The organism is Olivibacter sp. 47 (genome assembly GCF_030372825.1).
GTDB classification, from domain to species: Bacteria; Bacteroidota; Bacteroidia; order Sphingobacteriales; family Sphingobacteriaceae; genus Olivibacter; species Olivibacter oleidegradans.
The window spans coordinates 5,532,655-5,763,340 of sequence record NZ_JAUCNR010000001.1; the positions used below are offsets into that span (position 1 = coordinate 5,532,655).

Below are 230,686 nucleotides of genomic sequence, written 5' to 3' on the forward strand. Positions count from 1 at the left end.
ATTTGCACGAATCTTATTAAAAAGGAAGCGCTGCAACAGCTAGTCCTTATTGGACATGAAACTCATGAATCACAAAAAATAGCCTTTTACCAATGTGATAACCTTGATATCAGGCAAACAGAACATTGTTATCTGCTTGGCATCAGTACGAAGAGCAGTACTTCTAAAAGCCATATTATTGCCCATACGGATATCCGGGTTACCGTAATTTTATGTGCATCATCCAGGGTAAGTCAAGCGCTCGAAAAGAAAAATCGCTTTTTTATACAAACACTTACCCACGGGACGGTACTTTACCAAAATGCAGACCAACCCTTATTCTCTATTCCTGAACCTGATTGGATGCTGACTTTAGAGAAAGCACAAGCTGCTTGGAATTATAAAAAGTATAAAGCCGATACTTTTCTAACCTGCGCAGAACTTGCCATCCATCAACGTCAAGACACTCACATAGCCATGTTTCTTCTCTCTCAGAGCATGGAGCAACTTTGTATTGGTTTGATTTATGCCTGTCTTGGCTATCATGTAGATCAGAGCACGCTTCCATTTTTGCTTCAGGTCACCAAGCTTATATCGCCACAGCTCGCTGATTGTTTTGTTTTCGGAGGAGACGACACAAAGCAGGCATTTAAATCGCTTGCCAACAGTCTGCATGCCGTTCGTTATAAAAAGGAAGCAGCTCCCAACGACAAAGAATTGGCAATCGCTATGGCCTGTTACGAACGTTTCCAAGCCATTGCCATCGCTTCCTGCACCACTAATTTCGCTCAACTGGAGAAGCGAATACTGGCAGAATCTTCAAATAAAGAATTGGTTGAATCGGCAAAAGACGACCATGTCGTAAAACCTAGCAATGCGTTGTAGCCCTTCCTAAACCTAGCTACATGTTTTGCGTAAACACTTCTATTTTTGTGCAAAATAAATTTTGCGGGGACAGCACCGCAAAATTTATTTGGAGGTCGTGTTAGATGAAGTTTACACCTCCGGGTACTAATTATTGTTTACGCAGGTATTTAGTTAGAATCACAATCAACTGTCCCTCTACTCTTCCTTCTATCTGCTCGGGATTATCTTCTACCAAACGAATATTTTTCACCACAGTTCCTAATTTGGCGGAGATCGAACTTCCTTTTACATCCAATGTTTTTGTCAATACCACGGAATCGCCATTTTGGAGCACATTGCCATTTGCATCCTTATGCATCGGCTTAAGAGCTTCTCCTTCTTCAAAAAACCCAGCTTGTGCCCACGAAAGCGTCTCTTGCTCCAAATAAAGAATGTCAAGTGCATCCGCTGCCCAGCTTTCTCCTTTCAAGTGGTTCAGTACCCGCCAAGCTAATACCTGCACGGCCGGTAGCTCACTCCACATAACATCCGGCAAGAAACGCCAATCTTCGGGAGAAAAAGCTTCTTTACCTTCCAGCTGATCCGCTAATGTCTTGGCTATTACAAGCTCATTATTCGAATAGCTATCAGGAGTTATGCTATAAACCACCAATTCCCCTTCTTTGTTACTTAACTCACATCTCCCACCGCTTCTGACCATTAAGGTTTCATTTATTACCATTTATATACTTTTAGACTGCAAAGATACGCTTTTACGATGGCTAAATAGATTCTTCGCAGTCTAAAAGTCTCTCTGAATTACGGTCTGGATATATCAATCATGTTCCAAAATATCATCTAAAAAACATAATACTCTTGGATTTAACTCAAGAATTAGGACACCTTTTTACCGAATCAATCCCCGACACTTTTACGCTTCGGGATCTTTCTTTATGGGACCTTTATACCGCCCTCCTAAAGGTTACCTTACAAAATGGTATTCTCAGCTGTCCTTTGTACGGAAACGAACACTCTTTGTTCATTTCCGTACATTACTTTTATTCTAAACCTCGTTCAAGCTGCGAAAGCACTGCTTTTTTATTGTGGCCGCCTAATTGTGCACAAACAGTTGGTTAAGGTACGTTCGTCATTGAAAAATAGTACCCAGCAACAACGTAATCGACACAATACATATTGAAATCTTATACAGTAACCAAATGATTAATCATCACCTTAAAGCGACCTTTCGCTATTTATGGCGGAATCGACTATTTACAGGTTTAAATATTTTGGGATTGGCCATAGGCATTAGCGCGTCCTGGATCATCTTTCGAATGGTTAGCTTTGAATTTAGTTATGATAAATTTGAACCCGATCGTGAACGCATTTTTCAACTGACATCGAGCTTCAAAACACCAGATGGACGGGATCGTGAGATGGCTGTTGTTCCTAAAGGTGTATTGCCAGCAATGCTCCGGGAAATTTCCGGACTGGAGGAGGTTTCTCCTGTTTATTATCAGCATTACGAAACGGCCCAAACTGCCAAAAGTCCGTTGGTAGAAAACCTCTCTGAACGGATAGCCACATTACCAGGCTATTTTAAAATGATAGGCTATCAATGGCTAGCGGGAAATGCCCAGCAGGCTCTGAAAACACCAGAGCAAGTTATATTAACTGCTTCGCGAGCACAATACTATTTCCCCGGTAAACGCCTTTCAGAAATTATTGGACAAACCATCACCTATAATGATACCATACAAAAAACGGTGTCCGGTGTTCTCGCAGATTTAGGCTATCTCAATAGTTTTCCTGCACAAGAGTTTTTTCCTATAGACCAAGAAAGTCTTACCAGTACCGATTGGAGCAGCTTATCTTCCAATGAGCTATTGTTTGTTAAGCTTAAGAAAGGGGTTAGCACTAAGACTGTTCTTGATCAATTGAATGCACTAAACGAAAAGATCAACAGCGAGGTTTTTAAACAACGCAACTTTAAATCACATTTTAAGCTGCTTCAGCTGAAGGACAAACATTTTGCCACCCAATCTGACACCCGTACCGCCAATAAATCCGTATTATTCGGCTTGATAGGCATTGCGTTCTTTCTACTTGCCCTAGCCTGTATCAATTATATTAACCTGACTACCGCACAAATACCTCAACGGGCAAAAGAAATAAGTGTTCGGAAAACGTTAGGAAGTACGTCAGGAATCATTATCCGTTCTTACTTATTGGAAACTTTTGTTGTCTGTCTACTAGCAGTCGCCTTGTCACTATTTCTAACATTTTTATCCCTGCGCGTTTTTGCGGAATACATCCCCGAGGGTATGAACAATTTCACCAATTATCCCGGTATGATTGGCTTTTCCATTGCATTGATCAGTTTTATTACGGTTCTTGCAGGACTCTATCCTAGCTGGCTCGCTACCCGTGTACAAACCGTCCGCGTATTAAAAGGTGAAACAAAGCAATCGATTAGGGGCTATCAGTTGAATCTCCGTAAGGGACTGATTGTGTTCCAGTTTGTAATTGCGCAGGTATTTGTGATTTGCGCCATTATTATCGGACAACAACTGAAATATACTTTGGACAAAGATTTAGGTTTTGAACATGAAGCCATCTTAACGGTCGAAATCCCCTATAAGCTACAGCAAGACTCGCTTTTTCAAGGCTCTCAATTTGTTTTAAAGCAACGACTGGCTCAACATCCCGAGATCGCAGCGGTTTCTTTGGGCGACTTACCGATGATTGACCGAATGACGGCTTGGTTAATGGATTATCGCGGAAAAAACGGCACCATACAAAAGCAAGTGATGTTTAAAAATATAGACAATAATTACCTTGATCTTTATCAAATACCGTTACTTGCGGGAAGGAACGCCCAGTTAACGGATACCGTGCGCGAATTGCTTCTAAATGAAACCGCGCTCAAAGCCTTTGGCTTCTCTCGTGCCGAAGAGGCCATTGGGCAAACTTTATATCAAGGTAACATGCCGCGGACTATTGTTGGAGTTATTAAAGATTTTCATCAGTTTAACTTGAAGAGCACAATTGATTTACTCGGTTTTACAGCGCAAAAGCCTGGTTTAACAACTTTTAATATCAAACTATCTTCACCTAAGGTTTCCTCCTGGAAAAAAGCGATTGCCCTTATTGAGCAAGAATGGAAACAAGTTTACCCAACAGCGCCATTTTCTTATCAATTCTATGATGACACGATAAAATCGCTATACCGGCAGGAGCATAGTACATCCCGACTGGTGAATGTGGCTACCGCTATAACTTTGTTGATCAGCTGTCTAGGACTATATGGCTTAGCCGCCTTTACCGCCTTTCAACGCACCAAGGAAATTGGCATTCGCAAAGTGCTGGGAGCTACCGTTGGCGGAATAACCGGACTGCTCTCTAAAGACTTTATCAAACTGGTATTGATCGCGTTAATGATTGCCACACCAATTGCCTGGTGGACCATGAATAAATGGTTAGAGAACTTTGCGTTTAAAATAACCGTGCAATGGTGGATGTTTGCCTTCGCCGGACTAGGCGCAGTTACAATCGCTTTATTAACGGTAAGCTATCAAGCTATTAAAGCTGCAATTGCTAACCCTGTCGATTCATTGCGAAGTGAATAGAAGTTAGAAGTAGTAAGTTTTAGGTCATAAGTGTCTTGATAAACTAAACAAAGAAGTTAATAATAAGCCACATCAAAAACCTTTTTTTGAAGCAAGTTAATACGTAGAGCGTAGGACTTACAACTCACAACTCAAAAGATACTTGATACTTATAATGATAAAGAATTATTTCAAAATCGCCCTCAGGAATCTAATTCGGCACAAATCTTTTTCTTCGCTGAATATAGCAGGCCTTGCAGTTGGTATGGCATCGAGCATTCTGATCCTTCTTTGGATTCGGAATGAGAAAAGTTACGATCGCTTTCATGAGCACACAAATGAAATTTATCGTATTACAGCCGTAGCGTCAGACGACTTCAAAGCGGCTGTAAACCCTGCCGGTATGCCTGCTGAACTTAAAGCTAAAATACCGGCCATTAAAAATGCTGTTCGATTAAGCCATCCCTCTACTAATGCTTTTGAATATCAGGATAAAAAGTTTGAAGAAAAAAGGGGCTTCTTTGTCGATTCAACGTTTTTTGACGTCTTCTCCTTTCCGTTGATTTCCGGCAATCAAGCCACAGCGCTTAAGCGTCCGGACGCCTTACTAATCACGGAAAACTTTGCCAAAAAGTATTTTGGGAATACAGATCCAATTGGAAAAACGCTTAAAATAAATAACGAAAAACTTCTTACCATAACGGCCGTCTTAGCGAATGTCCCTACTAACTCGCACCTGCAATTTGATTATCTCATGCCTATGGCGGCAATCGCGAAAACGCATAACGATCTGATCCAGAATACCTGGAAGAACTTTAATTTCTATTCTTACATTCAGTTAAACAGGGATTTCGAGGCTAATGAAGCCAATCTATTGGCTTTGGAAAGCCAAATGAATGCGCTTTATAAATCACATGAAACTAATCAAAAAATAACTTTTCATCTCCAACCATTACGGGATATACATCTCCACTCTCACTTACAGGTAGAGTTATCTGACAATGGTAATATTCAATATGTAAATATCCTCTCGCTGGTGGCTGTTTTTATCCTATTAGTTGCCTGCATTAATTTTATGAATTTAGCTACGGCTCGCTCCGGCCGAAGGGCAAAAGAGGTGGGTTTGCGGAAGGTTGTTGGCGCGGCCCGATCTCAGTTGGCCGGACAGTTTCTGGGCGAATCGGTTTTAATTTCCTGCCTATCACTTTTTATTGCTATAACACTTGTTTGGCTTCTCTTGCCTGCTTTTAATTACCTGGCTGGCAAAGAACTGGCGATCCGTCTTTTTGATGGCAAGCTCGTTTTTATATTAATTGGCATTGCATTGATAACAGGATTTATAGCCGGGAGTTACCCTGCTTTGTTTTTATCCGGTTTTCAACCGATAAAAGTACTTAAAGGGCAGATGAAGCTTGGCGGAAAGGGCGATCTACTCTTTCGAAATACACTGGTTGTCTTACAATTTGTCGTGTCTATTGTATTATTAATAGGAACCGCCGTTGTATATCGGCAACTGAATTACATAAAAAATATGAATTTGGGTTATGAGAAGTCAAATTTGTTATATGTGCCCATGAAGGGTGATATCTGGAATAGGCAAACGGCTTATAAAAGTGAACTAGAACAAAATCCCTTAACGGCCAATTTTACTATTACAAATGATTTGCCAACTAACTTAACAAGCGGTACAATCAACGTACAATGGGAAGGCAAAGACCCAAATGCGCAAGTAGTTATTCCAAGCTTAAGCGTAAGCGAACGTTTTTTTGAAGTTTTTCAAATGAAGATCATTTCCGGTCGAGGATTTTCTAAAGATTTTAGGGGCGACTCAAGCAATTATGTTATCAATGAAAAGCTGGCCAAAATGATGGGGCTAACTGCTGCGACAGCGGTTGGTAAACCATTAGCAATGTGGGATAAACGGGGAACTGTTATCGGCGTGGTGAAAGATTTTAATTTTAAACCTATTCAACAGGCCATTGAACCGATTATTCTGGAACCGAATCGATGGGGAGGTGTAGTTGCAGTGCGTACGCAACCCGGTAAAACAGAAGCGACAATCAAGGCATTAGAAAAGATTAACACCCGTCTAAATCCCGGATTTCCTTTTTCTTACAGCTTTCTCGATCAAGACTTAGCAAACTTGTATCGAGGGGAACAGCAGCTGGGAAGTTTGTTTAATCTTTTTGCCATCCTTGCTACCTTTATTTCTTGCTTGGGTCTTTATGGTTTATCTGCCTATATGGCCGAACAGCGGTTTAAAGAGATTGGGGTACGAAAGGTTCTGGGCGCATCAGTTCTCAGTGTAGTTCGTTTATTATCTATCCGCTTTATGCGCCTTATCTTTATAGCAATTCTTATCGCTGTTCCGCTGTCTTGGTATGCGATCCATAGCTGGTTAAATGATTTTGCTTATCACATCAATTTAAGTTGGGTGGTATTTGTAATAGGCTCCATTGCTGCTTTAGTGATTGCATTATTAACCATAAGCTATGAATCGATTAAGGCTGCAATAGCGAATCCGGTTGATTCCTTGCGAAGCGAATAAGGTTTATTCATTAGAGGCTACTAGAAAAAAATAAGACGCCGTTCATCCTTTTCATGCTGAATAACCCTTTATGCGTCAAGTCGTATAAGGCGTGCTTTAGGCAAATCGGATAAATTGTTGTGCCTGCTGGTTTTTGCTTATCCACTTCCCGATAGATACAATAAGGCGCTCGCGGCATATTAAAGAAGCGCCGGCGCAAGAGTAAGCGTAACATGTATAACATATATTCTTTTATTTCCTGTTCTTCTAAAACAGTAATATTGCGATATAACTCATGAAGAACAAGCGGCTCATTTACCTTTCGCTTATTTTTTCGTTGAATCCAAGGGTGAAAAATCCGATATATCAGCTTATCCTTTTCGCATTCCTTTTGAACTCTCACAATTCTTTTTTCATTGTAGGCATAAAATTCATCCTTTCAAGGATAGCTCATCTAGATAAATTTCCGAAAAAATGTATTTCAAATTTTCCATATCAATCCCCGTTAACTTAGCCCCTTCCTCCATTCGTTCATAATCGCTAAAATAATAGGGCGCTCTTCCCAGTAAAAAAGAGAGCTCTTCCTCTGTATAATTACATCTAACTCTCGCGGAAATATAGACATATCGCTCGGCAAGTTCATCTTGTGTCAACATGCCTCCATAGGTTACAGGTAGTTTAGGTTGCATTATGGTAAAAGATTAATCAATACCCAATTGTTTCTTCCTCTCCTTCACATTAATAATGAAGTCCTTTTCTGACATATTCATAATCAGCTCTTTTCGCCATGATGAAAACAGCTTGGAAACAGCTGCATGCCGTTCATCAAGACTGTTTTCTTTATAATTTTTTTGAATTTCTTTCAGTTTTTGACAGTATTCAATATGGACTTGTTTTGCCGGAACCAGTCGATTCCCCTTTTTCTTTGTCTGATATAACATAAACTTAGTTGCCAGCCCTTCATTATCACTCACCTCTTGACTATTATATTTGGCTAAAGAAACCAGATTAATAAACTCCTGTAAAATTTCTTCAGGTTTCCAATAAAGGATATCACAAGCTGTTTCGAATTCGGAGGTAAAATATATCTTAATTTCCATAATTGATGATTTTAATTGGTCTCCCTTTTTCCTTTAATTTTTTCTCAACATAACATATTCATCACGCCATTTTTTCACCTCAACCCTTAACTGTTCTTCGCATTCCGGCTGTTCCAATTCTGTTCCCACAATAGTCATCATTGCGTGATGATATTTTCCCTTTGCCTTCTTTTCGATATATTCTTGTGTTTCTTTTGTGTCCTCAACCGGTGTATTCTTGAGAAAGAAATCCGTCAGCAAACCTTCGGGGTCTTCAGGATGAACACTCATCAATCGAGGCAAAGAAATCCGATCCAAATAATACTGAAAGAACTGCTCTTGCTCGATATCTAACATTTTAAACAACAGTTCAAAATCTTTTAATAGCTTAATCTTTATTACTTTCTTCATATTATGCGATATGGTTTAATTCATCATAACAGCAATTAACTATTGATTGATATTCCCGCGATTTTCTCCCAGCATCTATTTTTATCAATTTGCTTATATTCTCTAAGTAAGGATGAAACTTATGAGCGAAATCATCATTCATCTTTTCTCTACTAATACCTTGAAACCTTAAAAACCGTTGCAGAATTTTTATGGCCTCTGACTGTTTGACTTTATTGTCCTTATCCAAAAATTCGTAAAGTGTAATACGCTGTGAGAGTGTCTCGAGCGTTTTCTCTACGGAAATATTAAATAGCTCACTAACGACAACAAAGTCCTCCGGCAGGTTCAGTTCAATTGTTCTTTTCATGATAAGTTTAGGGTGTTTAATAATGACTCAAAGATATAAAAATATTATTTAAAAGCATATATATATTATTAAAAATATTTTTACCAATAAAAAAAGCAATCTTTTTAGAAGTTCAATAGGCTCCTGTACGGAAATGAACAAATAAGTGTTCATTTCCGTACATCACTTTTTTTAAAACCTGTCTTTGGAGGTTATTTAATAGCTTTCTTAATGTGGCAACTTAATTGTACGGATCGATAGCAGGGATACTGAAGAACCCATTAAGATGTTTCAAAACTATATCAAAATAGCATGGAGAAACCTTTTCCGAAATAAAGGTTTTTCAGTCATTAACATTATCGGTTTGGCAATCGGGTTAGCGGCTTTTTGGTTTATTGCATTATATGTTGCCGATGAGCTTAGCTACGATCGTTATCATACGAATGCCGATCGTCTTGTCCGCGTAGTTCAACGTACCAGATGGAATGGGAATGATCTACATCAAGCGCCTACTTCTCCTCCATTTGCTCCTGCTTTAAAAGCAGCTTTTCCGGAAATCGAAGCAGCAGCACGCATTGACCTTGAAGGCGGAGGTATTATAAGGGTAAACGATAAAAAGATTAAACAAGAAGACATCGTCTTTGCCGATGCTAGCTTACTCCGATTGTTCTCTTATCATTTTATTTATGGCGATCCGGCATCTGCCCTATTGAAGCCGCAATCTATTGTTATTACAGAAGAATTAGCAACTAAGTTATTTGGTTCAGCGGAACAGGCCTTTAATCGTACACTGTATTTTGATGACAATTTTCCAAACCAAATTACAGGTGTCATTATTGATATACCGCAAAATTCACATTTACGTTTTAGCGGTGTTCGTTCTTTCGATAATAACTTCACAGGAGGTTGGCAGAACTTCCATGTGTATACTTATCTGTTGCTCAAGGATGGCATCGATTATCGTACATTAGAAAAAAAACTAGCATCATTTGCTGCTCAAACCATCCAAAAGCGTATGCAGGTTGCCGATTATATAATCGAACTGCAACCCGTACCTTCTATTCATCTGCACTCAAATCTCGCTTACGAACTAAGTGCAAATAGCAGTATAAAAAAAGTAACTTTACTCAGTGTTGTAGCTATTTTGATTCTTCTCATTGCCCTTATAAACTATTTGAATCTATCCACTGCTCAATATATAACACGCGTTAAAGAAATAGGAGTCCGTAAAGTGATCGGTTCAGGTAAACGAAACATTGCCTTTCTGTTTTTAACGGAAGCTCTTTTGCTGACGTTCATTGCTTCAGGTATTGCAATTGTTTTAATTCAACTGGCATTCCCCTACTTTAATGAACTCACCGGAAAGCAATTGTTCGTTTGGCGCTTCGGTGTCTTCAACACGTTGATTACGTTGCTGGTGTTTTCTCTCTTTACAGGAATTGTTGCTGGCGTCTATCCCGCTCTATTTTTAGCTCGTTTTAAAACGATTCCCGCACTTAGAGGCCAAATCGGAAGCATGGCGATGAATGCTACAGTACGGAAATCATTGGTTAGTTTTCAATTCGTCATAACGATTATATTAATTTCTGCATCACTTGTTATTTTTAAACAACTTCGTTACGCTGAACAAGCGGATTTAGGCTTCAATAAAGACCAAGTAGTAACTTTCCATATCGATGCCCAGCAAGTACGAAATCAAATATCAGCTCTAAAAGCACAATTGTTGCAAAGTCCTTTTATAGAAGGCGTTTCAGCGGCGGGAAACCCTATTGGCAATAACAACCTAGGTGGTTTGGGATACAAATTTGAAACCGCTGATGGCGATTTTTCCGCTCCTTCTATTCCTGCACAGGAGTTAATGGTTGACGCAGACTTCCTACCAACAATGGATATCAAACTATCGTTGGGTAGAAACTTTTCGACCGCAATGCCTTCAGATCAATATAGTTCCGCTTTAATCAATGAAACCCTCATGAAAAAGCTCGGTTGGACGAATCCGATTGGGAAACGAATGAAGTTTAACATAGACGATCGAGGAAACACGGCAGAAAGAACAATCGTGGGCGTTGTAAAAGATTTTCATACTTATTCACTTCAACATGTAATTGAACCACTCGTGATGGTAATGCCTCCTGTAACGACTATGGAGGACAACTTATACGTTAAGCTGGCAAAAAACCATATCCCGGAAGGTCTCCAATACTTGGAAAAGGTCTATCAAACTTTCGACAGATCAAATGTTACTTCTTATTATTTCCTGGATAAGAACTTTGCCAAACAATACACCGCAGAAAGAAAACAGGCGGCAATGACACTGCTACTTACGGCTTTGGCAATTTTAATAGCCTGCCTCGGTTTATTTGGCCTTTCCATTTTCACTACGGCGCAGCGAACTAAAGAGGTGGGGATTCGGAAAGTTCTAGGAGCTAGCACAGCCGATATTATACAAATGCTATCTGGAGATTTTTTAAAGCTTGTTGCCTTGGCCTCATTGATAGCCTTACCTATCGCCTGGTTTTTCATGCATACTTGGCTGCAAAGCTTCGCCTATCACATTAAAATTAATGGGTGGCTGCTTGTTTTTCCATGTGTCGCCGTTTTAATAATAACCTTGTTGACGGTCAGTTTTCAAGCAATTAAAGCAGCGTTGGCGAACCCGGTTGATTCCTTGCGAAGTGAATAGTGTTCTGAGTAGCAAGTTTTAGGTCATAAGTAACTCGAAACTAAATAAAGGAGCTAAATAATAAGCCACATCGAAGACCATTAGAATTTTTGTAGCGACTTATACGTAAAACGTGAGACTTAAAACTTACAACTCAAAAGATACTTAATATGAAAAAAAATTACATGAAAATCGCTTGGCGAACCCTCTTAAAAAACAAGGGATACACGGCGCTTAATATAACGGGAATGGCTATCGGCCTTGCCAGCTGTCTTCTCATTGGGCTTTACATCCGGAATGAATTGTCATATGATGAATACCACGTAAAAAAGGATCGGATTTATCGCGTTGTTCACGGTTATAAAGAGATCGGAACCAGCGGAACAACGAAAGCGGGGCAAAAAGGGGATTATACTTATCAAATTTGGGGGAATGCACCGGTGGGAAAAGCACTAGAAGCTGATTTTCCGGGAGTAGAAGAGGTTGTCCAATTTTCCGGCAGATCCCCTGTATTGCTTCGCTATGGTGACAAAGCCTTTCAAGAAGACAATGTCTTTTTTGCTGATTCCAACACCTTTAGTGTCTTCAGTTGGAAATTGCTTGCCGGTAATCCAAAAACAGCACTGGTCGCCCCTTATTCCGCCGTGCTTACTAAGAGCACGGCCAAAAAATATTTTGGTGACGAAAATCCAATTGGCAAAACCATTGAAGGAGGTAATACCGGTGGGAGAGCCGCCCCGGGTGTCTATACAGTAACCGGTATTTTAGAAGACATACCCCCTAATTCACACTTCACTTTTGACGCGCTCATGTCTATGAGCTCCTTTAGGCAATCTTGGGCAGAGGTTTTTGATGAGTGGGGTTATGTGGATTTCTATACTTATTTCCTACTTTCGGAAAAAGCAAATCTTGAGCAGTTAACGGCAGACATTCCTGCCTTTCTAAATCGGCACCATGCTAATGATGATGGTCGGTACAGTATTGCCTTTGAACCGATGTTAAATGCTTATTTGCACTCAAGTGCCGATCGCCAGCCTGGCGCTACCGGTAGTTTGGCCAATTTATACATTTTTGGGGTAATAGGTATTTTTATTTTATGTATAGCGTGCATCAATTTTATGAATTTGGCAACGGCACGTTCGCTCGAGCGGGCTAAAGAGGTTGGCGTACGTAAAGTAGTAGGAAGCACAAGAAAAGAATTGATTTGGCAGTTTCTGACTGAATCGTTCCTTATGATTTTCATATCAGCTGTTTTAGCGCTTTTATTGGTTTTACTGCTTTTCCCGTTTGTCGCCGCTGTTACCGGGAAGCAGATCAACGCGGATTTTGTCTTTAGTTGGCAAACATTTTCACTTTTCCTCCTTACCCTGTTCATTACCGGCTTTTTAGCAGGAAGCTACCCTGCGTTAGTCTTATCCCGTTTCAAGCCCATTACCATCCTTCGAGGTGTTTTCCGTACTTCTCCAAAAGGAGTCCTTTTAAGGAAAGGTTTGGTTATTTTCCAATTTAGCTTGTCAATTGCCCTAATCGCCGGAACTGTTATCGTCGTATCACAGTTAGATCACTTGCAAAATAAAAATCTCGGGTTTAAAAAAAACCATATGTTGGTCATAGACTTCAATTATGATGAACAGGTACTCCGGCAATTGGAGTCCATTAAGCAGGCTTTTTTGCGCGAAAAAGAAGTCGTATCCGTATCTGCATCCCGTAGCGTCCCTGGCAGCTATTTCCCGAACGCCGGTACGAGTATCGAGACGGCAAATGGTAATTCCGTTATGGAAGTTCCGGCCATCTTTGAAGTGGATATTGATTTCATTCCCCATTTCGGCATTGAAATGGTCGCCGGCAGGCCTTACTCGCGTGATTTCCCGGCAGACACGTTACATTCTTTAGTCATTAATGAAGCTACGGCAAGGCTTTATGGTTATAGCAACCCGAAAGATATTATCGGGAAGCGCTTTTCGCAATGGGGACGGGACGGAACAGTAATCGGTGTAACAAAAGATTTTAATTATCTTTCTCTTCATAAACGTGTTGAACCCCTAACCTTACGCTTAGCTCCTATGGCAAGCCGATTTCTGAGTTTGCAAATACAGTCGGATAATTTACCGGCAACGATTAGTAAAATAGGCGAGATATGGACAAAATTGGCGCCACAACGCCCATATTTATATAGCTTCCTTGATGAGAGCTTTAATCGGCAATATGAAGCTGACACCCATTTTAGGAACGTATTTTCCATTTTCTCTAGCATGGCAATCTTTATCGCCTGTTTAGGATTATTGGGTCTTGCAACCTATACTGCTCAACAGCGTACGAAAGAAATTGGGGTACGTAAAGTACTTGGCGCATCCGTTAACAATATTATCAAACTACTATCCACCGATTTCATGAAATTAGTATTAATCGCGGGGCTTATATCATCGCCCCTCGCCTGGTTTGCTATGGATCAATGGTTAGCCAATTTTGCTTATCATATGGAAATTCACTGGTGGATATTTGTAGCAGCCACTTTCTTAGGACTGGTTATTGCTTTTTTTACCGTGAGTTACCAAGCTATTAAAGCCGCGATGGCAAATCCGGTGAAGTCTTTACGGTCTGAATAGGAACGCGACCCATCCTAACCAGATAGGGTACTTACCTTGTAAAATGATAACGCTTGAGAACGAAACAATACAAATATCAGGATATTTCAGCACCATAAAATCCTTAACGTTGAAATATCCTGATACATACTTGCCTGCGGAAGGCTGGTCTCTTGATACTTGTACTGCAATCTAAACCTTAACCGTTTTCCATCGGCCTCGCGAAAAAAGCCAAAGGGTAAAAATACCTACTGCTGTTTCCGATGCAAATATTCCCCAGAATACGCCTGTATGAGAAAGATTAAGCGAAATAGCCAGAAAATAGGCAAGCGGAATCTGAATAAGCCAAAAGAATACGAAGTTTATCATTGTTGGTGTTTTTGTGTCGCCGGCACCGTTAAAAGCCTGTACAGACACCATCCACCAACCATAAATAAAAAAAGAGTAAGAGATAATACGCAGCCATTCACTCCCTATAGAAATAACCCGGTCATCCATGCTAAAGACGCCTACCAATGCTCTATTAAAGAAGAAAAACACCAATGAAATGATAAGCATGAACACCATATTATAACGGCCAATCTTCCACACGGCAGACTCGGCCCGATCTGGTCTCTCGGCTCCTAAATTCTGACCCACTAAAGTGGCGGCAGCATTCGATAGGCCCCAAGCAGGCATCATACAGAACATCATGATACGCATAGCAATAGTTGAGCCCGCTACCGCCTCGCTTCCAACTTCTGCTAAAATGCGCATCAAGAAAATCCAGGAAGTCATGGCAATCAACATCTGACCGATACCTCCCAAAGATGTGCGCAATATGGTAAACATCGTTTTCATGTCCCAAATTAGTTGATCGATACGCACACGAATATGCTTTCCTCCTTTAAGCAGTACCCATAGCTGCATCGCCACACCTACCCCTCTACCCAAATTGGTTGCAATAGCCGCACCTTCAATACCAAAAGCAGGAATTGGCCCCCAGCCGAATATAAGTAGCGGATCTAAGAGAATATTAATGCCATTAGCCACCCACAGTACACGCATAGCGATTGCCGCATCCCCCGCACCTCGAAATATCGCATTCATTACAAAAAGCAACATCACTACTGCATTTCCACCTAGCATCCACTGGGTATAACCATAGCCATGCTGTATGGCCCAATCATCTGCTCCCATTAGGGCAAGCAGCTCTTTAGAAAAAAAGATACCGGCTAATGCAAAAGGCAGGGACGCTAAGATTGCAATGAATATTGCTTGAACAGCAGACAATCCCACTTCTTCTTTTTTCCGTTCACCAATTCTACGTGCTATAATTGCTGTTACTGCCGTGGAAAGTCCCATTGCAATGGAATATAATAGAAACAGATACGTTTCAGTAAGTCCCACAGTAGCCACTGCTGAGGGACCTAATTTGCCTACAAAATAAATATCTACAACAGCAAAAATCGACTCCATCATGAGCTCTAAAATCATGGGAACAGCTAGTAATAAAATGGCTCGTTTTAAACTTATCTGCGTATAATCAGCTTCGGTACCTCGAATGGCGTTGCCTAGCTCTTGCCAAATAGTGGGTGGATGTTGTGTCTTCTCCATAGAATCATTTATTTAGACCTTTCATTAACTGGCTCTTTATGTTAGAACATGTTCCTTACTAACATATTGGTAAAAATACGGAAGAAATTCGCATCAAATTATAGGTAATTCTGACAATTTGAGGGTAATTTAAGACAAAGTGATTTCAACTAATAGAAAAACAAGCCTCGCCTGGTTAATCCAAACCACTCTTAAGAGAATCGCTTTTATTGAATTATGATACTCAACATATTGCAAACAGTTTACCAAGTTTGGTAATCCATAAAAGTTATGCTTTTTGCGGAATCAAATCCATAAAAGTTATATATTTGTATAGTTAATGATACAAAGAGAATTAAAAGACCGACTACTACAGCGAATAGATCATAAGAAAGTTCTTATTCTATTCGGTCCGAGGCAGGTAGGGAAACGCCATTAATAAAACGGGTTGTATCTGAACTATCATAGAAAGCTATTATTAGATAATAAGTGAATGCCCACAAAAACTCAACAAGATCCTCTCAACTATTTATTATTCACCAATATCGACTCCTATTTTTCCGACGAAACCACCATTTTTCATCATTCTTTGTGCTTCGGTTAATTGATTTAGCAAAAAGGTTTTTTCAATATGCAATTTTAGTTTCCCCTGCTCAATCATTTCCTTTAATACGTTGAGATCGTCGGCATTGGGCTTGACAAAAACAAACTTCATATAAGGTTCAAATACAACATCAACCGCGGTTTTGACCAAACCCTTTATATTATTGGTTTCGCCTCTTGTGGTCACGAATAGGCCCTGTTCGTTTAAATGATGTTTTAAGTCGCTATACGTGTACATGCCGGCCGCATCAAATATAAGATCAAACCGGGCACCTGAAGGAATCTGCTGATTTTGATAGTCGATCACCACATCGCAACCCACGCTATGAGCATATGCCCGATGTTTCTCGCTACATAAACCGCTAATGTGACAGTCTAAAGTTCGTGCCAATTGAACGGCCACCGAGCCAACGCCTCCTGTGCAACCGGTAATCAAAATATTCTCCTTTTCTTGTATTCTACCTACCTTAAATAATCCTTGATATGCAGTCAGTCCCACCAAGGGTATCACGGCTGCTTCCACGTAATCAAGATTCTTCGGTTTTAATGCTATTTGATCCGCATTAACTGTCAGCTCTTCCGCATAGGCGCCACCTTTTATTGCGGAAATCATTCCAAACACCTCATCCCCTTCCTTAAACAGTCGACTTTTTGATTGTAATACTTTACCACAAAAATCACTGCCGATTACTTGGTTACTAAAACCGGCACTAGCGAGCAAAGCCCTCCCATTGCGCGCCATTACATCTATCGGATTAACGGATGAAGCATAATTCCGAACCAGCACTTGTCCGCTCTTAATAATCGGCCGAGGAAGTTCCTTTATCTTAAATCTCGGATCAGTACCCTTTTTTTCTATTACTGCAGCTTTCATTATTTTATCCCATCTTCACTAATAACATGCTGCAAATTAACGATTTGCTTGCCGGGCATTGTTGGTTGTATCTCATTTTGTATGCCTCTTTGTTACACTATTGTAAAGAATGACTTCTTATGCTCTATGCTACCCCTAGATGTCCGAAATCGAACATCAATCTGTCCGATTTCGGACACCGCACGCTAAAAAAGAACAACATAAAACATTTATATACAAACAATTATATTTTATGGAAGCATTTTGGATAGTCGGATTACAAGTTGATACCACGATGATAAACCATTGCAAATAGCTTAGGGAATGAATGATTTGGTTATTCGTTCCTCGTTATTGGTTATTGGGCCACGAACGATTAACTAACAACAAATAACTATTATGTTAAAACCATCCGCCTATGGTGGATAGCTGAAGCACCATAAAAGACAGACACGATGCTGAAACCATGAGCCCTCGGGCGAATAGCTGAAACACCTTAAAGAACTAACACATGTTGAAAAACTATTTCAAAACGGCTTGGCGCAACTTATGGAAAAACAAGTTTTATTCGCTGCTCAATATTTTGGGCCTGGCCATTGGTATGGCTGTCTGTATTGTGATTATTCTCTTCGTAAACTACGAACGGAATTTTGATGCGATCCATAAGAAGAACATTTATCGCCTAAATGAAGTACAAAAGCCCGAGGGCATGGTGGCTCCCCAAAAGGTAGCCCTCTCTATGTATCCAATGGGACCTAGTCTTCAGCAAGAATTTGCCGAAATAGTGAACTTTACGCGTGTCAATCAATGGGGTAAAGCTTCCTTTTTAGTAAACGGAGTACGACATATAATGCCTTCCACCTTCTTAGTCGACTCAACCTTTCTTCAACTATTTGATTTCGAACTGTTAAAAGGCAACAGAAGTACCGTTTTTGAAAAGCCGAACAGCTTGGTGTTAACACAAAAAACCGCAGCGAAGATCTTTGGTAAGGAAGAAGCGCTCGGAAAGACCATAACCACCTACGGTAGGGACACTACCAATTTCACTGTTACAGGCGTTTTAGTAGATATTCCTGAAAATTCACATATTCATTTTGATGCCCTATTCTCCATGAACACGTATGTTGGCCCTCAACAAATGCAGAACTGGGGAGGCAATTGGCTAACGACCTATCTGGAAATCGCACCTAATGCCGACATAGAAAGCCTTGAGAAAAGGTTTCCAGCTTTCCTTAAGAGACACATGGAGGAACAACAAGCAAAGGGCTATGAGTTATTCCTGCAGCCGCTTCGAGATGTGCATGCCGGCTCAACCGAGATCACGCATGATTATATCAATTATCAAAAATTCAATAGTAAATATACTCTTATCTTCTTCGCTATTGCACTAGTGGTTCTGGTGATCGCTTCTATCAATTTTGTAAACCTAACCACTGCCCGCTCAACAGCACGGGCGAAGGAAATCGGCGTAAGAAAGAGTACCGGCGCTAAAAGAGGGCAACTTTATCTTCAATTTATCGGTGAATCCGTTCTTCTCTGCTTCATCGCAGTGATTTTAGCCTGTGGGATGGTAAAATTAATGCTCCTATATGTAAACCATATAAGTCTCCGAGCCATTGCTTTCCCTTTGCTTCATGATCCGTCGCTAATCCTCTATTTATTATTAGGCACATTATGTTTAGGACTTTTAGCAGGTCTATATCCTGCTGCTTACCTCTCGGCATTTAAACCAACTGTTGTACTAAAAGGCACGGTTACCGGTGGTAAAAACAAGGCATTCTTTCGTAATATTCTAGTTGTCGCACAATTTACCTGTGCTATTGTATTAATTACAGCAACCTTACTGGCCATTAAGCAACTCCGTTTTATGCAAAAAAAAGATGTCGGTTTTACGCGAGACCAAATGGTTACTGTGACATTGGATAACAACGCCTACCGCGTGTATGAAAGCTTAAAACAGGAACTTTTAACGAGCAGTTTGATTAAAGGCGTTACGGCCAATCAACAAAAGTTAGGCAACAACTTGCATCAAACAAGCGTTAAATTTCACGGAGATCGAGGAGCAAAAGAGCTGGTAACGTCTCAAATTGTGGTAGACCCTGATTTTCTGACGGTCTATCAGATTCCACTTCTTGCTGGCCGTAATTTTTCACCGGATAGACCGGGTGACGATGCCCGAACCTATATTATCAATGAAACACTGGCCAAAGAACTTTTAAAAGAAGAATGTAATCAATCCTTTGCTTCTTTAATTGGCAAGCGTTTCGGATTTAATGGTTTAGACTCCGGGAGTACAATCATTGGAATTGCGAAGGATTTTAATTTCAATTCGCTACATCATAAAATCGAAACGCTATGCCTTTACAACCGAAAAGACTTTGGTTACAACGAGCTTTCTATTAAGATCAACGGTGAAAGGGCTTCGGAAGCACTGGCCTATATTCAATCCGTATGGAAACGCATAAGTCCCGATAGTGATTTTGAATACCAATTTTTAGATGATCATTTCACGGAGCTTTACAAAACGGATCAAACAACCAGCGAAATTGTAGGCATCCTTGCCGTACTGGCTATTTTAATTTCCTGCATGGGGCTTTTGGGATTGGCCACTTTTGTCGCGGAGCAGCGGATCAAGGAAATCGGTATCAGAAAGGTACTCGGAGCAAGCGTTCAGAGCTTAGTTCAACTACTGTCTAAAGATTTTCTGAAGCTTGTACTTATCGCCATCCTAATTGCTGTTCCCATTGCCTGGTTAGGCATGAATAAATGGCTGGAAGATTTTGCCTATCGGATCGATATTGAATGGTGGATTTTTGTTGTTGCGGGTATTCTAGCAATATCAATTGCCATGCTTACCATTAGCTTTCGTGCCATTAAATCGGCATTGGCCAATCCGGTTAAAAGTTTAAGAACAGAATAAATTTCGTTACTAGTTCTTGGTTATTCGCGATGCCTTATCAAGAACAAACAACTAACTACAAATAACTACAATGTTAAAAACAATTTTCCGTCAGCTGTGGCACAATAAATTGTTCACCAGCTTAAATATTTTAGGTTTAAGTATCGGTATCAGTGCTTGTTTTATTATTTATCAATTGGTCAGTTTTGAATTCGGCTTCGAACAGGCAATTCCAAATCACAAGCAAATTTTCAATGTGGTAAGCCATATGGAATTTGACGGACAGGAAGGACACAATGTTGGCGTGCCCAAACCTCTTGGCCGGGCGATAGAAACGGAGATTCCCGGCATTAAGTTCGTCGTACCTGTTGCAGAACAGTTTATGGAACAAGTAACCGTACCGCAGGCAGATGGTAAAGAGAATACGTTTAAATCGCCAGATCGTCAAGTAATGACAGTAGCTAAATACTTTAACATGCTTCCCTACGAGTGGCTAGCTGGAGCTAAAGATGAGGCACTCAATAATCCCAACACCGTTGTTTTAACAAAAAGCCGGGCTGAAAAGTATTTCCCTCGTATAGGTTTTAACGATATCATTGGCAAAACACTAATCTATAACGATACAATTCAAAAGCAGGTTAGCGGGATTGTTGATGATTTAACATTTGCTACTAGTTTTTACGGCAAGGAGTTTTTTCCCTTACCTAAGGATTATTTTTCACAGAGCGATTGGGGCTCCACCAATTCCAATGATAAATTATATATACAACTTGACGAAAAAAGTGTTGTTGCCAAAACGCAGCAGCAAATTAATGCGCTTTCTGTAAAGAACACAAAAGACTTATTTGAAAAATGGCGATTTAAACGGGATCAACGCCTGATTCCTGTCGCCACTATGCACTTTACCACCGAATACGGAGAAAATAATGTCCATAAAGCTAACAAACCTGTTCTATTAGGCCTCATTGGCGTAGCAATCTTTTTGTTAATTTTAGCTATTATCAATTTTATTAATCTGAGCACGGCACAATTACCTAAGCGGGGGAAAGAAATCGCTGTTCGCAAAACAATGGGTAGTTCAGGTAGACGGTTAATCTATCAATTTTTAGGCGAGACTTTTATTACTTGCCTGTTAGCAGCGATCCTTTCTTGTTTTCTCACTTACTTGTTTCTGCTATCCTTCAAAGAACTATTTCCTGAACAGATGCACGCTTACATTAACTACTTCCGGATTTTCGCTCTGTTCTGGTTATTCTTATTGCTCACCACCCTATGTGCGGGCCTGTATCCTGGCTGGCTGATTACACGTGTCAATCCCATTCAAATTCTTAGGAATCAAAGCCTTATTACTATTGGAAGTGTTCGACTATCACTCCGAAAAGCGCTTATCATTTTCCAGTTTGTAATTGCCATGTTATTTATTGTGTGCGCGGTTATAGTAGGTCAGCAGCTTCGATATACACTACATAAAGATTTAGGATTTAACAAAGATGCCATCTTATTGGTGAATGTTCCCTGGCGAAAAGTGAGTAACGACAAAGGCACCAAATATACCTTGTTAAATGAGTTGAAAAAGCTGAAAGGAGTAGAAGCCGTTTCCTTAGCAGCCCCCTCCTCTAAGCAATAATACAATAAGCAATAACTACGATTATATACCTGATAATGGTGGTGCAAAAAAGGAATTCCAACCTTATCTAAAGAATATCGATACCGCCTATCTTGCACTTTACAATATGCAGTTATTGGCCGGTCGCAATCTCTTGCCGCTTGATACCGTAAATGAGTATCTAATTAATGAAACTATGTTAAGGGTATTGGGCATTAAATCGCCAAAAGACGCGATCGGGAAATTCATCGGTCCCCAAGATGGCAAACAGGCTCCTATTGTAGGCGTCGTAAAGGATTTTCACAATAAGACATTTTACAGTTCTATTGATCCTATTATTTTGCTCATTGATAAGCAAATAAATGCAACATACAATATAAAATTAAGGGAACGTAATCCGGAAAGCTGGCAAGAAAGCATCGCTGAAATAGAAAAACGCTGGAAAAAGTTTTATCCGGAAGAGACTTTTGAATATACCTTCTACGATAAAAGCATTGAAGACTTATATACGCAAGAACGACAAATGTCGAAAATTATCAACCTAGCAACAGTCGTCGCTATTCTAATAAGTTGCTTAGGTCTGTTGGGTTTGATCACTTTAACGGCCTATCAGCGCACAAAGGAAATCGGTATCCGCAAAGTACTGGGTGCTTCTATTGCAGGGATTGTCGCTTTACTTTCGAAAGACTTCTTAAAACTAGTGGTATTATCGATCTTAATTGCTTCACCCATCGCTTGGTGGGCCATGAATAAATGGCTACAGAGCTTTGCCTATCGGATAGAAATTCAATGGTGGATATTTGCATTAGCTGGTTTGGTAGCCATTTGTGTGGCATTTTTTACGATGAGCGTACAGGCCATTAAAGCAGCAAGGGCTAATCCGGTTGATAGTTTGAGGAATGAATAAATTTAGTTATTAGTTACTCGTTATCTGTTATTGGGCCGAATAACGAATAACTAACAACAAATAACCATTACGACAAAAAAACACTGTCCGTTTCCGAACACCGGTTGTGCACTATCGAACAGCTATCAAAATCAGAATCAAACCAACAGACTAAAAATCAGAAACTTATAGTTTTTGGTTTTATTTATGCCTATTTTGGTACGATTGGTTATAAATGATGGCTCTGGGTAGGTAGTAACCTACTCTTAGCCTTTTTAGAAAAAAGACATAAGACATGGGTATCAAGACATAAGATTCATATTTATAAGCAGGCTCTTAAAATATCTTGATACCTGCCTACCGGCAGGCAGGCTTGATCCCATACTTGATAAATAAAATATGAACACCAATAACCTAAAAATAGCGTGGAGAACGGCTTGGAAATCCAAGCTGTTTACCTTGCTTAACATTTTAGGACTGGCAATTGGCTTCGCCGGCTTCATTTTAGCCTATGCCTACATCCATCGAGAAAACAGCTACGATAGGTGGAACCCCAACTACGATAACATCTATCTTATCGGTTTAATCAACAAAGATAACCTATCTGATCTTACACCTGCAGCACTTGCGCCTGCACTGAAAGCTGCAGTTCCTGAAATAGAAAGCGCCGGCCGCGTCGCTAGAGCTCCTTTTGAAATTCCCTTTATTTCGGAGAATGATATGTTTTATATCAAGAACTGGTTGGGCGCCGATCGAACAATAGCGGATATTTTCGCTATTCAGCTTGAAGGTTTATCTATCACTAATTCTCCGGAAAAATCAATCGGATTATTGTCGGCCGAGGTAGGTAAAAAGCTTTTCCCTAATGAAAAGCAAGCAGCTTTCAAGGCGCCCAAGATCGTATCCTTAATGAACGAGCAGAGCGGTTTTACAGAGAACATACATGGCATTAGCAAACCTCGCCTTTTGTCAAATTTTGAATACGATTACATTGCTTTTAAAGAGGACATCGCACAAGGGAAAGGAGATGGTGATAATAATGTTTATCAAACCTATATACTTGTAAGGCCAGGAACCAGGATAGAGGAGCTCACCGCTAAAATCAATACCATCTACCATAATACAATAGCTAAACAAAGAGAAATTAAAGGATCAATACGCGCTGAAGCCAACATTTACCTTGATCCCCTAAAAAATTTGCATCTGCGTCCAAGGATCGGTTCCGATACAGGATACAAGATCGTCTGGGCGCTGGGTGTTCTTTCTTCAGTGATCTTACTATTGGCCTGCATGAACTTTGCCAATTTAATGTTGGTACAAGCACAGAGAAGATTTAAAGAAATCGGTATGAAGAAAGTCTTTGGTGTAACCCGAAAACGTTTGGCTCTTCAGTTTCTGTTGGAAGTATTTGCACAATGTCTCATAGCTGCTGTTATTGCCTGCCTTTTGATCAGTATCAGCTGGAACACCATGATTACTTTTTTTAGGTACGATTTTTCTTCTTTCGATTTCAATATGAGCGTAATTGGTCAACTGGGCACGGCCGTTCTTCTAGCTACGCTACTATCAGGTATATATCCTGCCTACATCTTATCCGGTTATCATCCTATTAACATCATTAAGGGTCAATTCCATAATGGACAACGGGCTTTTAGCTTAAGAAGTGCCTTGCTCATGTTTCAATTTATTATCGCTTTTATTTTTATCAGTGCGATGCTCGTCATTAATAAGCAAATGAACTATATGGAAAAAAGTGATAAAGGGTTTAGTGTCGATCAAGTCGTACATATTAAAAATCTTACCCTTTTCAACAAACCTGCTCAATTCGCCTCTATTAGAAACCAAATGAAAGCCATTCCGGGTATCGAGGAAGTCACTGTGGTAACAAACTACCCCGGTGGGCCGGCACCAAGCAATGAAGCATTTACTTACAGCGATAAAACATATTCATTAGATCATGTAGGTGTTGATTTTGATTATTTCGAAACTTTGGGTATGAATCTGCTATCAGGCAGAACTTTCTCCTCATCCCTTCTGTCGGATACGACGCAATCCATCGTAGTAAATGAGTCGGCAGCACGACGCTTGGGAATAAAGCAACCGAACGGCGAAAAAATCAGTATCTGTGATCAGACTTACACGATCATAGGCATCGTAAAGGATAGCAAAATGCAAGGTTTCGAACAGCTTATCAAGCCAACAGCTTACACGCTACAAACGAAGTGCGGTTATCCGAATCATCCCTTTAAGTGTGATATTTTAGTGAAAGTAAACGGACATAGCATCCGCTCAACGATGGAAACGTTGAAAAAACAATGGCCATCCATCAATAAACTGGACGGAAAGTACCTTATTTACGACTTTCTGGATCAGCAGTATGCTGCACTCTACGCTAAACAAGAACAACTCCGCCAAGCTTTTACGGCGTTTTCAACTTTGGTCATGATTGTGGCGCTATTAGGCCTATTTAGCATGTCGGCCTTTACAATCAGTCTGCGCGAAAAAGAAGTAAGTATACGGAGAGTTTTAGGCGCCAATACGCGACAGCTCTTCCTTTTACTCAATAAACCGTTCCTTCAGTTAATAGGTATGGCAATTTTGGTAGCTACACCTCTTGCTTGGTGGTGCACAAGTCAATGGTTAGATGGTTTTGCCTATCGCATTCATTTATCTTGGCATATTTTCGCTGTAGGCGCCGTATTGACTCTGCTTTTAGCGTCCATTACGATTAGTTATCAGGCGATCAAGGTTTCTATTGTTAACCCAGCTGATACCTTAAAAGACGAATGAAATTGTCGAGCTTAAAGGAGAATCTTATAAAGATTAAGAATCAGCGGTGTTTTTTGATTTTTAATGTTTTGTTTATTTTAATGTACCAATGAACTTGGCTTTTTACTTTTAATTTTTATTTTTTAATCTAAAAAAACGATGATTCAACTGAGCAATATTTTCAAGTGGTATAATGTGGGCGGCAACCGTTCATTTGTGTTAAAAGATATCAATCTTACTATCAGTGAAGGTGAGTTTGTATCGATTATGGGGCCTTCCGGTTCAGGAAAGTCTACCTTATTACACGTTTTGGGGCTCCTGGATGAACCGGATGAAGGCAGCTATCAATTCCTTGGACAAGAAGTGCTACGATTAAAGGAGAAACAACGCTCCGCACTTTACAAAGAGCATATTGGCTTTGTATTTCAAGCCTACCATTTGATTGACGAGCTAACTGTTTATGAGAATATCGAAACACCGCTCATTTATAAAAACCTAAAGGGTAGCGAGCGCAAAGCAATCGTGGCAGACCTAATAGACCGATTTGGAATCGTCGGCAAGAAAGATCTCTTCCCTTCTCAATTATCAGGCGGACAACAGCAACTCGTTGGCATTGCCCGTGCACTCGCTACTACCCCTAAATTATTATTGGCCGATGAACCAACCGGCAACCTAAATTCCAAGCAAGGAGAAGAAATTATGGATTTATTTAAGCAGCTGAACGAAGAAGATGGTGTAACGATCATACAGGTTACACACTCAGAGAAAAACGCCGAGTACGGCAATCGAATTATCGAGCTTTTGGATGGCCAGATTGTGAAATAATGCTAATACCGCTCCAGTAAATCTGCATAGGCTTTCAACGCATGGTGCACAAAAACATTTTTCCCCGTGTCCGGATATACCTTATAATACGTTGAGTCGGGCTGGAGAACAATAGGGACTCCAGCTCGCATATAATTCATCGTTTCCGCATAAGCGGGCTCTTTCAATTGTGGTAATGTTTTCTGAGTTTGTTTAAAAAGTGTTTTGCCTAAGTACTTCTCAAAATTCCGTCTAGATTTCTTACTTGATTTATCGAGCTTGTTAAAGGCGTGCTTAAGATACCATCGAACGTAGAAAGGCTTCTGTTTTTTTAATCCCTGATCAATGTTTTGAAAGGGATTTAGCCGATTAAAATCTGCCAAGGTTTGTAGTGAGAAAGGCGTTTCAGGAACCCAATCCAATGCATTTACGATGGTGAATCCCCAACCACCCCTTGTAATGAAATCATAATCATATGCATAGTATAGATTCCCCGGTTTAGGAGCCGCACTGCAATAGGTTTTGATAAGTAAATCCGCAGGTAATTGCTTCTCTTCCCGTTGATATCGAAGGTAAGACGTGAGCAAAAAGGCCAACGCCCCACCTTGACTATGTCCCATAATCAATAGCTGTTTCGTTCCTTTTTGATATTGTTCCTTAATCTGATGTACGATATCAGGTGCCATGGAAGCGATTCCGATGGTCCAACCGGCATGAACTGCCGCCTTCGGATCCTTCGAAAAAACGTAATCAAATTGGGTGCTATCATTCAATTGCAATACGCCTTTCGCGGGTACCATTGCTGAATAAAAATTTTCTAACCAGCTTACGGGGTCATTAATCGTTCCTCGGATAGAAACTGCCATTATTTGTTTATCACGACTGAGCCAAAGGTCCCATCGATTCTTTAAGCCCGCCTCTTTTGATCGATAAATGCGCTCATAATTCATAGGAGGCTCCAAATAATTGGGCCCCGGTTTAAGTGTATCGCCTTGTGAAGAAGAAATCTTTAGTAAAGTAAGATACTCTTGTTTATCAAACCCAGGCTTTAAGCTTTGCGCACGGAGGAGTCCAATATGTACGTTCAGTAGAAGCCAAATGGCAATAAAATATCGCTTCATATCTTGTTTTCTCTTTATGGAAACGCTACTAAATCTATAAAGTTTTATTCGCTTTTGTTTATCTTGCGGAAAAAATTACGTATTCCTAAAACATCCGAGGTCCAACCATCACTATGAGGAAATTATTGAAAAGTCTGTATTTTCAGGTTATTATAGCGATCATTATTGGTGTATTAATTGGTCATTATTATCCAAAAGTAGGCGAATCACTTAAACCGCTCGGAGATGGCTTCATCAAGCTCGTAAAGATGATTATTGCGCCGCTCATTTTCTGTACGGTGGTATTGGGCATTGCCGGCATGCAGAACGTGAAGAAGGTAGGGAAAGTGGGACTAACGGCCATTATTTATTTCGAGGTAATGACCAGCATTGCGTTGCTTTTGGGGATGGCGATCGTAAACATTTTACAACCCGGTACTGGGATGAACATTGATCCCGCGTCCTTGGATACTTCCTCGGTAGAAAGCTATATCACGGAAAGCAAACACCAGGATAGTCTTAAGGATTTTTTGTTGCATATCATACCGGATAATGTCATTGGTGCTCTTGCCCAAGGAGATTTGCTGCAGGTGCTCTTTTTCGCAATCTTGCTTGGTTTTGGCTTATCGAAAATCGGAAAAGCAGCAGAACCGGTGATGACCGTTTTGCAATCCTTTCTGAACGGAATATTTGCCGTGATTAAGATCATTATGCGTGCGGCACCTATAGGCGCTTTGGGAGCAATGGGTTTTACTATTGGTAAATACGGCTTGAACTCCTTAACGCAGCTAGGCATGCTTATGCTCTGCTTTTATCTTACTTGTCTTATTTTTATCTTTCTGATTATCGGAGCAGTCCTTTACTTTAACGGCTTTAGCGTTTGGAAAGTCTTAAAATACATTAAAGAAGAGTTATTGATTGTTTTGGGGACCTCCTCTTCTGAGTCTGCGCTACCCGGCATTATGCAGAAATTAGAGCGGGCAGGCTGTTCAAAACCCGTTGTGGGCTTGGTTATTCCAACAGGCTATTCCTTTAATTTAGACGGTACCTCAATATACTTAACCATGGCAGCAATTTTCATTGCGCAGGCACTTAATATGCACATGAACTTCAATCAACAATTAACCCTTTTATTGGTTCTTTTACTCACTTCAAAAGGGGCCGCCGGTGTAACGGGCAGCGGATTTATCATCCTAGCCGCAACGCTTCCAATGGTTGGTCATGTTCCCGTCGAGTCCGTTGCGCTGGTTTTTGGGATCGATCGTTTTATGAGCGAAGCCAGAGCGCTAACCAATATTATAGGCAACACGGCGGCAACGCTCGTTATTGCAAAATGGGAAAAAGAAATTGATCTTGAGCAAGCAGTAGAGATACAACGATAGGGTGTCCAGCCATCAGCACTGTCCGAAAACGGACACCCAATGCCCGTTTCCGAACGTAAAGCATCATCCCGCTTTTAATAACAGCTTGTAAATAAAACAGATAAGTTTTTGGCTTATCCTGTGTATTCTTTTGGCATAAGAAATTTTGCATGAACACACTTAAAAGAGCGATATTATTTTTTCTATATATACTCCCGTTAATTACGCATGGTCAAGACTCGGTTAAAACACACTACAATCTAGAAGAATGTATCGCACTGGCGCTCAAAAACAATGCGGAGGCACAGAAAAGTGCTAACAGCAGCCAAGCTGCTTCATTAGATTTGAAACAAGCTAAAGCGGCCTTATTGCCTACGCTCAGTGGAAGCTTCGATCACAATATTAACACAGGTTTTTCAACAGACCCCATAACAAACGCGATTGTTTCTGAAAATATAACATCGGGAAATCAGCGGCTGAATACAAACATGGTTTTATTCAACGGCCTCAATTTGCTTAGAACCATTCGACAACAGGCCTTCGCTTATAAAGCTACCCAAATGGATGAGCAGCGGATAAAAGATAACCTAACGATGGACGTGATCCTCGCGTACTTGCAGGTCATTACAGCAAAAGATGCGCTGGAGCAGTATAAACAACAACGAGATGTCACCAAAAAACAACTGGAACGTTTAGCCATTCTAAATAGGGACGGAGCAGTTGCTCCGGGAGAATATTATGATGTAAAGGGACAGTTTTCCGGTGATCAAATTACAGTATTAACTGGTGAAAATACGCTTAGAACAAATGTAATCGTGCTGACACGCTTATTAAATATCCCTTATAGCCAAGCGCTTTCATTTGAACCGATTAATCAACTACCTGATGTTTCCAGTGCGTCATTAAGTCAAGAGGCCCTTTATGAAAGAGCCGCTGCTTCACTTGGAACTTTAAAGGCGGCCCAATTCTGGAAAGAGAGCGCTGAATATCAACTGAAAGCGACTCGTTCTTTATATTTTCCAACATTATCCCTCGGGGCCAACCTAACTAGTCGATACTCAAACGCTGACGAAAACAGAGGGACCTACATGGATCAAATTCAGGACAATTTAGGAAAGGGCGCGGGATTGACCTTGAGCATCCCTATTCTAGATGGCTTTAGAAGAAGAATTAATGTCTCCAGGGCCAAACTTGAATTAAGAAACGCGGAGATTGATCTTGAGAACACAGAGAATAATTTACAACAGCAAACAGCACAGGTGTTGATCAATTTACAGACAGCCAAAGAAAAATACCTGGAAATCCGTGAGCAAGTAGAAGCTTACAAAGAGTCCTTCCGCGTGGCGGAAGTTCGTTTCGAAGCGGGGGACATTAATTCAGTTGAATTCCTTCTTCAAAAAACAAAATATGATCAAGCGAATATCAGTTTAGTGGTAGCTCAATATGAATGGCAACTGAGACAGCGTATTGCGAACTACTATAACGGTCAGCGCTAAGCAAGGATCAAGCAAAATCAGCTCATGCTATCAGGCTAAGCAAAAAAATTTATAAATTGCGGATGTTATGGGCAATATTGATTTTAGCTTTTTCAACATCCGCCTACTGGATGTAATTGATATCTTTTTGGTAGCTATCATCATCTATTACATTTATAACCTCATCAGGGGAACCATTGCGGTAAATATCCTGATCGGACTGTTCATTATCTATTTAGCCTATTTAGTGGTAAAGCAATCGCAAATGCGCTTGCTTACCGAAATATTTGGTGGCTTTATCAGTGTCGGTTCCATTGCATTAATTGTTGTGTTCCAGCAGGAAATAAGGCGATTTTTAATTCATATCGGAAAGAACATCAGCTTTAGACGAAATAAAAAACTTTGGTCACTTTTCCTGGGAAAGAAAGAGATCGAAAAAGACAATACCGCTCGATTAAAACCTATTATTGATGCTTGTAGGAGTATGTCTAAATCACGGACCGGTGCGCTGATCGTTTTCTCTAAATTTTTTGATGAGGAATACTATCAGAATAGCGGCGAATTTATAGATGCCGAAATTTCAAAACGCTTATTAGAAAGCATTTTTCAAAAAAACAGTCCACTACACGACGGAGCCCTGGTAATCGTGGATTTTAGAATCAAAACAGCCAGTTGTATCCTACCTTTATCCGATAGCGAAGACCTTCCGCTCCAATTTGGCCTGCGGCACCGCGCCGGTATTGGCGTTACCGAAATGAGTGATGCGGTTGCGGTTATTGTGTCTGAAGAAACGGGCGAGATTTCATATGCCAAACAAGGAAATGTTAATATGAATATTACGCATGACGAACTTGAACGTCTTTTAAATGAGGATGTGTAGCTTCGTCGCAGACCCGCCCTGTTAACAAAAAAAGCCCTCAAATTCTTTTGAGAGCCTACAAATAAGATAATTATTGGTTCTTAGCAGTACTCGTTGAAAGCAGCTACCAAGTTGTCTGCGATCATCTGCGCAGGTCTGCCTTCAATGTGATGCCTTTCAATCATATGCACTAATTTACCATCTTTGAATAAAGCCATTGATGGCGAGGACGGTGGATAAGGTAACATATAGTTCCTTGCCTTATCTACTGCATCTTTCTCCATGCCCGCAAAAACGGTTACTATCTTCGCAGGTTTCTTCTCGTTTTGAATAGCAGCCTTAGCTGCCGGACGAGCATTTGCTGCCGCACAGCCACATACTGAATTTACGACAACAAAAACAGTTCCCTCACTATTAATCGCCGCATCAACTTCTTCAGGCGTTTTAAGTTCCTCAAAGCCTACAGCAGTCAACTCTTTGCGCATAGGCTCAACCAAATATTCTGGATACATCTTTTCCTTTTTTATGTTTATATAATAAAGCAAAGATACTAGATATGAACCGGATGGGCAATACAGCTATTTCAACATAATGTCAGATTATATACTCGGGGACAAGCAGGTAGTTACTTCTCCGAATCTATCTTTTTCTGATCTGACCTTGCTTTAAATTCTGCTTCTACTTTTGCCTGGAATGCTTCAGAACGCCGTGCTAATGCAGCTGCTTTTTTTGCAAGCGCTTCCTGCTTTGCTTTAAATTCAGGTGTTTCAAATTGCTTTTGAAAAACTTCAGCCCGCTTGCTTAAATCGTTCGACCTCTTTTCGAGGGCTTCTCTTTTTGCCTTTACTTCGGGGCCATTCATTTTCTCTTCAATTTGTTTAGAAAGGTCTTCCAGTTTCCTGCTCTTCTCTTCCATTTCCTTTTCTTTCTGCTTCCACTCATTTGATTTAAAATAGGTGGAATCGTGGCCCCCTATCGCACGAAGCCCCATCTCTTGTGCTTGTTCTTGTACATCTTTCATAGCTGCTTTCCACTCTGGAGAGTTAAAAAGCTCGGTCGTGCTCAGCTGCGCTAGTTCCGCTGCATTTTGGCTCAGCTCTTTTTGAAAAGTCATCCATTCGGGCGTCTCAAATTGCTTCGCTACTACTTCCCCTATTTCTTTGCCATTAGCTTCAATCTCTCGCTGCAAGGTTTTCCACTCAGGAGAAGAGAATAACTTTACCACACTTTCAGTTACTTTTAATTCGTCCAAGGTATCTGGTTTCGATGGGGGTGCCAAGGGTGCTGTCGGTGCAAGAGGCGCTAAGGGAGGAAGAGGCTCCAATGTTTCCGCAGAAGGACGACGAGGAATAATGGGCAAAGGCGGTGCAGGACGATCTGCTTCTGCCAATACAGGAGGTTTAGGCGGATGCGGTACAGTGTCATTAGCGGGACTGACCCAAGCCAAGCCTAAGGCTCCTGCAATTAAAAGTGCCATTGCGCTCAATTTATGGCGTGTATTTAATGTTGTAGTTTTCATAATGGTTATTCTTTTAATTCGTTGAAGAAGATGTTCTTTATTGTTAAAGGCCCCTAAAGCTAGAGACGGTGAATTTTTCGTGCGAGCACTTTCAAGAGATAGCAAGGCATAAGCATATACCATAGCATCTCCTCCGTAATTAAGCACTTCGTCATCGCAGGTATATTCTCTCTCCTTTTCGAGCATTCTACATAATATTCGTACAAAAGGATTAAAGAACAAAATTGCTTCAACCAAACATTTTAACATGTTAAGCACATAATCATTTCTACGGATATGACTAAGCTCATGAATGAGTATGGTTTCTACTTGTTTAAGGTCAAGAGCTGATAATGCCGCTATTGGAAATAAAATAAGGGGCTTGAAATATCCAATAACTGTTGGAATCTCTACCTTTGCGGAAAGGTAAAAACCAACCTTTTTCCGTATACCCATCGTTTCATTGAGGCGGGTAAATATCCTTTCCCAAGGTTCCGGGACACCCCCTTTCTCTGCCCTTCTTAATTGGATAATCCCCAAGTACCCAACCATTAAAACCGTGAATTGTATACACACCCCTAGTATATAGAAAAGGCTCATATACGGAAAGTAGCGTTCTAATATCAATAAACTATCGCTATTTCCATTGGCCACCGAAACAGCGATTCCTTCTAATGAAACCGGGAGCTGCGTCTTACCAATTGCTGTAGAGCCGGGCAGGTAACTGATGAAGGTTCCAATGAAAGCAAACAGCAATACACCTAAAAAGGTAAATAAGAGATTTACTTTTTCCTTTGCTGATAAATAAAAAACAGACACCAACACATAGGCCATCCCCGCTAATAAGGCGCCTTGCCACAACGAGTGCAGCAGACTCCAACCAAGTGCGTAAATTAAGGGTGCTAAGTTCATTTTCTTTATTTTTTATTTTCCAAATCGTTTAACAACTGCCGTATTTTCGCTAACTCGGAATTGCTCGCACGATGGTTTCCAAGCGCCTGCATAACCAAACGTGTTGCAGAGCCATCAAATAAATCCTTTATAAATTTATTGACCAACTGTTGTTCCGCAACATCCCTGCTTACCGCAGCCCGATAAACGTGAGTCTTATTACTTTCATCGCGTGCCACCAGTCCTTTCGTATGCATAATTTGCATAAATTTTAAAATAGTGGTATATCCGACATCTTTATCGGAAGCAAATTGTTCATGCACCTGCCTAACGGTACAATCGCCCCGCTCCCACAGAATCTTTAAGATTTCCAATTCACTTTCCGTTGGTTTTATCGTTTTCATTAGCCTCCTGGTTTTCGCTCGCAATCGTTGTCTATAATATATACCTTATCATTACGAAGTATTTCGTAGGTAAATATACGAAGAGTTTCGTATATCCAAAATTATTTAGGATATTTTAACAGATTGCGCTCACTTTTCCTGTCGTCTTGATGCGTACCTTTATTTTGATAGCCACAAAGCGTATATGTAATATTACCTATTGCCAACACAATTCCTCCTAAATAGTTAGTAACTTTGCAGAATATTAAACATAGAAATGCATGCTCCATAAAGGAGTTTTGTCAGATCATTAACAATTTATATCAATAAACTATGTCATCAGTAGAGACAACGTATGTGCCCTATAAGGTTAAAGATATTAGCTTAGCAGCATGGGGGCGTAAAGAAATCGAATTAGCAGAAGCCGAAATGCCCGGTTTAATGGCTCTGCGTGAAGAATACGGAGCATCAAAACCTTTAGCGGGCGCTCGTATCGCCGGTTGTTTACACATGACGATCCAGACCGCTGTTTTAATCGAAACGCTAGTTGCTTTAGGAGCGGAAGTCAGTTGGTCATCCTGCAATATCTTTTCCACACAAGATCATGCCGCCGCCGCTATTGCTGCCGCAGGTATTTCAGTATATGCATGGAAAGGCTTAACGGCCGAAGAGTTCGATTGGTGTATTGAGCAAACGTTGTTCTTTGGTGAAGAGCGAAAACCGCTCAATATGATATTGGACGATGGTGGGGATCTTACCAATATGGTATTCGATAAATACCCGGAATTAATCAAAGGTATCAGAGGTTTATCGGAAGAAACGACTACCGGGGTACATCGCTTATACGAGCGCATGAAAAAGGGAACGCTTCATTTACCGGCTATCAATGTGAATGATTCGGTGACCAAATCGAAATTCGACAATAAATATGGATGTCGTGAATCTTTAGTTGACGCAATCCGGAGAGCTACTGACTTGATGTTGGCAGGAAAAGTCGCTGTTGTTGCTGGCTATGGTGATGTGGGCAAGGGATCTGCAGAATCATTGAGCAGCGCAGGTGTACGGGTTATTGTAACTGAAATAGATCCAATCTGTGCTTTGCAGGCCGCAATGGAAGGTTATGAAGTAAAAAAATTCGCGAACGCCGTTAAAGAGGCGGATATTATTGTTACTACCACCGGTAATAAAGATATTGTTCGCGCAGAACACTTTCCGCTAATGAAGGATAAAGCAGTTGTATGTAATATCGGACATTTTGATAACGAAATTGATGTTGCTTGGTTAAATAAGAACTATGGTCACACCAAGATCGAAATAAAGCCACAGGTTGATAAATATACGATTGACGGAAAAGACATTATTCTCTTGGCAGAGGGCAGATTGGTTAACTTAGGTTGCGCAACGGGCCATCCTTCGTTTGTGATGAGTAACTCATTCACCAATCAAACGCTCGCACAAATTGAACTGTGGGCGAATACGGCTCAATATGAAAACAAGGTTTACACCTTGCCCAAACATTTGGATGAAAAAGTTGCCCGCCTACATTTAGCTAAAATCGGTGTAGAGTTGGATGAACTTAACGAAGAACAGGCCGCCTATATCGGTGTATCGGTGGAAGGTCCCTATAAGCCAGATCATTATAGATATTAAGTAAAAAAGGAGCTGAGCTCCTTTTTTACTTTTCTCCTTTTAGTATATCATAAACATTTGCCAAGTAGGCAGATTCCGTTAATACTTCTTTTATATCTTCCCACTCGTCTTCTGTAAATGCTAGGCTAATTTCGTCTGCGGCAGAGTGCATCAGTAACCGATGTTCTCCATCAGGGAAACAGATCGAACGTTGTTGAAATACGTACTTTTTGATGTGCGCCAAAAATAAATAAAACTCCTGCTGTTTAAAATTCAACAGAATGTTGTTATGCCAAATAAAAAACATACCACATTCGGTACACTGACTAACCGTTGTTCTGTTTGATTGACATAATATTCTCGTATTACACATATATTTGGCTTATTGTGCCTGCTTTAGCCATGCCTTAAGCATGGCTAAACAGGACTTTTCGAAATATTCAAACTGTTCTCGTTCTTTTGAATACACAAATATATGTTTATTTTTAATCATTCTAAATAACAATTAGCTTGTGACATTGAGATTACAAATCCGGGCTGTAGAAGTAGAAGAGCGTTTTAGCTCGTAGCCTTGTATTTGAAAGCAACATTCTCTATGTTTGTCTAATAGTCTATTATATCATGACAAAGCTTTCAGTTAATATAAATAAAGTAGCTACCTTGCGGAACAGCCGTGGGGGCAACAATCCCAATGTACTACAAGTAGCGCTGGATTGCGAAAAATTTGGTGCACAGGGAATCACCGTGCATCCTCGCCCCGACGAAAGGCATATACGCTATCAGGATGTTTATGATCTAAAGGCCGCTATTACAACAGAGTTTAATATTGAAGGAAATTGTAGGGAGAAAAAATTTGTTGACTTGGTACTTGCCAATAAGCCAACCCAGGTAACACTCGTTCCTGACGAACAGGGACAAATAACCTCTAATCACGGATGGGATACTATAGCCAATCAATCTTACCTGAAAGAGATGTCAGCACTCTTTAAAGACGCTGGGATACGGGTTTCGATCTTTGTAGATCCGGATCCCAAAATGGTAGAAGCAGCAGCGAGTACCGGTACAGACCGTATTGAATTATATACAGAAGCTTACGCTACCAATTATTACAAAAATCCCGCGGAGGCCGTTCAACCTTATGCGGAGGCAGCGAAGCTCGCACATGAATTGGGTTTAGGACTAAATGCCGGGCATGACCTCGATTTGCATAATCTGCAATACTTTCGCAGCCAAATTCCGCACCTCTTGGAAGTAAGCATCGGACATGCTCTTATAGCAGATGCGCTCTATCTAGGTTTGGAAGAAACCATTAAGCGCTATAGAGCCCAATTGAGCTAGAAAGGTATAAGGCAGAAGGTTTAAGGAAATACCCTACGCCGTAAAGCCTTATACCTTACCACCTTTCTTAGTATTGTTCCAAGGCAGAGAAAAAGAAACTTCCCTCAATAGCTGCATTTTCATCTGAATCAGATCCATGTACCGCATTTGCCTCGATGGATTTAGCATATTTATTTCGAATGGTTCCGGCCTCCGCTTTACTTGGATCAGTTGCACCAATCAATTTCCGAAAATCTTCCACGGCATTCTCTTTCTCCAAAATAGCTGCTACGATGGGCCCGGAACTCATAAAAGCCACCAAATCTTTGTAAAAAGGGCGTTCTTTATGTACGGCATAAAAAGCGCCTGCAGTTCCACCTGTTAAGTGCGTATACTTCATTGCAACAATCTTGAACCCTGCTTCGACAATGTCGTTTAAAATTGCCCCGATATAGCCATTGTTAACTGCATCGGGTTTGATCATGGTAAAAGTTCTATTAGTAGCCATCTATTTAAATTCTAATTTTTGCAAAAATAAGCTTTTATGTCCACTTTGTTTCCTTATTTCAAATATTGTCCATATATATGTAAGTACGAATTTTTCTTTTGAATATCTAAGAAAAAAATTAATAGCTTTGCAATCTTTAAAACACTGCATGTTAACGATTACCACGCTGAAACAAATATTAGCCGAACCCAAAAGTATAGTTATAACAACTCACTATAAGCCTGATGGAGACGCTTTAGGATCGTCTTTGGCTATGTTGTTGTGGCTAAAAGCCCATGGACATCAAGCGCGCCTAATTGTACCATCAGATTATCCATCCTTCTTAGCATGGATGCCCCACCAGGAAGAGGCAATCATTTATACAGAAAACAAAGCACTCGCAGATAAGCTGATCGCAGCGTCTGATTTAATTTTTTGCTTGGATTTTAACGGTCTTGCGCGTACACATGACATGCAGCCTATTTTAAGTACAAGCCAGGCCACAAAAGTGATGATTGATCATCATTTGGATCCGGAAGGCTTTGACCAATTCAGACATTGGAACCCCGAATCAGCCGCAACGGCTTACCTAGTATATGATTTTATTGTTAATCTGCTGGATGACCGATCGTCGATCACACCGGAAATTGCAACTTGCTTGTATACCGGTATTATGACTGATACAGGTTCCTTTCGTTTCCAATCTACTACCGTAGAAGTGCACTTGGCGATAGCCGACCTGATTTCTTTGGGCGCAAAGAACGCCGAAATACATGAGCGGGTATACAATAGCTCTTCAGAAAATAGATTGAAGTTTTTAGGCTTTTGTTTACTCAATCGCTTGGTGGTACTCCATGAATACAATACCGCCTATTTCGCCATAACAAAAGAGGATTTAACCCGTTTTAATATCGTCACAGGCGATACAGAGGGTTTGGTCAATTACGCCCTGTCCATTAGTGGCATAAAGCTCGCCGCCCTTATCATTGATCGTACCTATCAAATCAAATTATCCCTACGTTCTGTTGGGACCTTTCCTGCAAACGAAATTTGTGCTAAATATTTCAACGGTGGAGGGCATCGCAATGCGGCCGGCGGTCATGATGATCATCCTTTAGAGCGGGTGGTTGAAAAATTTAAAGCAGTTCTTCCCGCTTATAAGGAACAACTTATGGATAATTAACAATATGTACAGAACTATACAGAAAATTTAAAACAGTAAAAGAAAGCAAATAATGAAAAGAACATCCCTTATTTTAGGTTTGGCAGCTTTAACAGGATTGGGAGCTACGTCATGCCAAAGTTTCAAAGACGGTGCAGGTGGCATGCAATATAAAATTGTAAAAGAAGAGGGAAAAACTAAAATCAAAGAAGGTGATTTTATTTCCCTTGGTGCAGTAATCTCTACCGAAAACGACTCGGTTCTCAATAGCAGCTATGAAATGGAGCAACCTTTCTATTTGGCAGCACAGAAATCTATGTATCCCGGCGACATCTTCACGGCTTTATCCATGTTGGGAGAAGGAGACAGTGCCGTGTTCAGATTGAATATTGATACCATGGTAGCAAAAACGGGCCAACCTCGTCCTCCATTTAAAGGACAATACATTGTACATACGTTCAAGATCAACAAAGTCATCCCTAAAGGAACGCTTACAGACAGTGTCTTCAACCAGGAGGTAGAAAAATATATTGCCCAAGATCGCGAAAAAGCAAAGAACGCGGAAGCAGGAAAGATCGAAAACTATATTAAGAAAAACGATCTTGAAGTCAAGACGACAAGCTCAGGCCTCAAATACTCGATCGAAAAAGAAGGAACCGGTAACAAACCAAATGTAGGCGATACCGTTGTCGTACATTATACCGGTAAGTTTTTGGGCGGAAAGATCTTCGATTCAAGCGTTAAAGAGGACGCAAAAAAAGGAAACGTATACAATCAAATGCGCGAACCATACGATCCGATTCGTATTCCGATCGGTGTAGGAGCCGTTGTTCCGGGCTGGGATGAAGGATTAGCTTTATTATCTAAAGGTGCTAAAGCAACCTTGGTCTTGCCTTCAAAATTGGCTTATGGTGAGCATGGAAGCATGGGTATTCAACCTTACACGCCCCTGGCTTTCACCGTAGAAATTGTTGACATCGTTCCACAAAAAGCAAAACCGGCACCAACTGCCGCAGCACCGGACACACCCGCAACTGCTAAAAAATAATGATAAAGCCCGTCGCATTTCGATGGGCTTTTTTGTTTTTGTTCGGCTCATGACTGACCGTCTTTAAGTTTTTTTATATAAGTTTGCCCATATGCAACTTACCGACACCCATACGCATATTTACTATAATGAAGGAAGCGCATTAGAGGAACAGATCGTGCGTTGTAGGGAGAACAGCATTACCCGTTTATTTCTACCCAACGTGGATAATGAATCGATCGAAAAAGTTTTTCATGTAACAGATACGTACCCTGATATGTGTTATCCGATGTTGGGACTACATCCATGTAGTGTCAAGGATGACTTCAAGGAGGAGTTGGCTCTGATTGAAAAAGCACTATTAGCAAAATCAGTGGTAGCAATCGGTGAAATAGGCCTTGATCTTTATTGGGACAAATCAACACTTCCACAACAGCAAGAAGCTTTCCGAATACAGGTCGCTTGGGCAAAAGAACGTGGTCTCCCCATCGTTATTCATTGCCGTGAAGCCTTTGACGAGCAATTCGCTTTACTGGAGGAACTGAAGGACGACAAATTATTCGGGATCTTCCATTGCTTTACCGGCAGCTTGGAGCAGGCACAACATGCTATCTCCCTGGGCTTCTATTTAGGCATTGGGGGAGTTGTTACCTTTAAAAATGCGGGTCTCGATAAAGTAGTTGAACAGATAGACTTGAAGCATATCGTCCTCGAAACAGATGCGCCCTATTTGGCGCCCGTTCCCTTTCGCGGAAAACCAAATGAGAGTAGTTATCTTATCCACGTAGCACAGAAAGTTGCCGATTTACACGGCATAGCGATAGAGGAAGTAGCAAATATGACCACTCAAAACGCACTGCATGTTTTTGGAATGTAACTATTTCACTGCTACAAATAGGGTCTGATGGACGAGGAGAACCATACGCATTATATTGCATATACTTGTGTCCAAAGGAGCTCCAAAACGAATACTTGTGAAAAAAGACGATTTTATCTAAGTTTACAATGCCTTGAACCTGGGCAAAACGAGCTCTGTTAAGAGATGCAACGCTAATTTACATGAACAATATACTGATATTATACACTGGGGGAACAATAGGAATGGTTACTGATGAGACATCAGGAAGCTTTGTTCCTTTCAACTTCGAATTGATACATAAAAATGTACCTGAACTAAGTCGCCTAAACTATAACCTGTCTATTCACTCTTTTGATCCTATCATCGACTCGTCCAACATGCAACCGGCCATATGGGTGCAAATGGCGGAGCTTATTAAAGATAACTATGACTTATATGATGGCTTTGTAATCTTACATGGTTCGGATACGATGGCATTTTCTGCTTCCGCTTTAAGTTTTATGCTGGAAGGTTTGCAAAAACCGGTGATTTTTCGGGTTCTCAGTTACCTATCGGCGAAATTAGAACCGATGCCCGCGAAAATTTGATTACAGCGCTGGAAATCGCTTCAGCGAAAAAGCATGGACGCTCCCTAATACAAGAAGTTTGCATCTATTTTGATAGTAAATTGTTTCGCGGGAATCGCTCCTTTAAATATAATTCGGCGAAATTCGAAGCTTTCCGGTCGCCAAACTACCCGGTTTTAGTCGAGGCAGGCGTGCACTTGAAATACAATCGCCCTGCATTGATGAATAATACCGGTAAAGATTTTATATTACATACCAGGATAGACAATTCGATATCAGTCCTCAAGTTATATCCGGGTATCAGTAAAGAAGTTGTTAAGGCCGTGCTGGAATCCAATGCACGTTCCGTTATTATGGAAACCTTTGGCTCCGGCAATACCACAACGGCTACTTGGTTTCTGGATATGCTTAGAGCAGCTATTCGCGATGGGAAGAATATTGTTAATATTTCACAATGTAAGGTAGGTTCTGTTGAATTAGGCCGATATGAAACCAGTCAATGGCTAAAGGAAATGGGCGTACTCAGTGGTTTTGATATGACTTTCGAAGCGGCGGTAACCAAGCTAATGTACCTTCAGGGCGAGTTTGAAAGCCAAAGTGAAGTGGCTCGGTGGGTAGAAGTGAATATCAGAGGAGAATTGACAGACTAATTTATGCGTTGAGTAGAGAAATGGAGAAAATAGTTGAGTAGGGAAATTGTTAAAGGATTACTTAACGACTTAACTACTCAACTACTTAACGACGCAACTACTCAACATTCCCCTCCAGGGCTAATAAGAACGCGTAATTCAAGGCAATATCTTTCAGATAATCAAATCTACCGGAAGCGCCTCCATGTCCAAAGTCCATCTCTGTTTTTAGTAATAATACGTTTTTATCCGTTTTCGTAGCCCGTAACTTTGCTACCCATTTTGCCGGTTCAAAATACTGAACCTGGCTATCGTGCAAGCCCGTAGTTACTAACATATTTGGATAAGCCTTTGCTTCTATGTTTTCGTAAGGCGAATAACTTTTCATATAAAAATAGGCCTCTTTATTCTTTGGATTTCCCCACTCATCAAACTCATTCGTAGTGAGCGGTATTGTTTCATCTAACATGGTGTTTACCACATCTACGAAAGGCACTTGTGCAATAATACCATTCCACAAATCCGGCGCCATGTTCATTACAGCCCCCATTAACAACCCGCCGGCACTTCCTCCCTGCGCATATAGATGTCCTTTGCTTGTGTACTGTTTATTAATAAGATATTTCCCGCAGCTAATAAAATCAGTGAAGGTATTTTTCTTTTTCATCATCTTCCCGTCTTCATACCATTGTCTTCCCATTTCTTGTCCCCCTCTAATATGAGCGATCGCAAAGACGAACCCTCGATCCAACAGACTCAAACGGGGGCTGCTAAAAGTTGGATCCATCGATGCCCCATAAGAGCCATATCCGTAAAGCAATAAAGGGGCGCTACCATTCCGTTCAAATCCTTTCTTGTAAACCAATGATATGGGAATGCGAACGCCGTCTTCTGCCTCTGCATAAAGTCGCTCGGTTACGTAAGCTTTCGAATCATAGCCTCCCAGTACCTCTTGCTGTTTTAAAAGCGTTTTTTTCTTCTCTACCATATCATAGTCGAATGTGGAAGAGGGAGTCGTCAGTGAGGTATATCCATAACGAACGATCGACGTATTATATTCCACATTTGCCTGTGTGTAGGCGGTATAGGCTGCCTCGCCAAAATCCAGGTAATGTTCTTCCCCGTTCCGGAGGCTCCTAATATTCAACTGCGTTAATCCATTCTTTCGCTCGGAAACGACTATAAAGTCCTTAAACTCGTCTATGCCCTCCAAAAGCACGTCCTTGCGATGCGGAATAACTTCTTTCCAATGTTCAATATCCGTCTTATCCAAGGGACACTCCATCACCTTGAAATTCAACGCGTCTCTATTAGTCAAGATTAAAAACCGGTCCTCTAAGGCAGTCACTTCATACAACACATCCTTCATTCGAGGCTGGAACACTTTAAACAAATCGCTTGGTTTATCTGCAGAGATAAATCTGGTTTCCGAACTGGTTGTTGCCCCCGAATAGATATAAATAAATTTGCCCGATTTAGCTCTGGCTACGCCTATGTAATTACTATTATCTTTCTCTTCATAAACAACCAGGTCCATACGCACATCGGTACCAAGCTCGTGTTTTTTTATCTTTTCAGTTAACAATGTCACCGGATTCTTCGCCGTATAAAAGAAGGTTTTGTTATCATTTGCCCACGCAACGGCACCGGTGGTTCCTTTAATCTCCTCCGTATAAAGCGCCCCGGTTTCCAGATTTTTAATAAATATTGTGTATTCTCTACGAGATACGGTGTCTACACCGAAAGCCATTAATTTATTGTCAGGGCTGATACTGAAGCCGGTTGCACTGAAGTAAGGATGTCCTTCTGCCATTTTATCAACATCCAATAAAATCTCTTCTGTTGCATCGAGCGATCCCTTTTTTCTGCAATACTTAAAGTATTGTTTGCCGTCTTCCGTTCTAGTATAATAAAAATACCCGTTTTTAAAATAAGGTACAGACTCATCCTTCTCTTTTATACGAGCCCGCATTTCTTTGAATAAGGTTTCCTGAAATTCTTTAGTACCCGACATCATGGTGTCGAGATAGGCATTTTCAGTATTCAAATAATCGATTACTTTCGTGCTATCAGGTCCTTTTTTAAAGTAATCAATCATCCAATAATAATTATCTACTACCGTATCGCCATGGATTGTTCTTTCGTGGGGAATCTTCTCTGCAACCGGTGCTTTTGAATCGGGCCACCGATATCCTTGTGTTTCTTGATTTTTCTCTCCGCAGGAGGCTAAAAGTGTTAATAATATCATGGGTATATGTTTCATGTTGGACAACGGAACTTACCAGTACTAAGATAAACATTTTGAAGCGATCTGTACCTAGTAAATAAAATAGGACGCTACCCTTGTCTCGCTTCATTCAAAGACTTATATTCAGCGCTAAATTAACGTTCACAATGATAAATAAAACCTTTATCCTTTCACTTTTCTTGCTATATGGTCTCTATTCCTTATCGCATGCCCAAGAAAAACTCTATAGTGAAGCTCAAGGGAAGTATGTTCTCAATGTAGCCGGTGCCTCCCACCTAGCTAAGCTACCGCTGAAATGTATGCAGCAAGAATTTCCTTACAAAACGAGTGTCACCTTTTCGGACACCTCCTTAATAACAAGGCCCAGAAATTACCATCCGGCATTTTATGGTTGCTTCGATTGGCATAGCAGTGTACACGGTCATTGGATGTTGGTAAGATTGCTCAAACTTTTCCCTCATCTCCCGGAGGCAGCAGAGATTCGAACTAAACTTCGTACCAACCTAAGTGCAGACAATATATTAACGGAAGTCGAAATTTTTAAAGATGAGCAGCAGCGGGGCTTTGAAAGGACCTATGGATGGGCATGGCTCCTACAGCTGCAAAAAGAGCTGTTATCGTGGAACGATCCCTTAGGAAAAGAACTAAGTAAAAACCTTGAGCCCTTGGCACAGCAACTCGTTCGCTTGTATATAAATTACTTACCCAAGATGAATTATGCGGTACGCGTGGGTGAACATAGCAATCTGGCTTTTGGGCTGACTTTGGCCTATGACTATGGAATGGAAACAAAAAATGATTCTTTGCTTCATATTGTTCGGGAAACCGCGCTACGCTTCTACAAAAAAGACACGGGATGTCCAATCAATTACGAACCGGGTGGCTCAGATTTTCTGAGTCCTTGTTTAGAGGAGGCCGATTTAATGTGGCGTATACTCCCCGCAAAAGACTATGCTTCCTGGATCGAGCGGTTTTTACCTGATTTATTTAACGGTCCGGCAACCCTCACACCCGGAACCGTAACAGACAGAACCGATGGTAAGTTGGTGCATCTAGATGGTTTGAATTTAAGTCGTGCCTGGTGTCTATACGGTATTGCCCACCACAGTCGTAAAAACAAGGCGGCTTTAATTAATCTGGCAAAGAAACACCTTACAGCCGCTTTACCACATGTCGCTAGCGGAGATTACATGGGCGAGCATTGGCTGGCTTCTTTCGCCGTCTATGCTTTAACCATACAGTAAGAAGGTAAGGGTTTAGGGCAAGGCATTAAGGCACCGTATGCTTAAAGCCTTGCCCCTACACCGTATTCTTTACACCTTTTACCTCAAACCTTCCCGTCCTTAAAATTTTACATTAAGTCCCAATAGAAAGTTCGTTCCTGCTTGCGGGAAGTAGAAATTTGATGTATAAACCGCCGGATCTCCTTGATAAATAGAACTATAGGTATAACCATTCGACTCATATTTTTCATTGAAGATATTATTAACTAATAAGGATAACCCGATATTCTTTACGCTTTTAAATTTCAATTGATAGGACAATCGTAAATTATTGACAAAAAAGGCATCTAAACTTCGATCAACATTCGAGGTATTGTCGAGGTATTGTCTTGATACATATTTAGAGATAAACGCAATTTCTCCGTTTTTTACCGGTACGAAAGCCAATTCGCTTGATCCAACGAAAGAGGGTGAAAGCGCAATCGTTGTACGTTCGTAATGATTTACCTGTTGATCTGACACATTCCAATCAGCGTCATAAATATTAATGTATTCGTAAAAGTCCTTGATTTTGTTGCTACTTAAAGCACCGGTCAATGCCCAAGAGAAGGTACGGATAGGCTGCCATTTCACATCGGCTTCCAATCCCAGGCGATAGCTATCGGGGACATTCATGCGTGTTTGGGCGCCAACATCGTTAATCTGTCCTGTTAGAATAAGCTGATTCTTATATAGCATCGCATAGCCATTGATTCCCATATTAACGTGAGCGGTTGACAAGCGATAGCCCAACTCGATATCTTGCATACGCTCTGCTTTTGGCCTACTATCCGGTGTGGAGTTTTCATAGTCATCCCGCACAGGCTCTTTATTGCCAACGGCATAAGAAAGATACGCTTGGCTATTGTTGGCAAATCGATAAGTCATACCTACTTTTGGGTTAAAGAAATTGAGGTCCGCTTCTTGTTGCACGTTATTCAGATTTCTATCAAAACCTAGGAAAGAATAGGTGACACGCCTGTATTGCACATCTGCAAAAAGTGAAAAGTTTGCCATTTGATATTCCCCTTTTGCGAATATATTAAAGTCTGTTTTCTTGGCATCATTAAAGTAATACCGATAACGCGTATCAAATGCGCCCTTATCAATCTCATGAGCTGCACGTTCAAACAAGGGGTTTCTAGACCATGTGATGTCTCCATAATGATCTCCTTTATATTCATTATAAGCCCCGCCAAGGGTTAGATTAAGCTGGTCGCTGGCTTTATATTGCCCGGAATACGTTATCCCGTAAAAATGGTTGGACAACCATCTTTCCCGTACCAGGTCTGTTGAAGAAATAGTACTATCTCCAACCGCTACGGGGGCTAAACCATAGTCTTCGTATGCAGCGCCTGTTTTATATTCTTCGTAATAACCACGCCCTCTCGTGTAATGTAAAGCGCCATTTAAATTAAGTTTATCCGATACACTCGTAGAGTATAAAAGTTGGTAATGATCCTGCTGATAATTGTCGTTTTGATTTTTATATAAGAAAGAATTATAGCGACGGGGATCTGCGTTTCTTATATTCTCTGCATCTTCTCCAATTAACCCATTTGCTGATATATAGGCCTCTATATCAGCGGCCGTTCCAAAAAGCTTTTCTTCAGGCACACCGTTCCACGCTTGATAGGTTTTTTCCTTCCCGGAAAAGACATTGGCTCTTAACAAGCTTTTTTTTCCATACCAAGCACCGCTTAAAAAGAAAGACTTAAGATCAGACGCACCACGATCAACGAAACCGTCCGACTTAATGCGAGACAGACGACCATCAAAAGTGAACTTATTATTGATTAGCCCTGTACCAATTCGCACGGTATTTTTCCAGGTATTGAATGATCCGTAAGAGTTATCTAATTCGGCATAGGATGTATCAACCCGTGTATTCGTTTGTATATTGACACTGGCACCGAAGGCGCCCGCTCCATTCGTAGAAGAACCAACACCACGCTGAATCTGTATATTGTCCACAGAGGACGCAAAGTCGGGAAGATTCACAAAAAAAGACCCCATACTTTCTGCATCATTATAAGGAATTCCATTGACCGTCACATTTACCCGCGTAGGGTCGCTTCCTCGGATACGCATTCCTGTATAACCAACGCCTGCACCCGCGTCTGAGTAAGTGACAACACCGGGTGTTTGATCAAGCAAGTACGGCAAATCTTGCCCTAAATTATTCTTTGCGATATCCTGACGGTTAAGATTCTTATACGTTGTTGCCGCATTTGCATTAGCTCGAGTGGCATTAACAATAACTTCATCGGCTATAAACTCCTGTTGGCTCAATGACACAATAAATTCTTCAGTCGATGGTAAAACCAATTTCTTTTCAACGGGCTTATAACCAACATAACTTATACGGATCGTATAGCTTCCGTCTTTTAGATTCTTAAACAAGATATTACCTTGCCGGTTGGTTTGCCCGTTTGCTAAAGACCCTACTACAGAAACACTGGCACCACCAAGTGGTTTGTTTTCGTCTTTATCGACTACTTTCACGGATAGATTGGTCTGCGCCCATAAGAACATCGGACTAAATGCGGCCAAGATAAAAAGCAAGCCTCTCTTTTTCACAATATACATATATTTTTAATTCGCCTTACCGTTGATAGGGGTTACAACAGTTAATTACTACACTTAAATAAAATATAACCTCATTTGGTAATTCTTCCCTCCCTACGCCGGCATTATCCGGATCAGGTGTTCAGAAAAGTACAGCTTGTCGCTTCCTTTTTCTGATGGGTATAATCTCAGCCCTGATTTGTGTTTTAAAAAAACAAGGCACCCCTTTAGTGATGTACGGGCAAATTTACGAATTATTTTTTTGCTTTCACCAATCTGAATTTAGTCCCAGGAATTACCTTCAGTGAACTTAATATATGTTCTTTATGCTTGATCATAAAGAACCAAACAATCAAGGCTGCACATCCTTCGCTAAAGATTTAGGTTCATCGATCAAATCATGTGGAGCCGCCCCTCCCTTCAATCCACGCTTCGCTTTTCACATGATTTTTTTGCCTTGGCTATCCTAAATCTTCTTAACGCTCACGCTGTGAGGCCGTTCTTTCCGGCCCATCGAGGCCCCTTGCAAAACCGTTCCGAAGTGCTTACATGGCCTTGGAGGATATCGACGCAACGAGCAGCAAAGCATTTGTACATAGGTTCATATTGTAATACCCAAGCGGATTGAAGAAGTGAAACGGCTCCAATACGCGCCAGTGATGCTTTGCCATCAGGTGCAAGGTAGCATCCATAGCCTTGATCTTTGCGTCGGTTTGGATCAAGCCAAAGCGACAAAAAATGATTAAAATAAACGTTCTTTTAATACAACCACCACAACATACAGCAAAATATAAATCACTGATTATCTGGTTTTTATCCTTATTAAGGCCTTTGTGATTCTCCGACCTTTATGCATTTTAAACGATATACTTTTAGCTTTTAACTTCTTCTCCCTTATAAGGATAAAAGACAAAATTTGCACCTTCGGGTACAATAACGAAAAGACACATGAAATCTTCAGGCTTTTTATAGGTCTTTATAAAATGTTCCTTTCGCGATTTAAGAATGACTCCCTTCTCTACAAACTCTTCCAAGGTGGATGCTTGGATAGTCCATTGCGTGCCGAGTTCGTTTCTATCTAATATGAGTTCGCCCAGATTGACCTCATGTTGATGAGCGATAAAAATAGGATATTGAGAGAGCCCTTCCGCCATAATCTCGATAGCAACTTCCTTAATTGAATCTTTATAAAAGTTCAAATCAACGCGCAAGCTCTTTAAGGGACTATCTTTTTTCGGAGCCTGTCCATCGTCACCGGCTTGTGCGGATAATAATTCTTCTAAATTCATTTTCTTTACCGTTATAAGTTTTACGTAGTACGTTATAAGTCTTAAAACGTAGAACTTAAAGCATATTACTTCTTCTTCTCCAATAAAACTACATTTTCCACATGCTGCGTATGAGGAAACATGTCAACCGGTTTAATTCGTTTTACCAGGTATTTCTCATTTAACAAAGCTAAATCTCTTGCCTGCGTTGCCGCGTTACAGCTAACATATACAATTCTCGGAGCCTCCAGTTCTAGCAGCCTTGCTATCACATCCGGATGCATCCCTGCCCGCGGCGGATCGGTAATGATCAAGTCCGGTTTTCCATGGGTTGCCGTAAATTCGGGAGTCAGCACGTCTTTCATATCCCCCGCGAAAAACAAGGTATTCTCAATGCCGTTGATCGATGAATTCAATTTTGCATCTTCAATAGCCGATGGTACATATTCTATTCCGATTACCTGTTTAACATCCAATGCAACGAAATTGGCGATGGTTCCGGCACCTGTGTATAAATCGTATACCAATTCATGGCCCTTTAAGTTCGCAAACTCTTTGGTTATACGATAAAGCTCATATGCCTGTTCTGAATTTGTCTGATAAAAAGATTTAGCTCCGATTTTAAACCGTAATCGCACGGAACGGTTCGGTAAGGACATTTCTTCAAAAATATGGTCTTTTCCCGCGTAGGTAATAATCTCCTGGTCGAAAATCGTATCGTTTTTTTTCTGATTAATGATATACTGCAAGGAGCTAATCTCCGGAAACCGTTCCTTCAAAAATTCCATTACTTGCACAATTTGTTCTTGCGTCGGGTAAGCAAAAACCACCACAACCATTAAGTCGCCCGTAGTTGAAGTACGAATCATCAGATTCCGGAGCGCCCCCTCATGATTTCGAAGATCATAATAGCTAATCCCCTTTTCGATTGTTAACTGTTTAAGTTCATTTCTAATGGCGTTAGACGGATCTTTCTGCAAATAGCAATGTTCTATTCCCAGAATTTTGTCGAATCGTAGCGGAACATGAAAACCTAAAGCACTCATCTCGTGTTCCTTTCCGCTTGCGATATCTTCCGTCGTTAACCAGCGCTTATTTGAAAAAGTATACTCCAGTTTGTTTCTGTAGTATACCGTATGAGCCGAGGGCAAAATTTCTTCCATAGAGGAGGTGTCTATCTTGCCTATTCGGCTTAAAGCATTATCGACACTCTTTTGTTTATACACTAGTTGTGCCCTATAGTCCATATGTTGCCACTTGCAACCACCGCACACTCCGAAATGCGCACAGAAAGCGTCGAGTCTATGTTTTGAAGCCTGTTTGACCTTTGTGATCTTCGCCTCTGCAAAATTTTTCTTTTTACGGATAAGCTCAACATCAACTACATCTCCGGGAATCGCTTTTTCTATAAAAATTACTAAGTCATCGGTCTTCCCAACGCCCTTTCCTTCTTCCGCTATGTCGATAACTTCAATATTCTCGAGCAGCTTTTTGTCCTGTGGAATCTTTTTTTTCATGAGGATGCAAAATTAGGTAAAATGCTCGTTATTCGCGAACGGAAATATGAAGCGGGTCTCTTAAAGATACTTCATCGTTTTTATTAACGACAGAAGAAAAAACGCTTGAAGAGGAAGAAGAATCCCTTCTTTTTTACCGCGCTTTTATCGAAGCGACTTTCTATCATCATCGAAAAATGAAGGAGCTCACGGCGCATAGAAATGAATTTTGATATAAATGTATGTTTTTTATACCAAAAACCAAAACGGTTCTGCGCTTAGCACACGGGTAAAACCGCGGGTGATGTTTAATCGAGCGACGGAAAAGAAATCCCTTTTATTTTTCGAAATAGTTCTACTGCGTATAAATCTGTCATACTGGAAACAAAATCTAATACCGATCGTATTTTTCCGTAGGTAGATCTTTCTTCCCGTTTATATTGGTTAGGAATCAGCGCGGCCACTTTCTTGTCGTAAGATGAGGCGTGGTTGAGATAAGCGGGTACAAACTCTTCCAGTAAACCGCTCATTACCTTATAACCTGCAACCTCAATTTGCACAACCGCCGGTGCGTTATAAATTTTATCAATTGAAATTCGTTCAATGGTTTTCATAACCTCTTTCAAGTGACTCGAAATATTGTCGATCAAAGAGGATTCAAAATTACCGGACAAAACTTCGTGCTCTTTTGCAAAAAAGACATGAGAACATTCCTGGATCAAGGTGCTAATAGCTTTTGCTCTTAACAAGCTCACGCGACTATCAACATCATTTATATCTGCCAGCCGCTTTTTTATATTTCCGTCATTTGTTAACGGAATCAACAATTCTTCCACTTCGACAGCAGAGAGTATGCCTAACCGATGAGCGTCCTCAACATCAATGATATTATAGCAAATATCGTCAGCAGCCTCTACCAGATAAACCAAAGGATGACGTTTATACACTTCTTGGCAGGATTCATCTTGTTCCATACCAAGTTCTTTGGCTATTTTAATAAACGATTCTTTTTCAGGTTGAAAATATCCATATTTTTTTCGATGGAGGCCTCTTCCTTTAACGTTTCCATCAATCGCTGCACATGGATACTTTACAATTGCCGCTAAAGTACTATAGGTTAATGCAAAGCCGCCGGCTTCTTTCCCGTTAAATTGATGCGTTAAAATGCGCAATGCATTTGCGTTTCCCTCAAAGTGAGTGAGGTCTTGCCATTCAGCAGCTGTTACTTGCTCTTTATACTTCAAGCCATCTCCACTTAAAAAATAATGAGAAATAGCCGCTTCTCCCGAATGCCCAAAGGCAGGATTTCCCATATCATGTGCTAAGCAGGCGCTGGAAACGATATTTCCTATTTCTTGTAAATAAGGGTACTGTTCATCCAGCGCTGAAAACACTTCTTTCTTTTTGGTATAGAAAATTCTGCCCAGTGATCGTCCAACACTGGCGACTTCTAAACTATGTGTCAGCCGGTTATGGACAAAAACACTTCCTGGTAAAGGAAACACTTGTGTTTTGTTCTGAAGACGCCTAAAGGGCGAAGAAAAGATCAATCGATCATAATCTCGTTGGAATTCCGATCTCGCGATATCTTGATTTTTTATTTCCCGATGTTCGTATCCCCAGCGTTTTGCAGAAAGTAGTTGTTTCCAGTCCATTCTTCAAGTTTGCCACAAAGATAAGGCTTAATTGTTTAATCAAAACTCTCCGTACATCTTTATAAATTTAAGCAGCACCCCATTACTCCAACCAAAACCATCCTGAGCAGGATATTCTCCACCTCCAGCCTCTACATGGGCATCAATCACGTTATATTTCTCCATCATCTTTCCTGTTTGTTGGTAAACTTTGGTATTTAATGCGATCCATCGTTTGGCGACATTTGAAGCCAAATCAAATTGACGATAATTTTGCAAACCTTTTACTACCATCCATTGCAAGGGCGCCCAACCGTTGGGTGCATCCCACTGTTGGCCTGAGATTTTGAGCGACGTGATAATTCCGCCACTCTTTAGAAAATTTTTACGAATCATCTCGACCGCTTTCTTTATTCCTTTTTGCGGTGCAATACCAATAAAGAAGGGCGTAAAACCTGCAATTGTAGTTTCTTTTGACAAGGAATCAGTCCGAATATTATAATCATAATACCAACCGTCGCGTTTATTATAGCAATACTGATGAATAGCTTGCTTTCTATATTTAGCAATCCGTTTATATTTGATTGCCTTACCTTTATCGCCCAAAAGTTTATAACTCTTTTCAATCGTCCTTTCCAGATGATACAAAAGACAGTTCAAGTCGATGGGTATAATTCTCGTTGTCTCAATGGTGTGCAGGTCTTTGCCATCTACCATCCATCTCGAACTGAAATCCCAACCGCTTTCGGCACCCGAGCGGATGTCGCGAAATAAACGGGAATCTTTCTTTTCCGCAACAACAGTTAAATGAGCGTCTTCATAGTACGACTCTTGACGGGCAATATTTAACTGGTCATAATACCGATTTAAGAATTGCCCATCCGACATTTCCACTACATGTTTGGCCTTTTGGGTTTTGTCCATCCAATAAGCATATTCTTTTAACAAAGTTCCGAGGTAATCCCGGTACACTGCTCCGCCTTTTATTTCTGCCAATAAATCCAGCATAAGTGAAAAATAGGGTGGCTGGGATCGGCTTAAAAAGTAACTTCTATTGCCATTTGGAATGTGTCCATAGCGGTCGATCATAAAAGCGAAATTCTTTACCATATTTTCAATCATCTCATACTCGCCACTTTCTTGTAAGCCTAGCATGGTAAAATAGGAGTCCCAGTAGTAGATCTCATTGAAACGGCCACCGGGAACGATATAGGGAAAGGGAAGTGGCAACAATGAATTTCCGGGAATCACTTTATCGGGTTCTCTTCTCAGAACCGACCATAATTTTTCTATATGCTCAACAATTGGGGTATTCGCATCACTGTAATACTGAACGTCGTGAGGCTGTGGGAGTTCAAAATTTGCTTTTACAAAATCGATTAATGAAAAGTCTTTTATCTGCCTCTGAATTCGAAAGCGTTGTAAAATCACTTCCGGTGTTTCTTTCGGAATAGCGTCTACGAATGTTTTATTATCGGCGAATATCCGTTGCAACTGGACTTCCTTAAACAAATCGCCATAAATTTGATCTGGAGTTAAACAATGTTCTGTGATGGACATGCCCGTTATTTTTTGCTCCTTCCGATGTGACTTGCTATTACTTTATCTTAACGCATGCGCAAACGCAATACCTGATTACTAGCTGTAATGTACAGGGTTTTATCATTGTCCGCTAAGCAGCAATTGGAAACACGTTGCTTTATATGTATTTTTCCTATCAATTCATACGAACTGTTGAAGATCCAAATTCCTCCAGGGCCGCTAGCGAAAATATTTCCATTTTTATCTACTTTAAAGCCATCGGGCCCGCCACCAAATTTGCTAAAATCGAAAACAATCCCGGCCGACTTCAGGGAATCATCGGGAGTAATGTCAAAAGCATAGAGCATCGGCTTTTGATTGTCCGAATTACCGACATATAACCTATTTTCATTGGGGCTAAAAGCGATTCCGTTAGGCCTGTGGATGCTGTCGATCAACAAGCTTAAGCGACCCATCGTATCTAGTTTATAGACCCCGCAGAAATCCAACTCCTGTTGTTCAATATGTTGATCATTCAATCCATAAGGCGGGTCAGTAAAGAATAAATCTCCGTTACTTCGCTCTACAATATCATTCGGGCTGTTCAATTTTTTCCCCTTCCATTTGGCGGCGAGCGTGGTATATTTAGCTTCGGGATGACTTAATAAAGCGTCCATACGGGCTATCCGCCGATCACCATGCTGGCAAAGAACTAAATTTCCCCGCCGGTCCAATAGCAAGCCATTTGATCCGACTTCTCCTCCTCTTGCCCTGTTACTTGTATATCCGGAAGGTTCCAAATATAATGCTAAGCCCCCTTGTTCCGTCCATTTAAAAACCTTATTGGGTGGAATATCGGAAAACAAAAGCATTGCCGCTTCTTCTACCCACAAAGGCCCTTCCACCCATGTGAACCCTTCAGCAATGATCTCCAAATCAGCCCCGACATTAATTAATTTGTCCAGATCCGTATGGATTCTTTCGATATTGGCTTCTATATTCTTAGTAGGTCGATTTTTAACATCGTTGCCGCAAGAGAACAATCCTGTAAGCGCTATTATGGTGAAAAATTTTAGCATGTGGTTTCTTCTATAACTCCCCTGTCCTAAATAAGTTTTCTTCTCTTCCGTTTTTTTGTAACAGCCGGAAATGCGATGCTATCGCCTTCCAGAACGGGTAACAGTGATAAGGCAAACCATATTCAGCTGCATATCTACGAATTACCCGCGTGATATAAGGATAATAGGTGTGCGCAACCCCTGGAAACAGGTGATGGGCTACGTGGTGCGTAAAGCCGCCAAAGAGGAAATTGGCCAACATACTATCGGCACTAAAATCCTTTGTTACACGCATCTGATGCTCCGCCCACGTTGTTTGCATTTTCCCGTCTTCGGGAGGCATCGGAAAGTGTGCGTGTTCATCAACATGGGTTGATAGCAACGCTATAACACCTAATGCGCTTCCCGATAAGTGCATCACAAACCAGGCCAACAAAATCATATACCATGGTTGCTGTAAAACCAGCATCGGCACAAACAGCAAATAAAACAGGTTAAAAATCTTACAGGCAAATAATTTGATATATTCAATTTTCGGGATGGTAACTACCCGTTTTAAGTAATTGTCCTTCGTTCCGAAAAAATCTTTAAAATCTCTTATAAAAAGCCAATTAAGGGTGTAAAAGGGATATAATAAAAACATATAAATATGTTGATATTTATGATAGTTAAAAAACGGGCTGGATGGGAATATACGTGCTAAGTCACTCTGTTTAATATCGATATCCCAGTGTTGTATATTCGCATAAGGATGGTGTAAAACCAGATGCCTCTTTTTCCAGATAAAGCTATTGCTGCCGAAAAGTTCGAGCACGTTGGTAAACCATTTGTTGTATTTAGGGTTTCTGAAGACAGCATTATGAGCGGCATCGTGAAAGGCATTTACAAATAATACAATCATAAACATACCCGCTAATATATAGAAGAAAAAAAGACCTCCTTTGGTATGGCCAAAAACCAATATCCCTACATAACTTCCTAAAAAACCAAATAATAGAAAAAAGGACTTTATAATATTTCCTGTTTGTATACGCGGATTTTTAAGAATGTTTTCATGTACTTCTTTCTGCATTTTTTTAAAAAAATCGTCAGCTGAAGCTTTTTTAAATGTAGGTTTTATAAGTTTTTCCATATTTCTCAAAGTAATCGCTTGGTTCGACAAAAATGTTCATTGATTCTATCTCACTACAAAAATGAGACGATTTAGTTCTAGCTAATTTCTAGCGATTTTTATTTTTACATAAGCAAGACTCAGCTTTCTTTTCTATTCCTCTTCCAATAAGACGACGGACTCTCACCAAAAAAATTCTTAAAATCTTTCAACAAATGATTCTCATCATAAAAGCCACTTTTAAGTGCGATTGATAAGAGCTTATCCTCTCCTTCCTCAAAATAGTTGCATGTTCGTAAAATACGCTGTGTCCGCGCATATTCCTTTGGACTTATCCCAATACATTGAAGAAAGTTCCGCTCTAACCATTTATAATTTGTTCCCACCCGCTTCGATACTTCCTGTATTGAAATATTACCATGATGCATGCCGATATATTTCATGGCTTCTCTCAAAATACCATTTTGTCCATGCTTCATAGTTAAATGCCTTCTAATAAACTGTTCAAAAAATCCAATTTTAGCCCGGATATCGCTCGTTGTATACATGAGATCCAATAGGTTTTTGGCCGGTTTACCGAATAAAGAATCTAAAGGGAAGGCTTTTGCTCCTCGAAGATTGTTATTGGTTTTTGCATCGAGTTGCTGTAAGGCATCGGCCTGAAAGCGGATGATTAATAGTTGATCGATCTGCCTATCACAAGTGATTTTTACCTGTTTTAAGTTTTGACCGCAGCACCATGCTCCAACTATATTTATCGAACTTTCTTTGTTGGTGAACGTTACGTTTATATCCGGATTGGAAAGAAATACCAGCGTGGGCACGCCATCACTTAGCGCTACACAATTCTCCAAATTTATCGACTCGAAGATAACATAGGAATCGATAAATTTAGTTAAATCGGCAGATGGGAGTAGTTTTTTAAATGCCTCCCTTTGATTGCTGTAAGTTATATGTCTAAGTAACTCCACGGGCATATCGCTACAAAGATACTGGTTTTCCTTTAAAACTATCCATAGTGTACGATCTGAGAACTGTCTATTTTTTACTATCACTATGCGGCCAACCCAAGTAATTTTGTAAAGAAAAAGATGATATTACCAATTTTAGCATATGGGGCTACAAACTTAAGAAAAGCCTGTCTAACTGTTTCCCCATCATATCCGGATTTAAACTCTTTCATAAAAAATCTCTGGCAAACCCTGGATAATGCCGCGGGTGTAGGCTTGGCAGCTCCACAAGTCAATGAAAACATACAACTTTTTGTAGTCGATAGTCGAATTAGCTTTTCCAGCGTTAATACCGAGGATATGGCGCAAAAAGACTACCCAGGCATACGGCAAGCTTTTATCAATCCGAAAATCATGGCCCATTCCGACGAAATGGAACTGGATGAGGAGGGTTGTCTGAGTATACCTGGCATTAGCTTCCCCGTAAAAAGATTCTCTTGGATTAAAATGACCTATTTGGATGAAAACTTTCAACTACATACCGATTATTTTTATGGCAGAACGGCACGAATCATACAACATGAATATGACCATATACTTGGAAAATTACCGATTGACTATCTAAGCGAATTGCAGAAACTAATGATAAATAAAAAATTGAACAAAATCCGAAATGGTCGCATAAATCCCGGCTATCCCATGCGTTATTAACATCGGTGTTTTATGACGATTCCCTTACCGAAGGTATTGGTATTTACCCTAATTTCAACAAAAATTATGGGTGTAAGGAGCTTCCTTCTAAATTCTGAGCGCATATGTTTCTTTTGAATATCCTTAAAAAACTACCGCTTTCGGTACTATATCTTTTATCTGATTGCTTAGCCTTTATCGCGTTCAGTATAGTCAAATATCGTCGCAAGGTAGTATTCGACAACCTTTCCAAAGCATTCCCGGATAAAGAACGGAAAGAACTAAGCAAGATTGCGAGGAAATTTTATAAACACATGGCTGACTGGCTAGTAGAAACGCTAAAAGCGTCTAATCTTTCCGAGGCCCAACTTAGAAAGCGTGTCGATTTTAGAAACACCGCAAGCATTCGTGAATATCTTGATCAAGATAAATCGGTTATCGTCTTAACAGCTCATCAATTCAATTGGGAGTGGGTACTTTTATCCGGTTGCCTTGCCTTTGAAACGCCCATCGATGCCATATACATGCCTGTTAACAATAAGCGGGTAGAATCGCTGTTGCTTGCCATACGAAGCCGCTTTGGCGGTTTACCTATCCCGAAAGACGAGGCCTTACCGACACTTATCAAGCGAATCAAAAAGAAGCGGATTATTGCCATGGTGGCAGATCAACGCCCCCCTCAACATGTAACAGACAAGTATTGGGCGCATTTTTTGCAGCAAGAAACCGCTTTTTACCCGGGAGCGGAATCGCTGCCCAAGTTTACCAAGCTTCCGGTCTTCTTCCTGAGAACACGCAAAATTGGAAGAGGCCGGTACACTGTTTCCATAGAGAAAATAGCCGAACCTCCTTATGACTATCTCAAAAAGGAAATCATGCCAACCTATATCGAGAAGGTTGAGGAGCTCCTTAAAGAGCATCCCGATAATTGGCTATGGACGCATAAAAGATGGAAGTATGCGCGCGGCGCTTACGAATAGTGTCATTTTTTCCCATTTATATAGCTTGCTAGTTGCCGAATAGTTGGATAATCAAAAAAGTCGGTCACTTCCACTTTCCCCGGGTAAATCTCTTCGATCTGCTGGTGAATCTGTGCAAGCACCAATGAAGTGGTACCAATTTCGAAAATATTTTCATCTAAGTCGATTCGTTTATTGGCTAATAGTCCGTCACAAATTCCTTTTAAGGTTTTCTCTATTGTGCTCACTCCCTGTTGGCCTTCGTCATCCATAGCGCTCAATTCTAAAAGCTCTTGAATCACCTGATTAAAATCCCCCTGTTGATATCTACTACTTAATTGGTATCGTTGAATTTTTCCGCTCGTCGTTTTCGGTAATTGGTTTATCGGAAGCACCTCCTGCACTTCAATTCCAAGTTGCTCACTTACCACTCCCTTTACAGCATTGATGATCGGAACAAAATCCGGCAGCCTCCCCTTATATAGTATAAAAACCAATATTTTATCCCGTTCCTCACCCTCTCCCCTCACACTAGTTACAGCGACTCTCCCTGTTCCCGTTACGCCTTTGCTTTGTAATATTTGCTCAAGGTCATGAGGATAATAGTTCTGTCCATTTACGAAGATAATGTCCTTCCATCTTCCCGTAACGACCAACTCCCCATCGGTCGTAAGAAAGCCCAAATCTCCCGTATCTAGCCAATCTTCGTGGAAAACTTCGCGATTGAGCTCTTCCTGCTTCAAATAACCTTTCGTTACGTTCTCGCCTTTTATCTCGATTTTACCAATATGATTAGCCGACAGAATTGACTGATCGGGCCCTACAATTCGAACAAAACAACCGGCAATAGGCTTTCCCTCGACAGCAAATGAAACGCCATTCTCTGTATATTGCACTTGTGTATTCATTTGCAGCCGCTCTCGATCAAGCGTTACATAACGAAAACGTTTACCCGGTTCGGGAAAAGCGACAGCCAAGCTCGCTTCAGCCAATCCGTAAACGGTGAACATCGCCGTATCGTTAAGTCCATAAATCTGCATTTTTTTTAAAAATTGCTGCACTAAAGGGACCGCAATGGGCTCTGCACCATTAAATATTAGACGAACGTGATTGAGGGCTAAGGCATCTTGTGATTGGTTTCTCTCCAAAGCACTCAAATAATGTTGATAACCAAAGTTCGGAGAGCAAGTAACGGTACTACGCACTTGACTGATTTTCTGAAACCACAGCCACGGTCTTCTGATAAATAAATCCGTGGGCATTAAATACTGATCTACACCCTGCACGAAAGGGGTTAGATGAAAACCGATAAGTCCCATATCGTGTGTGAGCGGCATCCAACTAAATGTACTATCCGCCTCCGTCATCGCCATGCCCTTGATAATCCCACGAATATTGGTTAATATATTTTTGTGGCTTAGAACAATCCCCTTAGGCGAGCTGGTTGTGCCAGATGAAAACTGAATAATTGCCGTATCAGTTTCTTCTACAGCAATAAAGTCGTCAGCGACAATTAAGGGCGGTATTTCTTCAATCACAATACTTTTCTTCTGAACACTTTGCCAAAGGCCGTTCAAACCATTTAGAGCAACAAATTTTTCCAATCGTTCCTTTTGTGTTGCATCTAAGAGTAACCACGGGGACTGCAATTGTTGCCATATCCGAAAGAGTTTCCATTTATGTTCATCGGAAATTCCGAAAGCAAGCGGAATGGCCGGATTACCGCCCAATATGGCGGCCCAAAAACCCTCTATGAATGCCTCATTCCGTTGGCTCAATAAGATGATCTCATCGCCTTGGGTCACACCCTGGCCGTGCAAAAAGGCGCGTAAGCCCAATGCCCGCTGCTTTAATGTTTCATATGACAGGGCAAACTCTTCCTCTGCACCTCGGATAAAGTGTATACGTGCATTTGGTTCTTTATTACTTATAATCGTATCTACAAGTGTCTTCATTTAAAAAAATTCTATTTCAACAGGGAATGATAATAGCTCCGGCATTAGTTCCTTGGGTTTATCAATCGGGCAAAGAGGGGCTTATCAGGTCTTAAATTTATTTGAGCTTCCATGCTTATTGGCTCATCCACCAAAATCTCCATATCTGTAGTGCGAAGAATCAAGGCGAGATGCAACTGCATCTCTACCAGAGCAAAAAAATCGCCAATACATTGACGTGGCCCCCCCGAAAAAGGAAAATACTCAAAGCGATGTCTTTCCCTTCGGTAAGAAGCATCAAAGCGTTCGGGATTAAATAGGTCCGGTTGTTCCCAATACCTAGGATGTCGGTGGATAACATATGGAGATATGAATATATCGGTTTTCGGAGGCACATGATATCCACCAATGACATCGTCCTGCATAGCGCGTCTGGTAAGAAGCCACCCGGGTGGATAAAGTCGCATGGTTTCCTCAATAACCTGCCTAATATAGGGTAGCTGCTCTAAATGATGAAATCGCAAATGGACGTTTCGCACTTGCAAGGCTTCCTGTTTCGCTCTCGCATAAACCTCCGGATGCTTATGTAATAAGTACCAAGCCCAGGTCAACGCACTGGCTGTCGTCTCGTGACCGGCAACAATTAAGGTCATCATTTCATCTATAATTTCCCTATCAGACATTCCTTGCCCTTCGTCATTTTTAGCTTCCATAATCATCGAAAGAAAATCCTCTTCAACCCGACGTTCCTTGCGTCGAAGATTGATAATCTCTTGAATGGTTTTCGCCAAAGCCCTAAATTTCATGGCAAATACGAGATTACGTTCGTGAACTTCGGTAAGCAGCGCAAAGGGATTTACTCCTTCGCGTTTTTCCAATTGTTGAAAATCAACTGAAAACAATGCCTGTAGTACGATGCGCAAAGTTACCGAACTCAATTCTGCCGTTAGGTTTATCTCTTTGTTGCCGGTCAACCAGTTCGATAACATCGTTTCGTTGGCTTGCGCAATATCATCAGTCAGTTTGGCTATCACTCGTTTGTGAAATGCGGGTTGTATCATCCGTCGCTGTCTTTTCCAATAATCGCCTTCACTTACCATGATCCCATTGCCCAATAAGATCTTTACTCGGTCTATGCCGACGCCTTTTTCGTAATTTCTGTTATTGGTGATCAAAACATGCTTCACCATTTCAGGATCAGAAATTACATAGGTATAATTATTCCGTCTTTCAGAGTAAATCTTATATATATCGCCGTATTGATGAAATAAATTCAAGATGTTCGATAAGGCCTGAGGCCCTTCCTCGACTTCCGATGCCTCTTTGGGACCAAAAGGAATATTTTTATCTGTTAGCAGGTCCATGATCTACCGTTTAATTTAAAAGCTTATTTTTACGAAGCCTTATGGAAAAATATGCACATATTCATGAATACGACAGGGAAATATTACTCCCCTATAGCCGATTTTTCCCGTCAAATCATTTGATATTTAAAACTAAAAATACGGACAGAAAACTGGAGTCGCTACTAGGACTCAAATTGTTGTCAGATTTATTACGTAAAATTGACAGTCAGTGCCAAATTCAGGATATTATGTATACCGCTGAGGGGAAACCCTATTTTAGGGATAGAAATTTACATATTTCTATAGCACATGCCTGCGGAATGGTGTTAGTAGGTTTAGGTGATCATTCCTTGGGGCTTGATATTGAGCATCGCCAAGCCCGTTCGCCTATCATCCCCGAAATACACCTTAATAAAAAACTACTTTTCTTCACCGGTGTCGAAAATTGGATAAAGGCTTGGGTGCACCAGGAAGCAGTCCTCAAAATGTTTGGCTGGGGTGATATGAATTATTGTCAAGACATAATATGGGACTCAGCGAACAAAGGAACTTTTGCAGATTATGCCTTCCTCTTGCAGGAAATAGAGGTGCTTCCTGAATACTACGCCGCCAAATGCTCCTTAATACGGTAAATGCTTCCGTAATTATATCCTCTTTTTTGCGGCCGCAATCTTTCCATGTTAAAAAAGAAAAGCAACAGCCTTAACTTAATATACACCTAACATCAATATAACACCTAAACATCAACTTTGCCTGCGTAAGTGTAAAAACTACACCTAACTTAATGTACAACGCAATTTGATATGTATTTACAAAAACGATTTAGCAGTCTACTAAAGAAGCGAGGACCTTTGCCTACTAAAGCAGGGCTTATGCTACTTTGCAGTCTCGCTGCGAGTCCTTCCATGGCAATGACAGGGAGGTCGTTAAAAGAAAAGCAACCGGTTGAAGCAATGCAGCAAACCGTAAAAGGAACCGTTACTGATGATCGGCAAGTGCCTATTCCCGGGGTAAGCATAAGAGAGAAAAACAAATCTTCAAACGGTACAACAACGGATGGTAGCGGTAATTTTTCTTTGAATGCACCGGTAGGGGCAACTTTGGTTTTTACCTATATTGGCTACGAAACCAAAGAAGTTCTTGTAGAAGAAGGAAATACTCCGTTAATAGTAAGTTTGAATGCCAGTGCCAATGAATTGGAAGAAGTGACTGTTTCCATTGGTTATCAACGGGTCAGGAAATCGGATGTAACGGGTGCGATTTCGAGCGTGAAGAGTGACGAATTAAACCTAACAGCGCCAAAGCTTGGCCAAGCGTTAGTAGGTAAATTGGCCGGTGTGCAGGTTTCCCAAACCAGTGGAGCACCCTATAACAGTACTCGGATCAGAGTAAGAGGTATTGGGTCTATCAATGCCAGCTCGGATCCTTTATATGTCATTGATGGATATCCTGCCGGCAACAATATCAACATTAATCCCAACGACATTGAATCCATAGACGTACTTAAAGATGCTGCCTCTGCCGCTATTTATGGATCCCGCGGAGCCGGTGGTGTTATTTTGATTACGACTAAGAGAGGAAAAGAAGGCACCAGTCATGTTGATTACGATGTGCAAGCCGGCTTTGGTCAACTTTCAAAGAAAGTAGACCTCCTAAATGCCTCTCAGTTCATTGACTTATTGATCGATGGACGTAACAACGCCTATAAAGACTTGGTAATCAACTCGGGTAAAACCTGGTCAGACAATATGCTATTGGATGATAATGCTACGCGGGTGAAACTAGTTGGAAATGCAGGATCCGTACAGATTCCTGCCGATATATATGATTTTTCAACAGGAAAGGCCAAAGCGCCTCAATACGATACCGATTGGCAGGACGAACTCTATCGCAATGCGCCTTTTCAACGACATAATTTATCGTTTTACGGAGGTAGCGAAAAAGTTCATTATTATGTCAGCGGATCTTATCAAAAGCAAGATGGCATTATGCTTGGTACCGACCAAACGCTCTTCAACTTTCGCAGTAATATTGATGCACAGATCAGCAAAAGATTACAAGTAGGAGCGAATATTGCCTTTACTTATAATGATAACAATGAAGTTGGTACCGGTCGTTACAACCAAAGTCCGTCCATGGCAGCCCTGCTTTACCTGCCTTACCTTCCGGCGCGGGATGAAAAGGGTAATCCCATTCAATACCAGATGGCAGAACTTTCTGCGCAAAATTATGGTATTCAGAATCCTGAAAATCCACTTGCTTATGTTTCCATGGTGAAAGATAATCGCAAGGAGCGCCGGTCTTTGTATAATGCCTTTGCTAATTTTGACATTATCGAGGGTCTTCGGCTAAGAGTAAATGGTGGCGTAACAACGTATAACGAAAAATACGATTATTATAAACCGACCAGCCTAAGCGATGGTAACTATGCTCCATATTCGCCACAGGCCATTAATGCGGCCTATGCACAGGCAGATAACCAAGGCGATCTGGATATACTGGGAGAAGCGACCTTAAATTATAAAAGATCTTTCGGCGATCATAACCTCGACGCGTTGATCGGTTATTCCGCACAGCAAACAGATGTAGATTTCACTTCGGTAAGGGCTAATGGTTTTCAAAGCGATGCCATTGGTGAAATCACGGATAAAGGAGCCGCACCAACAAACTTTTGGTTAGAAAAGGCTTATAAACAACGTACTACACTACAATCCTATTTCAGCCGGGTAAGTTACAACTATAAGTCGAAATACTTTTTACAGGGAACTTTCCGTGCAGATGGTTCTTCTCGTTTTGGTCCTAATAATAAATGGGGCTATTTTCCATCTGTATCGGGAGGTTGGACACTCTCGAACGAAGACTTTTATAATGACTGGTTAGGTATGGGGTCGTCGGTAAAAGTTAGAGCAAGCTGGGGCTTGAGTGGAAATAATAACATTGGCGACTACGAAGCCTTAACGGCTTATAATGCGCCGGGAGGGGCGATTATAGGCGGTCAAGTGGCAACAGCTTATTGGCCCGACGATTTAAAGGACCCGAACTTGAGTTGGGAGTCTACTTCGCAATATAATGCCGGCTTGGATGTGGGCATTCTGAATGGCCGAGTGAACTTCTTAGCAAACGTTTACCTAAGTCGCTCGTATAACCTGCTATTTAATCAACCCATTTCGGCAGTATCAGGAACCTCTTCTATCTTAACCAATTTGAAAGACAGTAAGGTGCAGAACAAGGGTTTTGATTTTCAGGTTGATGCCGCACTCATTCAAAAACAGGATTTTAATCTTTCGTTCAGCGGAAACATTAACGTAAACCGGAATAAGGTGTTGGATTTAGGAGGAGCTTCTACCATCTATGTGAACGGTGCCGAACGTTCTTATATCACCCACGTTACCCAGGAGGGTCAGCCCGTTGGTATGTTCTGGGGGTTCAAAGTACTCGGTGTAGCGAACGAGGAAAATTACCAACAGGTGGCTCCTTCTGCGGCTCAATCGAATCCGATGCATCCGGGCGATCTTTACTTTGAAGACATCAACGGTGATGGTATCGTCAACGATAGTGATAAACAGATTATCGGTAGTCCTTATCCCGACTTCACTTATGGTTTTGCTATTAGTGCACGTTATAAAAAATTCGACTTAAGGGCGTCTTTTAATGGCTCTCAGGGAAATAAAATTCTTGATGGCTATGATTATTACCTCTATAATATGGAGGGATCCGGTAATCAATATGCCGATGTTGATCAACGCTGGCGTTCAGCAGCAAGTCCCGGCAACGGAAAGGTATACCGAGCATCCAGAGCAGGCACCCAGAGTAATAGCACGCGTTTATCTGATTTCTATCTGCAAGACGGATCGTACTTGAGAATGACCAATATCATGGTTGGCTTTACCTTCCCGGAGAGATGGATTTCTTCTTTAAAAATATCCGGTGCTCGATTCTTTGCCAGTGTAGATAATCCATTTACGATTACGGATTACAAAGGTTATAATCCGGAGCCTGATTATAATAACGGTAAAAATGCCACCAACCTAACACCTGGAGTAGATTATGGCCTATATCCGTTGGTTCGCTCTTATAACTTGGGATTAAAAGTAACTTTTTAAATAGCACACCATGAAGTGGAAATATATCTTGCCTATTGCGATCATGACATTAGGCTCTTGCAGTAAAGACTTTCTGGATCAAAAAGATCCGAATGCAACATTAATAGATGACTATTTTAAAACAGAGAACGATGTATTATTGGCTGTTAATGGTTTATACCAGGCGCTCCGCAGTGGAAATACCATTGGGGAAACCAGCAGCCTCTATAGTGAACAACGTTCAGATAATACCGGAACTAACGATAATCAGTCCAACTCGGGCGAACCTTTTCAGTTCAATGATTTTTCCTTGCTCCCGAGCAATTCTTATCTAAAAACGCATTGGGTAAACATGTATGATGGAATTGCCCGATGCAATACCTTACTGGCTCATATTGATGGAGTGTCTTTTTCAAATGAAGACACCAAAAAACGCTATATGGCCGAAGCTAAATTTATCCGCGCACTTCTATATTTCCATATGGTGCGGAAATGGGGTGCTATTCCTTTAACAACAGTTCCTCCTACAACAACGGATGAAGTATCGGCAATTGCCTATCGACAAGAGGAACGTATAGTATATGGACAGATTATAAAAGACCTAACCGAGGCTTTGGACAGCAACTTGCCCAATGAGCAATGGGATTACGCCGTTGGAAGGGTTTCCAAAGCGGCTATCAATGCGCTGCTTGGCCAAGTCTACTTAACTATGGGATCTACCTTGAGCGAAAATCCGCAAGCAAATCTTCAACAGGCAGAGGCTTATCTTTCGGCGGCCTACAACATGCGCAGTTTTGGCGAATTACAAGAGATTCCCTATACCGATGTATTTGATGTAAATAAGAAAAACACCTGTAAGGAGTTGGTCTTCCAGATTCAATACCTACAAGGTGATCAAAATTATTCCTCTGCTATTGCACGCAATAATCAAGCAAAAGGAGAGACCATCAACTCCTTAAAACCATCTACAGGATCGGGAGGTATGGCTAAACGTGATTTAGTGAATGACTACGAACAAGGCGACCTCAGAAAAGACTTCTCTGTGAAATTCGCTGCGGATCCGCAAGTAAGCGATTGGTTTATTACTAAATTTAGAGATACCAGTCCGGCAGCTGGTGCACAAGGCTGGGGTGGAAATGATTGGATCGTGATCCGCTATGCCGACATCATGTTATTACTGGCGGAGGCTAAAATGAAATTAGGTAAAGATAGCGAAGCGATCGTTTTATTGAATCAGGTTAGAGCACGCGCTGGCATGCCTTCCTATCAGGAGGCCATGCGAAATACGGCTTATGCCACAAAGTATCCAACCTTAAAAGAAGCCATTCTGCACGAACGTCGTGTAGAACTGGCTTTTGAAAACCATCGCTGGTTCGATTTGATCCGAAATTATACTGCCGAAGAACTAGTTGCTTATTTTAAATCCAAAAACCAAAGTGATTACGGTTTGGCTAATTTGAATAACATCGGTACCAAAGACCGGTATTTTCCAATTCCTTATGATGAATATCAACTGGATCCGGAAAAAATGTATCAAAACCCTGGTTACTAAACGCATTGACCCATCTTAAAAGAAGTCTCCTTGTTTTCCCTAAGAAGCATAGGAGACTTCTCCATTTATCAGCCGTTTTACTTGTCGCAACAATTTAGCAACGCTATGTTAACAATAGGTTCATCTCTCTTCTTTACTCTTGCCTAGTTTTAATAAAGCCTTGATACAATTATGAAATTTAAACATTTACTGCCTTTTGTTCTCATCGTAATACTAAATGCCTGTTCGAAAGATGACGATGCAAATGGAAACGAGCCCGGTCAGCAAGAAGACCCTGCTTCATTTACCGAAATCGGGACTTTGGATATCGGCGATACGGGCGCAGCAGAAATCAGTGCCTATGACCCTTCAATGCAACGATTATTTGTTGTAAACAATAGCGAAACAAATAAGATTGATGTCATTGATATAGCTGACCCTTCCAAGATGACTATCATTCATTCTATTCCAACTAACAGCGGCGCGGTAAATAGTGTTTCCGTAAAGAACGGTTTGTTGGCTGCGGCCATTGAATCGCCCGACAAACAACAACCCGGAAGGGTAACGGTATATAATACCAACGATTATTCAGAAATAAAAACCGTAAGCACCGGCCCTTTGCCTGATATGGTGACATTCAGCCCTGATGGCAATTATATTCTTACAGCTAACGAAGGTGAACCCAATTCCGATTATAGCCTTGATCCCGTCGGTTCGGTGTCTATTGTTAGTGTGAAGGATAATTATCAGGTTGTCAATGTAGATTTTAGCCGTTTTGAATCGGAGCAAGCGGCTTTGCAACAAAAAGGATTTCGCATTTTCGGTCCCGGGGCTTCTTTTGCGCAAGACATAGAACCAGAATACATCACCATTTCACCGGACTCAAAAACGGCTTGGGTGACCTTACAAGAAAACAATGCCATTGCCAAAATTGATTTGGCGACTAAAACGGCCACGAATATATTCCCCTTAGGTTTTAAAGATTACAATGTTGAAGCAAACGCAATAGACCCGTCCAATGAAGATGGTACTGTCGCGTTTAAGCCCTGGCCGGTGAAAGGAATCTACATGCCCGACGCCATTGCTGTGTTGCAGACGGGAAGCATTCCATTTTTATTTACGGTTAATGAAGGCGACGCGCGGGAATACGATGCAATAGAAGAACTCAAACGAATAAAAAATATGAGTCTCGATCCTGCTGTATTTCCAAACGAGCAGGAGCTTAAACAGGATGCGCAACTTGGTCGTTTGAATGTTACTACTACCTTGGGAGATAGCAACAAGGATGGCTTATACGAAGCCCTTTATTCTTTGGGTGCACGTTCTTTTAGTGTATGGAATGGCACGACCGGCGAAATGGTCTACGATAGTAAAAACGAATTGGAGGTAAAAGCTAATGCTGCTGGCTATTACGATGACGACCGCAGCGATGATAAAGGCGTAGAACCTGAAGGTATCACCCTTGGAAGGGTGGGAAATAAGGATATTGCTTTCATCGGTATGGAAAGGGCTGACGCCATTGCTGTTTATGATGTAACGAATCCGAGCGCGCCAACTTTTTTACAAATCTTTAAAACCGGTGACGCACCGGAAGGTGTTTTATTCATTTCCGCGGCCGACAGCCCAACGAAGAAAAGTTTGTTAATAGTGAGTAGTGAAGAAGATGGCGTGCTAAAAGTATATACGCCTAATACTATATAGAATAATTTTCAACTCGGAGGCCTTCCGATCAAAACGAAGGCCTTATTCTTTTTCTCGCATGCAGCATTGATAAGATTATCTCACTTAACTCAGTGATTCTTAAGAGGGAGAATATCCAAAAAGCTTTCGTCCCCTCTACTTAGTCCAAGATCCATTTACCGTGTTTTCAAATAAGCTTGAATCTAGTAAATGAACCTCGAACTTTGCTCTGCAAGCACCTTTTGGCCGTCGGGATGACAGGATTCGAACCTGCGACCTCTTCGTCCCGAACGAAGCGCGCTACCGGCCTGCGCTACATCCCGAATACTCACAGAACAAACTTAGAGAAATGATCTAAATCTGTCAATAGTCTAAAAAAAACAGTGTCTAGCAAAGTCTGTTCTCTTATGGCCTAGCCAGTTCAACAAGTTTACATATGCTAAGAATTTGCAAGCATATTTAAACCTTGACAACCCGAAAACCTCTAATAAAAAAAGCTATCTATGAGAAAACCCATCTATATTATACTGATTTGTTTCGTTGCTTTTGTTCGATCGACGATCGCCCAAACAAAACCTCAACTCGCTGTTCGTCTGAATCCAAGCAATGGCATTGCCTACATTCGCGTATTCTATCCCGAATTGCAGGTTGATCTAAACGGAAATGGCCAGCTTATCAATACTTGGAATCATGTGGAGGAGGAGACCGTATCTTTCGATTATTATGATCAATTTGATAACAAAGAAAAGATAGGAAAAATGAAATCAATCGGAAATGTTCATATAGATTATTACGACAATTTCGATGACGAAGCCAAAAGGGGAAAAGTAAAACAAATAGGTGATATACAAATCGACTATTATGGCCGCTTTGACGGCATATTTCAGGGCAAAATAAAATCGATCGGCCATCAACCTGTCACCTATTACGATCAATTCAGTGGAAATGAAAAAAAAGGAAAATTAAAATCGATCGGCTTGGTTGAAATTGATTATTACGATCGATTTGATGGTGAACATCGTGCAGGTAAAATAAAGTCAATTAATGGTAATGAACAGGAGAACGTACATGTTCTCTTCAATTAGCGAATTTTTATGAAGCAGCGCTTTACATCAATAAAAATATGGTTACTACTAAGCGGACTGACCCTTCTTACCCTCAGTTCCTTTGCTCAAGGTGTTATCGTTAATCAAGACGGAACCATTTCCATACAAAATGGATCCACAATTATCAGCTCCAACGGTTCGGTATCAACTGTTCATGGTTCTATCATCGTTAACGCAGACGGTTCACATTCCGTAATTGCAGGTTCATCCGTCATTAACGCCAACGGCACGGTTAGTACCATTGCCTTGCCCCTTGCTTCAGAAAAAGAGGATAATCATCCTTTTTCCGATAGTAAAGATTCCGATGAGCAATATTTTCCGCCTAGACACGACAAAAAAATCAATATCAGCAAATCTCAGAAGCTAAAACAGAATCCTTCTTTAACTATACCTGTAGAATCGTTTAGCCATCCTGTGAGCACAGATCCTTTCCAACTCAACAACGATAAAAATCTTCGACAAAAAAACAAATCCGTTGTGAGTATATCTAATTAGATATACTCACGGCTTTCCTGATATACTCATTGCTTGTCACCTGTTTTAGCATAAAACCGGCTACGTCCGCCCGAGAAATTTTCAAGGACAGTCCTTTTGCTTTGCTATCAAAGCCGATCTTATAACGATCTGTTCGCTCGCCCGCGGTAAAAGCCGAAGGCCGTACAATTGTATAATCTAAATCGCTGCCTACTAAATGCTGCTCTTGTAATTGATGATCTTTGAAAGCCTTTTTAAGAAGCATACCAAACATAACGTATTTCCAAAAAAAATTGAGGTTTCCGGCACTATCCCCAAGGCCAAGAGTCGTTTCACAGATTAATCGCTTTATCCCTTCCTGCTTCATGGCGTCAATTATATTTTTGGTACCGATTGCTCGGATACTCCCTTTATTTCCATCGCCTATTGCGCATAACACGGCTTCCTGGTTTTTAACCGCTTCTTGTATCGCTGTTTTATCTGTTAGGTCTCCCTTGAAAATGTGCAATAGTGGAGATGCCGGCGCTTGTAACTTTTCAGGGTTTCTGGTAAAGGCTGTTACGCGATGGCCTTCTTGAAGGGCCTGCTTTACGATAAGTGTACCTATACTTCCGGTAGATCCGAATACAATTAAATTCATGATAATTCCTTTTTAAATTTAACACAAAATGATATCACGAATTTCTGCGTATCTCAGTCTGAGAAATAGAAAAAAAACGACAAAAGCTAGTCCGTCCGTTGAGAGAAAACTCGTGGGGTTTCGCCGGTAAATGCCTTAAATACGCGAATGAAGTGCGACTGATCGGCAAAGCCATTTTCATAAACAATTTCATTCATCTTTTTAAAATCTTTGAGCGCAAGTTGAGAAAAAGACGCCTGAAATTGAATAATCTTGGCAAATTGCTTTGGTGATAGTCCTGTTTCTTTTATGAAGCGCCTTTCAAGGGTCCTACCATGGATATATAGTGCAGAGGCAATTGCATGAATACTTTCCTGTCCGTTCGTTTGAATAATCCGCTCAATTGCTTGTTTAATCTTTAAGTCAAGCTTTTGCTTTTTTTTGTGCTAACAATGAAGATAGAAGCTGCGTAATGGCTTCTATCTTTTCGTCCACTGTGCGATAAGCCAACAATCTATCGTTAAACGAGGCCATATCTATTTCACGAAAAGACGTTAAATCATAGCAGCCATCATTAATGGATTGCGGGTCGACATTAAAGAAACTTTTGAAAACAAAGGGATAAAGCCGAAATATAATAAGCAAGTATGGCCCGGTTAGCTGCATTTCAATCGGTTGGATTGTCTGTCCATACAAAAAAGATAGGGGCATCAATTTCCCATGTGGCTTAATAAGTAAGCCCTCTTTTGTCTGTTGAAAAAGGAGCCCCGGATAACCATCGGCAAAGAAGGGTAAGTTGACTTGCCCATTGACGGTATCTTCTTTATATATCCAGATATCTTTTACAAATAAGGATATACATTCAGGTGCTCGCAGTTTTTGATGATCCATAACCTAAGCGAATATAGAAAAGAAATGCTAAATCATAGGCTGCGCGTGGAAGAGGCTAATTGCTCTGTCAGTTGTTGCAGGTGTCGCAGGGTATGATACGTATTAAAACCCAACCATTCCAACCGTGTAAATGGGCCGTATTGAGGGATAGCAAAATCTGTGCATAAGCGTGATACATCTTCTTGCTGCCATACTTCGCGATGTTGTTCGACGCGCTGTTGAAGACCGTGCATCAGTTTTTTCTTTACGATCCGATCAGCGGACGGCACCACTTCCTGCGGTGCTTGATACTGCTTCTCGAAATTCAGAAGAACACTCTTTATCAGTGGTAGGTTTAAATCAATTGGTCTGTTCGCCTCTATGGTCGTCCCTTTCATCGTATAGATCGAAGCATAAGATTTGTACAAATGCAGACCCAATTGACCAGGTGTCCATTTTCCGATAACCAAGCATCGATTCATCTGTTGCTCCGTCATTGAGTCGAATAACTCTAGCATTTCTGCCATAACTTGTTCAAAAAGATTCTCAAGTTCCTGATGTTTGCTTTTCATGATAATTTTCAATACTGACCAATACAAACTTACGAAAGTTTATACCTCAAACGGGGAAGGATTACGACAAAAGCGACGTAAAATGCGACGAATGAAAAGTACGCATTAATGCGTACTTTTCGTTTTATATTATTTAGCCGGCTTCTCCAATACCTGCTTTTCTTGCTTTAGTTTCTTTTCCAGATCGGCATAGGCGACTTCCTGTACATCGATCCCTTTATCAATAGCTAAAGATGCAGCCAAGGATGCGCTTTGACCAAGAATCATAAATACGGGTTCCATGCGTATACTCCCGAAGGCGATGTGTGAACTTGATACACAAACCGGCACCAGTAAATTGCTACATTCTTCTTTTTTGGGCGTAAGGGCCCCATACGCAATCTGATAAGGTCCTTTTTTTGGAGATACACCAATATCCCCTTCATTTTGAACAAAACCATCCGGTTTCACATACCGTTGTACATTATGCGAATCTAAGGCATAGGAGCCCATACCTACCGGATCTTTTATTTCGCGCTCACTAAAGGTATCATGCTCTGTCATCACATAGGTACCGATCATCCTTCGTGCTTCCCGTACATAAATCTGATGTGGCCAGCCTCCATTGTCTTTAAATTCATCTTTGGCTAGCCCCCACTGTGCCATTTCTTGACGTACATCTTCCGGTACGCGCGAGTCGTTTGCCAAGAAATACATAAGACCCTGTTGATAATCGGTATGCTCCTTGATAATCTCTTTACGCCGTTCATAACTAGCATCCGGATAATCGTAATTCATACCAATAAAGTCGGTACTGAAAGGACCATGATTATTGGTATCGGTTTTCCGGTTCGGTATGGGATCATATTTTTGGAATGTTTCTCGCCAGCCGGCAGCATAAACCCGTGCTAATAACTCGTAATTATCCGCATTATAATTGGCTGGTTTAGGGAAAGGAACACGGTTATCCGGATGATTACTCAAACACATACGGAAGCAATAGGCTTGTACTTTGTTATCACCTTCACCATATTTACCGGGATCGGCGTTCGATACACCAAAGAGCAAGCCGCTTGTTGAATCGCCTGGAACTTTATAGGGACTGATGTTCGACTTGAAGTAATGTCCATGATGTAGCACGCCTGTTTGTACGCCATTCCATTTTTCGCCATATTGGCTGTTGGCTTCGCGCCCCACGTGGTAGCTTACCCCTGCAGCAGCCATTAAATCTCCTTCATAGGTTGCATCAATAAACATTTTACCACGAAAGGTCTTGCCGGCAAGTGTTGTAATGGACACTATTTTGCCGTCTTCCATCGCTACCCCTTTCTCACGATCAAGCCATTCGTCCCTACGCACGTCCAAATCGAATTCCTTTACGTAGTTTTCGAAAATTTGTTCGGCTACATGTGGTTCAAAAATCCACATGGTGCGGGCATTACCGTCAATTGCCGGAGTTCCCTGACCTTTATTACCGTATTCCGCTTGCTTTTGCCAACGCCATGTAGCACTGTCCTGATAAGCCATATAAACACGATGATAAAAATCTCGGGCTAAGCCTCCAATAACCGACTTATCTCCTGTGTCGGTAAAACCTAGGCCGCCAGAAGACAGGCCACCTAAGTGCGTATCGGGAGAAACAACGATAACCGACTTACCCGATTTCTTTGCTTGCACCGCAGCAGTAATGGCGGCAGAAGTGCCGCCGTAAATAATAATATCTGCTTCCTCATAATATTGCTTTTTAGAACTGCAACCAACTATTGCTAATAGCAGATAAATCTTGAATAGTGTCTTTTTCATAATAGGGTGTCTACATATTTTAAAATTAAGTTTTCCTCTTAATAACCGGGATTCTGTTCGCTTTCCATTGCTTTGTTGTATAATATCTCCGAATTTGGAAGTGGCCATAGCATCACTTTATCCGCAACGGTAATCCCTTTAACTTCCAAGATACGCTGTTTCGCTATACCAAGCCTCACCAAGTCCAGCCAACGTTTCCCTTCATACATGGTTTCGTATCCCCTTTCTTCAATCACTTTATCCAAAAAAGAATCGAGATTAAAATCCTGAATCTTAAAGTCTATCGCCGATGCAACCGTTGATGGATAACCATAAGCACGTCTATGTATTTTGTTTAGACTTTCTATGGCGGCATCGGTAGGAGCACCTTTCGCTCGAGCCTCCGCTTCCGCATGAAATAATAATAAATCTGCGTAACGGTACCAAGGGTAGTCATTCGCGGCACCTGCCGTTGCATCGGGGTCCCTAAATTTTCTAAACAAGCATGTTGTTGGTCCTAGACCGACATCCACATTGTATAAGATGTGTTCTTTTCTCAGATCAGCATGATCCCAATTTTTTATGAAAGGGTTTTTCAACGAATCTGTATATTGGGCATAAACTCCTCCGGGCCCGTAGTAATTGTATTCTGAAGTTTTGCGGTGGGCATAGCTGACCAGCCCGAAACCTTGCTGTCTATTAAATTTCAAATAAAAGATCTCTTCCGGTGTATTCACCACATCAGGACCGAATATCTTTTGAAAATCATCGGGAGTGGAAACTTCAACCAAAGCAAATCTTTCCGAAGAAATCACCTCTTCCGATTTAGCCGCGGCCTGCTCCCATTTTTGCTGATATAGATAAATTTCTGTCAACAAGGTCTTCGCTGCCCAGAGAGTTGGCCTTCCAAGGTCTTGAACTGTTGGTGGTAACCCGGCCTCTGCATCCGTTGCATCTTGCAGTATTAAATTGAACACTTCTTCCACCGATGATCGGGGAACATCCGAGATATCAATATTAGCTTCCGTTCGAATGGGTAATCCTCCGAAGCAGCGAACTAATGAAAAATACATCATTGCGCGAAGGTATTTCGCTTCAGCAATATAAAGCGTTTTTTCTTCATCGCTTACTTCAGTAGCTAATGGCACCTTCGAAATAACAATATTAGCATTTCGAATGGAACGATATAGTTTGTCCCACACAACGGATACTCGATTGATATTCGTGTTATCTAATCCTTGATAGGTACTGACCACTGCTTGCGAACCTCTTGAGTATCCATAATCAGGTAATCCCTCCAGCTGAGCGGGATAATTCAATCCAAAAGCATCCCCTTCCCGCATAGGCCCGTAAATTGCATTGACAGCCGCTTTTACTTCGGCCGTTGTATTATAAAAATTGTCTTCTGCTTGTGATTTGGGTTTCTCCGTCAAGGCATCCGAGCAAGCCGAAAAAACAAACAACCCTACAAGTCCTATTATTAAATTCTTCATGTTGATCTCTTTAATTAAATGACATCTATTAAAAACTTGCCCTGATACCAAACGTCACTGTCTTGGCAGTTGGATAAACATAGTGGTCTATACCCTGCTCGATCGAATTAGTTCCACCATAGGAATTCACCTCCGGATCATACCAAGAGTAATTGGTTATTGTGAATAAATTCTGCGCGCTTATATATACCTGTCCGCTCGACAACCAATTTAATTGCCATTTATCCGTTGGTAGATTGTATGCAAGTTGAATATTCTTCACACGAAAAAAGGAGCCATCTTCCACAAAACGATCGGATACCTGTGCCTGTGAATTGGTTTTGATAATGGGGTATTTTGCATTGGTATTTGTTGGGGTCCAATGGTCGGTATATACTTCTCGCAACATATTGAGGGCTTGCCCATAATCATATCCCTGTCCTTGCGCACTCAGATTATAAATATCATTGCCTTGGCTTCCTTGCAAAAAAATGGAGAGATCAAAACCCTTATAAGACATAGAAGAGGTAAAACCGTAAGTAAAGTCTGGATTGGGATTACCGATAATTTGTTTATCTCCCTGATCTCTGCTTCCATTTCCATTGAAGTCTTTATAGACTATATAACCGTTCGCATCATAGCCTTCCTCTACATAGCCATAAAAGGACCCTAGTGGATAGCCCTCCCGCAAAATATTGATATTGTCGATCGATGCAGCTCCAATTGCTGCGCCCAAAATATCGTTCCCTCCATATAGTTCCATTACTTTATTTCGATTAAAGGATATGTTTCCACCTAACTGCCAATTAAAATCTCCTTTAAAAACATCACCTGTTACATTAAGATCAATCCCCCTGTTTCGAATTTTGCCTACATTCTGAACAGTGTACTTGTACCCTTGTGACGCCGGTAAGGTGACGTTATTCAACAAATCGCGTGTGTTCTTCACATAAAAATCAGCGGTTAAGCTCAAGCGATTGTCAAATAAGCCTAAGTCGATCCCCACATCGGTTTGGGATGTTGTCTCCCATTTCAAAGGTCCGGCCAAGCGGTCGCTTGGTGAATACGCCGGAACCAAAGCATCACCAAATACTACTTGGCTAGAAACCAACTGGTTTAACGTAAAATAGGGATCGATAGCTGTATTCCCGGTTTCGCCGTAGCCTACTCGGACTTTTAAATCCGAAATGGCTGGAATACGCTTAATAAACCCTTCCTCAGAAAGACGCCACGCAAGCGCCGCCGAAGGAAAGTAACCCCATTTTTGCCCTTCACTATAACGGGAAGAACCATCTGTTCGAAAACTAATAGTCGCTAAAAAGCGATTGTCAAATGAGTAATTTACACGAGCCAGATAAGAAATTAAACTCCATTTCGTATAAGAGGAGCTAGGTACACTCTGCGTGGCCGCCGCTCCGATGTCATACGTTTCCTGATTATCACTGATAAACCCGGTACCTGAAGCAGTAAAAGTAGTCGCAACATAGTTTTGATACGTGAACCCCGCCAAAGCATTGAGATTGTGTTTACCAAAATCCTTTCGATAATTCACTGTATTTTCGCTTAGTATACTGGTATTTTGAGGGGTCTCAATCCATGCTTGGCCGGTAGAATTAACAAATCGCGTGGTTCGGTATCTATCTTTACGATCACTACTATTTTCAATCCCACCTAATGTTTTAAACACTAAACCCTTTATAGGCTCATAGCTTAGCGATAGATTGGCAAGTACATTATCCGACTTTATTTTATCCGACTCCTCATGTAAAAAATTTAATGGATTCACCATAACGTTCGATCCCCAGGTATAGGCTTCTGTTAGATTTGAATAACTTCCATCTGCATTATACAAAGGCATCGTCGGATAGCCCGATAGCGCTGCTGAAATTAGTGTAGAACCACGGTTTCCTTTCTCCGATTCCTTTCTGTTTTCATCAAAGCGACTCAAAATACCGCTAAAATCGAATTTAAGTTTATCACTGATATCGGAGTTTAAGTTGACACGCAAGGAGTTCCGCATATAATCGCTCCCCTCAATAATTCCGTTCTGCTTGAAGTTTCCTCCAGAAATAGAATATCTTGTTTTATCATTTCCGCCACTGATGGTAACCGTATTGCTAATAATTGGTGCACTGCGGAATACCACATCTTGCCAATCTGTCCCTTCGCCAAATGAAGCAATTTCTTCCGCTGTGAAATGAGGTGCCAAGCCATCATTAGCAGCCTGTTCATTATAAAAATTCGCATATTCGGTTGCATTCATTAGGTCAAGCTTTTTACGTAAAGATTGAATACCGATATACCCGTCGTAATCCACTTTAATCTTGCCGGACTTCCCTGTTTTAGTAGTAATCAAAACAACGCCATTTGCACCTCGAGAGCCGTATATAGCCGTTGCTGATGCGTCTTTTAAAATCTCAACCGATTCAATATCCGCATTGTTCAATAGTAAAGGGGAACCGGAGTACGGAAACCCATCCACCACATAGAGCGGTTCATTACTGCCTTTTATAGAGTTTGTACCTCGAATACGAACACTAACAGGACTTCCAGGCGAGCCTGTGTTTTGTGAAACATAAACGCCCGATGCTCTACCCGCGAGTGATTGAATCATATTGGGAGCCGGTACTTGACTTATTTCTTCGGCCTTTATGGAAGCGACTGCTCCTGTAAGATCGCGCTTTCGCTGTGTACCATACCCCACTACCACAACCTCATCCAAATCACTTATCGATTCTTTCATCATGATATTAATTGTTGTTAAACCATCAATTGGCTTCTCAACGGTTTCATAACCTAAGGCGGTAAAAACAAGGATACTCCCCTCTTTACTTAAATTAATCTGATAGTTCCCCTGCACGTCTGTAGAACTGGCTAGAGAAGTTCCTTTCAATAAAACTGTAACCCGTTCAATGGGCTTTCCTTGCTCATCCGTCACGCGTCCTCTCACGCTTTTCGGTTGTATATCTGCAAAATTAATGTCTCCATTTCCGGTCTGATGCTGACTCTGTTTAATCACAATCGTGCCATCTTTCAATGTCCATTCCAATGCCAACGGCTTTAATAAATCGGCCATCGCTTTATTGAGCGGTACATTTTTAAAATCTGCTTTTACTTTTTTTTCTGCCAAATCTTTTCCATTAAGAAAAAAGGGGTGGCCACTTTGCTTCTGAATAACACGCATTACGTGCGACAAGGGAATGTTCTTTGCCTTTAAGGTAATTGTTTGAGCAAAACCGCTTGCAACTACTTGCATCACAGATAGAAGTGTAATGAAAACTGTTAGTTTCATAATCAGTAGCCATCGATAAGCTAAAGGCCAAAACGAGCCTTTAACACATGCGTAAAAAATCATATGTTTGTACTGTTTGAATGATGTAATATAATCGGTTAGATCCTTTTGCTTCCTTAAAGGAAGCGATATTGCGCATCCAAATCTACCGGGTGGTGTCACTAGCACTATCCGGTTTATTCAAAATGCGACGGGCTCATTGGTCTTAAGTTTGGTACGCTATCATCACATTTTTTGTTTAATGGTTAATAATTTGGTTTACTTGTTTGTGCCATAATCTAGCACCACTTACGCTTTTCTCAATACACAATAAGTTTATTTGTCCCGGTTGTTTTATCAATTTTAAACTTCACACCACCCTCCTCTAAAATTGCCAATACTGCGGATAGGCTCTTTTTTCTACTGATTTCACCATAGAAATAAGTATCAGGGACGTCTCCTTTATATACGATTTCGACGTCATACCATCGACTTAGTTGATTCATTGCATCGGTAATTTTCGTCTCATCAAAATAAAAAACTCCTTTTTTCCAAGCGATATAGGGCGCGACATCAACTTTAAGTACAGAAGTCTTTCCGTTATGTACGGTACTCTGCTCCCCTGGCTTTAAAGGGTAGTCAAAGCACTCGCTGCATTTTCTTTTGAAGAAATAGCTACCACACTAACTGCTCCTTCCACCAAGGTGGTTTTCACCGCTTCTTCCTTGTTATAGGCTGAAATATTAAATTGTGTGCCCAGAACTTTTGTTATCTGGTGTTCATTTTTCACTATAAAAGGTCGGTATTTATCGGGTTGGATTTCAAAATAGGCTTCCCCCTTTAACTCTACCGTTCTATTTTCTTGGGTAAAATCTGTCGGATATTTTAAGGTACTGGCCGCATTGAGCCAAACATACGATCGGTCGGGTAACACAATCTTATATTGTCCCCCCTTAGGTGTTTCTATCGTATTATAAACTATTTCTGCCTTTTTATCCCCTCGTCTTCCTTGCTTAACAGGATCCGCTACCACTTCATAAATGAGTTGGCCATCAGCTGTTTTTGTGATCTTCATACCGTTCTCTTCTGCTATCGCACCATCTGTGCCCGCATCCAAGTTAATTTTACGCCCGTCTGCGAGCGTTAATATGGCTTTATTCCTCCCTGGATTAATATCATTTTTGTTGGTCAACAAACTTTGTTTAAAGCCTACCGATTCACTTACATACACAAAAGTGCCAATGCTAAACATTAAAAGAAGGATAGCAGCAACCGCAATCCAAGAAATAAAACGGCGTTTTGGATACCGCTTTTCTGTATGCCCGGCACCCATATGAGATACTAATTGGTTCAAGAGCCTATTCTTGATCACCTCTTCCGCATCATAGTTCGCCGATATTTCTGCTAATTTATCATTATGGCTGTTATACCACGCTTCAAAGTCTGCCTTTTCTGAATCTGTCAATAGTCCTCTTTCCCATTTATAGGCCAATTCTTTAATATATGCGTTGGTAAATTTTGCCGCCATTATATACCGTCTTTATTTTATAGTATCAATTCTGGTCTACCAACCTTAGTCTAAAGAGAACTTTTTTTATTCTTGCCCGAAAGCAGCAAGATAGCTTTATAAAAGTTGGTGTAGAGACGTAATAACAACGCTTATTAAAAAGGTTGGATATTGTTTTCTCAGATCGCTCCGAAGGGTTTTGGTAGCTTTTGTTAGATGTGCCTGTACTGTTTTCTCTGAAAGGTTTAGTTTTTCTGCTATTTCTTTGTAGCTCATGCCTTGCTCGCTGCTCATTCGATATATCAACCGGCATTTTTCAGGTAGTTGTTTAACCGCTGTTTCCAAGGTCTCCATTAGTTCCTTTTCAAGGATATACTCATCTACGGAAGACACATCGTAGCCGTATAATTCATATGCTTTCAACTCCACCGTATTTTGTAAGCCTTTTTGGTACTCTTTCGCCAGTATGCGTATAGCTCTATATTTTACTGCTACGGCCAAATAGGTGGCAAGTGTATGTTTTAAGCTGAGATTGTTCCGGCGCTCCCAAACAGATATTAAAACATCCAATACGCACTCTTCTGCTTGCTCCGGAACGGCTAAGCGATTCAATGCAACGCTAAATAGCTTTTTCCAGTAACGCTCAAAGATTTCGCGCATAGCGGCCTGATCGTCTTGCCTTAACAACTCGATCAATTCAGCGTCAGACATTTGCGTATGCATGATCATTATGTTTTAGATTGATACCACAAAAGTTTATGATATTTAAACGGGTCACTCACGGTATAATTGGTTTTATGCTTCGTTAAAATACTTATGCCGAAAATAGAAATTTTTTCCGTCTCTATCTAATTCTTGAACCTCTCCTTTATACTTGCCTGCTAGTTATTCACAACTTAATAGCATATTGCGGCAGAGGAGATCTAGATAGGGGAAGGGGAAGTCAATGGAATTTAATCTAGGAGACTCTCTTTTATGAGAAGGCAAGGTCTGTAGAGCCATCCATGGCCCTTTAACGGTTCCGTATTAATGAAAATAATTTTCTGTGAGTACGCTTATCGTTATTTTATGCAGTAACTAGCTCTTTTATACGTTATCTTTGATAATGTTAAAAGAGCTAGATTGTCGAAAACACCGTTTGACATCCAACCGTTAGTTTTGTAACCTGCTTTTTATTAATCATTGGTCCAAAACGACTTAAAATATTCGGTTTAATAAATGAGATCGAAACACGCTGCCCACTTAGTTTATTTACCAAACTATCTAAACTCACATCTTTAATGTTCGCTTTGCTAATAAAGAACATGCCTGTCTTGTCTTCTAATTCGATAATATAGTCACCCATTCGTCCTTTATTTATTTTGGTGACTACCGATTCTATCTGCACTGTTTGTGTCCGCTGATCATCAACCGGTTTCAACAAAACATAGAGGATCGCGATAAAGCTCGATGCAATAAGTGTAGTAATTAAACGCTTCATAATTTGCTATTTAATAGTGATACTATTGGTTCATAGCAAGATACGTTTTTTATATGAATATTTGATCTTTTTCTATTCCTCTTTTTCCTTACGACGATCCGACGTCGATTGATCTTCTGCAGCTCCGGCTTTCCAATAGGAATATGCATATAACTCTTCTCGCTTCCATTGTTTATCGGAACGAAGATAATTTCTGATAGCTTTCACCGTTGTATATTCTGCCGCTACATAGGCAAAGCGTCGCTGTTCCGGCAAATTTATATGCTGAATCAATTCGGCCAACAAGCTTCCTTTTTGGGGATGATCGTTATGTAGCCAAATCAATTCTAGGTCTGCTTTACTTGTCAAACTTTGTTCGTCATCCTTATCATGTACTTCTAATATACACGTAGCTTTTGTATTTGGAGGTAGTTGTTCTAAAATTGCCGCTAAAACCGGTATTCCTGTGGCATCCCCAACGAGCACGTAATTATCAGTTAATGGAAAAAGTTCTGTCTTTCCATCCCGCATCAAAACACCAAGCACATCTCCTTCTTTAGCGCTGATGGCCCAGGCAGATGCAGGTCCTTCTTCCCCATGTGCCACAAAGTCTATCCATATTTCCTTTGCTTGTAAGTTTATACCCCGGTGCGTATACGTGCGTACAACTGGTCGCACATCTTCTTGAGGATGTATCCATTCGCCCTTTTCATAATCAAAGGTTGGAAAGTAGATCTTTTTAACACCTTTAGGAGGTATCAAAATTTTATTATTGACACCTATTGTTGTATTGGCAAATTGCTCAATGTCTTCGCCTGTTAAAAAAACCCGAATATAGTGTGGTGTAATCCATTGCTTTCTCTTTACACGCAGTTCAGTCTGAATTGTCTTTGCTTTCATTTCTTCTCTCTCTTCATGTACTTAGTCTATCCGTGCATTCGTCAGATAACTTGCACAAGACAACCTATTAAGAATAAATCTATGTTTTCCACAAAAGTATTTTTTCTAAGAACTAAATAGTAACGTTATACGGAGAAAAAACAACCCACTCGGGAATATATATACTTATTGACATAAACGAGACTTTTCTCCACTACGAGATACGATAACGAATACAAGCCTATAAGGAAAAAATTCACTAAGTTTAACGAAATTTAGATTAGTTATCCCTGTATACGCTAACAAACAACTGTAATAATGCAGATAAAAGCATACAAAGTACAAAATAAAGAAATTGCTGAGATCGTCTCGGATGAAATTATTTTGAAAACCAAAGATGACGCACTCGATTTAATGGGGAGTCTATACTATCAGGGATTTGAAAAAATTATACTTCATGAGAAAGATATAAGTCCTTCCTTCTTCGATCTAAAGAGTGGTTTTGCCGGAGAGGTTCTACAAAAGTTTTCCAATTATCGTATGCAACTTGCCATTGTGGGAGATTTTGAAAAATATACCAGTAAAGCGCTAAGAGACTTTATATATGAGTGTAATAAGGGAAAATTAGTCAATTTTGTTAGTTCTGTCTCTTTCGCCATCGATTAACATCCCCATCAATATCAGCTTTCTTCATTGGTTTCGAATCAAGGCCCTCGTTTGCTTGATCTCTATTCCATTGTATCCCTACGGAAGTAAGGTTGAACGGAAATGAATGATTTTGAATCGATTTTGATTCTTTAAATGGTTTATCGTATTCGTTATTTGCGTAAAACCATTATATCTAATCCAAAAGTCATGAAGAAAACATCGCGCTTTATCTTATCAATTATTTATGTTTTTCTTGCTACTTCTTTGCCGGCACAACAAAAATCTAATGGGTTGAAAGTAAAGGATGGCATTATTACCGTTCCACTGGAAAAGTCTTATTGGCAAAACGATTCAAGCCGGGTATCCTACAAAAAAACACAAGATGTGCAAACAATGCATATCCATCCGAAAGCAGGGTTGACTCGACTAAAGGACTTTGAATTTGCTACCGGAACAATTGAATTTGACTGGCAGCCAATAGATACCATGTTCTCGTCTTTTTACTTCAGATTTCAGAGCAACGAAGCATCTGAATGTGTGTACCTTCGCACACCAAGAGCAGGTAATTCGTTGGCAATGGATGCCCTGCAATACGCTCCTTTTCTAAAAGGTGTTAATCTTTGGGATATGTTGGCACATTACCAAGCACCTGCTAATTTTTCGAAAAGAAAGTGGAATCACATTAAATTGGTTATTTCGGAAAAGCAGATGCAAATATACCTGAATGATCAAACCAAACCGGTTCTTTGGGTCCCTCAACTGGAAGGAGATGTTTCGCGTGGAACGCTGGCGTTTGACGGAGAATCGATTATTGCTAACTTAAAGGTTAAACCCGGTTCGATTGAAGGACTTACAAATACACCAGGGATCGATCCAACTGCTAATGATCCGCGTTATATTCGCCATTGGCAACTTATTGAACCGATCGATTTTCCATATGGCCGGGAACCAAAGAGTGATGATTTTCCAAAATCGGACAACAAGTGGATATCAATTAACACTGAACGTCGAGGACTCGTAAACTTAACAAGGCTTTATGGCGTAAATCCCAACAGGCGCCTCATTTGGTTAAAAACGAAAATTACGTCGGACAACGATCAACAGAAATGGATGGATTTCGGATTCAGTGATGAAGTATGGGTACTGATCAATGGTCGTTATATTTATGTAGACAAGAATTATTACGCTCACCCCATTATGAAAGCTCCTTTTGGCAGATGTTCGATAGAAAACAGTGCTATTAATTTACCTTTACAAAAAGGAGATAACGAAATACTTATTGGGGTAGCCAATAGTTTTTATGGCTGGGGTATCATCGCTCGCCTTCGCGATTTAAATGGAATCACTTCTTTAGGAGAAAATACGTTATAAATAACCTAAGTCAATTTGCGATCGGTTTGCTTTCGTATCGATCGCAAATTGTGAAAATGATATGTAATGTTATCCGGTAAAATCTTTTACATTAGCATACAACATATCGATTTCTTACATGGTTATAGCTCCGATGGATTCTGTTGATTTAGCACCGGTAACATCTTTACAACAAGATGGTTGGTCTGATATACGAGTCGCCTTTTCTCGTTATATAGAGGAACCTTTTTCATATCCGATAAAGGTTGACATGGACAACCAATTGGCGGGTGTTGGCGCTACTATTATTCATGGTGACGTCGCCTGGCTGGGTCATATTATTGTGAGCCCTGAATACCGAGGTAAAGGTTTGGGTAAACTGATTACCGAAACACTAGTCAATATTGCCAAAGAATATAATTGCCAAACCATTTATTTGTTGGCCACAGCGCTTGGTGCACCGATATATGAAAAAGTTGGTTTTGTAACGGAAACGGAATACATGATTTTTACCGATATTAATTTTCCACAGGAAACGCTTGAAACGAGCCATATTCAACCTTATAAAGAAGATTTCAGGCAGGGAATTTCGAAACTTGATCAAGAAACATCTGCCGAAAACCGCTTATTTTATTTAGAAAAATTTCTCAAAGATGCGCTTGTTTACTTAGAGGAAAATGAAATTGAAGGATACTATATACCAACTTTAGAAAACGGACCTATTATAGCCAAAACCGAAAGGGCTGGATTAGCACTTACCAAATTACATTTAAGAAACCATCATCAATTAATCTTTCCAAAAGAAAATAGGTGTTTACTCCATTTTTTATCCACCTACGGATATGTGGCAAATTCTTCCTGTAAAAGAATGCGTTTTGGAGAACTAAAACCAACGAAAATGGCGTTTATCTATAATCGCATTGCGGGGTACCTGGGTTAAACCATTTTCCTTTCCCTCTCCCTCTCTTGTCCAAAGCGCCTTGTTAAAAACTGTTAATTAATTGTAAATCAGCTGATAAATTCTTTATATCGCAATAAAGAACGACTATGCGTTTTACATTTACGATCATTTTTGTTTTTTGCTTCACTGTTCTATATGCCTGGAACAATCCTACGATAATATTAGACAGTGTCGAAAAATCGGTAACTATAGATAGCACCAAGTCCAATAGAATAATTCTATTGGATGAAATCAATATTACGGCTAAGAAAGACCATTCAATGGATTCTATATATTTTCGAAAACAATATGCATCCGTTTTCAATTCCAACAAGCCTTCTTGGAAAGATCTATTCTCATCCAAAAACTACTTCGATAATACGCCATTACCCTACAACAGAGCAGCCAGCAGTACAGCGTCTATTGTCAGTATAAATTTGCTTTCATTAGTGAATCTTGTCGGAAAGAACAAAAGCCCTATAACCAAGCTTCAAAAGATTCTCTTACAAGAAGAGCGAGAAAAATACTTAGATCACGTTTTTTCGTCGGAAAAAGTGCAAAAAATAACAGGACTTCAGGGCGATTCACTTTTTCTTTTCATTCAACGTTATCGACCTAATAAAGAAGAATTAACTAAAATGTCTGAATATGATATACTTACCCACATTAAAGAATCTTTTAAAGATTACCGGGCGCCTCGCAAATAATAAAAAGTTTCATAAGTCTATTCTCTCGTATGTACTAGCCTGCATAGGTTGTCTAACTGCCTGTCAACCAAATAGCGAAAGGAAACCGGAAAGCAAATCCGGTTTTAATTTATATTCAAATGAAGTAAAAGACACGTTTTCCATCTATATTCAAAAGCCTTTGGAATATGAAGAAAAGGCTAAATCAACATATCCATTGGTTGTCGTGACCGATGCCAATTTTTATTTTCCTATGCTGGCTCCTATTGTCCACCAATTTGAACAGACAGGCCTAATGAAACCCATCATTCTAGTTGGAGTTGGTTATGATTCGTTGGAGAAAATGGATTCCCTGCGGGTACGCGATTTTCTATATCCGCATTCCATTGCTTCTGACGAAATGCAAGCTGAAGGAGGAGCCAGGAGATTCCAAGCCTTTCTTGCGAACGAATTATTGCCGGGATTAGCAGATTCTCTAAGACTAAATACTGATAAAGTGCTATTAGGCCATTCCTTTGGTGGTTACTTCTCCTTATTAACTTACTTTGAACAGGTGCGAAGTGGAGCAAGCAATTTTAATAAGTTTGTTTCGGCGAGTCCAACTATTTGGTACAATGATTTCTATTTAAACCGCCTGACGGACAGTTTGAAAAATAACGGAAAGCAGGACAGCACAGCTATCTATTTAAGCGTAGGTGGGTTAGAGGATTCTGTTTGGTATGTAAAACCAGCCGAAGTGATGGCAGAAAAACTAAGTTCAGATGCTGTAAAAAACCTCGATTGCACCTCAACAACCTATCGAGAAATGGATCATATGGATGTCGGTCTTTTCTCATTTATACATGCACTTAAAAACTGGTATAAACAGGATTAATAAATGTTATTGATAATGTAATCTACAATGAAAAGACATCAATCTTCCTCATCTTCTAAATGGTTATCTTCTTCCCATTGCTTGGTAATTTCTTCAGTTGATACTTGATTGATATTCTTTAGGGTTTCATATTTTTCCTCAATCAGCTGAATAATTGGTAATACATGTTGAATGTTTTGATCATTTAAGTGGTCAAAGTCGCTATGCTTAAACTCAAACTTTTCTCCTTCTGTAAATATTTCCTCTACTTCGTGAAGCTCACCGCTTACAGCAAGTTGCCGGAGACTTTGATTTAACCCTTTGTAGGCTTCTTCCAAATGATAAATTGCCCGTAATAAATTCTTTCTATATTCCTGGATATAACGCTTACTCATAGGTTATTGATAACGTGTTTTTATTCAAAATAACCGTTATCTAATTTTATGCCAAATCAGTACACAGAAGTTCTATCTCCAAAAACGTGAAAAAAGGATGGCAAATAGGCTGAGTTCCTAGAATGGTATCCGATCATCCAGAGAATATTTCAATTTTTAAAGAATAATACTTATCTTTCCTACTACGGCATTTTAATAGGTAAAAGTATATTTCCTAAGTTTGACTGCAAATGCAACTCTTGCCCTCAGCATCCTTAAAAAGCTTGGTAAAGCATTATCTTTTTCTTGAAGCAAAAGGTAACTATTTACATCATCTTCGTTTGTTTCCCGATGGGAATCCGGGTATTGTTTTGTGCGAAGAAGGAAAGCTATTTATCAACAATCATCCAACTTATCAACATGATCTTCCGGCAAGCTTCCTTTACGGAAAAGTTGAGAAATTTGAAGATCTTATCTGTCACGGTTCCTTAAAACTCACCATAATTGTATTACAACCTTATGTAACCTATCGATTTTTAGACAACTCGCTGGATAAAACTATCCTCGATTTGACTGATATTTTAGGAAACACAGCTTCGGGCTTATTATCAACAATGAAGGCCACTGCCGGTATCTATGAAAAAATTGAAGTGCTTGAGCCTTTTCTCATGAAGTCGTTTTTTGACATACTGTATGCCATCCCGCCGGTTGTACCTGCAACTATTTCACATGTGATTAAAAAAAGAGGCTTATTGAGTGTTGATGAAATGGTAAAATTTTCAGGATATGAAAAACGCCAATTAGAACGGATTTTTAATCACACAACAGGGATGACACCCAAACGTTTTGCCAATTTAATCAAACTACATTTCTTTTTAAGCGATATCAGAAAAACATCAACAAAAACCAAGCTAAGTCAAGTAGCCTATGGGGCCGGTTATTATGATCAGTCTCACCTGATTCGCGAATTTAAGAAGATCACGGGATTGACACCTTCGTCTTATTTTAAAACACGTAATAAACTTGCTGTTAATTTCTTACAACTGTAATGAGATGTCGATTCTGTACAATTTTATTCCGTATAGCAGTACTACCTTTGTAAAAAAGAAACATGAACAATATAACCATTGCTACTGCACAATTTGAGCACAGAAGTGCTGATAAAGAATATAATTTGTCTGTGATAGATCGTTTATCCAAAGAAGCCTCTATGAAAGGTGCAAAGGCCATTACTTTTCACGAGTGTTCAATTACAGGGTATACCTTTGCAAGAAATTTATCTTTAGCGGAAATGCTTGAATTAGCAGAACCGATCCCAGATGGCTATTCCATACAAAAATTAACCGAAATAGCTTCTCGAAATAATATAAGCATATTAGCAGGCTTATTTGAAAAAGACAGTGAAGATAACTTGTTTAAAGCTTATGTATGCGTTGATAAAAATGGCCTCGTTGCTAAGTACAGGAAACTACACCCATTTATCAACCCACATTTAAAACCAGGAAATGAATATTGTATATTCGAGTTGGACGGTTGGAAATGTGGTATATTAATCTGTTATGATAATAATATCATAGAAAACGTGCGGGCAACTCGTTTATTGGGCGCCCAAATTATTTTCATGCCGCACGTAACCATGTGTACGCCCTCACCACGTCCGGGAGCGGGTTTTGTTGATCCCAAGCTATGGAAAAATAGAAAAGAAGATCCAACCAGTTTAAGAATAGAATTCAATGGTATGAAAGGACGTGAATGGCTGATGAAATGGCTTCCTGCCAGAGCCTATGACAACGGTGTATACTGCGTTTTCTCAAACGCCATTGGCATGGATGATGACCAACTTAAAAATGGTTGCTCCATGATCCTAGATCCATTCGGCGATATACTTAATGAATGTCGTACAATGGATGATGAAATGGTTACAGCCGTTTTAACGCCTCAGAAATTACAAGATGCCGGTGGCAACCGTTATATCGCAGCTCGCAAACCTACTTTGTACGGTTCCATTTTAAGTTTGGATAATAAAAGTACGCAACAGGTTTCCTGGCTGGAAAGGAAAGATTAATCGACTCGATTCTTTGTCGGAATCGTCGGATTGGTTACGCACTACTGCCCTATACACTACGCTGTAACCATCCTTGAAGAGGAGTCATGGACGAATATTGTTTCCCAAGTATATATCAAAGAAAGAGGAACCAAATTCAAACAAGCTTGATCTGATTCCTCTTTCTTTTGATAAGGGCCCTGGGCCTAACACTTATCTGTCGGGATGGCCGGATTTGAACCGACGACCTCCAGCACCCCATGCTGGCGCGATACCGGGCTACGCTACATCCCGAATTTTAGGATGACAAACTTATAGAAAAAATCTGTAAATCACAATTTTTTACCAAGCACATATTATTCGCTGAATATTGCTTTATCAAATACCGTTATTTATTCTGATTACTCCTGCGAACGTTAGCCCATTAATCATAAGAAATAAATGACAAAAATTGTATAAAAAAGAAATTGAAATATGTCAGATATTACGTTTTGCCGTAAATCTATCGTATTTTTATCGTAAATTCATCGTAAAATATACGATGGATTTACGACACTTTATTGATCAATTTACGATGTATTTGAATATTATTTTATAATCTATATAATTTCTGTCTTTTTTTTACTTCATATTAGTTAGGTCGCTAGACATAAGGCTTTAGGCAGTAAGCAATAAGCTCTTGGCAGATTGTTTAACGACTCAGCTTTTTACGCTTTAACTTACTTATAAGTATTAAACATTGTACATTTGAAAGAAAAAAATAGAGATGCCAAGTGCTACCGTAAACTTCTTTACTGAAGAAATTAAATACACTATAAAAAACAAACTGCTATTAAAACAATGGATAAAGGATGCTATTGCTAATGAAGGTTTAAAACCCGGTGAAATAAGCTTCATCTTTTGCTCGGACGAATATTTGCATAAGATAAATGTGGAGTATCTTAATCACGATACCTATACCGATATTATAACCTTTGATAATAGCGAAGACGAAAACGTCATCGCAGGTGATATATTCATCAGTATTGATAGAATCAAGGAAAACGCAAAAAGCTTTTTAGTAAAAGAAGTCGATGAGCTGCATCGCGTTATTATTCATGGTATTTTACACCTATGTGGCTATTTAGATAAGAAACCTGTTGATAAAAAGCGAATGACAGAAAAAGAAAATGAATATCTATCTAAACGGTCATTTGTATAAAAACAAAAGGGATTCATAAATAAATGAATCCCTTTGTTCTGCATTGTATGTCTATTTTTTTAATCTCTGGAGCGAAATAAGATGCTTGCATAATATACCAGCGTTGCCAGTGAAGATAGAGCAGCTACCACATAAGTCATGGCAGCCCACCAAAGGGCATTTTTCGCACCATCATGTTCCTCTCTGCTTGCCATTATTCCTTTGTTTGCTTCCAGCCAAGCTAAAGCCCTATTGGAAGCATCAAACTCCACAGGCAGGGTTACGAAACTGAATAAGGTAACCAATGCTAAAGCAGCAACACCTACCGCTAGTACAATAATATTACCTGCAAAAAAAACTAACATAACACCAATCATCAAAGTCCAGGATGTTAGCGTAGAAGCTACATTGACTACCGGCACCATTGCTGAACGAAATTGTAACCATGCATATGCCTTTGCATGCTGCACGGCATGACCACATTCGTGCGCAGCCACAGCGGCCGCGGCAACACTTCGTCCACTATATACTTCCGGACTCAAATTCACTGTTTTATCCGCCGGATTATAATGATCGGTTAATCGTCCTTCTACCGAAACTACCTTAACATCATAAATATTATTGTCATGTAACATCTTCTCCGCAATATCCTTACCTGACATGCCACTGCTTAATGGTGTTTCGGAATGTTCTTTAAACTTACTCTTGAATCGCCATTGAACAATAAAACTAACGATTGCAATACCTATTAATAATAAATACTCTGTTCCCATTTTTTTATCAACTATATATTACTTCCCTCAAACTGCATACCGACATTTACTTTTTCCGGACTTCTACCTAAGATATGCATTTTTCTCCTAAATTTACGACAAAAAGATTAAAATAGCATTAAAAAAGCTGACCTTACCTGACATTATATCAAGAAGATAAGTAAAAAACTGACAATTTATCCGAGGTCGGTTGATAAATAAACCCGCACTAAAAGGACACATTGGAAAGAGCGCTAAATACCGAGGCTACCTGAATCAATTTTTCTGTCTAAATTTGTACAAAACAATTAACAATGGAAAATCTGCTGATCGTTATTCTACTCATAGTCTTACTTTTCTTTTTATATAAACTGACGCAACGAACCAATCAATCGGGTAATGATAATATACCCGGCTTCCAGGGAGAACGCGACGATCTCCTTGTAAAAATTGCGAAAGCAGAACAGAAAGCGGAGAACTACCGCTTGGAAAATGAACGCTTGTTGAATGAGGTTAAAACCGAGCGTGAAAAAGCTGCAGCAGCCGAGCGAACCATTGAAAGCTTAAATGCCTATTTTGAATCGCAACAAGAAAAATTGAATGAACAGAAATTAGAAATAGCAACCATGAAAAGCCAGTTCAATAAGGAGTTCGAATTGATTGCTAATAAAATTCTGGAAGAAAAAACACTTCGATTTACGGAAACAAATCGCAAGACCATCAACCAACTTTTAGATCCTTTAAAACAGAATATCAAAAGCTTCGAAGAGAAAGTCGATAAGACTTATAACCATGAGGCTGCGGAGCGAAACTCCCTTAAAGGGGTCGTTATGCAATTAATGGAGCAAAGCCAGCTAATTAAGGATGAGGCTATTAATTTAACAAGAGCCCTAAAAGGCGATCAGAAGAAACAGGGGAATTGGGGAGAAGTGGTTCTAGAACGAGTATTAGAACGATCGGGTCTTACCAGAGATAGCGAATATCGTTTACAGGCTAGTTTTCAAACTGAAGACGGTAAACGTCTGCAACCCGATGTGATCATTGATCTACCGGAAGAAAAACACCTCGTAATTGATGCAAAAGTTTCACTGGTTGCCTACGAGAGATGGGTAAATGCAGCGGATAATGATGATGAGCGCGAATTGTTTGCTAAACAACATATACAATCTATCAAAAATCATGTTACGGAGCTTTCGCGCAAAAATTATCAGGATTTATACAAAATCACGTCACCCGATTTTGTTTTGTTATTTATGCCCATTGAATCTGCTTTCAGTATGTCAATCACGATTGATAGCGAACTATTTAGCGATGCATGGGATAAACGTGTCGTAATTGTAAGCCCGTCAACGCTACTAGCCACCCTTCGAACCATAGCCAGTATTTGGAAACAAGAGCGACAAACACGTAATGTCATGGAAATAGCAAGAGAAGCCGGCGCACTCTATGATAAATTCGTTGGTTTTACCGAAGACATGGATAAGATTGACAAACAGATAACCATATTAGCAAGGACACATGAAGATGCCCGCAAGAAACTAGAAACCGGTAAAGGTAACGTCATATCTAAAGTAGAAAAGCTAAAAAAACTGGGCGCAAAAGCAAGCAAACAAATAGATATAAGTTTATTTGATGAGGAGGAACTCACTGAAGACTAGCCGGTTTCACGTGAAACCGGCTAGTCTTCAGTGAGTAAGGAAGCAAGTTAACCGGTGAAGAATTTGCAGTTTACCGATTATAATTTATTTACCGGTTAACCGCTACCTGTTAACTAATTAAATGCGTTCCATCCCTGCGCAGTAATTGGGTATAGATTTCCGCTTTTTGATATTAAATTACATCCAGCGTTCTCTTCCATTATATACCCAATCACGCTGATATCCAGATCACCTTTTATCTTTTCATAATCGCTCTGCTTAATGGTAAATAGCAGCTCGTAATCCTCCCCTCCACTAAGTGCGCAGACCGTAGGATCCAATCCGAACTCGCGCGCTGTGTCATAGGTCATTTGATCAATAGGGATTTTTTCTTCGTATAATCTGCAGCCTTTTGATGATTGTTTACATAGGTGCAAAACTTCGGAGGCTAATCCGTCAGATACGTCAATCATCGACGTTGGCTTAATTTGAAGTTCCTTAAGCAATTGAACGACATCACGTCGCGCTTCAGGCTTTAATTGCCTTTCTACAATATAATCTTTTCCTTCCAGATCGGGCTGAATGTTTGGATTCTCTAAAAATATTTGCTTCTCCCGTTCTAATAACTGAAGACCGACATAAGCCCCTCCCAAATCGCCGGACACACAAATCAAATCACCTTCCTCTGCCCCATTTCTATAGGTTACAGCGGAAGAATCAGCATAACCTATACTCGTCACACTAATAACTAATCCCTGCTTGGAAGCGGATGTATCTCCTCCCACCAAGTCCACATTGTACTTCTTACATGCTAGAATAGCTCCTGCGTATAACTCCTCAACTGCTTCTAAAGGAAACTTGCTCGATAAGCCGATAGAAAAGGTTATTTGAGTGGCAATGCCATTCATCGCGTAAATATCACTTAAGTTTACTTGTACCGCTTTATATCCCAAATGCTTAAGCGGAACATATCTTAAGTCAAAATGTACACCTTCCAATAATAAATCGGTTGAAATAAGTGTCTGTTTTCCTCCATGCTGAATAACCGCAGCGTCGTCTCCTATGCCTTTTACGGTTGATTCTTCCTTTATTTCAATTGATTTATTAATCAGGTCAATGAGGCCAAACTCGCCCAGTTTATCTAAACCGGTATTCTCTTTGTTATCAAACATGTAGAATTAATATAGTATGTATTTCTAATTTAGAGTCCGAATTGTGCAGATATATCCAACATACGCTCAATTGGCTTCCTTGCTCTGTTTATCACGTCCAGTGGCAAATCTATTTCCGGTAATTCAAACCTCATAGCGTTATAAAGCTTTTCTAAGGTGTTCAGCTTCATATGCGGGCAATCGTTGCATGCACATGCATTATTAGGAGGAGCGGGTATAAAGGTCTTCTGTGGATTAGCTTTCTGCATTTGATGAATAATACCCGATTCGGTCGCAACAATGTAGGTACTAGCTGGGTCTTTTATGGTATAGTTTAATAAACCGGTGGTCGATCCTATATAATCAGCCTGCCTTAAAATATGTTCCTCACACTCGGGGTGTGCAATAAATTTCGCATCAGGAAACTGCAATCGTAAACGATCAATTTTCTCTTGCGAAAATATTTCGTGTACCATACATGCACCGTTCCAAAGAACAAGGTCTCGGCCGGTTTTCTTTTTTACATAGTCGCCTAAGTTTTTGTCAGGTCCGAAAATAATCTTTTGATCTTTCGGCAGGCTTTCAACGATTTGTACGGCATTGGATGATGTACACACAATATCGCTAAGTGCTTTCAACTCGGCTGTGCAGTTGACATAGGTAATGACAAGGTGATCGGGGTATTGCTCTTTAAACTTCGCAAACAAATGGGGTGGACAACTATCTGATAAGCTGCAGCCTGCCTTAAGATCCGGTAGCAACACTTTCTTTGTGGGTGATAGAATTTTAGCTGTTTCAGCCATAAAATGAACACCGGCGAAAACGATTATAGCAGCATCTGTTTTTGCAGCCTCTTGAGAAAGCCCCAAGCTATCCCCAATATAATCAGCGATATCTTGAATTTCAGCATCCTGATAATAATGTGCTAAAATAACTGCGTTCTTTTCCTTTTTAAGCCTGTTGATCTCTTGAACTAAATCCAGTCGAGGGTCAATTGCTTCATCGATATAGCCTTTAGCAGTCAGTTGTTCAGTATAGTTTTCCATTTTCTTAGCCTAAGCATAGTTCACTTATACAAATGTACATAAAGAAAATGAAATCGGATTTTGTGGCTTTTCCACTGTTCAATAAAAACAATAATTCTTTTTATATAAAATCTTCTTATCGTTTATTAGTGTGTTAGTAATGTTAGAAAATGGGATTATCTTTTTTCTTGTTTTATTTGATGTTCTATTTTTATCAACAAGTTTTTAACATTATTGATAAGTTAATGAATTGATTTACAATCGCTATTTATTTTGCTGTTTTTTCTTTCCATATTTTTTTGTCAGTTTTTTATGACGGAATTTTGGTTAGGAACTAGCGGTTCATCGGATGGATAAATAATCTAAAAGTTCTGGTAAATGTGAATATGATGGCTTCTTAACAAGTTATTCTTTTTATTCCACTGACTTTTTACAAAAAAATCCACATATTTAACATGTTTTTCCACCGTTTTGACGGAAGATATCAATAAATAATTTTTTCAATATGACGAATGTTGATTTCTTAGTTGTGGGTTCGGGTATTGCGGGTCTGAGTTTTGCCTTGAAGGCCGCAAAATATGGTAAGGTTCTGATAGTTACGAAATCGAACGAGGACGAATCGAATACAAAGTATGCACAAGGTGGTGTAGCCGTCGTTGTGGATAAGTCAGACAGCTTTGAAAAGCATATCGCTGATACTCTGGTTGCTGGTGATGGTTTGTGTGATAAAAAGGTTGTGGAAAACGTTGTTAAGGAAGGTCCGGAGCGGATCAAGGAAATCATTCAATATGGAACTCATTTTGACGAAATAACAACAGGTAGTTATGATTTAGCGCGAGAGGGCGGACATTCGGAACATCGTATTTTACATTATAAAGATATTACGGGTTTTGAGATTGAGCGGGCTCTATTGGAGCAAGTTCATCAGTCTGCCAATATTACCATATTAACCCATTATTTTGCTGTTGATCTCATTACTCAACATCACCTCGGCTTATTTGTTAATAAGACCAGTGACGATATTACCTGTTATGGGATTTATGCATTAAATACGTTGACAAATGAAGTTGAAAAAATCTTAAGTAAGATTACTGTAATGGCTTCCGGCGGAGCCGGGCATATTTATGCATCTACTACGAATCCGGTGATTGCTACAGGGGACGGCATAGCAATGGTTTATCGGGCTAAGGGAAAAGTAAGAAATATGGAGTTTATTCAGTTCCACCCTACCTCGTTGTATAACCCCGGTGAGTATCCATCATTTTTGATTTCAGAAGCGTTGCGCGGATTTGGTGCCGTTTTAAGAAGGAAGAATGGAGAAGAGTTTATGTATGAGTATGACGATCGTGGATCGTTGGCGCCGAGGGATATCGTTGCGCGAGCAATAGATAATGAAATGAAGAAATCGGGAGACGATTACGTTTATTTGGATATTACGCATCGCGATAAGGTGGAGCTTTTGAAGCATTTTCCGAATATATATGCAAAATGCCTTAGTATTGGTATTGACCTTACGAGGGATTATATACCCGTGACTCCCGCTGCTCATTATCTTTGCGGGGGTATCTTGGTAAATGAATTCGGTCTTTCCTCTATTAATAATCTCTACGCCTGTGGCGAATGCTCTTCTACCGGTTTACACGGCGCTAACAGATTAGCTTCCAATTCATTATTGGAAGCTTTGATTTATGCCCATCGGATATTTGAACATGCAATAAGCGTTTTTGACAAGATCACTTTACCTCTTAATATACCCGATTGGGATGACACGGATACACAGCTATCAAACGAAGATATTTTGGTTACGCATAATTTAAGAGAAACACAGAAGATTATGAGTGATTATGTTGGTATTGTACGTTCGGATTTTCGCTTAGAACGTGCCATGCGGCGACTCAAATTACTTTATGAGGAAACGGAAGAATTCTATAAGAACACGAAATTGTCTGTGAAACTGTGCGAGCTTAGAAATGTCATCCAAGTTTCGTATATTGTCATTAAATCGGCAATGGCTCGGAAAGAGAGTAGAGGTTTACATTATACTACAGACTATCCGAATCATTCAAAGGAGCTGATAGACACTGTTTTTTAGGTATATGGCATTAATAAAGGCTGTTTTAAGTAAGACTCCAAGCATTGGCGTTGATACATTTATTGCAGAGAACGCCACCATAGTTGGTAATGTAACGATAGGGAATCATTGTTCTGTATGGTTCAATGCGGTTATAAGAGGGGATGTAAATTATATTAGAATAGGCGATTATTCAAATATACAGGATGGTGTGGTGATTCACGGTACTTATTTAAAGAATGGAACGGATATAGGAAGTTATGTGAATGTAGGACATAATGCTATAGTTCATGGCTGTACGTTAAGGGATCATTGTTTGGTGGGAATGGGGGCAATTGTGATGGACAAGGCGGTTATTGAGGAATATGTAATTGTAGCGGCGGGAGCGGTTGTTTTGGAAAACATGGTGTGTGAAAGTGGTTTTTTATACGCTGGTGTACCTGCAAAAAAGATTAAGCCCTTAACAGCCGAACAAAGGACCTTGTTAGATAAATTGCCACACAATTATGTGCTATATGCTAGTTGGTTTGGGGTGGATTAGCTTCCATCGACTTATCTTCACTCGGTATATCGATGACTTCCTCTTGTTCCCAATTAGGTCTAACCGTGATTGGTTTACTATGATACCAAACCTTTTCAGGCTGTGTACGCTTTTCTACATCAGCTGGGTCCCATTTATTATTTCGATTTATATCATAAACGATTCTAATTAAGTACTTCCCACCCGGAAATTGCTTGAAGACGAGGCGATCGGATTTCCGAATGGCAGTTGAGAGAAAGATATTTTCCTTCTTTTCGTTTGTTATCTGAACGAGGTATTGATTTCCAATGGTATCAGGTACATTTAATTTTAGAATAACGTCTCCAAAATTTTCCGTTTCGTCCAGTGTAAACTTTCGCTTTACAGCCTTTGATTTTTCACCAAAATGGCCTTGAAACGCATTCTCTTTTAGATCCAATTCATAGTTTCGTTTAGGGCGCCAATTGTACCGTATAATGTACGATCTATTACTGCTGGTATCTTTTACTAGTTGGAAGTTAGTACGTGAAACGGAATCTTCCGTAAGTATTATGTTTTGTTTGTCAAACGACTTTATGGGAGCGGTGCTGTTTAATATGATGTGTTTTATTTTGTTAACCTTCTGGCTATTGATATTATCGGTAATAATGAGATCCCGATCGTACTTTTCATTTTTGCTTCGGCGAATGGTCGTTGAATCTAAGACCTGATTGTTTTCGGTAATACGTACTTTTAAAGAATCGAAGGTTAATTCACTTAGCCACATCGAAGCGCTATCCCGTGTAGAACTATAATTTACAATTTTATCCTGATCTAAGGAGTTTGGGCTAAGGACCTCAATATCGGGGTTTGTTATAGGTCTATTAAAAATGAAATTTATCGTACCATTTTTTCAATTTTACGGTCGAGCAGTCTGAAAGTTGTTGGAACAGGTTTAGATATCGCTAAACGAATATTACTAGTGTCCTTGTTCAATAAGAAGGAGTCAGTTAAAAAGCCAATTTCCTCGTCTGTTCCGTTAAATATACGATCATTATTTTTTTCTTTTAGAGCATAAATGCGATATGTATCTTCTTTTAGATTGTGAATCTTGAAATTGCCTGCTGAATCGGTAAGCGTAAAAATATTCGCTTTTCTCTTACCGAATATTGAATCTTGCCGGGTAGGTATAAGCATAACCGTCACCTCCTTTTCCTTTTCTAAAGTAAGTGCGTTGCTGACATTACCTGATATATTAAGTGAATCTATTTGATCGCCAGTAGCAAAGACATAGCTGTAATTTAGTAAAGGATTTCCCTCGTTATAATCCCCGAGGGCTTTTCCAAAGTTTATGGTGTATGTTGTTTTTTCTTCCAGGGTATCAGGTAAGGTAATGACTAAGGATTTCTTCTTTATTTTATAAATTGGAATTTTATCCATATCAGGCGTTACACTGATTTCTTTCAGTTCGTTCTGAAGTTTAACAAATTCGTCAAACTCGATAACGATTTCTTTGGATTTAAAATTTCTGCTGAGGTTGATAGGCGTTTCTTTTAAAACTTTTGGAGGAATGCTATCCTTTGGCCCTCCCATCGGTTGCTGTATGCTTGCACAATGCGTATTGAATAATAAAGTGACGAAAAGAATGAGTAAAATAAGGTAATTTGTATTTAAGCTTATTTTTAAGCCTTTTAACACGTTTTTCTTCTTTTTGGAGATTAGCATCGTTTTTTAAAAGATAATGTCTCTTATCGCTTTATTTAATTTTTATATAACGTATTGATATTCAATATTTTATATTAATTTGACATATGAACCATAAGAACACTAACGTCAGCTGGTGATACGCCGGAAATTCGAGAGGCTTGACCGAGCGTTCTCGGTTTTATCTTTATAAGTTTTTCCCGAGCTTCTTTTGAAAGGGATATCAGTTGATTATAATCAAAATGCGGATTAATTTCTTTATCCTCCATTTTCTTCATTTTATTTACAATCTCAATTTCTTTATCGAAGTAGCTATCGTATTTTACCTTTATTTCGGCCTGTTCTATTATTTCCTCGGAAAAATCAGCGAGCAAGTCCTTTAAGCTACTATTTGCTTCAGCTAAATTCCAGATATTTACCTGAGGTCGAGCAAGGACATTGAACATTTTTATATTTTGGGTGAGTGGACTGGAAGATAATTTTTCCAATATTGGATTCATTTTAGAAGCTTCAACAGACGTTTTGCGAAGGTACTCTACTATCTCATCAGACTTGCTAATTTTAGTTTTCACTTTATCTAAGGCCTCTTCCGAAGCTAAACCAAGTTGATGGGCCAATGGTGTTAGTCGAATATCAGCATTGTCCTGTCTTAAAAGTAATCGATGCTCTGCTCGAGAAGTAAACATACGATAAGGTTCTTCTGTACCTTTTGTCACTAAGTCATCAATCAAAACACCTATATAAGACTCTGATCTTTTAAGTATAAGTTCATGTAGATCGTTAATTCGTTGATGCGCATTTATACCGGCAATGAGGCCTTGACTTGCTGCCTCTTCATAGCCGGTGGTGCCATTAATTTGCCCTGCAAAAAATAGGTTTTTTACCTTTTTTGTTTCAAGTGTTAAATCCAATTGCATTGGCGGAAAATAGTCGTATTCAATCGCATACCCAGGTCTAAACATTTTGGCATTTTCAAAACCTGGAATTTGCCTCAAAGCTTTGAATTGTACATCTTCAGGCAGTGATGTGGAAAAGCCGTTAACATAGATCTCGTGGGTTCTCCATCCCTCGGGTTCAACAAAAATTTGATGTCTATCACGTTCTGCAAAGCGATTTATTTTGTCTTCTATAGAAGGACAATACCGAGGGCCCAATCCTTTAATTCTGCCAGTGAACATCGGTGATTTTTCAAAGCCTTCTTTTAAGGTATCATGAACATTGGTATTCGTATAGGTGATCCAACAGCAGCGTTGCTCTTGAGGTAAATCAATGGATTGATAAGAGAAGCGACCTCTTTTCTCGTCTCCCCACTGCTCTTCCATTTTGGTATAGTCGAGCGTTCTTCCATCTACACGAGGAGGTGTTCCCGTTTTCATGCGACCAGACTCAAAGCCAATTGAGATGAGTTGCTCGGTTAGTCCAGTGGCGGCCTTCTCGCCCGTTCTACCTCCACCAAATTTTTTTTCACCGATATGAATAATACCATTTAGAAAAGTGCCATTCGTTAATACAACTGCATCCGCTTCGATTCGTATTCCCAGTGACGTAATAACACCTTTTGCTCGTCCTTGATCTACAATAATTTCTTTAACGGTATCTTGCCAAAAGTCTATGTTTGATAATGATTCCAATTGGAGTCGCCATTCTTCAGCAAAACGCATTCGGTCGTTTTGCGACCGCGGGCTCCACATGGCCGGACCTTTAGATAAATTCAACATTCTAAATTGAATGGTGGTTTTATCAGCGATTATCCCGGAATAACCACCTAGCGCATCTATTTCGCGAACTATTTGACCTTTAGCAACACCTCCCATGGCAGGATTACAACTCATTTGAGCAATTGTACCCATATTCATAGTAATGAGTAGCACTTTTGATCCTAAGTTAGCAGCCGCTGCCGCCGCCTCGCATCCGGCATGGCCGGCACCTACAACAATAACATTATATTTTGAAAACATAACTCGTCGTGTTTCACGTGAAACATTTTATTATGTTTCACGTGAAACGTTTATATTAATTCTCCTAATTCTATCCAGCGAACACTCTTTTCTTCTAGATCGTTATTTAGTACTTCTAGTTCTTTCGAAAGTATCGTAATAAGTTGATGATCTGTAGTAGATAGCAATTGTTCGGTTTTTTCTTTAATTGTAAATTCTATATGTGCAATTTCCTGCTCTAAAATCTCAAATTCTCGTTTCTCTTTAAAAGATAACTTGACCTTATCTTTTTTAGGTTCAGTAGTGTTTGATGTTTTTGTTTCTTTCTTTACTGGGTTTTCCTCTAGTTTGAAATCCGAATAATTTCCATTATAGATTCTTATTGGCTGTTCTTGCTGAAAAATGAATAATTGATCGGTAAGTTTATCAATAAGGAAGCGATCATGTGAAACAAGAAGTAAGACTCCCGTATAATTTTCTAAAAAATTTTCTAAAACATTTAGGGTATCGATATCTAAATCGTTGGTTGGTTCGTCCAGTATAAGAAAGTTGGGATTCTTGATAAGAACACGCATTAATTGAAGCCGCTTCTTTTCGCCGCCACTTAGTTTTTCAACTAAATTGTATTGCTTTTCGGGAGTAAAAAGAAAATGAGTTAAGAGCTGAGATGCAGTAATGGTCTCCCCTTTTCCGGTTGTGATGTATTCAGCTACTTCTTTGACAACATCAATTACTCGTTGCTTTTCGGTGAAATTTAATCCGCCCTGCTTATAATAACCGAAAACAGTTGTTTCCCCTGTGATGATTTCACCACTGTCAGGTAACTCTTGACCGGTAATTAAATTGAGAAAGGTAGATTTACCGCTACCGTTTTTTCCTGCTAAACCGATCCGATCTCCTTTCTTGAAAATGTAAGAAAAATTATCAACTATGGTATGCTTTCCGAATGACTTATTAATATGATTCAGCTCTAATATTTTATTACCTTGTCTACTTAATTTAATGTCTAAACGAAGGCTGTCCTTTCTCTTATCACTTTTTGTTTTTTCCTCCAAATCGTAGAATGCATCAATTCTTGCTTTTGACTTGGTACCGCGTGCCTTGGGTTGGCGACGCATCCATTCAAGTTCCTTTCTTAATAAGTTTTTATTTTTCTCTAGAGATGCCGTGTCGGATATTTCGCGTTCTGCCTTTTTTTCTAAGAAATACCCGTAGTTGCCTTTATAAGAATAAAGGTTTCCTTCATTAAGCTCCTTTATTTCGGTGCAGATATTGTCTAGAAAATAGCGGTCGTGCGTTACGAATATAATAGTTTTCTGTCCGATCGTTAGCAAATTTTCCAACCACTCAATTGTTTCAATGTCTAAATGGTTGGTTGGTTCATCTAATATATATACGTCCGGTTCGTCTATTAATAACTTGGCTAAAGACAGTCTTTTTCTTTGTCCACCTGAAAGTTTGTTGATTGGTTGTTCTAAATCAACAATACCCATTCTATTCAAAATGGTCTTAATATTATTTTCAAAATTCCAGGCATCTTTAATGGTAAGTATATCTGCCAATTCCTGTAGACGGGGATTACTCGTTTGCTCTGTTCGTATAAGAAAATCATACTCCTTTATGAATTGCTGGATATCGTTGTCTATGCTATAAATAAAATCTGACACTAGTGTCAGATTTTCAAAGGAAGGTTCTTGTTCGAGATAGCCTATTTTCAGATCTTTGGTTTTTACTACTTTTCCTTCGATAGGGATCGTCTTTCCGCTAAGGATTTTTAACAAGGTAGATTTGCCCGTTCCGTTAATGCCGACAAGCGCCACCCTATCCCCCTTCTGCAAACCAAAAGTGAGGTCCTTAAATAGCCATCGATCACCAAAGGTATGGCTTATACGCTCTACTGATAATATACTCAAATTATAATATTGTTATTTGTTATATGTAAATATTTATTTTACAAGTAGTTATGTATTAAAATGCTAATCTTATGTTGGCCACCATCTTTTACCATAACTACCAAGCTTGACAGTTCTTGAAGTTATTTATCATACTAAATTGCGCCTAGCCACACGCATTGGGACTAACTATCAAAGAATACCTAAATTTTTGTAAAATTAAGTAATATCTGTCAATAGAAGGGGGTATTGAATATATTAATTGAGCTTATGGTCGGGAATTAAATGGAATTTAGGAATGACTACATCAAATACCGCTCCGTCTATTTCCCTCAACATTTGATAGCTGCCCTGCATACTGCCCATGTCGCTCTTCAAGTTGCATCCTGATACATATTCATACCGTTCTCCAGGCGCAATGAGCGGTTGCTGGCCAATTACTCCTTCACCTTCTACTTCTCTATGTGTTCCATTTGAGTCAAATATAAACCAGTGTCTTCTTAATAATTGAACATTGTAGTCGCTCATATTTTCTATGGTGATTTTATAAGCAAACATGAAATGTTCGTTTTCCGGATTGGAATACTCCGGTTGGTATATTGCCTCTACCGAAACTTTAACACCTTCAGTAATTTCAGTAACCATTCTTTTCTTATTTTGAGGCAATATAGGAAATGGAGAATTAAAATAGAAATACTCCGTTATCAATTTTTGTTCATTTATACATCAGTCGTGACGTCCGCGAACTGAAATGCTATCTCATCTAAAACTTCATTAATCTCCGGTACTTTATCTAGGCTTACTAGTTTCATTCTATATTCTTTGAAATTGGGAATACCTTTGAAATAGTTTGCGTAATGTCTTCTCATTTCGAATATACCTGTTTTCTCACCCTTCCATTCTATTGACTTTACGAAATGAGTCTTACACACATCCACTCGTTCTTTGATGGTAGGACCGTCAAGGTAGGTACCTGTTTCAAAAAAGTGCTTGATTTCGCGAAATATCCACGGATAACCGATAGAAGCTCTGCCAATCATGATACCGTCAATTTCATATTCTAAACGCCAAGCAGCGGCCTTTTCAACGCTATCTACGTCCCCGTTACCGAAAATAGGGATATGTATACGCGGATTTTTTTTTACCTTTTTGATCAAACTCCAGTCAGCATTTCCTTTGTACATTTGTGATCGTGTCCTCCCGTGTATACTAAGCGCTTGAATTCCAATATCTTGTAGTCTTTCCGCTACCTCATAGATATTCTTGGTATGATCGTCCCATCCAAGTCTTGTTTTCACGGTTACCGGTAAATGCGTTGCATTAACTACGGCTTTGGTCATTGCTACCATCTTATCAATGTCTTGCAATAAACTTGCCCCCGCCCCTCTACAAGCTACATTTTTAACCGGGCAGCCATAATTAATGTCAATGAGATCCGGTTTGGCTAAAGTGGCTATTTCAGTAGCTTCTTCCATACTTTTGATATCACTGCCAAAAATTTGAATACCGATGGGGCGTTCATATTCGAAAATATCTAACTTCTGCTTACTTTTAGCCGCATGTCTAATCAGTCCTTCGGAAGAGATAAATTCGGTATACATCATATCTACCCCATTCTGTTTACATACATACCTAAAGGGCGGATCACTCACATCTTCCATTGGAGCAAGCAGCAACGGAAAGGCTCCTAAATCAATATTATTTCCTATCTTGACAGACATTATCTATATTCAACTCAATCATTAAAATAATTTCCTCTACAAAATAAGCTCTTAAAGGCAGAGGAGAGACCGATAATTCCTTTTATATGCAACGCGATTATATTGCATATAAAAGGCAATTTATCTAAGTTTGCAAAAATATAAAAAATTGAGTGCTTATCCTTATAATCGTTCTGATAATCATCCAAGTATGTCTTTTCTTTACTTACTCATTACGGTATTGCTTTCTGCCACCGTTTTCAGTTTAGTGGGGGTGTTTATTGGTTTTTTACTTTTTGGGCGTGATGTTTTGCAAATAGGAGCCAAGGGTTTTACCGGATTAACAGCGGATGAGTTAAACTTTATCAGTATATCACAGATTTTTTCAGCGATAGGAACATTTGTGGTTCCATCCCTGTTGCTTAATCGAATAGAAAAGAACAACCGACCGTATTTTGATTTATCCTTTAAGCCTAATGTTAAGCTCTATGCATTGGTTTTATTATTAATGGTGGTGTTTTCACCCTTTTTTGAAATAACAATCTTATTGAACGAGCAAATGCATCTTCCGGATTTTATGAAGAATATCGAACAATGGATGCGCGCGAAAGAAGATGAAACCGGGGCTTTGACGAATGCCTTTTTATCCCGCAAATCTTTCACCGGGTTGATTATTAACATCTTCATGATCGGAATTTTAGCAGCCGTTGGTGAGGAGTTTTTATTCCGAGGATGCTTACAGAACATTTTTATTAAGTGGATCGGGAAGCCGCATATGGCGATATGGCTAACGGCAGCCATATTTAGCGCAATCCACGTTCAATTTTATGGATTTCTGCCCCGAATGTTAATCGGTGCTTTATGTGGATATTTATACTTTTGGGGACGAAGTATCTGGCTTCCGGTAACAGCGCACTTTATTAATAATGTATCAGCTATTCTTATTGCCTATTATCTTGTTAAATCAAACAAGCCTTTGGATTCACTATCATTTGAACTTAATCAGTGGCCTTTGGCGATCGCCAGCTTATTTGCGGGTATCTTCGTTCTGTATTTCTATAGACGAAAAGCGAAGCAAATAAATTAAAAATCATTATTACTCACATGAAAACGCGCGCAATAACAGGTTTTTTCTTCGTTTTAGTTATGCTGGCATCTGTACTTTCAGGGGCTTATGCATTTAGTATATTCTTTATTGTTTTAGCCATTCTTAGCTTAATCGAATTTTATAGATTAATAGATAAAGAGGGTGTAAAACCTGATCGTTTGGGCGGTACCTTATTGGGAATAGTTCTTTTTATAATCGTGGCACTACTGGATTTAAATTTTGTAACGCCTTCTGCATTATTGTATTCTGTTCCTCTTTTAGCCTTTATTTACATGCGGGAGTTATATCGAAAAAACGAACGGCCTTTTTACAATATCGCACTTACTTTTTTAGGTGTTATCTATGCAGTAATTCCTTTCCTGTTTTTTTTCAGACTCGGATTCCTGGGAGGTCATTATGAATACTATCTTCCTATGTCGTTCTTGTTTATGCTTTGGGCAAATGATACCGGTGCATACCTTGTGGGTATGAAATTTGGTAAAACGAAGTTATTTGAACGACATTCGCCTAAGAAGACATGGGAGGGCTTTATTGGAGGTGTAGCTTTAAGTGTTGGTGTAAGTCTTATTTTACACCATTATTATGCCAATCTGGCTCGCTGGGAGTGGTGTGTGATAGCGGTTATAATTTCTGTATTCGGAACCTGGGGAGATTTAACGGAATCTATGTTGAAGAGAAGTTTTCAGGTAAAAGATTCCGGATCATTGTTGCCAGGACATGGTGGATTATTGGATCGATTTGACGGCTTGCTGTTGGCGGCGCCTTTAGTCTATTGTTTTTTGAAACTGGTTGCCTAAGCACGAGGTGTTCGCAGTCTCCATCGGGCCGATCATATTTCTGCCTGACTTCAAGACAGGCAGAAACAAGATGTGATACTTTTTAGTTTGGGTCAGCGGTGTTTATAAGATAGCTGAAGAGATCATCAGCTGCCATTTTTTCTTGCTCGCCCGTAATCATCTTTTTTATAGTTAACATACCGGAGGAGAGCTCTTCTGCCCCTATGAATATAACATAAGGAATCTTTTTCTGGTCGGCATAAGTTAGCTGCTTCTTAAGTTTTGCAGCTACTGGATAAAGCTCACTTGCTATTCCGTTTTTTCTTAAGGTTTGGAGTAGACTCAACGCATAATCTTCGGTAGACTGATCAAAGTTTGTTACCAACACCTGCGTTGTTTTTGTTGTACTCTCCGGAAATAGATCGAGTTCCAAGAGTACATCATAAATACGATCGGCTCCAAAAGATATTCCTACACCGGTGAGACCCGGTAAACCAAACATTCCGGTTAAGTCATCATACCTTCCGCCTCCGCCTATACTTCCCATAGAAACTTCGTTGGTTTTGACTTCAAAGATGCTTCCGGTATAATAGTTTAATCCCCTGGCAAGGGTAATATCAACTTCTATATAGGGCAATGCATTGGCATCTAATTTTTGCGCATAAGCCAGGACCATTTCAATTTCTTCGATTCCTTTTTGCCCCATTTCTGAACTTTTCAATACTTCCTTTAATGTGGCTAATTTATCGACATTGCTGCCTGATAAAGTAATAATAGGATCTAACATTGCAAGCTCTTCCGTTGAAAAGCCTTTAGCCGCTAGTTCTTGTTTTACACCTACCAATCCAATTTTATCCAACTTATCGATAGCTACGGTCATATCGATAAGTAGTTCGGGCTTTCCTATAATATCCGCAATGCCGGCCAGTAGTTTTCGGTTATTTAGTTTAATGACGAAGTCTTTTAGACCGAGGGATGACAGCGCTTCCTGGTATACAAGGATAAATTCCGCTTCATTTAACAAGCTTTCTGAGCCAACCACATCTGCATCACATTGATAGAATTCTCTATATCGACCTCTTTGTGGGCGATCTGCCCGCCAAACGGGCTGGATCTGGAAACGCTTAAAAGGCAATGTGATCTCATTTTGATGCATTACTACATATCTAGCGAAAGGGACCGTAAGATCGTAGCGTAAGGCTTTTTCAGCGATAAGGGGCGTAATCGAATTTGAATGAAGTGTTGCAAATTTTTCGGCGGATATTTTTGAAATGAAATCACCGGAATTGAGTATTTTAAATATGAGCTTATCCCCTTCCTCTCCATATTTACCGGTTAAGGTTTGCAAATTTTCAAACGAAGGGGTTTGTATTTCCTGATACCCATATTTCCTAAATACGTCTTTTATTGTATTGAAAATATAATTCCTTCTCTCCATTTCAAGTGGAGAAAAGTCACGTGTACCTTTTGCTAAAGATGGTTTAATTTGTGCCATGGCACAAACTTAGATAAAATTTTACTCTTTCAGATTGCTTAAAGCTATTAAGCGGAGGGGTTAACCAATAAAAAAGGAATTTTTTCTAATCAACCTACAAATCAAACGGAGCATACAAACAAAGCTTCAAAATAAATGTTTTATAGAGACATTATTATTTATCCATTAAATCATGAAAAGAAATTTAATTTTGGGTGCCATCCTATTATTTATGGGCCTAGGCGTTTATGCGCAACAAGATAAAAGTAAGCGCGCTAGTCCTCCTGACAGCCTTCGTATAACAACATCATCGGGAGTGACTATATCGATCAATTATAGCAGACCCTCTGTTAAAGGGAGAAAGGTGGGTGAGGATATTGCCCCGGTAGGAAAAATATGGCGGACAGGTGCTAATGAAGCAACAACTTTTGAAGTAAATAAAGACGTTACAATTGAAGGAAAAGCATTGAAGGCGGGCAAATATAGCTTACACAGCATACCGGGCGAACAAACTTCAACTATTATTTTTAACAAAGTATGGAAAAATGGGGACTCGATTACGATGAAAAGGAAGATGCATTACGTGTAGAGGTTCCGACGGAACAGAATAGCCAATCAGTAGAACAGTTTACCATATCGGGTTCTAAGGAGGGAAGGATAGAATTGATGTGGGGGACATATAAAATAGCTTTTACGGTAAAATAAGAGATTAAAGGATTAAATGACTTCCATGAAGTGGATGATTAATCGTTCATTTCATGGAAGTCATTTTTTATGGTGTGTATACGGACATCATGTAAGATAAGTACGACCTAATTTCCTTAAAACTTTTGTATAAATTTTATTAATAAAACGTATTATCAAATAAAAGGTTTAAAAAGTTTCTCGAATGAGAAAAAAACTCGTTATTTTTGACAAAATTTTTAAAATATAGGCATTCAATTAAAAAATATATATTTGGTATGGTGATATTTCGGGATAGGATGTTATTTTTTAAAAAGATGAAGCTCCTTTGGGAGAGGAGCTTCAACGCTAACCAATTATAAACCTATATTAAACTGAGGGGCAAAACCAGACAAAAGTTGAATTGTTTTTGATATCTTATCAATAACTTATTCCCTTCTGTTGATACAAACATAATAAAACTTCATAATATTTACCATATTTTTAATAAAATTTTTCATTTTTATAAATATTTTAAAAAATACCGTCAATAATTTATAAACATCAAAAAATCATGGAAAAAAGTCTCAATTTTTAGAACTTGATAACTTAGATACGCAGATTTTATCAATTTTGATGAACGATGCATCAGTTCCATACACTGAAATTGCAAAAAAGCTAGTAGTTTCAGGTGGAACGATTCACGTTCGCATGAAAAAAATGGAAGAACTTGGCATTATCAGAGGTTCTAATCTAATTATTAACCCTCAATCTATAGGATTTGATATATGTGCATTCTTGGGTATATATTTAGAGAAAGGATCTCAATATAAAACGGCTGTTGAACAGCTAAAAGAGGTTAAAGAAGTGGTAGAATTGCATTATTGTACAGGTCAATATAGCATGTTTGCAAAAATTATATGTAGAGATACCAATCATTTACGTCATGTTTTGAATGAAGACATACAAGCTATTAAAGGAATAGCAAGAACTGAGACAATTATATCGCTAGAAGAGAGCATAAAGAGACAAATTTCACTGATATAGTACAAAAAAGGTAGTAAAAATGAGTAAAATGCTATTATTTTATTATTTTTTATATTTTACCTGTTCTTTAATAGAAGCTTTATTACCGCTTTGTTGTTCTGTAGGAGGATATGATGTTTATTCAATTTTCTCTAAAATAAGCGCATATTTTTGGAAAGGGTGTAGTCGTTAAGCTAATTACCGGATTCAAACGAGGAGGAGAACGTTTAATTATCTCATTCGTATTTGTCATAGGTTTTAGGAAGATGGCACAAAAAAGCCTATCATTTAATGATAGGCTTTTTATTTAAGAGACGAATGTTTCTTATTTTACGTAAGAAACTTCTTTTACTGCGTTTATAATCTTTTTAATGCTAGGTAAAGCGGCTTCAATAAGCGTTGGTGCATATGGAAGAGGAACATCTGCAGAGGTAACACGAATAACCGGGGCATCTAAATAATCAAAAGCATTCTTTTGAACATTGAAAGCGATCTCTGATGAGATAGAGGCTAAAGGCCAAGCTTCTTCTACAATGACCAGGCGATTTGTCTTTTTTACCGATTCTATAATCGCTGCATAATCAATCGGACGCACGGTTCTTAAATCTAATAAATCGACGGAGATGCCATCTTTAGCCAACTCTTGGACAGCAGGTATTACGACCCGTGGAATCATCTTACCAAAAGATACAATGGTTACATCCGTTCCTTCTTGTATTTTATGTGCTTTTCCTAACTCTAAATAATATTCTTCTTCCGGAACCTCTCCTTTGTCTCCGTACATCACTTCTGACTCCATGAAAATTACAGGATCCGGATCAAGGATGGATTGCTTTAATAAACCTTTTGCGTCGTAGGGATTAGAAGGAACAACAACTTTTAATCCGGGACAGTTTGCATACCAATTCTCAAAATTCTGTGAGTGTTGCGCAGCTAATTGGCCTGCATTACCTGTTGGGCCCCTAAATACAATTGGACAGGAATATTGGCCGCCACTCATCGAGTGGATCTTTGCTGCACCATTGATCACTTGATCAATGGCTACCAATGAAAAGTTGAAGGTCATAAATTCTATGATCGGTTTTAGACCTTTCATAGCTGCTCCAATACCGATACCAGCAAAGCCTAATTCGGCAATAGGTGTATCGATAATACGCTTAGCTCCGAATTCGTCAAGCATGCCCTGACTTACTTTGTAGGCACCATTGTATTCAGCAACTTCTTCGCCCATCAAGAAAATTTTCTCGTCTTTGCGCATTTCTTCGACCATTGCCTCGCGAAGTGCTTCTCTGAACTGTATTTCTCTCATTAGATATAAGTAATGTATTTAAATCAATTTTTTGTACGCAAAAGTACTTTAAAAAACTGAAAATATGAAGTAAATGATCGCTAATTCATTAATATTCACTTTCGATTTCAATATCTTGATCTACACCTGACCGAAAGAATTCCTGATAGTGATCATTATAGGGTAAATTAATACGCGGATCATGTTTGAAAGGTATTTGTTGGTTAAAAAGGTCTTCTAAAACCTGTCTTAAGCGAAGCTCAAATGCTTCTTTAAAGCTGGACAAACTTGCTTCTGAAAGCAGAAATTTACTGCCTCTTGATTTGGTATAAAACAAACTACCTTCTTGCCTTAATCTTCTTGCCACATACAGGTTCGGCTCCACCCCTATCTTGCCGGTTTTTTTCTCATAGATATACGTATAAAAGAGTGTTTGCAAGAGGGCTTTATTGAATTTTCCTGAAGATGGATCAAAAAGGGAATCGATATCGGTGTAGTCGAGCGCATCGCTTCCTGTTTTATAATCTACAATACGGATTTTCCCATCTTTTTCATCTACGCGGTCAATGATTCCATAGAGTTTAACAGATGATTCTTTCCCGTCGACTGTAATTGGAAAGTCAATGACATAATCTTGTTTATTCTCCAACTCGATAATCGTAAAGGGTGTATTCTTTAAATCATGGTGGATGAAAATCTGTGCATATTCTTTAACGATTTCAAGCACGATTTTTTCTGTGCTGGATGGGCTATTTATGTCAAAATAAGCAGGATTGCCATAAAAATCTTTTGCCGTTGCCTTCAGACACAAATGATCTAACCGGCTCAATTGATCTTTTATCCGTTGTGCGGTGATATGCGGGCTTACACGTTTAAGTTCTTCGTAAAACCATTGCATGATTTCATGTATAATGGAACCGATCCTATTTGCTTCAAAATCTTCGGTTAACAATTGGGGTTCCTTTATCTTAGCTACGTATTTGAGGAAGAAAAGAAGAGGAGATTGAAGAAAGGTTGTGAATGCCGTTGCCGAAATACCGGGACGTAGGCTATTGTCACGGTTCAAATAGGACTGCAAAATCTTCCCAATCTCATTCACCTTTTTTATTTCCATTGCGGGGGGCGCTTCGTTTGTTTTAATTATTTGTTGCTGCTTTAATTCGATGAAATTAAAGTGACTTTCGAATTGTAGTTGTTTGACAAATCGACTAATCTCTCCCGAGCTGTTTTCATCCACATGGCCATTATAAACAAGTGTAATTTGTTCGGCTCGCTGCATGAGTCGGTAAAACAAATAAGCGGAAAGTGCCTCTTGATTTTCCAGTACGGGGAGACCGTGAGCTCGGCGAATAGAATCAGGGATAAAAGTCGCTGAAGAGCTTGTTTTTGGTAAAATGCCTTCATTAACACCTAGTATATAAATTTCTTTAAAATCAAGATTTCTTGTTTCAAGAAGACCCATAACTTGTACACCGGATAAGGGATCACCCTCGATAGCAGCCGTTATTCCTTGCAGCGATTTCCTGATCAACGAAATTGTAAATTCGACGCTGAGTGAGGGGAGTGTGCTCAATGCATCATAGAGTTGGTTAAGTATCTTGAATACTTCTGTAAAAATAGCCGCGTCGGGATAAGTTAATAGCTCTTTTTCTTTTCTGATCTGGAAAATTTCGCGAATAATTTCCTGCAGGTTTTTGATTAGATATCTTCCGTCGGTTCTTTTGTCAAAGAAAGAGGTCCGGCTTACCGCTTGTAATTCGACAAGGGGTACATTTATATAATGATTGGTGTATATGAGTTGCTGAACTTGCTCTTTGATGGGATCAGGTGTATGAATAAGGGGATGGGAAAGAAAAATTTCGACATCTTTATAATATATAAGATCGCTCTTTTGCTGCAGATATCGTTCTTGTATCCTTAACCATAAGTCGACAATTCCATAGATTGGAGATTGTGAAATTGGAAATCCCATGGTTATATTAGTCTCTATTGATACCGGAATGCTTTGTAATGTTGGAATTAACAAACGTTCGTCTGCTAACAATACTGCTGTCAGGCCCTGACTGATAGCATCCGTGGATTTTTTATCAACAAGGAAGCTATCCAACAGCTTTGCCTGTGCCGTATAGCTTGTCGTTTGGACGATCTTAATATTTTGGTTACGATCTGCTAGCTGATTAAACGGGGCACCGAGTGCATGAAGCAATCCATGGCTGTTTAAATTACGACGGAGAAAAGCGCCGGCCTCTTGCTGAACGTCATCCAAATAGTATCGATCTACATCGAAATAAAAAAGTGCACGTTTCGCTTTTTGCCATTTTTTAAATAAGAGCGCTTCCGCTTTGTTCAAGGCATTAAAGCCGACGAAAACTAATTGCTTAAATTGGTATATATAGGACGGACTGGTTTCATCCCCTTTAGCAAAAGAGCGATAAAATTGGGAGTTCGTAGCTAGTCCACGTTCTTTTAATGCCTGATGAAAATCCGTATAAAGCAGTGGAAGTGTTTTCCAAAGTTCAATAAAACGATCCTGTATATAACTGTGTTTTTCGCTGTTGAAGGTCGACCAGAATTGAGCCATAAACGATAATTGTTCTTCCGAGAAATGAGGGAACTGTTTTTCTATTAAGGCAATATCGTATAATTCGGTATAGACCTCATTCGGTTCAACGAGGTCGTAGTCTAATTGAGCAAAATCATTTAAGATAATTTCGGCCATAGGATAGAATCGCTCTATACTCATTGTTTTTCCATCTATGCGTTGCTGGATGGCGTTGTAGCATTGATAGAGCGTAAGAATTTGAGTCAGTTTATCGGCCTCCCGCTCAACAAAAGCGTTATTGAAAAATTGTTGAACAGTAAAGAAAGAAGGACTCCAGATTGGTTTACCGATAAGCTCAGCTAAGTACTTCTTCATATACATTTCAGGACGCTTATTATTGAATATAATAGCAATATCCTTTAACTCTGAACCAAAGCGAGCGATTAAATCATTTGCAACTTCTTTTAAAAATGGGATCATTGTAAGCGAGATAAAGAGAAAGATTAAACTTCTACCAACCGGTTATTGAATGCATAAAATAAAAAGGTGCGTATATTTGGGTAACCCATTTCCTGTAAGTTCTGCTGGTATTCTTTCACCTGGGCAATATGTTGAGGTCTTTCCATTCCGGTAAACTTAAAATCCAATATGATCGTTTCATGCTCTCCAATTAATACTTTATCCGGGCGTAACACACTTCCGTCTTTCGTTATAATACGTTGTTCATTCAGACTTTGATAAGGCTTGTCCAAAAGCGCCGCTAATTGTTCATTATTACGAAGTCGTATGGCCTCGTCAAGTAAAGTCATAAGCTCATCTTTTGTAATCAAGCCCTCACTTTGCATTGCATGGAGATAATTTGGAAATTCCGCTATTTCAGTTGTCAGGGATAACAGCTCATGCAGCAATAAGCCTTGACGTGTTGCTGCGTTCTGTTCGCCCAGCGACAGCAGTTCCTTTTTTATTTTTCGGTTGTCTAAGGCTTCCTTTAACAATTCTGAAATAGGATATTTATTAAAGCTCCAATTGTAATTGGGTGGGCTTTCCCAGAAATCGATACACCCTTCTTGGTATTTAACCGGAAGTATAGGGGATTTTTTTATATCTTTAAAAGGCGTTGTTGATGGATAAACAATGCCATGGCTATATTCTATACCGAGTTCGTCGCTATGTAGTGCTAGTACCGAGCGGAGCACATCCGCAATTAAGGAGTCACTTTCTTTTCCTTCTTTAATATCAGGCGCACTTATATAAAGTTCCTTTCTGGCACGCGTAGTAGCTACATAAAGTAGGTTTAACGCATCCATATAGTTGAAAAGCATTTCTTCCAGGTATGCCTTGAATAGCGATGATTTGACCAGCATACTGTTGTATTTTACGGGAACACTTCGAAGAATTTCATAAGAGGTGCCACTTGTATCCACCCAAAAGTTGCTGTTAACCATTCCGTCAAGTTCCCAAGAGCAAAACGGAATCATTACAACATCAAATGCCAGGCCTTTTGACTTATGAATAGTCATAATTTCTACCGCATTACTGCCTTCGTTTGCCGGCAATGCCTTCGTTTTTCCTTCTTCATCCCAATAACTAAGGAAGGAAGCGATGCCGCGTTCGCCCTGCGAACTAAATTCAGCTATAATGTCCCTAAAGGCTATTAAATAAGGAATGGTGGCTTCATCATGGGTTATTCCATAGCCATTGATCAACGATTCAACTAATTCTGTTAAAGGGTGTTGTTGCCATACGTACCAATTATTAATGACAATAGGGGGCAAGATCTTTCCCCAGACTTTAATATCGTATTGCGTGGCATTTAACCAAATCGAGGCTTCGTCCTCTTGATTTAATCCGTAAACTTGTTGATAAAGAAGGAGGCAATTTGCTCGATAAAGCGAGGCCTCCTCTACGGGTGTAATCATAGCTTTCAGCGTGTTAATAAGCAAGCGTATGCCGGGATTGTTGACCAATAAAAGCGCATCTCCCGAGATTACCTCGAACTTATGAGATTCGTCCAGTTCCTTCTGAATGTGAAGTAAATACTCGATAATTTCGCGGGCCTCCGTGTTGTTTCGTACCAGAATACCTATTTGGCGAGCTTGGTATCTGCCCTCAGTCAGCCAATTGATAATCGTGTCGGATAGCGCTTTTAAAGCTGCTGGTTTAATCTCTTTACCGCGTGTTTTTGCGAAGGAGCTCGTAACGGGAAAAAAAGAAACGGTAACCCTCCCTCCTTCTTCGCCTTTGTCGGAGGGGATTTTTTGGACGGTTTCTGCATAGGCGTCGGTTAATATCTGTGTATATCCCGAAGCCTGCCACCATGAATTATATAAGCTATCACCTATTTCGGTGTAAATCTTATCATTTATTATTTGTTGTAAAAGTTTAGGTGCTTGAGTAAATAAAAAATTGTTGAATTTAATGATATTGGGAAGGCTTCGATAGTTCTCTTGAAGCGTCTGAAAACGGATGTGATGATCGCCTAAATCTCTTGTGGACTGATATTGTAGAATCCGCCAGTCGCCATTTCGCCAACGATAGATGCTTTGTTTAACATCACCTACAATGAGGTGATGGGGAATCGATCGGTTCCCTTCTGTACTAGCCAGCGCATTCACCAACAGAGGTTGAAAGTTATACCATTGGTTCGACGAAGTATCTTGAAATTCATCGAACAGAAAATATTTATAACGATTCCCGACTTTCTCATAAATAAAAGAAATGTTTTGGTCCTGATGGCGATTGATTTCTTTCAGGAGATTTTGTGCATCACTAATAAGAGAGACGTCATGCTCTGCTCTGTAATCAGCGAGTAACACGCTCATTTCTTTTAGTAGACGTAGGTAGTAAAAATTAGCCTGAACCGCTTTTGCTAAAAAGTAAGTGCGACTATGTTCTTCTTTATAGTTTAGAATCTGCCGCAAAAGCGGATTCAGTTTATTATACAGGTCGGATACAGCCCCACTGACGCCATTCTTTTGCCACTTTTCCGGATTATCAATATAATCGGCAAACTTGTCGATGGCTTCTAAATTATCGGGAGCCAAGGACGGGATTTTAGGAATCAGGTTTTGCGATTTACGTAGAAAAAGGTCGCTTGATACCCCCGAGCTATTCACTATTTCGGTCGCAATTTTTAACAAGCGTTCGATTTCTTTTTCAAAACGAGTAATGAGTTCGTCCGAAAGATCGCTAATCGTTGTGAAAACCACTTGTCGATCAGCTTCGCTCAGCTGAGAAATGGCTTCGTCAAAAGGATGAAATCGTTCTTTGAAAAGTTCATCGGCAAGTTTTTTCAGTACCGTTGTATAATTCCAATTCCTGTCGTTCTCTATCTGCTTTCTGGCGTAATTGATAATCCACTGTAGCAAGTCATCACGATCGTTCAATAGTTTATTGAGCCGTACTACCAAATCTTGCTTCACTTTATCGCTATTCATTTCCAAGCGATAGGCTGCATTTAAGCCCAGTTCGAAGCTAAAACTTCTAATAATCTTTTGGTAAAAACCGTCGATTGTACTGATGGCAAATCGACTATAGTTATGTAAAATTTGCCTGTAAACCTCCATCGCTTTTTGCTGTATATCTTGCCTGGAGAGTTGTGGATGGGCCTCTAATATAATATTGCGATAAGATTCGACCGCTTCGCTGCCTAGCGCGAGGCCTTCAATGACCGTTAAAATGCGGTGTTTCATTTCGGCAGTAGCCTTATTGGTAAAGGTGACGGCTAGAATTTCCGAAAAATGAACTTTACTAGTGAAGAGCAGACTGATGTAATGAGCGGTTAAGCTAAAAGTTTTCCCGGATCCGGCCGAAGCCTTTAATATTTTTACTGGAGGAAGATTGGCCATATTAAACAAAACGCTTTACTTTGTAAAGTACGTAAATTTATTCAGCGTGATGAAGAAAATCCTGGGTATATTCTTTATTTATATTGTTTTTGTTTTACAAGTAGCTGCACAGCAAGAAAGACAGAAATTGTACCACCCTGAAGCAGATGCACAATCTGAAATACAAGCAGCTGTCGAAAAGGCAAAAAAAGAAAGAAAGCATGTTTTTATCCAAATCGGAGGAAACTGGTGTGTCTGGTGCTTGCGATTTAATGAACTGGTTACCGGAAATGATACATTGAAGAATTATATACAACGTAATTATGAGGTTGTGCATGTGAATTATAGTCAAGAGAACAAGAACGAAGCCGTACTAGCTTCCTTAGAGTATCCACAGCGGTTCGGGTTTCCGGTATTTGTTATTTTGAACGAAAAGGGGAATCGGATTCATACCCAGAATAGTGCCTATTTGGAAGAAGGAAAAGGACATAGCGCCAAGAAGGTACTTGAATTTTTGGAGAACTGGTCACCCACAGCATTAGACCCGAAATCGTACAAGCAGTAATTTTTCAGGAGGATGTCTCGTGATGGAAATAAATGACGTATCATACTTTACTCATGAAGTTATGTAACAAAAGTGCTATATTAAGCTCCAATATTAAAAGTAAAGGTAATGAAAGAGCAAAAAATCTTGATGATGATTCCGGATATTGCACCGGAGGAAATGATATTTTTAAGGAGCGCTTTACAAGCTATTAAGGAAGAGAATGCAGAAGAATTTCTTTTTCTTTACAAAGGGAAAAGAAAAGGGACGCAAGAAGTGATGCTGATGACCTTAATAGGCTTTCTTGGCATTGCAGGCATCCAACGCTTTATGCTAAAACAAATCGGCATGGGCATATTATATCTTTTGACCTTTGGCTTTTGTTATGTCGGAACAATTGTAGATCTCATCAATCACAAAAGGCTTACGAGCGATTATAACGAACAAATGGCTCTTGAAACAATGCAGCTTATGCAAATCTATCGCGCTTAACTCCAAAGGGTTGCATTTGTCAGTTAGGTATCGTAGTCTGCATATTCGATGGCCCGCTTTCGTTTTTTAAGCGATCAATAGCTGTTATGACATAAGTGTATCGCGACCCTCCTCTGACAGCCTGATCGGTATAAAAGGTTCGATTGGCATCAAAGATTATTTCCAGGATATTTTGAGCATTATTTAAATTAATTTCCTCCCCTTCGTCAAATCGATACACAACATAGCCATAGGCCGTTTCCCCATCGGTTGCCATTGGGGGTTTATCCCATCGTAAGGATACACCGCCGGTAGTTAAATTATGATAGAGGAGATTTTGTGGAGCCAATGGAGGAATACTATCGAGCCAGGGCATGGTAGGCTGGAGGGATTTGTATCGATAGAAATTGTATTGTAAGGAATCCCTAAAGCCACCAAGATTATTCACAAGTGATTTGGAGCTAAAATAAACACTTCCTTGTATAGCCGAAAACTTCCTCAAGTGGCGAATTTGATTTGGAAGTTGACGTCTGTCCCTCCAGCCCGTGCTATTGTCCGCGGCTCGATAGGCGGCTTGTCCAATATATATATGCTTGCCGTAGCCATTTGTACTCCACCAATCGATGAGTATTTCATAGGCCGCAGCGCGATTATTAAAAGGGAAATATATCTGCGGATTAATATAATCAACCCAGCCATTTTGGAGCCATGTTCTTGCATCAGCGTACAATTGAGAATAACCACTTAAACCGGAAGTTTCAGAGCCTTCAGGATGTTGTTTTTTATTTTGCCAGATACCAAAAGGACTGATACCGAATTTTACATATTTCTTTTCGTGGTGGATACTATCTGCCAATGTTTTTATCAATTGATTGACATTATTTCTTCGCCAATCATCTATCCTTGAAAAGCCTTGTCCATAGCGTTGGAAAGTATTTGCATCGGGAATAGATTGTCCCCCCGCTGGATAAGGATAAAAATAGTCATCAAAATGAACGCCGTCAATATCGTAGTTTTTAACAACGGACATAATTACTTCCACAATGTACTTTTTTACTTCGGGGATCCCTGGATTGAAGAGCTTTTTTCCTGCATAAGTGAAAAACCAGTCGGGATGTTGTTTGCTAATATGACTGCTACTAACATTTGCTTCGTTTAAGTCGAAAGTAGCACGATAAGGATTAAACCAAGCGTGTAGCTCCATTCCCCTATTGTGGGCTTCTTGTATGGCAAAATCCAAGGGGTCATATAAAGGATTGGGAGCCTGTCCCTGGCTGCCGGTTAAGAAGCGTGACCACAACTCCTTTCCCCGTGCATATATTGCATCGGCGGAGGGCCTAACCTGTAGAAATATAGCGTTAATGCCCGCCCGTTGATGGGCATCTAAGAGCCGTAAAAGCTCTTGTTTTTGGATGTCTGATGACAGGCCGGCTTTACTTGGCCAATCTATATTGACAACAGTGGATACCCAAACACCTCTTAGTTCTCTCTTAGGAATAGGATCTGTACTTTGTGCTTGCGTACTCAAGCAAAGAAATGGTAAAAGGTAAAATAAGAAGCCTAATGATTTATTAAAGAGGTGAATGTTCATCAAATATACAGTATTTGTTTCAGTAGCTTTTCTTTATAAAAAGCTGTAAAGATAAGTATAGTATTGAGTATGAGAAAAAAATTGAGCAAAAGTGTAACTGCTGATCGCGGTATGTATTGATAATAGTACAGGCGAAGGTTTATCACCATGAAAGCATACTGATATACTGCTTTTTTAGGATAATTGTTGTTGGAACAATTTTTGCTAATCGTTTTGAGCCTAATGTTTAAACGTACAAAAATGGAAGAGAATGATATAGTCTATAAACCGTCTGTTAAACTAGATAACAATCGGGGTGTTGAGCAGCAAGTAGACGTACAGGAACGAGGAAAAGACAATCCAAAGATTTATTTTTTCATTTTCGCTATTTTAGCGTTACTAGCTACGAACATTTATTTTTATATTAAATATAAGAGTTCCAGCGAACAACAAACAACGATATTGAGTGAGAAAATTCAGATGGAGACCGAGCTGGATAGGATCGAAGTGGAGTTGGACCGCGTTACCAAAGAAAACCTGAATTTAACGGAATCCTTAAAAGCAACACAAGATAATGCGCGGACCAAAATAGAGGAATTGCGTGCAAAACTGACTCAAAACGAATTGAATCGTACCGAGCTTCAAAGGGCGAGGGAGGAAATTGCCGAACTGAGAGGAGCAGTATCTAGGTATACAAAGGATATCAAGCAGTTGAAAAACGAAAATGCGTTATTGGTATCGGAGAGGGATCGTCTGAAAGAGAGTGTTACTACAGCGACAAAGAAAGCAAGCGAGCTGGAGAATATTAATAGTGAACTTGAACATAAAGTAGAAATTGCTACGGCATTGAAGCTTTCTTCGATCAATATAAATGCAGTTAGAGAACGAAAAAGCAACAATGAAAGTGTAGAGACCAAAGCAAAACGTACGGATAAGTTAAAGATAGAGTTTAGTATTGCCGATAATCCACTTGCAAAAAAAGCGATTTACGATGTTTACATCAGAGTGATAGAACCCAATGGAAATCTGTTGATTACAGAGAACCACATTTTCGAAGTAGACGGCGTAGAGATGCAATATACAGACAAGACGGGAATAGAGTTTTCAAACGACGGAAAACTTTATACGATTGAGTGGAAAGGCGCTGAAAATTTTAAACCTGGAACATACACCATTGTATTATATACGAATAAGGGAACCATGGGAAAGGGGACCATTCGACTGACGTAAAAACGGAAAGGTCAGAGTGGTATTTCTATAAAAAAGGTCGTTCCTTTACCGATTTCTGTTGAATAGCTGATCGAGCCTTTCATACTTTCAACGGTTTGTTTTACGAAAGCTAAACCCAGTCCGGTACCGGAGCTTTTGGTCGTGAAATTTGGCTGGAATATGCGGTCTCGAACCTGTTCATCTATTCCATTTCCATTATCTTTAATGGCGATAATCAACAAGCTTTTATTTCTTTTCACAGAGATATGGATTAAGCATTTTCCGCGGCCAGCCTTTGCTTCTATCGCGTTTTTAATGAGGTTGCTAAAGGATCTTCGGAGTTGGTCTTTGTCTCCTCTTACCATCACAGATCCCTCTCCCTGGTTGCTGAAAGAAATCTCAACGGCGGCGGTGTTGTTGTAGATCGGTATTATTTTTTCTATTGTATCGATAATATCCACGTCTTCAAGCTGTGTGTCGGGCATTTTCGCAAAATTTGAAAATTCGGAGGCAATAGTGGATAAACTATCGATCTGCTCAATGAACGATTTACTAAAGCGCTTGAATTTTTGGTCAAAATTAGGATCATTTTCCTTCCACGAGCGTTCTAGTAATTGCACACCGAGTTTTAAAGGCGTTAGCGGGTTTTTTATCTCGTGAGCCACCTGCTTAGCCATCTCCCTCCAAGCAGACTCCCTTTCAGATTGCGCTATTCTGTTAGCGCTTATTTCCAAAGCCGCAATCATGTTGTTATATTCTTTGATTAAGGAGCCGATTTCATCGTTTCTTTTCCAGAAAATGGGCTCATTTGTTTTTCCGATAGAAGTTTTTGCTAAACTTCTCTGAACCAGGCTTAAAGGCGAGGTAATCCGGTTAGCAATAAACACGGCAAATAATCCTAAAGCGACTATTACTAGTGCGTATATATTTATCAGCGTACTTAGCAACATCCCTATCCGATCCGCAAATTCCTTTTCGTCAGAAAAATAAGGAAGGCTTAAATAAGCAATCGTTTCGTCCTGATCATTTTTTATAGGGGCATAAGCAACCGGGTATTCTAAATTGCCGATCGCTTCCTTATGGAAATATTCAGATCGCCGGAATTTGGACATATGCAACCAAGCTTTGGCGTTCATGTGTTTTGACGTTAAGCCCAGGTCGTAAATCTTACTTTGGGTAGTATAAAATAAAACACCTTCTGTATTGTAAAGACTGATATCGGTTGCGTTTGAAGTTGCGGTATTGTAAAGTTCTTTTTCAATTTCGGGATTTTTGGCTTCGGTATTTTTAAAGGCGGAAGATTCCAGCCCGGATGTAATGGTTTCTAAACCGGAAACCATTTGATTAATGCGTTTAACTGTATTTATTTCCTGTTGGTGTGCATATTGATTACTTACACTGAAGAAGGTAATAACGCCGGCGATAATCAAGGTAATTACAACAGCCGAAACAACAAAAGCTTGTATACGTGTCCGATAGAGGATCTTATTTTGTGTTATCCAAAAAGAGCGCCTTACTGTTCGAAAACTGAAATCATAATTTTTAAAAGTTATAATCAACCATTGTGAGGCATAGACCGTAACCGCAAAAACCAGGAGTACAAGGAATAGAAAGGACAAGGAGGCTAATTGCATCCAAAGGCCTTGCCGATCTTTGCTTAATACCATTAATATATGTTCATTTGGTCGATACATGAGTTCCCCTCCCCCATTGACCGTGTTTACCCGGATAAATTGAAAACGTTCTTTTGGATAATCACGATCGTTTGCAGGAAAAAGGTGATCCCCGAATTGATTGAGCAACTTTCCGTTCCGGTAAAGGGCAAAGGAATATTGCTCTAGATTTTCTTGCTTATTAAGTCGACCATTACTCAGGATTTCAGGAAAGGATGCATAACGCTCGAAGGCCTTACTTGTCAATTCAATTAATGTAGTGCCCACCTCTTTTCCATCGGCAATAACCGGGATTAGACCAAAATATAAAAGGCTCCCGAAATTGTTGTTAATGCGATAAAAATATTCCGAAACCTTGATGGAACCAGATTCCACCTTTTCTTTGTAATAAGCTAATTTTTGAACATTCTTAACCTCATTGGTGAAACCTTTTTTCAGTTCATATATGTTAAATTCGTAGCGAGAAAGGTAACCGCTGAAATAGGTTTGTTTGATGTAATCGTTCAGCACATGAACATTATACTTTTGAGGTTGTGAGAAATAGTTTATTAGATAATGATCTTTCGCAACCGTATTTTCTATGCTGTAAAAAATAAATACAGCATCCGGGTCGTCTGCCGACTCCAAGCGCTGCAAGATTAATTTCTGGGTTTCCAGTTCTTTATCATTAATAAACTTAGTCTGATTTAAGGATGCAATCCACGCAAAAAGCAGCAGGGTGGTAATGAATACAACCAAGTTAAAATCTTTCTTGCTGAAGAAAGTTAAGGCTCGCAGTAAAATGATGCTGCTAAAAAGAAAGAAGGATAAGGTCAGTTCATTTATGAAAAGAAGAGTAACGCTGTAAACAACAAGTGTTATAAAAGACAACGTGAACCATTGGCGTTTGTGAATATCAAAGCTTAAACTAACTGCCATCAACACTTCCAACAGTAAATAAAGGTTGAGTATAACCAGGCATAAAGCAGAGATTCCCAGCCAGCTAAAAATGTTGAGTTTCAAAACATTCGTGACATCGAATTGAATATTTGAATTTCCGATTAACCCACTAAAAACCTGAACAATTTGAGAACTGATCAGATAAATAAGAAGTGATGATATTACAAAAAATACTACTTTTAAAAAAGTATTGATGGAAGGCCTCTTTACAAAAAGCTGAAATCGATAATTGTAGATATAGCACATAAACCAGGCACCGGCAATTACATTCAATAAAAAGGCACCTAAAGAGGGGAAAACAAAGCTTGAGGCATAATATTTCGGATCAAAAATCTCGTTAAAAAAGTGAGTGGCGAGTAAACCATTAGATAAATCGAGGTATCTTGTCAGGATAAAAAATGAGAGAAAGGCCAAGGCTGACAACTTTACTTTTCCTTTACCTGCCATCCACGCGCAAACGCTGTTCATTAGAACGGTTGCAAAAAACATAGCGGCAAGCCACATCGCCAGCTCTAACTTGGAGAAGAGCGTATTGTATGTCTGTTGTTTCAGCTTCACCGAAAACAGGTATTTCCCATCGCTACTTCGTATATTATATACAGGATTATCGTCGTAATTGGCAATCGTCAGATTCTGGCTACGGATTAAATCCGGTGAAAAGTCCTCGTTGAGATAATCGTTTTTTAGTGCATATTTCGATTTAATAGGAATTAGGCAAACTACAGAAAATCCACCTTTTGATCTTTTAATCGCTTCATACCAACCATTATCTGCTACAATTAATGAGCTTCCTTCGGGTAATCCGGCATCTGATTGCGGCACGATCTTATCGGAGCCCCAAAAGGTCAGCTCGCTATTGGAATAGGTATATACCAGAACTTTTTTCTTTTCCCCAAAATATTGAACAACGTGCGCCGTTAATTTCTCATTGTTTTGAATGTCTTTAAGCGCATTAAAACTGGCACTATCTTTAAGAAAAGCTTTTATGAAGAGTTCCTTTTTATGTAGGTTCTGCTCGATCCGTTTTGCCTCTATCCGTAAAATTTCTTCCTTTCTGAAAGTTAAATGAATAGTTAGTGCCGTGCCAATAAAGCAGAGTGTTAGTACCAGAAGTAATACCCGTATTTTTAAAGAGTTATTCAAAGTAAAAAGTATTGCTTTTGGTAAAAATATGAAAAAACCTCATACGTATAAAGAAAACGTATGAGGTGTAGAAAGAATACGGTATCCGTAAATTTAGGGGAGCTGAGCAGCGGCGGTCTCTGCTTGCCTATTTACCTTCTTTACCAGTCCCTGTAACACATTTCCCGGACCTACTTCTGTAAAAGACGTTGCCCCATCGGCTAACATGTGTTCAATAGTTTGTGTCCACTTAACGGCACCGGTTAACTGCGCAATGAGATTTTCTTTAATTTTAGCAGGATCGGAATAGGCTTTGGCATCAATATTTTGATATATCGGACAGATCGGTTCTTTGATGGACACTTTTTCAATGGCTTCTTGCAATTCTGCGCGTGCCGTTTCCATTAATGGGGAATGAAAAGCGCCTCCGACATTTAATTTCAACGCTCTTTTTGCGCCCGCCTGCAATAAGAGTTCACAAGCTTTATCGACTCCCGCAATCGTTCCGGAAATTACCAATTGTCCGGGACAATTATAATTGGCAGGAACAACGACGTCACTAACGCGCTGGCAAATATCTTCGACCGTAAAATCGTCCAAGCCTAAAATAGCAGCCATGGTCGAAGGCTGAATCTCGCAAGCTTTCTGCATGGCGTTGGCCCTTTTGGATACTAAGATAAGACCATCTTCAAAGCTTAGCGCTTGGGCTGCCACAAGTGCTGAAAACTCACCCAATGAATGTCCTGCTACCATTTGTGGATCAAATTGATCGCCGAGTGCTTGAGCTAGAATAACGGAATGTAAAAAAATTGCGGGTTGTGTAACGTTCGTTTTTTTAAGATCCTCTTCTGTTCCTTCGAACATTATATCCGTAATACGAAATCCCAAGAGTTCATTTGCCTGTTCAAATAGATTACGGGTATTTTCTTTGTATTCGTAAAGATCCCGTCCCATTCCTACAAATTGGGCTCCTTGTCCAGGGAATAAATAGGCCTTCTTCATGCGTTTATGATTGTTTTAATGGATAATTAAGGAAAGAAAGATAAAGCAAATTAGTCTAGACTAGCGGTTATCAGCCGCAAGAACTCAGCTCTCGTGCGTTCGTGGGCGAATTCTCCGGTAAATGCAGAAGTAGTGGTAACCGAGTTCTGTTTTTGTATACCTCGCATAGCCATGCACAGGTGCTTGCATTCGATTACTACCGCAACTCCAGCCGGATTCAATGTTTCTTGAATACAATCCCTTATTTCATTGGTAAGCCTTTCTTGTACCTGCAGCCGGCGGGCAAAAGCATCTACTACCCGCGGGATTTTACTGAGACCAACAATGTGTCCCTTTGGAATGTAGGCAATATGTGCCTTTCCGAAGAAGGGTAAAAGGTGATGTTCACACATTGAATAGACTTCTATATCTTTTACGACCACCATTTGGCTATAATCTTCTTCGAACATAGCGCTTTTTAAGATGGCAGCAGGATCGATATCATAGCCATGGGTTAGGTATTGCAAGGCTTTAGCAATACGCTCGGGTGTCTTTAATAGGCCCTGACGTTTTGGGTTTTCGCCAAGTTGAGATAGAATGTCTTCGTAGTGGTTGGCTATACTCTCAATTTTATCGGTGTTATAACGATCAATTTTTACATAACCATCAAGCTCCTCATCATCCAAAGGGGCTTCGTTATTGTTAATATTCATCGGATTGTTCCTCATTATTATTAGTTTCCAAAATATTCCACCGAATTGTTTTCGGTTTCCTGAAGTTTTATACTATGCAGTTGTGCGCCTGCCGTCTCAATAGGGCTTTTGAGCTGGTTGAAGATCTCTACGGCAAGAACTTCGGTAGAAGCCATTTTACCACGCATAAAATCCACGTCCAAGTTTACGTTTCGGTGGTCCAGCTTTTCGACAACGTGTTGCAAAATAATAGTCTTAAGGATTCGTAAATCCATTACAAACCCGGTGGTGGGGTCTATCTCGCCCTTGATGGTAACAAATAGTTCATAGTTATGACCATGCCAGTTAGGATTGCTACATTTACCGAAGGTCGCTTCGTTTTCTTCCAAGCTCCAATCGTCGCGGTATAATTTATGGGCTGCACTAAAACGCTCTCTACGAGTAATATAAATCATAATCAATTATTAGCCCGCAAAGATAAGCTTAATAATTTTAACATTTTAGGATTTTGATGGATGAAAATCATTATATTGCCTTTCTATTACTTATGACCAAATGTTTAATAGTTGCAGCAACCGCTGCAGAGATAGGGCCCTTTATTCAATCTCTAGAAGGGAAGGAGCAAAAACCGGATATCTTAATAACAGGTGTTGGCATGGTTGCTACCGCTTTTGCCTTGGGAAAGACCTTACATAACAAAAGCTATGATTTTGCGATTAATGTTGGGATTGGCGGGTCTTTCTCAAGGGATATCGGTCTTGGCGACATCGTTTTCATTGAAAAAGACCTGTTTTATGAATTGGGGGCAGAAGATGATCTGCAGTTTTTATCGATAGATGAACTGGGTTTTGGGAAGGCTGCGTTTCGGGCGATACCGGGCTTCCCCGCAGATCTTATCGGAAGGTTTAGAAGCGTAAGCGGGCTAACCGTCAACAGGGTTCATGGAAATGATAAAAGTATTAAGCTTGCACTGGAAAGGCAACAAGCGGAAGTTGAAAGTATGGAAGGGGCAGCGTTCTATTACGCCTGCGAGCAAATAATGCTACCTTGTATACAGATACGAAGCATATCCAACTATGTTGAAAGGCGTAATCGGGAAAATTGGCAGATCGGGCTCGCTGTCAAAAATCTAAATGATTGGCTCATCTCTTATTTTAACTAAACAGCATCTTTTGAGATAAAATGACATTCTAAACAAGAAAGATGCTGCGGGTTCTGCTACTTTTGCCATGGATGTTCACATGAGATAGAACGTAAACAGAAAAGCAATGAATTTGACACTTGGATTTTCTCCCTGTCCCAACGATACTTTTATTTTTGATGCTATGATCCATCACAAAATTGATACGGAGGGATTAACTTTTGATGTATTTTATGAGGATGTAGAATCCTTAAACCATAAAACATTTGATGGCACGCTTGATATTAGCAAGCTAAGTTTTCATGCCTATGCTTATGCGCTTGAAAAATACGTCTTGCTGGACGCAGGAAGTGCTCTGGGTTTCGGCGTCGGCCCCTTGCTTATTTGCAAAAAGGAGGAGCTGGTGCAGCAAGTGCTTCAGGGAAGGGACGAACAAGTTATATCGGATTTAAAAGTTGCAATACCGGGGAAGTATACAACGGCGAACTTTCTGCTTGGTTTAGCCTTTCCTCAGCTTCAAAACAAAGAGATACTCGTTTTTTCCGAAATAGAACCAGCGTTATTGAAAGAGCAGGTCGACCTTGGTTTAATAATTCATGAAAATCGTTTTACTTATCAAGATAAAGGGCTGCATAAGGTTCTCGATCTAGGCGATTTTTGGGAAAAAGAAGCCGGATGTCCCATTCCATTGGGAGGAATCGTAATAAGAAGAGATATACCGAATGATATCAAAATGAAGGTCAATCGTATTCTAAAAAGAAGTGTAGAATATGCTTTTGCACATCCGGATTCCGGCATTGATTTTATTCGTCAACATGCGCAGGAAATGAGTGAGGAGGTCATGTATAAGCATATTGAATTGTATGTTAACAAGTACTCGCTTAATTTGGGACAAGAAGGCAGGAAGGCCGTACAGGTTATGTTTGAGAAAGCACGCCAGTTAAATTTAATACCTGCGATCCGGAAAAACTTGTTCTTAAATTAGCAAAAAATGCCTTTTGATCCGTTGGCCTAAACAGAAACATGTTTTTGTTGTTCTAAAACTGAAAATACTTAAAGAATGAATAGACACACCTATCAAAGTGGAATAATAGGAAATTGTGCCTACATTGCGCATGTACAAACAAATACGAATATTTCTTGGTTATGCTGGCCGGCCTTCGATAGCACCTTTGTTTTTGGCAGTAAACTTGATAAGGAAAAAGGCGGTGAATTTTCAATTCTTCCCGATGGGAAGTTCCAGTCGGAGCAGCGGTATATTCCAAATACCAATATTCTGGAGACGATAATTTCTAATGAAGAGGGGACCTATAAAGTAACCGATTTTGCCCCTCGATTTAGACAATATGACCGCTATTTTAAGCCATTGATGTTAATTAGGAAGGTAGAGCGTATTAGTGGGGAGCCGCGTGTTCGCATGCGTTGTTATCCGGTAACCGATTATGGAAGGACTGCGCAGGACCGGCATAGAGGGAGTAATCATGTCGAGTTTACGGGCGGCAGCGATCACATGCGGTTAACAACGAATGTTCCTATCAGCCATTTTTTTGAGCCAGGTACTTTTGTACTTCATGACACGAAGTATTTAATATTAACTTATGGAGAGCCCTTAGAAGCGCCTCTTGAGGAGACGGCAGAAACATTTCTGCGACAAACCATAAATTATTGGCGTACGTGGATTAAACACACCACGATTCCTCCATTTTATCAGGAGGCGGTTATTAGATCGGCATTGGCTTTGAAGCTTCATCAATATGAAGATACCGGTGCATTCATTGCCGCGAGCACGTCCAGTTTGCCTGAGTCGCCGGGCAGCGGACGAAATTGGGACTATCGATATTGTTGGATAAGAGATAGCTATTATGTGTTGGCTTCACTGCTTCGTATCGGTCAGTTTGAAGAAATGGAACATTATGCCGAATTTATTTCGAATATATCTGCTAATGAAGAAGGGCGGTATCAACCACTTTATAGCATTACGGGACGAAAGGAATTAATCGAAGAGGAACTGAGTCATTTGTCGGGTTATATGGATAATAAGCCGGTTCGGTTAGGGAATCAAGCATATGAACACGTGCAAAACGATGTTTACGGCCAAGTTTTATTATCACTGCTGCCCCTGTATACAGACAAGCGCTTCGTAGGAAAAGAGAAAGGGCATTCCTCCGTATGGTTGGATATGATCATTGGTAAAATAGAGCAAACAATTGACGAAAAGGATGCAGGAATTTGGGAATTTAGAAATTTTGCCAATTACCATTGCTATACGAATCTCTTTCAATGGGCAGGAGCTAAAGCGGCCTATCGGATTGCTAAGGAAATCCGGGAACCAAAATTAGAGCAACGAGCAGAAGCATTGATTTTACGGGCTTCAAAGCATATTGAAGATTGTTATGATCCCCAAAGAAAAGTTTACACGCACGCGGTAGGTAGTGGGCATCTGGATGCCAGTACGTTGCAGCTTATTATCATGAATTATCTGGATCCGGCGTCCCAAAAGGCCCGAGATCATTTAAGAGCGCTTGAAGAGAGCTCCGAGCTGAAAATGGTCTTTTCTATCGGTATCTTCATGCCGATGATTTCGGTAAACCCAAATCGACTTTTCTTATTTGTGCCTTTTGGTATGTCGAGGCCCTGGCTTCTGTAGGAAGGACACAAGATGCGATTGAAACCTTCGAGAATCTGTTGCCTTATGCAAACCATCTGCTGCTGTTTAGCGAAGATATTGATGCAAATAATGGCGATCAGTGGGGAAACTTCCCCCAGGCATATAGCCATGTGGGGCTTATTAATGCCGTTAACAGGATTGCTGTGAAATTAGGGACACCACGATTTTTGGTAACGGGATCTTAATCCCGTTACGTTTCTACCAAGAAAGTAAGCAAATCGCGGACCTCTTCCTGATCTTCCAAATAATACTTTGCTGCTGACACATTGCTACCAACCTTGATACTAATCGCTTTTTCAGGCAGGGCTTTGAAAGTGTCCTCGTCGGTTCTATCATCACCTATTGCTAGAATAAAATCGTAATCGGTGTCATGTAAAAGATTTAGTGTGGCCCGACCTTTATTTACGTCTGCATTTTTCACCTCTACGACTTTGTCCCCATCAAGCATTTTAAGACCGTAGGCATTTAAGTGGTATTGAAGATTATCCATTAGTTCGTTTGCACGAAGCGATCCTAGTCCCTTCTGTACCTTGCGATAATGCCAGGCTAGTGAATAACTTTTCTCCTCAATAAAGGAACCTGGTGTTTTATCCGTATAATCCTCCATCAACTTTTGCACTTCACTTTTCCAGTTAGTGGATAGTCCGGGAACTTGCTCCCAATCGCCGACGCTATTCTTTTTCCAAGCGCCGTGTTCGGCAATCAATGTATAGTTTTTTGCTCCGAACCATTGTTCGAGCGTGGTGTGTTTTCTTCCGCTTATAATAACCAAGGTGTTCTTTTTATCCGCAACGAAAGCATCCAATAAATTATATAAGGCCAGGTCGGGGGAAGCTTCGTCAATTTCCTTTTTAAAGCCAACAAGCGTGCCATCGTAGTCAAATAACAACAGGCGATTACGGGCTGCCTTATATCTTTCTTGTATGGCAAGCCGAATAGAAGCTTTCACTAAATTCGCCATCGAATTCTTTTGCATCTGTTTGACATCCTGTAAACGATTCATAAAAATCTTTACCCAATGTTTGATGTTGAATTTGAAAACGACCGCTCGCATGGCTTTCATTCTTTCTTCCATTTCGGCTTTCGGCATATTTAAAGCGGTTATCAAGGCCTTTCGAATTTCTGAAATATTGTTTGGGTTTACCAGTAAAGCATCGTTAAGTTCCTTTGATGCTCCCGCCATTTCACTAAGAATTAAGACGCCGGTATTATCGTTTCGGCTCGCAACATATTCTTTGCTTACTAAATTCATCCCATCACGCATCGGCGTGACGAGGCATACATCCGCAACATTATATAAAGCAGAGATAATTTCAATTGGGTACCCATGATAAAAATAAGCAATCGGGTGCCATTCGAATGTTCTAAATCGTGCATTAATGTGGCCCACAAGCCGGTCAATCTCGTCTTTTAATCGTTTATATTGCGGTACGGTGTCGCGGGATGGTACCACAATCATATAAAGAGTAACCTGCTCAATATATTCAGGGTTTTTTGAAAGTAACAGTTCAAAAGCATTTAATCGTTGAATAATACCCTTACTGTAATCTAACCGGTCGATGGATAGAATAATCTTTTTTCCATTAAAGTTTTGCTTGAAATTCTGAATATGCGCTAATACTTCCGGATCGTTTCCTAATCGCGAAAATTTCTCACTATCCATGCCCATTGGAAAAGGTTCAGCCAGAACAATACGATTTTCTACACGCAGCCGATTTGCATCTGCATGGATGGGAAGCAAATGTGTAGCTGCGCTAAGGAAATGACGAACATCGTCAAAGGTATGGAAACCGAGTAGATCTGCCCCCAACATCCCACGCAATAGTTCTTTTCGCCAAGGTATTAAACGAAAGAGTTCCTGCGAAGGAAAAGGAATGTGGTTAAAAAAGGCAATGGACACTTCGGGTTGTTTCAGCCGGATTAAGCCCGGGACCAACAAAAGCTGATAATCATGGACCCATACCGTATCGCCGGGATTTAGTTCGCGTAGGATAATGTCAGCAAATTTTTGGTTCACCTGAACATAAGCTAACCAATTTTGGTAGTTGTAGTTTGCATACGTAGACAGGTAATGAAATATAGGCCAAAGGACTTCATTGCTAAAGCCTTCATAGTAGCGCTTAATTTCTTCTTTATTTAAGAAAACCGGAATTAAGTTGAGCGACTTTAGTCTTTGCGTAACCTCCCGTTGCTCACGTTCTCCCTGAACGTCTACTCCAGGCCATCCAATCCATATATTGTTTCCCTCTTTATAAATAGAGCCCAAACCGGTAGCTAGTCCTCCTTCACTTGGAATAAAACTCAATTCGTTATTTTCTTCAACAATCTTTACAGGTAATCTATTCGAAACGATAATTGTTTTGTTCACGATATTTTTAATTTTTTATGATTATTAACCAAAAAACGGATCAACAGTTTGGAAAAGGGCCAATTTTTGGCGTGCTTTTTACGAAGTTGTTAAATATAACAAAATTTATTTAGGGACGAAGCGTAATCGAAACCTGTTAAAGTGCATCTTTTATAGTGAGAACAATAAGAATAAACCGTAGGTTTGACATCAATATAATGAAAAAGCTTTTACCATTTTTATTGATATTGTTTGTTGCCCTCTTCTCTTTTTATTACAAAGGCATGCCGGAAAAATTGAAGAAAGGTTTTGGTCGGGTACTTGTAGTAGCCATCGTTGTGTTTTGGGTATATTTGCTGTTAAAATACATATAAGTTTAAAGAGCTTCAAATAATTGCTGTAGTTTTTTATTTTTTAATAGGAATTTTTTTTATCTTTGCAGCCCCGCAGTATATAGCTCCGGGAAATATGTTGAATACATAAATTATCTCAAATGGCAACTAAAATAAGATTGCAAAGATTCGGTAAAAAGGGAAAACCTTTTTATCATGTAGTAGTGGCAGACTCACGTGCACCTCGCGATGGTAAATTTATTGAACGGTTAGGTTCGTACAATCCGAATACGAATCCCGCAACGATAGACCTAAATTTCGACAAGGCTTTAGACTGGTTAACGAAAGGGGCACAACCTACAGATACCGCGCGTGCTATTTTGTCTTACAAAGGCGTGCTTTACAAAAAGCATTTGTTAGGCGGTGTAAAGAAAGGTGCTTTTGATGAAGCAACGGCTGAAAGTCGCTTTCAAGATTGGTTAAAAGGAAAAGAGGAGAAAATAGAAGGAAAGAAAGACTCGCTTTCTAAATCAAAAGAGGAAGTTAAAAAAGCAGCATTAGCAGCAGAAGCCAAAAAGAAAGAAGAGAGAGCAGCGGCATTAGCGGCTAAAAATGCTCCTGTGGAAGAGCCTGCTTCTGAAGAGGCTCCGGAGAATGCTTCTGATAGCGAAGAAACTACAAGCGCTGAGTAATAGAATAGCGTATTAATATTAAGTGCCATTCTTAAAGAAACATCTTAAGAATGGCATTTTGTTTTTCAAGCTATTTTTCAGGAGAGTACATATTCCATTAGCATTTACAAAGGGAATGAGTCATGCATATTGAGGATTGTTTTTATATTGGTTATATCAGTAAAACAAGGGGTTTAAAGGGGGAAGTCCAGCTATATTTTGCGTTTGACGACTATAAAAAGTTAGATTTCGATACGGTATTTTTAGAGATTGAGAAAAAACTCGTTCCTTTTTTGTCGATTCTTTTAAAATCCAATCTAATAAAACCGGATATTTCTTTTTTGAAGATGTGGAACATATAGACGCGGCAAAAGAGCTTTTGCGTAAGTCTGTATATCTGCCTAAAAGCAAAATGCCTGAAAGGGATGAAAATGAATTCTATACCTCCGATCTTGTAGGTTATTTGGTGTATGATGAGCATCATGGCGAATTGGGGGAGATTATAGCGATCAATGAATATCCCCAACAGGATATCGCGGTGGTTCACTATCGGTTTAAGGAGCTGATGTTTCCGGTGAATGATGATTTTATTGTGAAAATAGATGAAGAACAACATGTTTTGCATGTCGACCTACCCGAGGGATTGGTTGATGTTTACAATGAATGATAATTATGCGCTTTGATATCATAACCGTACTTCCGGGGCTTTTGGAAAGTCCTTTTGCTCATTCTATCCTGCAACGGGCCCAAAAAAAAGGATTGGTAGAGATTTATGTTCACAATCTACGTGATTATGCTACCAATAAACATAAAAGTGTAGATGATTATCCTTATGGAGGAGGAAGCGGAATGGTTATGCAGATAGAGCCTTTTGCCGCTTGCATTGAGAAGCTTCAAAGGGAAAGGAATTATGACGAGGTCATATTTATGAGCCCCGATGGGGAACGCTTAAATCAAACGATTGCCAATGGGCTGGCTTTACACGAGAACCTTATCATTCTTTGTGGACATTACAAAGGGATTGATCAGCGAATAAGGGATCTCTACGTTACGAAAGAAATTTCCATTGGTGATTATGTATTATCCGGCGGGGAATTACCTGCTGCGGTATTGGTTGATGCAATTGCTCGCCTTATTCCCGGAGTCCTATCGGATGAGACTTCAGCGCTCTCTGACTCCTTTCAGGGAGAACTATTGGATGCACCCGTCTATACCAGACCTGCTGAATGGCGTGGGCATAAAGTTCCGGATATCCTGTTGAGCGGTAATCAATCATTAATCGATAACTGGCGATATGAACAGTCGCTGGCAAGAACACGCGAAAGAAGGCCTGATCTCTTGGATGAATAGTTGATAAAGGCAAAAGCAAGTAAAAATAAAAAAGCAAAATAGGTTTTTAATTTTAAAATAAAATAGCTAATATTGCAGTCCGATTTTTACGGGTTAAAAATCGTTGTTAATTACTTAAAATCATGGATTTAGTAAAATTTGTAGAAGAGCAGGCGGTAGCAAAAAATGAAGTTCCTGCATTTAAAGCTGGTGATACCGTTAGCGTTCACTATAAAATTCGCGAAGGTAACAAAGAGCGTATACAGGTATATAAAGGGGTAGTTATTCAAAGGAATGGGGCAGGATCAAATGAAACCTTTACGGTTCGTAAAATGTCTAATGGCATTGGTGTTGAACGTATTTTCCCTGTAAACTCACCTAATATTGATAAAATTGTCGTTGATACATACGGAAAAGTACGTAGAGCAAAACTATTCTATTTGCGTAGCTTAACCGGTAAGGCCGCTCGTATTAAATCGAAAAGAGTATAAGCAGAGCGATTCATTCTGCGCACGAAATAAAAAAGCCTCTTAATGACAAGAGGCTTTTTTTATTGCTTTCCCTCCCATTCATTGAAAAATTGATGAAGAAAGTCTAGCATATATTGATGCCGTGATTCTGCCAAACGTTTTCCCGTTTCCGTGTTCATTTTGTCCTTTAGCAGCAGGAGTTTTTCGTAGAAATGATTAATCGTTGGAGCGGTTGTATTTTTATACTCCTCTTTGCTTTGGTTCTCTTTTGGTTTTATGGCCGGGTCGTACATACTTCTGTTTTTGTACCCTCCATAATTAAAGGCACGAGCGATACCAATTGCACCAATAGCATCCAAGCGATCTGCATCCTGAACGATTTCTAATTCTTTTGACCAAAATTCAATTTTCCCTAAGCTTGCTTTAAAGGACATGTTCTTAATAATGTTGCAGACATGTGCAATCGTCGTCTCCTCAAGGTGAAGGGAGCTTAAAAAGGAACGGGTTATTCGGGGGCCTAATTCCTCGTCGCCGTCGTGAAATTTGCTGTCAGCTATATCATGCAATAAGGCTGCTAACTCGACAACCATGATGTTCGCTGTTTCATTTTCTAAAATGAGCCTTGCGTTTTTCCATACACGTTCCACATGAAACCAATCGTGACCTGCTTCAGCCGTTTTTAGTTTTGATTGAACAAATTCTTTGGTTTTTAATATAATGCCGTTGGTCATAAGTGTTCTTGAAAATTGATGGGTTCGTTCTCCTCAAAAGCAACATAGGCCCTTAACCAAGGATCGGTACCGATCAGCTTCCACTTATGCCCTTTGCCAGTGGTATCTGTCGCGATTAAAACCTCCCCTGTTTGTAGTATGAATGTCTTTCCCAAAGAAGTGGTAAACTCCAAACTTCCCTTCAAAGTGATTACATATTGCGTCCGTGGCGCGGTATGCCAATCATAAGATGCTTTAGCGGCGGTTTCTTTGAAGTGTAGATGCCTAACATCGGTTATTAAATCGTCGGTAACGAAACCCTCTTTAAAATGAGAGTGGCCATCGGCACCGGTATACAGTATATACGCTTTAATCATGTTCAGGATGGGGTCTTCTACTTCCATCATAAAGTTCGTATGCCAGTAAGCGGCAATCCAATTTTCCATTGTAGAACTCTACCCGTTTATAGGTATGAAGCCCAATTTTTTTCGCAAGGTCGGGATTTCCTGTAAAGATAAAACCATTGTAACCTTTGCATGATTGTTTCATAAAATCACCCATGCGTTTATAGGTCTGTTCGAGTTTGGTGTGAACACCCAAACGTTCTCCGTACTCAGGATTAAAAACAATAACGCCGGAGGAAGAGGGCACGGTCGTTTGTGCAAAATCACAAACTTCGAATGTGATTAGCTGATCTACGCCGGCCGTTTTGGCATTAGCCTTTGCTATTTCCACGGCTTCTTGCGAAATATCGGAAGCAATGATTTTTAAATCCGTTGGTTTGATGATTTTTTCTTTTAGCGCTCTCCTTGCAGCGAAAAATACCTGCTCATCATAGCCCAAGAAATGCATAAAAGCATAATTCATGCGAAATAGGCCAGGTTTTCTGTTGGTTGCATGGAGCGCAGCTTCTATGGCTAGTGTCCCTGATCCGCACATCGGATTAATAAACGGTGATTTTTTGTCCCATTCCGTAGCAAACAACACGCCGCTGGCTAAGGCCTCTAACATGGGGGCTTTCCCGGGATGCTTGCGATAGCCATGTTTGGCTAAGGTTTCACCGGAAGTATCTAAGTATAGATCTGCCTTGCTTTCTTGCCAAAAGAGGTGAACAACAGCTTTATTAAGTTCCGCTCCCGAATTGGGGCGGACACCCTTCTTTTCTTTAATACGATCAACGATAGCGTCCTTTACCTTCAGGTTGGCAAATAATGGGGTTGTAATCGTTTCGTTATTAACGGTAGATGTAACGGAAAAATATCCATTAAAGTCGATCAAATCTTCCCAGGCAATTTTCTTTATTTCGCTGTAAAGCTGAGCGGCATCAGCGGCTATGAAAGAGCTGATCGAATATAGCACTTGACTCGCACAATACAAATTGAGATTGAGCGTAATACAGTCGTTCATACTTGCGCTGATTTCGACGCCGGTACTAAAAGCTCTTTTAATGGAAAAACCGAGTGCTTTGACTTCTTGCTGCAAATAAGGTGACAATCTTTTATTGCAGGTAATGATAACTTTTTGAGGAGTGTTGAAAACTTGCATAGCTTATTGTGCGAAGTTACTGATTATTGTCGCCAAAAATCCTTAATTTTACAATTTATATCGTTTTAATGTTATGGAAATAAAAGGCAAGGTACATGAAGTTGGTGCGGTACAGCAGGTTACGGATTCCTTTAAAAAAAGAGATCTGATCGTTCAGTATGCTGAAAACCCGCAGTTTGTAGAATATATAAGATTTGAAGCTACGCAAGATCGGGTTAATCTTTTTGATAACCTGGCTCCCGGCGAAGATATAGAGGTTTCTTTTAATTTAAGAGGGAGACCGTGGACTAATAAGGACGGTGTTACAACCTATTTTAATTCTTTGGTTGCGTGGCGGGTTAATAAGGTTGCACCGGAAGGTGCAGGCGCAACACCTCAGTATGTACCGCCTGTAGACATCTCCTCTGCCCCTGGAGATGACGATGATCTACCCTTCTAAAAGTCTTTCTAAGAAAAAAGAGCAAGCTACTTCTATAGCTTGCTCTTCTTTTTAAGATATCTATTAAAAACATCAGACAGGTTCTTCACACGTTTCTTAAATACTGGAATTTTTAATACTTCGTGGCATGTTTTGGTCATTTGCCTCAAGCTTGGTGTGTTAAAAATTGTTAAAAGACGTCTGAAAAGCAAGTGCTTGCGTATTTTTGTGTATATGAGGCGTAAAAGTATAGGGCTGATTATCGGGTTAATGCTATTTGCCCTTTTGGGTGTAATAGCGATGCAATATTATTTCATTCATCAATCTTATAATCTTAAAGCGCAATTGTTTGATGAGGCCGTTAATGCCGCATTAAATACGGTTGTGCTGAAAGCAGAGAAAAAGGAAGCTATTGATTTTATAGAGGCTCAAGAAGCAAAAAATATTCGTAACAAACAACTTCGGGAAAAGCAGCAACGGGAGATAGAGGAAGAGTGGCAGACAAAAGCCGTTGTTGAACGTATGCGCAGGCGCCAACGCCAAATGGAAGCTGAATATCGTGAATTGGAGTCGGAGCTAAAACGACAGTTTCCAAGTGCTACGCTTATACCAAATTGGTTCTATGAAACCTATATGCGTGATCCCAAGTTGAAAAGATTGGTAAAAGTATCACTGAAGCAGAGCGCATCAGGTATTTATCAGAATAATAGCATGGAGATATATGCCGAGCGATCTGTTACCAATCCCAAAAAGGCCAAGGACGATAGTGTACGATACGTGATTTTGGACGATTATGCCAATGAATTTGCTGTCGTGGTGCTGCCTCCGCCAAGAGATCGTCAATTAGATGAGCAGATTAAACGCTATGAAGAACAGGAGAAGATTCGGCAAGCCACCCAGTTCTTCGATTCTTATATGTCGAATGCGCAGCAACCGGCAACTTCGGTTATTGAAAATTTGGCAAATGACTTTGAATTGGCAAAGCAGCCATTAAAGAAGCGTATAAACCCCTCCTATATCGAAGCAGAGCTAAAGGAAGAGCTGTTGCATCGAAAGATAAACCTTCCTTTTAATATGGTGATAACCGAGGGAAGCGATGATTCTGTTCTTTTTCAGATGGCATCTTTTAACGGTAATTTTGACCTAAAGAACTCCTATGCCACGCTTCTATTTCCAAATAGCATGATTAAGTCTTCAGGAAAGTTGGCAATTAATTTTCCGAGCAGGACCTCTTTGTTGTTAGGTAGTATGGGCGTCATGCTTGGGTCGTCGGCGGCTTTACTGCTTGTTTTGATCGGATGTTTTACTTATACGATTTTTATCATCTTGCGACAGAAGAAAATTTCGGAGATGAAAACGGATTTCATAAACAATATGACACATGAGTTTAAAACGCCCGTTGCCACTATTATGATTGCCAGCGAATCGTTAAAGGATCCGGAAATTATTACGGACGCTAAACGCGTAGACAAGCTTGCCAGCATTATTTATGACGAAAATGTCCGGCTAGGAAATCATATAGAAAGGGTGTTGAATATTGCCAAAATTGATAAAGGCGATCTGAAGCTTGATAAGCAGGAATTGAATCTTAATGATTTGGTGGCGGCAGTTGTTGATAGCATGGATTTACAGCTAAAAAAGCGGGACGCACAGGTAGATATGCAAATTGAGGCGGCTAATCCCATTTTGTATGGTGATGAGTTCCATTTATCGAATGTTATCTTTAACCTTATAGATAATGCTATAAAGTACAGTAAGGATATTCCTGAAATTACGATTAGAACTAAAAATGTCGGTAACCATCTCCATATTATCGTAGCAGATAAGGGTATCGGCATGAGTAGGGACCAACTGTCTAAAATTTTTGATCAATTCTATCGAGTATCCACCGGAAATCTACATGATGTTAAAGGTTTCGGTCTTGGACTGAGCTACGTACATGATATTATTAAACGAATGAAGGGAACGGTAAAGGTGAAAAGTGAGAAGAATAAAGGAACGGAGTTCGAATTGATTTTACCTACTATAAAGAACTAATCTCATACGGTATGCGGAAAATTTTATTGGCGGAAGACGACCCGAATTTGGGCGAAATACTAAAGGACTACCTAGAACTAAAGGGTAAATTTGATGTTAAACTATGCCAGGATGGAGAGGAGGCTTTGCGCACCTTTAGCAAAGAAGAGTTCGACCTGTGTATCTTAGATGTGATGATGCCGAAAAAGGATGGCTTTTCACTCGGGAAAGAAATTCGAAAAGTGAACGAAAGCGTACCCATCATTTTTGCTACCGCTAAAGGTATGATGGAGGATAAAACTGAAGCCTTCAATTTAGGAGGTGACGATTATATTACAAAACCATTTCGAGTAGAAGAATTGTTATTGAGAATTAATGCCCTATTGAAAAGAAGTTCCTTCCAGGAAAGGGGTGTTGAGGAGGAGCTTCCGGTTAAATTCAAATTAGGGGAATATAACTTCGACTATACAGCCCAATTGATTAGCCGCCATGACCAACAACAGAAATTATCTACTAAAGAGGCGGAGCTCTTAAGGATGCTCTGTTTAAAGAAAAATGACGTGCTTACACGGGAAGAAGCCCTGATAAAAATTTGGCATGACGACAATTATTTTAATGGTCGTAGCATGGACGTCTTTTTAAGTAAACTTAGAAAATACCTTAAAGAAGACCCGAAGGTAGAAATTGTGAATGTACACGGGAAAGGATATAAGTTATTAGTGGGCTAATGAATAAGCTCCCCAACATGTTTTCGGATATTATCTGCCATTTTTTCTAAGGGTAAGTCATTGACATCCGTGCCAAAAGGGTCTTCAATTTCTTCGGCGATAAGCTCGAGTGATGTTAATACATAAAAAGCAAAAACAACGGCCGGTACGACAAAGTATCCGAGTGAAAACACAAAGCCATACGGTAAGGTTAGTACATAAATTGAAATAAACTTTTTGATAAAAGAGGTATAGGTAAAGGGTATCGGCGTGTTTTTTATTCGTTCACAGGCGCCACATATATCCGTGAAGGACAAAAGCTCGGCATTTAATATTATTAATTGGTCTCCGCTGATAACGCCTTCTCTGTACAATGTATCCGTTCTTTTAAAGATCATAGCAGCCACCTGATTAGGGCCATGCTTGTTTTCATCTAGGTGGTTGAACTCCGGGTGATCTTTTTCGTCTAACATGAAACGTGTTTGACTGGATTGTAAATGCTCTCGAAGTATGCTTGCAAATAAGGGTATACTCTTTTTATAGAAGCTTCGGTTTCCCTTATCACCCTCGGGCAAAAGACTTTCAATTCGCAATGCAAGGTTTCTGCTATTATTCGTTAACTGCCCCCATAACTTTCTCCCCTCCCACCAACGATCATATGCTGTGTTCGTTCTGAATACCAGTAAGATCGATAGGACAAATCCAAGCAAACTGTGCATAGAAGGAATATTTCGCAGCCAGCTTTTCTCAGACAATTTAAGGTATTCTATTTCGAGATAAGCAATCGCCCAGGCATAAATCGCCATTAAAATAAGATAGGGATATAATTTTTTTATAGTTTCAGAACGGTGAAAAGATAAAACGGCATGCAGCCAGTCTTTTGGATTGTAAATAATCATTGCTAGAAATGAAATTGTGCGTGTAAATCTAAAAAAAGAAGATTAAAATTTCATCGGATGGTAAATGCTATAAATTAAAGGTAATTCCTTGAGCCAATGGAAGCTTGTCCGAATAGTTGATGGTATTGGTTTGTCTTCTCATATAAGCCTTCCAGGCGTCAGACCCGGACTCTCGTCCTCCACCCGTTTCTTTTTCACCTCCAAAGGCACCCCCAATTTCGGCGCCCGATGTGCCGATATTGACGTTAGCAATGCCGCAATCGGAGCCGTTAACAGATAGAAAATGCTCTGCTTCTCGTAAATTGAGTGTCATAATTGCGGAAGAAAGACCCTGCGGAACATTATTTTGTATAGCGATTGCTTCTTCTAAATCTTTGTACTTCATCACATATAAAATAGGGGCAAAGGTTTCTTGTTGAACGATTTTGTAATGTGGTTCAACTTCCGCAATACATGGTTTAACATAACAAGGCGAAGGATACCCGTCTCCTTTCAAAACGCCCCCTTCTACAATGAACTTACCCCCCTCCTGTTTACATCGTTTAATGGCTTCAAGATAGGAGTTGACAGCGGCCTCGTCAATTAATGGGCCGACATGATTCGCTTCGTCCAGCGGATTTCCTATCTTTAACTGTTTGTATGCATCAACCAATTGGACTTTAAAGGATTCATAAATGGACTCATGAATGATTAGTCTACGAGTGGTGGTGCAACGTTGCCCTGCGGTTCCAACAGCGCCAAAAACACTGGCTAATAAAGCGGTTTTCGTATCCGCATGCGGTGTAATAATGATAGCGTTATTACCGCCCAGTTCAAGGATGGTTCTACCCAACCGAGCAGCTACAGCTTGGGCAACCGATTTTCCCATACGTGTTGAGCCCGTTGCGGAAAGGAGCGGAATACGTGGATCTGATGCCATCTGTTTACCTAACTCGGCGTCACCCTGAATAAGGCAAGAAATCTCTTGAGGTAGGTCATTCCTATTAAATATTTCAGATACGATTTTTTGACAGGCTAAAGCAGTTATGGGCGTTTTTTCAGACGGTTTCCAAAGACAAACATTGCCGCAAACCCACGCAATTGCGGCATTCCAGCTCCAAACAGCAACCGGGAAGTTAAAGGCCGAAATAATGCCAACGATACCCAATGGAAGCCATTGTTCGAACATTCGATGAGCCGGACGTTCTGATTGGGTCGTTAATCCATACAATTGCCGGCTCAAGCCAACCGCAAAGTCGCAAATGTCAATCATTTCCTGCACTTCTCCCAAACCTTCTTGTAGGCTTTTTCCCATTTCGTAGGAAACGAGCCTTCCAAGATCTTGTTTATGAAGCCGTAGCGCATCGCCAATCTGGCGGACAATTTCCCCTCTTTTAGGTGCAGGAACCTGTTTCCACTGTGAAAAAGCGACGCCGGCCTTTCCGACTAATGCTTCATAATCTACACGAGTGGTTATCGGGACAGTAGCGATAGCTTTGCCATCCACGGGGGAGAAACTCGTTATAGAAGGCGAGGTGCCGCTAACATTTTGAATACAAAGTCGTTCTAAAATCGAGGAAATATGAATCGCTTTCATAAAAATGCCTTTTCAATTGAATGTATGCTATACAAACCTAAAGTAAAATTCCGGAAAATATGTATATTTGTATATATAGATACAAAGGTTAGTAGGGGTTGTTTAATCCTCCAAGAGATTGCCGCTGGTGAATGTTATTAACAAAGTACTTCAAAAAACAAAATTGTAAAAGCTTATGAGACAAAGCCTTGGGTTTTTATTTATTTGTTTGTGGAAAACTAAATTCTTAGAATAAGAGTTTTAACAGTAATTTGAAGGCATTATTTCATCAGCAAGTGTATTAGCTAAGCTGTTCGTTTTTGTACATATTGGCATTATGATTGAACGTTAATAAAGATTCCGTCTGGGGTCTGGTTCTGTTTTATGTGATACGTGGAGGGGCAAAGATAAAGAACTACTAATTATTTTAATTGCGATGGAAGACGATTTTGATTTTGAATTCTCTGAAGACCCAAAGTTTTCGGTAGAACGTTACGAAGAGATGATCCGTAATGAGGATCAATACTTTTTTGACGCCCAAGCATTTGAGGGAATCATCGATTATTATATGGAGAAGAATGATCCCGTAAAAGCTCTTCAAGTAGTTGATTACGCGGTTAACCAGCATCCCTTTGCCGCCATTTTTTATATCAAGCAAGCGCAACTATACTCTGTGACCAATCAATTGGATTTAGCATTAAAGGCGCTAGACAAAGCTGAGTTATTGGAAGCTTCTGAACCCGATATATATCTTATTCGTGGCGGGATTCTTGGAACAATAGATCGATACGAAGAGGCTATTGCAAACCTGGAGAAAGCGCTGTCTCTAACAGAGAATCCGGACGAGATATTCTTGCAAATGGCTATGCTTTTTCAAAATAAAGGCGACTATGAGCAAGCGATCAAATACCTAAAAAAGAGCCTTGAGCATAATATGGAGAACCAGGAAGCATTATATGAACTGGCTTTCTGCTATGATGTTTTAGATCGGCAAGAGGAAAGTATCGGGTTTTATCTTCAATACATTGATAATGAACCATATTCCTATGCTGCCTGGTATAACCTTGGAAACGCATATCATAAATTAAGTTTGTATGAAAAGGCGATCGATGCCTATGATTATGCGATATTGATTAAGGAAAATTTTGCCTCGGCTTATTTCAACAAAGGAAATGCATTGGTAAATTTAGATCGATATGCTGAGGCGATCGATGTTTATAAGGAGACCTTTGAGTACGAGCCGCCTAGTGCGGAGACCTACTGCGCTATCGGAGAATGTTATGAGAAGTTGGAACAAATGGATGAAGCAAGGTCGTATTATAAAAAGGCAGTGAAAATTGATCCGAAGCTTGGAGATGGTTGGTTTGGAATTGGTGTGACGCTTGATTACGAAGAACGCTACTTTGAATCCTTACATTTTTACAAAAAAGCGTTGGATATTGATGATCAAAATCCGGAATATTGGTTTGCAATAGCTGATGCCCGCTATAAGTTAAAGCAAATCGCGGAGGCCGAGGCTGCTTATGAAAAGGTGGTGGAATTGAATCCGCTTGATACGGAAGCTTGGCTTGACTATTCATCGATTTTATATGAGCAAGAAAAACTTACAACCGCTATTGAAGTAATATCAGAAGCGATAAAGAACAACCCCGATGCTCCTGAGTTATATTATAGAATGGTGGCTTATATGTTTGCTGCAGGAAAATATACAGAAGCGCTGAATTTTCTGGAATTGGCCCTGACGGCGGATCCCGAAAAATATCACATACTATTTGAATATCTCCCCCAACTACAAGATAATAAGGTGATTCTAGAAATTATCAACAAGTTTACCAAGTAACAATTACATTTTATCAACATGAAAGTATAGCAGTGTTGATTTTTTTTTCACCTTTGCATTCCTATGAACTTTGAGTTAAATAATATCCCAATACGGACGCTCAAGCCTCGGAATAATGGGATAACGATGGTGATGGATAAAGGTATGAGTACCAGGCAGGCTCAAGATTTCATCGAAGTTGCTGCACCACATACCGATATAGTAAAATTGGGATGGGCAACATCCATGGTTACTCCAAAGCTTGAAGAGAAGTTACAGATTTATCGCGATGCACAGATGCCTTTTTATTTTGGAGGCACCTTGTTTGAAGCTTTTTTGATAAGAAATCAATTCGACGCATATCGGAAAGTACTTGATAAGTATAAGATGGAATATGCAGAAATATCCGATGGATCGATCATCTTACCCCATGAGGAAAAATGTAAATATATTGACATACTAAGTAAACAGGTTACGGTCATCTCGGAAGTTGGATCAAAAGACGATAAAAAAATAATAGCGCCCTATCGTTGGATCGAGCTTATCAAAGCGGAATTAGCGGCCGGGTCCTGGAAAGTCATTGCCGAGGCGAGAGAAAGTGGTAACGTAGGAATTTATCGTGAAACAGGAGAAGTGCGACAGGGACTCATTGACGAGATACTAACGCAGGTTCCGCAAGAGTCCATTATTTGGGAAGCCCCTATAAAAGCGCAACAGGTTTGGTTCATTAAATTGATTGGAAGTAATGTCAATTTAGGCAATATAGCGCCACAGGAAGTTATACCTTTGGAAACAATACGTCTTGGACTACGGGGCGATACGTTTGACCATTTTATTTCTATGTAGTTTTGCTAAGTGAAAAACATAGTAAATATATGTTTGTTAAATTCTAACGAAAGACGGGGGCAAAGGTTCCCCGGATATTATAAATAGTGATGAAGAAATTTGGATTGATTGGATATCCGCTTAAGCATTCATTTTCTAAGCAATATTTTAACGAAAAGTTCGAAAGGGAGGGTCTCAAGGATTACCATTATGAATTATTACCGCTCCCCAATATCAGCGATCTACCCGATTTATTAAAGCAGCAACCAGAGCTTTGTGGTCTTAATGTAACGATACCACATAAGATTGGGGTTATGTTTTATCTTGATAAAATATCGCCTGAAGCGAAAGAGATTGATGCCGTTAATTGTATAAAGATCGTAAAATCGAATCCGGTTGAATCTTTTTTTAGTGGAGAAATGTGCATGAAAAAGGTTCAGCTGGAAGGGTATAACACGGATGTTTACGGTTTTGAGGAGTCCTTAAAACCTTTACTGAAGAAACAGCATTCAAAGGCGCTCGTTTTGGGTAACGGCGGTGCCGCCCGTGCCGTCTTTTATGTGTTAAAAAAATTGGGGATCGACTATGAGGTGGTTTCTAGACGAGCAAATCCTAAGCAGTTTTCTTACGAACAATTAAATAAAGAAATAATTGAAGGGCATCTGCTTATTATTAACACCACTCCTCTTGGAACCTTTCCGAAGGTAGATGAAAAGCCCGAAATTCCCTATGAGTTTATTGGTGAACGGCACTTGCTTTATGATTTGGTTTACAATCCGGAAGAAACGGCTTTTTTAATGGAAGGAAAGAAACGTGGAGCAATCATAAAGAATGGTTTGGAAATGCTTCACCTACAAGCAGAAAAGAATTGGGAAATATGGAACTCATAACCATAGAGAATCGCTAACTTAGCAAGGTGACTTCGAGAGGAATAATAGTAATTATATGCGTTCTTCTTTTAGGGCTATTTTCTTCATGTGGAAGAGATTATGCGCCTAAGCCCCGCGGTTATTTTCGGATTAAGTTTCCCGACAAGAAATATCAAGCCTTTAAAGGAGCATGTCCTTTTCGTTTTGATTACCCTCGCTATGCGATTATTGAGCCAGATACCAATGTTTCGGCTAGACCTTGCTGGTTTGATGTAGTCTTTCCATCTTACAATGCCCGTATTCATCTGAGTTATTATCCGATTTCCAGCCAAAAAGTTTTTAATCAATTGGTTGAGGATGCCCGAACCTTTGCCTTTAAACATACGGTTAGGGCGACCGCCATTGATGAATCGACTATTTCATTTCCGGATGAGCGCGTGTATGGCATTTTATATTCCATAGAAGGCAACAGTGCGTCTTCGGTTCAGTTTTTTGTGACCGATAGTACCAGAAACTATCTAAGGGGGGCGCTTTATTTTCACGAAAAGCCAAGGCTTGACTCTATTCGGCCCGTATTGGATTTCCTTAAACAGGACATCAACGTAATGATCAAATCAATGAAGTGGCATTGACACACTCCGATTTGTTTTGTTGTTGTTGGAGAATGCCAAGCATTTTATCTAAGTTTGTTTATTATGATATACGTAAAAAGGTTTGAAAATAATCCCTTTGCCGAGAATACTTATATTTTATATGATGAGACGCACAACTGCGCCATAGTAGATCCGGGGATGTATACGACAGCGGAGGAAGAAAGTGTGCTTCATTTTATTAGATCGAATAACCTGAAGCCCACCTTGTTATTGAATACCCATTGTCATGTAGATCATGTGCTAGGAAATAAGTTGATTTATGAGGAATTTGGGCTACTTCCCCAATTTCATGCGCATGAAGCGGCTGTGTTATCGGATGTACAAGTACGAGCGCCGATGTTCGGTTTACGGTATGAGCAGTCGCCTATACCAGAACATTTTTTGCCAATGGAGGGTAATGTGAGCTTTGGTAACACCTCCTTGCAACTTATCTTTGCTCCCGGCCATTCTCCCGGTCATTTGTGTTTCTATAATCAACAGGAAAAACTGCTTATCGGTGGAGATGTGCTGTTTAGAAGAAGTATCGGTAGGACAGACCTTCCAGGAGGAAACCATCAATTGCTTCTAAAGCATATTAAAGAAGACCTGTATAGCTTACCGGATGATACTATTGTATACCCTGGGCATGGCCCGGAAACATATATAGGAGAAGAAAAGGTCAGTAATCCTTTTGTTAGAGCCTAAGTAACTTAATGTTATGAATACTGCCACCTTTATTGCCAAGCGGTACCTGTTCTCCAAAAAATCTGTTAATGCGATTAACATCATCTCGGCCATCAGCATGGTAGGTGTATTGGTAGCTAGTGGTGCGTTGATTGTAATCTTATCGGTTTATAATGGGCTAGAAGGTTTGATATTAAGTATGTATAGCTCCTTTTCCTCCGAATTGCGGATTGAACCAGCTTCCGGTAAAGTATTTAAAGAAGATACGGTTGTTTTTGAAAAAATCAAAAAGGATTCGCGAATAGCAAGCTATAGCCAGGTATTGCAAGAAAAGGTGCTTCTAAGATATCGGGAATACCAGTACATAGCAAACATGAAAGGTGTTGACCCATCTTATGGCCTAAATCGACCGGCAGATAACTTGTTATGGGATGGAACATTTGTGTTAAGCGAAAACGGAATAAATTATGCCTTATTGGGAGCGGGCGTTTTTACTAATTTAGGTATAAGTTTAAATAGTATTCTAGCAGAGATTGAAGTTTTCTCACCAAAGAAAGGGGTCCGGTCAGCTCTCAACCCAGCTGATGAATTTAATGTTCGGAATATTGCACCTGCAGGGGTTTTCAAAGCACAACAAGAGCTTGATGATCTTATCATTGTTCCAATTGGTTTTGCCCGTGATGTACTTGGAGAATATGATGAAATTTCGGCGATTGAAATTAACCTTAAAAAGGGGGCCGATTTGAACCGTGTCCAGAAGGATCTTCAAAAGTTACTGGGAAAAAACTATAACATAAAAAACCGGGTGGAACAAAACCCGGGACTTTACAAGTTATTAAATAGTGAGAAATGGATGGTATTTTTCATTTTAGCGTTTGTATTGGTGATTGCAGCGTTTAATATCGTCGGATCATTGACCATGCTAGTCATCGATAAACAAAAAGATGTAGCGGTATTAAATAGCTTAGGTGCGCCACATGGACTGGTAAAGCGTATCTTCTTTTTAGAGGGAATCTTTATTTCCATGATGGGATGTTTAGGTGGCTTGTTATTAGGTGCAGTCTTTTGTATAATTCAGGAAAAGTTTGGTGTGGTACGTATGGGAACAACTACCATTGTCTCGGACGTTTATCCTGTATCCATGCGATGGTCTGATTTTCTTTTGGTATTTCTGACCGTATTACTAGTTTCAGGGACTGCGTCTGCTATTTCGTCGAGATTGAGTGTTAAAAATATGGAACAATTAAAGGCTTCGGAGTAGCTTCCGAAGGATTATTCTTAATTTATTACAGTGACAATAAAAGATATTTTACAACAATATAAGGAACACAAAGGAGTCTTATCGTTTACAAAAGCACTTCAGGGAGCCAAGCCTAGAATTCAATTAAAGGGATTGATAGGATCAGCCGACGCCATAACGGCGGTTTCGAGTTATCAGCTGCAGGAACGACCTTTTATTTTCGTATTACCCGATTATGAGGAAGCAGCGTTCTTTTTGAGTGATTTAGAGGGCCTCCTGGATAAGCAGGTTCTTTTTTTCCCCTCCTCTTATCGGAAACCCTTTGATTTTACTCAAGCGGATAGTGCGCATGTATTGCAGCGAGCAGAAACCCTCAGTACGCTGAATCACGCTTCGGAATTGCCAAAGATGATCGTGACCTATCCGGAAGCGCTAGCAGAAAAAGTAATTAACCGGACTGAACTAAGTAAAAATACACTTGAAATATCCATTAATGCAAAGTTGGATATCGATTTTATCAATGAATTTTTGATAGAGTACGACTTTGAGCGAGTGGATTTTGTGTACGAACCGGGACAATTTGCAATTAGGGGAGGGATCGTTGATATTTTTTCATTCTCAAATGATTTACCCTATCGCATTGAGTTCTTTGGCAACCTTGTGGAAAGTATACGCACATTCGATACAGAGAATCAACTTTCTGTTAATAAGATTCATACGGTAACAATTGTTCCAAATGTGCAGGCGAAGTTTCTAACAGAGAACAATATTTCTTTACTGGAATATATCGATAGTGACGCCGTCATCTGGATTAAAGATGTTCAATTTACCCTTGACATTGTGCAATCTGGATACAAAAATGCCAGCAAACTTTGGTCCGCTTTATCGGCCCAGGACAAAGAACATAACCCCGAATGGATCGATCCTAAATTCAGCTTCACGGATGAAAAGATGCTTGCGAACCTGTTACAGGATTTTCCGGTAGTTGAGTTCGGTAAGCAATTTTTCTACGATGCTGATCATCAAATTCAATTTAATCAGCGACCTCAGCCCTCTTTCAACAAAGATTTTGGACTACTTATTCACAATATAAAGGAAAATGAGGAGAAGAAAATCACCAATTGTATTTTTAGCGACTCTCCGAAACAGATCGAAAGGTTGTTTGCCATTTTAGATGATCTGGATAAAACGGTCAAATTTATTCCCATAAGTATTGCCTTACGTGAAGGATTTAGCGATGAAGAGCTCAAACTAGCTTGCTATACGGACCATCAAATTTTTGATCGCTATTATAAATATAAACATAAAAAAGGCTATGCCCGGTCACAAGCGATTACTTTAAAAGAACTTCGTGACCTTAAACCCGGCGATTATATTACTCATATTGATCACGGGATAGGTAAATATGCGGGCTTGGAAAAAGTAGAAGTTAATGGCAAAATGCAGGAAATGATTCGCCTGGTTTACGCCGACAACGATCTGCTATATGTTAATATAAACTCCTTAAATCGGATTAGCAAGTATACGGGTAAAGATGGTACTGTTCCTAAAATGAATAAATTAGGAACCGATACTTGGGATAAGCTAAAAAGAACCACTAAAAAAAAGTTAAAGATATTGCCCGCGATCTGATTAAGCTATATGCTCAACGGAAAGCGCAAACGGGGAATGCTTTCAGCCCGGACACTTATTTGCAAACGGAATTGGAAGCCTCCTTTATTTATGAGGATACACCAGACCAAGAAAAGGCGACCAACGATGTAAAAAAAGATATGGAGGCACCGCATCCGATGGATCGGCTCGTATGTGGTGATGTCGGTTTTGGAAAAACAGAGGTAGCTGTACGGGCTGCTTTTAAGGCAGTCGCTGATAGTAAGCAGGTGGCGGTGTTGGTTCCTACAACAATTTTGGCATTACAACATCACAGGACCTTTTCCGAACGGTTAAAGGGATTTCCTTGTAATATTGACTATATCAACCGGTTTAAAACGAGCAAAGAAATAAAGGACACGTTGAAGCGACTCGCCGAGGGTGAAATTGATATTGTGATCGGAACGCATCGCCTGGTAAGCAAAGATGTGAAATTCAAGGATCTCGGACTATTGATTATTGATGAAGAACAGAAATTTGGTGTAGGTGTTAAAGAGAAGCTTAAGCAATTGCGTGTTAATGTTGATACGCTGACGCTTACTGCTACGCCGATTCCTCGGACACTTCATTTTTCGTTGATGGGAGCAAGAGATTTAAGCATCATAAGCACTCCTCCGCCAAATCGTCAACCTGTACAAACGGAATTGCATGTATTTAATGAAAAACTGATACAAGAGGCTGTGGCCTATGAAATTAATAGAGGCGGGCAGGTCTTCTTTATCCACAATCGGGTGCAGGATCTTCGCCAATTGGGAGCTTTGATCACTAAGCTGGTGCCAAATGCAAGATGTGGTGTTGCCCATGGGCAATTGGAAGGTGATGCCTTAGAGGATGTCATGCTCAAATTTATTAATCATGAGTTTGATGTGTTGGTGGCCACAACGATTATTGAGGCGGGTTTGGATATTCCGAACGCAAATACCATTATTATTAACCATGCGCATATGTTCGGCCTAAGCGATTTACATCAAATGCGAGGGAGAGTGGGTCGATCCAACAAAAAGGCTTTTTGTTATTTATTGTCTCCTCCCCTTTCGACCCTTACACCCGAGGCACGTAAACGTCTGAGCGCCATTGAAGAATTTAGTGAACTGGGAAGTGGGTTCAATGTAGCGATGAGGGATTTGGACATTCGTGGAAGCGGAAATCTATTAGGTGCAGAACAAAGTGGTTTTATCGCAGAAATAGGCTTTGAAATGTACCATAAGATTTTGGACGAAGCTATCCAAGAATTGAAAGACGATGAATTTGAAGGGTTGTTTAAGGAGGAAAAGGCTAGAGTATATGTTAATTTTACGCAAATAGACACGGATTTAGAGGTATACATTCCGGATTCTTATGTAACCAATGTAGGTGAACGTTATAATCTATACAATCAAATGGCGTCGTTAAAGACCGAAAATGAAATCGAGTCTTTCGAGCAGGATTTGGCCGACCGTTTCGGGCCGGTACCATTGCCGGTAAAGGAGTTGCTAAATACGCTTCGTTTACAATGGCTTGGTAAAGAAATAGGTTTTGAGAAGATATCCTACAAAAAGAACGTGCTTCGGGGGTACTTCATTAGCAATAAAAAATCACCGTATTTTGAAAGTGAACGATTTGGAAAGGTTTTGCAGTTTGTTCAGCAAAATCCATCGGTTTGTAACCTAAAAGAAGTAAAAGGAAGTTTGCGTATCGGATTCGACAGAATTCAAAGCGTGGATGAAGCTGTTATGCTTCTTCAGGAATTAGCCCGTTAAGCGTATGGAATCTGATAGAGAAATATTAAAAGAGCTCGTTGTCTATAAAATGCCTTATGGAAAATATAAGGATTGGCCTATAAGCCGTTTGCCCGAGCACTACCTTGTTTGGCTCCGAAATCAGGGCTTTCCTAAGGGAAAATTGGGTGTTCTACTTGCTACAATGTATGAAATCAAATTAAATGGCTTAGAGCATTTACTTTCTCCGCTCGAAAACAAGCGCTTCAACAAATGAGCTATCGAATTGTTATCCCTTAAAGATTAAGGCTTATGATTCGGTTAAAAATTATCTTAGGAAGTACAAGAAATGGCAGAAAAGGGCATGCTGTTGCCCATTGGATATATGAAACAGCAAAGAAATATACAATGTTTGATACGGAATTGATAGACCTAAAGAAAGTCAATCTGCCTTTTATGGATGAGCCGGTACATCCTCGAATGCAGCAATACACCCATCAACATACCAAAGATTGGAGCTCAAAGATCGACGCTGCTGATGCTTTTATATTTGTCACACCGGAATACAATTATGGTATGCCCGCCCCTTTAAAGAATGCACTGGATTTCCTCTTTAATGAGTGGGCCTATAAACCGGTCGCCATGGTAGGGTATGGAGGTATAGCCGGAGGGACACGAGCGATTCAGCAGCTTAAGCAAGTTACCAATGCACTACAAATGTTCCCTTTCGATGGATTGCTACTCGCAAATTTTTCCAAACAGCTTAATGAGGAGGAATCGTTTGCTGCCACTGAAGCGAACGAAAAAGCAGCGGAAGCGATGCTCGTTAAACTTGAAAAGTTACATTACGCCCTGAAGGAGTTGCGATGATGAGCTTACTCTTCATCTAAGGCTTGATGAAGAAACAGCTTGAAGTCATACATAGCTTCCGCAAAATTCAATAAACGAGTAATGGATCGCCCATCATCCTCGGAGAGATCGGCATCACTTAAGGTGCTGCTGGCGGTGAAGCTCTTTAGTTTAAGAAATTCAATATCCGGGTGGTCAGCATCATAGCCTGCCGGAACTTTTTTGAGTTTATCTTCGTTATTTAAAATACAGAACTTAGTGAACTTGGGGGCGTTGATGATCTGTCTAAACTGGGTGCCGTTGTAATCAATTTCCTGTCTGATTGCCGCCAAATGTTCTTTCTCCGGACGCCAATAGCCACCGGCAATAAATGAATTTCCCGGTTGTATATGGAGGTAGTACTCCGGGCCATTCAGCTTTCTTCCGGCAACAGATATACCGGCACCGAACCAATTTTTATAGGGAGTCTTATCTTTGCTAAAGCGTGTATCCCGATATATCCTAAAAAGGCATTTTGAAACGGGAATATCCTCGCTAATATAACGGTCTATTTTCGATAGCGTGTGGATGAATTCGGCAACAAAATCTTTAACATTTTGATGTGCTAAATCATAGTCAGATTTGTGCTCCTGAAACCACTCTCTATTATTATTTTGTTGTAAGCTCGTTAGAAACGTGAATGTGGATGGGAAAATATGCATTATAAAAATAACTTTTGCTACGGGGTAAAGCCCCGTAGCAAAGATAATTAATTACCAAAACAATAAGTATAGTGCGGCAACAACGCCTGTTATTAACAAAGAACCTATCGCAAATCCCGGATGGACGCGGAACATTTTTGTGTCCACTTCCAAACCTTTTGGCTTAACACCACGGTTATTTTCGATGATGCTTATTATAAGCATCGCCGCTATACAGATAATGAAAACAAAGCCCATACGGTCAAGGAATGGTATTTCATAAATACCTTCTGCATTTTTGACGGCAAAACCGGATGGAGCCAAGAAAGATAGATCCATGACGTTCGGCAAAAATTTAAAAATGACAGAAAGAATGAATCCGCCGACAGTTGCAAACATTGCAGCAGAGGATGTTGCTTTTTTCCAGAAAAAACCTAAGATGAACATCGCGAAAATTCCAGGAGACACGAAACCGGTATATTCTTGAATATACTGAAAGCCACCCTTTTTATCTATCCCTAAGTATGGTGAAATGACGATGGCTAATAGCATGGAAACGATAATGGTTGTTTTTCCCACATTAACCAGATTTTTTTCAGAAGCCTCTTTGTTGAAAATCTTTTTGTAAACATCCAATGAAAAGATGGTAGCAATACTGTTGGCTTTTCCGGCTAAAGAAGCAACTACTGCTGCTGTCAAGGCGGCAAAAGACAATCCTTTTAAACCGGTTGGTAAAAGATTCAGCAGTACAGGATAAGCGTGATCAGGATTTACACTTCCATCCTGAAGCATTTCTTCCTGAAAATAACCTTCTTTATAAAGTATATAAGCCGCAATTCCAGGCAGTACTACAATAACCGGCATTAACAGCTTTAGTCCTGCCGCAAATAGCAAACCTCCCCTAGCGGTTTTGAGGTCCGCACCCAAGGCCCGTTGGGTAATGTATTGATTACAGCCCCAATAATTCAGATTTACGATCCAAAGACCGCCTATGAGCACCGAAAGTCCGGGTAAATCGAGGTAGTTTTCATTGTCTTTGCCGAATATCATTTCAAAGTGGTCGGGAGCTTTATCATACATAAGTCCCAAACCGTTTAATGCTCCATGTACACCAAAATGATCGGCTACCAAATTGAGTGCGATATAGGTTGTCGCCAGTCCGCCGAGAATCAAAAAGAACACTTGGATTACATCCGTAAACCCAATAACTTTCATACCGCCCAGTGTAATGATAATAGCGAAAATAGCGAGCGCGAAAATGCACACGGTGAAATTGATGCCCGATATACTGGATACGGCCAACGCGCCTAGATACAGAATTGAAGTAAGGTTAACAACAACATAGAGCAGCAACCAGAATATGGCCATGACGATACTTACGGTACTATTGTAGCGCTGATTTAAAAATTGAGGCATGGTGTATATCTTATTTTTAAGATATACCGGGATAAAGAAAATACCGACGATAATAAGTGTGATCGCGGCCATCCATTCATAAGCAGCGATCGCCAGGCCCATTTTGAAGCCCGAACCACTCATTCCGATGAACTGCTCTGCAGAAATATTGGAAGCAATTAGCGAAGCGCCGATTGCCCACCAAGTTAAAGAACCCTCAGCAAGGAAATAGTCTTTGGAATCTGCAGTGAGTGATTTCTTTTTTTGATATACCCAGTAGCCGTATAAAGCTACGATCAAAAAATAGAATAAAAAAACGAAGTAGTCAGTAGTGTGTAAGGTTTTCATTGGGCTTGTTTTATGGTGTTTTTATTTTTGCACATGAAATCGATAAATTGTTTGTGATCGGAATGGCTGCTTTGCCTTTAGTAAGGGTGATGGGAATTGTGCTTGGTTCGGTGCATCAGGAAAGTGTTGTGTCTCGAAGCAGAACGCGTGTTGCTTGGCATAGTGGTTTCCTGATTTCCCTTTGTCCTTTCCTGTGAGCGCATTTCCCGTATAAAATTGTATCCCGGGTTCGGTGGTAAGCACTTCGAGCATAATCCCACTCTTTTCAGAGAAGGCAGAAGCTGCGACTTTTTTACCGTCTTTGTTTGCTTCGTTTAGAACGAATGTATGGTCATATCCCCCACCTCCCTTTTGGATTTGTTCATCGTCCCTTGATATGCCCGAGGATATACGCTTCGGTTTACGGAAATCAAAAGCTGAATCGCTTACCGGTCGGAGCTCTCCCAAAGGGATTTGAACCTCGTTAATGGGAAGGAACGTTTCGGCTGCGATTTCAACAACATGATCAACGATGGATCCCGACCCTTCGCCATCCAAATTGAAATAGGCGTGATTTGTAAGGTTAATAATAGTGTCTTTATCGCTATTTGCTCGATAATTTATTTGGAGCTCGTTTTCATCTGTCAATAGATAATCTACGGACACGGTGAGTGTTCCCGGAAAACCTTCTTCACCGTCCGGAGAAGTATAATAGAAGGTCACCTGATTGGGATTGTTAATTCTTCGATCCCATATTTTTGTGTGAAAACCATTTTTCCCACCATGTAGCGCATTAGGGCCGTTATTTGGTTCAATTTTATAGGGTATTCCGCCAAGTTCAAATGTACCGTTGCTTATCCGGTTGGCGTATCGCCCAATAGTAGCCCCATGATATAATTCATCCGCATGGAGATAATCCAAGATGTTGTTAAAGCCCAAAACAACATCTACCGAACTTCCGGTCTTATCGGGAACAATCATACTTACTATTCGCGCGCCATAGTTTGTAAGCGCCACCTGCATTCCTCTGTTATTTTTTAGTATGATCAGCGCGCTACTCTTATCGTCTCCTTTTGTTTTGAAATCTTTAAGTAGTGGAAGCTTATACCTGGCCATACGATGCTTGTGTTAAATCAACGATACTCGTTCCGGAATTTATTTCAGCAATATAATACGGAATCTCTATTCCTGTTTGTTCTTTATAAGCAGCAGCAACTTGTTGAGCCACTTCCTCCGCTTTATCAGCTTTCACAAGATTAATCGTGCAACCGCCAAAGCCCCCCCCCATCATACGGGCTCCTAGCACATACTGATTGCCCTTTACTAACTGCACCAATAAATCAAGTTCCTTGCAACTCACTTCATACTGTTTCTCCAAGCCTTCATGCGTTTCAAACATACGTTGCCCGAAAGCTTTAAAATCGTCTTTTTTCAAATCCTCACAAGCTAGCTGTAAACGTGCAATCTCTGCGACCACGTAGCTACACCTTCGATATACAATTTCGTCAACGGGTTTTACATATTTGAGAAGCATCTCTTCCGTAGCGCGCCGCAAACTGGTAACTGAGGGGTGATGCCGACTGATCAACCGAACGCCCTCTTCGCATTGTTCGCGGCGTTCGTTGTAGGCAGAGGAAGCTAACGAGTGTTTAACCTGCGTATCGAGCAGCAATATTTTTATGTCGCTTGTCTTAAAAGGAATATACTCGTATGAGTAATCTGCACAATCTAATTTCACAAGGTGCTGTTCTTTTCCGAATACACTCGCAAACTGATCCATTAAGCCGCAATTTACACCGACAAACTGATTTTCAGCAGCTTGAGACAGAAGTGCGATATCCAGCTTACTTATGTGGAACTCAAAAAGCGTGCTTAGAGCAAAAGCGGTAGCGCATTCCAAGGCAGCGGATGACGATAAGCCTGCTCCTTGCGGAATATCTCCGGAGAAAGCAATATCGAATCCTTCATTAATGGCGTAATTATTTAATTGCAATTGTTCAATGACGCCGAGAATATAATCCGGCCAAAGTTTGTCAGTCTTTTTTATAGCATCAACGGTGGTTTCAAAAGAATCGGATAGATCTATGGCATAAAGACGAACTTTATCCGTGTTATTTTTAGCAATAGCTAAGTATACATTTTTATTAATTGCCGCCGGAAGAACGAGCCCTTCGTTATAATCGGTATGCTCTCCAATGAGGTTTACTCGGCCCGGTGAGCGGACGATTAATGGATTCTGACTAAATTTTTCGATAAATAGTTTCTTTAGGTTAGCCGCTTTAATCATGCTTTTGTTTATAAGGAATTAATTTGTAAATGTATTGGATGAAATATTAAAAAGCAAATGGATTGTGTTAAAAATACACTATTTGATAACCGCCAAAACAGAATGACCAAACGAAATACCTGAAATAATCGAAGATATAGCTTCTGATAACATGCGTTTTTGTCGGTATTTTAATTTTTTGTCGTTGATTGTCAGTCATTTATAATTTAGTATATCTTTAACAAGCTACTATGTATTGCATAATACCTACCAAAACATATATCTTTGTTATATGATAGTAGAAAATACGCAAACCCAAATGAGGAAAGGAATACTGGAATACTGTATTCTGTCAATTATTTCCCGAGGGGAAATATACGCCTCAGATATCATCAATGAGCTCAAGGCGGCTCGCTTATTGGTGGTAGAGGGTACACTATATCCTCTGTTAACCAGATTGAAGAATAACGAGCTGTTAAGCTATATCTGGAAAGAGTCCAGCTCGGGTCCGCCAAGAAAGTATTATCAAATAACCGAAGCCGGCCAAGAAGTGCTTAAAGCTTTAGATGAAACTTGGAACGAGCTTGTGTTTGCAGTAAAAACATCCACTGCACCTAGAAATACAGAAGAAAACAGCGATGTCAACCTTTAATAAATGATTAACCATGAATAAAACAATAATAATAAATATAAACGGCATCGTTTTTCACATTGAAGAAGATGCTTACGATGCTTTGCGGTCATACATGATCGATGTGAAAAAGCATTTTGCTTATACGGAAGACAGCAAGGAAATTGTAGGAGATATTGAAAACAGAATTGCAGAGATGTTCAACGAACGGATTGTTCCGGGAAAGAAAGAAGTTATTACGATGCAGGATGTGGAAGAAGTTTGTGCACAGATGGGAAAAGTGAGCGACTTTGAAAGTGATAATGCCGGTGATTCTTATGATTATTCGCGGCAATCGTATTATGGGTCAGGCTACTCAGGAACACGCAAATTATTTAGAGATCCCGATGATAAAGTATTTGGGGGCGTATGTTCCGGGTTGGGGCATTACCTCGATATCGAAACATTATGGGTTCGGCTCGTAATGGTACTCTTGTTTGTTTTTGCCGGAACGGGCTTCCTTTTATACATTATACTTTGGATTGTTGTACCCATTGCAAAAACCCGGGCCGACCGTATGGCGATGCGTGGGGAAGCACCGAATTTGCAAAACTTCAAAAAGAATTTTGAAGAGGAAATGGAGGGCCTCCGCGGAAATTTTACTATGGCCGGGGAAAGAATCAAACCCGGCCTAAATAAGGCGGCAGACTCGTTGGAGGGTGCTGCGAATTTTATTGCAAAAGCATTCATTGTATTCTTAAAAGTTATCGGCGCTCTTATCATTTTCGGGTTAAGCGCAGGAATTGTTGCGTTGCTTGTTTGCCTAATTCTGGCAATACCAGATTGGACCGGAGATGGCTTCGGGGGGTTATATGACCCGGATTTCCCCTTGTATCTTGTTCCTGAATCTTATAAGGGTATTGTCATTGTGGCCGCTTTCTTCAGTTTGGCGATCCCTCTGTTGGCACTTATTATACTAGCCATCCGTATTGTATTTAATAGGCGAATAGCGGGTAGTTATGTAGGATTCGGACTCCTGGTACTATGGCTCGTAGCCGCCGGTACGCTCACCTATTATACGATTCAAACAGCACAAGATTTCAGAGAGGATGCTTCCATTGTTCAGGAGCGCTTACTAGCCCCTTTCCCTGCATATTATGTGGATGTAAACGATGTCAACGTCATTAAAAAGGTCGATTCCAGCGGGAATCGACTGGACTCTTTGGGTACTATTATAAAATCCAATCGAAAAAGAGGTAAATTCCGAAACATGAATTCGGTCGATATTAAAATAATAAAGGGAGAGACGAACAGTCCGGCAAAACTCGTTCAAGAGTTTCACGCCCGAGGGAAAAACTTTGATCTAGCAGCGAAGCGAGCAGAACGAATCATTTATAATGTGAATCAGCAGGAACAGCATATCGTATTTGATAATAACTCCACCTTGCCACAAGGTGAACTAATGCGCGACCAGCGAGTAAGTATTAAAATGTTGTTACCTGTGGGCGCAAAATTATTTTTAAGTAATGAAGCCGATAACCATATTAGAAATTTGCCGGTTTGGCAATGTAGAGAAAATTTTCCCGAGGAAAATAGAGCCTCTTATACAGAATGGATTATGACGGAAGAAGGGTTGAAATGCATAGCAGAGATGAAAAAGGAAGAAGAACATCAAGCAGATTCAGTCCATATTGAAAATTAATCAGATAGCCAACTTAAGTGAAAAAGCCTCATAAGGCGAGTCATTATTCTCAATATTATAATATGTAAATTAGTCGCAAAAATCATTTTTATGGAGATTGCAACACTTTATAAGCTTTTTCAAGAATGTCAAAAAATATCAACGGATACGAGAAATATTCTTCCCGGGTCCATTTTCTTTGCATTGAGAGGGGCTACATTTAACGGTAATCAATTTGCTGAAAAAGCGCTGGAATTAGGTGCAAGATTAGCGATCGTTGATGAGCCGGTACCCATTGTTGACGAACGCATCGAAGTGGTTTCGAATGTTCTGGAAACACTGCAAAATTTAGCGAGGTATCACCGGGATCAACTGCAGATACCTGTTATAGGGGTCACCGGTACTAACGGAAAGACGACTACTAAAGAGCTTCTACAATCGGTGTTGTCGCAGAAGTTTAACGTTTATGCTACAAAAGGTAATTTGAATAATCATATAGGTGTACCGTTGAGTGTGCTGGCTATTGATTCAGCTATTGAGCTTGCCATTATAGAGATGGGTGCTAACCATATTGGCGAAATCGCTTTTTTATGTGGGATAGCGAAACCGGAGCTCGGACTGATTACAAATGTTGGGAAGGCGCATTTAGAAGGTTTTGGAAGTTTTGAGGGGGTGAAACAGGCTAAAGGCGAGTTATATGAGTGGCTGGAAGAACATAAAGGGGTTCTGTTTTTACAAGGAGATAATAATCATTTATTATCAATGGCCAACAATAAAACCTTCAAGCAAATCATAACCTATGGTTTAGACAAATCGAACAATATTAGTGGCGAATTGCTTTCCGTTAATCCCGTTTTAAATTTAGGTTGGAGCAGTATTAAGGCATATGGTTACGATCGTCAGGTGGTACCTACGCATTTAACGGGCTCCTATAATCTGGAAAATGTATTAGCTGCCGTAGCTGTAGGTTTATATTTTGGATTGAACCCCGAGGAAATTAACCGAGGCATTACAGCGTACAGCCCTACAAATAATCGTTCTCAGATCACGCAGACTGAAAAGAATACCGTTATTTGTGATTACTATAATGCCAATGCAAGTAGTATGTGGGCGGCTCTGGATAATTTGGAAAGTATTCATGCGGAGAAAAAGGTATCAATTTTGGGTGATATGTTTGAGTTGGGTGAAGAAGCACCGACAGAACATCGCCGTTTGATCGAACGCATACGTGGCATGAAGCTTTATCGAAAAATTTTTGTGGGTAGAAACTTTTTCGGACAAAGGCAAGAAGAACATGATATAGAATATTACGAATCGCTCGATGCGGCTAAGCAGGCTTTACAAGAGAAACCACTTGAAAATACGACGGTTCTTCTAAAGGCATCTAGAGGAATGGCTTTTGAAGGCTTGCTTCAATATCTATAATTTAAAAGGGAGTTATGAGGAAGATTAATCATTTTTTTGGTTTTGTAGTGGGGTACACGTACCTACCTTATTGAAAACTCCCTCAGAGCACAACAAATATGCAGGTATTGGGGCAACGATTTTTTTTACCGGTTTGTTTGCCGCTATCGCCGGTAGTTATGCGCTGTATTTTGTTTTTAGCGGAAGCACTTATGCCTTACTCGCTTCCATTTCCTTTGGTCTCATTTGGGGAACGGCTATTTTTAATATGGACCGCTACATCGTTTCAACAATTAATAAAATGTCGACACCCTTTAAACAGTTTCTCCAAGCAGCACCTCGTTTAGTTTTGGCGATATTGATTGGGATTGTGATTTCCAGGCCTTTGGAGCTAAAAATATTTGATAAGGAAATAAGAGAACAACTTAAGATAAATTATCTAAATGGACAAAAACAACGGATCGATCAATTAAATGGCTCCTTTGATCGTAAATACAATAGTGATATCGTTAAATTAGAAGGACTAAAATCGGAACTTGATTCCCTTTCGAAAACGATTAAGCACGATCGTCAAAGTTTAAATTTTGAAATATTTGGAAGTAAAACAGCTGAGACTTCGGGTATGATGGGCTATGGCCCTTACGCCAAAAGAAAGGAGGAGGCGTTAAAGGAAAGAGAGAGACGAGAAGAGGATTTACGTTCACAGATAAGCGTTCAGGAGCGCTTTATAAAAGAAAGGAGGCAGATCGATGGCCTGCTTGACGAAAAGCTAATGACATCCAAGGAGTTGGATAGCATCGTGAAACTAGCTGGTTTTGCTGATAGGAATGAAGCCCTCGGACAGTTAAAATACAGTGATGCAGGGAAGACGAATGCGAGTAATTACTGGGCGATAACATTCATTGGGTTATTATTCATCTTTTTTGAATGCTTGCCCGTATTGGTTAAGCTGATGAGTGGCAAAGGTCCTTACGATGCTTTGATTAACGATGAGGAATTTTTGGTTATTTATCGGTCAGAGCAAGACAAAACTACTGAAGTAACCGTTCTTGATCAAGTTCAATCTGCCAAAGTAAGTGCGGGGATAAAGAAAATAAGAAGTGAGCTTGAAGGTATTACAGGATAATGCTCATTATTTAATGTTTTCATGCATTAAATAATGAGCGTTTATTATCTTATTTGATTTCAGTGACTTTAATCATATTCGTTCTTCCTTTTTCGCTGATCGGAATAGAGGCGGTGTTGACTACGAGGTCGCCTGAAGAGATCAGCCCGGCTTCTTTAAGCTGAGAATTTACATCTGCTATAGAAGAATCGGTACTTTCTTCCCCATCATAGTAAAATCCTTTTACACCCCAAAGTAAGCTAAGTGTATTAAGAAGCGATTTGTTTCCGGTAAAAATATGGATGTCTGAATCCGGTCTGTGGCTGGAGATTTCAAAGGCCGTGTAGCCGGATGAGGTCATTGCTACAATCGCTTTTGCTTTTACCTGTTGAGCGAGGTAAACCGACGATGCACAAATTGAATCCGGAATGGAGGTAGATGGATTATGCCCGGGCTTGCGTGGTGAAAAATAAGGATAAGCCGTGCCCTCTACGTTTTTGATAATCTTTGTCATCGTTTCGATTACAATTTCAGGAAACTCACCTACAGATGTCTCTCCGCTAAGCATAACGGCGTCAGCTCCATCCAAAACAGAGTTAGCAACATCATTAACCTCTGCTCGGGTAGGTCTAGGCGTAGTGATCATGCTTTCCAACATTTGCGTGGCAATAATCACTGGTTTAGAAGCATCGCGGCATTTCTGAACAATCATTTTCTGCAATAGAGGGACTTGTTCCATTGGGATTTCGACACCTAAGTCCCCTCTTGCAACCATAACCCCGTCCGTAGCGGCAATGATACTGTCGATATTTTCGATCGCTTCCGGCTTTTCAATTTTTGCAATGACCCGCGCTGTTTTGCCCCTCTCCGCAATTATTTTTTTGCATTGTAGAATGTCTTCGGCGGTACGAACGAAAGACATACCGATCCATTCAACATCATAGTTCAATACGAAATGAAGGTTATCTAAGTCTTCTTCCGTTAAACTGGGGATAGAAACTTTTGTATTAGGAAGGTTAACGCCCTTTCTGGATGTCAGTACACCGCCGTGTACCACCTCACAGGTAACCGAGTCGACACTATTGGTCTTTAACACCCGAAGCTGAATTTTTCCGTCATCTAACAAGATGATTTCTCCTTCAGTAACGTCTTTTGGAAATTCTTGATAGGTAATATAGATCTCTTCTTCATTTCCTATCATTTCTTTAGTAGTAATGCGGAGCTGTTTTCCATTTAATAAAATGGCTCCGCCTTCTTTCATTTTTCCTATACGTATTTTAGGGCCCTGTAGGTCGGCCAAGATTCCGATATTCAAATTGTTTTCGGCGTTAATCTCCTTTATCGTATTAATAACCTTGAGGTGATCTTCTTGGCTACCATGCGAAAAGTTTAAACGACAGACATCTACACCTTTTTCAATTAAGCTGCTTAATATTTCTTTTGGCGATGAAGCGGGGCCTAAAGTGGCCACAATTTTAGTTCTCTTATGAACTTTTTTCATTTTATTGCTAGTTTTTAATGGCGTTGAACATACTATAAGCCCTTGGTTTACCGGAAATATAGTTGTTCTTTATGGTTGTTAATTCTATTATTCTGTTAATTACCTTTTGCCCCCTCGGGAAAAAGTCGTTGTTTTTATTCACAATAGTGTAAAAGTTACACGGGCAAAGGTAAGAAAATCATTCTCAAGCTAAAATACTAAATTTTCTCTCGATTTCAATTTATGTGGATCTATTTCGGATGCTACAACTACCTCTTTTAAATTATTTATCTGATCGATCTGCCACTCCAGCAGCTCATCATCGATGGCATTTTTTATCAATAAGAAAAAATCCGTGACTTTCATCTCCGGAATGAGTACCCCCCCCTCGAGACCTTTATTATTTAAAGGTAGTAGGAAATTTCATTATTGCTGTCTTCATAGTAGTATCTTCCGAAATAAAAGGAATGTTGATTGTCTTGCCAAATTTCATGATCGTCTATTTTGTGTAGGTCCAATCCTGTAACTTTATTAATATAATAGCATAGCCGATAATCCTTTAAAGGGCAAGTTATGGCCACCAAATTGAAGTCGATATCCAATTCGTATTTTAATGTCAGCTTATTCAATGTTTCTAAAACTTTGGTGCAAACTTAGATAAATTGCTATTCTATTGCAATTGACATACTTAACACAAAACAAAAAATCATTTGTTATTAAGGACACTTGGCACAACAAGTGTTTAAGGGAAGTAATTTTCTGCCTTAAGTTGAACAAATTGCCTATGGTAAAATGTCTTTGAGAATAAAGTAATTAGGCCTAAAACTTAAAAAGGTTTGATTTTTGCTGAATTTTATTTTTCTTTGCACTGATTTATTAAACATTAAACCATAAAAATCATGTCTGATATCGCTTCAAGAGTTAAAGCAATTATCGTTGAGAAATTAGGTGTTGACGAAAATGAAGTTACACCAGAGGCTTCATTCACCAATGATTTAGGTGCTGATTCATTAGACACCGTAGAGTTGATCATGGAGTTTGAAAAGGAATTCAACGTAGCTATCCCTGACGACCAAGCTGAAACCATCAGCACTGTTGGACAAGCTGTAGCTTACTTAGAGAAAAACGTTAACTAACTAAAAATTAGGCCAATCGAATAAATGGAGCTTAAAAGAGTAGTAGTAACAGGATTAGGTGCGCTTACTCCTATTGGTAATACTGTTTCTGAATATTGGAATGGTTTGATCAACGGGGTAAGCGGAGCTGCTCCTATTACGCATTTTGATGCAGAGAAATTCAAGACAAGATTTGCGTGTGAAGTAAAAGGCTTCGATCCTACTCAATTTATGGATCGGAAGGAGGCTCGTAAGTTAGATCCATTTGTTCATTATGCCCTTGCCTCTACAGAAGAGGCTGTACGGGATGCCAGGTTAGAGTTTGACAAGTTAAATACAAATCGTATCGGTGTAATTTGGGGATCGGGAATTGGCGGATTGAAAACCTTTTTAGACGAAGTAAGTAACTTTGCTAAAGGCGACGGGACACCTAGATACAACCCCTTTTTTATACCCAAAATGATATTGGATATATGTCCTGGGCATATATCCATGAAGTATGGACTGCATGGGTTGAACTTTTCAACCGTTTCAGCTTGTGCTTCATCGACACACGCACTGATAGATTCCCTCAATTATATCCGGACAGGATATGCCGACGTTATTATTAGTGGCGGGTCAGAGGCCATTATCAACGAAGCGGGTATAGGAGGCTTTAACGCAATGCATGCACTTTCAACACGTAACGATGACCCTGCTACCGCGTCGCGACCTTTCGATAATGATCGGGATGGTTTTGTGGCCGGCGAGGGATCGGGAACGATTATCCTTGAAAGTTTGGAACATGCAAAAGCACGTGGAGCAAAGATTTACGCGGAGTTGATCGGTGGAGGCATGAGTGCGGATGCGCACCATATTACTGCGTCCCACCCGGAAGGTCTCGGTGCGCGGCTAGCGATGACCAATGCCATAAAAGATGCCCGTATTTCTAATGAACATATCGACTATATTAACGTGCACGGTACTTCAACACCGGTAGGAGATATAAGTGAATCGAAGGCCATTCTTGATCATTTTGGAGCTCATGCCTATGAGCTTAACATTAGCTCAACCAAATCTATGACAGGTCACCTGTTAGGTGCGGCTGGGGCGGTAGAATCAATCGCTTCCATTTTGGCCATCCGAAATGGTATCATACCTCCAACGATTAATCATTTCACCGATGATCCCAACTTAGATAGCAGACTTAACTTTACGTTTAATAAACCGCAAAGTCGAACAGTCAACTATGCTTTAAGTAATACATTTGGTTTTGGTGGGCATAACGCCTCCGTTATATTCAAGAAGTACGAAGAATAATGTGTTTCTGCCTTGAGAAACGTATCTTTTCGAAAGCTTCGCTGAATCATATCTATGGAATTCTGAAAATTTTCCAAATGAATAATGTCTATTTTTAGCATTTATAAGCTCTACCTCTCGTCCAAACGAAAATACGTTCGGGCACTAAAAAATTTACTCGGATTTATACCGGGAAATTTATACCTCTACCAAATGGCCTTTCGTCATAAATCGGTTGCGGTACAGGTAAAGAAAGGAACAAAAAATAGCAATGAGCGGCTGGAGTTTTTAGGAGATGCTATTCTAGGCGCAGTTGTCGCCGAGCTTTTGTTTAAAATGTACCCTTATAAAGATGAGGGCTTTTTAACGGAGATGCGTTCAAAGATTGTTAGTAGAGTTCATCTTAACCAATTAGCCAGAAAGCTGGGTTTCGATGAACTCATACAATACGATTCGAAAATGGTAGGATATCCCGGGAAATCGAGCTCTTTATTGGGCGATGCCTTTGAGGCTCTCATTGGAGCAGTCTATCTTGACAAGGGATACATGTTTACCCGTAATTTTCTTCTCAGCCGCATTATAAAGCCTCACGTAGACATTCACCTGTTAGAGCAAACCGAAACAAATTTTAAGAGCCGATTAATTGAATGGTGTCAGTCCACGGGGAACGAAGTGTTGTTTGAAGTAGCGAATAATGCAGAAGGAGAGAGCGCTAAATTATTTACGGTAGAAGCTATTATTTCCGGGGAAGTCAGGGGGACGGGGCGCGACTATAATAAGAAAAATGCCGAAAAGTTGGCTGCGGAAAAAGCCTGCGAAGCCTTAGGCATCATTTAGCGACGTAAAGGTTAGGTCGTTGCCTACTAGTATCCATATTTATCTTTCCATAGTTTCCGTAGATGCTCCCTTAGCTTTTGTTCTGAAGGGTTTTTTCCCGGATCATACAATTGTTGACCTCTTAATTCTTTAGGCATAAATTCTTGTTCAACAAAATTTCCATCGTATGCGTGTGCATACTTGTACTCCTTTCCATAATTTAAATTCTTCATCAGTTTAGTAGGTGCGTTTCTTAAATGTAAAGGAACCGATAAATCGCCCGTTTGTTTAACAAGCGCCTGTGCTTTGTTAATCGCTTCATAAGCAGCGTTGCTTTTGACTGATGAGGCCATGTAGGTTACCGTTTGCGAAAGAATGATTCTTGATTCAGGCCATCCGATTACATTTACAGCCTGAAAACAGTTATTTGCAAGCAACAGGGCATTTGGGTTTGCGTTGCCGATATCTTCGGAGGCCAGAATAAGCAATCGTCTAGCAATAAAGGATGGGTCTTCCCCTCCTTCAATCATCCGTGCCAGCCAGTATACTGCGGCGTTGGGGTCACTTCCTCGGATCGATTTGATAAAGGCGGAAATAATGTCGTAATGCTGCTCACCGGCTTTGTCGTAGAGCGCCATGTTCTGTTGAACCTGTTTCAGCACGAATTCGTTATTAATATGATGGTTACCTTCAGGAAGAGCATTGCTAACCAGTTCCAATACGTTAAGTAGCTTCCGGCCATCTCCCCCTGAAATTCGGAGAAGAGCCTCATGTTCATCAATAATGATTTTTTTTTCTTTTAGGACCGGATCATTAGCGAGGGCTTTTTGTAAAAGTGTTACAAGGTCACTTTCGTCTAATGGTTTCAACGTATATACCTGACAACGGGATAGTAATGCTGATATAACTTCAAAAGATGGGTTTTCTGTTGTTGCTCCAATTAAGGTAACCAGTCCCCGTTCAACAGCACTTAACAGAGAGTCCTGTTGGGATTTTGAAAAACGATGAATTTCATCGATAAATAAAATGGGTTGATCCTGAAACATGGCCTTACTTAAGTTCGCTTGTTCAATGACTTCCCTAACATCTTTAACCCCGGCATTTATTGCACTGAGGTTAAAAAACGGGCGATTTAAACGCTTCGAAATGATATAAGCTAAGGTCGTCTTTCCAACCCCGGGAGGTCCCCATAAAATCATAGATGGAAGATTGTTACTTTCAATGGATCTTCTTAAAACAGCATCCGGGCCCAATAGATGATATTGACCAACATAATCATTTATATTTTCAGGGCGCATGCGCTCAGCCAAAGGAGGAGTTGTTGCCATCTTTTTTAGCAAACCTACTATTATTTTTATCTAAAAGCAATACCAACATTGCGACAAAGAAGTCGAAAAAATAGGTTATGTCTTGGATATCATAAAATTGCAAATCAAATCAATTTTATATAAGTTTGTATAATAGGAAATAAATAAAAACGGCGTACGTGCAAAAGATACTTAAATATACATTGGTTTCTTGCCTATTAATGGGTTTCTCACCGGGGGTAAAAGGCAAGTTATCCAAAAGAAGAAGTGATAGGGGGATTGTGCCAGACACAGTATCCGTAAAAGATTTCTCAGGAATAGGCCCTGTTTTATATGAACTTCCACCCGAAAAGACCAAGGAGCAATTGCTGAAAGAAGAGTTTGACAAAAAGCGCATGGCTGCAGTTTTCGTTACAAAAGGGTTGGAAGAAAGAGGCCTCAGCGCTGTTTTGCAGCAGACCGGGCAGTATTATCCTTTACCCACGCATACAAGTATAAATAGAGCCGATCTACAGAATTCTCTCCAACGTTCTTTACAGTCCTATTTGCAAATTGGAAATATGGAGATGGTATCAGATCTGCAAAACCGGCTGGCGCTCTTATATGTAGAAGACAGGGGCTATGAACAAGCTATTGGTAGCTTTGAACGAGCCTTTGCTATAAAGGGAGAGATTAACGACTTCCATGCACAAGCTATTATTGCAAATAATTTAGGGGCCTTATATGAGTTTCTGGACAATACCGATAAAGCCCTGCTCTATTATGAGCTAATGAGTAAAGCTGCATTAAAGGCAAACAGTACACATAACATGGCGATAGCCTTAGAGCATTTAGCACTTTTGAAGGCTAGAAAAGGACAATTTAAAGAAGCACAGCATGATATCATTAAACGAGTTTTGCCTTTGTACAAAAAAGAGAAAAACACCAGCGGTCGTGTGAGTGCTTATAATAGTTTGGCTGCCATTTATTTGTTGGAAAAAAAATATACCGAATCCAGGTGGTTCCACCTTCAGGCTGTAAAAGTTGCTTCGTTGGCAAGTAATGGTCAGCGTGATTTGTCGTATAGTTTATACCATCTTGGTAAAGTAAAGAAATTACTGAAGGAGTATGATCTAGCCATCACCGATTATACTTCTGCAGCCGCTTATGCTTTACAGGCAGGTGATGAGATGTTGAGCTTACGTATATATGATGATCTAGGGGATGTGTATTTGCAGACAAAAAATTATACAAAAGCCTCTGAATATTTAACAGCTTATCACCATATCAAAAATCGGTTATTTCCCACTAGCGATGTAAAGGCCACGGTATCAAAAACAAAAGAAGATACCATGACAGTAATGCAGAATACTTCCATGTAACAAGCCCTCCGACAAAGTATAGCATCGCATAAATGTAAAATTTATATGATTTACAAAAGAAATAGTTTTATACTATATTGCTGTGTGGTTTTTGGTTCTTTTTTTGATAATTTTAAAGCCTTGAGGACAGCGTTGTCCAAGAGAGTATTACGTATAAATAATGGATATTAAATCGTTCCAAGAGATGTTGAAAAAATTGTTTTTGGCGTTGTTTATTGCTGCAGCAGTTGCTTGTAGTGCTAACCCGCGCGTTAAATTGGATGAAGGTTCAGGAGCTCTGCGGCCCAATGCCAAACAAGAAATTATAACCAAAGATTTAGTCGCCCTGCTTGAAAAGGCGCATTACAAAAAAGTTCCTTTTGATGACTCTCTGTCATCCGTCGTTTTTGATCTGTATTTGAAAAATCTGGATCAAGGGAAAAATTATTTTCTCCAATCGGATATCGACAGTTTTGAACCTTATCGTAAAGTCTTGTTAAATGATTTAAAGAATGGTGATCTAAGCGCGATGTTTCATATTTACAATGTTTACAGAAAGCGCTTTAATGAGCAATTAAAATACGCCATTTCCCAGATAGACAAGAAATATGATTTTACTAAAGAGGAGTCTTTCGTTTACGATCGAGAGAAACTTGCTTGGTTCAAAACCGAGGCCGAGGCTCAGGAAAGCTGGCGGAAAAGAATAAAATACGATCTTTTAAATCTGAAATTGAGTAGTACCGGAAAAGAAGGGGAGGAGACAAAAAATAAAAAAACGCTAAAAGAACGTTACCAAAATTTGCTTTCACAGGAAAACACGTCTAATAATTATGATGCGTTTCAAATTATGATGAATGCTTTTACGGGCGCTATTGACCCCCACACCAATTACTTCACTCCGGAAGATGCGCAGCGCTTTAACGAGAGTATGGCCCGTTCGTTTGAAGGAATAGGCGCGCAGTTAATGATGGATAATGAAGTCGTAAAGGTAATGCGTATAGTGCCTGGTGGCCCTGCCTTTCGCGATAAAACCCTAAAGCAAGATGATCGGATTATTGCTGTGGCCCAAGGTGACGGTGAATTTGTAGACGTAGTTGGTTGGCGGCTTGGTAATGTAGTCTCTAAAATAAAGGGGCCTAAAGGAACAACGGTTCGATTGAAAGTAATTCCCGCCGGCCAAGAACTTACTTCTGCTCCAAAAATAATATCCTTAGTGAGAGATAAGATTGTAGATGAAGAGCAATCAGCAAAGAAAGAAGTGAAAGAGGTTAAGGGCGCTGATGGAAAAACGTATAAAATAGGAGTCATAAAAGTTCCGGGATTCTACTTGAATTTTAAAGAAATGCAAGCTGGAAATCCTGATTATAAGAGTACAACAAGAGATGTACGGCGGATATTAGATACCTTAAAACAAGAAAAGGTCGATGCGGTTTTAATGGATCTGAGGGCGAATGGTGGAGGGTCTTTAATTGAAGCTGTAGAATTGACCGGACTTTTTATTAAATCAGGGCCGGTTGTGCAAGTTCGAGACCCGAACAATCGCGTGGAAATTAACAACGACGAGGATGAAAGCATAAGCTGGGAAGGGCCGCTAGGCGTTTTAATCGACCGATTCAGCGCTTCAGCCTCTGAAATTTTTGCTGCCGCAATCCAGGATTATGGACGTGGAATTATTATTGGAACCCAGTCTTACGGAAAAGGGACTGTGCAAAGTGCGGTAGCCATGGATCAATTTATTAGCCGTGCCGATAGGTTGTTGTTGAGTGCCAGAGATAAAACGAATGAAGCTTCCAATGATGAAAGCATGCCTCAAGGTGCCCCGAAATTCGGACAAATAAATTTTACAACATTCAAATTTTATCGAATAAATGGAAGCAGCACTCAACATAAGGGAGTCACGCCTGATATAGAATTTCCTATGATTTATGCAGCAGATAAATTTGGAGAAAGTTCAGAAAAAGCAGCTCTTCCCTGGGACCAAATTAAATCTTCTTCTTATAACCCTTATGCCGATTTAAGTGCGATCAAACCCGTCCTGATAAAGAAGCATAATGAACGGATGAAGACGTCTACAGAATATAAATATCTTTTAGACGATATCGAAGCGTTCAATAAGCGTGAAGGAGAGACTTCTGTATCCTTGCAGGAAACGAAGTTAAAGAAGGAAAGAGAAGATCAAGATGCAAAAAATAGAGATCGTGTAAACGCTCGCCGGCAACTAAAAGGCTTACCGGCCATAGCAAAAGGACAAGCGCTTCCCCGGATGGATAACGATTTCATCGAAGATGAAAGTTTAGACATCATGGCCGATTTCATAGAATTGAAACCTGCTGTTCATAATCAAGTGGCTGCTTCGGCAAAGTAGTTTTTTGGTTCGAACACATCGGACTCATAGCCATAGCCACTGCAAGTGGCTATGGCTTTTTATAGCATGTAGCAACCGTTCATTTAATTACGACAAACATATGTCTACTGAAAAGATAATTCTGGATAATATAAAATATAGACGAAGTGTTTTTCCTGTAAGTTATATCGATCAAGATATTCCTGATGAAATTATAAAGGAACTTCTGACATATGCTAATTATGCACCAAGTCATAAGCTCACCCAACCGTGGTTTTTTACGGTATTTAAAGGGCAAGGGCTCCAAGCGCTTGCTGATAAGATGGCCGAATTATATCGAGTGCAAACGAAAGAAGAGCAGTTTTTGATAAAGAAGTTTGATAATATCAAGGAAAAAATTCTAAAATCTGCGGCGGTAATTGCAATTAACATAGCTTATAGTGGAATCGTTCCGCGTTGGGAGGAAATAGCGGCTGTTGGGTGTGCGACGCAAAATCTTTGGCTTGCAGCAAAAGCGAAAGGCATAGGTGGATACTGGAGTACGCCGGGTACCTTGAGTGGGATGAGCGATTTTCTGCAACTCAGTCAAAATGAGGAATGTTTGGGACTTTTTTATCTAGGATATCATCATGAAAAAGAAGCAGAAGGCCAACGAAAACCTGTCGAAGAAAAAATTCGATGGATAAAAAGTTAATCATGTAAGGGAGTACAGCTAATTATCGCTCGCTCGACTCTTATTTCCTTGCGTAATTTGGTTGATAAAATTTGCCCAGGCTAAGGGACTAAACAATGCGTTGGAATTGCGTTGATTGACAGTCTTATTGGTTAAACCAATATGTCTGCTGGTCGCGTCTAAATTTTGTATTTCGGTTGCGTTTCTTGGAACTACCTTAGACATCGCTACCAATGACTCATAAGAAAGGTTTCTTTGAGCGATTAGATAATCGTCATCGGCGATCTGCAAATTCATGAATGCGTAGTTAAATTCGTCTATACTGGCCCATGGATAAACCGTGACGACGGGCAAATCGATAATTTGCGCCTTCATTGTTAAATTGACCGTCACTTTGTTAGTGGTGGTTTTAGGAATCACTAATTGCTCGGAACGATATCCTACAGCGCTGAGTTTTATCGTGTCCCCTTCATGGGCTACAAAAGAAAAGAAACCCTGATGATTTGCGTTAAACAGCTGCTTTTGATAAGAGAGATTTGTCAATGTTACATAGGGCACAGCGATATTTGAATCCGCATTATGTATAACTCCGCTAAACTGTACCAGCTTCTTTTCGGTATGTTGTTGGGCAAATGCCAAGGTAGACACACTTAAAATAAGCAAGCAGGTTACAAAAACGATTTTTTTCATAATGCAATAAAACTACCAAAACTCAGCAAAAGCTCCTGTTAAATAATGTTAAAAGGATTTGCGTCAATTAGTTAACACGCTGGGGCATGGTAGCATTCGGGTCATTTGGATCGGTAATGTTAATTGCTTCTACTGCGGTAATTTCGGGAACAGCTTTTTGAATGGCCTGTTCCAGACCCGCTTTAAAAGTCATAATACTCATTGAACAAGACGCACACGATCCTAACAGGCGCAAGCGAACGACATTCTCTGACGTAATTTCTTCTATGGTTACATTACCACCATCCGCCTCGAGATAAGGCCTTAGGGTGTTTAGTGCTTCTTCTACTCTCTCCTGTAAGCTCATAACCTTTGTGGTTTTAAAATAGATGTAAAGATACTAAAAATTATTTACTGTGTAAAATCCGGCTTTTGTACTTCCTTTATATTATGTTGTAAGGACAGTTGTTGCGCCACTTTTTCGGCAATTGATATAAAGTTTTTGGAAATAAGCTCGTCCTCATCAGTTACAATGGGATAGCCATTATCACCGGCATCACTAATGCTTTTGACCAAAGGAAGTTCGCCCAAAAAAGGAGCATCAAACTTTTCAGCCAGTCGTTTGCCGCCATCCTTTCCGAAAATATAGTACTTATTGTCAGGTAGTTCCGCGGGGGTAAAATAGGCCATGTTTTCAACAACCCCTAGTAGAGGGATATTAATCGTATTCATCATAAACATGCCAATACCCTTTGTCGCATCGGCCAAGGCAACATTTTGAGGCGTCGTTACAATAACGGCTCCTGCAACGGGATAGTTTTGAGCTACTGTGATGTGTACATCGCCGGTACCCGGAGGCAAGTCAACCACTAAATAATCTAATTCGCCCCAATCAGCATCGTTAAACAACTGCTTGATAGCAGCACTTACCATTGGCCCTCGCCAGGGAATAGGCTGATTCGGATCCGTAAAAAAACCGATAGATAATAGTTTAATCCCGAACTTTTCAATCGGTTCTATTTTCGTTTTTCCATCGGTTGTCTTAGAAGCCTTGGGACGTGCGCCTTCCACACCAAACATCATAGGGATGGATGGACCATAAATATCGGCATCTAATAAGCCGGTTTTTGCTCCTTTAAGATGAAGTGCTAACGCTAAATTAGCTGCAACGGTTGACTTCCCTACTCCTCCTTTTCCTGAAGCCACAACGATAATATTTTTAATATTATCCAGTTGTTGATTGGGAGCCGATTTTACCTGAGATGTCATGTTAATGGAAACTTCAATCTCTTTGTCGACAAAGTGCGCGATCGCATTACGGCAAGCATGTTCAATATGATCTTTCATAGGACAAGCAGGCGTTGTAAGCACAACACTGAAGCTGATTTTATGTGGTGTGATTTCAATATCTTTGATCATGTTTAAGGTAACAAGATCTTTTTTGAAATCAGGGTCTTCAACAAAACTTAAAGCATGTAATATCTGTTCTTTAGTTATCATTGAACTCCATATTTTGTACAAAAATACGAAATATAGGGTAGATAATGCGGTCTTTACCCGGGTTTGCGGTATTTCTACATTTTATAAACAAACGTACAGTATACATTGCGTCGATAGTCATCCCCCTATCTTTGATGTGAATGAACCATTAATAATGAGAGAATAGTGTTACTTTTGACGAATAATAGTGCGTCCACCCGTTATGATAAAAGAATATTTAAAAAAAATTCATCCGAAGCACATTAAAATTGCGCTAATCGTTCTGGGGACGATTTTGGTGGTGTTAGCGATCGCGCTCGGCGTCATCTATAATAAAAGGGAAAGCTTGTTGCAGCAAGCGCTGCAGCAAATAAAAAAGCAAGCTCAAACGGATTATGACCTCTATGTAAAGATAGATAAAGCGTATTTTTCTGGCTTTAGTACCGTGACATTCGAAGGCTTTCGCGTGGTACCAAACCAACGGGAACAGCTATTGGGCGTTGATTATTTAGATGTCACCGTGAAACTTTGGCCACTTTTATCAGGAGATGTAAAAGTCTCTGCGCTGAATCTACACGATGCTTCCTTATCTTTTGTAAAAAAAGACAGCCTGAGTAATTATGATTTCTTGTTTAAGCAGAAAAAGGCAGACACTACGCAACGGGGCACCAAAATGAATTTAGCCGAATTGGCCAATAAGCTAATCAACAGCGTGCTTTATAAAATTCCCGAAAACATGAAGCTTGCCAATTTCGAGGCAAGTTATGTGGACGATAGTGCTAAGCAAATTATAACGGTACCAAAAGCCATCATTGATGACGGTGATTTGTCTTCTACTGTAAAAATTAATGGGAATGAAGCGGTGTGGCATGTTTTAGGGCGCGTACGTCCGTCTAAAAAGCAATTGTATTTTAAAGTTTATGCCGAGGGCAAAGCAGTTGAATTACCGGTTATCAAAAAGAAGTATGGACTTACCTTAAAGTTTGATACATTGGAAACGGATTTGCGAAAGGTGACGATGAATGGCGGAGAACTACAAATATCAGGAGGGTGGGCGGCCAAAAATCTTGTTGTTCAACACTGGAGGATAGCTGAGCAGGAAATCGTCATTCCACAGGGGCATATCGATGCGAAGGTCTTGGTGGGCGAAAACTACATCGGTTTGGACAGGAGTTCGGAAGTGAAAATAAAAAAATTGTCTGCCCATCCTTTTGGAAAGATAACCTTTAAACCACATCGTACGGTGGAATTGGGTGTAGAGATGCCGGAAATTGATGCGCAGGATATGTTTGACTCATTTCCTCATGGAATGTTTGATAATTTGGAAGGCATTAGGGTTTCGGGAAAATTGAAGTACCACTTAGATTTATTTGTAGATTTAGATAATCCTGACAGTGTACGTCTCGCTGCGGGAATGGATAAAAAAGGGTTTCGCATAAATTCATGGGGTAAAACGAATTTAGCAAAGATTAATACGCCATTTACTTACATACCTTATGAAGACGGAAAGGCGATGCGTAGTATTGATGTGTCGCCCAATAATCCCAACTTCACGCCACTTAATGAAATATCACCCAATCTCAGGAATGCGGTGTTGACCACCGAAGATCCTTCTTTTTTTAGTCATAAAGGCTTTGTGATTGATGCATTTAAAATGTCTATTACGGCCAACTTAAAAGCCAAAGCTTTTAAACGAGGGGGTAGCACGATTTCCATGCAATTAGTAAAAAACGTTTTTCTTGGAAGAGAAAAGACATTGGTGCGAAAAATAGAAGAGATATTGATGGTTTGGCTGATTGAAAATAATCAGATAGTCAGTAAAAATCGAATGTTTGAGGTTTATCTTAACATTATTGAGTGGGGTAGAAACGTATATGGAATCGGAGAAGCATCGCGATTTTATTTTGGAAAGCACCCTTCCCAGTTGAATGTAGGAGAAAGCATTTATCTGGCCAGTATCATACCGAAACCAAAGACAGGCCTTTATCCATTCCAGTATGATGGCCATTTAAAGCCCTACCTAGGAGGCTATTTTAGGCTAATAGGCGGTATTATGGCCCGGCGTGGCCTCGTGCCGCGCGATAGTAGCAGTTACGGGTTTTATAACGTAACGCTTAGGGAGGCACTCCGGCCCGCAAGGCCCGATACGCTTCAAGTGGATACGGTTAAACCGGACATTTTGGAGGAAGAGCTTAAAGAAGCAAAAAGTTTTTTTGAAAGGCTTTTTGGAAAAGATAAAAAAGACGAGCAGCAGGATTGATGAAAATACAAATAGATCAGAAAGATTTTGAGCTAATGATCGAGCATGAGCAGGTAAAAAAGCGATTACGGCTCATAGGGATACAGCTAAATGTAGCCTATGAAAATAGAATACCGGTGTTCGTGGGGGTGCTAAATGGCTGTTTTATGTTCATGGCCGATCTGATGAAAGAAGTACATATTGCTTCAGAGGTATGTTTTGTGAAAATGGCCTCCTATCGAGGTGATCAACGGGAAGAAGAAGTGAAAAACCTAATTGGCCTCAGTCATCCGCTCAAGGGAAGAGAGGTTGTAATTGTGGAGGATATTGTAGATACCGGCAATACGCTGAAGAAAGTGATTGCGTTAATCGCGGAAGAAGAACCGGCTTCTATTGCTGTTTGCACCCTGCTGTTAAAACCGGATGCGCTTGAACATGATTTTGAAGAAATTGCCTATGTTGGTTTTGAAATAGAGAATCAATTTGTTGTGGGGTATGGTCTTGACTATAACGGCATCGGCCGTAATTTAAAGGACATATATCGTGCGATATAATCCATCCTATTATCTGTACCTGTGCATGATGCAATGAACAAACTTGATATGACACAGCGATATGGGCATGCAAGATTATTAATAATTTATTCTGAGGAAAAAATATGCTAAGTTTGTATCGAAATAATGACCTTACAGGGCACACACAATAATAAATTATTCTAATGAAATTCCATAAAGAAGGTTATACGACATTAGCGCTTTCAATATTATTTGTTTTTGTAATAAATGCGTTGGTGCATTTTTTTTACTCAGACAATAGTATATTGACGTGGATCGTATATATACTTTCGTTTGTACTTCTTGTGACGGTTATACAGTTTTTCAGGAACCCAATCCGTAAAATCAGTCCAAGTGAACAAAAGATATTATGCCCGGCAGATGGGAAGGTGGTGGTTATTGAAGAAACAGAAGAAACAGAATATTTTAAAGACAGACGATTACAAGTATCCATTTTCATGTCGCCGATTAATGTACATAGTAATCGGAGCCCCATTACCGGTATCGTCAAATTTTTTAAATATCATCCCGGGAAATACTTGATGGCCTGGAATCCAAAATCTTCAACACTTAACGAGCGAACGACAATCGTTGTAGAAAGCTCATTTGGCGTAGAGGTTTTGTTTAGGCAGATCGCCGGAGCACTAGCGAGGCGAATCGTATGGTATGTTAACGAAGGCAAAGAAGTCAAGCAAGGAGAAGAATTTGGCTTCATTAAATTTGGCTCTCGTGTAGATGTCTTCTTGCCTATAGGAACAAAGGTGAATGTAAAGCTGGGCGATAAAGTGAAGGGCGGCATCACCATCTTGGGTGAATTTGATGAAGAGCAGCCTATTAATTAAAAAGTTTTAAACTAAACCGGTTATGCAATTTAAGTTGCTGGTCTCAATAAATGCATTAATTGTTGCTTTATCATTAAGTTCGGTAAACTTCTACTTTCAGCATAGTTGGTATTACTTCCTAATAACGTTTGTTATTGCGTTCATTTGCAGCTTTTTTGTTTTTTACTACCTCATTGAACGCTATATTTATCGAAAGATTACGCTCATTTACAAAATGATCCATAACCTTAAATTGGGTAAAGATTTAAAGGAAGCCTTGGGCGAGCAATTGGGTGACGATCCTATCAACGATGTGCATGAAGAAGTAAGAGCCTGGGCGAGGGAAAAGAAAATTGAGATAGATGCATTGAAAAACCAGGAACAATTTAGAAGGGAGTTCCTTTCAAATATATCGCATGAATTTAAAACACCTCTTTTTGCTATTCAGGGATATTTAGAAGCCGTTCAAGATGGACTTATGTATGAAGATCCTGAAAGAGCAGAAGTCTTTTTGCAAAAAGCCTCCAACAACATTGATCGGCTAAGTTATCTCATCAAAGACTTGGATGAAATAGCTAAATTGGAAAGCGGTGAAATTAAAATAAATTACCAACGATTTGATCTTTCCCTGCTCGTTAAGGAAGTAATGGAATCCTTAGAACTAAAAGCAGAAAAGCATGATATAGAACTAATCTTTAAGCAGAAATATAGTTATCCAATTTTTGTAAACGCCGATCGAGAAAAAATTCGACAAGTTTTGGTCAACCTAATTAGCAATTCTATTAAGTACGGCAAAGAAAAGGGGCACACCTATATTAAAACCTACGAGTTGCATGACCAGGTGCTCATCGAGGTAACGGACGATGGCATCGGCATTGAGGAGAAGTACTTGCCCCGCTTATTTGAACGGTTTTTCCGAACCGATCGAAGTCGTTCACGGCAAATTGGTGGATCAGGATTGGGATTGGCCATCGTGAAACATATACTGGAAGCGCATCAACAAACAATTTCCGTAAGAAGTACTGAAGGATTGGGTTCAACCTTTGGGTTTACTTTAGCAAAGGCTTAAATACATGAACCGTTTTCCTTGTTACACAAATGTTCATTTGGATAGAGTTAGCACAAACTTAACATTAACTTAACATAAAGGATATACCTTTGCAACATAATATATAAAAAACAAAATGTCGCTAAACAGTATATTCCAATACTTCGTTCCAAAAGACAAAAAGTTTTTCCCTCTTTTTGAACAGGCAAGTACTAACCTGATAGACATCGCCCAAGCACTTCACGAGGCAGTTAATACAGATGATCTAGAACAAAGAAAAACGCTTTATAAAAAGGTTAAAGATTTGGAGCACAAGGGGGATGAAATCACCCATCAAATACATCTGGAGTTAGGAAAGAACTTTATTACTCCCTTTGATCGTGAGGATATTCATACACTTGCAAGTGCTTTGGATGATATCGCTGACTATATTTTTGATTCTGCAAATCGGATGGAGCTGTATCATGTCGATACCATTACAGATCCAATCCGCGAATTAGCGGGGCTGATTGTGGAAGCGGTTACTGCGCTTTCCAAGGGTATGCATGAGTTAAGAAATTTGAAAAATGTGCGAAGTATCGCAGATGCTTGCGTTCGTGTAAATAGTGTGGAAAACAAAGCCGACTACGTTTATAATAAAGCGATAGGCGACCTGTTCTTATACGAAAAAGATGCGATATCTCTTATAAAGTATAAAGAGGTGCTTGCTACATTGGAAACCGCAACCGATATGTGTGAAGATGTGGCGAATGTGTTAGAAAGTATTTTAGTGAAAAATGCGTAGCATCTTGCGCGTGCTATTTTTACATTTAAGCCCTTCACTAATTAAAATTTAAAATCTATGTTAACCATACTGGTCGTTGTTATTGTGCTAGCCGTTGCTTTTGATTATATAAACGGTTTCCATGATGCAGCTAATTCCATTGCCACCATTGTATCAACTAAAGTGCTGACACCTTTTCAGGCTGTGCTTTGGGCAGCAGCATTTAATTTTGCGGCTTATTTCTATTTTACAGATCACAAAGTTGCCAATACGATAGCGAAGACAGTAGTTGAAAATTATATTACGTTAGAAGTTATCCTAGCCGGATTGATTGCTGCCATCAGCTGGAACTTATTTACCTGGTATTACGGAATTCCTTCCAGCTCCTCACATACGCTGATCGGTGGGTTTGCAGGTGCGGGCATGGCCCATGCGCTATTTCTGGGTGATTCCATTATGGGTGCCATCAACTTAGGACCTACCCTAAAGATAATTTCTTTCATTGTGTTGGCCCCTGTAATTGGTATGCTGATATCAATTGTTATAACGCTGATAATTTTGCACTTGGCAAAACGGTCTCGCCCGGCGGTTGCAGAAAAATGGTTTAAGCGATTGCAGTTAGTTTCGTCGGCCGCTTTGAGCTTTGCTCACGGAGGAAACGATGCGCAAAAGGTTATGGGAATTATTGTAGTTGCCATGGTAGCAGGCGGGTATTTACCAAATGCCGATCATATGCCGGAATGGATCCCTTTAACCTGTTATAGTGCGATCGCATTAGGAACCATGAGCGGTGGATGGAAAATTGTAAAAACAATGGGAACAAAAATCACGAAAGTGACAGCTTTAGAGGGAGTTGGTGCCGAAACAGCGGGAGCCTTAACCCTAGGAATTACCGAGCACTTCGGAATCCCGGTTTCTACAACCCACACGATTACAGGTTCCATTATAGGTGTTGGTTTGGTTAAGCGTGTGTCGGCTGTCCGTTGGGGCGTAACAATCAGTTTGCTATGGGCATGGGTACTAACCATTCCTGTATCCGCAATCTTGGCGGGCATCACTTATGGCATTATGCATTATATTTTATAAAGAGCTTCAGGTTTGTTTTTGAATAGAATTACATCTATTCAAAAACAAACTCAACTTCCCCCGATTTATTCGCTTCCCAAGCCGGTCCACCTTTCAATAGCTGTTTGATTTCGTTTAGCTGACTATATTCGGTGCCTTTTATTACCTGTATGTTGAATGGCCGTCCCTGTTGGTTTACTTGAAACCGAAGAACAATGACTCCTTTAGCCATATTGGACTTCGCTTTTTTCGCGATGTAATCATTAAAGTGATCCCATCCGGCTGCCGGCGATGCCGAGGATGCTGTTAACTTTCTTGCAATTGATAATCCGTTGCCGGAAGGAATAGGGTCACCTGTGTTCAGTTCTACCGTTACCTCTCGGTTCGTCTTATTTGCTGTATTTCGGGTGTTAACCATCCAAAGCAAGACACAAGCCAAAACAAACAACAAACAAGCAACAGCTGCTATGCCGAGCCTTTGCGAAGTAAAAAGCATGCGGTTTCTTTCTTGTGGCTGCTCCGTTATTCTATTCTGTAAGCGTTGTTGAAGTAAAGTTAAGTGTTGTGTGTTTACACCCTTTTGTAGATAACCTTCCAATGCATCATTCAGAAAAGGATCATCCAATGCTTCCCGTTCCAATTTGTTCATTTCCTCAGGAGATAGTTCTCCTTTAAGGTATTGCTGAATTCGTATAATATTCGTTATGTTACTTGTCATTTTTTTCCATACATATTTTTAAGTTCCGTTTGCCATTTTGTATATAGCTTTTAACCTTACTCAAATCGTAGCCGGTGAGGTCTGATATCTCTTTGTAGCATTTCTGATCCAAGTAAAATAACCGAACACATTCTCGCTGTTCCATATTTAATTGCTCTAAGCATTTCTCCATCTGCGTGAGTTTGCTTTCAAGCATATCTTCTCCTAAGAATTGATGCTCAACGAGCTCATTTTCCATAAAAGAATTTTCTTCTATGGAGATGGTAGTCTCTTTATTGGCTGCACGCAATTCCATTAGGCAGTAATTTCTAGCAAATGAATATAGCCAGCTTTTAAAATTATTAACAGTATGAATGCGTAGCTTCTGTATAAGCTGTTCAAATATCTGCATAACAGCATCCTCGCTGCGAGCCTCATCCTTTAAGTATTTTAAACATACACCATAAACGAGCGGCATATATGGTTCGTATAACACGCCCAATATGTGTAATTCTCCCGTAGATTTATATCGACTCAATAAATCAGCTTCATTATGTTTTTCTACTCTTTTTTGAAATGCCAATGTAATGCGTTTTTACCGGTAAACTAAAATAACTATATAAAACAACATTCGCAACGGTCGTTCGATATCGGGAACCCGAGCCGCGACTGGGAGTAACTAAACAATAATATATTAATCTTGTTATACAGAAACAATTTAAAAGCACTGATTATGAAACAAGCATGGCCATACGGTGTTCTCATCGGCATTCTAAGCGGAATATGGATTTTCGTTATTCAGAAAACCGGCGGAGGGTCTTCAGCAGGATTCTTAGGAATTTCATGGATGGAATATCTTTCTGTTTTTATCCCATTTTTAGGGCTCTATTTTGGAATCGCTCATTATAAAAATACGCTGCCTAATCATCAGATTTCGTTTTTTCGGGCATTTGTTCAAGGTTTTATGATTTTACTGGTAGGCGGAGTACTTGCAGGCTTGGCTACGGCGATATTATTACAGTATGAAAGGCAGCCTTATATGGAAGAATACATGGGGCGATTTGGGGGGGCTTTATTGGTCGGGATTTTGCTGAATTTGGCAGTGAGCCTTTGGTTCATGAATAAGCCTAAGAACCTTTAATTACCAATATTCTTTATGTTTTGCGCAAGATGGATCGGAAGTTGGCTGCTTAGGTAACGTATGGGTTTTGTAAATTGCACATAAAATTCAGTTATCTAAGTTTTTGATGTACTTTCGTACCAATGGAATTGGATATAAATAATATTGACCGGGAAACGTTAATTGCCGCAGGAGCTTTGGCTGCTCTCTTTTTATTTATCAAAGTTTTGTATGCAAATACGTTTAGGGCTACGTTGAAATTGATCGCACCGGAAAATAGATTCATGAAACCGGGCGAAGCGTTTTTAGTGTTAATTCCGATTTTTAACATTTATTGGAACTTTGAATTGGCAAGACGTATGTCGGATTCTTTAACGAATGAATTTTATGATCGTAAGATTGCTGAGGAGGAATTTCCCGGACGATCAACCGGTATTACCGTTGCTATTTTGTATATCATTACCATGCTTCCACTCCCCGTGAATATCCTAATGGGAGTGAATTTGGTCTATTTTTTCTATTTCTTTGCCTATTGGGTTAAAATGAACAAGTTTAGGGAATTGTTAAAAGACCATAATATATTCCTTAGCGAACAACAAGAGCATCAGGAGGAAGAAAACTAAATCATGATTTTAGCTGCATTAATAGATTATTTAGAACAGATTGCCCCTCTTTCTTATCAAGAGTCTTACGATAATTCAGGATTGATCGTGGGAAACCCTGATCAGAATATTGATCGGGCTATTATATCACTCGATTGTACAGAAGAGGTCGTAGACGAAGCGATTGACTTGGGATGTCAGTTAATTATCGCTCATCATCCCATTGTATTCAAAGGTTTAAAGCGCTTTAATGGACGTAGCTACGTTGAACGTGTTGTAATGAAGGCTATTAAGCATGATATTGCTCTTTATGCCATTCATACCAATTTGGATAATATTTATGGAGGAGTCAATAAGAAGATCGCGGAAAAGCTAAGTCTTCAACAGCTATCCATCCTTTCGCCTAAAGAGGAACTATTGAATAAACTGGTTGTCTTTGTTCCGAAGACGCAAGCAGAGCAGCTCCGGTCAGCATTGTTTAAAGCGGGTGCGGGTCATATCGGAAATTACAGTGAATGTAGCTTTAATGCATCAGGAACCGGAACCTTTAAAGCGGGGGCGGAGACAAATCCCTATGTTGGTTCGATCGGAGAACGACATTACGAAGTCGAAGAACGAATAGAAGTTATCTATCCGCAACATCGGGAAAGGCAAATTTTGATCGCTATGTATGAAACGCATCCCTACGAGGAGGTTGCCTACGATATTTATAAACTTCAAAATAAACATCACCAAGTAGGTAGCGGCATGATAGGGAGCCTACCGGAGCCTTTAGAAGAGCGCCAGTTTCTTGAACTTCTTAAGCAATGTTTGGGGGCGAGTGTAATAAGGCATACCCGTTTAAGGGGTAAGCGTGTGCAACGCGTTGCTGTTTGCGGAGGTTCGGGCGGCTTTTTACTATCTCAAGCTATTCGGCAAGGGGCTGATGTGTTTGTGACGGCTGACTATAAGTATCATGAGTTTTTTGATGCGGAGAAAAAAATTGTTATTGCCGATGTCGGACATTTTGAAAGTGAGCAGTTTACACAGGAATTATTGTTGGAAATAATTCAAAAAAAATTTCCTAACTTTGCAGTCCGTTTAACCGGAGTAAATACAAACCCCATAAATTATTATATTTAATGGAACAAACCGTAGAGCAAAAGTTGCAGGCCCTTTGGGATTTGCAGACAATTCATACCAAAATTGATAAGATCCGTCAGGTTCGAGGAGAATTGCCTATCGAGGTGGCTGATCTTGAAGACGAAGTAGCTGGTCTAGAAACTCGTATGGAAAAGATCCGTTCAGAGCTTGATGACTTAGAAGACGCTATCGTTAATCGTAAAAACATGATTAAGGAAGCGCAGGCTGCTATTAAGAAATATGAATCCCAATTAAATGAGGTAAAGAATAATAGGGAGTACGACGCGATTACCAAAGAAATTGAGATTCAAGGATTAGAAATTCAGGTTTGCGAGAAGAAAATCCGTGAGCATGAATTTGAGATTCGTAACAAAACGGAGATCTACGAAAAAACGCAAGGCGATTTAGAAGAACGTAAGAAAGATTTAGCCGTTAAACAAGAGGAATTGGATACAATAACTTCTGAAACGCAAAAAGACGAAGACGAGTTATTACGAAAAGCAGAAGAAGCGGAATCAAACATCGAAGAACGTTTACTCATTGCCTACACCAGATTGCGTAATAATGCAAAGAACGGTTTGGCTGTCGTAACAATCGACAGAGATTCGTGTTCAGGATGTCATAACCAAATCCCACCGCAGAGACAGTTAGATATCCGTCAACGTAAAAAAATCATTGTGTGTGAACACTGTGGCCGTATTTTGGTGGATGAGGCTTTTGTAGAGAACACATTGGAAGCCTAAAATTTATTATAACATATTGTTAAGCTCAGGTCATATGTCCTGGGCTTTTTTATTGGCGGTGTATTTTGGCATTGTTACTGCTAATAAAGAGGAATCATATTCGTTAATCAAATGCACATGGCGCGCAAATTAGTATTACTCCTCACCCTTTCCTTTAGTTTATTTCCTAGAACCTATGCTGCTTTTGACTTCTCGGCTAATTGTAAACAAGCCTATGTAGAAATTTTAAATTTAAGGTTGGATTTGGCGAAGCAATATCTCGAAAAAGAGAGACTGGTGAACCCGGAGAACAACTTCATTCCCTTATTGGAGAATTATGTTGACTATTTCTACATACTTTCATGCGATGACAAGTCGGCATTCGATAAGTTAAAAAAGAACAAATCAAGCCGTTTGTCTCAACTCGGTGGAGGCGATAAGAACTCTCCTTACTATCTTTTTGCACAAGCCGAAATAAACCTGCAATGGGCCCTTCTTCGAGGTAAGTACCAAGAGTATGTGGCCAGTGCGCTAGAGATTAAAAAAGCCTATAATATGCTCCATGAAAACATGGAGAAATTTCCGGAATTTCTTCCTAACAAAAAAGGTTTAGGCATGGTAAATGCCGTAATCGGCTCCTTACCCACGGGCGCGCAGAAGGCGCTGGGTACGTTGGGCGTACACGGTAGCACCCAAAGAGGCGAGAAGATGCTGGAAGAGCTTGTGAATAGTTTGCCAGGGTCAGCTTATGAAATTTTTTATGACGAATCTGTTTTTTATCTGATGCAGGTTTGGGTTAACATCACCAAGAAGAAGCAAGCGTTTGAAAAAATTTATTTTTTGACCGGCAAAATGCAAGATGATAGTTTACTGAAACTTTACATCCGCGCATTTACGGCTTTTAAAACCGGTCATAACGATGAAGCAATAGCGTATTTAATCGCAAAGCCAAAAAGTGCCGATTACGTTAATTATCCCTATCTCGACTATTTACAGGGAATGGCCAAGCTTCATAAACTGGATTTTTCAGCAAAGGTAGATTTTCAACGCTTCCTAGAGGAAAGTGCAGGAGGAAGCTATATAAAAGACACTTATCTTCATTTGGCATACATTTCTCTGCTGAAGGGCGATAGTTTGAATTATAAGGCTTATCTCTCAAAGATACAGCTTAACGGGACCACTTATGACGAAAAAGATAAGCAAGCCCTCAATGAAGCAAATGAGGGAGTACCCAATGAAAGTTTATTAAAGGCTAGATTTCTATTTGACGGGGGCTATTATGAAAGAGCAAAGGACGTTTTAGAAAAAGAAAATGCCAATAATTATAAGCAAAAACGAGATAAAATTGAATATTGTTATCGTTTTGCTCGCGTATTTCATGAAACCGGCGGGATTAATGGAGCGATCAAGTTTTATCAATACACAATCGCCTTCGGTAAAGACAGCAAATACTATTATGCGGCTAATGCAGCACTCTTCCTCGGAGATATTTATGTGGAAAAAAAGCGGTATAAAATGGCGGCAGATTGCTACAGTAAAGCAATCAATATGAAAAACCACGATTACGAAAGTAGCATAGAGAATAAAGCTAAAGAGGCTTTAAAAAGAATAGCAGGAAAGTATTAATTTTACCAAATGAGTATTTTGATAAAGCCCGAGGAGTATAGCGTTACCGAACGTTTTTTGCGCTACGTGAAAATAGATACGCAAAGTGATCCACACTCCATAAGCCAACCATCTACTGAAAAGCAGAAGAATTTAGGGCGGTTGCTGGTGGAGGAACTGAAAGCGTTAGGCGTGCATGATGCGCATTTAGATGAATTTGGGTATGTATATGCTACGGTGGATGCCAATATTGATGATCCCGCTATACCTGTCATTTGTTTCTGTTCGCATATGGATACCTCTCCTGATTGTAGTGGCGTGGATGTAAAGCCGATCATCCATAAAAATTATCAGGGCGACCCCATTGTGTTACCGGATGATCCTTCGCAGGTGCTTACGAAGGAAAACCATCCGGATCTACAAATGCAGATTGGCAATGACATCATCACCGCCAGTGGAACAACTTTGTTAGGAGCTGACAATAAAGCGGGGCTTGCTGCTATTATGGATGCGGTAGCCTTATTGTTAAAGCATCCGGAAATAAAACACGGTAAAATACGAATCCTTTTTACACCGGACGAAGAAATTGGCAGAGGTGTAGATAAAGTAGATATGGAGAAACTTGGCGCTGATTTTGGTTATACTGTTGATGGAGAAACCGCTGGTTCAATTGAAGACGAAACTTTCTCGGCTGACGGGGCATCACTTACCATTAACGGAATCAGTGCCCATCCCGGTTTTGCAAAAGGAAAAATGCAGAGTGCTATAAAGATTGCCGCTGAAGTTGTAAGTGCATTGCCTAAAGACAGGCTTTCTCCCGAAACGACAAGCGACAAAGAAGGATTTATTCACCCCGTCTCCATATCGGGCACCGTTGAGCAGGCGAAAATTGATTTTATAATTCGAGATTTCAGGGATGAACAACTTCTTGCTCATGAGCAAATACTGGATAGCATTGCTAAGCAGGTCGTAGCACAATATACGGGGTGTTCTTACCAATTGATCATTCATGAACAATATCGCAACATGAAGCAAGTGTTGGATAAATATCCTGCAATTATCAATATCGGGCTTCAGGCCATCCGGTTGGCAGGCTTAAAGCCCATCAGGAGAAGTATAAGGGGCGGAACGGACGGATCGCGACTTTCTTTTATGGGGCTCCCATGTCCCAATATTTTTGCAGGAGAGCACGCTTTCCACGGAAAACAAGAATGGGTTTCCGTACAAGATATGCAGAAGGCGGCATTAACGCTTATTCACATCGCCCATTTATGGACTAAAAAGGAGGAACGTAATTGAGAGCGGTACTACAACGTGTCAGTCGAGCTTCTTGTAAGGTATCTGAAAAAATTACGGGAGAGATTAAACACGGCTTATTGATATTATTGGGAATTGAGGAAGAAGACGGAGAGGACGATGTACGCTGGCTCGCGCAAAAAATCGTCAATATGCGAATTTTTGGCGACGACAAAGGGTTGATGAACAAATCGCTTATGGACGTGCAGGGTGATATCCTACTGATATCGCAATTTACGCTTTTTGCACAAACCAAGAAAGGCAATAGGCCTTCTTTTATACGAGCGGCAAAGCCGTTACAGGCAATGCCTATTTATGATAAAATGATTAACGAGTTGGAAACGTTAATGGGTAAAGCTGTTGCGAGAGGTGTTTTTGGTGCTGATATGAAAGTCGATTTACTTAACGATGGACCCGTGACCATCATAATGAACACAAAGGATAAAGAAAACTATTGAGTTTCATTTCTAGATAAAGAACTATGACAATAAAGGAAGCGCAAGAATTAGTTGATCATTGGATTCAAACAACCGGTGTCCGTTATTTTAATGAGCTTACCAATACGGCCATGTTAATGGAAGAAGTGGGCGAAGTTGCTCGCATCATGGCAAGACAATATGGTGAACAGTCCTTCAAAAAATCTGACAAGGAAGTAAATTTAGCGGACGAAATGGCCGACGTGCTTTTTGTCTTGATTTGCTTAGCAAACCAGACCGGAATTGATCTAACCGACGCACTCGAAAAAAATCTTCATAAAAAGTCTATTCGCGATAGCGAAAGACACAAGAATAACGAAAAGCTGAATCGACCCTAATCCAGCTTAGCGATCATAATTTGTCGGTTTTCATTTTTAAATAAGGCAGCGGCTTGCTTGCTTCTCAGTCCCGATTGACACAAAAAAATAATCGGGTGATTGCCTTTAATTTCGGAAATCCGATGAGGCAATTCATAGAGCGGAATATTGATACCTCCAATATTTTTCTCTTCAAATTCCCAATCTTCTCTTACGTCAACCAGTAATGTATTGGGATTTAATCGTTGATAAGTCAGCACCTCATGGTCATGCATTACATGTTTGTGGTGTTTCAAGGTGTTTATTTTCTTATTGTTCGGATCCACAGCAAAAGAGATGGTTTGATAGCGATTTTTTTGAATATCGATTGTCAGCAATTTGCCGCTTAATACATCTCCGTAGGTTGTAACGACCTTTATAACCTCATTTGCCATCAATAGACCAACAATGCCGGGTAATACATTGAGGATGCCATTGATCGAACAGCTATGGCAGTAATCAGGATCGGGTGCATCAGGGTAAAGGCAACGATAAGTTGGCCCTTCATTATAATTGAAGACCGACAATTGCCCTGTGTAATCATTTACCGCACCTGATACGAAGGCTTTACCGCTTATCACACAGGCATCATTTACCAGATAACGTGTATTAAAATTATCGCTGCCATCAACAATTAGATCGTATTGTGATATGATGTCCAAGGCATTTTCAGCACTTAAGCTAAAGGGGTGGGATTTGAGTTGGACAGCTGGTTGTAGCTGCTTTAATTTCTTTACAGCAACAGAGGCTTTGGAATGGCCAATATCTTCTCGACTAAAGAGAATCTGTCGATGTAGGTTATGCATAGCAATAAGATCCCCGTCAATAATCCCGATATGCCCCACACCTGCTGTTGCGAGATATTGTAACGTCGGGCAACCAAGTCCACCGGCACCTATAACCAGCACCCTTGCCTGTTGTAGTTTTTTTTGAGCGGACTCGCCAAAACCCGTCAACTTTATCTGGCGGTCGTAATATTCTCTGTCAGTTAACATGAAGCCAATAATAAATGTCAATCCAGTTGTAAGATAGCATCCCAGTCTTTCCAAACAGGGTCATATCCTGCTTGTTTTATAACCTCAATGATTTCCTCCGGTGTCCGCGTATCATCAATCTCAAATTGTTCCAAACTTTGGGGTTCAACAGCATAACCGCCGGGGTTGGTTTTAGAACCGGCACTTATCGATGTAATACCTAATTTGATAATGTTATTCCGAAAGTTCTGACTTTCACGTGTAGACATGGAAAGCTCTACATCTTGGTTAAATAGGCGCCACGCGCAAATCAGTTGAACAAGCTCCGCATCGTTGATAACCGTTTTTGGTTCCAAACCACCCGCGTGCGGGCGAAGGCGGGGGAAAGAAATGGAAAATTTACTTTTCCAATACGTCTTTTCCAAGTACTGCAAATGGAGGGCGGCAAAAGCACTGTCGGTGCGCCAATCATCAAGTCCTAACAAAACCCCCAAGCCAATTTTGTGGATTTCAGCGCGTCCGATTCTATCGGGTGTTTCTAAGCGATATCTGAAGTTTGACTTTTTGCCCTTGGTATGGTGTATTTTATAATCGGATTGATGATACGTTTCTTGATAAACCAAAATGGTGTTAACACCGAGCTGACGTAATATTCGGTAGTCACACTCCTCCAGTGGCTGCACTTCCATGGCTATATGAGCGAAATGTGGTTTAATGAGCGGAATAACCTTCTTAAAATAATCCATTCCAACTTGCTGTTGCGCCTCACCCGTTACCAGTAGAACATGTTGGTAACCCATTTTTTTTAACACAGCAATTTCCTGCAAGATCTCCAATGACGTAAGCGTCTTCCTTGGTATCTTGTTGTCCAAACTAAAACCGCAATAGGTACAGATATTCTGGCATTCATTCGACAGATATAAAGGTGCATACAGCTGAATGGTTTTGCCAAAACGTCGCTGCGTTTCTCTTTGGCTTAATAGAGCCATTTGCTCTAATAAAGGGAGCGCTGCGGGTGCAATTAATGCCTTAAAATCCTCGTAGGTACGGTGCTTTGCCAACAGTGCCTTTTCAGCTTCGATCTGTGTTTTATTGTAGATAGAAGCCTTTTCTGTTTCCCAGTCAAACTGATCAAAAGTAGTTGTGAACATTATGTATTCGTTAAAAAGGAAGTTAGCGGACTGGAAGCACGTGCTTCTTGTCCTGAAATAGCCATTCCAGCTTCGTAAGCAATCCTACCCGCCCGGACGGCTTCTCTAAAGGCGATCGCGATGTTGATTGGATCGGGAGCTACCGCAATAGCCGTATTTACCAATACGGCGTCTGCTCCTATTTCCATTGCTTGCGCTGCATGACTTGGCTTACCGATACCTGCATCTATAATAACGGGGACATTCGCTTGTTGTATAATAATTTCCAACATCGGAAGTGTCTGCAGGCCCTGATTACTGCCGATAGGTGCCCCCAAAGGCATAACAGCAGCTACGCCCGCTTCCTCCAGCCGTTTACAAAGTACAGGATCAGCATGGCAATAAGGCAATACAACAAATCCCTTTTTAACCAATTCTTCCGCAGCAAGTAGGGTTTCTATCGGATCCGGCATGAGATACTTCGGATCCGGGTGGATCTCAAGCTTCAACCAATTTGTTTCCAAGGCTTCCCTAGCAAGCTCTGCTGCATAAACAGCTTCTTTGGCCGTTCTTGCCCCGGAGGTATTGGGCAGCAAGCTAATTTGTGGATGATCGAGATGTTTGAGTAAATAATCTTGTGGCGTAACATCGATACGCTTCAGTGCGACTGTCACCAATTCAGACCCTGATGCGAGCAGGGCCTCTTCCATAATCGACAAGGAGCTAAATTTTCCCGTACCTGTAAACAAACGGGAGGAGAAGATCTTATCTGCTATTTTTAAACTGTTGGACATGATTGTGCTTCTATTTGTTTCAGTAAATTTTGGCAGTCTTTTCGTGGGTGATTACTGTTTGAGATAATTCCCGAGACGGCTATACCATGTACGCCCGTTTGGAATAACGGGCCGACATCCTCAACCTGGATTCCACCAATGGCAATAATAGGAACGGATAAATTGTGAGCCACTGCCTTTTTCATGATTTCATCATAGCCGGCTAAACCTAAAATCGGGCTTAGTTTTTCTTTTGTTCTAGTAAATCTAAAGGGTCCTAAGCCGATATAGTCAATAGGTAGGTTGCTTAACTGTATAATATCATCAATGGTATTTGCTGTGCACCCAATGATTTTATCGGGGCCGAGTATTTCCCTCGCCGTGCGAGGCGACATATCTTCTTTTCCGATATGAATGCCATCTGCATCGATTTCTTTTGCAACATGTACGCGATCATTGATGACAAAAGTACAACGGTGCCGTTTAGCAATTTCCAAACAAGCCATAGCCTGCTGTTTAAAGGTATCATCGTCAGCATTTTTTAATCTAAATTGAACCCATTTGATGCCGGCGTCCACCGCAATATGGACTTGATCGATAATCGACTTGTCTTTTGTTGCATGCGTAATATATTGTAGCCGCTCTATATGTTTTTTAATTCGATTCATAAGTTCGTTCCTCTACTAGATGCTTTAAATTGATGTAATTTGACAAGGGATTTGTTGTAAGCCATATATATCCTAATAACCCTGCGCCGTCGAAACCTTTTCTTTTTATTAGACCAATATTTCTATCCGAAATACCGCCAAGAGCAATAAGCTGCCCTTGCCTTGTTATGCTTCCCATTTCTAACAAATGCGGGGCCTTACGATATCCTGTTTTTGAAATACTATCAAAAACAGGACTGATAAAAATTTGTGTCCAAGGCCTGTCCATTGCTATAAATTCCGCTATTGAATGTGCCGAACTGGAAATAACCCCCCTCTGCTCCTTTAAAACCTCAAATTCACCTGCCTTCAAATGGATGCCTGCCAAATTAAATTCCTGAAGCAGATTACAGTCGCCATGAACAATTAACCTGTGATGAAAGAAAGGATCAATGGATTGGATAAATTTTCGAATAGATTTAATATCCGCATTTGGTTTCCTTACGTGGAAGACTTCCAGCCCATGATCAAACAGTTGATTAACAGTTTTTGATTCGTTCCTAATGAATGTTTCGGGACTTATAATAACCAGCTTCATGTTGTAAGTGTCAAGAATAAAGTTCAAAGTTATTTTGGCGAAACTCCTTTGCTTTTTCATGGAGCCCTTTATCAAGCGCCTCTTCCGGGTTTATTCCCTGTTCTGCAGCAAATTGCCTAACATCTTGTGTGATTTTCATGCTGCAAAAATTTGGGCCGCACATACTGCAAAAATGTGCTGTTTTAGCACCTTCCGCCGGCAAGGTTTCATCATGATATTCCCTTGCAGTATCCGGGTCAAGCGCAAGATTGAACTGGTCTTCCCACCTAAATTCGAAACGGGCCTTGCTCATGGCATTGTCGCGATACTGTGCTCCGGGATGACCTTTTGCAAGATCTGCGGCATGAGCAGCAATTTTGTAGGTGATAACACCGTCTTTTACGTCCTTTTTATTAGGCAGTCCTAAGTGCTCTTTCGGGGTTACATAACAGAGCATCGAAGTGCCAAACCAGCCGATCATAGCTGCTCCAATACCCGATGTAATATGGTCGTATCCGGGTGCTATATCTGTTGTAAGCGGGCCAAGGGTATAAAAAGGGGCCTCGCCGCATTCCCTTAACTGTTTATCCATATTTTCTTTAATCATGTGCATGGGCACATGGCCCGGGCCTTCGATCATGGTTTGAACGTCATGTTTCCATGCGATTTGTGTTAATTCTCCTAATGTTTCCAATTCGGCAAATTGTGCCGCATCATTGGCATCTGCTATAGACCCGGGACGTAAACCGTCGCCCAGCGAGAAGCAAACATCGTAGGCTTTCATGATTTCGCAGATCTCTTCAAAATGCGTGTAAAGGAAATTTTCCTGATGGTGGGCTAAACACCATTTAGCCATAATGGATCCTCCACGTGAAACAATGCCTGTTGTCCGCTTGGCCGTTAAAGGTACATAGGGAAGACGCACACCCGCATGAATGGTAAAGTAGTCAACACCTTGTTCCGCCTGTTCAATTAAAGTGTCTTTAAAAAGCTCCCAAGTTAATTCCTCCGCCTTGCCATTTACTTTTTCAAGCGCTTGGTAAATAGGCACCGTTCCAATAGGCACAGGCGAATTTCGAATAATCCATTCACGGGTCTCGTGTATATTCTTACCGGTTGATAAATCCATTACCGTATCAGCGCCCCATCGAATAGCCCAAACCATTTTTTCTACTTCTTCTTCGATGCTGGATGTTACGGCTGAGTTGCCTATATTCGCATTGATCTTAACCAAAAAATTCCGACCGATAATCATGGGCTCGGTTTCAGGATGATTAATATTATTTGGTAAGACCGCCCGTCCGCGCGCGATCTCCGACCGAACAAACTCCGGTGTTATAAATCCCTGGTATATATGTGCGCCAAAATTCTGCCCTTTGTGCTGTTGCCATAAACTATTGTCCTTCTCATAAAGTTCTTCCAGGCGCATGTTTTCACGTACGGCTATAAATTCCATTTCAGGGGTTATCATACCTTTTTTGGCATAATGCATTTGAGAGACATTCGCTCCATCCTTAGCCCTTCTGGGGGATGTCGAATGCTCAAAACGTAAATAATCAAGCGCTGGGTTACTCAGTCGGGATTTGCCATATGCCGAGCTAATGTCGTTCAGTCGAACGGTGTCACCTCGCTCTTCAATCCAGGGATTCCTTAATTTCGGTAAACCTTGTCGCACATTAATAGCTACATTCGGATCGGTATAAGGCCCGCTTGTATCGTAAACGGTGACAGGGCGGTTTTCTTCTGTTATATTCCGAAAGCGATCGGTCGTTACGCTCAATGATATTTCGCGCATTGGCACCTGAACATTATGCAAAGCGCCTTGCACATAGATTTTTCTGGAACCTGGAAAAGGAGTTCTGCTGATAGTTTGCGCCGAAGGCAGTTTTTCTGTTTTCATTTGAAAAGATTTTATGGGTAATTTTTCTTGTAAACGCGTTATCCGCCTTGTGCTGCGGTAATGATCGTTATATGATCTCCCGGATGGATCTGAAAGCTTTCCCAACTAGACTTGGGAACAACGTGCTCATTTACGGCAATGGCAACACCTTTTGTTTGCGTTAGTCCATAACTCTCCAAGGCAGCGATAAGATGCTGGCCATTTACAAAAAATGTCTGATGATTAATGTTGACTTCCATATTGCAAAAAATTTGATGCTTTAGAAGTCAACCGGAACGGTATGAGAAGACTTGTCTACTTTTCCCTTCGCAGGCATTATCCTGAGCAGGTTGTGAGGGTAACTCTCAGCCCCAATAATGGGACACCCCTAAAGCTTTTGTTTCAAAAGTATAAAATATTTTTTAAAGAATAGAAATCCCTTTGGTTTATTTGTTGGAAAATTCTTCTTAAGGCGTTATTATAAACATTCAGCAGTAATATCTATATTGAGCACCGGAAAACGCTTGATATGAAGCGTTCCCGTTTAAAAAAAATTATTTACATCCCGGTTTATTAGCCATTAACCGCCGAATGCAGCATAAAAACAAGCAAAAAATGAATAAAAGACAATAATAGGATGAAAAAAAGTTTATTTTTTCTAGTACTGATCTCCCTATCAGCAGGCCTGTTCGCACAAGAAAAGGAGGTATCGGCCATTAAAAACGTATTGCAGAGGCAAGAACAGGCGTGGAATGTTGGAGATATCCCACGGTTTATGGAGGGCTATTGGAAAAGCGATAGCTTGCTTTTTGTTAGCAAGGCGGGACCTATTTATGGCTGGCAAGGAGCCTTTGACAGATATAAGAAAACTTATCCGGACCGGAACGCCATGGGAACATTAGCTTTTAATCTTTTGCGGTTTGACCGCTTATCTCCAACGAGCTATTTCGTATTGGGTAAATGGCATTTAAAACGGCTGAACGATGATCTTGGAGGTACCTTTACGCTCCTATTTAAAAAAATAGGAGGTAAATGGTTAATCGTTGCTGATCATACCAGTTAAAGGCTGTCATTAATGAACGACAGAACGATTTTTTAGCAATCTAATTCCAAAAATACGGGGCAGTGATCGGAATGTAGCGCATCTGTTAAAATAGCAGCCTGTTTGATACGGCCTTCTAAAGCGCGGCTGGCCATGTTGTAATCAATTCGCCAACCGAGATTTTTAGCCCGTGCATTTGCACGATAGCTCCACCAGGTGTATTGATGAGGCTCCGGATGGAGGTGTCTAAAGGTGTCTATATACCCGCTATTAATGAAGCTTTCCATCCAAGCCCGTTCTTCGGGTAAGAAGCCGGAACTATTGGCATTTGATTTGGGATTGTGGATGTCTATTGCGCGATGACAAATATTATAGTCGCCGGAAATGACAAGGCTGGGGAACTCTGTTAACAATTTATCGCTATAACGGCGAAAATCGTCCAGAAATTGATACTTAAAATCTTGTCGGGCATCGCCGCTAGAGCCGGATGGAAAATAAGCACTTATTATGGACAATTCTTCAAAATCTGCACGGATGATCCTTCCTTCCTTGTCATAGGCCTCAATGCCACAACCATATTCAACATGTTTCGGACTACGTTTTGTTAAAATGGCTGTTCCACTATAACCCTTTTTCTCTGCAGGGAACCAGTAATGTTCATAACCAAGTCCTTCGATCAATAATAAATCAATAAGCTGATCGGGTGAAGCTTTAATCTCTTGCAGACAAACGATATCCGCGTCCGATTCTTTTAACCAATTTATCCAATCCTTACGCATGGCGGCACGAATACCGTTGACGTTATACGTTATTATTTTCATCAATCTAGAGTAGTTCTTTTGTTCTGTCTTGTAATGTACCGGAAATTAGGCGATCTTATTCGATAAGAATCGCTGTTATTTTGCGAACAAATCTAAAAATCGTCTGAAAATGTTTGGCTTATACGGCACTCCCTTCAGCTCTGCTTCCAATTTTCTGGTTGCCAAAGGGGTAAGAATGCTCACCTCCATCGTAACGTTTTGGAGTGGTCGGTCATTGCTGTCTGTGGGCAATGCAGCTATGCTATCAATTAAAGACAAGCCCTTTACGGTTTCGCCAAAAACGGTATAGTTATGATCAAGAAAGGGAGTCCCTCCTATTGTCTCATAAACATTACGTTGGTAGGGTGGGATTTTCCGACCTTCCAGTTTCAACTGCTCTAAACGGTCCAGTTCTTTAGGACTGTACTTTTTACCTTGGACGAGGTAAAATTGTGCTGCACTGGATGATTTGTCGGGGTTATTATCTCGAGCGGCGGCAAGAGCCCCTTTCTTATGAAAGAGACTATCATTGAACTCTGCCGGAATTTTATAATCCAGGTCTCCTTCTCCCAAAAGCGTCCCTTGTGGTGCATTTTTAGAATCGGGATCACCTCCTTGAATCATGAAGTCTTTTATTACCCGATGGAAAAGAGTACCATTATAGAAGCCTTCTTTTACAAGCTTAATGAAGTTATCGCGGTGCTTAGGGGTTTCATTATAGAGCCTTACAATGCATGCTGTGCCATTTACTGAAATACGCGCATAGGTATATTCAGGTTTTGCAGCGAATGTAAATAAGCTAAGAAGTGATAAAGACAAGAAGAGAACTGTTTTCTTCATATAGAATAGCGGATAGATTATAGCGTTTTAGTATTTGTAGAGTTTGGGATATGTTCTTCAAAATAATCAATAATGAGCGACTTTAGAATGAGTTCCTGTTCTAAAAGGGTGTAATTGGGAATTGACTTAATCAATTTCCAATGTGGCCACCCATCTTGGTCGACGCCTTCCAGTTCATAGAAACCCATTTCGCTAAATAATCGGCAGGTTGCAATATGCATTAATTCTTCCTTCTGCCTTTTGGAGAATTTTTGTGGTCCCTTACCCAGCTCCTGTACGCCTATTAGAAACAAAAAAACTTTTATATCGGGAACCTCTGTATCAAAATGATCGGCCGTATATTTTTGCAATACACGCCAGCGATTGTTTATTTCTGATGCATTCATATATTGCAAAGATAACATATACGACGGTATGAATGCAGGAATGGTTCCGTATTAATGCTAAATAATACGGGCCTTAAGAAGCGACTTTAAATCATCGCAGGATTTTTCGATAACCGATGTTACGCGTCACCCGAAATTCAATTACCAAAATGTGGATTTTTTTCCACACTTTGTGTGCCTATGGCGAAGATGAGCGATAGAAAAATGAACTCTTAGGTGCATTGCGGCCCCTTTCTTTTTTTGGCACGCTATTTCTATACAGAATAGTGAAACAATGGCACAGCAAGATAAGAGAGCGTATGAAAGTCATTGTTAATGTCCATCGGGGGAGGCCTCAATAGACAATTAAATTGACAATTTGTGAAACCTATCAAAGGTTTAAATATACAAATGACTTTGCTTTTGAGATACCAAATCAAAATAGTAAAGTTAAGATAACGGTAAAGTACTTTAGAAGTATGTACTGTTTGTTTTAGTATCTGACGGAAGGCTACCATATTCTTGGTGGCCTTTTTTTATTATGCGTATCTTTGTCTAGCTAGTTTAACCAGCGCTTATGAGATAGAGAAATGAATGATATACAGGATAGACGGGATATTGAACACTTAGTTCGCTTATTTTATGAGCGAGCTACAAAAGATACGCTAATAGGGCATTATTTTACTTCGGTAGTTCCGATAAATTGGGATGAACATATTCCCACGATTGTATCTTTCTGGGAAAATATTTTATTTCAAACAGGAGCCTATAAAGGGGGGATGCTTTTTAAGCATATGAACTTAAATTATCTTTCCGCGTTTAAACCAGCCCATTTTGATAGATGGCTTGATATATGGGAAAATACCGTAAACGAGTTGTTTAGTGGCGAACGTGCAGAAGAAGCGAAATTCAGAGCGAACAGTATTGCTATTATTATGCAAACCAAACTAGGTGTATACCCTCCTGAAAATAAGAAGTAAAGAGCAGTGCGGAGAGACACTGCTCTTTTTTGCTAAAATTAAAATAACCTATAGCCAATACCGATAGTCCATACGTTTATTTTTTGCGATTCTGCACCATCTTTAGTTAAGTTACTTAAGCCATGTTCGTAGCGCAAATCAGCTCTAAGCCGCATGATGTCTACACCTACACCACCGGTTAGAGCAATCGCTTGGTTTTTATAAGATCCGGTTTTACCAACCTCGCCTAATCTGTCAAAAACCGAATTGTCTTTATCAATTATAAAGGAGACTACCGGACCTACTTGTACACGGGCAGCGATGGGGCCTAGTCCGATTCGAGTACCTAGTAATAGGGGTAAATCTAAGCTTGTAAAATCCATTTTTACTTCAGCGTCCCCTTCATTTACCTTTGCCTCCGCATTTTTTCCTGTTACGTAAAGCTCCGGTTGAAAATGAAAGCCTGCGCCGCCAATACGCGCCCAAAGGCCCGCTTGATAACCGGTGCGGCTGCTTTTGTCAAACCAGTTCCCGTCTGTTCTTAAGGAAGAAAAATTTAACCCTCCTTTAATACCAAGCTGAAAAGTAGGAAGTAATTGAGCCGAAGCAATTGTCACTGTACTAATCAGTATACAAATAGATAAAAGTGTTTTTTTCATGTTCATACTCGTTTTTAATTGTTAATAGCATGTATGGTAAAGTTTTAGCATCTGTTAACTATACCGATACCTGATTCCACAAATTTCGAGCCTAAAATCGTTTTTTGAGGGTTACAGGCCCGGATATATGTGTTACCTGTTTGATTTAGTGAAATTTTGTTTTAAGTTTGTTTAAAACCAGAATATATGATGTCTTTTACGTTAAATGAAGCTGATTGGAAGGTTCTCCGGGAAAAGATTAAGCGAAAATATAATCACCTGACTGACGAGGACCTTGACTATCGGGCGGGGCAAGAAGAAGATCTCGTCAATAGGTTGTCAACACGGGTGAAAAGAAAACCGGAATATATCTTGTTTACATTAAAGAAGGGGCTAGCGGATTTATCGAGCAATAGGCTTTAGTATAGTTCGTGAGTTATTACCCGCCAATCTACGTCAGATTCTTTGTACAGATTATGCTTATAGTAATGCCTCAAGAGCTTGATTTTTGGGCATTGATCCTCTATCAATAAAATGCAAGCTGATGAAAAGATTAACCAAACGTAGTCACATCGTTAAGCTGTTAGTAGGACTTGTAGTTGGAGTCTTGTTCATGGCTTTCACGTTCGTTAAAGATGATTTCTTTGAGATTGGAAAAAATCTTGAGATCTTCTCAGCTCTTTACCGACAAGTCAGTATGACTTATGTCGAGGATGTAAATCCAAATCTCTTAATGAAAAAGGGAATCAATGCCATGCTGGAAGAATTGGATCCCTACACCGAATTCGTGCCTGAATCAGACTTAGATGATTTTCGTCTTAGGTATATAAACACACAATATGCAGGATTGGGTGCCAAGATTGTAAGTTTAGAAGATAAAAGTATTCAAATTGCCGAAATATTTGAGGCCTATCCTGCCCATAAAGCAGGGTTGGAGGTGGGAGACGAAATTATACGTATCAACGGCCAGGCGGTTAAAGGAATGACTTCGGAAGATGTTAGTCATCTATTAAAGGGGGAAGAAGGGACCGTAATTGAACTGGGCATCAAAAAGAACCTGACCGGAACCCTGGAAAATATCAAAGTTACCCGTCAGAACATCATACAGCCTAATGTGAGCTATTCGACTACACTGCCCGGAAATATAGGTTATATAAAACTGGATAAGTTCCTAACCGGCGCTGCGGATGAAGTTCGCAAAGCGATTCTTGAAATGAGGCGAACAGCTCCATTAAAGGGGCTTGTGCTGGATTTACGTGATAACGGAGGGGGAATACTGCAGGAATCGGTGAAGATTGTAAATTTTTTTGTTCGGCAAGGACAGGAAGTAGTTTTTCAACAAGGAAGACAAGGGGATAACCGATTTACTTATATCACGAAGCAAGCTCCTTTAGCCCTTCAATTACCTTTAGTTGTATTGATCAATGAGCGCTCGGCTTCTGCCTCTGAAATAGTGGCGGGTGCGTTGCAAGATTTGGATCGTGCGGTAGTTATAGGAAAAAAGAGTTTCGGGAAAGGACTCGTGCAACAAACCTATCGTTTGCCTTATAATAATTTAGTAAAAGTAACGGTAGCAAAGTATTATACACCCTCAGGCAGATGCATTCAAGCGCTCGACTATGCGCACAAGGATAACCGGGGCAAGGCGATAAAGATTAATGATAGTTTAATCACGGAGTTTAGTACGGTAAATGGAAGAAAAGTATATAATGGTGACGGTATATCGCCTGATATTGAAATAAATGAACAAGCCCAAAGTATGATTGTACAGGAGTTGAAAAATAAATTTTTAATTTCCGGTTATGCCAATCAGTATTATCATAAACATAGTTCGCTAAAAGACCTTCAGTCGTTTCGGCTGTCGGATGAAGATTATAGCGACTTTTTGACGTATCTATCGGCCCATAATTTCACCTACAGTACACGTTCGGAAAAGGCTCTTCAATACTTGCGGTCAGAGCTGGAAAAGGAAAGTCGGAGCGAGCAGGTTGCAGACGAATTGAAAGTCCTTGCGCAAAAGATAAGGTCGCACAAAAATCGAGACTTAGTACTTTATAAAGAATATATAAAGGGACAGCTTGAAGAAGAGATTGCGTCGCGGTACTATTTTCAGAAAGGTAGGTATCGTGTAGCATTAACGAAAGACGACGCTACAAAAAAGGCTCAACAGATCTTAGCCGCGACCGATATGTTGGTTTATAATAACGTGCTTTCGGGAAAAGGTAACTATCATATTATTGGAAAGCCGAAGGTCCACCTAGCCTCTGCGGAGCCCTTGAATAATTGAACTTTTAACCATGTTTTTCGCCGATGCGTTTAAAGAAGGAATCCCGGTAGGTATCTCCTATTGGAATCAACTTTTCTTTTAACGAGATCCGGCCACGTTCTATACTCTCAATTTTTTCCAAAGCTACGATGTATGACTTATGAACGCGGACGAATCGCTCCTCGGGAAGCGTTTCTTCCATCTTTTTCATATTTTGAAGGGTTATTATCCGTTCACTGGAAGTATAAATCGAGATATAATCTTTGAGCCCTTCGATGTAATAAATGTCATCATAGTCGACACGTTGAATCTTATGCTCTGTTTTTACGAATATAAACTCACTGTTTTTATTATGATTCTGTGATTGATCAACCGAGGAGTTTTTTGGAGAAAAATGAATCTTTTGACTAATGACTTTCTGAATGGATTTATAAAACCTATCAAAGGCAATGGGTTTTAGTAAATAGTCAGTGACGTTCAGCTCGTAGCCTTCGAGCGCATATTGAGGGTAAGCCGTGGTGAGAATTACATCACATTTTCCATTTATGATTTTTAAAAATTGGATGCCGGTTAATTCCGGCATTTGTATGTCCAGGAAGACCAGATCAATTGCCCCTTGTTGTACCAAGCCTAAACCCTCGATGGCATTGGTGGTTGTTGCTGATAAGGTAAGCTCCGGTACTTTTTGAATATAATCTGCTATAATATCTAATGCCAAAGGTTCGTCATCAACTACTAAACATCGTATCATGGTTTATGAATTTGCTTTATAAATATACAAATAATTCGCTGCTGTAATAATCTTCGTTATCGTGTACAATGAAGCTATGCTTGTCGGGATACCCAAGCTCCAACCGCCTTTTTAGATTGGTCAGGCCAATTCCTCCGGACTTATCTTTATTTAGCTTGTTCTTCTTGTTCTGCGCTTTGAAGTGCAGGCGACTATTCTGAACTTCAACGGTGATTCTAATCGGATGTTCCTTGTCTGTTGCAACGCCATGCTTGAAAACATTTTCAAGAAAGGAAATTACTAACAGCGGCATGATGCGGTGCTGATAATTGTCGATGTTGATATGAAGATCCAGATACACTTGTTCCTTAACCCGAAGTTTTTGGAGTTCTATATAATTTTCCAGGTAATTTATCTCTTCTTCTAAGGACACCTTCTCGTCATTGCTTTCATATAGCATATAACGCATAATTTCGGATAATCTCAATATGGCTTCCGGTGCTTTATCTGATTTTTGGTAGGCAAGTGAATAAATATTATTGAGCGAGTTGAAAAGAAAGTGTGGGTTAATCTGCGTCTTTAAAAAAGCCAGCTCTGCGTTCAGTTTTTCCGTTTCTAGTGTTTTCCTTGCCTGTTCCATTTGATAGGAATTTGTCGCCAGCCGAAAGGCATAACCTAGTAGCATAAAAAACAGGGTGATTATAATGGCTGAAGTAAAGTATTCTGCTTTGGTTAAGGTTCGTTCCATATGGTCACCGTAACGCATAAGAATAGGTTCATTATAGACGGCGATTGTCAACTTAATGAGCGCGCAAACAAATAAGCAGCAAGTGGAGATAATAAAGCCCGAAAGGTAACGCTTGTTTCCAATAAAATAAGAGGCAGTAAAGAAATAAGTAAAATAAAAGATTCCAACATTAAATACCGTGAACAGACTGTAAAAGATTAAATGCGGAAGACTGTTCTTATTGTCATTTGCCAAAAATAATAGGGTGGCTAAAATAAGCCAAACGAGTATATGGTAAAGGATGTGACTTCTCTTCATGTAGGCTAAGCGCTCTTATTTTTATATTATGCTTTTATAGCTGCTTACAAGGTAACAAATATATCTTTTATGTGGCAATTTAGGTACTCTTGATATACTAACGGCCCCGCTTAAGCGATGAACTTGCTAATACAGCCGATGTAATGAATCTCCTGTTTGTCTAGAAATATAAAGCGTTAGTCTAAAAAACTTTATTAAAAAAGAAAACACTCGTTTATTTGTATCATAATAATTAAGAAAAAAAATGAACACCTTAACTCCTAAAAATATGAAAACGCTTTTATCGAATATTTCTCCATTCTTGCTGTTATTGATACCGATATTAATAGCAGCTTTGGTGATATGTACGCATGTCAATACAGAAGTCATACAAAGATCCGCAGATTTAAATGCCTCCTTTGTTACGATCCCTAAATATTTAAACGTGAGGGCTCTTCTTTTCTGATTCGGTTAAGATAGCGGAACTGTTTTTTAAGGAGAAAAGGTTGTAAGATTTTCCCCATCATATATTTTTATGGACGCCCATTTAATAGGGCGTTTTTTTTATTTTAAAATAACTAAGAAAATAGTTGTAAAACTAAATATTTAGTTTTAAGTTTGTGTTATTAACCGGAAAATATATGGAAATCAAAGAATTAACACGCGCTGAAGAGCAGGTTATGCAAGAGCTTTGGAAGCTGGGTAAAGCTTTTGTGAAGGATATCATTGAGCAAATGGACGAACCCAAACCTGCATACAATACCGTATCTACAATCATTCGCATTCTTGAAGCCAAAGGTTTTGTTGATCATGAAAGTTTTGGGAAAAGTCACCGTTACTTTGCCAAGGTGAGCAAGGATGCCTATAAAGAGTTTGCGACGGGCAAATTGTTATCTGGGTATTTTGATAATTCACCTCGCAGTATGCTGTCGTTTTTTTTACAAGAGCATAAGCTGGATGTAAAGGAAACGGATGAGCTATTAAGACTGCTGGAAAAAGCGAAAAAGAAGTAAAGTGTACACCTTATAATACTAATTATGATGAACTATCTGATTATAGCCAACATCTATTTAACCCTGTTTTACGGCTTTTATAGGTTTTTCCTAGCGAGAGAGACATTTTTTCAGTTGAATAGAATTTATTTGGTGGCGACCACCGCCTTATCGTTTATTCTGCCAATGGTTCACTTGGAGTGGTTACAGAACGCTTTTGGATCATCAACGGTTTTTGTTGCTAGATCAAGTTTAGATGCAGTAACCGTTGATATAGGAGTAAGTCGGGATACAGCTAGCCCTTTTAGAGGGATAAATATACCTCTATGGATTTACTTGTATATGGGAGGTGTACTGGCGCAAGGACTGCTGCTTATCAGGAAAACGAGACGATTAATAAAGCGATTGCAGGCAAACAATCGTGGAGACGCCTATTCTTTCATGCGTACCATTAAGGTAGATACGAAGCAGGAGGGCAGCGCGAAAGTGATGGCGCACGAGTTAGTACATGTGCAGGAGTGGCATACGCTGGACGTGCTCTTCGTTGAGTTGATTAAAATTTTCAATTGGTTTAACCCTGTAATTTATTTTTTGGCAAGTTCACTCAAGTTGACACATGAGTATATTGCTGACGAAAAAATAAATGCGAGTCACGCAGATAAAATTGCTTATGCCGAGTTGCTGATTAGCCGTACCTTTTCGGTATCATCATCCGTCTTAACGAATAATTTTTTGAATCAATCGTTTATAAAAAATAGGATTGTTATGCTTTTAAAAGACAAATCAAAAAGACCCGCATTGCTAAAATATGTTTTGGCTGTGCCATTGTTTGCTGCTATGTTAATATTTTCATCAGCAAAAGTGAGTGATAAGACCAAGCGTTTAACCGACTTTGCTCTTGGAGCTCCAGTGGGAGGTAACTTTTACAAGTTAGTTGGCAGTAATATAAGGTATTTACCAGAAGCTAAAACCAATAATGCAGAAGGAAGTGTAGAAATTGCCTTCGAAAAGAATAATAGTTCGATCGAAGCGAAGGTTCTGAATACGATAGGCTATGGACAGGAGATGGAGGTTTTGCGTGTATTGAAATTGCCAGCGGTAATGAATGAAACGCCGACAGGAAAGAATATACTTCGTGTGAGTTTTAGAATGGAATATGATGGTAAGGAAGGAAATAGTCAATCTAAGGGGAAATATTCTTCGACTAAGTTGGTGGGATATGAAAACCTAGAAGAAATTATTATTGTTGGTTACGGTTCTTCTACTAATAAAAATAAATTATTGAGTAACCAGCAAGACAGTACCTGGGAAAATATTGCTGATTTTAATGATTTAGATGTGCAGCCAACTTTTCCGGGTGGGATAAATGCCTTTTACAAGTGGATCGGAGAGAATTTTAAGTACTCTATGGAAGCGAAAGAGAAAGGTATTTCAGGGACGGTTTTAGTGTCGTATATAATAGAAAAAGACGGAAGTTTGAATAATATTAAAGTAGTTGAAGATTTGGGTTATGGAACAGGGCAAGCTGCTCTCGATTTGTTAAGTCACTCACCCAAATGGTCCCCCGGGCAGAAAAACGGGCAGGCTGTTCGAGTTATGTATAATCTTCCAATCCGATTAAATTTAGCTACTCAGAAACAAAACGAAACATCTAAGCAGAAAGCTTCAAGTCTTTAATAATCTAAACTAATAGAATGAAAAAAGCGGTATCCTCCAAAAGAGGAACCGCTTTTTTTGCTTAGTTAGTGTAAAACGGTTTTATGAATGAGCAGTTTTTTCTTTAAAGAACTTCGCATTAAAGTAATCTCTATTCATTCTCGCAATATTTGTCAACTTAATGCCCACCGGACATTCTGCTTCACAAGCCTTTGTAACGGTACAGGCACCAAAACCTTCTTTATCCATTTGCTCTACCATAGCCTGTGCTCTTTGGTAACGTTCTGCCTGTCCTTGCGGCAATAGTGCATATTGTGATATTTTCGCCGAAACAAATAACATGGCAGAGGCATTCTTACAAGCCGCGACGCATGCTCCACATCCAATACAGGTAGCTGATTCAAAAGCTTCATCCGCCTTTGGTTTGGGAATTGGAATAGCGTTTCCGTCAGGAACGCCACCGGTGTTCACGGATACATATCCACCTGCCTGTTGAATGCGGTCAAAAGCCGTACGGTCAACCGCTAAGTCCTTGATTACCGGAAAAGCCGCAGCTCTCCAAGGTTCAATGACGATAGTTTGTCCATCGTGGAAGCTGCGCATATGTAATTGACAGGTGGTTGTTCCTTGCTTAGGACCATGTGGCTGCCCGTTAATATGCAGCGAACACATGCCGCAGATACCTTCACGGCAATCGTGATCAAAATATATGGGATCTTCTCCCTTTCTTGTCAGGTCTTCGTTTACAACATCAAGCATTTCTAAAAATGACATATCCGAGGAAATACCATTGCTTGTATTGTAACAAATTTACCTTTTGTATTTTCATTTTTTTGATCGCCAAACTTTTAGCGTTAAATTCATTGTTCTTTCTTCACTCATGATGCTTTATATATTTGAGTGGTTAAATTATTTATAACTTCTTTGGGTCAACTTCACATTCTCAAATACGAGTGCTTCTTTGTGAAGTGTTTCCGGTTGATTATCACCGTTATACTGCCATGCTGCTACATAAGCGAAATTGTCATCGTCCCGCTTTGCTTCACCTTCCGGGGTAGCGCTTTCCTCGCGGAAATGGCCGCCGCAAGATTCACTGCGATTTAAGGCATCATCAACCATTAATTCGCCAAGTTCTAAGAAATCGGCTACGCGACCGGCTTTTTCCAATGACAGATTTAGCTCTTCGTTCTCTCCTAAGACGGTGACATCACTCCAAAATTCCTTTCGAAGTTCTTGAATCATTACTTTTGCTTTTTTCAACCCTTCTTCATTTCTAGCCATACCGCAGTATTCCCACATAATGTGGCCAAGCTTCTTATGAATGTCATCTACGGTTTTCGATCCCTTAAGGCTAAGAAGTTTTTTGACCTTCTCTTCTACTTCTTTCCGGGTAGTTTCAAAAGCAGGATGATTTTTGTCAACCGGAGCAAAGCTTCCCAAGCTGGTTAGGTAATCACCTACAGTATATGGAATTACAAAGTAACCATCGGCCAAACCCTGCATGAGTGCAGAAGCACCCAACCGGTTTGCTCCGTGGTCAGAGAAATTACATTCACCCAAAGCATATAGACCAGGGATACTGGTCATCAGATTATAGTCAACCCATAATCCCCCCATGGTGTAGTGTACAGCCGGATAAATACGCATAGGTTGTTTGTATGGATTTTCATCCGTAATCTGATAGTACATATCAAAGAGGTTGCCGTATTTAGCGCGTACCGTATCTTCGCCCATCCGTTGGATGGCCTCTGCAAAATCAAGAAATACCGCTAGTCCGGTTTTGCCGACGCCTCTTCCCTCATCGCACATCATTTTAGCATTTCTGGAAGCCACATCACGGGGAACCAGGTTACCGAAGGACGGATATTTCCGCTCCAAGAAGTAATCTCTATCGTCCTCTTTAATGTCCGACGGCTTTAACTGTCCTTTTCTGAGCTTCTCTGCTAATTCAACTGTTTTAGGCACCCAAACTCTACCGTCATTACGTAATGACTCGGACATCAAAGTTAACTTCGATTGGTGGTCGCCAGTTACAGGAATACAGGTCGGGTGAATCTGCGTGTAACAAGGATTCGCAAAGAAAGCACCACGTTTGTGCGCTCTCCAGGCAGCAGTTACGTTACATCCCATGGCATTTGTAGATAAGAAGAAAACGTTGCCATATCCGCCGGTACACAATAGAACCGCATGCCCTTCATGCGACTCGATTTTACCCGTTTTTAAATCACGGGTAACAATGCCTTTCGCATGTCCGTCAATCATTACCACGTCCAACATCTCATGACGAGTATAGGATTGTACTTTGCCGGCATTAATTTGGCGGTTCAGTGCAGAATAGGCGCCCAGTAAAAGTTGTTGCCCCGTTTGACCGCGAGCATAAAAAGTACGGGAAACCTGTGCTCCACCAAAAGAACGGTTGTCTAACAAGCCGCCGTATTCCCGGGCAAATGGAACGCCTTGTGCTACACATTGGTCGATTATATTGACCGAAACCTCAGCCAAGCGATATACATTGGCTTCACGGGCTCTATAATCGCCTCCTTTAATGGTATCGTAAAATAAGCGATATACACTATCGCCATCATTTTGATAATTTTTAGCAGCGTTTATACCGCCCTGTGCGGCAATGGAGTGCGCACGACGGGGGCTGTCCTGATAACAGAATGTTTTTACATTATAGCCTAGCTCGGCAAGCGATGCCGCAGCAGAAGCTCCTGCTAATCCTGTTCCAACTACAATGATGGTAAACTTACGTTTATTAGCAGGGTTAACTAACTTAAGATTGAATTTATGTTTTGACCATTTTTCGGCTAATGGGCCTTCTGGTATTTTAGAATCTAACATCATCTTTATTCTATTTTTATCACAATTCCGGCGAACCGGGAAAGTGAATTTTATTTACAAAAGAAAAAATACAATGGCATAGCAGCAAAGGCTATCGGAATAATAACGCCAAACAGCCATACTGCAAGAAAGCGCACAATCGGCACATACTTTTTATGATCGAAACCCAGTGATTGGAAGGCACTGTTAAAACCATGAATTAAGTGAAAAGATAAGGCCGCCATTGCCAGTACATAAAAAGCAACTAGAACCGGGTTTTGGAAGGCATATTCTACCTGCTTATATAAATCGCGCGCTTTCGTCACCTCTTCTCCGTTTTCAGTAAACTTTTGATAATCTGTAAAATCTGATGCATTTAGCTCCGTAACCTGTGTTTCTAGCGTATTTAAATTGGTGCGATACTCTATATAAGGCACTTCATCGTTATGGAATTTCCACCAAAAATTGGCCATGTGAGTTGCGATGAAAACCAAAAGCACGGTCCCTAAAATACCCATGTTTCTCGAATTCCAAGTACTGTTTTTATTACCCGCATAACTTGCATAACCAACAGGACGAGCTTTCTTATTATGTAAGGTCAATAATAAGGCATAGATAGCATGGATTATAATAGACGCATACAATAGATAGGACACTGCCTTAATGGGAGGAAAGTGTGTCATGAAGTAGGCATAGTCATTAAAAGCCTTGCCTGCATCATCCTTAAATAATTGGAGATTACCAATCAGGTGTACTATCAGGAATGTACATAAGAACAAACCTGTTAAGGCCATGATTAGTTTTTTCCCTAATGTGGAAGTTAATGCTTGATTAAAACTACTCATTTTGTGTGTTAATTTTATTAATGGTAGGCAAAGCTATTTATTTGATTTAATAATGACATAATAATGGCTATCTATTTACGCAATTTAGAATGGTTCTAATTTTTGACCATTTTTACACAATTTTATAACCGATTTTGTATGTCTCTTTTTGAGGCGATCCTCGGTCTTTTTTTTGAAATCAAGCTTAAACGAGTTGAAGAAGAAGGCTTTATATAATTAATTTGAAATAAACAAGTCCAGGAGGTTCGATGATTGGCAGAAGACGCTGATCCTGGATGTCGTATAACAAAAAAGGGCTCTTCTTGCGAAGAACCCTTTCTGTTTAAAGGTTATATATACTATGTTATTTTAAAGGGAATGTCGACGTATAACGAGCCCCGTCTTGCGTAACACCGCTAAGCTGAATCATGTCATTCTTGCCATATGCTAATGCGCTTTCGACATCATCCACATTATTAACCGGTTTACCATTGATCGCTGTAATGATAAATCCTTTTGGAACATTGTATTCGGCAAATAAACCGTCTCTCCTCACTTCAGATACGACAACACCCGAAGAAATGTTGAACTTCTTTTTCAATTGTGCATTTGCTGGAATGAAGCCTGCGCCTAGCTTGTTGTAAAGTTCAGCGGTACTACGGTTACTACCACTCTTGCCTTCTTTATCTGACTTAATGGAGTCATCTCCTTTCAAGGTTACAACTACTTCTTTTTCCTTTCCATCGCGTTTGTACGTCAACTTAACTTTATCACCAGGGCGTAGTCTTGCTACACGCTCTTGTAGGTCTGGACTTGAGTAGATTACATTTCCGTCAATTTTAGTGATGATATCACCTTTTTTCAAACCTGCTGCGGCACCGCCTCCATTTGGCACTACACTATTGATGTAAAGACCATTAATTTCGGCAACACCCAATTCTTTCGCTACTTCGGTATTGAGCTCTTGGAAGGTTACGCCTACATAGCCGCGTTTTACGCTTCCATATTTTACAAAGTCATCGGCAATCTTTTTAACCAGGTTAACCGGTATGGCAAAACCGTAACCGGCATAGTAGCCACTCTGCGACATAATGGCAGCATTTATACCAATTAACTCGCCGTTGGCATTTACCAGTGCACCGCCACTATTTCCTTTATTGATCACTGCATCGGTTTGAATAAACGATTCGACTGCAGAGCTCGCCGGTATATTATTCGGATCTGCGCCATTTTGCTGCCACTGCTGGTAAAGTTCTTGTCTCTGTTGATCAGCTAATATACCGATGGCGCGACCTTTCGCACTGACGATACCCGCTGTAACGGTCGATTGTAAACCTAAAGGATAGCCCACAGCTAAAACCCACTCGCCAATATTTACATTATCTGAATTACCTAATTTAACAATTGGGAGATTTGTTGCATTAACTTTGATTAATGCCAAATCAGTATTCGGGTCGCGGCCAATGATTTTGGCATCATAAACCTTTTTATTGGTAAGTTCAACGGTGATTTTATCAGCTCCTTCCACCACGTGATTATTCGTTACGATATAACCGTCATTGGAAATGATTACCCCGGAACCTGAAGCCCTTGCCGGCTGCGCTTGACGCTGACGTCCTCTCGGTGCGCCAAAAAATTCCTCAAACATATCCTGAAAAGGATCACCGCCCGATCGACCCGATTGCTCATATTCTGTTTTAATGTGAACGACTGCGGGAGTAACTGCTGCGGCCGCTTGCGTGAAATCAAGATTACCGGTTGAAGCTGCTATGTTACTTGGGTTATTCGCATAGTGAAGTTGTTGCCGCTCTTCAAACGACATTTGGCTAATTTGTTTCTTCTCCAACAATTTGTAACCTCCAACAGCCACCGCTCCACCAATAAGGGCTGTTAGTAGTGTCAATCCTATTTTCTTCATTTTCTATTTTATTTTTTAGCGGTTTGTACCATTATGCGGAGCTTGATGACTTATTACCGGGATGTTGCTTTTTTTCGTTCAAGGAAAATTCGATAAAAATTTGGACCCCTAGTAAAAGTCCTTCGCTCTCCTGTTTGTTTTAGTCAAGTCTGCAAACTTTGATTTGACTCTTTCAAAAGTAATACCATTTGGTGCTTAAAGCCAAATTTTTGGCTTGTCATTTCTGTTAAAAAATGTTAAAGAAAACTTAAAAAACAAGATTAATATGAAAAACTTACAAAGCCATTAAATATGTGGGGATTTTGCTGCTTCCTCCAGTTCTTTATACCATTCTTCTCCGTATTTCCTGATTAATGGTTCTTTCAGAAAGCTATAAACAGGAACCTTTAACTCCCTTCCATAGGAACAAGCGTCATGACAGATATGCCAACGATCATAGTTTAGGACGTCAAATTCCGGATATTTCGTAATACGAATGGGGTATAGGTGGCAGGAAATGGGCTTCTTCCAATGTATAAGACCTTTTTGATAGGCGATCTCAATCGCACATTTTGTAATACCATTTTCCCAGGTCACGTATGCACATTCCTTATTTCCGTCAACACATGGCGTTGTCAAATCACCGTCTTCATCCACCACGTGTGTTCCGGTGCTTTCAATGGTCTCAATTCCTTTAGCCGTCATAAAGGGTTTTACTTCAGGATAAATCTCCTTAAGTATAGTCAACTCGTGCTGATCGAGTGGTGCGCCCGAATCGCCTTCCACGCAACACGCTCCTTTACATCTGTTCAGATTACAGACAAATTGTTCTTTAATGATCTCCTCATTAACCAATACGTCACTAACTTCAATCATCATATCGTTAATATTGCGACAAAATGGCGTTTTTATGTCTTTTTGTCGTTACTTAGTTGTTTTCAGTGGATATTTTAAACCTTTGGCGCCGGTAAGTTCCAAGGTTACCGCTCCTATTAAAATATCTACTTGTGCCTTTACCGGTATTCGGTTATCATCATCCGTTACCCAAAGATGAAGTTTACTATCTTTTTTAAATACACGACCCGGCTCCAATGATGGGCTAAATCGCAGGCACCTAAATGTTCCCAGAGGGGTTTTTATATTTTCTTTACCTAAATAGGTAATGTAGAGATAAGCTAAAGAGTCTTTTAGAAAATAAGAGAGCTTAAATGATTCTCCCTCCTTTATATTCGATAAGTCTAGTGTTCTCGAAAAATAATAGGCAGATAGCAAATCGAATGTCTGCGATTCTTTAGCGGTAAAATTGCCACGCGTTGCCTCAATCTTCTTTTTATCTTGATAAAATCGAATCTTATCGTTTCTCCTATATTTACCTTCTTTGATATCCTCGCTAAAGAAATAAGGAAGGTATGTTTTCTGATCAATATACGAATCGTATTGGTCACGTATATTATAAAAGATACTGAATGCCTTTGAAGTCTTACTAACAGCGGTTAAATGATATGTTGGTTTTCCATCAAACGTTAGATCAGACGGTAAGACTTTTAATACACCTTCTGCTGCCGAAATAAAGCCATATTTAAGCTTATAAGTCAGCTCTTCTCCCGGTTGAAATACGCCCTTTTTTAAATAGGGTAAGACCTGCGCGGACACATGGGCTGAAAACGTAACTGAGATAATAACCGCTAGTAGTTTCTTCATCATAAATTATTTATCGCTAAGCATTAACCAACGCCTTAGACGATACTTTATGTCGTTCGTTTAAATATAGGAACCGTAGAACAAGGCTCACCGTACATAATACTTTTGGCAACTTTTGATAACTTATAAGCAAAGGTAACGAAGGCCGATTCCGGAATTTTTATGTCTCCGCAACCCTTTACTACTACTCGCTGGTCTCTGAACTGCTCTATGTCCAGATTGGATAAGGCACGCTCAAATAATATATCTTCAAAGGTTTTTTTGTCCCCGAAAAAAAGCTCATTTACATAAGGTTCCAATTTATTAGCCAGGAGCATATAGGCCCATGTAGGAACGATTGCATCTGCACTGCAAGTAATCAGCACATTTTTACCTGCGTATTTAGACCAGTCGTTTTCTTTTACAAAGGCACGAAAATCCTTTTCACGTAAAATAAGTCCCTGAAATAAATTGTCTTTTATATCGTAAACGGCTACTTCAGCTTTTGATTTGAGTGATGCTAAATCAAAGGTTAGCAGACCACTGTTTGCAACCCTGTTTACTATGTTTTCTTGAATTTCCATACCCCTCGATTAAATTACAAAATTCCTCTATTGCCACTAATGTTAGGCCGTCTTAAAATAAAAAATCCGGATAGTATGTTATAGCTATCCGGATACAAAGGTATGAATAAATAATTTTAGTAGAACCTCACGCGATTATCCTTAATGTCTGCTTTATCTAATAAAGCTTGGAAGGATTGATTGGAAGCCCGTTGTCTCAGTTGTTGTCTAACTTGTTGCTTTTGTTGATCAACTTTATCTAAGGCAGGAGGATTTACGAAGTCAGTAACCTGTACCACATATACACCTTGATTTCCTTCGATTGGCTTAGATAGCTGCTTCGGTTGTAATCCGAAAACCGTACCTACCACTTTATTCTCCTGTGCAACCCCCGGTAATATCGGGTTTGCAAAAACGATGTTTTGTTCCGCTTTCGGTGTTTTTCCAACTTTTTGTGCTATCTGGTCAATTGATTTTGCGCCTTGAAGAGCATCGTTCAACTTCTGTGCTAGCTTTGTGGCCTTTACCTTATTTAATACTGCCGGTTCGATTTCTTTCTTCACATCCTCCAAAGACAACTGTCCTTTGGGGCGAATATTAGTCAATTTAGCAATCACATATTGATTGTCAAGCTCGTAGACCTTGTCCGTTAAATCGCCTTTTTCGGCTTTGAAAGCCCACTTAATCACTTCCCTTGGTGTTTCAAGGTTAGGCAGATAGCCTTGCATGGGCGTAATGTTATCCGCATGTTCTACGGTCAAACCCGCCTTTTTGGCCTCTTCAGCAAAGTTTTGGCTATTTGCTTTTCCAAAGAAGTCGGATGCTTTGCTATAAGCTGCTCTTAACGTCTCATTGCTACTACTCACGCTTTTATCGATAATAGCTGCCTTTACCACTTTAGACATCCCTTTTTGTGCGTCTACCTTAATGATATGCACACCATATTGTGTGTTTAGAACGAATACATCACCTGGTTTTGCATCAAAAACAGCATTTTCGAAAGCAGGGATCATGCTACCTCTAGCGAATGTACCTAATTCGCCGCCATTATCTTTTGTTCCGTCCGTACCAAATTCCACTGCCAGTGCAGCAAAGTTACCTCCCTTTAGAATAAGGTTTTTGATGGAGTCTGCTTTTGCCATTGCCTTATCAACTCCGCCTTCTGTTGCAGGATTTAATAAAATATGGCGTGCGGTGACCGAATCCGGACTATTGCGTACATCCAATATTTTTGCAGACTCGTAGACACCGTTCGAATATACAGGCCCTACAGTTGAACCTTTAGCCGCGCTAAATACCAGTGAATCCAAAGCAGGGCTCAAGGTTCCTTTCTTTATGTAAGAAACGGGTCTCTTTTGCTCCGAGTTGGATACAGCAAACAACGAGTCATTGGTAGACTTGGCCAATTCTTCCGTTAGTTTAGTAATCGTTTCCTTGGCTAAAGCCGTATCTTGTGCGGTTGGTTGCGCATTAAATACAACGTAATCAAAAGAACGCGTTTCCATCTGATTCTTGAAAGCGGCCTTGTGTTCGTTGTAGTAATTTTGATAATCAGCGTCCGTTAACTTGATGTCTTTGTCGGGTATGGAGGCATAATCTAACAAAACGTAGCTAAAATTGGCAATTTTATTCCGTTGATTATAATCTTCGGTTGCTTCTAAGGAAGTTACGTAAACACTGTTTTGTACCAGGTTGTTATATTTCTGCTGTAGACGGTTATCTCTCATGGCTTCCAAAAAAGTACCCCACTGTCTACTTAGCTCGCTATTTGCAGGTTCTTTTGCAACATTGGCAAGAAATTGGTTCAATTGATTGCGATCTATTTCTCCGGTCTGTGGATTGCCGAAATTCTGCGCAATCATCGGTGATGGATTTTTACCGGTTACCATATCTTGCAACTCGTTCTTTCCTACACCCAGACCAATACGCTCGAGTTCTTTGTCGAGTAATAGCCGTCTTAAGTTTTGATTCCATGCATCTTCAACCGCATAGGATGTCATTTGTGGACTCATATTGCCCCCCATTTGCTGGCGCATATTGTTGATGCTTTGTTCCACTTGATTATTGAAATCCGTATACGATATAGATTCGCCATCTATATTACCCACCTCATTTTGATGAGATGCCCAAAACGGGGTGCCGAAGCGGATAACGTCGCCTAATAAAAATGCTACGATTGCTAAACCGATAATTACTACAATGATTATTCCCGCGCGGTTTCGCAAAAAGGTCATTAATCCCATATGCTCTTTATACTATTTTGATTGAAGGTTTTAAGTTCTTTATTATAAGTATTTAAAATAAAAATTCAACAAATTTTTAAATGAGGGCGCAAGATACAATTTTTAACAATAAAAAAAGTATTTGCGATGGAGTATTGTCATAATCCATCACCTTCTTTTAAATTGTATACTCCCCTTGCCCCGTTTATTTTCCGGTGTTCAAAATTTTCATCAGCCTCGAAGAAGTTCCCTTCCAATATACTTCCATCAGGACTGGTGATGGTCAATGGCAGTTTATTGAAGAAAATCCGTTTATCGTTATCCCAAAAAAGTTCTTCCGATTTGAAGATCGTTCCATCAGCCATGGTAACAACCACGTTATGCCTCAATTCGACCAGGTTTTTCTTTTCAAAGTATAGACCATAGTTAGAGGTGACTCTTCTCTCCTCTTTTTTGTTTTTATCATAAAAGATCAAAAGCACATCTTTTGGGAACTCGTAAAAGGGACTATCTACATTATGCTTAATCATTTTGCTGGAAATCAACTTAGCTTTTACGACCGCCGAATCACTGTAAATGACGGTAACACCATAAGAGACATCAATCGGTTCTTCAGCATTAATGTTCGCTATGCGCTCGACATCCTTCAGGTCATTTTCGCAAGAACACAGGAATAAGACAGCAAAAAACAACGAAACCATGGTTTGTTTAAAAACCATGGCTTGTCTTTTTTGGAACCTATAGATTAATTGATGAGTCACCAAATACATTTCATTTGCCCCATTCTCTTTGCTTAGTCGTATCGATACCGCTGGAACCAACGATCGTTCAACATAAAAGAAACGGTAAAATTAAAATACCTTTCCTTAACCAGGTTATTGGTTAGGGTTCCTCTTTGTCCGTATTCCGCTGTCAGGTTGATTTTGTAATAAGCTTGAATACCCGACTGTGCCCGGATGGGAAGCCCTAAGCCCAGACTAACGGCCATATCCTTTATGTCTTGCCCGTTTAGATTTAAATAGGTTTTATCATAGCGTAATCCGAAACGGTAATCAACCACGTTCCAGTAGCGAATAGAAGTAATATCAGGAGTCCATTGGCCTCCAAGGCTAGCCCCGTAACTGTCTTTGAATTTCGTTTGATCGTCCAGGACAGATCCATCTTTATAATCGGACCACTTAGCATAACGAAGATCAGCGCCTAGTAACCATTTATTAGCACGGTTAATACTGAAGCCAAAGCTATGGCGCATAGGGAGTGTTATCTTTTCTTCATTACCAAAATAAGAAGATACGGTATCCAAAACCGAATTGATCGTACCGTCAGATATATTGCTCGATATACGTGTTACAATTTCGGAAGCAGTAGAATTAAGCTTAGTGCCCAAACTGTTGGTATAGCCAAGTGTTAGGAGCGTTTTTTCATTCAAGGTGGTGTGATATTGAAGACCTAAATCGTAATTAAAGCCGTTAATATCCCGTTTATTCTCAATTCTCGAATTAGTAGCTCCTAGTTGGTTAGGATATTCGATTCCACTAATATTATTTAGTTTTCCGAACAAATACGATACATTCGCTCCCACACTGAAGTATTTGCCGATCTGTACCCCGTATCCAATATAAGCTTTACTGAGACCGCCTTCACCCGCAAAAGCTCTGTTCGCCCGTGTTGTATCTCCGGAGCCGAATGACATAGGCGAGGCATAGTTATAGCCCATATCCGAAAAGGGCATAAGGCCAAAACTAAAGGCAGAACGCTGACTTAAAGGAATGGCAAAATTAATATGATTTAAAGCAAAATTTCCGCTTGCTTCACTGTTTCCTCCTTTTTCAAGGATGGTTCTGTTCATGTAAGCTCCGATATCAAACGTTGATAGGCGAATGCTGGAATAGGCGGCCGGATTGGCTACGTTAATATTGCTATAGCCTCCTAAACTACGCACCCCTGTTGACAGTCCACCCATTGCCCTGTATTGCGGTAATTGGTCGCCCCTTAAAGCGCCTAGCCCAAATGCCGAATAAGGTGAGCTGCTGTTCGATTGTGCACTAGCGGTTGCACTAACGCATATTCCAATGATATAAAGGTATTTCTTAATGTGTAATCTCATGCGGATCTACTGTTCATGAAGCTATATATGTCAATTCAAGACTGCAAAGCTATTTATTTTTTAGTTGTGAAGTGGGGTGTTTTTGTTAAAAAAGGTTAAAACAAACAGTTTTACTTGGTTAAAAAAGTTGAAAGTATAAAATGGCAATGACTAAAATAGCGTATACGCTTTCATAAAACCAACTGGTTTTCGCGAAATTAAAATAGTAGGCCATATAAATAGAGATAGGCGGTGCGCATATTAAAAAATGATATTGCGGTGCATCGGCTTTCAAATAATAAGAGAAAATGCCGAACAGAAACATAAAAAACAGCAGTTGAAAGGATTTTCTTACATGGACAATGCTTTTATAAAAGTTTTCTCTCAGGGTATTTAAAAAGAGAATCAAAACCAGGGCCAAGGGCATTAACACCCAATAATCATAAAGCTCAATATGAAATGATGTGGGAATTGGGTTGGTTAAAGGCTTCCAGATGGCGTAAAAATCATTAATGCGATCCTTCCAAAGATAAATGATGCCCAGTAAAAAGTAGATGGTTATAAAGCCAAGCAGTCCGGCAATCCATTCGCGCCAATCAAAAGGTCTGAAAATAATGAGTGCTATCCATAAAAGCAAGAACATGAGGATGAAAGGAAAATAGAATAAGGTTCCGAGCGCAACCAACATGCCTAAATCGTATAGGGTAGATTTTACTTCCGCACGATGATAGGTTTTCAGCAATTTATCGATCATCCAGATCAATAAAAAATTACAGATGAGTGTAGGAGTTAAAGCGAGAAAGGGCAGTAAAAGACTGGCGGTTGTTACGTACATTAACGCAGGCAAAAAAGTGGGTCTACCCAGTAAATTATGATTGTCGACGATCCGATTTAATAACAGCGCTTGCGCAATGGTAATCACTAGGGTGAGGAGAATACTTGCTAAAGGCGTAAATGTTAAATCGTTTGCGTTTTTCACAAACGTCATAATAGCTTGCTCAAAAAGAATCGGATGGAACGATTCCGGCATGTGAATAAAAGCCCCTATACAAAGGAAGCAGGCGATGATTATTAAAAATAGAAGATTAGAGGGAGTAAATTTTCTAAATAAATTGATCATTACCTGTTTTGCTTTTTACCTATCTGTATAGAACTACAATATTAGTGTAATCAAAGTAAAAAGTAAAAAGTAAAAGTAAAAAGCTGTCACGTTAGAAGGATATCCGTTGAAAAAGGAGAGACAGACTTCAAGCATTGGGGATTCTTAACCTTCAGCTTTCAATAGCGCCAACAACTTGTTTACGTTCAGTTTTTCATTTAGGTCTTCACTTTCAAAAGGATCAATCTCCTCTGATGCAGTATTTGCCATTTCATCTTTGCTGTAACGGTAAATCTCCCACTTGCCTTTGTTGTATTCCAAGGCAGTCAGGTTCTCAACCCAGTCGCCGGAGTTTAAATAAGTCACCGTGCCATTTTCTGTTTCTATTTCCTTTATTTCCGGTTGGTGTATGTGGCCACAAACCACATATTGATATCCCTTTTCAATGGCTAGCTCGGCAGAGATCGTTTCGAAGTTGTTGATAAACTTAACAGCATCTTTAAAACTTGCTTTGATTTTCTTGGAAAAACTCATCTTTCCCCTGCCCATTTTAACTAAACACCAGTTTACAAAGCTGTTAAGCAAGATCAGTGAATCATAGCCAATGGCACCTAAGCGTGCTAGCCATTTTGAGTGCTGCATGGTTACATCAAAGATATCACCATGGAATATCCAGGCTTTGCCGTTTGATAACGGAAGTACCAATTTATTGCTAAGCTGCAGAGAGCCAAGATTGAAATCAGCAAATTTTCGAAGCATTTCATCGTGGTTGCCCGTCAGATAATGAACAGGGATACCTTCGGCTACAAATTTGAGCAGCTTACGGACCACCTTCATATGGCTTTCCGGCCAGTAACGTTTGCTAAATTGCCAGATATCAATGATATCGCCGTTTAATATGATTCTTTCAGGTTTAATGCTCTTGAGGTAATTTAGGAGCTCTTTAGCGTGACATCCGTAGGTCCCAAGATGAACATCTGAGATAACCACCAGCTCTATTGCACGTTTTGACATCAAAGTATAAACTTTGTATACAAAGTAACATTTATATTGTTAAGTTGCTGTTAATTAGTTGTTATATTTCGTTTGCATCGGCTCTTCGATATCAACTTTTTATGCCTGACGCTTCCAAATTCATATCCATTATTTCATTTAGCCGAAAAATTGGTTCCATAATCCGACCTTTTGGAATTGATGGCGCTGATTTGTCAAACTACTTTTGTGTTGTAAAAACAAATTAATAAGAATCATTAAGCAGCAATTTTTTTGGATAGAAAGACGCTATCAACTTCTTAGTAACAATAATGAGAAAAACTTACAATTAATTTTAAAAACATGAAAAAGGCAATTAAACTGAGTACATTTATATTAGCTGCATTAACTTTGCTTACATTTTCTGCTAAGGCGCAAGACCGCGAAGGCTTTCGTCTAAGCGTTGGACCGGAGTTTGGTTTACCGGTAGGAGATTTCGGAGATGCTTATGATTGGAGCGTGGGAGGTTCAATACAAGCTGAATACCCGATCCTGAAAAATGATTTATACGTAACCCTGAATGCAGGATTCAGTAATTTCTTTGCAAAAGATTTCAATGGCATTTCCGGCGAAGACTTACAATTGCTTCCTGTAAAAGCAGGCTTGAAATATTTTCCTGTCGGGAACTTTTATGTTCAAGGCGAAGCTGGGGTGTCTTTCTTAACAAACAAAGACGATATAGGCGCCACTAAATCTGCTACATTTGCCTATGCACCACAAGTAGGCTATCAATTCAATTTAGGTGGTAAAAGCTACTTGGATGCGGGTGTACGTTTTCAAGGTAATAGCAAATTTACAGACAATGGAAGTAGCAATAACTTCTTTGGTTTACGGATAGCTTATGGTTTCGGTTTGTAAGAACCCCTAGATGCTTAGTGATTTTTGTTTATTTTAAATTTGGCCTGTTTCCTTTTGGAAACAGGTTTTTTTTGCCTGTTTTTGACATTAAACCTATGTTAATATGATATTCAATTTACCTTGTTACGATAGGATATGCTTTGCTTTGCATGATCAAAAGGTAATATATGAGCAATTCCTTAAATAAATTAGTAATAACTGAGAAGAACGATCCTGCTTTCAACTCCGCAGTGGACAAAAACCCCCACTTTATTGTCATGCAGGCTAACCGAAATACCTTAACAAGTTTATCTAATTTTCATTTACATGAATACATGTCTCTTATTCTAAATCTTAGAGGAGAGGGAATAGTCAATATGGAAAATTATTCATTTAAGCTAGCCCCGGGGACGCTGTATCTTATTAAACTGACACCGGCAACAGTGTTTGAATCACTGACAGCCGATATCCAGAGCTATATTATTCTTTTTAAGAAGGATTTTATTATTAATGCAGTTTTTCAAGAGCCATTGATTGAAAATGTATTGGTGAATGGTTTTGATGAACCCGCTATATGCACGTTAACTAAGCCTAATTTTGCTACCATTCAGATAACTTTCAAGCGACTACATCAAGAATATCACAACAGTAAGTTGTTTCGCGATAAGATGTTGCGACTGCTGTTTATTGAACTTCTTCTGGAAACGAGTCGCGCCAGTACGCATGTTTCGGCCAAGGCACTGACTTTGCCTTCGCGGCAGCAGCAGCTGGTCAATAAATTTAAACGACTTATTGATGATCATTTCTTAACCAAAAGAACTGTTCAGGAGTACGCGGAGCACCTTTTCGTGACCGCAAAATATCTCAGTGAAGTGGTTAAAGAGTATACAGGAACAACGGCATTGTATATGATACACAGCAGGATCATGGAAGAGGCCAAATATTGGTTAACCACGTCAGACCTAAGTGTTAAAGAGATCGCCGGTAAACTTAATTTCGACACAAGCTCGCATTTTAGTCGTTTCTTTAAGCATATCGCCGGATATAATCCGACTGCGTTTCAGCAACTTTACAGTTTGCAATATGCGAGATAGCACGAGCGCAATTCGTTTCAAAGCTGTGAAGAGTCTGTAATGAAGGCTAACTAGGTCATTCGCTATCAATAAAAGGCAAATAATTCTTATCTTTGCACCTTAAAAAACATTAAACGCCGTTTGCAGCGGTATCAATGACATATGAAAGCATATCAAACCTTGCTGTATTATTGTTACAGCCCAATCGAAAACGCAGAAGAATTTGCCGAAAACCATCTAGCTTTTTGTAAGTCTTTAGGACTTGTCGGACGTATTATTGTGGCAGATGAAGGACTGAACGGAACAGTATCAGGTACACCGAAAGCATGTCAAGCGTATATGGATGCCGTGCATGCTGATCCTCGTTTTGCTAAGACAGATTTTAAAGTGGACGAGGTGGATGAACCTTCATTTGTTAAGATGCATTGTCGGTATAAACCGGAGATTGTGCATTCCGGATTGAGAGACCCGCATATAATTGATCCAACAAAGAAAACAGGTGTACATTTAGAACCCAAGGAGTTTCTTGAAATGAAGGATCGGGACGACGTAGTGGTATTAGATGTTCGGTCTGATTACGAACATAAAGTTGGCCATTTCAAAAACGCAGTACGTTTAGACATTGAAAACTTTAGGGAATTTCCGGAAAAGATTAAGGAACTTGCTAAGTATAAAGACAAGAAGATCCTTACCTATTGTACCGGCGGAATAAAATGCGAGAAAGCATCTGCTTTACTCTTGCATGAAGGTTTTGAACAAGTATACCAATTACATGGAGGGATTATAAAATACGGGAAGGAAGCTGGCGGAAAAGACTTTGAAGGGAAATGCTATGTTTTTGACAACCGTGTGGCGGTCGATGTGAACACCGTAAATCCCTCAGTTGTATCTACTTGTTTTAATTGTGGCACACAAACCACTAAGATGATCAATTGTGCCAATCCTGAATGCAATGAGCATTTTACCCAATGCGACGAATGCGGATGGAAGATGGATGGATGTTGTTCAGATGCGTGTAAAGCACACCCTAGAAAAAGAGAGTACGACGGAACGGGATATTATGTCAAAATTCCACAAACTGTCAATCTCAGCAAAAGAAAACATAAAAAATTTCCGGCAAAGACCTAATTTAGCCTGTATGCGCAACAATTGGTCATTTTCTTTTAGCCTATTAGTTCTGTTGCTTCTTAGCCTTTCGCTTAAACCGGCAATGGCGCAGCCAAGTAGGCCAAGAATCGGAGCGCCTGTTGCGAAACAAACAGTTGCTATGGGCGATGTCCATTTTGCCGGTGCGCCTCTTGTCCAAAATTTCAGTAAAACTTTCTACCAGGCGGGGAACCAGAACTGGTCGGCAAGCTACGGGCCCGACGGGCGAATGTATTTTGCCAATAGCGATGGTTTGCTTTCTTTTGACGGGCAGCATTGGGATCTAAATACCATGCCGCGCAAAATTTTGGTGAGAGGTGTTGCTGTTGGAAGGGAGGGGGAAATATATACCGGCGGATTTGGCCAATTTGGTGTATGGGAAAGAAATGCTTTCGGTTTGCTGGTATACCGCTCATTAAGTGATCAACTGACGGAAGCGGACAAGGTCAATGACGAAATTTGGAAGATTTATGTTGATGATGAGCAAGTGCTTTTTCAATCCTTTTCTGCCATCTATACCTACAAAAATGGAAAGTTAAGCGTATTAAAGACAAAAGACCCTTTTTTATTCTTATATCAAGTTAATGGACGTTATTTGGTAGAAATAATATCAAAAGGCTTGTTCGAGTTCAAAGACGGAAAGCTCGTAAAACTTTTAGATAAACAATTCTATGGAAATTCAATCATTCTTTCCATACTTCCTTTCACATCCAATGCCTTGCTTATTGGTACGGCCAAAAGTGGTTTGTTTATCTTTGAAAATGGAGATGCTCGGCCCTGGATCAACGAAGCAGACGTAGCGCTAAGACAATACCAACTCAATAATGGGCTGAAAGTACTTGGAAATCAATATGCTTTCGGGACCATTTTAAATGGCGTTTACATACTTGACCAAGCAGGGAAGCTCATTCAGCACATAAACAAAAGCAATGGCTTGCAAAATAATACCGTTTTAAGCTTACAGTCGGATGCGTTTCAAAATATATGGGTTGGTTTGGACAATGGAATCGATCGTATAGAAATCAATTCACCTATTTATTACTTTGACGATCGCGCGGGGATTTTAGGTACTGTTTACACCTCGAAAATCTACAAAGGCAAACTCTATATCGGGACTAATCAGGGACTCTATTACAGTAATTGGCCAGCCAACAATAATCGTTTCGATTTCCGACTAGTAGAAGGCTCACAAGGACAAGTTTGGGAGCTCTATACCCTAGGCGACGAATTGCTCTGCGGTCATAACAATGGAACTTTTCGGGTCGAAAACGAGCGACCACACTGGCTATCAACGGTTACCGGAGGCTATACTTTACATACCTTACAAGGGAAGAGTGATAGCTTGATACAGGGAACCTATACGGGTTTAGCTCTTTTTAAGAAGAGTAATAATCGTTGGACTTTTGATCGGAAACTAGGGAACTTCAACGAACCTGTTCAATACCTCGAGCAGATAAGTAACAACCGATTCTGGGTAAGTGGATACAAAGGCCTGTATGCTGTCCAGCTAAATAATGAAGCTACCCTTGTTCGGCATCAAAAGAAATATACAGAGGATGATGGATTACCTCAAAGTCCGTATATCAACGTATTTAGTATAGCCGGTAGAGTCGTTTTTGCAACGGACTCCGGGTTTTATTTACATGATGAGATAGCGGATCACTTTCATGCTTATACCCAACTGAATGAACGCTTGGGTACCTTTGCCAATGCAAACAAGGTAATGCCGGCTGCGGGTGGCAAATATTGGTTCATTCGTAAAGGACATTTGGCGTTGGTTGGTTTTGGTGATAGTGGCAAAGTCCATATTGATTCTACTGGTTTCACGGTGTTGAATAACCGTATGTTGAGTTTTTATGAAAATGTAAACTTGCTCACGCCAAACCTATCGTTAGTTAGTTTAGATGACGGTTTCGCGCTTTATAGAAAAGTCACCGGATCCCCGCAACAACAAATTGCCCCGCCAATTATCCAGAAGGTAGAAGATATTGCTGATAGTACAGCCAAACCAATCGCATTTTATCAATCGGGCGAAATTATTTTGGAAGCCAAACAAAATAATATACGTATTACTTTCGCGTTGCCCTATTTTTCTACCAATACCATCCAGTTTCAATATCAACTGGAGGGAAACTCAAAGAACTGGTCGGCCTGGAGCAGTATCACTCAGAAGGAGTTTACCAATCTTTCACCGGGTAAATACATCTTTAGGGTAAGAGCAAATGTAAATGGTTATGTAACGTCGGTCAGTGCACTTTCTTTTGAAATAAGTGCCCCTTGGTATAGAAGTAGCTTGGCCTGGATGGCCTATGCGTTGCTATTTTTGCTGCTGCTTTACGGAGTTAGACGTTATTACTTATATAAGCTTAAAAGGCATCGCGAGGAAGTGCAGCAAAAAATGTTGCATGAGCAGGAGGAGCGGTTACAAAAAGAGATGTTTGAAAATGAGCAGCGACTTTTCAGGATGAAAAATAGTCAATTGGAAAAGGAGCTTGCGAGCAAAAATAGAGAATTGGCCAATTCAGCCATGAATATTGTCTATAAAAATGAGTTACTGAATAATGTACATGATGAGTTGCTTCAATTGAAGGACGGAGATGGACGCAGGTTATCAAGTGATCAACTAAAAAGGATCAGCAAGATTATAGACGACGCTCGGAGCGATGAGCGCGATTGGAATCTCTTTGAAGAAAGTTTTAATGAAGCACACGAGAATTTCTTTAAAAAGTTAAAAGCCAACTATCCCGAATTGGTGCCTAATGACCTAAAACTGTGTGCGTATTTGCGAATGAACATGTCAAGCAAGGAAATTGCTTCCTTACTTAATATCACCACTCGAGGAGTTGAAATCAGAAGATATCGATTACGGAAAAAATTAAACCTTGGGCACGACCAGAATCTTACCGAGTTTCTAATGGATGTGTAGTGCCCCCTCTTGTGTTGGTATATCCCTATAGAACCTATTAGATGTAAGGTAAAACACTACATCATTACCTCATCAAACACTTCGTGTATTAAGTACACACTTACCGATAAATATGAGAGGTGATGTATCATATTATTTGTTTGTTAATCAGTGTTTTAAAAAAATATAATCCAGAAATGAGCAAGTGGTTTTACGCTTGATGTATTGATGTAGAGTCTCTTTTTTTCCAAATTTTAAAACAATCGGGCAACTTTGTTTTGTTAACCACTAATGAGGGTGTGCTCACTTAGGGGAGTAAAACCCAACTATATTAAAGAGACAATTTATAACCAATCAAAAAAGCTATGAGGTACAGATTTACGTACTGCCTAATGGTTTTATTTATTTTTATCGCAGCGCCATCTTTCGCGCAGCAGGAAATAACCATTCAAGGTAAGGTAACAGATTCGCTCGATGGAACAGGGATTCCAGGCGTGAGTGTATTAATCAAAGGGACGGGTAAAGGGACCCAGACGGACGCCAATGGTAACTATAATATCAAGGCACCGTCGAATGCCACCCTAACATTTAGTTTCATCAGTTATCGAAGACAGGAGATAGCCGTAAACAATCAAACCACCATTAATGTTACCTTGGCCAGTGAGAGCGAGGTATTGGATCAAGTGGTAGTTGTTGGTTACGGTACACAAAAGCGGAGCCAGATTGTCGGTTCAGTAAGCTCCGTTAAATCAGAAGAAATTACCAAACAGCCCGTGTTGACAGCGGCACAAGGTTTACAAGGAAAGGCGTCAGGCGTACAGATTAACGCTTCGGGACAGCCTGGTTCGCAACCGCAAGTAAGAATCCGTGGGGTAGGATCAATTACAGGGAACCAAAATCCGATTTATGTGGTAGACGGTGTAATTACGGACGATATTACGAATATTAATAACTCGGATATCGCTTCCATTGAAGTGTTGAAAGATGCGTCTGCTCAAGCAATTTACGGTAGCAGGGCTGGTAATGGTGTGATATTGGTTACTACAAAAACTGGTCAAAGTGGTAAAATGCAAGTGAATGTAAATACTTACGCTGGTTTTCGAAACATGACTAGCAAGGTAGATATGGCTGGTGGTAGAGATTATGCGATTTATACCAATGAAGCGATCATTAATGGGACACCCGTGGGAGAAGAACCTGAATTGTTATTCGATCCGAATAATTTGCCTAATCAAACCACTGACTGGATGGATGCCGTAACTCGCCAAGGGTTAGTCCACAATTATGACGTAAGCGTGAGTGGGTCGTCAGAAAAGACAACGTACTACTTTAGTGCAGGTTACTTTGGCGATCAAGGTATTCTAAAAGGATCAAAATATGATCGCTTTAATGCAAGGGTAAATAATGAGTATAAGTTAGCTCCAATTCTCTCTGTTGGTCATAATCTTACCGTAACCTACAGCAAGTCGAATAATATTCCCGGAAGTGTTTTTGCGTCAGCCTACCGGATGTCGCCTGCGGCCTCTATCTATAATGAAGACGGTAGTTATGGGTATCAACCAGGGTTAAATGTTGGAAACCCTGTAGCGACGATTAATTATACCAATGACTTTACCAATACGTTACGTTTGCAGGGAAATGGCTTTATCTCTTTAAAACCCGTGGAGGGTTTGACTTTACGAAGTGATTTTAATTTCGATAAGACAAATGGAGATGGTCTTCAATATGCTCCTGTGTACACCGTTTTCAGTGCGCAACAAAATAATCGCTCGAGATTAAATGTATTGGATAACAACCGCTTCTATTACATTTGGAATAACCAAGCTACTTACAATAAAACTTTCGCGGAGAAGCACGAAGTTAACGCCACCGTAGGCTATTCCTTTGAAAGAGACCGTGCAACAAGGTCAAACGTTCAAGTATTAGATGTCCCTAATCAACGAAATCTATGGTATATCAGTCAAGGAGATGTATCGACAATTACTATTGATCCAAACAACAATATTAATGGCGGTGATTTGGTACGCCGCCAATCCATTTTTGGAAGATTAACATATACCTATGACGGTCGATACAACATTAGTGGTTCTTTGCGTAGAGACGGGTCAAGTTCATTCCCTGTCAATAATAAGTGGGGAACTTTTTACTCAATTGGTGGTTCGTGGAATATCGGTGAAGAGAACTTTATGAAGGATCAAGATTTATTTGATTATTTACGGCTAAGAGTTGGGTACGGTAAAGTTGGAAATGACATCAGTATTTCAGGGAATAACCTGGCAGCTTTATTAGGCGTTTCTCAAACAGGGTATTATCCTTTTGGTTTTCCTAATTTTGATCCGGTGCTTGGGATCAATTATAATCAAATACGGGATGCAGGCGCTTCGTGGGAAACGACAAAAGGAGTAGATGCTGGATTGGAGTTCGGTATTATTCAAGGAAAGTTATCTGGAAGCTTTGGATATTACAATAAGTTGACCGACGCCTACGTCCCAGTAACAATTCCTTCGCTCTTCGGCGATGCAGACAGAGTTGTCTATACACAAGCAGCTCGTGTTCGGAACAGAGGATTTGAAGTTGCCTTGAATTGGGATAACCGGGTAAACGACGATTTCTCCTATCGATTTGGCGGAAATGTTACTTTCAATAAAAATATCGTCGACGAAGTTACTGGAAACCTAAGGTTACAGGGAGGAAGTCTTGGCAATGGACAAATTGTTACAATGACCCAAGTAGGCGAACC

Annotated in this window: 194 protein-coding genes, 2 tRNA genes, 6 pseudogenes and 1 riboswitch (2 of these 203 running past the window's edge); of the genes and pseudogenes, 100 read left to right on the plus strand and 102 right to left on the minus strand. The window is 40.0% G+C overall.

The window, feature by feature from the left end:
- Positions 1 to 864 carry the end of a HEPN domain-containing protein gene (locus tag QT327_RS23965; RefSeq protein ID WP_354004833.1) on the plus strand. It extends 891 nt beyond the left edge of the window, so 864 of the gene's 1,755 nt are visible here — the last part of the coding sequence; the start codon falls outside the window, past its left edge; the stop codon is at positions 862 to 864.
- A gap of 130 nt (positions 865 to 994) precedes the next feature.
- Here the strand turns inward: QT327_RS23965 and QT327_RS23970 are convergent, their stop codons facing one another.
- Positions 995 to 1,567 carry a PhnA domain-containing protein gene (locus QT327_RS23970; protein WP_130854695.1) on the minus strand — a complete coding sequence of 191 codons (573 nt, stop codon included), beginning with the start codon at positions 1,565 to 1,567 and terminating at the stop codon, positions 995 to 997.
- 475 nt (positions 1,568 to 2,042) lie between these two features.
- Between QT327_RS23970 and QT327_RS23975 the strand changes: the two genes are divergently transcribed.
- Entirely contained in the window at positions 2,043 to 4,454 is a 2,412-nt protein-coding gene (locus tag QT327_RS23975) for an ABC transporter permease (RefSeq protein WP_130854694.1), read from the plus strand.
- A gap of 154 nt (positions 4,455 to 4,608) precedes the next feature.
- The gene (locus QT327_RS23980) at positions 4,609 to 6,981 is read left to right on the plus strand and encodes an ABC transporter permease (RefSeq protein WP_130854693.1); all 2,373 of its coding nucleotides are present in this window, start codon (positions 4,609 to 4,611) and stop codon (positions 6,979 to 6,981) included.
- 10 nt (positions 6,982 to 6,991) lie between these two features.
- On the opposite strand, the gene QT327_RS23985 is transcribed toward QT327_RS23980, so the two are convergent.
- The 5 genes from QT327_RS23985 to QT327_RS24005 are packed head-to-tail and all read right to left on the minus strand — an operon-like array spanning position 6,992 to position 8,799.
- Positions 6,992 to 7,363, minus strand: a complete 372-nt coding sequence (locus QT327_RS23985) for a hypothetical protein (RefSeq protein WP_289554176.1) — start codon at positions 7,361 to 7,363, stop codon at positions 6,992 to 6,994.
- 28 nt (positions 7,364 to 7,391) lie between these two features.
- A complete protein-coding gene (locus QT327_RS23990; RefSeq protein WP_289554177.1) occupies positions 7,392 to 7,649 on the minus strand; it encodes a hypothetical protein in 258 nt (85 codons plus the stop codon).
- Positions 7,650 to 7,661: 12 nt separating this feature from the next.
- A complete protein-coding gene (locus tag QT327_RS23995; protein ID WP_130854691.1) occupies positions 7,662 to 8,060 on the minus strand; it encodes a hypothetical protein in 399 nt (132 codons plus the stop codon).
- A gap of 33 nt (positions 8,061 to 8,093) precedes the next feature.
- Positions 8,094 to 8,450, minus strand: a complete 357-nt coding sequence (locus tag QT327_RS24000; protein ID WP_289554178.1) for a hypothetical protein — start codon at positions 8,448 to 8,450, stop codon at positions 8,094 to 8,096.
- Between the two features lies 1 nt (position 8,451).
- Positions 8,452 to 8,799 carry a hypothetical protein gene (locus tag QT327_RS24005; protein ID WP_130854689.1) on the minus strand — a complete coding sequence of 116 codons (348 nt, stop codon included), beginning with the start codon at positions 8,797 to 8,799 and terminating at the stop codon, positions 8,452 to 8,454.
- 265 nt (positions 8,800 to 9,064) lie between these two features.
- On the opposite strand from QT327_RS24005, the gene QT327_RS24010 reads away from it, so the two are divergent.
- Positions 9,065 to 11,461 (plus strand): ABC transporter permease, encoded by a 2,397-nt coding sequence (locus QT327_RS24010; RefSeq protein WP_130854688.1) that lies wholly within the window; start codon positions 9,065 to 9,067, stop codon positions 11,459 to 11,461.
- Positions 11,462 to 11,610: 149 nt separating this feature from the next.
- On the plus strand, positions 11,611 to 14,046 hold the full coding sequence (locus tag QT327_RS24015) for an ABC transporter permease (protein ID WP_130854687.1): 2,436 nt from the start codon (positions 11,611 to 11,613) through the stop codon (positions 14,044 to 14,046).
- Positions 14,047 to 14,217: 171 nt separating this feature from the next.
- Here the strand turns inward: QT327_RS24015 and QT327_RS24020 are convergent, their stop codons facing one another.
- Both QT327_RS24020 and QT327_RS24025 read right to left on the minus strand, forming a co-directional pair.
- On the minus strand, positions 14,218 to 15,621 hold the full coding sequence (locus QT327_RS24020; protein WP_130854686.1) for an MATE family efflux transporter: 1,404 nt from the start codon (positions 15,619 to 15,621) through the stop codon (positions 14,218 to 14,220).
- 511 nt (positions 15,622 to 16,132) lie between these two features.
- Positions 16,133 to 17,077, minus strand: a complete 945-nt coding sequence (locus tag QT327_RS24025) for an NAD(P)-dependent alcohol dehydrogenase (protein WP_130854685.1) — start codon at positions 17,075 to 17,077, stop codon at positions 16,133 to 16,135.
- Between the two features lie 490 nt (positions 17,078 to 17,567).
- Here QT327_RS24025 and QT327_RS24030 point away from each other — a divergent pair, with 490 nt between their 5' ends.
- From QT327_RS24030 to QT327_RS24050, 5 genes are all read left to right on the plus strand, one after another.
- On the plus strand, positions 17,568 to 19,976 hold the full coding sequence (locus QT327_RS24030; protein WP_130854684.1) for an ABC transporter permease: 2,409 nt from the start codon (positions 17,568 to 17,570) through the stop codon (positions 19,974 to 19,976).
- Between the two features lie 70 nt (positions 19,977 to 20,046).
- A complete protein-coding gene (locus QT327_RS24035; protein WP_289554179.1) occupies positions 20,047 to 21,582 on the plus strand; it encodes an ABC transporter permease in 1,536 nt (511 codons plus the stop codon).
- A 106-nt stretch (positions 21,583 to 21,688) separates the two neighbouring features.
- Entirely contained in the window at positions 21,689 to 22,468 is a 780-nt protein-coding gene (locus QT327_RS24040; protein WP_289554180.1) for an ABC transporter permease, read from the plus strand.
- A 378-nt stretch (positions 22,469 to 22,846) separates the two neighbouring features.
- Complete coding sequence (locus QT327_RS24045) at positions 22,847 to 25,237, plus strand: ABC transporter permease (RefSeq protein WP_130854682.1); 2,391 nt, start codon at positions 22,847 to 22,849, stop codon at positions 25,235 to 25,237.
- Positions 25,238 to 25,375: 138 nt separating this feature from the next.
- Positions 25,376 to 26,041 carry an ABC transporter ATP-binding protein gene (locus QT327_RS24050; protein WP_013664523.1) on the plus strand — a complete coding sequence of 222 codons (666 nt, stop codon included), beginning with the start codon at positions 25,376 to 25,378 and terminating at the stop codon, positions 26,039 to 26,041.
- Positions 26,042 to 26,043: 2 nt separating this feature from the next.
- Here QT327_RS24050 and QT327_RS24055 read toward each other — a convergent pair whose 3' ends face one another.
- Positions 26,044 to 27,141 carry a lipase family protein gene (locus QT327_RS24055; RefSeq protein WP_130854681.1) on the minus strand — a complete coding sequence of 366 codons (1,098 nt, stop codon included), beginning with the start codon at positions 27,139 to 27,141 and terminating at the stop codon, positions 26,044 to 26,046.
- 113 nt (positions 27,142 to 27,254) lie between these two features.
- Here QT327_RS24055 and QT327_RS24060 point away from each other — a divergent pair, with 113 nt between their 5' ends.
- From QT327_RS24060 to cdaA, 3 genes are all read left to right on the plus strand, one after another.
- Positions 27,255 to 28,502 carry a dicarboxylate/amino acid:cation symporter gene (locus tag QT327_RS24060; protein WP_013664524.1) on the plus strand — a complete coding sequence of 416 codons (1,248 nt, stop codon included), beginning with the start codon at positions 27,255 to 27,257 and terminating at the stop codon, positions 28,500 to 28,502.
- Positions 28,503 to 28,651: 149 nt separating this feature from the next.
- Positions 28,652 to 29,977 carry a TolC family protein gene (locus QT327_RS24065; protein ID WP_130854680.1) on the plus strand — a complete coding sequence of 442 codons (1,326 nt, stop codon included), beginning with the start codon at positions 28,652 to 28,654 and terminating at the stop codon, positions 29,975 to 29,977.
- Positions 29,978 to 30,044: 67 nt separating this feature from the next.
- Complete coding sequence (cdaA, locus tag QT327_RS24070; protein WP_165446905.1) at positions 30,045 to 30,836, plus strand: diadenylate cyclase CdaA; 792 nt, start codon at positions 30,045 to 30,047, stop codon at positions 30,834 to 30,836.
- Between the two features lie 80 nt (positions 30,837 to 30,916).
- On the opposite strand, the gene QT327_RS24075 is transcribed toward cdaA, so the two are convergent.
- The 3 genes from QT327_RS24075 to QT327_RS24085 all read right to left on the minus strand — a co-directional run bounded on the left by QT327_RS24075 (position 30,917) and on the right by QT327_RS24085 (position 33,608).
- Positions 30,917 to 31,327: a BrxA/BrxB family bacilliredoxin gene (locus QT327_RS24075; protein ID WP_013664527.1), complete on the minus strand. Its 411-nt coding sequence runs from the start codon at positions 31,325 to 31,327 to the stop codon at positions 30,917 to 30,919.
- A gap of 113 nt (positions 31,328 to 31,440) precedes the next feature.
- Complete coding sequence (locus QT327_RS24080) at positions 31,441 to 33,225, minus strand: M56 family metallopeptidase (protein ID WP_130854679.1); 1,785 nt, start codon at positions 33,223 to 33,225, stop codon at positions 31,441 to 31,443.
- A 5-nt stretch (positions 33,226 to 33,230) separates the two neighbouring features.
- Positions 33,231 to 33,608, minus strand: a complete 378-nt coding sequence (locus QT327_RS24085) for a BlaI/MecI/CopY family transcriptional regulator (RefSeq protein WP_013664529.1) — start codon at positions 33,606 to 33,608, stop codon at positions 33,231 to 33,233.
- A 312-nt stretch (positions 33,609 to 33,920) separates the two neighbouring features.
- Here QT327_RS24085 and ahcY point away from each other — a divergent pair, with 312 nt between their 5' ends.
- Positions 33,921 to 35,237: an adenosylhomocysteinase gene (gene ahcY / locus QT327_RS24090; protein ID WP_130854678.1), complete on the plus strand. Its 1,317-nt coding sequence runs from the start codon at positions 33,921 to 33,923 to the stop codon at positions 35,235 to 35,237.
- Between the two features lie 25 nt (positions 35,238 to 35,262).
- On the opposite strand, the gene QT327_RS24095 is transcribed toward ahcY, so the two are convergent.
- A complete protein-coding gene (locus tag QT327_RS24095; RefSeq protein WP_354004799.1) occupies positions 35,263 to 35,589 on the minus strand; it encodes a DUF6686 family protein in 327 nt (108 codons plus the stop codon).
- A 248-nt stretch (positions 35,590 to 35,837) separates the two neighbouring features.
- Between QT327_RS24095 and QT327_RS24100 the strand changes: the two genes are divergently transcribed.
- Entirely contained in the window at positions 35,838 to 36,554 is a 717-nt protein-coding gene (locus QT327_RS24100) for a pyridoxine 5'-phosphate synthase (protein ID WP_013664533.1), read from the plus strand.
- Positions 36,555 to 36,621: 67 nt separating this feature from the next.
- On the opposite strand, the gene QT327_RS24105 is transcribed toward QT327_RS24100, so the two are convergent.
- On the minus strand, positions 36,622 to 37,041 hold the full coding sequence (locus tag QT327_RS24105; RefSeq protein ID WP_013664534.1) for a nucleoside-diphosphate kinase: 420 nt from the start codon (positions 37,039 to 37,041) through the stop codon (positions 36,622 to 36,624).
- A 148-nt stretch (positions 37,042 to 37,189) separates the two neighbouring features.
- Here QT327_RS24105 and QT327_RS24110 point away from each other — a divergent pair, with 148 nt between their 5' ends.
- The 4 genes and pseudogenes from QT327_RS24110 to QT327_RS24125 all read left to right on the plus strand — a co-directional run bounded on the left by QT327_RS24110 (position 37,190) and on the right by QT327_RS24125 (position 41,284).
- A complete protein-coding gene (locus QT327_RS24110) occupies positions 37,190 to 38,203 on the plus strand; it encodes a DHH family phosphoesterase (RefSeq protein ID WP_130854676.1) in 1,014 nt (337 codons plus the stop codon).
- A 52-nt stretch (positions 38,204 to 38,255) separates the two neighbouring features.
- Positions 38,256 to 39,230 (plus strand): FKBP-type peptidyl-prolyl cis-trans isomerase, encoded by a 975-nt coding sequence (locus QT327_RS24115; RefSeq protein WP_130854675.1) that lies wholly within the window; start codon positions 38,256 to 38,258, stop codon positions 39,228 to 39,230.
- 91 nt (positions 39,231 to 39,321) lie between these two features.
- Entirely contained in the window at positions 39,322 to 40,086 is a 765-nt protein-coding gene (locus QT327_RS24120; protein WP_130854674.1) for a TatD family hydrolase, read from the plus strand.
- Positions 40,087 to 40,268: 182 nt separating this feature from the next.
- Positions 40,269 to 41,284 (plus strand): annotated as a pseudogene (locus QT327_RS24125) (asparaginase).
- 97 nt (positions 41,285 to 41,381) lie between these two features.
- Here QT327_RS24125 and QT327_RS24130 read toward each other — a convergent pair.
- On the minus strand, positions 41,382 to 43,511 hold the full coding sequence (locus QT327_RS24130) for a S9 family peptidase (RefSeq protein WP_130854672.1): 2,130 nt from the start codon (positions 43,509 to 43,511) through the stop codon (positions 41,382 to 41,384).
- A 146-nt stretch (positions 43,512 to 43,657) separates the two neighbouring features.
- On the opposite strand from QT327_RS24130, the gene QT327_RS24135 reads away from it, so the two are divergent.
- Complete coding sequence (locus QT327_RS24135; protein WP_130854671.1) at positions 43,658 to 44,755, plus strand: DUF2891 domain-containing protein; 1,098 nt, start codon at positions 43,658 to 43,660, stop codon at positions 44,753 to 44,755.
- Between the two features lie 99 nt (positions 44,756 to 44,854).
- Here the strand turns inward: QT327_RS24135 and QT327_RS24140 are convergent, their stop codons facing one another.
- The 8 genes from QT327_RS24140 to QT327_RS24175 all read right to left on the minus strand — a co-directional run bounded on the left by QT327_RS24140 (position 44,855) and on the right by QT327_RS24175 (position 56,400).
- Positions 44,855 to 47,362, minus strand: a complete 2,508-nt coding sequence (locus QT327_RS24140) for a TonB-dependent receptor (protein WP_130854670.1) — start codon at positions 47,360 to 47,362, stop codon at positions 44,855 to 44,857.
- Between the two features lie 851 nt (positions 47,363 to 48,213).
- Positions 48,214 to 48,630 (minus strand): hypothetical protein, encoded by a 417-nt coding sequence (locus tag QT327_RS24145; protein ID WP_013664542.1) that lies wholly within the window; start codon positions 48,628 to 48,630, stop codon positions 48,214 to 48,216.
- Between the two features lie 65 nt (positions 48,631 to 48,695).
- Positions 48,696 to 50,126 carry a 23S rRNA (uracil(1939)-C(5))-methyltransferase RlmD gene (gene rlmD, locus QT327_RS24150; RefSeq protein WP_130854669.1) on the minus strand — a complete coding sequence of 477 codons (1,431 nt, stop codon included), beginning with the start codon at positions 50,124 to 50,126 and terminating at the stop codon, positions 48,696 to 48,698.
- A gap of 287 nt (positions 50,127 to 50,413) precedes the next feature.
- The gene (locus tag QT327_RS24155; RefSeq protein WP_013664544.1) at positions 50,414 to 51,760 is read right to left on the minus strand and encodes a deoxyguanosinetriphosphate triphosphohydrolase; all 1,347 of its coding nucleotides are present in this window, start codon (positions 51,758 to 51,760) and stop codon (positions 50,414 to 50,416) included.
- Positions 51,761 to 51,799: 39 nt separating this feature from the next.
- Positions 51,800 to 53,308: an alpha,alpha-trehalase TreF gene (gene treF / locus QT327_RS24160; protein ID WP_256377671.1), complete on the minus strand. Its 1,509-nt coding sequence runs from the start codon at positions 53,306 to 53,308 to the stop codon at positions 51,800 to 51,802.
- 38 nt (positions 53,309 to 53,346) lie between these two features.
- Positions 53,347 to 54,339 carry an SMP-30/gluconolactonase/LRE family protein gene (locus tag QT327_RS24165; protein ID WP_130854667.1) on the minus strand — a complete coding sequence of 331 codons (993 nt, stop codon included), beginning with the start codon at positions 54,337 to 54,339 and terminating at the stop codon, positions 53,347 to 53,349.
- 10 nt (positions 54,340 to 54,349) lie between these two features.
- Positions 54,350 to 55,390, minus strand: a complete 1,041-nt coding sequence (locus QT327_RS24170; protein WP_242627113.1) for a fatty acid desaturase family protein — start codon at positions 55,388 to 55,390, stop codon at positions 54,350 to 54,352.
- A 179-nt stretch (positions 55,391 to 55,569) separates the two neighbouring features.
- Positions 55,570 to 56,400 (minus strand): helix-turn-helix domain-containing protein, encoded by an 831-nt coding sequence (locus QT327_RS24175; protein WP_289554182.1) that lies wholly within the window; start codon positions 56,398 to 56,400, stop codon positions 55,570 to 55,572.
- Positions 56,401 to 56,520: 120 nt separating this feature from the next.
- Between QT327_RS24175 and def the strand changes: the two genes are divergently transcribed.
- Positions 56,521 to 57,090 (plus strand): peptide deformylase, encoded by a 570-nt coding sequence (def, locus tag QT327_RS24180; protein ID WP_130854664.1) that lies wholly within the window; start codon positions 56,521 to 56,523, stop codon positions 57,088 to 57,090.
- A 104-nt stretch (positions 57,091 to 57,194) separates the two neighbouring features.
- Entirely contained in the window at positions 57,195 to 58,049 is an 855-nt protein-coding gene (locus tag QT327_RS24185) for a lysophospholipid acyltransferase family protein (protein WP_130854663.1), read from the plus strand.
- Positions 58,050 to 58,051: 2 nt separating this feature from the next.
- Here QT327_RS24185 and QT327_RS24190 read toward each other — a convergent pair whose 3' ends face one another.
- Both QT327_RS24190 and QT327_RS24195 read right to left on the minus strand, forming a co-directional pair.
- Positions 58,052 to 59,983, minus strand: a complete 1,932-nt coding sequence (locus QT327_RS24190; RefSeq protein WP_289554183.1) for a non-ribosomal peptide synthetase — start codon at positions 59,981 to 59,983, stop codon at positions 58,052 to 58,054.
- 44 nt (positions 59,984 to 60,027) lie between these two features.
- On the minus strand, positions 60,028 to 61,326 hold the full coding sequence (locus QT327_RS24195) for a cytochrome P450 (RefSeq protein WP_130854661.1): 1,299 nt from the start codon (positions 61,324 to 61,326) through the stop codon (positions 60,028 to 60,030).
- A 41-nt stretch (positions 61,327 to 61,367) separates the two neighbouring features.
- Between QT327_RS24195 and QT327_RS24200 the strand changes: the two genes are divergently transcribed.
- From QT327_RS24200 to QT327_RS24215, 4 genes are all read left to right on the plus strand, one after another.
- Complete coding sequence (locus tag QT327_RS24200; RefSeq protein ID WP_013664553.1) at positions 61,368 to 61,940, plus strand: 4'-phosphopantetheinyl transferase family protein; 573 nt, start codon at positions 61,368 to 61,370, stop codon at positions 61,938 to 61,940.
- A gap of 171 nt (positions 61,941 to 62,111) precedes the next feature.
- Positions 62,112 to 65,411, plus strand: a complete 3,300-nt coding sequence (locus QT327_RS24205; RefSeq protein WP_289554184.1) for a SusC/RagA family TonB-linked outer membrane protein — start codon at positions 62,112 to 62,114, stop codon at positions 65,409 to 65,411.
- A gap of 10 nt (positions 65,412 to 65,421) precedes the next feature.
- The gene (locus QT327_RS24210; RefSeq protein ID WP_130854659.1) at positions 65,422 to 66,942 is read left to right on the plus strand and encodes a RagB/SusD family nutrient uptake outer membrane protein; all 1,521 of its coding nucleotides are present in this window, start codon (positions 65,422 to 65,424) and stop codon (positions 66,940 to 66,942) included.
- Positions 66,943 to 67,113: 171 nt separating this feature from the next.
- On the plus strand, positions 67,114 to 68,622 hold the full coding sequence (locus QT327_RS24215) for a choice-of-anchor I family protein (protein ID WP_289554185.1): 1,509 nt from the start codon (positions 67,114 to 67,116) through the stop codon (positions 68,620 to 68,622).
- 228 nt (positions 68,623 to 68,850) lie between these two features.
- On the opposite strand, the gene QT327_RS24220 is transcribed toward QT327_RS24215, so the two are convergent.
- A tRNA-Pro gene (locus tag QT327_RS24220) sits at positions 68,851 to 68,924 on the minus strand.
- A gap of 180 nt (positions 68,925 to 69,104) precedes the next feature.
- Here QT327_RS24220 and QT327_RS24225 point away from each other — a divergent pair.
- Both QT327_RS24225 and QT327_RS24230 read left to right on the plus strand, forming a co-directional pair.
- Positions 69,105 to 69,686 (plus strand): hypothetical protein, encoded by a 582-nt coding sequence (locus tag QT327_RS24225; protein ID WP_289554186.1) that lies wholly within the window; start codon positions 69,105 to 69,107, stop codon positions 69,684 to 69,686.
- A gap of 9 nt (positions 69,687 to 69,695) precedes the next feature.
- Complete coding sequence (locus QT327_RS24230) at positions 69,696 to 70,202, plus strand: hypothetical protein (RefSeq protein ID WP_289554187.1); 507 nt, start codon at positions 69,696 to 69,698, stop codon at positions 70,200 to 70,202.
- Here the strand turns inward: QT327_RS24230 and QT327_RS24235 are convergent.
- From QT327_RS24235 to QT327_RS24290, 12 genes are all read right to left on the minus strand, one after another.
- Positions 70,195 to 70,821 (minus strand): NAD(P)-dependent oxidoreductase, encoded by a 627-nt coding sequence (locus QT327_RS24235; protein WP_289554188.1) that lies wholly within the window; start codon positions 70,819 to 70,821, stop codon positions 70,195 to 70,197. The genes QT327_RS24230 and QT327_RS24235 overlap by 8 nt on opposite strands.
- An 86-nt stretch (positions 70,822 to 70,907) precedes the next feature.
- Complete coding sequence (locus QT327_RS24240; protein ID WP_354004835.1) at positions 70,908 to 71,216, minus strand: helix-turn-helix domain-containing protein; 309 nt, start codon at positions 71,214 to 71,216, stop codon at positions 70,908 to 70,910.
- A 7-nt stretch (positions 71,217 to 71,223) separates the two neighbouring features.
- Complete coding sequence (locus tag QT327_RS24245) at positions 71,224 to 71,691, minus strand: DUF6597 domain-containing transcriptional factor (RefSeq protein ID WP_289554189.1); 468 nt, start codon at positions 71,689 to 71,691, stop codon at positions 71,224 to 71,226.
- A 32-nt stretch (positions 71,692 to 71,723) separates the two neighbouring features.
- Complete coding sequence (locus tag QT327_RS24250; RefSeq protein ID WP_013664568.1) at positions 71,724 to 72,242, minus strand: DinB family protein; 519 nt, start codon at positions 72,240 to 72,242, stop codon at positions 71,724 to 71,726.
- A 129-nt stretch (positions 72,243 to 72,371) separates the two neighbouring features.
- A complete protein-coding gene (locus tag QT327_RS24255; RefSeq protein ID WP_289554190.1) occupies positions 72,372 to 74,024 on the minus strand; it encodes an FAD-dependent oxidoreductase in 1,653 nt (550 codons plus the stop codon).
- A 38-nt stretch (positions 74,025 to 74,062) separates the two neighbouring features.
- A complete protein-coding gene (locus QT327_RS24260; RefSeq protein ID WP_013664570.1) occupies positions 74,063 to 75,496 on the minus strand; it encodes a RagB/SusD family nutrient uptake outer membrane protein in 1,434 nt (477 codons plus the stop codon).
- A 28-nt stretch (positions 75,497 to 75,524) separates the two neighbouring features.
- Positions 75,525 to 78,767: a SusC/RagA family TonB-linked outer membrane protein gene (locus QT327_RS24265; RefSeq protein ID WP_289554191.1), complete on the minus strand. Its 3,243-nt coding sequence runs from the start codon at positions 78,765 to 78,767 to the stop codon at positions 75,525 to 75,527.
- 299 nt (positions 78,768 to 79,066) lie between these two features.
- Positions 79,067 to 79,306, minus strand: a complete 240-nt coding sequence (locus tag QT327_RS24270; RefSeq protein ID WP_289554458.1) for a DUF4974 domain-containing protein — start codon at positions 79,304 to 79,306, stop codon at positions 79,067 to 79,069.
- Positions 79,307 to 79,374: 68 nt separating this feature from the next.
- A complete protein-coding gene (locus QT327_RS24275) occupies positions 79,375 to 80,274 on the minus strand; it encodes a FecR family protein (RefSeq protein WP_289554192.1) in 900 nt (299 codons plus the stop codon).
- A gap of 96 nt (positions 80,275 to 80,370) precedes the next feature.
- Complete coding sequence (locus QT327_RS24280) at positions 80,371 to 80,976, minus strand: RNA polymerase sigma-70 factor (protein WP_289554193.1); 606 nt, start codon at positions 80,974 to 80,976, stop codon at positions 80,371 to 80,373.
- 394 nt (positions 80,977 to 81,370) lie between these two features.
- Positions 81,371 to 81,733: a hypothetical protein gene (locus QT327_RS24285; RefSeq protein ID WP_289554194.1), complete on the minus strand. Its 363-nt coding sequence runs from the start codon at positions 81,731 to 81,733 to the stop codon at positions 81,371 to 81,373.
- A gap of 72 nt (positions 81,734 to 81,805) precedes the next feature.
- Positions 81,806 to 82,612, minus strand: coding sequence for a siderophore-interacting protein (locus QT327_RS24290; protein ID WP_289554195.1), 807 nt, complete (start codon positions 82,610 to 82,612; stop codon positions 81,806 to 81,808).
- Between the two features lie 297 nt (positions 82,613 to 82,909).
- On the opposite strand from QT327_RS24290, the gene QT327_RS24295 reads away from it, so the two are divergent.
- From QT327_RS24295 to QT327_RS24315, 5 genes are all read left to right on the plus strand, one after another.
- Complete coding sequence (locus QT327_RS24295; protein ID WP_289554196.1) at positions 82,910 to 83,257, plus strand: DUF4180 domain-containing protein; 348 nt, start codon at positions 82,910 to 82,912, stop codon at positions 83,255 to 83,257.
- Positions 83,258 to 83,446: 189 nt separating this feature from the next.
- Positions 83,447 to 84,610 carry a hypothetical protein gene (locus QT327_RS24300; RefSeq protein ID WP_289554197.1) on the plus strand — a complete coding sequence of 388 codons (1,164 nt, stop codon included), beginning with the start codon at positions 83,447 to 83,449 and terminating at the stop codon, positions 84,608 to 84,610.
- A gap of 118 nt (positions 84,611 to 84,728) precedes the next feature.
- Positions 84,729 to 85,529, plus strand: a complete 801-nt coding sequence (locus QT327_RS24305; protein ID WP_289554198.1) for a GNAT family N-acetyltransferase — start codon at positions 84,729 to 84,731, stop codon at positions 85,527 to 85,529.
- A gap of 107 nt (positions 85,530 to 85,636) precedes the next feature.
- Positions 85,637 to 86,236 (plus strand): hypothetical protein, encoded by a 600-nt coding sequence (locus QT327_RS24310; RefSeq protein ID WP_289554199.1) that lies wholly within the window; start codon positions 85,637 to 85,639, stop codon positions 86,234 to 86,236.
- Positions 86,178 to 87,089 carry an alpha/beta hydrolase gene (locus QT327_RS24315; protein ID WP_289554200.1) on the plus strand — a complete coding sequence of 304 codons (912 nt, stop codon included), beginning with the start codon at positions 86,178 to 86,180 and terminating at the stop codon, positions 87,087 to 87,089. Before QT327_RS24310 ends, QT327_RS24315 begins: the two co-directional genes overlap by 59 nt.
- A gap of 38 nt (positions 87,090 to 87,127) precedes the next feature.
- On the opposite strand, the gene QT327_RS24320 is transcribed toward QT327_RS24315, so the two are convergent.
- Complete coding sequence (locus tag QT327_RS24320; protein ID WP_013664580.1) at positions 87,128 to 87,463, minus strand: hypothetical protein; 336 nt, start codon at positions 87,461 to 87,463, stop codon at positions 87,128 to 87,130.
- A gap of 230 nt (positions 87,464 to 87,693) precedes the next feature.
- On the opposite strand from QT327_RS24320, the gene QT327_RS24325 reads away from it, so the two are divergent.
- Positions 87,694 to 88,491: a helix-turn-helix domain-containing protein gene (locus QT327_RS24325; RefSeq protein WP_289554201.1), complete on the plus strand. Its 798-nt coding sequence runs from the start codon at positions 87,694 to 87,696 to the stop codon at positions 88,489 to 88,491.
- 62 nt (positions 88,492 to 88,553) lie between these two features.
- A complete protein-coding gene (locus tag QT327_RS24330; protein ID WP_289554202.1) occupies positions 88,554 to 89,507 on the plus strand; it encodes a nitrilase family protein in 954 nt (317 codons plus the stop codon).
- Positions 89,508 to 89,706: 199 nt separating this feature from the next.
- On the opposite strand, the gene QT327_RS24335 is transcribed toward QT327_RS24330, so the two are convergent.
- A tRNA-Pro gene (locus QT327_RS24335) sits at positions 89,707 to 89,780 on the minus strand.
- A 472-nt stretch (positions 89,781 to 90,252) separates the two neighbouring features.
- On the opposite strand from QT327_RS24335, the gene ybeY reads away from it, so the two are divergent.
- On the plus strand, positions 90,253 to 90,687 hold the full coding sequence (ybeY, locus tag QT327_RS24340; protein ID WP_289554203.1) for an rRNA maturation RNase YbeY: 435 nt from the start codon (positions 90,253 to 90,255) through the stop codon (positions 90,685 to 90,687).
- A 59-nt stretch (positions 90,688 to 90,746) separates the two neighbouring features.
- Here the strand turns inward: ybeY and QT327_RS24345 are convergent, their stop codons facing one another.
- Entirely contained in the window at positions 90,747 to 91,439 is a 693-nt protein-coding gene (locus QT327_RS24345) for a zinc metallopeptidase (RefSeq protein ID WP_289554204.1), read from the minus strand.
- 293 nt (positions 91,440 to 91,732) lie between these two features.
- Here QT327_RS24345 and QT327_RS24350 point away from each other — a divergent pair, with 293 nt between their 5' ends.
- On the plus strand, positions 91,733 to 93,076 hold the full coding sequence (locus QT327_RS24350) for a DNA recombination protein RmuC (RefSeq protein ID WP_289554205.1): 1,344 nt from the start codon (positions 91,733 to 91,735) through the stop codon (positions 93,074 to 93,076).
- Positions 93,077 to 93,189: 113 nt separating this feature from the next.
- Here QT327_RS24350 and thiL read toward each other — a convergent pair whose 3' ends face one another.
- Together thiL and nadA are read right to left on the minus strand one after the other, a co-directional pair.
- On the minus strand, positions 93,190 to 94,227 hold the full coding sequence (gene thiL, locus QT327_RS24355; RefSeq protein ID WP_013664586.1) for a thiamine-phosphate kinase: 1,038 nt from the start codon (positions 94,225 to 94,227) through the stop codon (positions 93,190 to 93,192).
- 29 nt (positions 94,228 to 94,256) lie between these two features.
- Complete coding sequence (nadA, locus tag QT327_RS24360; RefSeq protein WP_130854631.1) at positions 94,257 to 95,252, minus strand: quinolinate synthase NadA; 996 nt, start codon at positions 95,250 to 95,252, stop codon at positions 94,257 to 94,259.
- A 484-nt stretch (positions 95,253 to 95,736) separates the two neighbouring features.
- Here nadA and nadB point away from each other — a divergent pair, with 484 nt between their 5' ends.
- Together nadB and QT327_RS24370 are read left to right on the plus strand one after the other, a co-directional pair.
- On the plus strand, positions 95,737 to 97,323 hold the full coding sequence (gene nadB / locus QT327_RS24365; RefSeq protein WP_130854630.1) for an L-aspartate oxidase: 1,587 nt from the start codon (positions 95,737 to 95,739) through the stop codon (positions 97,321 to 97,323).
- 4 nt (positions 97,324 to 97,327) lie between these two features.
- Positions 97,328 to 97,843, plus strand: a complete 516-nt coding sequence (locus tag QT327_RS24370; protein WP_013664589.1) for a gamma carbonic anhydrase family protein — start codon at positions 97,328 to 97,330, stop codon at positions 97,841 to 97,843.
- Here QT327_RS24370 and QT327_RS24375 read toward each other — a convergent pair.
- From QT327_RS24375 to dusB, 6 genes are all read right to left on the minus strand, one after another.
- A complete protein-coding gene (locus QT327_RS24375) occupies positions 97,821 to 98,588 on the minus strand; it encodes a hypothetical protein (RefSeq protein ID WP_289554206.1) in 768 nt (255 codons plus the stop codon). The genes QT327_RS24370 and QT327_RS24375 overlap by 23 nt on opposite strands.
- 110 nt (positions 98,589 to 98,698) lie before the next feature.
- Complete coding sequence (locus QT327_RS24380; protein WP_289554207.1) at positions 98,699 to 99,526, minus strand: Ig-like domain-containing domain; 828 nt, start codon at positions 99,524 to 99,526, stop codon at positions 98,699 to 98,701.
- A 74-nt stretch (positions 99,527 to 99,600) separates the two neighbouring features.
- On the minus strand, positions 99,601 to 101,463 hold the full coding sequence (gene mnmG, locus QT327_RS24385; protein ID WP_289554208.1) for a tRNA uridine-5-carboxymethylaminomethyl(34) synthesis enzyme MnmG: 1,863 nt from the start codon (positions 101,461 to 101,463) through the stop codon (positions 99,601 to 99,603).
- A gap of 50 nt (positions 101,464 to 101,513) precedes the next feature.
- Entirely contained in the window at positions 101,514 to 103,355 is a 1,842-nt protein-coding gene (locus QT327_RS24390; protein WP_130854627.1) for an ABC-F family ATP-binding cassette domain-containing protein, read from the minus strand.
- A 237-nt stretch (positions 103,356 to 103,592) separates the two neighbouring features.
- The gene (gene apaG, locus QT327_RS24395; RefSeq protein WP_013664593.1) at positions 103,593 to 103,979 is read right to left on the minus strand and encodes a Co2+/Mg2+ efflux facilitator ApaG/CorD; all 387 of its coding nucleotides are present in this window, start codon (positions 103,977 to 103,979) and stop codon (positions 103,593 to 103,595) included.
- Positions 103,980 to 104,053: 74 nt separating this feature from the next.
- On the minus strand, positions 104,054 to 105,055 hold the full coding sequence (gene dusB / locus QT327_RS24400) for a tRNA dihydrouridine synthase DusB (RefSeq protein WP_130854626.1): 1,002 nt from the start codon (positions 105,053 to 105,055) through the stop codon (positions 104,054 to 104,056).
- 130 nt (positions 105,056 to 105,185) lie between these two features.
- On the opposite strand from dusB, the gene QT327_RS24405 reads away from it, so the two are divergent.
- On the plus strand, positions 105,186 to 106,121 hold the full coding sequence (locus tag QT327_RS24405) for a CPBP family intramembrane glutamic endopeptidase (RefSeq protein ID WP_130854625.1): 936 nt from the start codon (positions 105,186 to 105,188) through the stop codon (positions 106,119 to 106,121).
- Between the two features lie 17 nt (positions 106,122 to 106,138).
- Positions 106,139 to 106,939 carry a phosphatidate cytidylyltransferase gene (locus tag QT327_RS24410; RefSeq protein WP_130854624.1) on the plus strand — a complete coding sequence of 267 codons (801 nt, stop codon included), beginning with the start codon at positions 106,139 to 106,141 and terminating at the stop codon, positions 106,937 to 106,939.
- Between the two features lie 82 nt (positions 106,940 to 107,021).
- Here the strand turns inward: QT327_RS24410 and hisS are convergent, their stop codons facing one another.
- Positions 107,022 to 108,413, minus strand: a complete 1,392-nt coding sequence (hisS, locus tag QT327_RS24415) for a histidine--tRNA ligase (protein ID WP_013664597.1) — start codon at positions 108,411 to 108,413, stop codon at positions 107,022 to 107,024.
- Positions 108,414 to 108,624: 211 nt separating this feature from the next.
- Here hisS and QT327_RS24420 point away from each other — a divergent pair.
- Together QT327_RS24420 and QT327_RS24425 are read left to right on the plus strand one after the other, a co-directional pair.
- Positions 108,625 to 109,097: pseudogene (locus QT327_RS24420) on the plus strand (DUF2911 domain-containing protein).
- Positions 109,098 to 109,649: 552 nt separating this feature from the next.
- A pseudogene (locus QT327_RS24425) lies at positions 109,650 to 110,102 on the plus strand (Lrp/AsnC ligand binding domain-containing protein); the annotation flags it as partial.
- Positions 110,103 to 110,406: 304 nt separating this feature from the next.
- Here QT327_RS24425 and QT327_RS24430 read toward each other — a convergent pair.
- From QT327_RS24430 to QT327_RS24440, 3 genes are all read right to left on the minus strand, one after another.
- Positions 110,407 to 111,390 carry a pyruvate dehydrogenase complex E1 component subunit beta gene (locus tag QT327_RS24430; protein WP_013664600.1) on the minus strand — a complete coding sequence of 328 codons (984 nt, stop codon included), beginning with the start codon at positions 111,388 to 111,390 and terminating at the stop codon, positions 110,407 to 110,409.
- Positions 111,391 to 111,478: 88 nt separating this feature from the next.
- Positions 111,479 to 114,391: a PD-(D/E)XK nuclease family protein gene (locus QT327_RS24435; RefSeq protein ID WP_289554209.1), complete on the minus strand. Its 2,913-nt coding sequence runs from the start codon at positions 114,389 to 114,391 to the stop codon at positions 111,479 to 111,481.
- Between the two features lie 23 nt (positions 114,392 to 114,414).
- The gene (locus QT327_RS24440) at positions 114,415 to 117,759 is read right to left on the minus strand and encodes a UvrD-helicase domain-containing protein (RefSeq protein WP_130854621.1); all 3,345 of its coding nucleotides are present in this window, start codon (positions 117,757 to 117,759) and stop codon (positions 114,415 to 114,417) included.
- A gap of 49 nt (positions 117,760 to 117,808) precedes the next feature.
- On the opposite strand from QT327_RS24440, the gene QT327_RS24445 reads away from it, so the two are divergent.
- Both QT327_RS24445 and QT327_RS24450 read left to right on the plus strand, forming a co-directional pair.
- The gene (locus QT327_RS24445; RefSeq protein WP_289554210.1) at positions 117,809 to 118,303 is read left to right on the plus strand and encodes a thioredoxin family protein; all 495 of its coding nucleotides are present in this window, start codon (positions 117,809 to 117,811) and stop codon (positions 118,301 to 118,303) included.
- A 108-nt stretch (positions 118,304 to 118,411) separates the two neighbouring features.
- Positions 118,412 to 118,774, plus strand: coding sequence for a TM2 domain-containing protein (locus tag QT327_RS24450; protein ID WP_013664604.1), 363 nt, complete (start codon positions 118,412 to 118,414; stop codon positions 118,772 to 118,774).
- Between the two features lie 19 nt (positions 118,775 to 118,793).
- On the opposite strand, the gene QT327_RS24455 is transcribed toward QT327_RS24450, so the two are convergent.
- Complete coding sequence (locus QT327_RS24455) at positions 118,794 to 120,344, minus strand: glycoside hydrolase family 10-like protein (RefSeq protein ID WP_289554211.1); 1,551 nt, start codon at positions 120,342 to 120,344, stop codon at positions 118,794 to 118,796.
- Between the two features lie 240 nt (positions 120,345 to 120,584).
- On the opposite strand from QT327_RS24455, the gene QT327_RS24460 reads away from it, so the two are divergent.
- Positions 120,585 to 121,553 carry a DUF8428 domain-containing protein gene (locus QT327_RS24460; protein WP_149105147.1) on the plus strand — a complete coding sequence of 323 codons (969 nt, stop codon included), beginning with the start codon at positions 120,585 to 120,587 and terminating at the stop codon, positions 121,551 to 121,553.
- Positions 121,554 to 121,564: 11 nt separating this feature from the next.
- On the opposite strand, the gene QT327_RS24465 is transcribed toward QT327_RS24460, so the two are convergent.
- From QT327_RS24465 to QT327_RS24480, 4 genes are all read right to left on the minus strand, one after another.
- Positions 121,565 to 125,287 carry a sensor histidine kinase gene (locus QT327_RS24465; protein ID WP_289554212.1) on the minus strand — a complete coding sequence of 1,241 codons (3,723 nt, stop codon included), beginning with the start codon at positions 125,285 to 125,287 and terminating at the stop codon, positions 121,565 to 121,567.
- Between the two features lie 93 nt (positions 125,288 to 125,380).
- Positions 125,381 to 126,268 (minus strand): ACP S-malonyltransferase, encoded by an 888-nt coding sequence (fabD, locus tag QT327_RS24470; RefSeq protein WP_289554213.1) that lies wholly within the window; start codon positions 126,266 to 126,268, stop codon positions 125,381 to 125,383.
- A gap of 50 nt (positions 126,269 to 126,318) precedes the next feature.
- Positions 126,319 to 126,960, minus strand: coding sequence for a GTP cyclohydrolase I FolE (folE, locus tag QT327_RS24475; protein WP_041387150.1), 642 nt, complete (start codon positions 126,958 to 126,960; stop codon positions 126,319 to 126,321).
- A gap of 20 nt (positions 126,961 to 126,980) precedes the next feature.
- Complete coding sequence (locus QT327_RS24480) at positions 126,981 to 127,394, minus strand: 6-pyruvoyl trahydropterin synthase family protein (RefSeq protein ID WP_130854615.1); 414 nt, start codon at positions 127,392 to 127,394, stop codon at positions 126,981 to 126,983.
- A 92-nt stretch (positions 127,395 to 127,486) separates the two neighbouring features.
- Between QT327_RS24480 and mqnB the strand changes: the two genes are divergently transcribed.
- The 3 genes and pseudogenes from mqnB to QT327_RS24495 all read left to right on the plus strand — a co-directional run bounded on the left by mqnB (position 127,487) and on the right by QT327_RS24495 (position 130,933).
- A complete protein-coding gene (gene mqnB / locus QT327_RS24485) occupies positions 127,487 to 128,101 on the plus strand; it encodes a futalosine hydrolase (protein WP_130855140.1) in 615 nt (204 codons plus the stop codon).
- A gap of 106 nt (positions 128,102 to 128,207) precedes the next feature.
- Positions 128,208 to 129,065: a 1,4-dihydroxy-6-naphtoate synthase gene (locus QT327_RS24490; RefSeq protein WP_130854614.1), complete on the plus strand. Its 858-nt coding sequence runs from the start codon at positions 128,208 to 128,210 to the stop codon at positions 129,063 to 129,065.
- A 75-nt stretch (positions 129,066 to 129,140) separates the two neighbouring features.
- Positions 129,141 to 130,933, plus strand: a pseudogene (locus QT327_RS24495) (glycoside hydrolase family 15 protein).
- Between the two features lie 5 nt (positions 130,934 to 130,938).
- On the opposite strand, the gene QT327_RS24500 reads toward QT327_RS24495, so the two are convergent.
- On the minus strand, positions 130,939 to 133,116 hold the full coding sequence (locus QT327_RS24500) for a bifunctional alpha,alpha-trehalose-phosphate synthase (UDP-forming)/trehalose-phosphatase (protein WP_149105150.1): 2,178 nt from the start codon (positions 133,114 to 133,116) through the stop codon (positions 130,939 to 130,941).
- Between the two features lie 472 nt (positions 133,117 to 133,588).
- Here QT327_RS24500 and QT327_RS24505 point away from each other — a divergent pair, with 472 nt between their 5' ends.
- From QT327_RS24505 to rplS, 4 genes are all read left to right on the plus strand, one after another.
- Complete coding sequence (locus tag QT327_RS24505) at positions 133,589 to 134,119, plus strand: 30S ribosomal protein S16 (protein WP_013664616.1); 531 nt, start codon at positions 133,589 to 133,591, stop codon at positions 134,117 to 134,119.
- A gap of 328 nt (positions 134,120 to 134,447) precedes the next feature.
- A complete protein-coding gene (gene rimM / locus QT327_RS28410; protein WP_354004800.1) occupies positions 134,448 to 134,765 on the plus strand; it encodes a ribosome maturation factor RimM in 318 nt (105 codons plus the stop codon).
- Positions 134,766 to 134,770: 5 nt separating this feature from the next.
- Positions 134,771 to 135,448, plus strand: coding sequence for a tRNA (guanosine(37)-N1)-methyltransferase TrmD (trmD, locus tag QT327_RS24515; protein ID WP_041388015.1), 678 nt, complete (start codon positions 134,771 to 134,773; stop codon positions 135,446 to 135,448).
- A 122-nt stretch (positions 135,449 to 135,570) separates the two neighbouring features.
- Positions 135,571 to 135,918 carry a 50S ribosomal protein L19 gene (gene rplS / locus QT327_RS24520; RefSeq protein ID WP_013664619.1) on the plus strand — a complete coding sequence of 116 codons (348 nt, stop codon included), beginning with the start codon at positions 135,571 to 135,573 and terminating at the stop codon, positions 135,916 to 135,918.
- 59 nt (positions 135,919 to 135,977) lie between these two features.
- On the opposite strand, the gene QT327_RS24525 is transcribed toward rplS, so the two are convergent.
- Genes QT327_RS24525 through QT327_RS24535 form a run of 3 tightly spaced genes read right to left on the minus strand, consistent with a single transcriptional unit; the run spans position 135,978 to position 138,152 of the window.
- Positions 135,978 to 136,628 (minus strand): HD domain-containing protein, encoded by a 651-nt coding sequence (locus QT327_RS24525; RefSeq protein ID WP_013664620.1) that lies wholly within the window; start codon positions 136,626 to 136,628, stop codon positions 135,978 to 135,980.
- Positions 136,625 to 137,014, minus strand: coding sequence for a cupin domain-containing protein (locus QT327_RS24530; RefSeq protein WP_289554214.1), 390 nt, complete (start codon positions 137,012 to 137,014; stop codon positions 136,625 to 136,627). The genes QT327_RS24525 and QT327_RS24530 overlap by 4 nt, the downstream gene beginning before the upstream one ends.
- A complete protein-coding gene (locus tag QT327_RS24535; RefSeq protein ID WP_149105153.1) occupies positions 136,977 to 138,152 on the minus strand; it encodes a THUMP domain-containing class I SAM-dependent RNA methyltransferase in 1,176 nt (391 codons plus the stop codon). The genes QT327_RS24530 and QT327_RS24535 overlap by 38 nt, the downstream gene beginning before the upstream one ends.
- 73 nt (positions 138,153 to 138,225) lie before the next feature.
- Between QT327_RS24535 and QT327_RS24540 the strand changes: the two genes are divergently transcribed.
- The 3 genes from QT327_RS24540 (at position 138,226) to QT327_RS24550 (ending at position 141,314) form a co-directional block, all read left to right on the plus strand.
- Positions 138,226 to 138,591: a DUF3127 domain-containing protein gene (locus tag QT327_RS24540; protein WP_013664623.1), complete on the plus strand. Its 366-nt coding sequence runs from the start codon at positions 138,226 to 138,228 to the stop codon at positions 138,589 to 138,591.
- A 213-nt stretch (positions 138,592 to 138,804) separates the two neighbouring features.
- Complete coding sequence (locus QT327_RS24545) at positions 138,805 to 140,607, plus strand: sensor histidine kinase (protein WP_041387153.1); 1,803 nt, start codon at positions 138,805 to 138,807, stop codon at positions 140,605 to 140,607.
- Between the two features lie 11 nt (positions 140,608 to 140,618).
- Positions 140,619 to 141,314, plus strand: a complete 696-nt coding sequence (locus tag QT327_RS24550) for a response regulator transcription factor (RefSeq protein ID WP_149105154.1) — start codon at positions 140,619 to 140,621, stop codon at positions 141,312 to 141,314.
- Here the strand turns inward: QT327_RS24550 and QT327_RS24555 are convergent.
- Entirely contained in the window at positions 141,311 to 142,192 is an 882-nt protein-coding gene (locus QT327_RS24555) for a bestrophin family protein (protein WP_289554215.1), read from the minus strand. The two genes, QT327_RS24550 and QT327_RS24555, sit on opposite strands and share 4 nt — an antisense overlap.
- Positions 142,193 to 142,259: 67 nt before the next feature.
- Positions 142,260 to 143,768 carry an L-piperidine-6-carboxylate dehydrogenase gene (amaB, locus tag QT327_RS24560; RefSeq protein WP_149105155.1) on the minus strand — a complete coding sequence of 503 codons (1,509 nt, stop codon included), beginning with the start codon at positions 143,766 to 143,768 and terminating at the stop codon, positions 142,260 to 142,262.
- A gap of 415 nt (positions 143,769 to 144,183) precedes the next feature.
- Between amaB and QT327_RS24565 the strand changes: the two genes are divergently transcribed.
- The 9 genes and pseudogenes from QT327_RS24565 (at position 144,184) to QT327_RS24605 (ending at position 154,033) form a co-directional block, all read left to right on the plus strand.
- A complete protein-coding gene (locus QT327_RS24565) occupies positions 144,184 to 145,587 on the plus strand; it encodes a tetratricopeptide repeat protein (protein WP_013664628.1) in 1,404 nt (467 codons plus the stop codon).
- A gap of 63 nt (positions 145,588 to 145,650) precedes the next feature.
- Positions 145,651 to 146,412 (plus strand): phosphosulfolactate synthase, encoded by a 762-nt coding sequence (locus QT327_RS24570; RefSeq protein ID WP_130854607.1) that lies wholly within the window; start codon positions 145,651 to 145,653, stop codon positions 146,410 to 146,412.
- 89 nt (positions 146,413 to 146,501) lie between these two features.
- A complete protein-coding gene (locus QT327_RS24575) occupies positions 146,502 to 147,281 on the plus strand; it encodes a shikimate dehydrogenase family protein (RefSeq protein WP_013664630.1) in 780 nt (259 codons plus the stop codon).
- 26 nt (positions 147,282 to 147,307) lie between these two features.
- Positions 147,308 to 147,892 (plus strand): gliding motility lipoprotein GldD, encoded by a 585-nt coding sequence (gene gldD / locus QT327_RS24580; RefSeq protein WP_130854606.1) that lies wholly within the window; start codon positions 147,308 to 147,310, stop codon positions 147,890 to 147,892.
- Positions 147,893 to 147,955: 63 nt separating this feature from the next.
- Positions 147,956 to 148,597, plus strand: coding sequence for an MBL fold metallo-hydrolase (locus QT327_RS24585; RefSeq protein WP_130854605.1), 642 nt, complete (start codon positions 147,956 to 147,958; stop codon positions 148,595 to 148,597).
- A gap of 13 nt (positions 148,598 to 148,610) precedes the next feature.
- Complete coding sequence (locus QT327_RS24590; protein WP_289554216.1) at positions 148,611 to 149,837, plus strand: FtsX-like permease family protein; 1,227 nt, start codon at positions 148,611 to 148,613, stop codon at positions 149,835 to 149,837.
- 30 nt (positions 149,838 to 149,867) lie between these two features.
- Positions 149,868 to 153,205 (plus strand): annotated as a pseudogene (gene mfd / locus QT327_RS24595) (transcription-repair coupling factor).
- A 4-nt stretch (positions 153,206 to 153,209) separates the two neighbouring features.
- A complete protein-coding gene (locus tag QT327_RS24600) occupies positions 153,210 to 153,440 on the plus strand; it encodes a DUF3820 family protein (protein WP_013664635.1) in 231 nt (76 codons plus the stop codon).
- Positions 153,441 to 153,475: 35 nt separating this feature from the next.
- A complete protein-coding gene (locus QT327_RS24605) occupies positions 153,476 to 154,033 on the plus strand; it encodes an NADPH-dependent FMN reductase (RefSeq protein ID WP_289554217.1) in 558 nt (185 codons plus the stop codon).
- Positions 154,034 to 154,038: 5 nt separating this feature from the next.
- Here the strand turns inward: QT327_RS24605 and QT327_RS24610 are convergent, their stop codons facing one another.
- Genes QT327_RS24610 through galK form a run of 4 tightly spaced genes read right to left on the minus strand, consistent with a single transcriptional unit; the run spans position 154,039 to position 158,701 of the window.
- Complete coding sequence (locus tag QT327_RS24610; protein ID WP_130854601.1) at positions 154,039 to 154,713, minus strand: DUF2461 domain-containing protein; 675 nt, start codon at positions 154,711 to 154,713, stop codon at positions 154,039 to 154,041.
- Between the two features lie 51 nt (positions 154,714 to 154,764).
- Complete coding sequence (locus QT327_RS24615; RefSeq protein ID WP_013664638.1) at positions 154,765 to 156,435, minus strand: sodium/sugar symporter; 1,671 nt, start codon at positions 156,433 to 156,435, stop codon at positions 154,765 to 154,767.
- Between the two features lie 21 nt (positions 156,436 to 156,456).
- A complete protein-coding gene (locus QT327_RS24620) occupies positions 156,457 to 157,530 on the minus strand; it encodes an aldose epimerase family protein (RefSeq protein WP_289554218.1) in 1,074 nt (357 codons plus the stop codon).
- On the minus strand, positions 157,517 to 158,701 hold the full coding sequence (galK, locus tag QT327_RS24625; protein WP_289554219.1) for a galactokinase: 1,185 nt from the start codon (positions 158,699 to 158,701) through the stop codon (positions 157,517 to 157,519). Before galK ends, QT327_RS24620 begins: the two co-directional genes overlap by 14 nt.
- A 271-nt stretch (positions 158,702 to 158,972) precedes the next feature.
- Between galK and QT327_RS24630 the strand changes: the two genes are divergently transcribed.
- The 4 genes from QT327_RS24630 to QT327_RS24645 all read left to right on the plus strand — a co-directional run bounded on the left by QT327_RS24630 (position 158,973) and on the right by QT327_RS24645 (position 163,501).
- Positions 158,973 to 159,332, plus strand: a complete 360-nt coding sequence (locus QT327_RS24630) for a PadR family transcriptional regulator (protein ID WP_013664641.1) — start codon at positions 158,973 to 158,975, stop codon at positions 159,330 to 159,332.
- Between the two features lie 13 nt (positions 159,333 to 159,345).
- On the plus strand, positions 159,346 to 160,992 hold the full coding sequence (locus tag QT327_RS24635; protein WP_289554220.1) for a PspC domain-containing protein: 1,647 nt from the start codon (positions 159,346 to 159,348) through the stop codon (positions 160,990 to 160,992).
- Between the two features lie 90 nt (positions 160,993 to 161,082).
- Positions 161,083 to 162,396, plus strand: coding sequence for a UDP-N-acetylmuramoyl-tripeptide--D-alanyl-D-alanine ligase (locus QT327_RS24640; protein ID WP_289554221.1), 1,314 nt, complete (start codon positions 161,083 to 161,085; stop codon positions 162,394 to 162,396).
- A gap of 70 nt (positions 162,397 to 162,466) precedes the next feature.
- On the plus strand, positions 162,467 to 163,501 hold the full coding sequence (locus QT327_RS24645; protein WP_289554222.1) for a DUF4407 domain-containing protein: 1,035 nt from the start codon (positions 162,467 to 162,469) through the stop codon (positions 163,499 to 163,501).
- A gap of 49 nt (positions 163,502 to 163,550) precedes the next feature.
- On the opposite strand, the gene pyk is transcribed toward QT327_RS24645, so the two are convergent.
- The 3 genes from pyk to QT327_RS24660 all read right to left on the minus strand — a co-directional run bounded on the left by pyk (position 163,551) and on the right by QT327_RS24660 (position 165,589).
- Complete coding sequence (gene pyk, locus QT327_RS24650) at positions 163,551 to 164,981, minus strand: pyruvate kinase (protein ID WP_013664645.1); 1,431 nt, start codon at positions 164,979 to 164,981, stop codon at positions 163,551 to 163,553.
- A 189-nt stretch (positions 164,982 to 165,170) separates the two neighbouring features.
- Positions 165,171 to 165,335 (minus strand): IPExxxVDY family protein, encoded by a 165-nt coding sequence (locus QT327_RS24655; protein ID WP_502910553.1) that lies wholly within the window; start codon positions 165,333 to 165,335, stop codon positions 165,171 to 165,173.
- Positions 165,336 to 165,364: 29 nt separating this feature from the next.
- The gene (locus QT327_RS24660; protein WP_502910541.1) at positions 165,365 to 165,589 is read right to left on the minus strand and encodes an IPExxxVDY family protein; all 225 of its coding nucleotides are present in this window, start codon (positions 165,587 to 165,589) and stop codon (positions 165,365 to 165,367) included.
- 270 nt (positions 165,590 to 165,859) lie between these two features.
- Between QT327_RS24660 and QT327_RS24665 the strand changes: the two genes are divergently transcribed.
- The 3 genes from QT327_RS24665 to rnc all read left to right on the plus strand — a co-directional run bounded on the left by QT327_RS24665 (position 165,860) and on the right by rnc (position 168,190).
- On the plus strand, positions 165,860 to 166,096 hold the full coding sequence (locus QT327_RS24665) for an acyl carrier protein (RefSeq protein WP_013664647.1): 237 nt from the start codon (positions 165,860 to 165,862) through the stop codon (positions 166,094 to 166,096).
- A gap of 24 nt (positions 166,097 to 166,120) precedes the next feature.
- Complete coding sequence (gene fabF / locus QT327_RS24670; protein ID WP_289554224.1) at positions 166,121 to 167,374, plus strand: beta-ketoacyl-ACP synthase II; 1,254 nt, start codon at positions 166,121 to 166,123, stop codon at positions 167,372 to 167,374.
- 84 nt (positions 167,375 to 167,458) lie between these two features.
- Positions 167,459 to 168,190: a ribonuclease III gene (gene rnc, locus QT327_RS24675; protein WP_013664649.1), complete on the plus strand. Its 732-nt coding sequence runs from the start codon at positions 167,459 to 167,461 to the stop codon at positions 168,188 to 168,190.
- Positions 168,191 to 168,216: 26 nt separating this feature from the next.
- On the opposite strand, the gene QT327_RS24680 is transcribed toward rnc, so the two are convergent.
- Positions 168,217 to 169,497, minus strand: a complete 1,281-nt coding sequence (locus tag QT327_RS24680) for a replication-associated recombination protein A (RefSeq protein ID WP_130854595.1) — start codon at positions 169,495 to 169,497, stop codon at positions 168,217 to 168,219.
- Positions 169,498 to 169,655: 158 nt separating this feature from the next.
- On the opposite strand from QT327_RS24680, the gene QT327_RS24685 reads away from it, so the two are divergent.
- The 3 genes from QT327_RS24685 (at position 169,656) to QT327_RS24695 (ending at position 173,854) form a co-directional block, all read left to right on the plus strand.
- Entirely contained in the window at positions 169,656 to 170,837 is a 1,182-nt protein-coding gene (locus tag QT327_RS24685; RefSeq protein WP_013664651.1) for a tetratricopeptide repeat protein, read from the plus strand.
- A gap of 160 nt (positions 170,838 to 170,997) precedes the next feature.
- Positions 170,998 to 173,181, plus strand: a complete 2,184-nt coding sequence (locus tag QT327_RS24690; protein ID WP_242627111.1) for a carboxy terminal-processing peptidase — start codon at positions 170,998 to 171,000, stop codon at positions 173,179 to 173,181.
- A 100-nt stretch (positions 173,182 to 173,281) separates the two neighbouring features.
- On the plus strand, positions 173,282 to 173,854 hold the full coding sequence (locus QT327_RS24695) for a nitroreductase family protein (RefSeq protein ID WP_130854594.1): 573 nt from the start codon (positions 173,282 to 173,284) through the stop codon (positions 173,852 to 173,854).
- Positions 173,855 to 173,872: 18 nt separating this feature from the next.
- On the opposite strand, the gene QT327_RS24700 is transcribed toward QT327_RS24695, so the two are convergent.
- The 3 genes from QT327_RS24700 to QT327_RS24710 form a co-directional block, all read right to left on the minus strand.
- Positions 173,873 to 174,523, minus strand: a complete 651-nt coding sequence (locus QT327_RS24700; RefSeq protein WP_013664654.1) for a peptidase associated/transthyretin-like domain-containing protein — start codon at positions 174,521 to 174,523, stop codon at positions 173,873 to 173,875.
- 67 nt (positions 174,524 to 174,590) lie between these two features.
- A complete protein-coding gene (locus QT327_RS24705; protein ID WP_013664655.1) occupies positions 174,591 to 174,869 on the minus strand; it encodes a NifU family protein in 279 nt (92 codons plus the stop codon).
- 44 nt (positions 174,870 to 174,913) lie between these two features.
- Entirely contained in the window at positions 174,914 to 176,002 is a 1,089-nt protein-coding gene (locus QT327_RS24710; protein ID WP_130854593.1) for an Mrp/NBP35 family ATP-binding protein, read from the minus strand.
- Between the two features lie 202 nt (positions 176,003 to 176,204).
- On the opposite strand from QT327_RS24710, the gene QT327_RS24715 reads away from it, so the two are divergent.
- The 6 genes from QT327_RS24715 to QT327_RS24740 all read left to right on the plus strand — a co-directional run bounded on the left by QT327_RS24715 (position 176,205) and on the right by QT327_RS24740 (position 182,492).
- Entirely contained in the window at positions 176,205 to 178,241 is a 2,037-nt protein-coding gene (locus QT327_RS24715; RefSeq protein WP_130854592.1) for a transglycosylase domain-containing protein, read from the plus strand.
- The gene (hpt, locus tag QT327_RS24720) at positions 178,241 to 178,774 is read left to right on the plus strand and encodes a hypoxanthine phosphoribosyltransferase (protein ID WP_013664658.1); all 534 of its coding nucleotides are present in this window, start codon (positions 178,241 to 178,243) and stop codon (positions 178,772 to 178,774) included. The genes QT327_RS24715 and hpt overlap by 1 nt, the downstream gene beginning before the upstream one ends.
- 164 nt (positions 178,775 to 178,938) lie before the next feature.
- Positions 178,939 to 179,616 carry a phosphatidylserine decarboxylase family protein gene (locus QT327_RS24725; protein ID WP_013664659.1) on the plus strand — a complete coding sequence of 226 codons (678 nt, stop codon included), beginning with the start codon at positions 178,939 to 178,941 and terminating at the stop codon, positions 179,614 to 179,616.
- Between the two features lie 22 nt (positions 179,617 to 179,638).
- Positions 179,639 to 180,664 carry a sensor histidine kinase gene (locus QT327_RS24730; RefSeq protein WP_013664660.1) on the plus strand — a complete coding sequence of 342 codons (1,026 nt, stop codon included), beginning with the start codon at positions 179,639 to 179,641 and terminating at the stop codon, positions 180,662 to 180,664.
- A gap of 115 nt (positions 180,665 to 180,779) precedes the next feature.
- Positions 180,780 to 181,427, plus strand: coding sequence for a DUF47 domain-containing protein (locus QT327_RS24735; protein WP_013664661.1), 648 nt, complete (start codon positions 180,780 to 180,782; stop codon positions 181,425 to 181,427).
- Positions 181,428 to 181,484: 57 nt separating this feature from the next.
- A complete protein-coding gene (locus QT327_RS24740) occupies positions 181,485 to 182,492 on the plus strand; it encodes an inorganic phosphate transporter (RefSeq protein ID WP_013664662.1) in 1,008 nt (335 codons plus the stop codon).
- Between the two features lie 34 nt (positions 182,493 to 182,526).
- Here the strand turns inward: QT327_RS24740 and QT327_RS24745 are convergent, their stop codons facing one another.
- Positions 182,527 to 183,189 (minus strand): energy transducer TonB, encoded by a 663-nt coding sequence (locus QT327_RS24745; RefSeq protein ID WP_130854591.1) that lies wholly within the window; start codon positions 183,187 to 183,189, stop codon positions 182,527 to 182,529.
- Entirely contained in the window at positions 183,179 to 183,751 is a 573-nt protein-coding gene (locus QT327_RS24750) for an RNA polymerase sigma factor (RefSeq protein WP_149105156.1), read from the minus strand. The genes QT327_RS24745 and QT327_RS24750 overlap by 11 nt, the downstream gene beginning before the upstream one ends.
- Before the next feature lie 150 nt (positions 183,752 to 183,901).
- Here QT327_RS24750 and QT327_RS24755 point away from each other — a divergent pair, with 150 nt between their 5' ends.
- The 8 genes from QT327_RS24755 to QT327_RS24790 all read left to right on the plus strand — a co-directional run bounded on the left by QT327_RS24755 (position 183,902) and on the right by QT327_RS24790 (position 190,449).
- Entirely contained in the window at positions 183,902 to 184,309 is a 408-nt protein-coding gene (locus QT327_RS24755) for a DUF4199 domain-containing protein (RefSeq protein WP_013664665.1), read from the plus strand.
- Positions 184,310 to 184,431: 122 nt separating this feature from the next.
- Positions 184,432 to 184,911: a hypothetical protein gene (locus QT327_RS24760; RefSeq protein WP_013664666.1), complete on the plus strand. Its 480-nt coding sequence runs from the start codon at positions 184,432 to 184,434 to the stop codon at positions 184,909 to 184,911.
- 3 nt (positions 184,912 to 184,914) lie between these two features.
- Positions 184,915 to 186,012 carry a Nif3-like dinuclear metal center hexameric protein gene (locus tag QT327_RS24765; RefSeq protein ID WP_130854589.1) on the plus strand — a complete coding sequence of 366 codons (1,098 nt, stop codon included), beginning with the start codon at positions 184,915 to 184,917 and terminating at the stop codon, positions 186,010 to 186,012.
- On the plus strand, positions 186,012 to 186,755 hold the full coding sequence (locus QT327_RS24770; protein ID WP_013664668.1) for a zinc ribbon domain-containing protein: 744 nt from the start codon (positions 186,012 to 186,014) through the stop codon (positions 186,753 to 186,755). Before QT327_RS24765 ends, QT327_RS24770 begins: the two co-directional genes overlap by 1 nt.
- A 117-nt stretch (positions 186,756 to 186,872) precedes the next feature.
- Complete coding sequence (locus tag QT327_RS24775) at positions 186,873 to 188,360, plus strand: tetratricopeptide repeat protein (RefSeq protein ID WP_130854588.1); 1,488 nt, start codon at positions 186,873 to 186,875, stop codon at positions 188,358 to 188,360.
- Between the two features lie 9 nt (positions 188,361 to 188,369).
- On the plus strand, positions 188,370 to 189,638 hold the full coding sequence (pepT, locus tag QT327_RS24780) for a peptidase T (RefSeq protein ID WP_149105157.1): 1,269 nt from the start codon (positions 188,370 to 188,372) through the stop codon (positions 189,636 to 189,638).
- Positions 189,635 to 190,093, plus strand: coding sequence for a D-aminoacyl-tRNA deacylase (dtd, locus tag QT327_RS24785; RefSeq protein ID WP_013664671.1), 459 nt, complete (start codon positions 189,635 to 189,637; stop codon positions 190,091 to 190,093). Before pepT ends, dtd begins: the two co-directional genes overlap by 4 nt.
- A gap of 23 nt (positions 190,094 to 190,116) precedes the next feature.
- Positions 190,117 to 190,449, plus strand: a complete 333-nt coding sequence (locus QT327_RS24790; RefSeq protein WP_013664672.1) for a nucleotide pyrophosphohydrolase — start codon at positions 190,117 to 190,119, stop codon at positions 190,447 to 190,449.
- Here the strand turns inward: QT327_RS24790 and QT327_RS24795 are convergent.
- From QT327_RS24795 to thiS, 7 genes are read right to left on the minus strand one after another with little or no spacing between them, the layout of a single operon-like run.
- A complete protein-coding gene (locus tag QT327_RS24795; RefSeq protein WP_130854586.1) occupies positions 190,446 to 191,462 on the minus strand; it encodes a HesA/MoeB/ThiF family protein in 1,017 nt (338 codons plus the stop codon). The genes QT327_RS24790 and QT327_RS24795 overlap by 4 nt on opposite strands.
- A 17-nt stretch (positions 191,463 to 191,479) precedes the next feature.
- Positions 191,480 to 192,592, minus strand: a complete 1,113-nt coding sequence (thiH, locus tag QT327_RS24800; protein ID WP_130854585.1) for a 2-iminoacetate synthase ThiH — start codon at positions 192,590 to 192,592, stop codon at positions 191,480 to 191,482.
- Complete coding sequence (locus QT327_RS24805) at positions 192,592 to 193,365, minus strand: thiazole synthase (protein ID WP_130854584.1); 774 nt, start codon at positions 193,363 to 193,365, stop codon at positions 192,592 to 192,594. Before QT327_RS24805 ends, thiH begins: the two co-directional genes overlap by 1 nt.
- The gene (locus QT327_RS24810; protein WP_130854583.1) at positions 193,350 to 194,012 is read right to left on the minus strand and encodes a thiamine phosphate synthase; all 663 of its coding nucleotides are present in this window, start codon (positions 194,010 to 194,012) and stop codon (positions 193,350 to 193,352) included. Before QT327_RS24810 ends, QT327_RS24805 begins: the two co-directional genes overlap by 16 nt.
- Positions 193,999 to 194,589 (minus strand): thiamine phosphate synthase, encoded by a 591-nt coding sequence (locus QT327_RS24815; protein WP_041387157.1) that lies wholly within the window; start codon positions 194,587 to 194,589, stop codon positions 193,999 to 194,001. Before QT327_RS24815 ends, QT327_RS24810 begins: the two co-directional genes overlap by 14 nt.
- Before the next feature lie 10 nt (positions 194,590 to 194,599).
- The gene (gene thiC / locus QT327_RS24820) at positions 194,600 to 196,468 is read right to left on the minus strand and encodes a phosphomethylpyrimidine synthase ThiC (protein WP_130854582.1); all 1,869 of its coding nucleotides are present in this window, start codon (positions 196,466 to 196,468) and stop codon (positions 194,600 to 194,602) included.
- Positions 196,469 to 196,506: 38 nt separating this feature from the next.
- The gene (gene thiS, locus QT327_RS24825; protein ID WP_130854581.1) at positions 196,507 to 196,707 is read right to left on the minus strand and encodes a sulfur carrier protein ThiS; all 201 of its coding nucleotides are present in this window, start codon (positions 196,705 to 196,707) and stop codon (positions 196,507 to 196,509) included.
- A gap of 45 nt (positions 196,708 to 196,752) precedes the next feature.
- Positions 196,753 to 196,847: riboswitch (TPP riboswitch) on the minus strand.
- Positions 196,848 to 197,084: 237 nt separating this feature from the next.
- On the opposite strand from thiS, the gene QT327_RS24830 reads away from it, so the two are divergent.
- Positions 197,085 to 197,510, plus strand: coding sequence for a YybH family protein (locus tag QT327_RS24830; protein ID WP_130854580.1), 426 nt, complete (start codon positions 197,085 to 197,087; stop codon positions 197,508 to 197,510).
- 32 nt (positions 197,511 to 197,542) lie between these two features.
- Here QT327_RS24830 and QT327_RS24835 read toward each other — a convergent pair whose 3' ends face one another.
- The 3 genes from QT327_RS24835 to QT327_RS24845 all read right to left on the minus strand — a co-directional run bounded on the left by QT327_RS24835 (position 197,543) and on the right by QT327_RS24845 (position 199,515).
- Positions 197,543 to 198,310 (minus strand): exodeoxyribonuclease III, encoded by a 768-nt coding sequence (locus tag QT327_RS24835; protein ID WP_013664681.1) that lies wholly within the window; start codon positions 198,308 to 198,310, stop codon positions 197,543 to 197,545.
- Between the two features lie 75 nt (positions 198,311 to 198,385).
- On the minus strand, positions 198,386 to 199,129 hold the full coding sequence (locus QT327_RS24840; protein ID WP_130854579.1) for a peptidylprolyl isomerase: 744 nt from the start codon (positions 199,127 to 199,129) through the stop codon (positions 198,386 to 198,388).
- Between the two features lie 17 nt (positions 199,130 to 199,146).
- On the minus strand, positions 199,147 to 199,515 hold the full coding sequence (locus QT327_RS24845; RefSeq protein WP_041387158.1) for a hypothetical protein: 369 nt from the start codon (positions 199,513 to 199,515) through the stop codon (positions 199,147 to 199,149).
- A gap of 569 nt (positions 199,516 to 200,084) precedes the next feature.
- On the opposite strand from QT327_RS24845, the gene QT327_RS24850 reads away from it, so the two are divergent.
- Positions 200,085 to 200,474, plus strand: coding sequence for a group III truncated hemoglobin (locus tag QT327_RS24850; RefSeq protein ID WP_013664685.1), 390 nt, complete (start codon positions 200,085 to 200,087; stop codon positions 200,472 to 200,474).
- A gap of 38 nt (positions 200,475 to 200,512) precedes the next feature.
- Here QT327_RS24850 and QT327_RS24855 read toward each other — a convergent pair whose 3' ends face one another.
- Positions 200,513 to 201,112, minus strand: coding sequence for a porin family protein (locus QT327_RS24855; RefSeq protein ID WP_041388020.1), 600 nt, complete (start codon positions 201,110 to 201,112; stop codon positions 200,513 to 200,515).
- 186 nt (positions 201,113 to 201,298) lie between these two features.
- On the opposite strand from QT327_RS24855, the gene QT327_RS24860 reads away from it, so the two are divergent.
- Complete coding sequence (locus QT327_RS24860) at positions 201,299 to 201,514, plus strand: hypothetical protein (RefSeq protein ID WP_013664687.1); 216 nt, start codon at positions 201,299 to 201,301, stop codon at positions 201,512 to 201,514.
- 121 nt (positions 201,515 to 201,635) lie between these two features.
- Positions 201,636 to 203,378 (plus strand): S41 family peptidase, encoded by a 1,743-nt coding sequence (locus QT327_RS24865; protein WP_130854576.1) that lies wholly within the window; start codon positions 201,636 to 201,638, stop codon positions 203,376 to 203,378.
- 4 nt (positions 203,379 to 203,382) lie between these two features.
- On the opposite strand, the gene QT327_RS24870 is transcribed toward QT327_RS24865, so the two are convergent.
- Entirely contained in the window at positions 203,383 to 204,108 is a 726-nt protein-coding gene (locus QT327_RS24870; protein WP_013664689.1) for a LytR/AlgR family response regulator transcription factor, read from the minus strand.
- Between the two features lie 16 nt (positions 204,109 to 204,124).
- Positions 204,125 to 205,132, minus strand: coding sequence for a sensor histidine kinase (locus QT327_RS24875; RefSeq protein WP_013664690.1), 1,008 nt, complete (start codon positions 205,130 to 205,132; stop codon positions 204,125 to 204,127).
- Between the two features lie 620 nt (positions 205,133 to 205,752).
- Here QT327_RS24875 and QT327_RS24880 point away from each other — a divergent pair.
- Complete coding sequence (locus QT327_RS24880) at positions 205,753 to 206,124, plus strand: BlaI/MecI/CopY family transcriptional regulator (RefSeq protein WP_130854575.1); 372 nt, start codon at positions 205,753 to 205,755, stop codon at positions 206,122 to 206,124.
- A gap of 24 nt (positions 206,125 to 206,148) precedes the next feature.
- A complete protein-coding gene (locus QT327_RS24885; protein ID WP_130854574.1) occupies positions 206,149 to 207,780 on the plus strand; it encodes a M56 family metallopeptidase in 1,632 nt (543 codons plus the stop codon).
- Between the two features lie 81 nt (positions 207,781 to 207,861).
- Here QT327_RS24885 and QT327_RS24890 read toward each other — a convergent pair.
- From QT327_RS24890 to QT327_RS24945, 12 genes and pseudogenes are all read right to left on the minus strand, one after another.
- Positions 207,862 to 208,641, minus strand: a pseudogene (locus tag QT327_RS24890) (succinate dehydrogenase/fumarate reductase iron-sulfur subunit).
- A 27-nt stretch (positions 208,642 to 208,668) separates the two neighbouring features.
- Positions 208,669 to 210,606 (minus strand): fumarate reductase/succinate dehydrogenase flavoprotein subunit, encoded by a 1,938-nt coding sequence (locus QT327_RS24895; RefSeq protein ID WP_013664695.1) that lies wholly within the window; start codon positions 210,604 to 210,606, stop codon positions 208,669 to 208,671.
- A 47-nt stretch (positions 210,607 to 210,653) separates the two neighbouring features.
- A complete protein-coding gene (locus tag QT327_RS24900; RefSeq protein ID WP_130854573.1) occupies positions 210,654 to 211,427 on the minus strand; it encodes a succinate dehydrogenase cytochrome b subunit in 774 nt (257 codons plus the stop codon).
- A 343-nt stretch (positions 211,428 to 211,770) separates the two neighbouring features.
- On the minus strand, positions 211,771 to 213,324 hold the full coding sequence (locus QT327_RS24905) for a Do family serine endopeptidase (RefSeq protein ID WP_013664697.1): 1,554 nt from the start codon (positions 213,322 to 213,324) through the stop codon (positions 211,771 to 211,773).
- A gap of 285 nt (positions 213,325 to 213,609) precedes the next feature.
- The gene (locus tag QT327_RS24910) at positions 213,610 to 214,179 is read right to left on the minus strand and encodes a DUF3109 family protein (protein WP_130855138.1); all 570 of its coding nucleotides are present in this window, start codon (positions 214,177 to 214,179) and stop codon (positions 213,610 to 213,612) included.
- Positions 214,180 to 214,227: 48 nt separating this feature from the next.
- Positions 214,228 to 215,004, minus strand: coding sequence for a DUF3108 domain-containing protein (locus QT327_RS24915; RefSeq protein WP_289554462.1), 777 nt, complete (start codon positions 215,002 to 215,004; stop codon positions 214,228 to 214,230).
- Positions 215,005 to 215,051: 47 nt separating this feature from the next.
- A complete protein-coding gene (locus tag QT327_RS24920; RefSeq protein ID WP_013664700.1) occupies positions 215,052 to 215,567 on the minus strand; it encodes a DUF2480 family protein in 516 nt (171 codons plus the stop codon).
- Between the two features lie 116 nt (positions 215,568 to 215,683).
- Positions 215,684 to 217,789: a peptidylprolyl isomerase gene (locus QT327_RS24925; RefSeq protein WP_130854572.1), complete on the minus strand. Its 2,106-nt coding sequence runs from the start codon at positions 217,787 to 217,789 to the stop codon at positions 215,684 to 215,686.
- A gap of 137 nt (positions 217,790 to 217,926) precedes the next feature.
- On the minus strand, positions 217,927 to 218,487 hold the full coding sequence (gene lptC, locus QT327_RS24930) for an LPS export ABC transporter periplasmic protein LptC (RefSeq protein WP_165446901.1): 561 nt from the start codon (positions 218,485 to 218,487) through the stop codon (positions 217,927 to 217,929).
- Positions 218,488 to 218,561: 74 nt separating this feature from the next.
- Complete coding sequence (bamG, locus tag QT327_RS24935) at positions 218,562 to 219,875, minus strand: BamG family beta-barrel-assembly machinery protein (RefSeq protein WP_013664703.1); 1,314 nt, start codon at positions 219,873 to 219,875, stop codon at positions 218,562 to 218,564.
- A gap of 118 nt (positions 219,876 to 219,993) precedes the next feature.
- Positions 219,994 to 220,974: a DUF6427 family protein gene (locus tag QT327_RS24940; RefSeq protein WP_013664704.1), complete on the minus strand. Its 981-nt coding sequence runs from the start codon at positions 220,972 to 220,974 to the stop codon at positions 219,994 to 219,996.
- A gap of 144 nt (positions 220,975 to 221,118) precedes the next feature.
- Positions 221,119 to 221,967, minus strand: a complete 849-nt coding sequence (locus QT327_RS24945) for a UDP-2,3-diacylglucosamine diphosphatase (protein WP_013664705.1) — start codon at positions 221,965 to 221,967, stop codon at positions 221,119 to 221,121.
- Between the two features lie 321 nt (positions 221,968 to 222,288).
- Here QT327_RS24945 and QT327_RS24950 point away from each other — a divergent pair, with 321 nt between their 5' ends.
- The 5 genes from QT327_RS24950 to QT327_RS24970 form a co-directional block, all read left to right on the plus strand.
- Entirely contained in the window at positions 222,289 to 222,843 is a 555-nt protein-coding gene (locus QT327_RS24950; protein ID WP_130854570.1) for a putative outer membrane beta-barrel protein, read from the plus strand.
- 167 nt (positions 222,844 to 223,010) lie between these two features.
- Positions 223,011 to 223,916, plus strand: a complete 906-nt coding sequence (locus QT327_RS24955) for a helix-turn-helix domain-containing protein (RefSeq protein WP_013664707.1) — start codon at positions 223,011 to 223,013, stop codon at positions 223,914 to 223,916.
- Positions 223,917 to 224,057: 141 nt separating this feature from the next.
- Entirely contained in the window at positions 224,058 to 225,023 is a 966-nt protein-coding gene (gene trhO, locus QT327_RS24960) for an oxygen-dependent tRNA uridine(34) hydroxylase TrhO (protein ID WP_130854569.1), read from the plus strand.
- 139 nt (positions 225,024 to 225,162) lie between these two features.
- On the plus strand, positions 225,163 to 227,967 hold the full coding sequence (locus QT327_RS24965) for a ligand-binding sensor domain-containing protein (RefSeq protein ID WP_246860332.1): 2,805 nt from the start codon (positions 225,163 to 225,165) through the stop codon (positions 227,965 to 227,967).
- Positions 227,968 to 228,338: 371 nt separating this feature from the next.
- A protein-coding gene (locus QT327_RS24970) for a SusC/RagA family TonB-linked outer membrane protein (protein WP_289554225.1) crosses the window boundary here: on the plus strand, positions 228,339 to 230,686 show its 5' portion. The gene runs 643 nt beyond the window's last position; the window shows 2,348 of its 2,991 coding nt (coding positions 1-2,348); it begins with the start codon at positions 228,339 to 228,341; its stop codon lies beyond the right edge, outside the window.

What these genes read in the sequence shown, in the direction of transcription:
- QT327_RS24345 (WP_289554204.1), bottom strand. Translation starts at nt 91,439, where the DNA reads ATGGGAACAGAGTATTTATTATTAATAGGTATTGCAATCGTTAGTTTT.
- QT327_RS24260 (WP_013664570.1), bottom strand. Translation starts at nt 75,496, where the DNA reads ATGAAGAATTTAATAATAGGACTTGTAGGGTTGTTTGTTTTTTCGGCT.
- QT327_RS24870 (WP_013664689.1), bottom strand. Translation starts at nt 204,108, where the DNA reads ATGATACGATGTTTAGTAGTTGATGACGAACCTTTGGCATTAGATATT.
- QT327_RS24830 (WP_130854580.1), top strand. Translation starts at nt 197,085, where the DNA reads ATGAAAAAAAGTTTATTTTTTCTAGTACTGATCTCCCTATCAGCAGGC.
- QT327_RS24295 (WP_289554196.1), top strand. Translation starts at nt 82,910, where the DNA reads ATGCAGATAAAAGCATACAAAGTACAAAATAAAGAAATTGCTGAGATC.
- QT327_RS24130 (WP_130854672.1), bottom strand. Translation starts at nt 43,511, where the DNA reads ATGATATTATTAACACTTTTAGCCTCCTGCGGAGAGAAAAATCAAGAA.
- QT327_RS24410 (WP_130854624.1), top strand. Translation starts at nt 106,139, where the DNA reads ATGAAAACGCGCGCAATAACAGGTTTTTTCTTCGTTTTAGTTATGCTG.
- fabD (WP_289554213.1), bottom strand. Translation starts at nt 126,268, where the DNA reads ATGAAGAAGGCCTATTTATTCCCTGGACAAGGAGCCCAATTTGTAGGA.
- QT327_RS24665 (WP_013664647.1), top strand. Translation starts at nt 165,860, where the DNA reads ATGTCTGATATCGCTTCAAGAGTTAAAGCAATTATCGTTGAGAAATTA.
- QT327_RS24430 (WP_013664600.1), bottom strand. Translation starts at nt 111,390, where the DNA reads ATGAGAGAAATACAGTTCAGAGAAGCACTTCGCGAGGCAATGGTCGAA.
- QT327_RS24110 (WP_130854676.1), top strand. Translation starts at nt 37,190, where the DNA reads ATGTTAACGATTACCACGCTGAAACAAATATTAGCCGAACCCAAAAGT.
- QT327_RS24950 (WP_130854570.1), top strand. Translation starts at nt 222,289, where the DNA reads ATGAAAAAGGCAATTAAACTGAGTACATTTATATTAGCTGCATTAACT.
- QT327_RS24955 (WP_013664707.1), top strand. Translation starts at nt 223,011, where the DNA reads ATGAGCAATTCCTTAAATAAATTAGTAATAACTGAGAAGAACGATCCT.
- QT327_RS24880 (WP_130854575.1), top strand. Translation starts at nt 205,753, where the DNA reads ATGGAAATCAAAGAATTAACACGCGCTGAAGAGCAGGTTATGCAAGAG.
- QT327_RS24855 (WP_041388020.1), bottom strand. Translation starts at nt 201,112, where the DNA reads ATGAAAAAAACACTTTTATCTATTTGTATACTGATTAGTACAGTGACA.
- QT327_RS24840 (WP_130854579.1), bottom strand. Translation starts at nt 199,129, where the DNA reads ATGAAGAAAACAGTTCTCTTCTTGTCTTTATCACTTCTTAGCTTATTT.
- QT327_RS24245 (WP_289554189.1), bottom strand. Translation starts at nt 71,691, where the DNA reads ATGGATCATCAAAAACTGCGAGCACCTGAATGTATATCCTTATTTGTA.
- QT327_RS24105 (WP_013664534.1), bottom strand. Translation starts at nt 37,041, where the DNA reads ATGGCTACTAATAGAACTTTTACCATGATCAAACCCGATGCAGTTAAC.
- ybeY (WP_289554203.1), top strand. Translation starts at nt 90,253, where the DNA reads ATGCCAAGTGCTACCGTAAACTTCTTTACTGAAGAAATTAAATACACT.
- QT327_RS24120 (WP_130854674.1), top strand. Translation starts at nt 39,322, where the DNA reads ATGCAACTTACCGACACCCATACGCATATTTACTATAATGAAGGAAGC.
- QT327_RS24545 (WP_041387153.1), top strand. Translation starts at nt 138,805, where the DNA reads ATGAGGCGTAAAAGTATAGGGCTGATTATCGGGTTAATGCTATTTGCC.
- QT327_RS24615 (WP_013664638.1), bottom strand. Translation starts at nt 156,435, where the DNA reads ATGAAAACCTTACACACTACTGACTACTTCGTTTTTTTATTCTATTTT.
- nadA (WP_130854631.1), bottom strand. Translation starts at nt 95,252, where the DNA reads ATGGAAAACTATACTGAACAACTGACTGCTAAAGGCTATATCGATGAA.
- thiS (WP_130854581.1), bottom strand. Translation starts at nt 196,707, where the DNA reads ATGGAAGTCAACATTAATCATCAGACATTTTTTGTAAATGGCCAGCAT.
- pepT (WP_149105157.1), top strand. Translation starts at nt 188,370, where the DNA reads ATGAGTATTTTGATAAAGCCCGAGGAGTATAGCGTTACCGAACGTTTT.
- QT327_RS24460 (WP_149105147.1), top strand. Translation starts at nt 120,585, where the DNA reads ATGGAAGAGAATGATATAGTCTATAAACCGTCTGTTAAACTAGATAAC.
- QT327_RS24285 (WP_289554194.1), bottom strand. Translation starts at nt 81,733, where the DNA reads ATGAAGCGTTTAATTACTACACTTATTGCATCGAGCTTTATCGCGATC.
- QT327_RS24790 (WP_013664672.1), top strand. Translation starts at nt 190,117, where the DNA reads ATGACAATAAAGGAAGCGCAAGAATTAGTTGATCATTGGATTCAAACA.
- QT327_RS24605 (WP_289554217.1), top strand. Translation starts at nt 153,476, where the DNA reads ATGATTCGGTTAAAAATTATCTTAGGAAGTACAAGAAATGGCAGAAAA.
- rnc (WP_013664649.1), top strand. Translation starts at nt 167,459, where the DNA reads ATGTCTATTTTTAGCATTTATAAGCTCTACCTCTCGTCCAAACGAAAA.
- QT327_RS24850 (WP_013664685.1), top strand. Translation starts at nt 200,085, where the DNA reads ATGAATGATATACAGGATAGACGGGATATTGAACACTTAGTTCGCTTA.
- QT327_RS24690 (WP_242627111.1), top strand. Translation starts at nt 170,998, where the DNA reads ATGGATATTAAATCGTTCCAAGAGATGTTGAAAAAATTGTTTTTGGCG.
- QT327_RS24945 (WP_013664705.1), bottom strand. Translation starts at nt 221,967, where the DNA reads ATGTCAAAACGTGCAATAGAGCTGGTGGTTATCTCAGATGTTCATCTT.
- QT327_RS24640 (WP_289554221.1), top strand. Translation starts at nt 161,083, where the DNA reads ATGGAGATTGCAACACTTTATAAGCTTTTTCAAGAATGTCAAAAAATA.
- trhO (WP_130854569.1), top strand. Translation starts at nt 224,058, where the DNA reads ATGAAAGCATATCAAACCTTGCTGTATTATTGTTACAGCCCAATCGAA.
- pyk (WP_013664645.1), bottom strand. Translation starts at nt 164,981, where the DNA reads ATGAAAAAAGTTCATAAGAGAACTAAAATTGTGGCCACTTTAGGCCCC.
- hisS (WP_013664597.1), bottom strand. Translation starts at nt 108,413, where the DNA reads ATGGCACAAATTAAACCATCTTTAGCAAAAGGTACACGTGACTTTTCT.
- QT327_RS24195 (WP_130854661.1), bottom strand. Translation starts at nt 61,326, where the DNA reads ATGGACCTGCTAACAGATAAAAATATTCCTTTTGGTCCCAAAGAGGCA.
- QT327_RS24530 (WP_289554214.1), bottom strand. Translation starts at nt 137,014, where the DNA reads ATGATGGAAGTAGAAGACCCCATCCTGAACATGATTAAAGCGTATATA.
- QT327_RS24440 (WP_130854621.1), bottom strand. Translation starts at nt 117,759, where the DNA reads ATGGCCAATCTTCCTCCAGTAAAAATATTAAAGGCTTCGGCCGGATCC.
- QT327_RS24320 (WP_013664580.1), bottom strand. Translation starts at nt 87,463, where the DNA reads ATGAGTAAGCGTTATATCCAGGAATATAGAAAGAATTTATTACGGGCA.
- QT327_RS24435 (WP_289554209.1), bottom strand. Translation starts at nt 114,391, where the DNA reads ATGATCCCATTTTTAAAAGAAGTTGCAAATGATTTAATCGCTCGCTTT.
- QT327_RS24900 (WP_130854573.1), bottom strand. Translation starts at nt 211,427, where the DNA reads ATGAGTAGTTTTAATCAAGCATTAACTTCCACATTAGGGAAAAAACTA.
- QT327_RS24330 (WP_289554202.1), top strand. Translation starts at nt 88,554, where the DNA reads ATGAACAATATAACCATTGCTACTGCACAATTTGAGCACAGAAGTGCT.
- QT327_RS24350 (WP_289554205.1), top strand. Translation starts at nt 91,733, where the DNA reads ATGGAAAATCTGCTGATCGTTATTCTACTCATAGTCTTACTTTTCTTT.
- QT327_RS24555 (WP_289554215.1), bottom strand. Translation starts at nt 142,192, where the DNA reads ATGATTATTTACAATCCAAAAGACTGGCTGCATGCCGTTTTATCTTTT.
- QT327_RS24610 (WP_130854601.1), bottom strand. Translation starts at nt 154,713, where the DNA reads ATGCATATTTTCCCATCCACATTCACGTTTCTAACGAGCTTACAACAA.
- QT327_RS24600 (WP_013664635.1), top strand. Translation starts at nt 153,210, where the DNA reads ATGGAATCTGATAGAGAAATATTAAAAGAGCTCGTTGTCTATAAAATG.
- QT327_RS24205 (WP_289554184.1), top strand. Translation starts at nt 62,112, where the DNA reads ATGTATTTACAAAAACGATTTAGCAGTCTACTAAAGAAGCGAGGACCT.
- apaG (WP_013664593.1), bottom strand. Translation starts at nt 103,979, where the DNA reads ATGGTTACTGAAATTACTGAAGGTGTTAAAGTTTCGGTAGAGGCAATA.
- QT327_RS23980 (WP_130854693.1), top strand. Translation starts at nt 4,609, where the DNA reads ATGATAAAGAATTATTTCAAAATCGCCCTCAGGAATCTAATTCGGCAC.
- dusB (WP_130854626.1), bottom strand. Translation starts at nt 105,055, where the DNA reads ATGTCTGTCAAGATAGGAAATAATATTGATTTAGGAGCCTTTCCGTTG.
- rlmD (WP_130854669.1), bottom strand. Translation starts at nt 50,126, where the DNA reads ATGAAAAAAAAGATTCCACAGGACAAAAAGCTGCTCGAGAATATTGAA.
- QT327_RS24795 (WP_130854586.1), bottom strand. Translation starts at nt 191,462, where the DNA reads ATGTTAACTGACAGAGAATATTACGACCGCCAGATAAAGTTGACGGGT.
- QT327_RS23970 (WP_130854695.1), bottom strand. Translation starts at nt 1,567, where the DNA reads ATGGTAATAAATGAAACCTTAATGGTCAGAAGCGGTGGGAGATGTGAG.
- QT327_RS24265 (WP_289554191.1), bottom strand. Translation starts at nt 78,767, where the DNA reads ATGAAACTAACAGTTTTCATTACACTTCTATCTGTGATGCAAGTAGTT.
- QT327_RS24010 (WP_130854688.1), top strand. Translation starts at nt 9,065, where the DNA reads ATGTTTCAAAACTATATCAAAATAGCATGGAGAAACCTTTTCCGAAAT.
- QT327_RS24190 (WP_289554183.1), bottom strand. Translation starts at nt 59,983, where the DNA reads ATGAAGACACTTGTAGATACGATTATAAGTAATAAAGAACCAAATGCA.
- QT327_RS24290 (WP_289554195.1), bottom strand. Translation starts at nt 82,612, where the DNA reads ATGAAAGCAAAGACAATTCAGACTGAACTGCGTGTAAAGAGAAAGCAA.
- lptC (WP_165446901.1), bottom strand. Translation starts at nt 218,487, where the DNA reads ATGGTTTTTAAACAAACCATGGTTTCGTTGTTTTTTGCTGTCTTATTC.
- QT327_RS24775 (WP_130854588.1), top strand. Translation starts at nt 186,873, where the DNA reads ATGGCGCGCAAATTAGTATTACTCCTCACCCTTTCCTTTAGTTTATTT.
- QT327_RS24730 (WP_013664660.1), top strand. Translation starts at nt 179,639, where the DNA reads ATGCAATTTAAGTTGCTGGTCTCAATAAATGCATTAATTGTTGCTTTA.
- QT327_RS24380 (WP_289554207.1), bottom strand. Translation starts at nt 99,526, where the DNA reads ATGCTAATCTCCAAAAAGAAGAAAAACGTGTTAAAAGGCTTAAAAATA.
- QT327_RS24525 (WP_013664620.1), bottom strand. Translation starts at nt 136,628, where the DNA reads ATGACCAACGGCATTATATTAAAAACCAAAGAATTTGTTCAATCAAAA.
- QT327_RS24680 (WP_130854595.1), bottom strand. Translation starts at nt 169,497, where the DNA reads ATGGCAACAACTCCTCCTTTGGCTGAGCGCATGCGCCCTGAAAATATA.
- QT327_RS24940 (WP_013664704.1), bottom strand. Translation starts at nt 220,974, where the DNA reads ATGATCAATTTATTTAGAAAATTTACTCCCTCTAATCTTCTATTTTTA.
- QT327_RS24075 (WP_013664527.1), bottom strand. Translation starts at nt 31,327, where the DNA reads ATGTATCCAGAATATTTGGTTGAGCCTATGCGCAAAGAGTTGACTGCT.
- QT327_RS24755 (WP_013664665.1), top strand. Translation starts at nt 183,902, where the DNA reads ATGAAACAAGCATGGCCATACGGTGTTCTCATCGGCATTCTAAGCGGA.
- QT327_RS24575 (WP_013664630.1), top strand. Translation starts at nt 146,502, where the DNA reads ATGAAGAAATTTGGATTGATTGGATATCCGCTTAAGCATTCATTTTCT.
- QT327_RS24155 (WP_013664544.1), bottom strand. Translation starts at nt 51,760, where the DNA reads ATGGACTGGAAACAACTACTTTCTGCAAAACGCTGGGGATACGAACAT.
- QT327_RS24635 (WP_289554220.1), top strand. Translation starts at nt 159,346, where the DNA reads ATGAATAAAACAATAATAATAAATATAAACGGCATCGTTTTTCACATT.
- QT327_RS24005 (WP_130854689.1), bottom strand. Translation starts at nt 8,799, where the DNA reads ATGAAAAGAACAATTGAACTGAACCTGCCGGAGGACTTTGTTGTCGTT.
- QT327_RS24170 (WP_242627113.1), bottom strand. Translation starts at nt 55,390, where the DNA reads ATGCAGAAAGAAGTACATGAAAACATTCTTAAAAATCCGCGTATACAA.
- trmD (WP_041388015.1), top strand. Translation starts at nt 134,771, where the DNA reads ATGCGCTTTGATATCATAACCGTACTTCCGGGGCTTTTGGAAAGTCCT.
- QT327_RS24235 (WP_289554188.1), bottom strand. Translation starts at nt 70,821, where the DNA reads ATGAATTTAATTGTATTCGGATCTACCGGAAGTATAGGTACACTTATC.
- QT327_RS24550 (WP_149105154.1), top strand. Translation starts at nt 140,619, where the DNA reads ATGCGGAAAATTTTATTGGCGGAAGACGACCCGAATTTGGGCGAAATA.
- QT327_RS24080 (WP_130854679.1), bottom strand. Translation starts at nt 33,225, where the DNA reads ATGAACTTAGCACCCTTAATTTACGCACTTGGTTGGAGTCTGCTGCAC.
- QT327_RS24140 (WP_130854670.1), bottom strand. Translation starts at nt 47,362, where the DNA reads ATGTATATTGTGAAAAAGAGAGGCTTGCTTTTTATCTTGGCCGCATTT.
- QT327_RS23995 (WP_130854691.1), bottom strand. Translation starts at nt 8,060, where the DNA reads ATGGAAATTAAGATATATTTTACCTCCGAATTCGAAACAGCTTGTGAT.
- QT327_RS24875 (WP_013664690.1), bottom strand. Translation starts at nt 205,132, where the DNA reads ATGAAGAGAAGTCACATCCTTTACCATATACTCGTTTGGCTTATTTTA.
- thiC (WP_130854582.1), bottom strand. Translation starts at nt 196,468, where the DNA reads ATGAAAACAGAAAAACTGCCTTCGGCGCAAACTATCAGCAGAACTCCT.
- QT327_RS24035 (WP_289554179.1), top strand. Translation starts at nt 20,047, where the DNA reads ATGTTAAAAACAATTTTCCGTCAGCTGTGGCACAATAAATTGTTCACC.
- QT327_RS24280 (WP_289554193.1), bottom strand. Translation starts at nt 80,976, where the DNA reads ATGCATACGCAAATGTCTGACGCTGAATTGATCGAGTTGTTAAGGCAA.
- QT327_RS24585 (WP_130854605.1), top strand. Translation starts at nt 147,956, where the DNA reads ATGATATACGTAAAAAGGTTTGAAAATAATCCCTTTGCCGAGAATACT.
- QT327_RS24490 (WP_130854614.1), top strand. Translation starts at nt 128,208, where the DNA reads ATGAATTTGACACTTGGATTTTCTCCCTGTCCCAACGATACTTTTATT.
- thiH (WP_130854585.1), bottom strand. Translation starts at nt 192,592, where the DNA reads ATGTTCACAACTACTTTTGATCAGTTTGACTGGGAAACAGAAAAGGCT.
- QT327_RS24135 (WP_130854671.1), top strand. Translation starts at nt 43,658, where the DNA reads ATGATAAATAAAACCTTTATCCTTTCACTTTTCTTGCTATATGGTCTC.
- QT327_RS24805 (WP_130854584.1), bottom strand. Translation starts at nt 193,365, where the DNA reads ATGTCCAACAGTTTAAAAATAGCAGATAAGATCTTCTCCTCCCGTTTG.
- nadB (WP_130854630.1), top strand. Translation starts at nt 95,737, where the DNA reads ATGACGAATGTTGATTTCTTAGTTGTGGGTTCGGGTATTGCGGGTCTG.
- QT327_RS24715 (WP_130854592.1), top strand. Translation starts at nt 176,205, where the DNA reads ATGATAAAAGAATATTTAAAAAAAATTCATCCGAAGCACATTAAAATT.
- QT327_RS24740 (WP_013664662.1), top strand. Translation starts at nt 181,485, where the DNA reads ATGTTAACCATACTGGTCGTTGTTATTGTGCTAGCCGTTGCTTTTGAT.
- QT327_RS24910 (WP_130855138.1), bottom strand. Translation starts at nt 214,179, where the DNA reads ATGATTGAAGTTAGTGACGTATTGGTTAATGAGGAGATCATTAAAGAA.
- QT327_RS24215 (WP_289554185.1), top strand. Translation starts at nt 67,114, where the DNA reads ATGAAATTTAAACATTTACTGCCTTTTGTTCTCATCGTAATACTAAAT.
- QT327_RS23990 (WP_289554177.1), bottom strand. Translation starts at nt 7,649, where the DNA reads ATGCAACCTAAACTACCTGTAACCTATGGAGGCATGTTGACACAAGAT.
- QT327_RS24770 (WP_013664668.1), top strand. Translation starts at nt 186,012, where the DNA reads ATGGAACAAACCGTAGAGCAAAAGTTGCAGGCCCTTTGGGATTTGCAG.
- QT327_RS24045 (WP_130854682.1), top strand. Translation starts at nt 22,847, where the DNA reads ATGAACACCAATAACCTAAAAATAGCGTGGAGAACGGCTTGGAAATCC.
- QT327_RS24810 (WP_130854583.1), bottom strand. Translation starts at nt 194,012, where the DNA reads ATGAATCGAATTAAAAAACATATAGAGCGGCTACAATATATTACGCAT.
- QT327_RS24765 (WP_130854589.1), top strand. Translation starts at nt 184,915, where the DNA reads ATGATTTTAGCTGCATTAATAGATTATTTAGAACAGATTGCCCCTCTT.
- QT327_RS24480 (WP_130854615.1), bottom strand. Translation starts at nt 127,394, where the DNA reads ATGATTTATATTACTCGTAGAGAGCGTTTTAGTGCAGCCCATAAATTA.
- QT327_RS24300 (WP_289554197.1), top strand. Translation starts at nt 83,447, where the DNA reads ATGAAGAAAACATCGCGCTTTATCTTATCAATTATTTATGTTTTTCTT.
- QT327_RS24915 (WP_289554462.1), bottom strand. Translation starts at nt 215,004, where the DNA reads ATGAAGAAACTACTAGCGGTTATTATCTCAGTTACGTTTTCAGCCCAT.
- mqnB (WP_130855140.1), top strand. Translation starts at nt 127,487, where the DNA reads ATGACCAAATGTTTAATAGTTGCAGCAACCGCTGCAGAGATAGGGCCC.
- QT327_RS23975 (WP_130854694.1), top strand. Translation starts at nt 2,043, where the DNA reads ATGATTAATCATCACCTTAAAGCGACCTTTCGCTATTTATGGCGGAAT.
- QT327_RS24455 (WP_289554211.1), bottom strand. Translation starts at nt 120,344, where the DNA reads ATGAACATTCACCTCTTTAATAAATCATTAGGCTTCTTATTTTACCTT.
- QT327_RS24095 (WP_354004799.1), bottom strand. Translation starts at nt 35,589, where the DNA reads ATGTGTAATACGAGAATATTATGTCAATCAAACAGAACAACGGTTAGT.
- QT327_RS24845 (WP_041387158.1), bottom strand. Translation starts at nt 199,515, where the DNA reads ATGAATGCATCAGAAATAAACAATCGCTGGCGTGTATTGCAAAAATAT.
- hpt (WP_013664658.1), top strand. Translation starts at nt 178,241, where the DNA reads ATGAAAATACAAATAGATCAGAAAGATTTTGAGCTAATGATCGAGCAT.
- QT327_RS24085 (WP_013664529.1), bottom strand. Translation starts at nt 33,608, where the DNA reads ATGAAAACGATAAAACCAACGGAAAGTGAATTGGAAATCTTAAAGATT.
- QT327_RS24695 (WP_130854594.1), top strand. Translation starts at nt 173,282, where the DNA reads ATGTCTACTGAAAAGATAATTCTGGATAATATAAAATATAGACGAAGT.
- ahcY (WP_130854678.1), top strand. Translation starts at nt 33,921, where the DNA reads ATGTCATCAGTAGAGACAACGTATGTGCCCTATAAGGTTAAAGATATT.
- amaB (WP_149105155.1), bottom strand. Translation starts at nt 143,768, where the DNA reads ATGAAAGCGATTCATATTTCCTCGATTTTAGAACGACTTTGTATTCAA.
- bamG (WP_013664703.1), bottom strand. Translation starts at nt 219,875, where the DNA reads ATGAGATTACACATTAAGAAATACCTTTATATCATTGGAATATGCGTT.
- QT327_RS24505 (WP_013664616.1), top strand. Translation starts at nt 133,589, where the DNA reads ATGGCAACTAAAATAAGATTGCAAAGATTCGGTAAAAAGGGAAAACCT.
- QT327_RS24185 (WP_130854663.1), top strand. Translation starts at nt 57,195, where the DNA reads ATGTTTCTTTTGAATATCCTTAAAAAACTACCGCTTTCGGTACTATAT.
- QT327_RS24860 (WP_013664687.1), top strand. Translation starts at nt 201,299, where the DNA reads ATGATGTCTTTTACGTTAAATGAAGCTGATTGGAAGGTTCTCCGGGAA.
- QT327_RS24920 (WP_013664700.1), bottom strand. Translation starts at nt 215,567, where the DNA reads ATGGAAATTCAAGAAAACATAGTAAACAGGGTTGCAAACAGTGGTCTG.
- folE (WP_041387150.1), bottom strand. Translation starts at nt 126,960, where the DNA reads ATGAATATTAACAATAACGAAGCCCCTTTGGATGATGAGGAGCTTGAT.
- QT327_RS24710 (WP_130854593.1), bottom strand. Translation starts at nt 176,002, where the DNA reads ATGATAACTAAAGAACAGATATTACATGCTTTAAGTTTTGTTGAAGAC.
- QT327_RS24275 (WP_289554192.1), bottom strand. Translation starts at nt 80,274, where the DNA reads ATGGCGGCAAAATTTACCAACGCATATATTAAAGAATTGGCCTATAAA.
- QT327_RS24535 (WP_149105153.1), bottom strand. Translation starts at nt 138,152, where the DNA reads ATGCAAGTTTTCAACACTCCTCAAAAAGTTATCATTACCTGCAATAAA.
- QT327_RS24905 (WP_013664697.1), bottom strand. Translation starts at nt 213,324, where the DNA reads ATGAAGAAAATAGGATTGACACTACTAACAGCCCTTATTGGTGGAGCG.
- cdaA (WP_165446905.1), top strand. Translation starts at nt 30,045, where the DNA reads ATGGGCAATATTGATTTTAGCTTTTTCAACATCCGCCTACTGGATGTA.
- QT327_RS24760 (WP_013664666.1), top strand. Translation starts at nt 184,432, where the DNA reads ATGGAATTGGATATAAATAATATTGACCGGGAAACGTTAATTGCCGCA.
- QT327_RS24305 (WP_289554198.1), top strand. Translation starts at nt 84,729, where the DNA reads ATGGTTATAGCTCCGATGGATTCTGTTGATTTAGCACCGGTAACATCT.
- QT327_RS24100 (WP_013664533.1), top strand. Translation starts at nt 35,838, where the DNA reads ATGACAAAGCTTTCAGTTAATATAAATAAAGTAGCTACCTTGCGGAAC.
- QT327_RS24310 (WP_289554199.1), top strand. Translation starts at nt 85,637, where the DNA reads ATGCGTTTTACATTTACGATCATTTTTGTTTTTTGCTTCACTGTTCTA.
- galK (WP_289554219.1), bottom strand. Translation starts at nt 158,701, where the DNA reads ATGATTAAAGCGGCTAACCTAAAGAAACTATTTATCGAAAAATTTAGT.
- QT327_RS24965 (WP_246860332.1), top strand. Translation starts at nt 225,163, where the DNA reads ATGGGCGATGTCCATTTTGCCGGTGCGCCTCTTGTCCAAAATTTCAGT.
- QT327_RS24370 (WP_013664589.1), top strand. Translation starts at nt 97,328, where the DNA reads ATGGCATTAATAAAGGCTGTTTTAAGTAAGACTCCAAGCATTGGCGTT.
- QT327_RS24705 (WP_013664655.1), bottom strand. Translation starts at nt 174,869, where the DNA reads ATGAGCTTACAGGAGAGAGTAGAAGAAGCACTAAACACCCTAAGGCCT.
- QT327_RS24620 (WP_289554218.1), bottom strand. Translation starts at nt 157,530, where the DNA reads ATGGCCAGGTATAAGCTTCCACTACTTAAAGATTTCAAAACAAAAGGA.
- QT327_RS24325 (WP_289554201.1), top strand. Translation starts at nt 87,694, where the DNA reads ATGCAACTCTTGCCCTCAGCATCCTTAAAAAGCTTGGTAAAGCATTAT.
- QT327_RS24565 (WP_013664628.1), top strand. Translation starts at nt 144,184, where the DNA reads ATGGAAGACGATTTTGATTTTGAATTCTCTGAAGACCCAAAGTTTTCG.
- QT327_RS24315 (WP_289554200.1), top strand. Translation starts at nt 86,178, where the DNA reads ATGATATACTTACCCACATTAAAGAATCTTTTAAAGATTACCGGGCGC.
- QT327_RS24000 (WP_289554178.1), bottom strand. Translation starts at nt 8,450, where the DNA reads ATGAAGAAAGTAATAAAGATTAAGCTATTAAAAGATTTTGAACTGTTG.
- QT327_RS24015 (WP_130854687.1), top strand. Translation starts at nt 11,611, where the DNA reads ATGAAAAAAAATTACATGAAAATCGCTTGGCGAACCCTCTTAAAAAAC.
- QT327_RS24030 (WP_130854684.1), top strand. Translation starts at nt 17,568, where the DNA reads ATGTTGAAAAACTATTTCAAAACGGCTTGGCGCAACTTATGGAAAAAC.
- QT327_RS24250 (WP_013664568.1), bottom strand. Translation starts at nt 72,242, where the DNA reads ATGAAAAGCAAACATCAGGAACTTGAGAATCTTTTTGAACAAGTTATG.
- QT327_RS24020 (WP_130854686.1), bottom strand. Translation starts at nt 15,621, where the DNA reads ATGGAGAAGACACAACATCCACCCACTATTTGGCAAGAGCTAGGCAAC.
- QT327_RS24210 (WP_130854659.1), top strand. Translation starts at nt 65,422, where the DNA reads ATGAAGTGGAAATATATCTTGCCTATTGCGATCATGACATTAGGCTCT.
- QT327_RS24230 (WP_289554187.1), top strand. Translation starts at nt 69,696, where the DNA reads ATGAAGCAGCGCTTTACATCAATAAAAATATGGTTACTACTAAGCGGA.
- rplS (WP_013664619.1), top strand. Translation starts at nt 135,571, where the DNA reads ATGGATTTAGTAAAATTTGTAGAAGAGCAGGCGGTAGCAAAAAATGAA.
- QT327_RS24065 (WP_130854680.1), top strand. Translation starts at nt 28,652, where the DNA reads ATGAACACACTTAAAAGAGCGATATTATTTTTTCTATATATACTCCCG.
- QT327_RS24050 (WP_013664523.1), top strand. Translation starts at nt 25,376, where the DNA reads ATGATTCAACTGAGCAATATTTTCAAGTGGTATAATGTGGGCGGCAAC.
- QT327_RS24835 (WP_013664681.1), bottom strand. Translation starts at nt 198,310, where the DNA reads ATGAAAATAATAACGTATAACGTCAACGGTATTCGTGCCGCCATGCGT.
- thiL (WP_013664586.1), bottom strand. Translation starts at nt 94,227, where the DNA reads ATGTTTGATAACAAAGAGAATACCGGTTTAGATAAACTGGGCGAGTTT.
- QT327_RS24025 (WP_130854685.1), bottom strand. Translation starts at nt 17,077, where the DNA reads ATGAAAGCTGCAGTAATAGAAAAAAAGGGTACTGATCCGAGATTTAAG.
- def (WP_130854664.1), top strand. Translation starts at nt 56,521, where the DNA reads ATGATATTACCAATTTTAGCATATGGGGCTACAAACTTAAGAAAAGCC.
- QT327_RS24200 (WP_013664553.1), top strand. Translation starts at nt 61,368, where the DNA reads ATGGAAAAATATGCACATATTCATGAATACGACAGGGAAATATTACTC.
- QT327_RS24570 (WP_130854607.1), top strand. Translation starts at nt 145,651, where the DNA reads ATGAACTTTGAGTTAAATAATATCCCAATACGGACGCTCAAGCCTCGG.
- mnmG (WP_289554208.1), bottom strand. Translation starts at nt 101,463, where the DNA reads ATGTTTTCAAAATATAATGTTATTGTTGTAGGTGCCGGCCATGCCGGA.
- QT327_RS24815 (WP_041387157.1), bottom strand. Translation starts at nt 194,589, where the DNA reads ATGAAGCTGGTTATTATAAGTCCCGAAACATTCATTAGGAACGAATCA.
- QT327_RS24165 (WP_130854667.1), bottom strand. Translation starts at nt 54,339, where the DNA reads ATGCTAAAATTTTTCACCATAATAGCGCTTACAGGATTGTTCTCTTGC.
- QT327_RS24630 (WP_013664641.1), top strand. Translation starts at nt 158,973, where the DNA reads ATGATAGTAGAAAATACGCAAACCCAAATGAGGAAAGGAATACTGGAA.
- QT327_RS24255 (WP_289554190.1), bottom strand. Translation starts at nt 74,024, where the DNA reads ATGAAAAAGACACTATTCAAGATTTATCTGCTATTAGCAATAGTTGGT.
- QT327_RS24115 (WP_130854675.1), top strand. Translation starts at nt 38,256, where the DNA reads ATGAAAAGAACATCCCTTATTTTAGGTTTGGCAGCTTTAACAGGATTG.
- QT327_RS24145 (WP_013664542.1), bottom strand. Translation starts at nt 48,630, where the DNA reads ATGAATTTAGAAGAATTATTATCCGCACAAGCCGGTGACGATGGACAG.
- QT327_RS24885 (WP_130854574.1), top strand. Translation starts at nt 206,149, where the DNA reads ATGATGAACTATCTGATTATAGCCAACATCTATTTAACCCTGTTTTAC.
- QT327_RS24375 (WP_289554206.1), bottom strand. Translation starts at nt 98,588, where the DNA reads ATGTGGCTAAGTGAATTAACCTTCGATTCTTTAAAAGTACGTATTACC.
- QT327_RS24725 (WP_013664659.1), top strand. Translation starts at nt 178,939, where the DNA reads ATGAAATTCCATAAAGAAGGTTATACGACATTAGCGCTTTCAATATTA.
- QT327_RS24865 (WP_130854576.1), top strand. Translation starts at nt 201,636, where the DNA reads ATGAAAAGATTAACCAAACGTAGTCACATCGTTAAGCTGTTAGTAGGA.
- QT327_RS24895 (WP_013664695.1), bottom strand. Translation starts at nt 210,606, where the DNA reads ATGATGTTAGATTCTAAAATACCAGAAGGCCCATTAGCCGAAAAATGG.
- QT327_RS24925 (WP_130854572.1), bottom strand. Translation starts at nt 217,789, where the DNA reads ATGGGATTAATGACCTTTTTGCGAAACCGCGCGGGAATAATCATTGTA.
- QT327_RS24700 (WP_013664654.1), bottom strand. Translation starts at nt 174,523, where the DNA reads ATGAAAAAAATCGTTTTTGTAACCTGCTTGCTTATTTTAAGTGTGTCT.
- QT327_RS24745 (WP_130854591.1), bottom strand. Translation starts at nt 183,189, where the DNA reads ATGACAAGTAACATAACGAATATTATACGAATTCAGCAATACCTTAAA.
- QT327_RS24590 (WP_289554216.1), top strand. Translation starts at nt 148,611, where the DNA reads ATGAATACTGCCACCTTTATTGCCAAGCGGTACCTGTTCTCCAAAAAA.
- QT327_RS24055 (WP_130854681.1), bottom strand. Translation starts at nt 27,141, where the DNA reads ATGAAGCGATATTTTATTGCCATTTGGCTTCTACTGAACGTACATATT.
- fabF (WP_289554224.1), top strand. Translation starts at nt 166,121, where the DNA reads ATGGAGCTTAAAAGAGTAGTAGTAACAGGATTAGGTGCGCTTACTCCT.
- QT327_RS24060 (WP_013664524.1), top strand. Translation starts at nt 27,255, where the DNA reads ATGAGGAAATTATTGAAAAGTCTGTATTTTCAGGTTATTATAGCGATC.
- QT327_RS24735 (WP_013664661.1), top strand. Translation starts at nt 180,780, where the DNA reads ATGTCGCTAAACAGTATATTCCAATACTTCGTTCCAAAAGACAAAAAG.
- QT327_RS24445 (WP_289554210.1), top strand. Translation starts at nt 117,809, where the DNA reads ATGAAGAAAATCCTGGGTATATTCTTTATTTATATTGTTTTTGTTTTA.
- QT327_RS24040 (WP_289554180.1), top strand. Translation starts at nt 21,689, where the DNA reads ATGCAGTTATTGGCCGGTCGCAATCTCTTGCCGCTTGATACCGTAAAT.
- QT327_RS24540 (WP_013664623.1), top strand. Translation starts at nt 138,226, where the DNA reads ATGGAAATAAAAGGCAAGGTACATGAAGTTGGTGCGGTACAGCAGGTT.
- QT327_RS24225 (WP_289554186.1), top strand. Translation starts at nt 69,105, where the DNA reads ATGAGAAAACCCATCTATATTATACTGATTTGTTTCGTTGCTTTTGTT.
- QT327_RS24450 (WP_013664604.1), top strand. Translation starts at nt 118,412, where the DNA reads ATGAAAGAGCAAAAAATCTTGATGATGATTCCGGATATTGCACCGGAG.